The organism is Banduia mediterranea (assembly GCF_031846245.1).
Classification (GTDB): domain Bacteria; phylum Pseudomonadota; class Gammaproteobacteria; order Nevskiales; family Nevskiaceae; genus Banduia; species Banduia mediterranea.
In genome coordinates this window covers 1-230686 of the sequence record NZ_JAVRIC010000002.1, presented here as the reverse complement: position 1 = coordinate 230686, position 230686 = coordinate 1, and the positions used below count along the sequence as shown (strand labels likewise).

Annotated in this window: 214 protein-coding genes, 1 tRNA gene and 7 pseudogenes (1 of these 222 cut by a window edge); 108 read left to right on the top strand and 114 right to left on the bottom strand. The window is 63.9% G+C overall.

Annotated features, from left to right (window positions below):
- Positions 1–572: the end of an MBL fold metallo-hydrolase gene (locus RM530_RS02535; protein WP_311363633.1), read on the top strand. The gene continues 787 nt to the left of window position 1, outside the view; only the last 572 of its 1359 coding nucleotides appear in the window; its start codon lies off the left edge, out of view; it ends in the stop codon at positions 570–572.
- Between the two features lie 19 nt (positions 573–591).
- Here RM530_RS02535 and RM530_RS02530 read toward each other — a convergent pair whose 3' ends face one another.
- The 3 genes from RM530_RS02530 to RM530_RS02520 form a co-directional block, all read right to left on the bottom strand.
- Positions 592–912 carry a DUF3862 domain-containing protein gene (locus RM530_RS02530; RefSeq protein ID WP_311363632.1) on the bottom strand — a complete coding sequence of 107 codons (321 nt, stop codon included), beginning with the start codon at positions 910–912 and terminating at the stop codon, positions 592–594.
- Positions 913–1155: 243 nt separating this feature from the next.
- Positions 1156–1617 carry a flavodoxin family protein gene (locus RM530_RS02525; RefSeq protein WP_311363631.1) on the bottom strand — a complete coding sequence of 154 codons (462 nt, stop codon included), beginning with the start codon at positions 1615–1617 and terminating at the stop codon, positions 1156–1158.
- Between the two features lie 48 nt (positions 1618–1665).
- Complete coding sequence (locus RM530_RS02520; protein ID WP_311363630.1) at positions 1666–2559, bottom strand: recombination-associated protein RdgC; 894 nt, start codon at positions 2557–2559, stop codon at positions 1666–1668.
- A gap of 238 nt (positions 2560–2797) precedes the next feature.
- Between RM530_RS02520 and RM530_RS02515 the strand changes: the two genes are divergently transcribed.
- The gene (locus RM530_RS02515; RefSeq protein ID WP_311363629.1) at positions 2798–4579 is read left to right on the top strand and encodes a sulfatase family protein; all 1782 of its coding nucleotides are present in this window, start codon (positions 2798–2800) and stop codon (positions 4577–4579) included.
- A 211-nt stretch (positions 4580–4790) separates the two neighbouring features.
- Here the strand turns inward: RM530_RS02515 and RM530_RS02510 are convergent, their stop codons facing one another.
- On the bottom strand, positions 4791–5741 hold the full coding sequence (locus tag RM530_RS02510; RefSeq protein WP_311363628.1) for a GGDEF domain-containing protein: 951 nt from the start codon (positions 5739–5741) through the stop codon (positions 4791–4793).
- 376 nt (positions 5742–6117) lie between these two features.
- On the opposite strand from RM530_RS02510, the gene RM530_RS02505 reads away from it, so the two are divergent.
- From RM530_RS02505 to RM530_RS02495, 3 genes are all read left to right on the top strand, one after another.
- On the top strand, positions 6118–6477 hold the full coding sequence (locus RM530_RS02505; protein ID WP_311363627.1) for a helix-turn-helix transcriptional regulator: 360 nt from the start codon (positions 6118–6120) through the stop codon (positions 6475–6477).
- Between the two features lie 199 nt (positions 6478–6676).
- Positions 6677–8035: an MATE family efflux transporter gene (locus tag RM530_RS02500; protein ID WP_311363626.1), complete on the top strand. Its 1359-nt coding sequence runs from the start codon at positions 6677–6679 to the stop codon at positions 8033–8035.
- A gap of 172 nt (positions 8036–8207) precedes the next feature.
- Entirely contained in the window at positions 8208–8843 is a 636-nt protein-coding gene (locus RM530_RS02495; protein ID WP_311363625.1) for a peroxiredoxin, read from the top strand.
- A 282-nt stretch (positions 8844–9125) separates the two neighbouring features.
- Here RM530_RS02495 and RM530_RS02490 read toward each other — a convergent pair whose 3' ends face one another.
- Positions 9126–10265: a serine hydrolase domain-containing protein gene (locus RM530_RS02490; protein WP_311363624.1), complete on the bottom strand. Its 1140-nt coding sequence runs from the start codon at positions 10263–10265 to the stop codon at positions 9126–9128.
- A 493-nt stretch (positions 10266–10758) separates the two neighbouring features.
- Here RM530_RS02490 and RM530_RS02485 point away from each other — a divergent pair, with 493 nt between their 5' ends.
- From RM530_RS02485 to RM530_RS02470, 4 genes are all read left to right on the top strand, one after another.
- A complete protein-coding gene (locus tag RM530_RS02485; protein ID WP_311363623.1) occupies positions 10759–11694 on the top strand; it encodes a dihydroxy-acid dehydratase domain-containing protein in 936 nt (311 codons plus the stop codon).
- Positions 11695–11769: 75 nt separating this feature from the next.
- Complete coding sequence (locus tag RM530_RS02480; RefSeq protein WP_311363622.1) at positions 11770–13902, top strand: transglycosylase domain-containing protein; 2133 nt, start codon at positions 11770–11772, stop codon at positions 13900–13902.
- A 327-nt stretch (positions 13903–14229) separates the two neighbouring features.
- Entirely contained in the window at positions 14230–14535 is a 306-nt protein-coding gene (locus RM530_RS02475; protein ID WP_311363621.1) for an H-NS histone family protein, read from the top strand.
- A gap of 110 nt (positions 14536–14645) precedes the next feature.
- The gene (locus tag RM530_RS02470; RefSeq protein ID WP_311363620.1) at positions 14646–15311 is read left to right on the top strand and encodes a YjbF family lipoprotein; all 666 of its coding nucleotides are present in this window, start codon (positions 14646–14648) and stop codon (positions 15309–15311) included.
- A gap of 155 nt (positions 15312–15466) precedes the next feature.
- Here RM530_RS02470 and RM530_RS02465 read toward each other — a convergent pair whose 3' ends face one another.
- Both RM530_RS02465 and RM530_RS02460 read right to left on the bottom strand, forming a co-directional pair.
- On the bottom strand, positions 15467–15736 hold the full coding sequence (locus tag RM530_RS02465) for a hypothetical protein (RefSeq protein ID WP_311363619.1): 270 nt from the start codon (positions 15734–15736) through the stop codon (positions 15467–15469).
- 155 nt (positions 15737–15891) lie between these two features.
- Positions 15892–16188: a hypothetical protein gene (locus tag RM530_RS02460; RefSeq protein ID WP_311363618.1), complete on the bottom strand. Its 297-nt coding sequence runs from the start codon at positions 16186–16188 to the stop codon at positions 15892–15894.
- A 401-nt stretch (positions 16189–16589) separates the two neighbouring features.
- On the opposite strand from RM530_RS02460, the gene RM530_RS02455 reads away from it, so the two are divergent.
- The 7 genes from RM530_RS02455 (at position 16590) to murJ (ending at position 28010) form a co-directional block, all read left to right on the top strand.
- On the top strand, positions 16590–19547 hold the full coding sequence (locus RM530_RS02455) for an SLBB domain-containing protein (protein WP_311363617.1): 2958 nt from the start codon (positions 16590–16592) through the stop codon (positions 19545–19547).
- A 28-nt stretch (positions 19548–19575) separates the two neighbouring features.
- A complete protein-coding gene (locus RM530_RS02450; RefSeq protein WP_311363616.1) occupies positions 19576–21780 on the top strand; it encodes a YjbH domain-containing protein in 2205 nt (734 codons plus the stop codon).
- Positions 21781–21858: 78 nt separating this feature from the next.
- Positions 21859–22734 (top strand): GNVR domain-containing protein, encoded by an 876-nt coding sequence (locus RM530_RS02445; protein ID WP_311363615.1) that lies wholly within the window; start codon positions 21859–21861, stop codon positions 22732–22734.
- A 34-nt stretch (positions 22735–22768) separates the two neighbouring features.
- Entirely contained in the window at positions 22769–24088 is a 1320-nt protein-coding gene (locus tag RM530_RS02440; RefSeq protein ID WP_311363614.1) for an O-antigen ligase family protein, read from the top strand.
- Positions 24089–24150: 62 nt separating this feature from the next.
- Entirely contained in the window at positions 24151–25263 is a 1113-nt protein-coding gene (locus RM530_RS02435) for a glycosyltransferase (protein WP_311363613.1), read from the top strand.
- Between the two features lie 27 nt (positions 25264–25290).
- A complete protein-coding gene (locus tag RM530_RS02430; protein ID WP_311363612.1) occupies positions 25291–26502 on the top strand; it encodes a glycosyltransferase family 4 protein in 1212 nt (403 codons plus the stop codon).
- Positions 26499–28010: a murein biosynthesis integral membrane protein MurJ gene (gene murJ / locus RM530_RS02425; protein WP_311363611.1), complete on the top strand. Its 1512-nt coding sequence runs from the start codon at positions 26499–26501 to the stop codon at positions 28008–28010. Before RM530_RS02430 ends, murJ begins: the two co-directional genes overlap by 4 nt.
- Here the strand turns inward: murJ and RM530_RS02420 are convergent.
- The 3 genes and pseudogenes from RM530_RS02420 to RM530_RS02410 form a co-directional block, all read right to left on the bottom strand.
- Complete coding sequence (locus tag RM530_RS02420; protein WP_311363610.1) at positions 27981–29165, bottom strand: glycosyltransferase; 1185 nt, start codon at positions 29163–29165, stop codon at positions 27981–27983. The two genes, murJ and RM530_RS02420, sit on opposite strands and share 30 nt — an antisense overlap.
- A gap of 344 nt (positions 29166–29509) precedes the next feature.
- Positions 29510–30652 (bottom strand): glycosyltransferase, encoded by a 1143-nt coding sequence (locus tag RM530_RS02415; RefSeq protein WP_311363609.1) that lies wholly within the window; start codon positions 30650–30652, stop codon positions 29510–29512.
- 426 nt (positions 30653–31078) lie between these two features.
- Positions 31079–32211, bottom strand: a pseudogene (locus tag RM530_RS02410) (IS3 family transposase).
- A 421-nt stretch (positions 32212–32632) separates the two neighbouring features.
- On the opposite strand from RM530_RS02410, the gene RM530_RS02405 reads away from it, so the two are divergent.
- The 14 genes from RM530_RS02405 to RM530_RS02340 all read left to right on the top strand — a co-directional run bounded on the left by RM530_RS02405 (position 32633) and on the right by RM530_RS02340 (position 53378).
- Complete coding sequence (locus RM530_RS02405; RefSeq protein ID WP_311363608.1) at positions 32633–33499, top strand: metal-dependent hydrolase; 867 nt, start codon at positions 32633–32635, stop codon at positions 33497–33499.
- 9 nt (positions 33500–33508) lie between these two features.
- Complete coding sequence (locus RM530_RS02400) at positions 33509–34507, top strand: SDR family NAD(P)-dependent oxidoreductase (RefSeq protein WP_311363607.1); 999 nt, start codon at positions 33509–33511, stop codon at positions 34505–34507.
- Positions 34508–34564: 57 nt separating this feature from the next.
- Entirely contained in the window at positions 34565–36193 is a 1629-nt protein-coding gene (locus RM530_RS02395) for a flavin-containing monooxygenase (RefSeq protein ID WP_311363606.1), read from the top strand.
- A gap of 56 nt (positions 36194–36249) precedes the next feature.
- On the top strand, positions 36250–37140 hold the full coding sequence (locus RM530_RS02390; protein WP_311363605.1) for a metal-dependent hydrolase: 891 nt from the start codon (positions 36250–36252) through the stop codon (positions 37138–37140).
- Positions 37141–37362: 222 nt separating this feature from the next.
- Positions 37363–38196, top strand: coding sequence for an SDR family NAD(P)-dependent oxidoreductase (locus RM530_RS02385; protein WP_311363604.1), 834 nt, complete (start codon positions 37363–37365; stop codon positions 38194–38196).
- Between the two features lie 11 nt (positions 38197–38207).
- Positions 38208–39098, top strand: a complete 891-nt coding sequence (locus RM530_RS02380; RefSeq protein ID WP_311363603.1) for an alpha/beta hydrolase — start codon at positions 38208–38210, stop codon at positions 39096–39098.
- Positions 39099–39154: 56 nt separating this feature from the next.
- A complete protein-coding gene (locus RM530_RS02375) occupies positions 39155–40516 on the top strand; it encodes a DUF1329 domain-containing protein (RefSeq protein ID WP_311363602.1) in 1362 nt (453 codons plus the stop codon).
- A gap of 155 nt (positions 40517–40671) precedes the next feature.
- Positions 40672–43206, top strand: coding sequence for a DUF1302 domain-containing protein (locus tag RM530_RS02370; RefSeq protein ID WP_311363601.1), 2535 nt, complete (start codon positions 40672–40674; stop codon positions 43204–43206).
- Between the two features lie 3 nt (positions 43207–43209).
- The gene (locus RM530_RS02365) at positions 43210–43923 is read left to right on the top strand and encodes a hypothetical protein (RefSeq protein WP_311363600.1); all 714 of its coding nucleotides are present in this window, start codon (positions 43210–43212) and stop codon (positions 43921–43923) included.
- A gap of 292 nt (positions 43924–44215) precedes the next feature.
- Positions 44216–45577, top strand: a complete 1362-nt coding sequence (locus tag RM530_RS02360) for a DUF1329 domain-containing protein (protein WP_311363599.1) — start codon at positions 44216–44218, stop codon at positions 45575–45577.
- A gap of 434 nt (positions 45578–46011) precedes the next feature.
- A complete protein-coding gene (locus RM530_RS02355; protein WP_311363598.1) occupies positions 46012–48549 on the top strand; it encodes a DUF1302 domain-containing protein in 2538 nt (845 codons plus the stop codon).
- 15 nt (positions 48550–48564) lie between these two features.
- On the top strand, positions 48565–49257 hold the full coding sequence (locus RM530_RS02350) for a hypothetical protein (protein ID WP_311363597.1): 693 nt from the start codon (positions 48565–48567) through the stop codon (positions 49255–49257).
- 353 nt (positions 49258–49610) lie between these two features.
- A complete protein-coding gene (locus RM530_RS02345) occupies positions 49611–52223 on the top strand; it encodes an efflux RND transporter permease subunit (RefSeq protein ID WP_311363596.1) in 2613 nt (870 codons plus the stop codon).
- 90 nt (positions 52224–52313) lie between these two features.
- Positions 52314–53378: a WD40/YVTN/BNR-like repeat-containing protein gene (locus RM530_RS02340; protein ID WP_311363595.1), complete on the top strand. Its 1065-nt coding sequence runs from the start codon at positions 52314–52316 to the stop codon at positions 53376–53378.
- 73 nt (positions 53379–53451) lie between these two features.
- Here the strand turns inward: RM530_RS02340 and RM530_RS02335 are convergent, their stop codons facing one another.
- From RM530_RS02335 to RM530_RS02260, 16 genes are all read right to left on the bottom strand, one after another.
- Positions 53452–54261: a MerR family transcriptional regulator gene (locus RM530_RS02335; RefSeq protein WP_311363594.1), complete on the bottom strand. Its 810-nt coding sequence runs from the start codon at positions 54259–54261 to the stop codon at positions 53452–53454.
- Positions 54262–54302: 41 nt separating this feature from the next.
- Entirely contained in the window at positions 54303–54710 is a 408-nt protein-coding gene (locus RM530_RS02330; RefSeq protein ID WP_311363593.1) for an SRPBCC family protein, read from the bottom strand.
- A gap of 137 nt (positions 54711–54847) precedes the next feature.
- Positions 54848–55600, bottom strand: a complete 753-nt coding sequence (locus RM530_RS02325) for a glutathione S-transferase N-terminal domain-containing protein (RefSeq protein ID WP_311363592.1) — start codon at positions 55598–55600, stop codon at positions 54848–54850.
- A gap of 116 nt (positions 55601–55716) precedes the next feature.
- Entirely contained in the window at positions 55717–56631 is a 915-nt protein-coding gene (locus RM530_RS02320; protein WP_311363591.1) for a metal-dependent hydrolase, read from the bottom strand.
- A 141-nt stretch (positions 56632–56772) separates the two neighbouring features.
- On the bottom strand, positions 56773–58146 hold the full coding sequence (locus RM530_RS02315; protein ID WP_311363590.1) for a WS/DGAT/MGAT family O-acyltransferase: 1374 nt from the start codon (positions 58144–58146) through the stop codon (positions 56773–56775).
- A gap of 235 nt (positions 58147–58381) precedes the next feature.
- Positions 58382–59089, bottom strand: a complete 708-nt coding sequence (locus tag RM530_RS02310) for a transglutaminase-like domain-containing protein (RefSeq protein ID WP_311363589.1) — start codon at positions 59087–59089, stop codon at positions 58382–58384.
- Positions 59086–59946: an SDR family oxidoreductase gene (locus RM530_RS02305; RefSeq protein ID WP_311363588.1), complete on the bottom strand. Its 861-nt coding sequence runs from the start codon at positions 59944–59946 to the stop codon at positions 59086–59088. Before RM530_RS02305 ends, RM530_RS02310 begins: the two co-directional genes overlap by 4 nt.
- Positions 59947–59986: 40 nt before the next feature.
- Positions 59987–60418, bottom strand: coding sequence for a PaaI family thioesterase (locus RM530_RS02300; RefSeq protein WP_311363587.1), 432 nt, complete (start codon positions 60416–60418; stop codon positions 59987–59989).
- Positions 60415–60876, bottom strand: coding sequence for a PaaI family thioesterase (locus RM530_RS02295; protein ID WP_311363586.1), 462 nt, complete (start codon positions 60874–60876; stop codon positions 60415–60417). The genes RM530_RS02300 and RM530_RS02295 overlap by 4 nt, the downstream gene beginning before the upstream one ends.
- Positions 60877–60994: 118 nt before the next feature.
- The gene (locus RM530_RS02290; protein WP_311363585.1) at positions 60995–62140 is read right to left on the bottom strand and encodes an acyl-CoA dehydrogenase family protein; all 1146 of its coding nucleotides are present in this window, start codon (positions 62138–62140) and stop codon (positions 60995–60997) included.
- A gap of 23 nt (positions 62141–62163) precedes the next feature.
- Positions 62164–62916: a glucose 1-dehydrogenase gene (locus tag RM530_RS02285; RefSeq protein WP_311363584.1), complete on the bottom strand. Its 753-nt coding sequence runs from the start codon at positions 62914–62916 to the stop codon at positions 62164–62166.
- 59 nt (positions 62917–62975) lie between these two features.
- The gene (locus RM530_RS02280) at positions 62976–63965 is read right to left on the bottom strand and encodes a hydroxymethylglutaryl-CoA lyase (RefSeq protein WP_311363583.1); all 990 of its coding nucleotides are present in this window, start codon (positions 63963–63965) and stop codon (positions 62976–62978) included.
- Between the two features lie 61 nt (positions 63966–64026).
- Positions 64027–66030 carry an acetyl/propionyl/methylcrotonyl-CoA carboxylase subunit alpha gene (locus RM530_RS02275; protein ID WP_311363582.1) on the bottom strand — a complete coding sequence of 668 codons (2004 nt, stop codon included), beginning with the start codon at positions 66028–66030 and terminating at the stop codon, positions 64027–64029.
- An 11-nt stretch (positions 66031–66041) separates the two neighbouring features.
- On the bottom strand, positions 66042–67649 hold the full coding sequence (locus RM530_RS02270) for an acyl-CoA carboxylase subunit beta (RefSeq protein WP_311363581.1): 1608 nt from the start codon (positions 67647–67649) through the stop codon (positions 66042–66044).
- A gap of 28 nt (positions 67650–67677) precedes the next feature.
- Complete coding sequence (locus RM530_RS02265; RefSeq protein ID WP_311363580.1) at positions 67678–68463, bottom strand: enoyl-CoA hydratase/isomerase family protein; 786 nt, start codon at positions 68461–68463, stop codon at positions 67678–67680.
- Entirely contained in the window at positions 68460–69626 is a 1167-nt protein-coding gene (locus RM530_RS02260) for an acyl-CoA dehydrogenase family protein (RefSeq protein ID WP_311363579.1), read from the bottom strand. The genes RM530_RS02265 and RM530_RS02260 overlap by 4 nt, the downstream gene beginning before the upstream one ends.
- A 215-nt stretch (positions 69627–69841) precedes the next feature.
- Between RM530_RS02260 and RM530_RS02255 the strand changes: the two genes are divergently transcribed.
- The 8 genes from RM530_RS02255 (at position 69842) to RM530_RS02220 (ending at position 78283) form a co-directional block, all read left to right on the top strand.
- Positions 69842–70627: an alpha/beta fold hydrolase gene (locus tag RM530_RS02255; RefSeq protein WP_311363578.1), complete on the top strand. Its 786-nt coding sequence runs from the start codon at positions 69842–69844 to the stop codon at positions 70625–70627.
- A gap of 224 nt (positions 70628–70851) precedes the next feature.
- Positions 70852–71706, top strand: coding sequence for a class I SAM-dependent methyltransferase (locus tag RM530_RS02250; RefSeq protein ID WP_311363577.1), 855 nt, complete (start codon positions 70852–70854; stop codon positions 71704–71706).
- Positions 71707–71770: 64 nt separating this feature from the next.
- Positions 71771–72598: a glucose 1-dehydrogenase gene (locus tag RM530_RS02245; protein ID WP_311363576.1), complete on the top strand. Its 828-nt coding sequence runs from the start codon at positions 71771–71773 to the stop codon at positions 72596–72598.
- 193 nt (positions 72599–72791) lie between these two features.
- On the top strand, positions 72792–73559 hold the full coding sequence (locus RM530_RS02240; RefSeq protein ID WP_349256150.1) for a glucose 1-dehydrogenase: 768 nt from the start codon (positions 72792–72794) through the stop codon (positions 73557–73559).
- A gap of 48 nt (positions 73560–73607) precedes the next feature.
- Entirely contained in the window at positions 73608–74528 is a 921-nt protein-coding gene (locus RM530_RS02235) for an SDR family NAD(P)-dependent oxidoreductase (RefSeq protein ID WP_311363574.1), read from the top strand.
- Between the two features lie 365 nt (positions 74529–74893).
- Positions 74894–75793: an SDR family oxidoreductase gene (locus tag RM530_RS02230; RefSeq protein ID WP_311363573.1), complete on the top strand. Its 900-nt coding sequence runs from the start codon at positions 74894–74896 to the stop codon at positions 75791–75793.
- 40 nt (positions 75794–75833) lie between these two features.
- Entirely contained in the window at positions 75834–76766 is a 933-nt protein-coding gene (locus tag RM530_RS02225; protein ID WP_311363572.1) for an alpha/beta hydrolase, read from the top strand.
- Positions 76763–78283 carry a flavin-containing monooxygenase gene (locus tag RM530_RS02220; RefSeq protein ID WP_311363571.1) on the top strand — a complete coding sequence of 507 codons (1521 nt, stop codon included), beginning with the start codon at positions 76763–76765 and terminating at the stop codon, positions 78281–78283. The genes RM530_RS02225 and RM530_RS02220 overlap by 4 nt, the downstream gene beginning before the upstream one ends.
- Before the next feature lie 145 nt (positions 78284–78428).
- On the opposite strand, the gene RM530_RS02215 is transcribed toward RM530_RS02220, so the two are convergent.
- Together RM530_RS02215 and RM530_RS02210 are read right to left on the bottom strand one after the other, a co-directional pair.
- Positions 78429–79334, bottom strand: a complete 906-nt coding sequence (locus RM530_RS02215; protein WP_311363570.1) for a hypothetical protein — start codon at positions 79332–79334, stop codon at positions 78429–78431.
- 139 nt (positions 79335–79473) lie between these two features.
- Positions 79474–80418, bottom strand: a complete 945-nt coding sequence (locus tag RM530_RS02210) for a DMT family transporter (protein WP_311363569.1) — start codon at positions 80416–80418, stop codon at positions 79474–79476.
- A gap of 341 nt (positions 80419–80759) precedes the next feature.
- Between RM530_RS02210 and RM530_RS02205 the strand changes: the two genes are divergently transcribed.
- From RM530_RS02205 to RM530_RS02120, 18 genes are all read left to right on the top strand, one after another.
- Positions 80760–81719, top strand: coding sequence for an alpha/beta fold hydrolase (locus RM530_RS02205; RefSeq protein ID WP_311363568.1), 960 nt, complete (start codon positions 80760–80762; stop codon positions 81717–81719).
- Positions 81716–82480: an enoyl-CoA hydratase/isomerase family protein gene (locus tag RM530_RS02200; RefSeq protein WP_311363567.1), complete on the top strand. Its 765-nt coding sequence runs from the start codon at positions 81716–81718 to the stop codon at positions 82478–82480. Before RM530_RS02205 ends, RM530_RS02200 begins: the two co-directional genes overlap by 4 nt.
- Before the next feature lie 32 nt (positions 82481–82512).
- Positions 82513–83310: a citryl-CoA lyase gene (locus RM530_RS02195; protein ID WP_311363566.1), complete on the top strand. Its 798-nt coding sequence runs from the start codon at positions 82513–82515 to the stop codon at positions 83308–83310.
- Between the two features lie 145 nt (positions 83311–83455).
- Positions 83456–84277 carry a UDP-2,3-diacylglucosamine diphosphatase gene (locus RM530_RS02190; protein ID WP_311363653.1) on the top strand — a complete coding sequence of 274 codons (822 nt, stop codon included), beginning with the start codon at positions 83456–83458 and terminating at the stop codon, positions 84275–84277.
- Positions 84278–84449: 172 nt separating this feature from the next.
- Entirely contained in the window at positions 84450–85616 is a 1167-nt protein-coding gene (locus RM530_RS02185; protein ID WP_311363565.1) for an acyl-CoA dehydrogenase family protein, read from the top strand.
- Between the two features lie 16 nt (positions 85617–85632).
- On the top strand, positions 85633–86778 hold the full coding sequence (locus tag RM530_RS02180) for an acyl-CoA dehydrogenase family protein (RefSeq protein ID WP_311363564.1): 1146 nt from the start codon (positions 85633–85635) through the stop codon (positions 86776–86778).
- 14 nt (positions 86779–86792) lie between these two features.
- On the top strand, positions 86793–87950 hold the full coding sequence (locus RM530_RS02175) for an acyl-CoA dehydrogenase family protein (RefSeq protein WP_311363563.1): 1158 nt from the start codon (positions 86793–86795) through the stop codon (positions 87948–87950).
- Positions 87951–87963: 13 nt separating this feature from the next.
- A complete protein-coding gene (locus tag RM530_RS02170) occupies positions 87964–88374 on the top strand; it encodes a Zn-ribbon domain-containing OB-fold protein (RefSeq protein ID WP_311363562.1) in 411 nt (136 codons plus the stop codon).
- A complete protein-coding gene (locus RM530_RS02165) occupies positions 88364–89515 on the top strand; it encodes a thiolase family protein (RefSeq protein ID WP_311363561.1) in 1152 nt (383 codons plus the stop codon). The genes RM530_RS02170 and RM530_RS02165 overlap by 11 nt, the downstream gene beginning before the upstream one ends.
- Positions 89516–89551: 36 nt before the next feature.
- Entirely contained in the window at positions 89552–90457 is a 906-nt protein-coding gene (locus tag RM530_RS02160; protein ID WP_349256156.1) for an SDR family NAD(P)-dependent oxidoreductase, read from the top strand.
- A 10-nt stretch (positions 90458–90467) separates the two neighbouring features.
- Positions 90468–91331: a MaoC/PaaZ C-terminal domain-containing protein gene (locus RM530_RS02155; protein WP_311363559.1), complete on the top strand. Its 864-nt coding sequence runs from the start codon at positions 90468–90470 to the stop codon at positions 91329–91331.
- Between the two features lie 54 nt (positions 91332–91385).
- Positions 91386–91814, top strand: a complete 429-nt coding sequence (locus RM530_RS02150) for a PaaI family thioesterase (RefSeq protein WP_311363558.1) — start codon at positions 91386–91388, stop codon at positions 91812–91814.
- A 27-nt stretch (positions 91815–91841) separates the two neighbouring features.
- Positions 91842–92642 (top strand): enoyl-CoA hydratase/isomerase family protein, encoded by an 801-nt coding sequence (locus RM530_RS02145; RefSeq protein WP_311363557.1) that lies wholly within the window; start codon positions 91842–91844, stop codon positions 92640–92642.
- Between the two features lie 5 nt (positions 92643–92647).
- Positions 92648–93808: an acyl-CoA dehydrogenase family protein gene (locus RM530_RS02140; RefSeq protein WP_311363556.1), complete on the top strand. Its 1161-nt coding sequence runs from the start codon at positions 92648–92650 to the stop codon at positions 93806–93808.
- Between the two features lie 90 nt (positions 93809–93898).
- Positions 93899–95062 carry an acyl-CoA dehydrogenase family protein gene (locus RM530_RS02135; RefSeq protein ID WP_311363555.1) on the top strand — a complete coding sequence of 388 codons (1164 nt, stop codon included), beginning with the start codon at positions 93899–93901 and terminating at the stop codon, positions 95060–95062.
- Positions 95062–96276, top strand: coding sequence for a CaiB/BaiF CoA transferase family protein (locus RM530_RS02130; RefSeq protein ID WP_311363554.1), 1215 nt, complete (start codon positions 95062–95064; stop codon positions 96274–96276). Before RM530_RS02135 ends, RM530_RS02130 begins: the two co-directional genes overlap by 1 nt.
- 87 nt (positions 96277–96363) lie before the next feature.
- Positions 96364–97599: a DUF445 family protein gene (locus tag RM530_RS02125; RefSeq protein WP_311363553.1), complete on the top strand. Its 1236-nt coding sequence runs from the start codon at positions 96364–96366 to the stop codon at positions 97597–97599.
- 151 nt (positions 97600–97750) lie between these two features.
- Complete coding sequence (locus RM530_RS02120; RefSeq protein WP_311363552.1) at positions 97751–100369, top strand: winged helix-turn-helix domain-containing protein; 2619 nt, start codon at positions 97751–97753, stop codon at positions 100367–100369.
- Positions 100370–100538: 169 nt separating this feature from the next.
- Here RM530_RS02120 and RM530_RS02115 read toward each other — a convergent pair whose 3' ends face one another.
- The 8 genes from RM530_RS02115 to RM530_RS02080 form a co-directional block, all read right to left on the bottom strand.
- Positions 100539–100856 carry a 2Fe-2S iron-sulfur cluster-binding protein gene (locus RM530_RS02115; RefSeq protein WP_311363550.1) on the bottom strand — a complete coding sequence of 106 codons (318 nt, stop codon included), beginning with the start codon at positions 100854–100856 and terminating at the stop codon, positions 100539–100541.
- Between the two features lie 139 nt (positions 100857–100995).
- A complete protein-coding gene (locus RM530_RS02110) occupies positions 100996–102258 on the bottom strand; it encodes a cytochrome P450 (RefSeq protein ID WP_311363551.1) in 1263 nt (420 codons plus the stop codon).
- A gap of 317 nt (positions 102259–102575) precedes the next feature.
- Positions 102576–102893, bottom strand: coding sequence for a 2Fe-2S iron-sulfur cluster-binding protein (locus tag RM530_RS02105; RefSeq protein WP_311363550.1), 318 nt, complete (start codon positions 102891–102893; stop codon positions 102576–102578).
- A gap of 139 nt (positions 102894–103032) precedes the next feature.
- Positions 103033–104295, bottom strand: coding sequence for a cytochrome P450 (locus tag RM530_RS02100; protein ID WP_311363549.1), 1263 nt, complete (start codon positions 104293–104295; stop codon positions 103033–103035).
- A gap of 202 nt (positions 104296–104497) precedes the next feature.
- Positions 104498–105595, bottom strand: a complete 1098-nt coding sequence (locus RM530_RS02095; RefSeq protein ID WP_311363548.1) for a CaiB/BaiF CoA transferase family protein — start codon at positions 105593–105595, stop codon at positions 104498–104500.
- A complete protein-coding gene (locus tag RM530_RS02090; RefSeq protein WP_311363547.1) occupies positions 105592–106548 on the bottom strand; it encodes an acyl-CoA thioesterase in 957 nt (318 codons plus the stop codon). The genes RM530_RS02095 and RM530_RS02090 overlap by 4 nt, the downstream gene beginning before the upstream one ends.
- Before the next feature lie 22 nt (positions 106549–106570).
- Entirely contained in the window at positions 106571–107938 is a 1368-nt protein-coding gene (locus RM530_RS02085) for a VWA domain-containing protein (RefSeq protein WP_311363546.1), read from the bottom strand.
- Entirely contained in the window at positions 107922–108875 is a 954-nt protein-coding gene (locus RM530_RS02080) for an AAA family ATPase (protein ID WP_311363545.1), read from the bottom strand. Before RM530_RS02080 ends, RM530_RS02085 begins: the two co-directional genes overlap by 17 nt.
- Positions 108876–109064: 189 nt before the next feature.
- Between RM530_RS02080 and RM530_RS02075 the strand changes: the two genes are divergently transcribed.
- Entirely contained in the window at positions 109065–110615 is a 1551-nt protein-coding gene (locus tag RM530_RS02075) for a long-chain-fatty-acid--CoA ligase (protein ID WP_349256155.1), read from the top strand.
- A 55-nt stretch (positions 110616–110670) separates the two neighbouring features.
- Here the strand turns inward: RM530_RS02075 and RM530_RS02070 are convergent, their stop codons facing one another.
- Positions 110671–110844 carry a rubredoxin gene (locus tag RM530_RS02070; RefSeq protein WP_311363543.1) on the bottom strand — a complete coding sequence of 58 codons (174 nt, stop codon included), beginning with the start codon at positions 110842–110844 and terminating at the stop codon, positions 110671–110673.
- A 333-nt stretch (positions 110845–111177) separates the two neighbouring features.
- Between RM530_RS02070 and RM530_RS02065 the strand changes: the two genes are divergently transcribed.
- Both RM530_RS02065 and RM530_RS02060 read left to right on the top strand, forming a co-directional pair.
- Positions 111178–111963, top strand: coding sequence for an enoyl-CoA hydratase-related protein (locus tag RM530_RS02065; protein ID WP_311363542.1), 786 nt, complete (start codon positions 111178–111180; stop codon positions 111961–111963).
- Positions 111964–112125: 162 nt separating this feature from the next.
- Positions 112126–112935: an SDR family NAD(P)-dependent oxidoreductase gene (locus RM530_RS02060; protein ID WP_311363541.1), complete on the top strand. Its 810-nt coding sequence runs from the start codon at positions 112126–112128 to the stop codon at positions 112933–112935.
- A gap of 61 nt (positions 112936–112996) precedes the next feature.
- Here the strand turns inward: RM530_RS02060 and RM530_RS02055 are convergent, their stop codons facing one another.
- The 15 genes and pseudogenes from RM530_RS02055 to RM530_RS01985 all read right to left on the bottom strand — a co-directional run bounded on the left by RM530_RS02055 (position 112997) and on the right by RM530_RS01985 (position 126955).
- Positions 112997–114595, bottom strand: a complete 1599-nt coding sequence (locus tag RM530_RS02055; protein ID WP_311363540.1) for a class I adenylate-forming enzyme family protein — start codon at positions 114593–114595, stop codon at positions 112997–112999.
- Between the two features lie 75 nt (positions 114596–114670).
- On the bottom strand, positions 114671–115483 hold the full coding sequence (locus RM530_RS02050; protein ID WP_311363539.1) for an NUDIX hydrolase: 813 nt from the start codon (positions 115481–115483) through the stop codon (positions 114671–114673).
- Positions 115480–115938: pseudogene (locus tag RM530_RS02045) on the bottom strand (TonB-dependent receptor domain-containing protein); the annotation flags it as partial. The gene RM530_RS02050 and the pseudogene RM530_RS02045, both read right to left, overlap by 4 nt.
- A 10-nt stretch (positions 115939–115948) precedes the next feature.
- Entirely contained in the window at positions 115949–117151 is a 1203-nt protein-coding gene (locus RM530_RS02040) for a CaiB/BaiF CoA transferase family protein (protein WP_311363538.1), read from the bottom strand.
- A complete protein-coding gene (locus RM530_RS02035; protein ID WP_311363537.1) occupies positions 117148–118584 on the bottom strand; it encodes an OmpP1/FadL family transporter in 1437 nt (478 codons plus the stop codon). Before RM530_RS02035 ends, RM530_RS02040 begins: the two co-directional genes overlap by 4 nt.
- Before the next feature lie 116 nt (positions 118585–118700).
- Positions 118701–119126, bottom strand: coding sequence for a Zn-ribbon domain-containing OB-fold protein (locus RM530_RS02030; protein WP_311363536.1), 426 nt, complete (start codon positions 119124–119126; stop codon positions 118701–118703).
- 5 nt (positions 119127–119131) lie between these two features.
- The gene (locus RM530_RS02025; protein WP_311363535.1) at positions 119132–120307 is read right to left on the bottom strand and encodes an acetyl-CoA acetyltransferase; all 1176 of its coding nucleotides are present in this window, start codon (positions 120305–120307) and stop codon (positions 119132–119134) included.
- Entirely contained in the window at positions 120304–121539 is a 1236-nt protein-coding gene (locus RM530_RS02020; RefSeq protein ID WP_311363534.1) for a CaiB/BaiF CoA transferase family protein, read from the bottom strand. Before RM530_RS02020 ends, RM530_RS02025 begins: the two co-directional genes overlap by 4 nt.
- The gene (locus tag RM530_RS02015) at positions 121536–122021 is read right to left on the bottom strand and encodes a MaoC family dehydratase (RefSeq protein WP_311363533.1); all 486 of its coding nucleotides are present in this window, start codon (positions 122019–122021) and stop codon (positions 121536–121538) included. The genes RM530_RS02020 and RM530_RS02015 overlap by 4 nt, the downstream gene beginning before the upstream one ends.
- Positions 122018–122908 (bottom strand): SDR family oxidoreductase, encoded by an 891-nt coding sequence (locus tag RM530_RS02010; RefSeq protein ID WP_311363532.1) that lies wholly within the window; start codon positions 122906–122908, stop codon positions 122018–122020. The genes RM530_RS02015 and RM530_RS02010 overlap by 4 nt, the downstream gene beginning before the upstream one ends.
- A gap of 10 nt (positions 122909–122918) precedes the next feature.
- Positions 122919–123707: an enoyl-CoA hydratase/isomerase family protein gene (locus RM530_RS02005; RefSeq protein ID WP_311363531.1), complete on the bottom strand. Its 789-nt coding sequence runs from the start codon at positions 123705–123707 to the stop codon at positions 122919–122921.
- A 219-nt stretch (positions 123708–123926) separates the two neighbouring features.
- On the bottom strand, positions 123927–125105 hold the full coding sequence (locus tag RM530_RS02000; RefSeq protein ID WP_311363530.1) for an acyl-CoA dehydrogenase family protein: 1179 nt from the start codon (positions 125103–125105) through the stop codon (positions 123927–123929).
- Complete coding sequence (locus RM530_RS01995) at positions 125102–125575, bottom strand: hotdog family protein (protein ID WP_311363529.1); 474 nt, start codon at positions 125573–125575, stop codon at positions 125102–125104. Before RM530_RS01995 ends, RM530_RS02000 begins: the two co-directional genes overlap by 4 nt.
- The gene (locus RM530_RS01990; RefSeq protein ID WP_311363528.1) at positions 125572–126114 is read right to left on the bottom strand and encodes a MaoC family dehydratase; all 543 of its coding nucleotides are present in this window, start codon (positions 126112–126114) and stop codon (positions 125572–125574) included. Before RM530_RS01990 ends, RM530_RS01995 begins: the two co-directional genes overlap by 4 nt.
- Before the next feature lie 79 nt (positions 126115–126193).
- Complete coding sequence (locus tag RM530_RS01985; protein WP_311363527.1) at positions 126194–126955, bottom strand: SDR family NAD(P)-dependent oxidoreductase; 762 nt, start codon at positions 126953–126955, stop codon at positions 126194–126196.
- Between the two features lie 308 nt (positions 126956–127263).
- Between RM530_RS01985 and RM530_RS01980 the strand changes: the two genes are divergently transcribed.
- Both RM530_RS01980 and RM530_RS18610 read left to right on the top strand, forming a co-directional pair.
- A complete protein-coding gene (locus RM530_RS01980) occupies positions 127264–127881 on the top strand; it encodes a TetR/AcrR family transcriptional regulator (RefSeq protein WP_311363526.1) in 618 nt (205 codons plus the stop codon).
- A gap of 104 nt (positions 127882–127985) precedes the next feature.
- Positions 127986–128125, top strand: a pseudogene (locus tag RM530_RS18610) (EtfB protein); the annotation flags it as partial.
- A gap of 99 nt (positions 128126–128224) precedes the next feature.
- Here the strand turns inward: RM530_RS18610 and RM530_RS01975 are convergent.
- From RM530_RS01975 to RM530_RS01915, 13 genes are all read right to left on the bottom strand, one after another.
- Complete coding sequence (locus RM530_RS01975) at positions 128225–129382, bottom strand: acyl-CoA dehydrogenase family protein (RefSeq protein ID WP_311363525.1); 1158 nt, start codon at positions 129380–129382, stop codon at positions 128225–128227.
- 9 nt (positions 129383–129391) lie between these two features.
- Positions 129392–130525, bottom strand: coding sequence for an acyl-CoA dehydrogenase family protein (locus tag RM530_RS01970; protein WP_311363524.1), 1134 nt, complete (start codon positions 130523–130525; stop codon positions 129392–129394).
- A gap of 27 nt (positions 130526–130552) precedes the next feature.
- A complete protein-coding gene (locus tag RM530_RS01965) occupies positions 130553–131707 on the bottom strand; it encodes an acyl-CoA dehydrogenase family protein (protein ID WP_311363523.1) in 1155 nt (384 codons plus the stop codon).
- Positions 131708–131745: 38 nt separating this feature from the next.
- The gene (locus RM530_RS01960) at positions 131746–132639 is read right to left on the bottom strand and encodes an alpha/beta fold hydrolase (RefSeq protein WP_311363522.1); all 894 of its coding nucleotides are present in this window, start codon (positions 132637–132639) and stop codon (positions 131746–131748) included.
- Positions 132640–132647: 8 nt separating this feature from the next.
- A complete protein-coding gene (locus tag RM530_RS01955; RefSeq protein ID WP_311363521.1) occupies positions 132648–133259 on the bottom strand; it encodes a class I SAM-dependent methyltransferase in 612 nt (203 codons plus the stop codon).
- Between the two features lie 11 nt (positions 133260–133270).
- Positions 133271–134398 (bottom strand): acyl-CoA dehydrogenase family protein, encoded by a 1128-nt coding sequence (locus RM530_RS01950; RefSeq protein ID WP_349256154.1) that lies wholly within the window; start codon positions 134396–134398, stop codon positions 133271–133273.
- A 50-nt stretch (positions 134399–134448) separates the two neighbouring features.
- A complete protein-coding gene (locus tag RM530_RS01945) occupies positions 134449–135273 on the bottom strand; it encodes an SDR family NAD(P)-dependent oxidoreductase (protein WP_311363519.1) in 825 nt (274 codons plus the stop codon).
- A gap of 36 nt (positions 135274–135309) precedes the next feature.
- Positions 135310–135729, bottom strand: coding sequence for a MaoC family dehydratase (locus RM530_RS01940; RefSeq protein ID WP_311363518.1), 420 nt, complete (start codon positions 135727–135729; stop codon positions 135310–135312).
- Positions 135726–136184: a MaoC family dehydratase N-terminal domain-containing protein gene (locus RM530_RS01935; RefSeq protein ID WP_311363517.1), complete on the bottom strand. Its 459-nt coding sequence runs from the start codon at positions 136182–136184 to the stop codon at positions 135726–135728. The genes RM530_RS01940 and RM530_RS01935 overlap by 4 nt, the downstream gene beginning before the upstream one ends.
- A gap of 15 nt (positions 136185–136199) precedes the next feature.
- Positions 136200–137381, bottom strand: coding sequence for a lipid-transfer protein (locus RM530_RS01930; RefSeq protein WP_311363516.1), 1182 nt, complete (start codon positions 137379–137381; stop codon positions 136200–136202).
- A gap of 115 nt (positions 137382–137496) precedes the next feature.
- Positions 137497–138939, bottom strand: coding sequence for an aldehyde dehydrogenase family protein (locus tag RM530_RS01925; RefSeq protein WP_311363515.1), 1443 nt, complete (start codon positions 138937–138939; stop codon positions 137497–137499).
- A 187-nt stretch (positions 138940–139126) separates the two neighbouring features.
- The gene (locus tag RM530_RS01920) at positions 139127–139387 is read right to left on the bottom strand and encodes a DUF2505 family protein (RefSeq protein ID WP_311363514.1); all 261 of its coding nucleotides are present in this window, start codon (positions 139385–139387) and stop codon (positions 139127–139129) included.
- A 291-nt stretch (positions 139388–139678) separates the two neighbouring features.
- The gene (locus RM530_RS01915; protein WP_311363513.1) at positions 139679–141922 is read right to left on the bottom strand and encodes a PQQ-dependent dehydrogenase, methanol/ethanol family; all 2244 of its coding nucleotides are present in this window, start codon (positions 141920–141922) and stop codon (positions 139679–139681) included.
- A 411-nt stretch (positions 141923–142333) separates the two neighbouring features.
- On the opposite strand from RM530_RS01915, the pseudogene tnpA reads away from it, so the two are divergent.
- Positions 142334–142980 (top strand): annotated as a pseudogene (tnpA, locus tag RM530_RS18915) (IS66 family insertion sequence element accessory protein TnpA).
- Positions 142981–143103: 123 nt separating this feature from the next.
- On the opposite strand, the gene RM530_RS01905 reads toward tnpA, so the two are convergent.
- A tRNA-Asn gene (locus RM530_RS01905) sits at positions 143104–143179 on the bottom strand.
- 203 nt (positions 143180–143382) lie between these two features.
- Positions 143383–144564, bottom strand: coding sequence for a pyridoxal phosphate-dependent aminotransferase (locus RM530_RS01900; RefSeq protein ID WP_311363512.1), 1182 nt, complete (start codon positions 144562–144564; stop codon positions 143383–143385).
- A 258-nt stretch (positions 144565–144822) separates the two neighbouring features.
- Between RM530_RS01900 and RM530_RS18605 the strand changes: the two are divergent.
- The 5 genes and pseudogenes from RM530_RS18605 to RM530_RS01880 form a co-directional block, all read left to right on the top strand.
- Positions 144823–144906: pseudogene (locus tag RM530_RS18605) on the top strand (Arc family DNA-binding protein); the annotation flags it as partial.
- Positions 144907–144918: 12 nt separating this feature from the next.
- Positions 144919–145056 carry a hypothetical protein gene (locus tag RM530_RS01895; RefSeq protein ID WP_311363511.1) on the top strand — a complete coding sequence of 46 codons (138 nt, stop codon included), beginning with the start codon at positions 144919–144921 and terminating at the stop codon, positions 145054–145056.
- Between the two features lie 118 nt (positions 145057–145174).
- Complete coding sequence (locus RM530_RS01890) at positions 145175–145474, top strand: type II toxin-antitoxin system VapC family toxin (protein ID WP_311363510.1); 300 nt, start codon at positions 145175–145177, stop codon at positions 145472–145474.
- Between the two features lie 93 nt (positions 145475–145567).
- Positions 145568–146923, top strand: a complete 1356-nt coding sequence (locus RM530_RS01885; RefSeq protein WP_311363509.1) for a phosphohexomutase domain-containing protein — start codon at positions 145568–145570, stop codon at positions 146921–146923.
- Positions 146924–147081: 158 nt separating this feature from the next.
- Complete coding sequence (locus tag RM530_RS01880) at positions 147082–148503, top strand: mannose-1-phosphate guanylyltransferase/mannose-6-phosphate isomerase (protein ID WP_311363508.1); 1422 nt, start codon at positions 147082–147084, stop codon at positions 148501–148503.
- Between the two features lie 139 nt (positions 148504–148642).
- Here the strand turns inward: RM530_RS01880 and RM530_RS01875 are convergent, their stop codons facing one another.
- From RM530_RS01875 to RM530_RS01845, 7 genes are all read right to left on the bottom strand, one after another.
- The gene (locus RM530_RS01875) at positions 148643–148798 is read right to left on the bottom strand and encodes a hypothetical protein (protein WP_311363507.1); all 156 of its coding nucleotides are present in this window, start codon (positions 148796–148798) and stop codon (positions 148643–148645) included.
- Positions 148799–149023: 225 nt separating this feature from the next.
- Positions 149024–150181, bottom strand: a complete 1158-nt coding sequence (locus tag RM530_RS01870; protein ID WP_311363506.1) for a DUF1501 domain-containing protein — start codon at positions 150179–150181, stop codon at positions 149024–149026.
- 10 nt (positions 150182–150191) lie between these two features.
- Complete coding sequence (locus tag RM530_RS01865; protein ID WP_311363505.1) at positions 150192–151736, bottom strand: DUF1800 domain-containing protein; 1545 nt, start codon at positions 151734–151736, stop codon at positions 150192–150194.
- Positions 151737–152022: 286 nt separating this feature from the next.
- The gene (locus tag RM530_RS18910; protein ID WP_311363504.1) at positions 152023–152178 is read right to left on the bottom strand and encodes a hypothetical protein; all 156 of its coding nucleotides are present in this window, start codon (positions 152176–152178) and stop codon (positions 152023–152025) included.
- A 119-nt stretch (positions 152179–152297) separates the two neighbouring features.
- A complete protein-coding gene (locus tag RM530_RS01855; RefSeq protein WP_311363503.1) occupies positions 152298–153212 on the bottom strand; it encodes a toll/interleukin-1 receptor domain-containing protein in 915 nt (304 codons plus the stop codon).
- Complete coding sequence (locus RM530_RS01850; protein WP_311363502.1) at positions 153209–153433, bottom strand: hypothetical protein; 225 nt, start codon at positions 153431–153433, stop codon at positions 153209–153211. Before RM530_RS01850 ends, RM530_RS01855 begins: the two co-directional genes overlap by 4 nt.
- Positions 153415–155100 (bottom strand): AIPR family protein, encoded by a 1686-nt coding sequence (locus RM530_RS01845; protein ID WP_311363501.1) that lies wholly within the window; start codon positions 155098–155100, stop codon positions 153415–153417. The genes RM530_RS01850 and RM530_RS01845 overlap by 19 nt, the downstream gene beginning before the upstream one ends.
- Positions 155101–155326: 226 nt before the next feature.
- Between RM530_RS01845 and RM530_RS01840 the strand changes: the two genes are divergently transcribed.
- The 10 genes from RM530_RS01840 (at position 155327) to RM530_RS01795 (ending at position 161540) form a co-directional block, all read left to right on the top strand.
- Complete coding sequence (locus RM530_RS01840; RefSeq protein ID WP_311363652.1) at positions 155327–155617, top strand: phage integrase N-terminal SAM-like domain-containing protein; 291 nt, start codon at positions 155327–155329, stop codon at positions 155615–155617.
- Between the two features lie 66 nt (positions 155618–155683).
- Positions 155684–156244: a 16S rRNA (guanine(966)-N(2))-methyltransferase RsmD gene (gene rsmD / locus RM530_RS01835; protein WP_311363500.1), complete on the top strand. Its 561-nt coding sequence runs from the start codon at positions 155684–155686 to the stop codon at positions 156242–156244.
- A 4-nt stretch (positions 156245–156248) separates the two neighbouring features.
- Positions 156249–156743: a pantetheine-phosphate adenylyltransferase gene (gene coaD / locus RM530_RS01830; RefSeq protein ID WP_311363499.1), complete on the top strand. Its 495-nt coding sequence runs from the start codon at positions 156249–156251 to the stop codon at positions 156741–156743.
- Between the two features lie 265 nt (positions 156744–157008).
- Positions 157009–157272, top strand: coding sequence for a YfhL family 4Fe-4S dicluster ferredoxin (locus RM530_RS01825; RefSeq protein WP_311363498.1), 264 nt, complete (start codon positions 157009–157011; stop codon positions 157270–157272).
- Positions 157269–159035, top strand: a complete 1767-nt coding sequence (gene ggt / locus RM530_RS01820) for a gamma-glutamyltransferase (RefSeq protein ID WP_311363497.1) — start codon at positions 157269–157271, stop codon at positions 159033–159035. Before RM530_RS01825 ends, ggt begins: the two co-directional genes overlap by 4 nt.
- 23 nt (positions 159036–159058) lie before the next feature.
- Entirely contained in the window at positions 159059–159709 is a 651-nt protein-coding gene (locus RM530_RS01815; protein WP_311363496.1) for a MotA/TolQ/ExbB proton channel family protein, read from the top strand.
- A complete protein-coding gene (locus tag RM530_RS01810; RefSeq protein ID WP_311363495.1) occupies positions 159706–160104 on the top strand; it encodes an ExbD/TolR family protein in 399 nt (132 codons plus the stop codon). The genes RM530_RS01815 and RM530_RS01810 overlap by 4 nt, the downstream gene beginning before the upstream one ends.
- A complete protein-coding gene (locus tag RM530_RS01805; RefSeq protein WP_311363494.1) occupies positions 160101–160523 on the top strand; it encodes an ExbD/TolR family protein in 423 nt (140 codons plus the stop codon). The genes RM530_RS01810 and RM530_RS01805 overlap by 4 nt, the downstream gene beginning before the upstream one ends.
- The gene (locus tag RM530_RS01800) at positions 160520–161227 is read left to right on the top strand and encodes a TonB family protein (protein WP_311363493.1); all 708 of its coding nucleotides are present in this window, start codon (positions 160520–160522) and stop codon (positions 161225–161227) included. Before RM530_RS01805 ends, RM530_RS01800 begins: the two co-directional genes overlap by 4 nt.
- A gap of 85 nt (positions 161228–161312) precedes the next feature.
- Positions 161313–161540: a hypothetical protein gene (locus RM530_RS01795; RefSeq protein ID WP_311363492.1), complete on the top strand. Its 228-nt coding sequence runs from the start codon at positions 161313–161315 to the stop codon at positions 161538–161540.
- Here RM530_RS01795 and RM530_RS01790 read toward each other — a convergent pair.
- The 4 genes from RM530_RS01790 to RM530_RS01775 all read right to left on the bottom strand — a co-directional run bounded on the left by RM530_RS01790 (position 161518) and on the right by RM530_RS01775 (position 164708).
- The gene (locus RM530_RS01790; protein ID WP_349256153.1) at positions 161518–162354 is read right to left on the bottom strand and encodes an NAD-dependent protein deacetylase; all 837 of its coding nucleotides are present in this window, start codon (positions 162352–162354) and stop codon (positions 161518–161520) included. The genes RM530_RS01795 and RM530_RS01790 overlap by 23 nt on opposite strands.
- Positions 162355–162383: 29 nt before the next feature.
- Entirely contained in the window at positions 162384–163481 is a 1098-nt protein-coding gene (locus RM530_RS01785; RefSeq protein ID WP_311363490.1) for an ATP-dependent 6-phosphofructokinase, read from the bottom strand.
- 97 nt (positions 163482–163578) lie between these two features.
- Positions 163579–164106, bottom strand: coding sequence for a DUF3016 domain-containing protein (locus tag RM530_RS01780; RefSeq protein WP_311363489.1), 528 nt, complete (start codon positions 164104–164106; stop codon positions 163579–163581).
- 86 nt (positions 164107–164192) lie between these two features.
- A complete protein-coding gene (locus RM530_RS01775; protein WP_311363488.1) occupies positions 164193–164708 on the bottom strand; it encodes a hypothetical protein in 516 nt (171 codons plus the stop codon).
- 209 nt (positions 164709–164917) lie between these two features.
- On the opposite strand from RM530_RS01775, the gene RM530_RS01770 reads away from it, so the two are divergent.
- Positions 164918–165166 carry a hypothetical protein gene (locus RM530_RS01770; RefSeq protein WP_311363487.1) on the top strand — a complete coding sequence of 83 codons (249 nt, stop codon included), beginning with the start codon at positions 164918–164920 and terminating at the stop codon, positions 165164–165166.
- A gap of 60 nt (positions 165167–165226) precedes the next feature.
- Complete coding sequence (locus RM530_RS01765) at positions 165227–165430, top strand: SlyX family protein (RefSeq protein WP_311363486.1); 204 nt, start codon at positions 165227–165229, stop codon at positions 165428–165430.
- On the opposite strand, the gene RM530_RS01760 is transcribed toward RM530_RS01765, so the two are convergent.
- The 3 genes from RM530_RS01760 to RM530_RS01750 form a co-directional block, all read right to left on the bottom strand.
- On the bottom strand, positions 165424–165981 hold the full coding sequence (locus RM530_RS01760; protein ID WP_311363485.1) for a DUF3016 domain-containing protein: 558 nt from the start codon (positions 165979–165981) through the stop codon (positions 165424–165426). The genes RM530_RS01765 and RM530_RS01760 overlap by 7 nt on opposite strands.
- Before the next feature lie 76 nt (positions 165982–166057).
- On the bottom strand, positions 166058–167446 hold the full coding sequence (gene sthA / locus RM530_RS01755) for a Si-specific NAD(P)(+) transhydrogenase (RefSeq protein ID WP_311363484.1): 1389 nt from the start codon (positions 167444–167446) through the stop codon (positions 166058–166060).
- Positions 167447–167623: 177 nt separating this feature from the next.
- Complete coding sequence (locus tag RM530_RS01750; RefSeq protein WP_311363483.1) at positions 167624–168583, bottom strand: hypothetical protein; 960 nt, start codon at positions 168581–168583, stop codon at positions 167624–167626.
- Between the two features lie 351 nt (positions 168584–168934).
- Between RM530_RS01750 and RM530_RS01745 the strand changes: the two genes are divergently transcribed.
- Positions 168935–169114: a GMC oxidoreductase gene (locus tag RM530_RS01745; RefSeq protein ID WP_432276069.1), complete on the top strand. Its 180-nt coding sequence runs from the start codon at positions 168935–168937 to the stop codon at positions 169112–169114.
- A gap of 63 nt (positions 169115–169177) precedes the next feature.
- Complete coding sequence (gene msrA / locus RM530_RS01740; RefSeq protein WP_311363482.1) at positions 169178–169795, top strand: peptide-methionine (S)-S-oxide reductase MsrA; 618 nt, start codon at positions 169178–169180, stop codon at positions 169793–169795.
- Positions 169796–169818: 23 nt separating this feature from the next.
- On the opposite strand, the gene RM530_RS01735 is transcribed toward msrA, so the two are convergent.
- The gene (locus RM530_RS01735) at positions 169819–170136 is read right to left on the bottom strand and encodes a hypothetical protein (protein WP_311363481.1); all 318 of its coding nucleotides are present in this window, start codon (positions 170134–170136) and stop codon (positions 169819–169821) included.
- 25 nt (positions 170137–170161) lie between these two features.
- On the opposite strand from RM530_RS01735, the gene RM530_RS01730 reads away from it, so the two are divergent.
- The 4 genes from RM530_RS01730 (at position 170162) to RM530_RS01715 (ending at position 174067) form a co-directional block, all read left to right on the top strand.
- Complete coding sequence (locus RM530_RS01730) at positions 170162–170536, top strand: hypothetical protein (RefSeq protein ID WP_311363480.1); 375 nt, start codon at positions 170162–170164, stop codon at positions 170534–170536.
- The gene (locus tag RM530_RS01725) at positions 170533–171960 is read left to right on the top strand and encodes a dihydrolipoyl dehydrogenase (protein WP_311363479.1); all 1428 of its coding nucleotides are present in this window, start codon (positions 170533–170535) and stop codon (positions 171958–171960) included. The genes RM530_RS01730 and RM530_RS01725 overlap by 4 nt, the downstream gene beginning before the upstream one ends.
- A gap of 323 nt (positions 171961–172283) precedes the next feature.
- Positions 172284–172991 (top strand): phosphoglycolate phosphatase, encoded by a 708-nt coding sequence (gph, locus tag RM530_RS01720; protein ID WP_311363478.1) that lies wholly within the window; start codon positions 172284–172286, stop codon positions 172989–172991.
- Positions 172988–174067, top strand: a complete 1080-nt coding sequence (locus RM530_RS01715; RefSeq protein WP_311363477.1) for a zinc-binding metallopeptidase family protein — start codon at positions 172988–172990, stop codon at positions 174065–174067. The genes gph and RM530_RS01715 overlap by 4 nt, the downstream gene beginning before the upstream one ends.
- Before the next feature lie 157 nt (positions 174068–174224).
- On the opposite strand, the gene RM530_RS01710 is transcribed toward RM530_RS01715, so the two are convergent.
- Positions 174225–176399 (bottom strand): malate synthase G, encoded by a 2175-nt coding sequence (locus RM530_RS01710; RefSeq protein ID WP_311363476.1) that lies wholly within the window; start codon positions 176397–176399, stop codon positions 174225–174227.
- Positions 176400–176731: 332 nt separating this feature from the next.
- Between RM530_RS01710 and RM530_RS01705 the strand changes: the two genes are divergently transcribed.
- The 4 genes from RM530_RS01705 to RM530_RS01690 all read left to right on the top strand — a co-directional run bounded on the left by RM530_RS01705 (position 176732) and on the right by RM530_RS01690 (position 181399).
- A complete protein-coding gene (locus RM530_RS01705) occupies positions 176732–177577 on the top strand; it encodes a DUF3014 domain-containing protein (protein WP_311363475.1) in 846 nt (281 codons plus the stop codon).
- Between the two features lie 114 nt (positions 177578–177691).
- Positions 177692–178291: an OmpA family protein gene (locus RM530_RS01700; RefSeq protein ID WP_311363474.1), complete on the top strand. Its 600-nt coding sequence runs from the start codon at positions 177692–177694 to the stop codon at positions 178289–178291.
- Between the two features lie 116 nt (positions 178292–178407).
- Positions 178408–178950 (top strand): peroxiredoxin, encoded by a 543-nt coding sequence (locus RM530_RS01695; RefSeq protein WP_311363473.1) that lies wholly within the window; start codon positions 178408–178410, stop codon positions 178948–178950.
- A gap of 118 nt (positions 178951–179068) precedes the next feature.
- Positions 179069–181399, top strand: a complete 2331-nt coding sequence (locus tag RM530_RS01690) for a Tex family protein (protein ID WP_311363472.1) — start codon at positions 179069–179071, stop codon at positions 181397–181399.
- Between the two features lie 130 nt (positions 181400–181529).
- Here RM530_RS01690 and RM530_RS01685 read toward each other — a convergent pair whose 3' ends face one another.
- A complete protein-coding gene (locus tag RM530_RS01685) occupies positions 181530–182105 on the bottom strand; it encodes a DUF2946 family protein (RefSeq protein ID WP_311363471.1) in 576 nt (191 codons plus the stop codon).
- Between the two features lie 523 nt (positions 182106–182628).
- Between RM530_RS01685 and RM530_RS01680 the strand changes: the two genes are divergently transcribed.
- The 3 genes from RM530_RS01680 to RM530_RS01670 all read left to right on the top strand — a co-directional run bounded on the left by RM530_RS01680 (position 182629) and on the right by RM530_RS01670 (position 184726).
- Positions 182629–182769, top strand: coding sequence for a hypothetical protein (locus tag RM530_RS01680; protein WP_311363470.1), 141 nt, complete (start codon positions 182629–182631; stop codon positions 182767–182769).
- 239 nt (positions 182770–183008) lie between these two features.
- Positions 183009–183833, top strand: a complete 825-nt coding sequence (locus tag RM530_RS01675; protein ID WP_311363469.1) for a HEAT repeat domain-containing protein — start codon at positions 183009–183011, stop codon at positions 183831–183833.
- Between the two features lie 2 nt (positions 183834–183835).
- Entirely contained in the window at positions 183836–184726 is an 891-nt protein-coding gene (locus RM530_RS01670) for a hypothetical protein (protein ID WP_311363468.1), read from the top strand.
- Here RM530_RS01670 and RM530_RS01665 read toward each other — a convergent pair.
- The 16 genes from RM530_RS01665 to ndhC all read right to left on the bottom strand — a co-directional run bounded on the left by RM530_RS01665 (position 184702) and on the right by ndhC (position 203415).
- Positions 184702–186795 (bottom strand): putative bifunctional diguanylate cyclase/phosphodiesterase, encoded by a 2094-nt coding sequence (locus RM530_RS01665; protein ID WP_311363467.1) that lies wholly within the window; start codon positions 186793–186795, stop codon positions 184702–184704. The genes RM530_RS01670 and RM530_RS01665 overlap by 25 nt on opposite strands.
- A 379-nt stretch (positions 186796–187174) precedes the next feature.
- Entirely contained in the window at positions 187175–187348 is a 174-nt protein-coding gene (locus RM530_RS01660; protein WP_311363466.1) for a DNA gyrase inhibitor YacG, read from the bottom strand.
- Between the two features lie 8 nt (positions 187349–187356).
- Positions 187357–188136 (bottom strand): cell division protein ZapD, encoded by a 780-nt coding sequence (gene zapD / locus RM530_RS01655; protein WP_311363465.1) that lies wholly within the window; start codon positions 188134–188136, stop codon positions 187357–187359.
- Positions 188137–188264: 128 nt separating this feature from the next.
- Positions 188265–189713: an NADH-quinone oxidoreductase subunit NuoN gene (gene nuoN / locus RM530_RS01650; RefSeq protein ID WP_311363464.1), complete on the bottom strand. Its 1449-nt coding sequence runs from the start codon at positions 189711–189713 to the stop codon at positions 188265–188267.
- Entirely contained in the window at positions 189710–191239 is a 1530-nt protein-coding gene (gene nuoM / locus RM530_RS01645) for an NADH-quinone oxidoreductase subunit M (RefSeq protein WP_311363463.1), read from the bottom strand. Before nuoM ends, nuoN begins: the two co-directional genes overlap by 4 nt.
- Positions 191236–193053, bottom strand: a complete 1818-nt coding sequence (gene nuoL / locus RM530_RS01640; protein WP_311363462.1) for an NADH-quinone oxidoreductase subunit L — start codon at positions 193051–193053, stop codon at positions 191236–191238. The genes nuoM and nuoL overlap by 4 nt, the downstream gene beginning before the upstream one ends.
- Positions 193054–193225: 172 nt before the next feature.
- Positions 193226–193543 (bottom strand): NADH-quinone oxidoreductase subunit NuoK, encoded by a 318-nt coding sequence (gene nuoK, locus RM530_RS01635; RefSeq protein ID WP_311363651.1) that lies wholly within the window; start codon positions 193541–193543, stop codon positions 193226–193228.
- Positions 193543–194049, bottom strand: a complete 507-nt coding sequence (gene nuoJ, locus RM530_RS01630) for an NADH-quinone oxidoreductase subunit J (RefSeq protein WP_311363461.1) — start codon at positions 194047–194049, stop codon at positions 193543–193545. Before nuoJ ends, nuoK begins: the two co-directional genes overlap by 1 nt.
- 16 nt (positions 194050–194065) lie before the next feature.
- Positions 194066–194602: an NADH-quinone oxidoreductase subunit NuoI gene (gene nuoI / locus RM530_RS01625; RefSeq protein WP_311363460.1), complete on the bottom strand. Its 537-nt coding sequence runs from the start codon at positions 194600–194602 to the stop codon at positions 194066–194068.
- Positions 194599–195594 carry an NADH-quinone oxidoreductase subunit NuoH gene (nuoH, locus tag RM530_RS01620; RefSeq protein ID WP_311363459.1) on the bottom strand — a complete coding sequence of 332 codons (996 nt, stop codon included), beginning with the start codon at positions 195592–195594 and terminating at the stop codon, positions 194599–194601. Before nuoH ends, nuoI begins: the two co-directional genes overlap by 4 nt.
- An 85-nt stretch (positions 195595–195679) precedes the next feature.
- The gene (gene nuoG, locus RM530_RS01615) at positions 195680–198514 is read right to left on the bottom strand and encodes an NADH-quinone oxidoreductase subunit NuoG (RefSeq protein ID WP_311363458.1); all 2835 of its coding nucleotides are present in this window, start codon (positions 198512–198514) and stop codon (positions 195680–195682) included.
- A gap of 175 nt (positions 198515–198689) precedes the next feature.
- Positions 198690–200021, bottom strand: a complete 1332-nt coding sequence (nuoF, locus tag RM530_RS01610; protein ID WP_311363457.1) for an NADH-quinone oxidoreductase subunit NuoF — start codon at positions 200019–200021, stop codon at positions 198690–198692.
- Positions 200018–200542: an NADH-quinone oxidoreductase subunit NuoE gene (gene nuoE / locus RM530_RS01605; RefSeq protein ID WP_311363456.1), complete on the bottom strand. Its 525-nt coding sequence runs from the start codon at positions 200540–200542 to the stop codon at positions 200018–200020. The genes nuoF and nuoE overlap by 4 nt, the downstream gene beginning before the upstream one ends.
- The gene (nuoC, locus tag RM530_RS01600; RefSeq protein ID WP_311363455.1) at positions 200529–202310 is read right to left on the bottom strand and encodes an NADH-quinone oxidoreductase subunit C/D; all 1782 of its coding nucleotides are present in this window, start codon (positions 202308–202310) and stop codon (positions 200529–200531) included. Before nuoC ends, nuoE begins: the two co-directional genes overlap by 14 nt.
- Entirely contained in the window at positions 202310–202984 is a 675-nt protein-coding gene (locus tag RM530_RS01595; RefSeq protein WP_311363454.1) for an NADH-quinone oxidoreductase subunit B, read from the bottom strand. Before RM530_RS01595 ends, nuoC begins: the two co-directional genes overlap by 1 nt.
- Before the next feature lie 5 nt (positions 202985–202989).
- Positions 202990–203415, bottom strand: coding sequence for an NADH-quinone oxidoreductase subunit A (gene ndhC, locus RM530_RS01590; protein WP_349256148.1), 426 nt, complete (start codon positions 203413–203415; stop codon positions 202990–202992).
- A gap of 119 nt (positions 203416–203534) precedes the next feature.
- Between ndhC and RM530_RS01585 the strand changes: the two genes are divergently transcribed.
- Entirely contained in the window at positions 203535–204737 is a 1203-nt protein-coding gene (locus tag RM530_RS01585; protein ID WP_311363453.1) for a class I SAM-dependent rRNA methyltransferase, read from the top strand.
- Between the two features lie 3 nt (positions 204738–204740).
- Here the strand turns inward: RM530_RS01585 and RM530_RS01580 are convergent, their stop codons facing one another.
- Entirely contained in the window at positions 204741–205454 is a 714-nt protein-coding gene (locus RM530_RS01580) for a protein kinase family protein (protein WP_311363452.1), read from the bottom strand.
- A 78-nt stretch (positions 205455–205532) separates the two neighbouring features.
- Positions 205533–205982, bottom strand: a complete 450-nt coding sequence (locus RM530_RS01575; protein WP_311363451.1) for a MarR family winged helix-turn-helix transcriptional regulator — start codon at positions 205980–205982, stop codon at positions 205533–205535.
- A 137-nt stretch (positions 205983–206119) separates the two neighbouring features.
- Here RM530_RS01575 and lgt point away from each other — a divergent pair, with 137 nt between their 5' ends.
- From lgt to RM530_RS01555, 4 genes are all read left to right on the top strand, one after another.
- Complete coding sequence (gene lgt, locus RM530_RS01570) at positions 206120–206926, top strand: prolipoprotein diacylglyceryl transferase (RefSeq protein ID WP_311363450.1); 807 nt, start codon at positions 206120–206122, stop codon at positions 206924–206926.
- Between the two features lie 31 nt (positions 206927–206957).
- On the top strand, positions 206958–207848 hold the full coding sequence (gene thyA / locus RM530_RS01565) for a thymidylate synthase (protein WP_311363449.1): 891 nt from the start codon (positions 206958–206960) through the stop codon (positions 207846–207848).
- Positions 207849–208109: 261 nt separating this feature from the next.
- On the top strand, positions 208110–208616 hold the full coding sequence (locus RM530_RS01560) for a dihydrofolate reductase (protein WP_311363448.1): 507 nt from the start codon (positions 208110–208112) through the stop codon (positions 208614–208616).
- The gene (locus RM530_RS01555; protein ID WP_311363447.1) at positions 208613–209878 is read left to right on the top strand and encodes a POTRA domain-containing protein; all 1266 of its coding nucleotides are present in this window, start codon (positions 208613–208615) and stop codon (positions 209876–209878) included. Before RM530_RS01560 ends, RM530_RS01555 begins: the two co-directional genes overlap by 4 nt.
- A gap of 31 nt (positions 209879–209909) precedes the next feature.
- Here the strand turns inward: RM530_RS01555 and RM530_RS18595 are convergent.
- From RM530_RS18595 to RM530_RS01530, 6 genes and pseudogenes are all read right to left on the bottom strand, one after another.
- Positions 209910–210032: pseudogene (locus tag RM530_RS18595) on the bottom strand (hypothetical protein); the annotation flags it as partial.
- Between the two features lie 299 nt (positions 210033–210331).
- Positions 210332–210772 carry a nucleoside deaminase gene (locus tag RM530_RS01550; protein ID WP_311363446.1) on the bottom strand — a complete coding sequence of 147 codons (441 nt, stop codon included), beginning with the start codon at positions 210770–210772 and terminating at the stop codon, positions 210332–210334.
- Complete coding sequence (locus RM530_RS01545; RefSeq protein WP_311363445.1) at positions 210772–211947, bottom strand: ABC transporter permease; 1176 nt, start codon at positions 211945–211947, stop codon at positions 210772–210774. The genes RM530_RS01550 and RM530_RS01545 overlap by 1 nt, the downstream gene beginning before the upstream one ends.
- Positions 211948–211957: 10 nt before the next feature.
- Positions 211958–213106, bottom strand: coding sequence for an ABC transporter permease (locus RM530_RS01540; RefSeq protein WP_311363444.1), 1149 nt, complete (start codon positions 213104–213106; stop codon positions 211958–211960).
- Complete coding sequence (locus tag RM530_RS01535) at positions 213106–213792, bottom strand: ABC transporter ATP-binding protein (protein WP_311363443.1); 687 nt, start codon at positions 213790–213792, stop codon at positions 213106–213108. Before RM530_RS01535 ends, RM530_RS01540 begins: the two co-directional genes overlap by 1 nt.
- A gap of 73 nt (positions 213793–213865) precedes the next feature.
- Positions 213866–215092 (bottom strand): efflux RND transporter periplasmic adaptor subunit, encoded by a 1227-nt coding sequence (locus RM530_RS01530; RefSeq protein ID WP_311363442.1) that lies wholly within the window; start codon positions 215090–215092, stop codon positions 213866–213868.
- A gap of 271 nt (positions 215093–215363) precedes the next feature.
- On the opposite strand from RM530_RS01530, the gene RM530_RS01525 reads away from it, so the two are divergent.
- Positions 215364–216089 carry a cytochrome b/b6 domain-containing protein gene (locus RM530_RS01525; RefSeq protein WP_311363441.1) on the top strand — a complete coding sequence of 242 codons (726 nt, stop codon included), beginning with the start codon at positions 215364–215366 and terminating at the stop codon, positions 216087–216089.
- A gap of 114 nt (positions 216090–216203) precedes the next feature.
- Here RM530_RS01525 and RM530_RS01520 read toward each other — a convergent pair whose 3' ends face one another.
- From RM530_RS01520 to RM530_RS01510, 3 genes are all read right to left on the bottom strand, one after another.
- Entirely contained in the window at positions 216204–217058 is an 855-nt protein-coding gene (locus RM530_RS01520; RefSeq protein WP_311363440.1) for a transposase, read from the bottom strand.
- Positions 217059–217419: 361 nt separating this feature from the next.
- Positions 217420–218361: a peptidoglycan-binding domain-containing protein gene (locus RM530_RS01515; protein ID WP_311363439.1), complete on the bottom strand. Its 942-nt coding sequence runs from the start codon at positions 218359–218361 to the stop codon at positions 217420–217422.
- Between the two features lie 20 nt (positions 218362–218381).
- The gene (locus RM530_RS01510; RefSeq protein ID WP_311363438.1) at positions 218382–219542 is read right to left on the bottom strand and encodes a peptidoglycan-binding domain-containing protein; all 1161 of its coding nucleotides are present in this window, start codon (positions 219540–219542) and stop codon (positions 218382–218384) included.
- 160 nt (positions 219543–219702) lie between these two features.
- Here RM530_RS01510 and RM530_RS18905 point away from each other — a divergent pair.
- Positions 219703–219903, top strand: a pseudogene (locus tag RM530_RS18905) (MATE family efflux transporter); the annotation flags it as partial.
- A 94-nt stretch (positions 219904–219997) separates the two neighbouring features.
- On the opposite strand, the gene RM530_RS18900 reads toward RM530_RS18905, so the two are convergent.
- The gene (locus RM530_RS18900; protein ID WP_432276071.1) at positions 219998–220780 is read right to left on the bottom strand and encodes a transposase; all 783 of its coding nucleotides are present in this window, start codon (positions 220778–220780) and stop codon (positions 219998–220000) included.
- Here RM530_RS18900 and phoU point away from each other — a divergent pair.
- Positions 220667–221350: a phosphate signaling complex protein PhoU gene (gene phoU / locus RM530_RS01495; protein WP_432276070.1), complete on the top strand. Its 684-nt coding sequence runs from the start codon at positions 220667–220669 to the stop codon at positions 221348–221350. The two genes, RM530_RS18900 and phoU, sit on opposite strands and share 114 nt — an antisense overlap.
- 24 nt (positions 221351–221374) lie before the next feature.
- Here the strand turns inward: phoU and RM530_RS01490 are convergent, their stop codons facing one another.
- Entirely contained in the window at positions 221375–224110 is a 2736-nt protein-coding gene (locus RM530_RS01490; protein WP_311363435.1) for a protein kinase domain-containing protein, read from the bottom strand.
- Between the two features lie 212 nt (positions 224111–224322).
- Between RM530_RS01490 and RM530_RS01485 the strand changes: the two genes are divergently transcribed.
- The 8 genes from RM530_RS01485 (at position 224323) to RM530_RS01455 (ending at position 229946) form a co-directional block, all read left to right on the top strand.
- Positions 224323–224505: a hypothetical protein gene (locus RM530_RS01485; RefSeq protein ID WP_311363434.1), complete on the top strand. Its 183-nt coding sequence runs from the start codon at positions 224323–224325 to the stop codon at positions 224503–224505.
- A gap of 19 nt (positions 224506–224524) precedes the next feature.
- Positions 224525–224839 (top strand): hypothetical protein, encoded by a 315-nt coding sequence (locus RM530_RS01480; protein ID WP_311363433.1) that lies wholly within the window; start codon positions 224525–224527, stop codon positions 224837–224839.
- A gap of 60 nt (positions 224840–224899) precedes the next feature.
- Positions 224900–225160 (top strand): DUF4282 domain-containing protein, encoded by a 261-nt coding sequence (locus tag RM530_RS01475; RefSeq protein WP_311363432.1) that lies wholly within the window; start codon positions 224900–224902, stop codon positions 225158–225160.
- Positions 225157–226242 (top strand): hypothetical protein, encoded by a 1086-nt coding sequence (locus RM530_RS01470; protein WP_311363431.1) that lies wholly within the window; start codon positions 225157–225159, stop codon positions 226240–226242. Before RM530_RS01475 ends, RM530_RS01470 begins: the two co-directional genes overlap by 4 nt.
- 68 nt (positions 226243–226310) lie before the next feature.
- Positions 226311–227759, top strand: a complete 1449-nt coding sequence (locus RM530_RS01465) for a hypothetical protein (protein WP_311363430.1) — start codon at positions 226311–226313, stop codon at positions 227757–227759.
- Between the two features lie 51 nt (positions 227760–227810).
- Positions 227811–229301: a hypothetical protein gene (locus tag RM530_RS01460; protein WP_311363429.1), complete on the top strand. Its 1491-nt coding sequence runs from the start codon at positions 227811–227813 to the stop codon at positions 229299–229301.
- A 112-nt stretch (positions 229302–229413) separates the two neighbouring features.
- The gene (gene yidD, locus RM530_RS18580) at positions 229414–229758 is read left to right on the top strand and encodes a membrane protein insertion efficiency factor YidD (RefSeq protein ID WP_349256147.1); all 345 of its coding nucleotides are present in this window, start codon (positions 229414–229416) and stop codon (positions 229756–229758) included.
- Entirely contained in the window at positions 229758–229946 is a 189-nt protein-coding gene (locus RM530_RS01455) for a hypothetical protein (RefSeq protein WP_311363428.1), read from the top strand. Before yidD ends, RM530_RS01455 begins: the two co-directional genes overlap by 1 nt.
- Before the next feature lie 100 nt (positions 229947–230046).
- Here RM530_RS01455 and RM530_RS01450 read toward each other — a convergent pair.
- On the bottom strand, positions 230047–230686 hold a 640-nt coding region (locus RM530_RS01450), incomplete at its 5' end, for an AAA family ATPase (RefSeq protein ID WP_311363427.1).

The window sequence follows — 230686 nt, the reverse complement described above, 5'->3', positions numbered from 1 at the left end:
GCCTCGCCCACGAATGGAATGTGCCGCTGAGCATGAGCGCGCGCACCCGTGAGCTGATCGAAAAGCGCAGTGGCGCACAGTGGTTCGACGGTGTGCCGGAGGTACGCATCCGCGAAGACGGGGAGGTGCTGACGCATTCGCTGGGCGAGCCGGTACGCATGATCGCCGTGCCCGGACACGACGCCGGCCAGATGGCGTTGATGCCGGATTCGCGCGCGTGGTGCATCGTCGGCGATCTGATTCAGGGCGTCGGCACCGTGGTGGTCGGCGGCGAGGAAGGCGACATGCAGCTGTACTTCGAATCGCTGCAGCGCATCATCGACCTCGACCCGGCGGCCATCGTGCCGTCGCACGGCACCGTCATGGGCACCACGTTCCGTTTGCAGGAAACGCTAAATCATCGGCGCTTGCGTGAGGAGCAGGTTCTCGGGCTGCATCGTCAAGGCCTGGGGCTGGACGACATGCTCGAACGCATGTACCAGGGCACGCCAGCGGTCTTGCTGCCGCTGGCGCGGATCAACATCGAAAGCCATCTCAGCAAGCTGGATCGGGAAGGGCGCCTGTCGGTTTGAAGGCGGACGTGTGTGCGTCTCAGTGTGCGCTTGTATCCATGCCGTCGGAGTCGTCGTCTGCGCTGGCTTCCGGGTTCCCACGGTCCTTGATGGCCTTGGAGACCAGGGTGTCTCCCGCGAAGTGCGCGGTGATCTCGCGGTCGCCCGATGTCCAGGTTTCACTGCTGGTTCCCAGATTGCCGATGCTGGTTCCTTCCACGGACTCCGGTTTGCCGAGCACGGCATGGACTTCATCGCGGGTCATGCCGGCTTCGATCCGCTCGTAGTTGTCCGGTGTTGCCTTGCTGCAGGCGGCAACGAGACTGGCGGCGAACAGGCCTGCCAGAAGCGTTCTATTCATGGATGTCACTCCGGGTACTGGTGCGGGCGCCATGACGGCGATTTCCTTGTTGTTTCGACACAGCGCTTGCGCTGGCTTGAACGAATGCGCGTGCCTCGCCAATCTAGGCCGGGCCGATGAATTGCTACTGAACGTTCGGTGTGGTTTCACCGAGCCATCCCCGCCCCGGAGGCACTCTGCTCCCGTCATTCCGGACAAGCCGACGGCTTGATCCGGAATTTACGGCGCCACCATCGCGTGCGCTCAGAAGGCGCCGTAGGCGATACCGGCTGCGAGTGTCTGCCCCAGTTCACGGCAGCGCCCGAGCATGGCTTCATCGGGATCGCCCACGCAGATCAGGGCTTGCGCCACCGCCTTCCATTTGTAGCCGACGGCGATGCGTTCGATCGCGCTGACGGCGCCAAGGCCATCATTGCCGGCGCTCACGAAAATCGCGTAGGGCAGGGCATCCACCTTGTCCTGTGCCGGGTAGTAGGTGCGATCCATGAAGTCCTTGACTGAGCCGCTCATGTAGCCGAACTTCTCGGGCGTGCCGATCAGCAGGCCGTCGGCCCACAGCAGATCGTCGATATCCGCCAGCAGTGCCGGCTTTTCGCGTAGCTCGACCTCGTCGGCGAACTCGCTGATGCCGTCGCGCACGGCCTCGAGCATGCGGAAGTTGCGGCCGCCCGGCTGGCCTCCGTAAATCAATAACAAGTGCTTCATCGGGCCGATGATAACGCAGGCCCGATGATCCTCCGACTCCGTTGTTGCCTACTTGCTGCCGCCGAACGCCACAAACAGATCGTTGAGCAGTTGCGAAAGCTCGCCCGTCATGACGGCGAAGTCGGCTTCGAACTGCTGATCCGCGTCGAGTTCATTGTCGGCTTCCGCCGTTTCATCGACTTCCAGAAAGGCCACCCGCTTGAGCTGCAGCTTCTCGTCCACCACCAGGCTCAGCCGGTCCCGCCACTGCAGGCCGAGCCTGGAAACGCTCATGCCTTCCTTGAGGTGGCGCTGAATCTGTTCGCTGTCCAGCGAATGGCGCAGGTACCGCACCACAGACTTTTCGTTGTCGGTGGTCGTCAGTTCACATTCGTCACCGAGCGCGAACGGCTGCGGTGCGCGGCCTGCCTCCAGCCACTGTGTCAGCGTGGAGCGCGGGGAAGGATCGACGTAGGGCGGCACCACGGCCAGGTGGCCCAGCGCGTCGCGCAGCTGCTCGATCACGATCTCGGCGCGCGCCAGTGACGAGGCGTCGACCACGATGCGTTTGTTGCCTGTATCCACCCAGGCGTGCACCTTGCGTCGCCGGGCGAAGGCACGCGGCAGCAGTTCCACCGTGGCGCGTTCCTTGAAGTCGCGCATCTGTTTGCGGCCCGGCTTGAAGCCGCGCGCAGCCTCGAATTCCTCGGCCTTTTCCTTGGCAACGTCGTTGATCACCGAACTCGGCAGCAGCTTCTGTTCGTGACCGAGCGTGATCAGAAAATGCTTCTCCTGATGTTCCACCAATGCGCCGTTGTCGCGCGGGCTGAGCCAGCCCAGGCTTTCCAGCGCCATCGCCGCGCAGGGCTGCAGCGGGTGCTTGGCGAGCCGTTCCTCCAGCTGTGCGGGCGGCAGCGTCCATTCATCTTCAAGGTCGAACAGGGTGAGATTCTTGAACCACATCGGCAGGGCATCCAGGCGGGGGCGGCAAATCGCAAAGGGCCGCGATCTTAACGAAAGATCGCCGGGCCGGCATCCCGCGATCCCGATCATGGCTTGCGCACATGCGCTTACATCTTGATGCGGCCTGAACGGTGGCGATTCAGGTGCGATTTGGTGTGGTTGTTCCAGGATTCTTGCGATGTCGTGGCGGGATCGGGTGGCCCCAGCGATCGATTTGCAGCTTCCAGGAGAGATCGAGATGTTCAGCCATCGCCGTATTGCGCCCGCCGCGCTCGCGCTTGCCGGCCTGATCGCCCCGTGCGCCGTTGCGCCGGTCTCGGCCGCCACGGTCGCAAAGCCCAATGTGCTGACGATCATGGTCGACGACCTCGACGAGGACATGTTCGACCTCTTGCTCGAAAACGGCTGGCTGCCGAACATCGAGCACTACCTGCTTGAGCAGGGCACGCGCTTCGACAACAGTTTCGTCTCCGACCCGGTGTGCTGTCCTTCGCGCACGACTTACATCACTGGCCAGTACGTCAAGAATCACGGCGTACTCGGCGTCACCAAGGGCGTCGCCTATTGGTACTGGGACGAGGAAGCGGACAACCCCGAAAACCGGGCGATGGCCGTGCAGATGCAGCGCGCCGGTTATTTCACCGGCCATGTCGGAAAATATCTCAACGGCTACGGCATGTATTCGCCGGCCGAGTACACGCCCGAGGGTTACGACCAGTGGTACGGCCTGCTCGACCCGACGACCTACGACATGTACGACTACCGCATGAACGTCACACGAGACGGCAATACAGAGATTGTGCAGTACCAGGGTTATGACGCCGCCCATTACCAGACCGACGTGCTGCGCGACCGCGCACTCGATTTCCTGGCCGCGGCCGATCAACAGTTGCGGCCGTTCTTTCTCACGGTGACGCCGGTTGCGCCGCATATCGAGACGATCAGCTTTTCCTCGGACGAGGCGCTGGGCTACAAGGCGCTGTTTCGCGAATACATTCGCCCGGCGCCACGCCACGAATGCCTGGTCTCGGACTACGTCGATCATGAAGTCGATGCGTCAGACGAGGTCTGCTTGCGCGAGCTGCCTGATTCACTGGCATTTCTGGAAGCCAAGCCGGCGTTCAACGTGCTGGGTTACGACAAGCATCCACGTCTCACCGAACTGCCGCAGACGCTGACCGAGGCGGATGGCGACTTCGTCGCGCTGGAGCGTCAGCACCAGATGCGTATGGCTTCGATGCTGGCGGTCGATGATCTGGTCGGCGGTCTGCTGTCGCAGCTCGAAGCGGACGGTCGGCTCGACAACACCGTGGTGTTGTTCACCTCCGACAACGGCTACTTCCACGGTGAGCATGCGCTCGATTCCAAGCTGCTGGCCTACGAGGAATCGATCCGCGTGCCGCTGCTGCTGCGCGGACCCGGCATTGCCGGCGGCGCGCGGCTGCCGGACGTGGTCATCAACAACGATCTGGCGCCGACCATCGCCGACTACGGCGATGCGCATCCGATCCGCCGCGGCGACGCCTACGACGGCCGCTCGCTGCGCGCGCGGCTGGAAGGTGGGCGCCGTCTCGCACGGCGACAGTTCATGACCGAGCATTTCATCGAGGCCACGGCGCAGGAACTGGCGGCCGAGTATCCGCAGTTCGAGGAGCTGACCGACGAGGCGATCGACTACGTCGAGAACCTGGCCGGAATCGAACTCGGATCCTTGACCGATCTGGCCTATCCCGCGTTCAAGGCCCTGCGTCGCACCGATGTCAGCGGTAGCTGGCTGTACCTGCAGTGGTACGCCAACGAAACTAATGGCGGACCCTGGGTCGTGGACTTCGAGGAGTTGTATCAGCTGGACACGGACTCCGGCCAACTGGTCAATCTCGTGCCGAACGCGGAGAACGACGAACGCCTGCAGGCGCAGCTGGTGTCGATGCGCCAGGATCTCGACGCGATGAAGGAGTGTGCGGGGGAGGACTGCCAGCGCATCGAGGACAGGGTCTCGCCGGCAGCCCTGCGGCGCTAGGACCGCGACAAGGGAGTTTGTCAAAAAACTTCAGCCTCCCCCCAACCGTGTACCGGGAACGCCCCGACGTTGTGACGATTCGCTCCCGGATTCCACTTTAGTTTCATCCGGACTACGGCTGTTATCGATACTTCCGTGTCGGCGTATCGGGTTTCAGCCCGGCTCGCGCGCCGGGCTGGTCAAACGCCGCAGGCCGTGCCCACGCCGTGCCTCATATCCCGGCAGGCTGCGAACCATGGAGGACATCTCCCAGTCTCGGAGGCTGGCCAGCCTCCGCTTCACGCGCCACGGACCAGCCATTGCGCCCAGCGGATTTGACCCTGTACAGTGCGTTGTCGGCACAATGCACCCACTGCTCCCAGTCGTCGAAGCCAGCGCTCCAGCCAGCGATGCCGATACTGGCCGTGATTCGTTCGTTCGGCAGTAGCGGACGTTCTGCCAGAGCGTTCTTGAGCCGTTCAATGGCCGTAATCGCGTTGTTGACGGAGGCGCCCTCCAGCAGCACGCAGAACTCGTCGCCCCCGTACCGGCCGCCGATATCGTCCTGCCGCAGCGCCTGCCGCAACAGTGCGGCGAAGCCGCGAATGACCCAGTCGCCGCCGCCATGACCGTACCGGTCGTTGATACGTTTGAAATTGTCCAGGTCGATCAATACCAGCACCGCCTGGCCGCCCTGCTCGCGACATCGCAAAAAGGCGTGCTTCACGCATTCTTCCAGATGCCCACGGTTGTATAGGCCGGACAGCGAATCACGCCGGCTGCGATCTTCGAGCAAGCGGCTTTGGTCTCGCAATCCCCCCAGTGTCCGTCTTGTGCGCCAGGTGACGTTGAACGGATGCGCGATCAGTAAAGGAAGGCAGCCGAACACATCGGCCAGCGAAGGCTCGGGAAACCATTCAACGCCGTAAGCCAGAATGCCGACTGGAATGCCGGCGACCTGCCATCCAAGGCCGTAACACAGCGCCCGCGGCCCTCTTGCCAGCAACGCGTTGACGCCCAAGGCCACCGACAGCACAACGCAGACCAGCACATTGAAACGCACCAGCGGTATGGCTACGCCGAGGCAGAAGTGGGGTATGAGCCAAAGCCAGTTCGAGTGGTTCCGCGAGCGGCGGTTTGATCCATGTCGGACCAGCCAGAGACCGGACAGCAGACCGTACAAGACCGGCCCCGTCCATTCGAACCAGCCTGCACCTCGTGCGTACAACGGTGAGACCAGACAGCCCAGGCTCAGCGCCGTGAAGGCGAGGGCGGCAAGATTGCCGTTTGTCGCTAGCGCCAGTTCGTTGTGCAGCGAAGCGCTGCCTTTACCGGAAGGCGCCAGCTTGGAACCGTCGTGCATCCGCTGTCCTTGCTGTGAACGGTTCGGCGTTCGCGCAGCAGCCGGACCTCGACGTCATGATTGCACTGCGCGCTGTGCGACATACCCGACCCCATCTGATCGGACAGTATAGATAACAATTGGAACACAGTCACGGATACGAACAGCAGCATTCCTCGGATTCGGTTAAATCTTCGGGATTGACCGGATCCATGCATTGAGCAGCCTATATCAGCGCGTTCGCGAGGCCCGAAACAAGCTGGGCCTCTCCCAGGAATCCCTCGCAGCCGAGCTCAAAGTTTCGCGCAGCGCGGTCGCGCAGTGGGAAAACGAAGCGGGAACGCGTCCCAGCGTTGAGAATCTGGTTGCCTTGGCACGCCGTAGCGGCATGGCATTCGAATATCTTGCGACCGGCCGCGGCGCCCGAGTCTTCGGGGCACCGATCGTTGCGGAGGCAGCACCGCACTATCAAGTCCTGACGGTGCAGCAGCAGCAACTGCTGGCGTGCTTCGACGCGCTGTCGCCGCGCCAGCGCGGATCCTTGCTGGAGCTTCTGGCGCCCCTGGCTGCGCGCTGACCGCCCTGTTTCCGGCGTTGACGAAGGTTCCAGCGCGTTTCCGCGCAGGCGGCACGGCCACTGTGGATGTCTCCGCCGAGCCTGAGCGGCTGGTCAAACGCCCGGAGCGCCACCACAATACGCGCCCCGCACGCTTCGGCGGCGGTGCGTTGACCACTGTCCTGCCGTTGTGGCGGGAGATCACCTTCCGAAGACCGCCATGCATACCCGCGCATCCGTCCGCCGCGAAGCGGGCGCCTCCCTCAGTCTTGCAACACCGATCATCGCCGCGCAGCTCAGCATCATGGGCATGGGTGCGGTCGATACGATCATGGCCGGCCGCTACAGCGGCGCTGCGCTGGCGGCCGTGGCGGTGGGCGCCAATCTCTGGTTTCTGCCGTTCGTCTTTTTCATGGGCTTGTTCATGGCGGTGTCGCCGGTCGTGGCGCATCACGTAGGCGCGCGCAAGCCGGATAAGCAGATCGGTGACTTCTCGCGCGGCGCGATGCTGATGGCCCTGATCGTGGGCGTGTTGTGGATGATCGCGGCGAAATCGCTGTCTCCGCTGGTGGTGACGCGCCTGGGCCTGCACGAACAGACCGAAGCCTATGCGCTGGGTTATCTGGCCGCCGTGTCCTGGGCGGCACCGGTGTTCGCGGTGGGGTTCGTGCTGCGCTCGACCGCCGAAGGGCGCGGCGTGAGTCGTGCCGTGATGCTGGCCGGCGTCGTGGCGTTTCCGCTGAATGCATTGTTCGATTGGTTGCTGATGTACGGGCATTGGGGCTTTCCGCGCATGGGGCCGACCGGTTGCGGAGTTGCCACGGCTCTGTCCTCGGTGGTGATGCTGGCGGCCTATCTGTTCGCGTTTGCCCGGTGGCGCTCACTGCGCTCTCTGCAGGTTCTGCGGCTGGAGCCGGCGCGTTTCAATGGGGCGATTGTCCGGGAGATCCTTCGTCTGGGCCTGCCGATCGCATTCATCCTGTCCGCCGAGGCCAGTCTGTTCCAGGTTTCGGCGCTGCTGATGGCGCGCTTCGGCGAGATCGCGGTAGCGGCCCATCAGGTGGCGATCAATTTCGCAGCGGTATGTTTCATGGTGCCGATGAGTCTGGGTATGGCGACGACGGTTCGCGTCGGCCAGGCGGCCGGCGCCGGCGAGCCTCGCGAGGCTCGCATGCGCGGCTTCGTGGGGATCGGTCTGGGTCTGTCGTCGGCCCTGTTGTCGGCCGCGATCATGCTGTTCTTCCCGGCCGTGGTCGTGGCGATCTACACCGATGTGCCGGAAGTGGCCGACATGGCGATTCGCTTTCTCGGCATTGCCGCCGTATTCCAGGTGTTCGATTGCCTTCAGGCCACCGCCAATGGCGCCCTGCGCGGGCTCAAGGACACGCGGGTGCCGATGCTGCTGACGGTGGCCGCGTACTGGCTGATCGGCATGGGCGTCGCGATTGGCACCGCGTTCTGGGCCGGCATGGGTCCCATGGGTCTTTGGTGGGGCTTGGTTGCGGGCTTGGCGGCGGCCGCAGTGGGGCTGAACCTGCGTTTCGCACGGCGTTCGGGGCGGCTTGTTGCCACGACCTGAGCGCCATGTCGGGGTCCAGGGGTGGGGCGGTCGGACGCGTGGGCACAGGCCGTAGGCCGCGCCCAGGCGGCAGGCTGAACCGTATCGACGATAAAGGTTATTTGCATAGGTCTTGAAATGGCGGGACGGAGGCGCATGCTAGACGTCCCCGACCCAAACAAAGGAGTACGCCATGGCACTGCAACTCGGCGATACCGCCCCCGATTTCGAAACCCAGACCACGCAAGGCCCGATCCGCTTTCATGAATGGCTGGGCGATTCCTGGGGCGTGCTGTTCTCGCATCCCAAGAACTACACGCCGGTGTGCACCACGGAACTGGGCTACACCGCCAAGCTCAAGCCGGAGTTCGAAAAGCGCGGCGTCAAGGCGATCGGACTGTCCGTGGACAAGCTCGAGGACCATGAGGGCTGGAGTCGTGACATCGAGGAAACCCAGGGCAGCGTCCTGAACTTTCCGCTGATCGCGGACCCGGAACGCAAGGTCGCCGAGCTGTACGGCATGATCCACCCGAATGCCAGCGGCACGCTGACGGTGCGCAGCGTGTTCGTGATCGACCCGAGCAAGAAGGTGCGTCTGATGATCACCTATCCGGCATCCACCGGCCGCAATTTCGACGAGATCCTGAGGGTCATCGACTCGCTGCAACTCACGGACAAGCACAAGGTCGCCACGCCGGTGAACTGGAAGCAGGGCGAAGACGTGATCATTGTGCCTGCGGTATCGGACGAGGATGCAAAATCCCTGTTTCCGCAGGGTTGGAAAGCGCTCAAGCCGTATCTGCGCGTGACCGCGCAGCCCAAGGACTGACCGCCAGCACGAGCTTGCCAGAGCCGCCTACGCTCAGATCGTGACATTTGTCGTCGGCGATTCGTTCTCCCTTCTCCCGGAGGGAGAAGGGAGAACGGCGTTCCGAGATTGCCAGCATTCAAACGAGAAGCGCTTTAACGTGGATCACGCGCGGCGTGATGCCGACCTGGCCTCGCCCGCTTGCGGGAGAGGCGGGGGCGCTCGCAGCTGCGAGCGGTGGGTGAGAGGAAGGGCCATGCCGCAGGCGATTCATTGTGCGGGGTGTCGCTCGCGGCATGGCCGTTAGGGTTGCGCTGATTCTTCTGTACCGAGCAATTCGTCGAGGATCAGGCCGCGTGCCGTGCTGAAAATGTCCAGCCCGGTGTCGGTATCGCTGAGGATCAGCGATACCGCGCTGTAGTTCAGGTCCAGATCCAGCCAGGGCACGGCACCGAACAGACCGGGATCGCTGAGTTCCGGGCCGGTGCTGCCGGGATGCAGCTCCGGCGAGGAGATCCACCAGCCGAAGGCGTAGCCGGGGAAGTCGTTGCGATCCAGCGGCATTCCGAGCTTCAGGCGGCCGGCGATCTGGTCGGTGGACATCTCCGCGATGAGGTCGGCCGACAGCACCTGACGGTCCTCGTAGACGCCGCCGTTGAGAAACATCTGTTGGAAATGGCGGTAGTCATCGGCCGTGGTCGTCCCGCCGCCAGCGACCCTTGGATTTTCATCACCAAAGAATTGATAGCTCTGCATGTCCAGCGGCTCAGCCAGGGCCATGTCGAAGAAGTCGTTCCAGGTTTGCCCGCTCAAGACCGTGGCGATATAGCCGGCGACCTGATAGCTGCCGCCACCGTAGGAGAAGGCGGTGCCGGGCAGGAAACCTAGCGCCGCGTCGGCGATTTCCTGTACGCATTCCTGCATGGTGACGGTCACGGCTTCGGACAGACAGTCGGGGGCAGTCTGCAGCCCGGAGGTGTGATTGAGCAGCATCCGCATCGTGATCGAGCGTTTTGCAAACGGCCAGTCAATGCTGTCCTGCAGGTAGGTTTCGACCGGTTCGTCCAGGTCGAGCAGGCCGAGATCGACCAGGGTCAGGATCGCGGCGGCGGACGGTGCCTTGGTGGCCGAGGCGGTGAGTACCGAACTGTCGACGCTAATATCGCCACCGGCCTGCGTGAACTGGCTGACGTCGTCCACGTTGAGATTGAACGCATAGCCGGACACGGTGTCGGGGACATAACTGTCCAGCGTGGATCGCAGCGCGCTCCAGTCGTAGTCGGGGGCCGGGTCCTCGCCATCATCATCATCATTGCCGCCGCTATCACCGCCGCTGCATGCACTCAGACTCAGGCAGATTGCCAGCATTGCAATCTGCGCAGTGCCGCGCTTTTCGCGGAGGGGCGCGCCGAGTAGTCTTGAGCGTCCCAGATTCCATGTCATCAATCGATCTCCATTGAGCTGCCGGACAATACTGTTGTTCCAATGCCATGGGCCTGGGTTTGAAGGCGACCATTGCGACGCCGATGGCCGATCCACCATAACCAAAGTCGTCAGCCGCCGCGAATGAGCAAGAAAGCCAATCACCGCTCCAGCACGATTACGCAAGGCGTGGCCCGCTCCCCGAACCGGGCCATGCTGCGTGCTGTCGGCTTTACCGGGCTCTATGTCGTTTCGGGTGGAAGACAAGGCCCAGTTTCTCGAGCTGCTGTTGAGCGTCAAGGTCGGCCGCAGGCCGCCCGAAGGGCTTGACCTTGACGCTCGGCGGCAGCGTGAAATGCTCGGAAAAGGCTTGTCGGGCAAGCAGTTAGCCCGACAAGCCTTGACCACGGAGCATTCGTCCTCACCATGATCGACGCAACACACTGAGAAGGGTGTCCAGCACATCAACGGTAACTGCACGCGATGAGGGCACGATTGTTCCACCTGAAATGTCATGGACCCCTTTACCGACACTGACTTCGAGAAGCCGATTGTCGGCATCGCCAGCGGTCATTCCACGATGAACCCCTGCAACGCCGGCATCGGCGGTCTCGCCGCGCGCGCCGAGGCCGCGTTGCGCGAGGCCGGGGCGATGCCGCAGACTTTCGGCTTTGCGACGGTCACCGATGGCATCTCGATGGGCACGGACGGCATGAAGTTCTCGCTGGTGTCGCGCGAGGTGATCGCAGATTCGATCGAGACCGCGGTGCAGTCGCAATGCATGGACGGATTCCTGGCGATCAGCGGCCAGACCATCGCCGAAGTATTGGCGGGCGTTCCGGATACTCCACCCCAGGGACAGGACGTGATCCGGCCATTCGAACGGCCGATGTACCAGCAGGGACACTTGGCGATTCTCAAGGGCAATCTGTCGCCCGAGGGCTGTGTCGCCAAGATCACCGGCCTCAAGAATCCGGTGATCACCGGCCCGGCCCGCGTCTACGATTCCGAAGACGCGGTAATGGCCACGATACTCGCGGATCGGATCAGTCCCGGCGATGTCGTCGTGATCCGCTACGAAGGCCCCAAGGGCGGGCCCGGGATGCGTGAAATGCTGGCACCCACCTCCGCGCTGATCGGCAAGGGTCTGGGCGAGTCGGTGGGTCTCATCACCGACGGACGATTTTCGGGCGGAACCTGGGGCATGGTGGTCGGCCATGTGGCGCCCGAAGCCTGCGAAGGCGGCGTCATCGCACTGATCGAGGAAGGTGATTCGGTCACCATCGACGCCAGAAAGCTGCTGATTCAGTTGAATGTGGAAGACGCCGAGATCGAGCGGCGGCGTGTCGCCTGGACCCGTCCGGCGCCGAAGTACACGCGTGGCGTGCTGCACAAATTCGCGCGCCTGGTGTCCACGGCCTCCAAGGGCGCGGTGACGGACGGCGACTGAGCGTCTGATGCCCGATTCCAAAGTCAGTCGCCACGGCGTCAAGCCGGCTCGCGGCATTTCCGGATTCGGAGAACGATGAAAGCCGCTCGCAAAGCCGCGGCTTCGGGCCTTGCGGTTCGTTCGAGATGGCTCTGCTTCGTGGGTCTTGGCGGGCTGATCGGAGTCACCGCCCTGGTCGCAGCCACGCTGTTCGCGCAGCGCGCGCTTCCCGCCACGCTGAGCGCGCCCGGCTCCAGTGCCGAGGCCCGATTGCTGGACCGCCACGGTGTGCCGATCTATTCCGGCACGCTCGAATCCTGGAACGTCGATCAGCAATTGCGTCTGGAAGCGATGCCGGTGCTGCTGCGCGAATCCATGGTTCTGGCCGAGGACAAACGCTACTGGCGGCATCACGGGCCCGACTGGCTCGCCCGCCTGTCCGCGCTGGTCCAGAACCTGCGCGCGGGGCAGTCGGTGCGCGGCGCCAGCACCATCAGCGAACAGGTCGTGCGCCTGCTCAACCCCCGACCGCGAACGGTATGGTCGCGCTGGGTCGAGGGCTTCGAAGCGATGCGGCTGGAGCGGCGATTCTCCAAATCGCAGATTCTCGAGTTCTACCTGAATCAAGTTCCGTATGGCGCGAATCGCCGCGGCGCGGTTCAGGCCGCGCATTACTACTACGGCCGGGAACTCGAAACCCTGAACCCGCGTGAGATTCTGAGTCTGGCGGTACTGGTGCGTGCACCGTCGGCACTGGACCCTGCGCGCCACCCCGGCCGTATCGACGGCGCGATCGAGCGCCTCGCGGCGCGTTCGATCGAGTCCGGTCTATTGGATGCCGCCACGTTTCGGACCGCCACCTTGCAGCTGCGCCAGTCGCGCATGCCGATGCCCGGCATCTGGGCGCCGCATTTCCGGCGGGCGGTGCTCATGCGCGGGCGTGCCGGACTCGACGGCAAGCCGGTTCTCACCAGCCTCGACGCCGGCCTGCAGAAACGGATACAGGATCTGGCCTATGTGCGGCTCGATGATCTGGCCGATCGCGGCGTGACCGATATCGCGGCCGTGGTCGTCGATCTCGATGGAAATCACGTTCGTGCCTGGGTCAGTGCGCACCGAGGCGCCCGTTACGTCGACGGCGTGGACGCCGTCACTGCGCCCCGGCAACCGGGTTCCACACTCAAGCCGCTGCTTTACGCGATGGCCTTCGATCGTGGCTGGACGCCCGATACCGAGATCGTCGATCAGCGTCTCGCCGAGCGCGTAGGGCAGGGGCAGCACGTTTACAGCAACTACAGTGGCGGGCATTACGGGACCGTTACCGTGCGGGAGGCGCTTGGGAATTCGCTCAACATTCCCGCGGTGCTGGCGCTGCAGTTCGTCGGCGCCGACCGCTTCCTCAGCGGCCTGCGCGCGCTCGGAATGAAGTCCCTCAGCGCACACCCCAATCTCTACGGCGACGGTCTCGCTCTGGGTAATGGCGAAGTGACGCCGCTGGAGCTTGCCCAGGCCTATTCGGCGATCGCGACCAACGGCCCATATCGAGACCTGAGTCTGATCGAAGGCGAAACGGAGCCGGCGCAGGCATCCGTGATCTCCGCCCCCGCCGCCGGGGCGATCCGAACGATACTGAGGGATGAAACCTCGCGATACCTCGAATTTGGCGAAGGCAGCGTGCTGCGCTTTCAGCACAAGGTCGCCGTCAAGACCGGCACGTCCAGCGACTATCATGATGCGTGGACGGTCGCCTTCGACCGGGATTTTCTCGTCGTCGTCTGGGCCGGCAGCCTCGCGCGCCGCGAAACCGATGGTGTGACCGGCGCCATCGGCCCGGCGTTGCTGGTCCGGTCGATACTTGCGCAGCTACCGAGCCGGCCGCTGGCCGTGGCACGCGCTGTGGATATCGAGCCTTCGACGCCGCGGGGTTTTGATTCTGCCGCGCCCGGCGCCGAATCCGAAGTTCATATCCGCTGGGTTCAGCCGTTTGACGGTTTAAGCATCGTGATTGATCCGCGTATTCCGATTGAAAGGCAAACCCTGCAATTCGAAGTCCGCACGAACCACACCACGGCCGAATTCACCTGGTTCGTCGATGATCAGCAGCGCGCGCTCACCGCTCAGCCCGACTGGAAATGGTCGCTGAACCCGGGCAATCACACCGCGCAGGTCAAGGCGACGAGTGCCGAAAGCTCAATCAAATCAAATATCGTAAAGTTCAGCGTGAAATAAACTGTGAACGTGAATCACGCGCCGCGTGATGCCGAGCTGCCCTTGCCCGCATGCGGGCGAGGGGGGCGCCCGCGAATGCGAGCGGTGGGTGAGGGGAACGGCCATGCCGCAGCAGATTCATACTGCGGGGTGCCACTTGGCGGCATGGCCGTTAGCGGAGCGACGATTTATTCGTCACTCCCATGCACGCGGACATCCTGGCCGTACCTTAATCTCGCCAATCAATCTTTACCGGCTACTTGAATGCCACCCGTTTATCGAGGATGCTATAAGCGTCGGTCATGCGATTCGTCAAACATTCAATAAATAATCGAGAGGTATTAGCTGATGGCGACGTACAAGGAACTGGTACAACAAATCGAAAAGCTTCAGCAGCAGGCTGAAGACCTCCGAAAGAAGGAGCTTCAGGACGTGATTGCCGAGGTCAAGACAAAAATCCAGCAATATGGACTCAGCGCTTCCGATCTCGGACTTTCGGGCGGCAAGTCAAAATCGTCGTCTGCCAAGGGGACCGTCAAGCCGAAGTACAAGAATCCGGTGACGGGCGATACCTGGACTGGCCGCGGCCGCGCCCCGAAGTGGGTTGTCGAAGCTGAAGCGGCGGGCAAGAGGCGGGAAAGCTTCCTGATCTGATGATCGTCACGGGCGGGCTGGGCAAGCTAGCTCGCCTTCGTTTGGTTCGCGGTGAGGCTTTGGCAAGCATGCCAGGCCGTGGGTAGTTCTTCCGGGCCTATGTAAAATCTATGTCGCTGAATCGCCGGGATTTTCTTGGATTGGCGGGTGCTGGTCTCGTGGCGGGATGTTCCGCCAACTCCAGTGCGCGGCTGGCCTATGAAACCTTGAAAGCTGCCTATTGGACGCCTCGCACTTATTCGTTGAGTGCTGAAGAGATTCTTGCGATCCCTTATTCGGCAATGGGGTTTTGGGCCGGCAACAATCCCAAGGCGGTCTTGATCATGGAAACGCTGGAGCCGCCATATCGTGCAACCTGGCGTTCTGAAGACCGCGTGTTGATCGAAACCCGGAATGGATTGATTGCGTCCACAGCGGGACTGCCAAATGATCTGGGCCGCTTCGAGTATTCGGGTATTCCCGTGTTGGGCCTGGAAGCAATTTCGCAGCTTGAGGGGCGCCCGCTGAATGGGACCTTGGATATGCTGGAGCCGCGAGAATACGGCGTACCATTTCAAGCCCGCTTCGAGATGGGCGCGGAAACCGACCTGGCCATTCTCGGTCTGGAGCACCGGGTGGTTCCCGTGGTCGAGAATCTGAATTTCCCGACCCGCCGCTCGAAGCTCACGAATCATTATTGGTTTCGACGCTCCGACGGTGTCGCGATTGCCGGCAGGCGTTCTTTCCATGAGGATGCGCCGGCCCTGAATTGGGAACGTCTGCTAAAGACTGCTTGATTCCCAGATCTTTCGTCGCCTTACGGTGTCAGCGCAGAAAGCGGATTCCTGGCGTGCCGAGCTTCGGCCATTCAAGGCGTACCGGATTGTCCGCGAACCCATAAAAAAAGACCGCCCTCGCAAGGGCAGCCCTTTTACACGTAGTGCGAGCAGACTCAGTTGGTACTGGTTGCCGTCGATGTCCCGGTGGCCGACGTGCCGGTGGACGTACCGGACCCGGCATTGTCATCATCGGTGGCGGCCGCAATCGCGGCGCCGATGACCACGGCCGCGCCTGTCGTGACGCCGACCGACATCCATTTGGCATTGCCCGAGGCATTCTCGGTGGCACCAAAGCCTGCGGAATTGCCGGATTCCTGCGCGAATGCGGCGGGCGCTGCCGTCATTGCCAATGCGATCGCGAGAACCTTGATTGTGCTGCTCATGTGTGGAAACTCCGTTCGGAAGTGACCGTTCGAAAATGGCCGTTCGAAATATGGACATGGCAGCAGCGGATGTTGGAGCCGCCACTGCCTATAGTCGCCACTCTAGCGGCTCCTTGCGTGAAATCCAATCGCCCGGCGCGCCGACGAGACGCTGTCTAGAAAGTGCCGGTCGCGGTCGAAGTGCTGGTCGAGGTCGACGTGGAGGGCGAAGTGCCCGGAGGCGTTACGGTGTCGTTGGGGGCGTCGGGCTCGTTGTCGTCCGTGCCGGCGGCGACGATTCCGCCAATGATCGCTGCGGTTCCGGCACCCACACCGATCGAAACCGCGCCTGCCGCCTCGGTTGCCTCATTCGCTGCGGACGCGCCGGCGGGGGTGCCGGTCTCCTGCGCGAATGCGAGGGGGGCGGAAAACACCGCAGTTGCCAGTACAGCCAGGGGGATCAGCTTGCTCATGGTCCGCTCCACGGGAAAGGTTTGCGGTCAAGCCGCATTTCAACCAAAACTAGTGGATTTCACTTTAGCGGCTAATTGTCCAGATGCCAATCAGAAAATGCGATTCACCTCGATGTTCACGCGCACAGAACGGGATCGCTCATGTAGCATTCGACCAGTTTTGACCGTCCGGCTCCCGCGTAAGCCGTTGACGCTCAGGGCGCTTTGGTTCATGAGCTAAGGAGCCGCTGCATAACCGTAGCGCGCGAAGGCAGGTCGCGTTTCGCCAGCGCGCAGGAAGCGGGGGGGTATTGAAATAAATGAGCATTTCGAGCACTGCCGAAACGCGAGATGTCGAGCGCAGTCGGTCATGCAGAGGTTTCCTCAAGCCATGTCATTTTCAGACAGCAGGGTGATTCCGCGTGAGATTTGAGCTGCCTGCCAGCCGCCGGCTGATTGGTGAATGGGTTCGATGCGCCGCCACGGCCTTGGTACTTTTCGGCTGCGGAATTGCCGCTGCGCAGAGCGGTTCGCCAGACATTCTGGATACGCTCAGCCCCGAGCAGCGCCAGCAGTTGATCGACGCCTACGCGGAATCCCGGCCCATGGGCTCGAACGATGGCTCGTTCGAGCAATACGGTTCCGGCGAAGTCCCCCAGGCGCGCGGCAGCGACGGTGGCTCCGGGGTTCAGGATGATCCGGTGCTCGGTGCCGAACGGCAGCGGCAGGCCCGTCAGCGCGTTCTGCAACTCAGACGGCAGTACCTCCGGTTTACGGATACTCCCTTTTCGGCCAATCTCGAGCCCTTCGGATACAGCCTGTTCATCGGCGCGGCGCCCAGCACATTCGCGCCCGTTGACAACTTCCCGGTGCCGGCCGATTACGTCGTCGGCCCGGGTGATCTGATCCGGGTCCAGATCTACGAAAACAACAACGCCTCCTACGCTCTGGAGATCAGCCGGGACGGGGCAATCAACATTCCGGGTATCGGGCCCGTCGATGTCGCCGGACTTCGTTTCGCGGAAGTCCAGCAGACCGTTCGGGCTCAGATAGAGCAGCGCATCATCGGCGCCAAGGCGGATGTCACCTTGGGGCGGCTACGCTCGATGCAGATATTCCTGGTCGGCGATGTCAACCAGCCCGGGTCCTATACCGTCAGTTCGCTCAGCACCATGACCAATGCCCTCTTTCAGGGCGGCGGTGTCGGGCTCTCCGGTTCCTTGCGTAAGATTCAGCTGAAGCGTGGGGGGCGTGTGGTGTCCACCCTGGATTTCTACGACCTGTTGATCCGTGGTGATGCCCACGCCGATTTGCGACTGATGCCGGGCGATGTGATCTTCGTGCCACCGGTCGGCGCCCAGGTGGCTGTCGATGGCGAAGTCAAACGGCCGGCGATCTATGAACTCGACGGCGAACGGAGCGTCGGACAGATGCTGGAGCTGGCGGGTGGCTTGCGGGCCTCGTCTTCGGCCGCAGCAACCATCGAACGGGTTTCGCCCTCGCACGGACGCGTCATCGTCGATATCGGGCGTGACGGGGTGATCGAACGTTCCGCGCCGGTGCACGACGGCGATGCGATCAAGATCAAGCAGGTCTCTCCGAGGATCGAAGACAAGGTCCGGGTCGAAGGTTTCGTCAAATATCCCGGACGCTACCAGTGGAGCGCGGGCATGAGTCTCGCGGATGTGCTGCAGGTCGCCGCGCCGCTGTCGTCGGATAGCGGAGAGGAGGCCTACTTCCCCGCCATCCTGATCGAACGCACCACCGAGGCGGGCGGCGTGCGCCGCTGGTCCGCGTTGCAGCGCGGGCCGGGAGGGCTGGTGCCGGCAGAGTCGCTGCGCCCGAATGATCTGATCGTCGTCCTGAGCCGGTCTGATGTCGAGTATCTGAGCTCTTCGGACGTTCGCTCAGCCGTGGCCGGCGGTGGCCGCCAGGTTTCGTCCTGTCCCGGGCTCGATCAATTGACGAGGCTGCTGTCGTCGCAGCGGGCATCCCGCCTGGTCCATATTTTTGCGTCCGAGCGTGATTCCTTCGGCATGTCCGATCAATGGGGCGATATTCAGGAGGCGGCGAACGGGGACGCGCGAAATCGCGACGATAGCGCGCCGTCGTATGACGGTTATCTGCCGGCAACGCCGGGGCAGCAGGTACAGAACAGGGATCAGGCTCTGATTCTTGGTCAGGGCTCTGCGAACGGGCAGGGCGATGCGTTCATCACCGGAAATGGCCAGGCCGGGCGCAGCGCCAGGCTGGTATCGTCGGGCCCGCGTTCGCAGTTGCCATCGAGTGCGGCGCGGCAGCAACTCGCTCCGGCCAGTCAATGTCCCCGGATCTATCAGCGAGTACCGCAGATCCTGCCGTTTCTGCTGGAACGTTCGGTCGCGGTATTCGGGGAGGTCCGCCGTCCGGGGCTTTATCCGGTGGCCGATGGAACGGCCCTGCGCAGCGTGGTCGATGCTGCTGGCGGCCTGACGGCGGAAGGCAATCGCGAGAATGTCGAATATGTTTCCTATGCCCAGGCCCTGGACACTGGACAGTCGCGCTATCAGACCCTGGACGTCGGTCAGGATCAGACCTTGGCGATCGACATGCACCCGGGCGATATCCTCAACTTCAGGCCGGTGTATGTCGGCCAGGAAAACGGCGTGGTGCGGCTGTATGGCGAAGTCCGGTTTCCGGGCGCGTACAGCATCATTCGCGGCGAGCGTTTGTCCGACATCATTCGTCGCGCCGGCGGGCTGACCGACCAGGCTTATCCCTATGGCGCTGTGCTGACGCGCGAGTCCGCGCGTCGTGCCGAGCAGATCACCAACCAGCGCGCCGCCAAGGATCTGCGCGAGGCACTGGTGACCGCGGTGACCAGCGGCGCGCTGCCGGATTCCGATGCTTCGTCCGGCTTCCTGTCCGGTATCGTCCAAAGCTTGGAAAGCAGCCCGACCGTTGGCCGGGTCGTGACCGAAACCGACCCGCAGGTGCTCGCGGCGCGCCCCGAGCTCGACATCGTGGTCGAGCCCGGCGATAAGCTCTACATGCCCAAGCGCCCCGCCACTGTCACCGTGACAGGGCAGGTGCTCAACGCCGGAACGGTGGCATTCGTTTCGGGCCGTGATGCTTCGGAATACATCGACATGGCCGGCGGCTTCACCCAGGGGGCGGATGACGAACGTGCCTTTCTGATCCTGCCCAGTGGCCAGGCCCGAAAGCTTGAAACCTCGTTCTGGAATTTCCGCCGGGTCGACGTGCCGCCTGGCAGCTATATCGTCGTTCCGCGTGACGCCACGCCGCTCAACGGATGGGTCTTGAGCGAAAAGTTGCTGGGCATCTTCTCCAACCTTGCGGTTTCGGCAGCAGCGCTGGCCGTGATCGGCGACAACAACTGAGCCCCGGCACGATTTCCGGCGCCCGGCCATGGCGGTTTTTCGCCTGATGATCCGCCAATACTGGCGCTGGGCGCTGGCGTTCGGCTGCGCCGTGCTCAGCCCGGGCATTTCCGCCGGACAGGCGCCGCAGTTCGATATCCTCAACGACTACGGGGAAGTCGGCCTGTTGCAGACGCCCACTGCGCGCGTCTCGGAAGAAGGCGAATTCGCCGTAGGCGTCTCCACGGTACGCCCCTACAACCAGCTGCAATTCTCGCTGCAGGTCCTGGATCGCCTGGAGGCCGTATTCCGCTACACCGAAGTGAGCAACCGGCTCTATGGGCCGGAAAGCTTCAGCGGCGACCAGAGCTACAAGGATCGATCGGTCGATGCCAAATTCGTGCTGCTTCATGAGGGTCCGCACTGGCCCTCGCTGGCGGTCGGCGCGCGCGACATGGGCGGTACCGGGCTGTTCTCGGGCGAATACCTCGTTGCCAACCGGCGCTGGTACGACTGGGACTTCTCGCTTGGGATCGGCTGGGGGCGTCTGGGCGCGCGTGGCGGCCTGGATAATCCGCTCAGCGAGATATCCGACGAATTTTCAGATCGCTCGACCGACGGCACGCCGGGCAACAGTGGGTTCGATCGCCTGTTCCGTGGCGACGAGATCGGCCTGTTCGGCGGAGTGCGCTGGAGCAGCCCGTGGTCCGGTCTGTCATTCGTCGCCGAATGGGATGGCAATGACTACGAGTCCGAGGCCCTGGACAACGATCAGGACATAAGCTTCCCGATCAACCTGGGGCTGAACTGGCGTCCCAACCGTATCGTGGATACCAGCCTGGGCTGGGAGCGCGGCTCGATCCTCACGGCGCGCGTTTCGTTCCGGACCAACTTCAACGAAGCGCAGGGCGTCCCCAAGTTCCTCGATCCGCCGATGCCCCAGCTTCGGCGTCCCCAGGATCAACTCCCGGACTTTCCAGACAAGGCGCAGAGGTCCGCAGACACGGATACTACGCTGGGCAGCGCAGAGATCGAAACGCTCAGGCCCGGCACAACCATGCACTTGCACCAGGCGATGGCGGAGCAAGGTTTCGGCCTGCAGGCTTATTCGTATCAAGCCGACACCGGAACACTCACGGTTTGGTATGCGCAAAGCCGGTACCGCTCTCAGGCGGAAGCATTCGGCAGGTTGTCGCGCGTTCTGGCGCAGCGAGCGCCGCCCGAGGTCAGCAATTTCACCTTGATCGAGGTCTATCTCGGATTTGAAGCGTATCGAGTGAATCTGGTGCGCAGCGAAGTCGAGCGCCTGGCGCTGGGCCATGCCGCACCCGAGGAGGCCGAGCGCGCTATTCGCGTTTCCGGCCCGGACCTGTTCTCGCACTGGCAGCAACAGGGTGGAACCCAGGACTACCCCGGACTGTCGTTTTCCTCCGGCCCCGGTTGGAGGCAACACGTCGGTGGGCCGGATGGCTTCTACCTGTTCCAGCTCTGGTGGAAACTGGGCGCCTCCCTGTCGCTGGCCCCCAACTGGAGCATCTCGACCCAGGTGGGGGCCAACATCTACAACAATTTCGACAAGCTCGAACTTCAGTCCGACAGCGTGCTGCCGCATGTGCGCAGCGACATCGCCGAATATCTCAAGCAGGGCGAGAACAACCTGGTCAGGCTGGAGACCAACTACTTCTTTCCGGTGGGCGAATCCTGGTATGGCCGGGTATCCGCGGGCCTGTTCGAGGAAATGTACGGCGGCATCGCCGGCGAAGTGCTGTACCGCCCGTTCCAGAGCCCGCTCGCCCTGGGCCTGGACTTGGCACGCGTGCGCAAGCGGGATTACGACCAGCGCCTCGACTTCCTGGACTATCAGGTCACGACCGGTCATCTCACCGCGTACTACGACATGCGAGCCATCGACACGCTCGTCCAATTCAGTTACGGGCGTTATCTTGCCGGCGACTGGGGCGGCACGCTCAACATCGCCCACTTCTTCGACAGCGGCGTTTCGGTCGGGGCATTCGCCACCAAGACCAACGTTTCCGCCGATGACTTCGGCGAAGGCTCGTTCGACAAAGGGTTTTATGTGAATATCCCGATGGACCTGTTTTTTGCCCGGTCCACACGGCGGCGCGCACCCATCCTGTTCCGGCCGCTGACTCGCGATGGTGGCCAGATGGTCCGAGACGGAATTCGCTTGTACGGAGCAACCGAGACAGTACCGCCGCTCGGCGGCAAGGCTCGTAGCGGACTCATCCGGTAACGCCGCCTTCAGTGCGAAACCCGTCGCTCTGATTCAAGAGCTTTATCGATTCAATACGTAACGACCGGTGTATTCAAGATGATCACTCCTGGCAATACCTCGGGTTCGAGCGAGGTCACGCTCACCGAGATTGGCGGACTGTTGCTTGGTGGCAAATGGTGGATTCTCACCAGCACTTTGCTTGGCTTGGCGCTGGGCCTTGCCTGGGCGCTGAGCGCCACGCCGATTTACCGCGCTGAAGTCTTGCTGGCGCCCACGAGCGAGCGCGGGCAGTCGGGCGGGATCTCCGGCCTGGGTGGCCAACTCGGCGGACTCGCCTCACTGGCGGGCATGTCCATCGGCGGCGCTGGCGGGCGGGAAGTCGAAGCGGTGGCGACGCTGGAATCCCGCGCACTGACGGATCAGTTCGTCAGCGATGAAAAACTGCTTCCGGTCTTGTTCGGCGATCAATGGGATGCCAAGCAAAACCAATGGCTAGTGGATGACCCCGCGCAAGTGCCCACGCTATGGGACGCCAACAAGCTCTTCGCAAAGAAGATCCGCACCGTGGAGCAGGATGGCGCCACCGGTCTGGTGACACTGAGTATCGAATGGAAAGATCCGGAACAGGCGGCGCACTGGGCGTCTGAACTGGTCAGCAGAACCAATGAACGGATGCGCAACCGCGCCATTTCCAGCGCCGAAAAGAATCTTGCCTACCTCAAACGGCAGCTTGAGCAGAACAGCATCGCCGAGATACGCACCGCCATCTACAAGCTGATCGAAAGCGAACTCAAGACCAGCATGCTGGCCCAGGGCGACGAGGAATACGCCTTCAGGGTGCTGGACCCGGCCGTGGTTCCCCAGGAACCCGTGCGGCCCCAAAAGAAAGTCATCGTGCTGCTGGGGCTGGTGCTTGGATTCATGCTTTCAAGCTTTGCAGTAATGGTCGTCGGCTTTTCGCGCAGGCGCTGAGCCTCAACGCGCCGACTCGCCGTTCAGACCTCACATGCGGATCAACCCCCAAGCCGCCGTCTATGCCGGGTTTTGTCTGCTGGGTCCGATCGGGGCCCTGACCCCGGTGCCGGGATTACCGAGCTCCTTCCGGTTCTACTACGCCCTGTTGCCGATCGGCATCGTGGTTTTCGCGTGCCGGGGGATCAACCGGAAAGTCTTCACGGACTTTCTCATCATGATGCCGGTGGTGGTCTACATGGTGATCTCGGCCGGCATCCTGTACGCCTATCACGATGTTTCAGGCCTCTCCAATGACGACAATCCGATCGTGCGCGTCGGCCTGTTCACGTCGATGCTGCTGTTCGCGCTGGCACTTGGAAGCTATCTGTGGCGCAACGAGCCGCGAAGCGCCGAATCGGTAATCGCCGAGCGGGTACTCGGGCTGCGTCTGGTTCTGTTGGGCTATGTCATCACGCTGGCGGCGGGCTATGTCTTTTTTGTCGGTTACTACCTTGGCGTTCTCTCCGTGGAGTTCATCGACAAATTCCAGGTGCTGACCCAGTTCGGCTACGGGCTGCTGCGCTTCTCACCGGGCTCCTATCCCAACGAATACGGAATCGTTTCGAGTTTCATGCTGTCGATCTGGACCGTGCTGATCATGCAGCGCATACCCTTGAAGCAGGCCCGCTCGAAGCTGTCGCTGCCGATGGCGCTGCTGGGTCCGCTGTACATCCTCACGCTGGCGGCCCTGTTTCTGACAACCACTCGCGCCGCCTATGTCGCCTACGTGGCCGCGTTGGCGTATCTCGTCCTTCGTGGCGGCACGGCGGCCACCAAGCTCAAGCGCGTATCGATCGCCGCGGTTGCCGCGCTGGTGCTCGGCATCGGCGCTCAAAGCTACTACGACGTACTGGGCCTGATCGAACAAGGGATCAGGGCGTTTTCCGATCCCAATGCGAGCGCCGCTTCACGGTTTGTGGCCTGGCGCTACGCATGGCTTCAGTTCTGTGACAGCCCGCTTGTCGGCACCGGCTTCGGTTCCCAGCACGGCATCCACAACACCTATCTCCAGTTCTTCTTCGAGCTGGGGGTGCTGGGCAGCGTGCTCATCGGCATAGCGGGTCTGCTGCTGCTGGGGCGGTACGCTCAGCGGCCACGCATGTCCGGCGATCAAGACAGCCCGGATCTGTCCGTATTGAGGGTGGCCAAGAATCTCGCCCTGCTGCACGTGCTCTGGTTCGCCATGAGCAACCACAACCTCAATCATTTTCTTACATGGTTATGTGTGCTGCTGATGTACATGTCCGCGCCACCGGTTTCCAGCAGCGAAACGAGCCTTGTGCCGGCGCCCTTGTCGGGACCGCTCGCTTGAGTATCCAGAGACTTCATCCACAGCCCGCGGCCAGCCGAAAGGTCGGGATATTTCGTCTCCAGTTGTTCAAGCCGTCGGAGACCTTCATCTATGAGCAGGCCGGCCGTCTCGCGCGGTATTCGCCGGTCTACATTGGTTCGCGGTCGTTCGGAGACCCCGGAAATCGAACCGTTCGCGGCAGCGCCGCAAAGTCCGACGCTTCGTCGCTGCGGGCGCTCAGCACCGCGCTGCTGCCGCGCGCAAGACCGTTTTTGCCAGGGTTGGCGCAAGATCGCTTGAGTCTGATCCACTGCCACTTCGGTGTCGACGGTGTCTACGCCGTTCCGCTCGCGCAGCGCCTTGGTATTCCCTTGGTCACGACGTTGCATGGTTTTGACGTCACGCGCATGGACCTCGACTGCCTGCGATCCGGTCGCCCGGCCTTGGTCAATGGCGTGCTGTTCCGGAAAAGGCTGGCCGCCCGGGGTTCGATGTTCCTGTGCGTCTCGGAGTTCATCCGCCAGTCCGCGCTGGCCAGGGGCTATCCGCCAGACAAGCTCAGGGTTCATTACATCGGCATCGACTGCGAGCGCATCGCGCCCCGCCAAGGGCCGGGGCAGCCGGGGCTGATCGTTCATGTCGCGCGTCTGGTGGAGAAGAAGGGCACGACCTATCTGCTCCGCGCGGTGGCGAAGCTTGCGCCGGAATTCGAGGATTTGCGGCTTGTCGTCATTGGTGACGGTCCGCGGCGCGCCGATTTGGAGGCGCAAGCTGCAGCGTTTGGAATTGCCGGCCGCTGCCGTTTCGTCGGCACCCTGCCAAATCACGAAGTGATGGCCTGGATTCGGCAGGCTGCCGTCAAGGTCGTTCCCAGCATCACCGCCGCCGACGGCGACATGGAAGGCTTCGGGATCGTGAACCTGGAAGCAAGCGCCCAGGGCGTGCCAGTCGTCGCATCCGAATCCGGCGGAATCGGAGAGGCCATCGTCCATGAGCAGACCGGCTTGTTGTGTCCGGAACGCGATGTCGAGGCGCTATCCGCCAGCATCCGAAAGCTGCTCCTGAATCCGGATCTGAGAACGGCAATGGGGCTGCGCGGTCGGGCGCGCGTGGAGCAGAGCTTCAATATTGCGCGCCAGACCGAGAAGCTGGAGTCGATTTACGACGAAGCCATCGACGCCGCGCGGCTTTCATGAATCGCATGACGAATTGCACGCACTGAGATGACCGCACCACCCGACCATATCGCCGGCGCCGACAGTGTCGCGGCCCTGAAAATCGCGATTGCCGTACGAGACCCGATCGGCACCGGGGGCGGGAGCGTCGCGCTGCAGACCGCCCGTGCCTTGATTGAACTCGGCCATGAGGTTGTCGTGGTGTCCGATTATCCCGTCCCAGACCTGCCGAACGTGGATGTCATCGCGTTCGGTCAAGCGCTCAAGCGATGGCAGCCGGGCTTCAAAGTCACGTCGCGAATCCGGCACTTGGCGCAGCTTCTGGTGTTCTCCGCATTGGGAAGGATGAAGCTGCGAAAATATGAGAACGCAGGCTACATAACGGTCGATCACAACCTGGAGGCCTGGGGCGGTGACGTGGTTGTCATCCACAATGTATTCAGCCATCAATACCGGGCGGACCACAGGCCCTTGCTGAGGCGACTCCCACAGTTTTTCAATCCGGCCTTTCACTTCCGGATTCTCAGAGAGCGCATCATCCTGCGCCTGGGGCGCGTGCAAACCGCCGTCGCCGTTTCCGAGCAGACGCTCGAAGAAGCCCGTCCCTACCTCAGAGACGGCATGCGCACCGGCGTTGTCCACAATGGGGTCGATCTCGACCGTTTCGTGGCCTTGCCGCCCCAGGCCAGAACCGCCCGCCGAATCGAACAGGGGATCAACGGAAACTTCGTCGCCTTGTTTGTCGGGCACGAATTCGAGCGCAAGCGTCTCGACCTCGTCCTGGAAGCCATTGCGGCCTCTGCACCGGATGTGGTCCTCTGGGTCGTCGGCGGGCGGGTCAGCAATCAAAGCCACTATGAAGACATGGCGCGCAAGCTCGGCGTTCTCGACCGCGTGAGGTTTTGGGGGACGAGACCGGATGTCGAAGCCTTCTTTCAGGTCGCGGACGCATTCGTCTTGCCGAGCGAATACGAAACCTGGGCGCTGGTATGCCTGGAAGCCATGGCTGCCGGAGTTCCCGTGATCATGAGCGCCGTGGGCTGCGCGCCGCATGTGATCGAGCAAGGCAGGAACGGCTACGTGGTGAAGCCGACGGCGGCGGAAATCGCTGCGGCGCTGGCCCGGATGAACGCCGACCGGGTGCACCATGAAGCGATGCGGACCGCGGCGCGCACGGTCGCGCAGGCATATTCCTGGAACGGCGTGGCGCGTCAGTATCTGAGGCTCATACGGGATGCCGCACCAAGCAGGGCGCCATGAGCCGCAAGATCAGTTCAATCGTTTTCGGGAGCCTGGCCTCCAAACTGGTGGGGCTGCTGCGCGAGGTCCTGTTCGCGGCATGGTTTGGAACCGGGCAGACCGCCGCCGGCTTCCGCATCGCACAGACCGCCTATTTGATGCCGGCGCAAGCCTTGATTGGCGATAGCCTCAGCGCCGGCCTGCTGCCGCTGTATCGCAAGATCAAGGCAGAAGACGAATACCACGCCAAAGTGCTCGTGCTGGTCGCGGCGGTTTATGGATTGGTGTTCTCGGTCGTGGTGTCGAGTCTGCTGTACTCGTTTTCTCACGAGATCGTCGGATTCATGGCGCCCGGCGTCGCGCCAGGGGCACAGGCGCTTGCCGCCAAGCTTCTGAAGATCATGGGCCTGTCGACGCCGTTTTTCATTCTCGGCGGCATGCTCAGTTACATCGAGGCGGCCTTCGGTCGTTTCGGCGCGATCGCATGGCGCCCGATGTTGCTCAACATCGGTTCCATTTCCGGTGCGGCGGCCGCCGTGTATACGCATCAGGATCACTGGCTGGCCACGCTTGTCTTCGCCAGCCATTTCGTTTTCTTTCTATGGACGCTCGTGCAACTCAGGCGCCTGGGCGGCGTGTGGCCTCGCGGCCACATTCCGCTTTCGTTGATGGCCCATATGTCCGGCCGGTTTCTGGTGAGCATCGTCCCGCTGCTGGGGCTTCCTCTGGTGGCACAGATCAACACGCTGGTGGAACGCATGGTTTCGTCCCACCTGGGCACAGCCATCATTCCAAGCGTTGACTACGCGCGCTTCGTGTCCGATACCACCGTACAGCTGATCGCCATGCCGCTGGGCGTACTGACCATGTCCCTGCACGGCGGCTCCAAATCGGATGATGCCAAACGTCATGTCACCGACATGGCGTCAACGATCATGATCCTGGCGTTCCCGATCGCCGGCTTCATCGCGCTCAACGCAGAACCGATCGTACGGGTCGTATTCGCGCGTGGTGCGTTCGGCGAGGAATCGGTACAAACCACCCAGGCGGTTCTTCAATGGATGGGTGGAGCCTTGGGGATGACCGTCACCGGGTATTACCTGATCAAGGCGCTCAACGCGCAGATCAGAAACCTGGAATCGTTCGCGATCACGGCCATCGCCTGTGCCGCGAGTATTCTCGTCAACCTGACACTGTGGCGGAGCCTGGGGCCGCCAACCGTGGGGCTGGCTGTCGCAAGCTACAGCGCGGTCGTCTTCACCCTGTGCCTCATACGCCTCTCCCTCTGGAGAGACCTGATCCCGCTGGGTCTCTGGATTTGTGCGGGGCTTGCCGTGCAGGCGCTGGCCGGGCTCGCACTGCCGGGCATGGGAGGGATGGGCGCCTATGGGAGCCTTGCCGGAAATGCCTTGCTGAGCGGCGCCCTGTGGTGTGGCCTGGCCTATTGGGTAGGCCCCGTTCGGCGTGCCGCCAGCCCGGTACTGCTTCGCATACCGCTGCTACGCACGCTTTTTCGTGAGCGCGGCTGACACCAAGGCCATCATCTTGTCGGTGCGGATCTCGTAGGTCTGCTCCTTCGCCGCGGCGAGCCGGTCGCTCAAGGGCGCACAATCACCGCTCAAGACCCTTTCAATGGCCGCTGCAAAAGCCTCGGCGCCGTCCGCGAACGTGGCTACTCCGTGGTACGCCCGCAGCGCAGGCAGTGTCGTAGCCACCACTGGTCGCCCCGCAGCCAGATACTCGAAGAACTTCATGGGAAACATCGAGCGGGTGTAGTCGTTCAACACGTTCGGCAGCAATGCGACATCCATGGCCTTCAGGTAAGCGGGCAGCGAGGCATAAGGGCGCCCGCCCAGAAAATGAATGTTCTTTGCGTTTCGCAACAGCGAAGAGTCTGTCAGCGGATCGCCTTCGCCAATCTCCCCCACGAACACGAACGACCATTGCGGATGCGCATCGGCCAGTTCGCGCAACATCGGAAAATCGAGTTTGTAGCTTGAAATCGCACCGACGAAGCCGAGCCGCGGCGAGGGGATCGCGACGATGTCCTGTGGCACCTGGGTATCGTCGGAAAGCGCCTTGTTGAAATGCTCGAAGTCCGCCACATTCGAAAAGTAATGCGTCTCGGGATTCAGCTGCTTGTGCGTTTCGTACAGGTGCGGAGCCGTGGCGAAGATCAGATCGGCCTGGCGTGACAGCTCATCCTCCCCGCGCGCGACGGCTTCGGTAGGCACGCCAGGCTGGACCTTGACGTCATCCACTGCGTGGTAGACCAGCAGCGAGTACCGGTCAGCGTCATAAAGCTGTGTGGTCAGCGGCGAATAGGTCCACAGGATTTCCGGCGCAATCCGCTTGTTCCAGCACCAGAAGGCCACGCCCGCTTGCAACAGGTAGCGATTGATCCTTCTGATGCTTGGCCGGCCGTGCAGCGGGATGACCAGGGGAGACCACACCCACAAGTTGGGTCTGACCTGCCTGGGAGGCAGCAGCCCGCGCTTCAGCCGCGTGGCGATTCGTCTGAGATCCTTGCCCGTGGCGGTTGGCGCCCGCAGCCCCTGCGATTCGACATAAAGAATCCGATGTCCCCGTGCGGCAAGCTGCACCGCCACATGCTGCTTGTTGGTCCAATAGGGGTTGTCCCAATCCGCCGTGGAAACCAGGACGATGCCTTCGTTCTTGTTCATGCGATGCCGCCGCGCACTGCCGCGGGCAGCGCTTGCGCATTCGGGACTGCAATCATTGCTAGGCTGCTCCAGCGGCGCGTTTGCTCGGGCCGACGGCTCCGCGACAATGCGTTCGACGAGTACCTGTACCCGAGCGAGGCAGCGTGGGGTACACGGGCCGACGCGCGAACCGGCTCCAAGATGGCCCGGAATGCAATCGACCGGGGAATATGGTGGGCGGTACTGGGATTGAACAAGTGACCCCCCGTAAAGGCAGTGCTCTACCGCTGAGTTAACGGCCATGCCGCCAAGCGGCGCCCCGCAAAATGAATCTGCTGCGGCATGGCCGTCAGAACCAGAAACGGCTACCCCTCGACAGCCGAACCGCGCGATGCCAGCACCTCGTCCACATACTGGGTGATCTGCCTGATAAAGCGCGCTTCGCCGAATTGGGCAGCGTGCCCGGCAATGGCGCCCGCATTCCATTGCTGCGCTTCAAAATCCTGCAGGCGTCCGTTCAACGAATCCGCAGACTGCGCATCGAAGAACATCCCGCTCAAACCCGGCACCACGGTCTCCAGAACGCCTCCCCCGCCAAAAGCGAGCACCGGCTTTCCACAGGCCTGCGCCTCCACCGGCGTAATGCCGAAGTCCTCCAGCCCCGGAAACACGAACGCATAGCAGTTTCGCAAATAGGCCAGCATCTCCGCCCGAGGCAGCCATCCCTTGAACTCCACGGATGGGCCGGCCATGGCCTGCAGGCGCGCGCGGTCGGGGCCGTCGCCAACAACGATCAAGCGCCGCCCGTTCTGCGAAAAGGCCTTCATCGCAATGTCGATGCGCTTGTAACCCACCAAGCGCGAGGCGATCAGGTAATAACCACCATGGTCTTGCGTGGCCGAGAACTCCGTCAGGGTCACCGGCGGATGGATCACGGTTGAATCACGGCCATAGAACTGCTTGATCCGCGCCTGGATATACGCGGAATTCGCGATGAAATGGTCGATCTTCTGCGCAATCGCGTAGTCGCGTTGGCGCAAGGGCTTCAGCATCAGCTTGGCGGCCGCCTTGAGCATTGGGTGGATCGGCTCGTGCTCCATGTACTGGTCCGGCATCCAAAGGAAGCGCGCCGGCGTATGGCAATAACTGATCTTGATCGTCCGGGGAGAAAAACGCGCCCATTTCGAAAACCCGCTGCTACTGATCAGCGCCAGGTCGCAATCGATGGTGCCCAAGGAATGGAAAGCCGCCGGGTAGAGCGGAAAGTAGCTTTTGAACCGGCGCGAGATGCCTGGCAGCGAACGCATCCACGAATCGTGGATCGGCGCCTCGCGCAGCGCCGGAAGCAGCTGCTTCCGATCCACCACGCTGGTATAGATCGGCGCATGCGGAAATGCTTTGTGCAGCGACGCCACAACCTGTTCCGCGCCCCCCATCTGGATCAAGTAGTCGTGAACGATCGCAAGCTGTCCGGCCGTGGGGTCATCCGGTCCTGAATGAAGAGTCATTATCTGGCGAGCGCTATCCGAACTCTCGTTCGTGTTTCATTGGCGATGGATTCAGGTTGTCGAAGGGGCCACGCCCGAGTCGGACACACCTTTGCTGGGCCTATACGATACGATTATCCACTAGTGAAGCTTGCTGTGCCTAAAAATCAAGCCCGGCCAGGCAATAAACGTGCCCGCAACTGGATGGATGACGCCTGAACGGACCTCATCCGAAAAGCGCTGCGCATAAAGAAAACCGGCCGTCCCCGGTTCCTGAGGATAGTTGACTAGGCCGCATGTTGGCAAAATTGTAAGCGTATCTATCACCGATTTGACCCGTGGCAGGTCGGAGGCGGGAGGGGCCGGCAGAATTCCGGAACGAAATCCGTTCGTAGGTGCCAAGTCGCTTCTGACCTTGCCCTCGAATTCCGTACCCCATAACCGAGGTCATGAGCTGGCTTGTTTGGTCTGATCGGTCAGCCAGTGTTGCTCGAACTGCATCGGGGTGACGTAGTTCAAGGTGGAGTGTAATCGGGACTGGTTATACCAGAGCAGCCAGGCAATCGTTTCATCCCTGGCATGGCGGCGAGTAATGAAGCCTTGACCGTGCAGCCGTTCCACCTTCAGTGAGCCGAACAGCGTTTCGCTGCAGGCATTGTCCCAGCAGTTGCCATGCCGACTCATGGAAGCGGTGATGCCGTAGTCCTTGAGCACGTCTCGGAAATCCTCACTGGCATATTGGCTGCCGCGGTCACTGTGAAAAATCAATCCGGCGTCCTTGTCGGGATGGCGCTTGAACCATGCCATGCGCAGTGCATCGATCACGAGGTCGCGGGCCATGTCCGCACGCATCGACCAACCCACGACCTGACGGCTGAACAGGTCGATCACCACGGCCAAGTACAGCCAAGCTTCGTCGGTGGGAATGTAGGTAATGCCGCCCACCCAGACCGTGTCCGGCTCGGCCATGGTGAATTGGCGGTCGAGCAGATTCAGCGCAATCGGCAGGTCGTGGTTGCTGTCGGTGGTGACCTTGAACCGCTTCTTGCCCTTGGCGCGAATGCCGTGCTGGCGCATCAGCGCCTGCAGTCGCTGCTTGCCAACGCGCGCCGTTCTTGCGCAGCTCCCGCCAGATGCGTGGCCGGCCGTAAGCATGCTTCGTCTGAGCGTGAATTGCCCCTGATGTGCACCGGCAGCGCGTCGTCACTCAGGTGGCGACGCGGCGCCTCGCTGGCCTGGCGCGCCACATGCCCGTGGTAGCCGCTGAGGCTCACCTCAAGCACCCGGCATTGCACGGTAATCGGCCACCTCTGGCGGTGGCGCTGGATGAAGGCGTACTTCACTTCGCTGCCTTGGCGAAGTACGCCGTCGCTTTTCCCAGGATGTCGCGCTCCATCTTCACCTGGGCCAGTTCGGCACGCAGACGAGCTATCTCCATCTGCTCGGCGCTCACCGGCTTGCTGTCGGTGTCCTTGAGCTGCCCTTGCCGGTTCGCCTTGACCCAGTTGAACAGCGTCTGCTCAACGTGACCCAGCGTCTTGGCCACCGAGGCTTGGCTTTGACCACCCTCCACCACGCACCGCCTCTTGCTTGAATTCAAGCGTGTAGCGCGCCCGTGTCGTCTTCGTCTTGCGTGGATTGAATCACACGGCAAGGGATACGTTTTTCGCGGGCAAGGTCAAAAGCAGCACGATGCAGGTTCTGGTCACACCGGAGACCGATTTCATGGACCTGTTCAAGCGCGCGGCGCCGAGTGCCGCGGAGATATTCAACTGCTGATGCGACGCCTGCGCAGCTGAGTGAACACGGCCCGTGCGACCTCGCCAGCGGGCGGCGCCCACGTGTATTGACAAGCGCTGTCGCTCATAGTACGTTCTGTGCGTAGCGAAACACCGCACTACGGATGGATCGGCCCCGCAGAGGTTCCAAGAGTTGTCCAACTATCAAACTAACGTTCGGAGGTTCGACGTGTCTGCAGAATTGTCTTCATCTCGCCCCACAATGATTCCGCGGCTGCCGCGTGAGCTTCAGTTCGACGACAAGATTCCGGTCTACTGGGCAGGCGGGCATGTGTTCAAGTCGCGTTTCTTCGATGCCTTTTCCACCACGCTGCCCGAAGGCGAGAAGTTCTTCATCGTCTCGCTGCGTCAGTTCAAGGACGAACTAACTAGACCTGAGCTTCAGCAGGCGTTCAAGGACTTCGCGCGCCAAGAGGGCGCTCATGGAATGCTTCACAACGCCTATAACGCACGGCTGCAGCGCCAGGGCGTAGACATTCCGGCAATCGATGCCTTCCTGAAGAAATTTTTTGCTCTGCATACCCGACTGCTGTCGCCGCGCATGCAGATCACGTTGACGGCCTGCGCCGAGCACCTCACCGCCTCGATGGCGCATTCTATTCTCGATAACGACAGCCGCCTCATGGACGGTGCCGACAAGCGTGTGCGTGCGCTGTACTACTGGCATGCCGCTGAGGAAATCGAGCACAAGTCCGTGGCCTTCGATGTCATGCGAGACATCGCCAAGGTGGGGTATGTGCCGCGCGTCGTGATGATGGTTTATCTGAGCGTGCTGTTCAACGCCCTGGTGCTGCCGCTGGTCGAGCACGTTTTGCGGGTCGACGGATGCACGCGGCGCGAACGGGTCCAGTACTGGACCCAGGGCTTGTGGTGGCTGTTCAAGCCCACGCGCGGCGGATTCTTCCGCGATCTGGGTGCGCACTATCTTGCCTGGTTCAAGCCGGGTTTCGAGCCATGGGCGGCGGGCGAGCTGAAGGGCTACGACGCCTGGCTGAAGAGCTATGCCCAGCACGGCGATGCACTGGCTGCTGGCGAGGAGACGCATGCGCAGCTGGCCAAGGCGGCGTAGGGACGAGAGATGAAATCAAAGTCCTTCCAGAACAAGCTCGCCGTCGTCACCGGAGCGGGCAGCGGCATCGGTCGTGCGCTGGTGCTAGACCTCGTCCTGCGCGGGTGCGACGTTGCGGCCTGCGACGTCCAGCAACAGGCACTCGAGGAGACCGTCGCGCTCGCGGTGGGAAGCGGCAAGGCCCGTGCATACTGCTTTGATGTCGCCGACCGGGCAGCGTTCTATCAGCATGCCGACCGTATCAGGGGCGACTTCGGCCAGCCCGCCAACCTCATCATCAACAACGCGGGCGTCGGTCTGGGCGCGCGCGTGCGTGAGATGCGCTGGGAGGACTTCGAGTGGCTGATGGGCATCAATTTCTGGGGCGTCTGCTACGGCACCCAGGCGTTTTTGCCGCAGCTGATCGAGTCCGGGGACGGGCACGTGGTCAACGTGTCCAGCATCTACGGCATGATTTCCGGCCCGCTGACGAGCGCCTATAACGCCGCCAAGTTCGCGGTGCGGGGTTACACCGAATCGCTCCGAATCGAGATGTTGGCCGAAAAGCTGCCGGTGCAAGTGAGCTGTGTTCACCCTGGCGGCATCCGCACCAACATAGCCAAAAGCTCGCGCCTGGATGCGGGCGCGGGCATGGATCGCGCCGATTTCGACAAGTGGTTCTCGCGCATCACGCTGACCAGCCCGGAGAAGGCGGCGGCCATCATCATCAATGGCATACGGCACAACCGCCCGCGGATCCTGGTGGGCCCGGATGCACATCTCATCGACGCCATGCAGCGGACCCTGGGCATTCGTTATCAGTGGCTTGCCGGGGCGCTGCTCAATCCGCTCATGTTCGGCAAGTCCAGCGCGCCCCAGTCCAGGCCTGTTGCCGCCGCGCAACCGCCGGCAGCGGCAATGCCCGCACGGCCGGCGCCGGGCGCGGCAAAAAAAACATCCCGCGCGGGCGCAGGAAGGGCGAAGTCCGCGGGGCGTGCGCAGGCAGAAGCGGAAAACGACGCGGGTTGACCGGGAGGCATCAAGGCCCGCGCGCAGTTATTACATCACGGCAATGGAGTGAGACAGATGGCAGACGATGTGGCGACAACGCAGCGCAAGGCGGCGCTACTCAGCGCAGGGACGGATTTTCCGGTTCCGGACAGCGGGTGTGCGGCACGGCCCGTGCCGCACCGCCCGGACCACGAGGTCATCATCGTCGGTGCCGGCATCTCCGGGATCGGCTTGGCGATCGAGCTGAAGAAGGCCGGCATCGAGTCCTTCGTGATTCTTGAGCGCGCGGGCGATGTGGGGGGCACCTGGCGTGACAATCGCTATCCGGGCATCGCGGTGGACATCACTTCGTTCACCTATTCGTTCTCGTTCGAACAGAACCCGGACTGGTCCCGCGTGTTCGCTCCGGGCGCCGAACTGCAGCGTTATGCCCAGCGCGTTGCGGCCAAGTATGGCGTTTACCCCAAGGCCCGTTTCCGGACGGAAGTGGACAAGGCCGTGTTCCTGGAAGACCGGGATTTGTGGGAGGTCCGCCTCAAGAACGGCGAGTGTCTGTATTCGCGCTTCCTGGTTGGCGCCAGCGGCGGGCTGATCTCACCCAAGAAGCCGGAAATCAAAGGGCTCGACAGTTTCAAGGGCACGGTAATGCACACCGGGTACTGGGACGACAGCGTGGATCTGAACGGCAGGCGCGTGGCCGTCATCGGCACGGGTGCCACGGCCGTGCAGTTGGTGCCGTCGATAGCGTCGAAAGTGGCGCAACTGGACGTCTACCAGCGCACGCCCATCTGGGTGCTCAAGAAGCCGGACGCGGAGATCCCCGCCTGGCTCAAGTCCGCTTTCCGCATTCTGCCGCTGGTGCAGCGCGGCGTTCGCGCCTGCACCGACGCCCTGACGGAAACCGTCATGGTCGGCGCGGTGATCTATTTTCGCCAGATCCCCGGCTTGGTGCGCGGGGCAGAGCAGGCCTGCAAGAACAATCTGCTCGAGCAGATCCCCAATGACCCGGAGCTGCGCGAAAAGCTCACCCCGAAGTACGGCTTCGGCTGCAAGCGCCCGACCTTCTCCAACGACTACTTCAAGAGCTTCACGCGCCACAACGTCGAGCTGGTGACCGATCCCATCGACTGCATCACCGAGACCGGCATTCGCACCCGCGACGGCAGGGAGCGCCCGATCGACGTGCTCATCACCGCGACCGGCTATCGCGTATTCGAAAAGGGCAACATGCCCGCGTTCGAGGTCTGGGGGCGCGACGGCGTCGAACTGGGCCAGTTCTGGGACGAGCATCGCTATCAGGCCTATGAGGCCGTGAGTGTGCCGAAGTTTCCGAACTACTTCGGGATGCTGGGGCCTTACGGTCTGACGGGCACCTCGTACTTCAAGATGGTCGAGGCGCATGCCATACACGCCGTGCGCTGCATCAAGGAAGCCCGCAGGCGCGGCAAGACCCGTGTCGAGATCGGGCAGGGGCCGCACGAGCGCTATTTTCAGGACGTGATGCGCCGCCAGCAGAACACGGTCTTCGTCAGCAGCAGCTGCGCGTCGTCGAACAGCTACTACTTCGACAAGCACGGGGACGCACCGATGTTGCGTCCGACCACGACCGTGGAAATGCTGTGGCGGGCCAAGCACTTCCCCATGGAGCACTATCGTTTCAGCTGCGCCGAGGCGCGAGTCGCGGCAGCTCAGGAAGCGGCGTAGCGGCGCGGCGATCACCGACTCCGCGCATACACGTTGATCCAGACAGGAGAATTATCATGGCATTGGCAAACCGCAAGATTGGCTACGACGAGGTCCGTCCGCGTGACCTGCATTTCGACATGACGGACGTCCCCAAGTACTGGATGAGCAACGACCCGTGGACCACGCACTGGTGGAATGCCCTGCTCGCAGCGGTTCCGGACGGCGAGCGCTGGGTGATGCAATGCGTGCGCAGCCATCTGGTCAAGCTCAAGGACGAGAAGGTGCGCAAGGCCGGCATCGACTTCATCAAGCAGGAACACTACCACGCCCGCGAGCACGACATCATGAATCAGGCCGTGCAAAAGCATGGCATTCCGATGGACGAAGTCGAGCAGGCGTTCAAGAACATCCGGGCATTCCTGCAGAAGGTTCTGAGTGACGACATGCAGCTCTCGGTGATGGCCGCCGGCGAGCACTTCACGGGCACGATCTCGGCCGTATTCGTTGAGCACCCTGAGATATTCCGTGACTTTGACCCCAAGCTCGGGGCCATGATCGCCTGGCACATGATCGAGGAAACCGAGCACAAGTCGGTGTCTTTCGATGTTTATCAGGATGCGGTCGGCAGCTACCCGAAGCGCATCGCCGGCATGGTCCTGATGACCGCCATCTTCTTCACCATCTCGGAGTACCAGCGCCTGCGGCTGGTCGCCAAGGATGGTCAGCTGTTTAACTGGCGCTCCGCGATCAAGGCGCTGGACTTCCAGTTCTTCCGTCCGGGGTTCATGAGGTTGCTGGTCAAGCATTACGTGCCCTATTACCTCCCCAATTTCCATCCTTGGGATCACGATAATCGAGAGGCGATCCAGGTCTGGAAGAAGGTCTTCGATGCGACCGGCGATACCGCGAAAGCCTTCCGCGCCTTCATCGAGGGCGAGCCGGAGCTCAAGGCCGCCGCAGCCTGAACGTCTGCGCAAGCCCTTCATAAACAATACGGCGCCGTGCGGCAGAGTGGTTCGGCCGCACGCAGCGCCGGTGGGGAGCAAAACGCCGGGGAAGAGCGCTGGCTACCGGGCGGGGCGGGGCTGCTGTTTCTGAGCATCCCAAGCCCCGCACGCGCGGTAGGGCGTCGGCAAAGAAGACTAATGTTCCACATACGTTTTCTCAAGAGCTGGAGGAGATGGCAGATGACCGAAGTAGCGTCCCTGCGCAGTTACAGCCGAAACGCGGCCGCGGTGGTCACCGGGGCCGGCAGCGGCATCGGCAAGAGCTTCGCTTGCGAGCTGGCGCGGCGTGGCGGAACCGTATTGTGCGTCGATCTGGACGCCAGCCGCGCCGAGGAGATTGCGGAACTGGTGAACCAGCTGGGTGGCCGCGGGTTTGCCTACACCTGTGACGTCGGCGACGAAGCGCAGTTTGCGGAGCTTGCGGCCAGGGCGGACGAGTTGCTTGGGCGACCGACCACGCTCGTGATCAACAACGCCGGCGTCGGCGTTGGCGGTCGCATCGGCGACGTGAACCTTGACGACTGGCGCTGGTGCCTGAACGTCAATCTCTGGGGAGTGATCCACGGCTGCCATTTCTTTGCGCCCAGGTTCCGTGACCTCGGCTACGGTGGAATCATCAACACCGCCTCGGCTGCCGGCTTTGCGGCGGCGCCGGAAATGACTACGTACAACGTGACCAAGTCGGCCGTGCTGTCGCTGTCCGAGACCCTGTCGGCGGAACTCGCGGGCTCCGGTGTCCACGTCAGTGTGCTGTGCCCGACCATCGTGCCGACGAATATCATCAACGAAAGCCGCTTTCCGTCCGAGCGCAAGGCCTTCGCGGCCAAGGCCATGGAAAAGTGGGCGTTCACCGACAGCGGCAAAGTGGCGCGCATGACATTGGACGCGCTGGACCGCAACCGGCTGTACGTCCTGCCCCAGTGGGACGGCAGGCTCATGTGGCGATTCAAGCGCACCGCCCCCGGACTTTACGCGCGGGCGATGGGGCTGGGCTATCGGCTCGCGGCAGGCTGAGGAGAGGTGTCATGGCAAGTCTGAGTGCAGTTGCGGCCAAGACCGCGTTCCGGGCGATGCTCAAGCGTGATTTTCCGTCGGAACAGGCGGCGGTGAGCCACTTTCGTCGCATCCTCGACCTTCCGTTCCCTTCGCCGGTGCCGCGTGGTGTATCGGTCCAAAAGATCAGCATCGCCGGCGTTCCTTGTGAGCGCATGGCGGTGCGCCGCCCCGGAATGATGGTTCTGCACCTCCACGGTGGTGCCTTCATCGGCGGCAAGCTCGCCACCTACCATGCCTTCGCGGGCCGGCTGGCGAGGCTGCTCGATGCGGAGGTGATACTGCCGGACTATCGGCTCGCCCCGGAGCATCCGTTCCCCGCCGCTCCCGAGGATTGCATGGCCGTGTACCGCACGCTGCTCGAATGTGGTGTGGAGCCCGCGAAGCTCGCGGTGACCGGCGACTCGGCGGGCGGCAATCTGACCCTCGCGACCTTGCAGACCGCACGCGACGAAGGGCTTGCGCTGCCGCGCTGCGCGGTGGCGATCTCGCCGGGCGCAGATGTCAGTGGACGGCTGCCGAGCTGGCGCGAGAATGATCGCCGCGACGCCATGCTCTCGTACAAAACCATCCAGCTTGTGGCCAATGCCTACCTTGGGGACCACAGTCGGGACGATCCGCGTGCATCGCCTTTGTGCGGCGATTTTTCCGGCTTGCCGCCCCTGCTGCTGACGGTGAGCGACGAGGAATGCCTGCGCGACGATGCTTACGCGGTCGCGAGCAAGGCGCGGGCTCAAGGCGTGCGCGTCGAGATGCTGTCGAGGCCGGATCTTCCGCATGCCTGGCCGATTCTCAACGCGATCATTTCCGAATCGCGGACGGATCTGCGACGCATCGCCGACTTCATCCGTGGCACGGCGTGACGTGCCTGTGCGATCGATCAGAACCACAACTTCGGAGAAGAATCTTGAAGATGCATATGCGGAACCAACTGCACCGCTGGGCGGTGATGCTGATCCTATCAACGGTCGCGCTTCCGGCCATGGCCAAGGCGCCCCCTGAGGAGGTCGCCAAGCTTGGAAAGGAGCTGACGCCGGTCGGCGCGCAGCGGGCGGGCAACGACGATGGAACGATCCCGGAATGGACGCCTGCCGAACAGGCCGGACCGCTGAAGGGTTTCTGGCCCAGCAACCCGCAAGTGGAGGCGGAAAAACCCCTGTTCTCGATCACTGCCCAAAACATGGCGCAGTACGCCGGCAAACTGACCGAGGGCCACAAGGAGCTACTGAAGCGCTATCCCGACTCCTACCGGATGGACGTATACCCGTCTCACCGGTCCGCAACATTCCCGCAGGAGGTGTTGGACGCGAGCATTCGGAACGCCTCCACGGCCTCCTTGCCGGATGTCGACCGGCCGGAAGGCGCGACGTTGGGCCTGCCGTTTCCGATTCCGCAGTCGGGCGCCGAGCCGATCTGGAACCACAAGATGAAGTACCGCGGGGTCGCCGGGCGCCGCTACAACAACCAGATGATCGTGCAGCTCGACGGCAAGTTCACGCTGACGAAGATCATCGAAGACGTCAAGTTCTACTACGGTAATCCGAAGATCGATCCGCCGCTGGAGCTCAAGCCCGGCATTCCGCTGATCAAGTACGTCTCGGAGATCGTTTCGCCGCCGCGCATGGCCGGCACCTTCATCGTTGCCCACGAAAAGGCCGGCACGGGACCGGAGGGCCGCGCGGCCTGGCTTTACGCACCCGCGATCAAGCGTATCCGTCGAGCGCCGGCGGTGTGCTGCGACAACCCCTACGAGGGCACGGATGGCCACCAGTTCTATGACCAGGTGGACATGTTCAACGGCGTGCTCGAGCGCTACACGTGGAAGCTGCTCGGCAAGCGCGAGATGTACATACCCTATAACTCGTACAGGATATCCGGCAACAAGATCAAGTACGCCGACATCGCCCACCCCAAGCACGTCAACCCGGATCTGCCGCGCTACGAACTGCACCGCGTCTGGGTGGTCGAGGCCGAAAACCTGCCGAACCTGCGGCACACGTTCAAGAGGATTCACTTCTACCTGGACGAGGACAGCTGGAACATCGTGGCGCGTGACAACTATGACCACCAGGACCAGCTGATGCAGTTGCAGGAAGGGCATCTGATCTTCGCGACCAATGTGCTGACCACCGCCACGGTTCCCGAGGTGATTTATCACTTCAACAGCGGACGTTACTTCGTGACGGCCATGGCGAACGAGGACCAGCCCATCGACGCGTCGGTGGACTACGACGATATCTACTTTGAAGCCTCCAGCGTCCAGCAGCGGGTCGCAAAGTAGCGCGAGCGAGCGGGTGGTTGGCAGTTTGCCTGCGGCGGCTATCGGCCGGGTTCGAATCGAGCACTACTGAAAACTAAATTAACGACAGGATGGACGCCAGCGGAGCAATTTAGGACATGGTGGCAACGGCCGAGTGCCGCTGCGGGGAGAACAATATGAAAACGAGCCGTGAAATTGGGGCCGCCATCATCGCGCTTTCCTGCGCGGGGCTGGCGCAGGCGAGCGACTTCAGCTTCGGGCTGTTCGGCGAGGACATCGATGTCATCCTCAACAACAGCCTCACCGCGGGGGCGCAATGGCGCCTGCATGACCGTGCCGATTACCTGGTCGGCAAGGCCGACCTGAATCCAGACCTCTGTGCGGGTGCGTATCAGCTATGCCAGGGCGTAACACGCGATCAGGCCTACCCGGCTGCACGTCTGCGCGACGCGCCCGGTCAGGCGTCGATGAATTTCGACGACGGCAACCTCAACTACGACAAGGGCGACATCGTCCAGGCGCCGATTGTTCTCAGCACGGACGCCAAGTTCCGCTTCGGGGACATGGAGCTGTTCGTGCGCGGACGCGGCGTCTATGACCCGGTCAACTACAACTTCACCGAGACCCACCCGAACAAGGTGACGCCGGAGAACTTCGAGTCCGTGCTGATCCGCGGCGATCCGTTCGCGAACCGATATTTCCCGGCAACCCTCCTGAAGGGCGCCGTGGTCCACGAGCAGCGGCCGGACGAGATTCGTGACGAATTTCTGTTCTACGAACTGCTGGATCTGCACCTGACCGTGCCCTTCGAGGTTCTGGATCACAACGTGCTGCTCCGCCTGGGTCGCCAAGTGGTCAACTGGGGCGAAAGCACCGCGGCGATCGTCAACAGCCTGTCCCAGGCCAATCCCATCAACGCCAACAATATTTTCCGACTGGGCAACGCCCTGCTGGAGGATTTGTACACACCCATCAACATGGCCAATGTGTTCGTCCCCTTGACCAGCAAGCTGGTCGTTCAGGCTCACTACGCTTTCGAGTGGAAGCCCGTGGAGATTCCCGCGCCGGGCACATATTACTCGTTCATCGACGCCGGGACCAACGATCTCGGTACAGACCGGCTCAACGGTGGCTTCGGTCAGGCCCCGGACGACTTCGAGCAGCTGGGCACCGCCTTGGCCAATCCGCTGGGCCTGGTGTCCCGGACCACGCTCAGCGTTGGCCGCAAGCCGGACGACGAGGCGCGCGACGGCGGCGAATACGGCGTCAGCCTGAAGTACTACGCGGAAAATCTGAACTACGGTACCGAGCTGGGCTTTTACTTCATGAACTACCACTCGAAGCTGCCCTACGTCGACTTCTATGCCTCGAACGCGAGCTGCATGCGCGCCGCCGGGAACCCGCAAGGCCGCGACGCGCGCAACACTTTCGAGATTCTTACATTGTGCCCGAATCTGGCCTTGACCGAGCGAACCCCCGGCGTTGTGCAGGCCATTCTCGATTTTGTGCAGGTCGCCGAAGCCCGTCCGGAGTTGCTGACCGATATTGGCATCGACGGCACGCCGCTGGACGTGGTCACCGGGCTACAGAACATACTGCTGTTCCAGCCCGGCAAGCCGCTCAGCGAGATCATTCCGTTCGACACGGCGGCCGCGCAGCTGACCTACCCGGAAGACATCCAGATGTTCGGGCTGAGTTTCAACACGACCTATGGCGACTACTCGTTTCAGGGCGAAATTGCTTATCGGCCCAAGCTGCCACTGCAGGTTTCCCTGGTAGACCTGGGTTTCGCTGCGATGGCGCCCACCTTGGGGCACTGCAACGACCCGGGAGACGGCTGCTTCGGGACGGCCGCGGCAGTCTCGTTCAACGAGAACAGCACGGGGGTGCCCGGCGGCAACGGCCAGAACACCACCGGCCAGTTCTACATCTACGATCGCGGCGACGCCGTCGATGCCAACGGCAACGTGATCTTCGACGACACGAGCTTTCTGCTGCTCGCCGGCGTGCCGAGTTCTGCGCGCTCGTTTCCGAACTTCATCACTCCCTACCGCGGCGGCGTACTTGGAGACGACCCGGCGCCCAACAGCCGCATCCGCGGCTGGGAGGAGTTCCAGGTCAACCAGTACACGCTCGGGGCCACGCGCCTCTACAGCGTTTCCGACTGGCCGTCGAAGCTGATCGGCGCCGACCAGGTGCTCATGGTGTACGAGTTGGCTGCGACCCATGTACTCGATTTCCCCGCGTTCGATGAGTTGCAGATCGAAGGACCGCTGACCGCCTATACCCATGCCTCCGCCGGCGCCGAGGGCAGCGGTGCCGACGGTTCCCGGTTGGCCTGCTCCACCAACATCGCCTGCACGGTTGGCCCGGATGGCATCAGGTTCAATCCCTATCAAGCGCCAAGAGATGCCTTCGCCGATGCCTTCTCCTGGGGCTATCGCGTCGTCGCACGCATTCTTTACGAGTCGGTCTGGCCGTCAATCAGCATCGCGCCGCTCTTTCTGTGGCAGCACGACATCCACGGCAACTCGCCGGCGCCGCACTTCAACTTCGTGGAAGGTCGGTACTCGCTGACGTCGGTGATCGAAATGCGCTACGAGAAGGCACTGTCGTTCAACATCAGCTACAACCTCTATGGCGGCGCGGGCGCCAACAACCTGTTGGCGGACCGCGACAATCTCGGCTTCTACATCAAGTATCAATTCTGAGCGATGATGAACATGCATACTTGGCCAAGCGTACCGAGCGACAACAGCCGGCCACCGTCGGCGCACACGCCCACACACCGGTTGCTTCAGGCGGGGGCGCTCGCGTTGTCGGCAGCCTTGGCGGGCTGCGGCAACAACCCGGACGACCCCACACATGGCAGCACTTCGATCTCGGCGCCCGAGTCCTGCGCACCCGGACGGCAGTTTGCGCCATTGCTGGCGCCGCGCGCGGTTGTCGAGTCGGGAATCGCCGGCGGTTGCGTCGGCTGCCGGGTCGTCGATGCAAACGCAGTGGTCGACCAGGATCTGCAAAACCATGCGACGATGCAGGTCGGGCTGGGGCTGGCGGGCACGGCTTTCGTCTCGGTGTTTGACAGCGCGCGGGTCAATCCCGCGGGTGCACAGGTTGGCTTTCTGGTGGCCGCAGACGACGGCGCAGTGCCGCTGACGGTGGCCGTCGGGCAGCAGACCACGATCACGACCTTTCTGGGTGGCCAGGAACAGGAGTCAACGCGCGCTTCCGAAGGCAGCCCGCCCATCGCATTGCAAATCCTGAACGTGCCGGCGTTGCTGCCGCCTGCGCCCAACCTGGCCACGCGCTATGTCGGCCTGGTCGCCGGGCGCGAGTTCGACCAGGTGCGCCTCGATTTCGGCGGCGCCGTCAACCTGCTCAACAGCCTGCGGGTGTATGCCATCTGTCTGAGCGGCGGCTCGTAGAAGCCGTAGGCCACTCACCAGCGGGTCCCGGTGGAGGGTTGCGGGAACGCGCACAACGCACGGCAGAGGTGTGGATCTCCGCTTGACGCCGAGAGGCCGGCTGCCGGGCGGCCTATTGCGTTTCGCGCGTGGTTCGCGTAAAAAAGCGTCCCTATCAAACATTCGGTAGAAACCAAAGCTGTCAGGCTTGCCGCTTGCGTGAAGCGTGTTGCGTGAGGGGGCGGACAGTTGCAATCATTGCCATTACGCAATTACCTTAATGCGCAATTATCTCAAGAGAGGAGATTGTTTCGTGCGGAGAATACTCAAGAGTGTATGTTGGGCATCGCTGAGCTTGGCGGTCGCGTTGCCGGCCATGGCCAAGGCTCCCCCCGAGGAAGTAGCCAAGCTCGGAAAGGAACTGACGCCGGTGGGCGCAATCAGGGCGGGGAACGAAGATGGTTCCATCCCTGAATGGAAGCCAAGGCCGCAGAATGGTCCGCTCAAGGGTTTCTGGCCGAGCTATCCCGACATAGAATCGGAAAAACCGTTGTTCACCATCAGCGCGGCCAACCTGGAGAAGTACGCGGACAAGATGACCGAGGGGCACAAGGAGTTGCTGAAGCGCTATCCAGACTCCTACCGGATGAATGTCTATCCGACGCACCGCATCGCGAACTTCCCCAAGGAAATTCTCGATGGCTCGATTGTCAACGCTGCCAAAGCAACACTTGAGTCCGTAGACGAGCCGAAGGGCGCATTCTTGGGTATACCTTTCCCGATTCCGCAGTCGGGCGCCGAGCCGATCTGGAATCACAAGATGAAGTATCGCGGCAACGCGTTCGAGCGATACAACAACCAGATGATCGTGCAGCTAGACGGCACGTTCACGATGACGAAGATCATCGAAGAGGTCAAGTTTTACTACAACAATCCGCAAATTGATCCGCCGCTGGAGCTCAAGCCCGGTGTGCCGTCGATCAAGTACATTTCCGAGACGGTGGCGCCGCCGCGTCTGGCGGGCACCTTCATTCTCGCCCACGAAAAAGCCGGCACGGGGCCGCAGGGCCGCTCGGCCTGGCTTTACTCACCCGCGATCAAGCGTATCCGTCGAGCGCCGGCGGTGTGCTGCGACAACCCCTACGAGGGCACGGATGGCCACCAGTTCTACGACCAGGTGGACATGTTCAACGGCGTGCTCGAGCGCTACACGTGGAAGCTGCTTGGCAAGCGCGAGATGTACATTCCCTATAACTCCTACAAGATCGCCGGCAACAAGATCAAGTACGCCGACATTGCCCGCCCCAAGCACGTCAACCCGGACCTGCCGCGCTACGAACTGCACCGCGTCTGGGTGGTCGAGGCCGAAAACCTGCCGAACCTGCGCCACACCTTCGCGAAGATCCGCTTCTATATTGACGAGGACAGCTGGAATATCGTGGCGCGCGACAACTATGACCACGAAGGGCAGCTAATGCAGTTTCAAGAGGGGCATCTGATCTACGCCTCGAATGTCATGGCCAGCACGACGATTCCGGAAGTGATCTATCACTTCAACAGCGGACGTTATTTTGTGACTGCGATGGTCAATGAGGACCAGCCTAACGACGGGTCGGTTGACTACAGGGACAGCTATTTCGAACCCTCAAGCATTCAGCAAAGAACGGCCAAGTAGGACACCAAGGCTGCAAGTGCTGGTCACCAGCTAAGGGTCAGATCCCCCTTGGGTTGCTCATGCCGCAATCTATGTGAGGCGGGCAGTCCAAGGGGGCTACGGTCACGGTCGGCTGGGGTGGCTTTGCAAGACGCTGGTCAATACGGCGGTCGTCCGACAGGCAACCCCCGTTCGTCGCTTGACGGAAACCTTTCGTCGACGTAATTTTGTGGATGTGGTGGTGGCCCAGGCTCCGTTTGCAGCGGCTGGGAATGTTTGGGGCACGCCTCGCAGAAGGGCGAGTGACCTCCAGAAGTCAATAAACCATAAGAATTCAATAAAGTATAAATGGCGAGCAGCGCTCCTGGCGTTGCCTACTGACGGTCGAGGCTGTTCTTCTGAGGCTGTGCAAGGTTACTGGTGTGAGAGACGAGACACTCTGAGGGGAGATCGAGATGAGGAACAAGTGGATAATCGCGTGCGCCGCGAGCCTGGCACTGTGGTCAGCGAGCGGCAGCGCACGCGAGTTCAGCTTTGATTTGTTTGGCGAGGACATCAACGCCATTTTGAACAACACGTTGACCGCTGGGGCGCAATGGCGGTTGCACGACCGCGCCGATTATCTTGTCGGCAAGTCCAACCTGAACCCAGACGTTTGTGCTGGAACCTATCAGCTGTGTCAGGGCGTCATCCGCGACCAAAGCTATCCCGCGGCGCACCTGCGCGACGCGCCGGGGCAGGCGTCGATGAATTTCGACAACGGCAATCTCAACTACGACAAGGGCGACATCGTCCAGGCTCCGATTGTGCTGAACACCGACGTCAAGTTCGGGTTTGGGGATATGGAGCTTTTCGTGCGCGGGCGCGGCCTCTACGACCCGGTCAACTACGACTTTGTCGAGACCTACCCGAACAAGACGACGCCGGACAACTACGACCAGGTGGCCACCCGCGGAGACCCGTACGGAAACCGCTACTACGGCGATGTACTCACCAGTGGCACCCTGGTGCGGGAGAAGCGCCCGGACAACATTGCGGACGAGTATCTTTTTTACGAGCTGCTCGATCTGCATCTCACCGTTCCATTCACCCTGATGGATAGGGACGTGTTGCTACGCGTCGGCAAGCAGGTGGTCAACTGGGGTGAAAGTACGGCGGCGATCGTCAACAGTCTGTCGCAGGCCAATCCGGTCAATGCCAACAATATCTACCGGCTGGGCAACGCCCTGCTTGAGGACTTGTTCATTCCGGTCAACATGGCGAATGTCTTCGTCAACCTGACGAGCTCGCTGAGCCTGCAGGCGCACTACGCCTTCGAATGGAGGCCGGTGGAGATCCCTGCGCCGGGGACTTTTTATTCGTTTCTCGACGCGGGAACGAACAATCTGGGTCCGGATCGTCTGAACGCCAGCTTCGGCCAGGCGACCGACGACCTCGATCAGATGGGAACCAGGATCTCCAATCCGTTCGGCCTGGTTTCGATGACGACGCTGAGCGTGGGCCGGCTGCGCGATGACGAGGCGCGGGACGGCGGGGAGTATGGTATCAGCCTGAAGTACTTCTCGGACCTGAACTACGGCACCGAGTTCGGATTCTACTTCATGAACTACCATTCCAAGCTGCCGTATGTGGACGGCTATTCCACCAACGCAAGCTGCATGCGGGCGGCCGGCAACCCGGAGGGGCGCAATGCCAACAATACGTTTGATATCCTCACGCTCTGTCCCAACCTGAATCTCGTGGCCAACGGTTACCCGGGCGCCCCGTTACAGGCCGTGACGGACCTCGCGGGCATTCTGAGCGCGCGGCCGGAGGTTCTGAACACGCTAGGTATCGATGGCACGCCACTGGATGCCGTTACGGGTGTGCTGAACCTGCTGGTCCCGCAGCCGGGCAAGCCCGACAGCGAAATCATCCCGCTCGATACGGCCAATGTGCAGCTCACCTACCCCGAAGATCTCAAGATGTTCGGGCTCAGCTTCAACACCACCTATGGCGATTATTCCTTCCAGGGTGAAGTCGCCTATCGACCCAATCTGCCCTTGCAGGTCTCGCTGGTCGATGTGCTGTTCGCGGCAATGCAGCCGACGCTGGGTCATTGCAATGACCCCAGCGACGGCTGCGACGGCACGGTCGCGGCGGTGGGTTACGACGAGAACAGTCCGGGCGTTCCGGGGGGCAACGGGCAGAACACGACGGGGCAGTACTACGTCTACGACACCGGCGATGCGACGGATGCCAATGGCAACCCGTATTTCAACGATACCGCGTTCCTGCTGCTCGCCGGGGTGCCCAGTCCCGCGCGTGCGTTTCCCAGCTTTCTCGTGCCGTATCGCGGCGGAAGTCTGGGCGATGAACCAGGGCCGAATCAGCGGATCCGGGGCTGGGAAGAATTCGACGTGCTGCAGTACAATCTCGGCGCGACGCGACTGTACAGCCGCTCTGACTGGCCTTCGAAGTTGATCGGCGCCGACCAGGTGCTCTTCATCTACGAAGTCGCCGCCACACATGTGCTGAACATGCCGGACTTCGACGAGTTGCAGATCGAGGGTCCGCTCACCGCATACACGCACGCCTCGGCTGGCGCCGATGGCAGTGGCGCCGACGGCTCGCGCCAGGCCTGTTCCACCAACATCGCCTGCACCATCGGGCCGGACGGTATCCGCTTCAACCCCTGGCAGGCGCCGCGCGATGCCTTCGCGGACGCGTTTTCCTGGGGTTACAAGGTCGTTGGCCGCATTCTGTACGAGTCTGTCTTACCGTCAATCAGCATTTCCCCGCTGTTTCTCTGGCAGCACGACATCCACGGCAACTCGCCGGCGCCGCACTTCAACTTCGTGGAGGGACGCTACTCGCTGACCACGGTCGTGGAGGTCCGCTACGAAAAGGCGCTGTCCTTCAACGTCGCCTACAACCTTTACGGGGGGGCAGGCCACAATAACCTGATGGCTGATCGAGACAATCTCGGCTTCTACATCAAGTACCAGTTCTGATCGGGGGAACGACACATGACGAATATGAATTTGTGTTCACCGGCGCCGCAGCGGCGGTCCTGGAGCTCGGTAAGCCTTGTCGCCGCCGCTATCCTTGGCGCATCACTGGCGGGCTGCAGCGATCCGGACAGTCCCAACGGCGGCGCTGGCTCCGGGTTTGCGTCGGTGCCGGAGCAGTGCGCCCCAGGCAACGCGTATGAGCCCCTGCAGGCGCCGCGGGCTTTGCTGGAGAGCGGCATTGCCGGCGTCTGTGTGCTGTGCTCCGTCATGGATGCCGAGGCGGTTGTCGACGAGGATCCCGCGACGGGGGCAACGCTCAATGTGCCTGTGGCGGTGGCCGGGACGGCTTACGTGTCCGTGTTCGACACGGCGCGCGTGCATCCGATCGGCGCGATGGTCGCGTTCTCCGTCGCGGGCGAAGACGACGCGATTCCGCTGACGATTGCCCTCAACCAGAATGCCACTATCACCACGTTCCTCAACGGCGAGGAACAGGAATCGACGGCGCTCGAAGAAGCCAATGTTCCCATTGCCTTGAGTCTGCTGGACCTTCCGTCCCTCCTGCTCACGCCATCGGTAGCTTCGTCGCGATTTGTCGGGGTCAAGGTCGGCGCGCCTTTCGATGAGGTACGACTGGATTTCGGCGGAGGCCTGCAGGTGCTCAATGCGTTGCGCGTGCTTGAGGTCTGCGTCAATGATGGAGGGTGATCGCGCTGCATCGGCGTCGCATGAATATTGATGGCAGTAGGACAAAGCTCACGTAAAGCAGTGGCGCTAAGCGCAGGATCTGATCCCACGCTTGCGTCACCCTTGAACGTCATACTGGCTTCAGTGCTGTCGACCCTTGCGTAGATTTAACTTGCGCAGATTTAACGTGAATCACGCTGCGGCGTGATGCCGACCTCCCCTCGCCCGCTTGCGGGAGAGGGGACCGCTCGCGAATGCGAACGGTGGGTGAGGGGAACGGCCATGCCGCAGCGGATTCATTCTGCGGGGTGGTGCCCGCTTGGCGGCAGGGCCGTTAGTACTTCTATTGTTTTTCGGGTACCTGGAGAAATTTGATGCACGGTGAGGTCAAAGGCGGTTTTGCGAAATGGTATGTGGATGTCACCGTACCGATCATTTTCCACAAGCGGGCGCGACTGCTCATTGTGCTCACGCTGGCCACGCTGTTTCTCGGCTGGCAGGCGACCCAGCTGCGGTTGGACGCGGGCTTCGAGAAGCAGCTACCGCTCGGGCATCCGTACATCGAAGTGTTCAAAGAGTACCAGCGCGAATTCGGAGGGGCCAACCTCGTGCTGTTCGCCGTGATGCAGAAGGAGGGCAACGGCGATATCTATGAGCCTGCGTTCATGGATACGCTGCGCAAAGCGACGGATGCCATGTTCTTTCTGCCCGGCATGGATCGCTCCCGAGTGAGCTCGATCATGACGCCCGATGTGCGCTACCTGGAGGTCGTGGAGGAGGGCTTCCGGGGCGGCAACGTGGTGCCGGCGGACTTCACCCCCACCCCGGAAATGCTCGAAGGAGTCCGGCGCAACGTGGAAAAGGCGGGCGTGGTCGGCCGCCTGGTCGCCAACGACGAGCGCGGCGCGATGATTTTCGGCGAGCTGTTGGAGCGCGATCCAGTCACCGACGAGAAGCTCGATTATTTCGAAACGGCGGATAGACTCGAGCAGATCAGGCAGCGTTTCACCAGCCCCAAGATGTGGGAACTGCGGCTCAAGAGCGATCTTCCCCCGCTAGAGGCGGGGGAAGTCGTGAAAACCACGTACAGCGATCCGAGGGGGCTGCTGTTCGACTTCTCTGATGTCGATGTCCAGTACAAGGATGAAAGCGGCAATGTTGCGACTACCGAGTTGAGCGGACGCGACCTGGCAGTCTCTGAGATCGACAATCCGGATTACAACGAGTCGGTTGATATCCACATCATCGGCTTCGCGAAGATTGTTGGCGACATCGGCGACAAGGCAGCCGAAGTGGTGGGATTTTTCGGCCTGACTATTCTGCTGGTGTGGATCGTGCTCTGGATGTACACCGGCTCCTGGCTGGTGGCCTTTCTGCCATTGTCTTGTGGTCTTCTGGCCGTGGTCTGGGAGCTTGGCATGCTGCACCTGTTCGGATACGGACTTGATCCGTTCGCGATTTTGGTGCCGTTCCTCGTTATTGCGATCAGCGTCTCTCATGGAATTCAGATCACGAATTTCTGGCTTCTGGAGGCGGCGAACAAGAGGCTGAACAGTTACGACGCGGCAATGGGAACCTATAAGCGCCTGGTCATCCCCGGACTTACCGCGCTGGTGACAAATTTCATCGGCTTCGGCACCTTGCTGCTGATTCCAATCGGCATCGTGCAGGAAATGGCGATCAACGCCTGCTTTGGTCTGTTCGCGGTGGTGATCTGCAAGAAGGTGCTGCTGCCGTGCCTGCTGTCGTTCGTGCCGATACGTAACCCGGAGAAGTTCCAGCGGCACCAGCTGCGCAGGGATGCGGCGCTGCAGCCCCTCTGGCGCGTGGCATCCTATATGGTTCTCAAGCGGCAGGCCGCAGTCGTACTGGCGGCAACGGCTTTGGCCTGGGGTGTTTCAGAGTACATCAATCGAGACTTGGCGATTGGCGAGCTGCACCAGGGTACGCCAGAGCTTCGGCCGGACTCTCGCTACAACCTGGATACAGATGCGATCGTCAGCAATTTCACGATCGGTGTGGACGTGCTGAAGATCATTGCAGAAGGTTCGGCGGATGGCTGCATCGATTATTCCGTCGTGAGCATGATCGACCGTCTCGCATGGCGGATGGAGAATACGCCTGGTGTGCAGTCGACGCTGTCGCTGCCACATATGCAGAAGATGGTTTTCAATGCCTACAACGAAAACAACCCGGCCTGGAATGTCCTTCCCAGAGAGCCCGGTGCTCTGGTGGTGACGGTCCAGCCATTTCCGAGTTCGACGGGTCTGTTGAATACCGATTGCAGCGCAATGCCGCTGTTCGTCTTTACAGCAGATCACAAGGCAGAGACCATCGATTCCGTCATCGAGTCATTTGAGGCATTTGTGGCTGAAATGCCGGAGGACTCGCCAGTCACTTTCAAGTTGGCGACCGGCAACGTGGGAGTCATGGCCGCCGCGAACGATGTGGTCGAGGAAACCGAGTTTACCGTACTGTTGTGGCTGTTCGTCGCGATCGCGGTGAGCCTGTGGGTGTCGTTCAGAAGTCTTGTGAGCGTCATCTGCATCTTGGCGCCACTTGCAGCGGTGTCGGTCTTCACGTATTCCGTGATGGTGTTCCTGGAAATCGGGGTCAAGGTTTCAAACATTGCGACGGTTGCGTTTGCCGCGGGTATTGGCGTCGACTACGGCATTTATATCTATTCCGTGCTCGAAGAGAATGTCAAGGAGCACGGTATGGCCATGCGAGAGGCATACACCGACGCGCTCGGACAGACGGGCAAGGCGGTGGTCTTCACGGCCTTGGCCTTGTCGGCGAGTGTGGCCACGTGGATGCTGTCCGGCCTGCAGTTCCAGGTGGACATGGGAATCCTGATGACGGTGATGTTCATTGCAAACGCTGTAGCGGCGATTTTCATCATGCCGTCCTTTGCCGCATTTTTGCTGCGAGGGCCGCGCGAAGGTAAGAAGCAGGTTTCTGAACCGGCTACCTCGTCGCAGGCATAAATCAACATCCGTTTTACAGCCGGACCGTACCGGGTGTCGGTGCCAGGACCTGCCGCTGTCGAGCGGCACCCCACTGAAAGAGAGCAAGACATGATGTTCGTTAATAGGTTTGTGGGTACAGCAATCGGCCGAGTGGTTTTTGCGGCGCTACTCCTCGTCGGAGTGGGGCGCGCTTGGTCGAATACCGCTGAAGGCGGCGAGCCCAAACCGGCAGAGATGGCGCCGCTTGCAACGCAGGCGCAGATCAACGATCTGGCGGCCGCGGGGCAGGCAATGGTGGCTGTCGGAGAGCGGGGCATTATTCTGCGGTCGGACGACGGCGTCGAATGGACACAGGTCCAGTCGCCGGTAGATTCGATGCTCAATGCGGTGTACTTCGTAGACGATGATCGCGGCTGGGCTGTTGGGCATGATGCAAGTATTCTCGGCACGACGGACGGCGGTATAAGCTGGACCGTTCAGGCGTACGGGCCGAGAGGAAGCGATCCGTTCATGGATGTGTTCTTCGCCGACCAGCGGAAGGGATACGCAATCGGTGCCTACGGTTTGTTTCGCATCACAGCCGATGGCGGGAAGACCTGGGCGGATCTCGCTGATCCCGCGCTGAGCGAGCGTGCGGCGCATATGAATGCGATGCTCCGGCTGGGAGACGGTAGCTTTGCGCTGGTGGGCGAGGCAGGACTGGTCGCAACCTCGCCGGATGCACACGCCTGGACGGTGCTTGCCGAGCCCTATGAAGGATCCTTGTATGCGGCCGTTGCGGTTGGCGCGCATGGACTGCTGGCCGTAGGTATGCGTGGCAATGCTTTCGAGGTTGCCGATCTTCGCGACCCCCAGTGGCAGGTCGTGGAGACTGGCACGGACAAGTCACTGTTTGGTCTTGCGCAGCTAAATGAGACTCGTTTCGTGGCCGCCGCCGGCAGCGGTGCTGCGCTGGTGGTTCTGGAGTCGGTAAGGGATCCCGTGTCTCTGCCTGTGCCGGTGGAAGCGGGGGGGCAGGAGCCGCCGAAAAGGGATCCCGTGCCTCTGCCTGCACCGGTGGAACCGGGGCTGGAACAGTCCACCGTCTTTACGGCACTGCTCTTCTGGAAAGGCCAGCTTTATGCTGCGACAGATCGCGGCATACACCGCATCGCTGTTCCAGGGGGGCGATAGAGAAACAGCGAAACGGGCGCGGCGGGCGGCGGCGGGCGCCGCCGCTCAGCGTACCCCGCCCGGGCGCAGTGCCTCAGCTGGCAGAAGAGGCCGTGCGACGCTTTCGGCGAGGCGGCGGCTCCCGGCGATCTTCGTTTGTCGGTGTGCCCCACCGTTCCTCGGCAAACCGAGAGACGAAAGCGCGGAGTTTGCGTTCGTGGAGCAGGCCGAAGATGCGATTGATGGCGGGTACCGTGCGTTCCATCAGGCCCGGGATTTCGTCGTCGCGCAGGTTTTTCAGCAGCACTTGAAATATGCGCAGCTCTTGATCGAATAAGAGGTCCGCAGCCGCCTGCACAACCTCGATGTGATTCGGTGTGAAGCCGCGTGCCTTGGTCATGCCGCTTTGTCTGAGCGTCGCGAACTGGCGAAGCAGTTCCTCCTCGTCGCGGCTCAGCGGGGCATCGCCGCTGCGCACCAGCCCCATCGCCACGATGGCCTTGTAATCCTCGTCGCTCAGGCCGATCGTGGTCGCCAGCTTGCGGCCGGGCGGCCGCGGCATCTCACGCCGCGCCTGCGTTTCGATTTCGGCACGGACGCTGGCGAAGATCTCGCGCTGCCGCGGGGTGAACTCGAATTCGCGGTCGTCGTTGAGCAGTGACTTGATCGCCTTGAGCGGCAGAAACTGTTCTTCCTGCAGTACCCGGATCAGCTTGATCAACTCCAGGTGCCGGTCAGAGTACCAAGCCATGTTCCTGGCCGTGCGCCGCGGCGGCGGCAGCAAGCCCTCGCGAATGTAGTAGCGCACGGCTTCGCGGCTGGCGCCGCTGCGGTCGACCAGCTCAGCCATCCGGTAGGGAAATTTCTCGACCACGTCGATAACGCTGCGGACATTGAAAGCCATTGACCTACGGTATCACAGGTCCGCTGTGGATTTCAGGTCCGCTATGGATTTGCCGCCAGCTTGCGTATGCCGTGCGTGAGCGCAAGGCGCATCACCATCCTGAGCAGCCGGCCGGCCAGGGGAATCGCGGAGGCGAAACTGACGCTCCAGCTCACTTCTGTCCCGGCGCCGCGGGGAGACAGGAGAATCACCGCGCTATGCTGACGCAACGGTGAACCGCGGCTCACCGAATACTCGATCCGCCGGGGCGGATCGAAGGCAGTGATGGTCTCGTCGAAATCCAGCGGCCAGAAGGCCATCGTCCGGACCGATCCCACACCGTTGACGCTGCCTTCTCCGTCGCGGATCCGCTTGACGGGCACGCCCAGAGCCTTGCCGAGATTCTCGTGGTCCGCCAGCCTCGCGAACATCTCCTCGGGCGGGAGCTGCACGTTTTCGATGATCTGCAATCTCTGCATGATGTCGCTTCCCTGTCGATTCTGTGTGATTTCCGTGTCGCCGCGGGCAGCAGACGATCGCAGCGCCGCGTGCTTGCGCGCATATTCTGCCTCATCCTCGTCGTTTCCGGGCGTTCCACACCCGCGATTCAGCCGTAAGTCCGTTCGAGGTATGCCGTAATGGCAGCCGATTCGAACAATTCGACGCCGGTGTTCGGGTCCAGCAGGTACGGGACTGCGACCCGGCCGGCTTTTTCCACGAGCTGGCGCCGGTTGCGCTGTGTTGGCGCGTAATCGGCTGCCATACGGGCGCGCAGCGGCGGCGGGATCCAGTCCGAGCCTGTCGTTCGTCCGCAATTGCGCACGATGTAGGGTATCTCAAGCTCGCAGAGGCGCTCGCGAACGATACGCGCGAAGGGACTGGTCTCGAAACTGTAGAGTTCGAGCGGCTCGGGCGGGGCGTTGGCGGCCGCGCGCCGCCGCGATCCATGGCGCAGCCGTATCAGCGATGCGCCGAACGACCCGGCGCGGTCGAAGAACCTTCGCGTCGACGCCACCGCGCCGCCGTAATGCTGGTGGAGGTAGGCGACGATGTCCTCGGACTCGTACAGCGCGCTGCCCGTGTTGGGATCGACGAGGAAGGGAACCTGAAGCCTGCCGCCCAGCTTCAGCAGCTCGGTTCGGAATCGCTCGGCCCCCTGCGGGAAAGGCTTGATGAAAACGTCCAGGTCGAGCTCGGTCAGCGTCTGCCGGACGCGGCGGCAGTAAGGGCAGTTCTCCCGGTCATAGAGAACGAGCAGCTCTGCCGGGCGGGGACCCGTCGCGCCGATTCGGACACCACGCCCGGCCTCGGCCAGGGACGCAGTTAGCGAAGAGAGTACGTTGATCGAGTTTTTGAGCATTACGTTTGAAGGCCTCCTCGACGCAGTGCCCGGCCGGGATCATTTTTCCCGGCTACGGGCCTCCCAGGCTGGGATGGGGGGCGAGTCTCGGCGATCCGTGACCCGGCCCGACTGCCTTAAGCCGCCGCCATTGCGGCGGTGGTCTCGGCCCGTGCCGGCAGCCCTACCGACTGGCGGAACGCTTCGTAGGCCAACCGGGTGTCGCCGGTGGCGGCGAACGCCTTCTTCCAGACGTGAATCTTGGTGCGATTGTCGTCGTCCCACGGATGGAAGTTCTTGCTGTAGTAAGGGAAGTAGTGACCCAGCAGTCGGGTGAATACGCCATTGCGGCCGAACTGCGTGTTCAGGCAGCGCAGCGCCGATCGCCAGTTGCTTAGCTGCCGGTCCTTCCAGGCCAGGTAGATCATGTGGCTCTCCACCATCGGCAGAAAGATGGCGCTCGCGATCAGCATGCCGAGAACCCGCTGCGGGTAGCTGCCGACGGCGTCCTGGAACACGTCGAACGTGACCGACTTGTGCTCGGTTTCCTCGACGAAATGCCAGTACAGCATCGCCGCGACGCGCGGATCGGATTCGTCCAGCATGTCGGGGCGATCGATGAAGACCGAGGCCATTGTCGCCGTGAAGTGCTCGAACGAGGCCATCATGGACAGGTGCATGCTCGGCGGCGTGAGCCTCTCCAGCGCTGCGCGGATCAGCTTGAAGTTGCGTTCGACCACGTCCAGCGGCACGCCCTGTTCGATGAGGGCATGATTCATTTCGTCGTGCTCGCGCGCGTGGTAGTGCTCCTGCTTGATGAAGCCGATGCCGGCCTTGCGTACGGCCTCGTCCTTGAGCTGGGTGAGGCTGCGCCGCACGCACTGCATGACCCAGCGCTCCCCGTCGGGAACCGCTGCCATGATGGAGTTGAAGAAGTGCGTGGTCCAGGGATCGCCGTTGATCCAGTAGCGGGGTACATCCGTGTTGAGGTTGAAGCGCAGATCGCGCGGCTCGACTTCGTCGTAGCCGATATGCCGGTTTGCCAGTGCCATCTTGAATCTCCTGATGCAAGCCAAAGTCCGGGCGCGACCGCGTTCATGCAGTCCGCATGCGACCGAGAACAGGTGGTGCGGAGCGCCACTACGCATAAACTACCGCAACTGGCGAGAGCAATGCAAGCGACAGCCCGCCGGTCATGGCGTGGCCGTTTCCAGCTCGCTGATGCTGGCCTCCAGATCGTCGAGCAGCCGCTGCAGGTGGGGGAGGGTCTTGCGACAGCCGATCAGCCCGAAGTCGAGGGCATCGCCGCGCGCGGTCAGCGTGATGTTGAGGGCGACGCCGTCGATGATCAGGGACACCGGGTAAAGCCCGTGGAGTGCGCAGCCCTGCCAGTACAGAGGCCGGCGGGGAGCCCGGACATAGGAAATCACCAGATTGACGATCGCCCGCTGGCGATGCAGGCCGGTGAGCAGGTTGAGCGCCCCGGGCGCGAACATGAGGCCCTCATAGGCCAGAAGCTGGGCGGGCTTGAGGGTCCGAAGCACGGCCTTGTTGTAGTCCATGCAGGCCTTGACCGCGCGCAGGCGTGGTGCGGGCTCGGCGATGTGGGTGCCCAGATGACTGAGCGCGAACGCGATCTCGTTGCCGGAGTCGCGGTTGTCGCGGCGCGTGGAGACGGGTACGGCGGCGATCAGAGGGCGGTCCGGGAGTTCGCCGAGTGCCAGCAGGTAGCGACGCAGTGCACCGCCGCAGGCAGCGAGAACAACGTCGTTTGATGTGGCGTCGAAGCGGCGCGCCACGGCCTTGAACCGTGCCGCCGCGTAGGACTGTGCGGCGAAGCGCCGCGAGCCGCTGATGTTCCGGTTGAAGATGCTCGGCGGTGCCTGCAGGCTGCCCACGCAGTCCGGGTGGCCGCCGCGCTGATCGCGCAGGGTCTGCTTCATGCGCGCAAAGACGGGCCGGACGCCGGTGACACCCTCGCGCGTCAAGGCGCGCAGTGCCTCCATGCTGCGCAGGGCCGAGGTCGGTACAGGCAAGCTGCGCCGTCCGCCTTTCGGCGTGTGCAATTCCCAGGGCGCTGGCATGGCCAGCGAATCTTCCGCGCTCGCCGCCATTGCCTGGGTCAGCAGCCGGATGCCGGACACGCCGTCCGCCATCGCATGGTGAATCTTGGCGTAGAGCGCGATGCGGCCGTCCTCGAGCCCCTCGATGAGATAAGCCCGCCACAGCGGATAAGCGCGGTCGAGGTGGGCCGCGTGCATGCGGGAAATCATGGCCAGCAGCTCGCGGATGCGCCCCGGCTGGGGCAGGGCCAGGTGCACGAAGTGTTGCGCCAGGTCGAAGTCCGCCGATTCCTCCCAGAATCGGATGCCCAGATGCCGGACTACCCGACGGTTAAACGGGGGCGCGGTCGTGGTGGATTGCCGCAGCCGCTCGGCAAGCCGGGATACGAAGTCAGGCGGGGCGTCCGCGGGCGGTCTGAACAGGCACAGTGCGCCGACGTGCATCGGTTGGGCAGGCCGCTCCATGAACAGCATGATGTTGTCGATCAGGGAGAGGGGTTTCATGGGCGGTTAAGACTGTAACGGAAGCGTGGCTCGGCCTGAAGTCGGCAGGTTTACCGGCACGCCTTGACGGCGGCGACGCCGGTGAGCGGTTCGATGCGCCCGGCGTCCGTGATGTCCTTGAGGCTGACGCCGGGGCTCAGCGCGCCCGCCACGGGACAGGCGGGTGCCGGCTTGATGGTGCCCGAAACCGTGTGCGGGATGCAGACTGACCATGCTGGGCATGGTGAGGCGGCTCTTACGTTGCGGCCCGGCGCGTGTCGGCATCCGCCGGAGCCCGCGCCTCTTGCTCGAAGTCTCCGCTCGTGCCTGCGATGGTCCAGTCCGCCATGCCCGGATAGACCTGCTGCCAGGTCGCGAAGATGTCGTTCACTGGCACGTCGACATGGCTGCCGCGGTCGTGCAGGTACTCCATGTGCTGACGGCCGGAGAGGTCGATCGGGTGAAACACCGAGTCCTCGATGCCGTCAAAGTCGAGCACCCGGATGCCGGCTTTGTCGCACAGGCTCTTGTTGAAGGCCGGGGTGCACTTGCGCCAACGTCCGTCTATCCACACCTCGTTGTAACCGTGGTATACAAACTGGTCAGTGCCCATCATCTCGCGCAGGCGTGGGCTGGTCAGATGGTTTCGGACATCGGCAAACCGCTGGCGTGCAGGAATGCCCACGGCGCGGCAGGCGGCAGACAGCAAAGTGGCCTTGCCGATGCAAAAGCCGGCCCCTGATTCGAATACCCGGCTGGCCATCAGGCAGCGTCCGGACATTTCGATCGCGTAGGGATCGTAGCGGAAGCCGTCGCGCACGGCCTGGTACAGTGCCACGGCCCGCTCGCGCGGTCCGGCAAGGCCGTCGGTGACCCTCGCAGCGAACGCGCGGATACCCGGGTGATCGCTGTTCACATGCGGGCTGGGAACCAGAAAGCGCTTGAGGTCGTCGTCAGGACTCATTGCAGACACTCGGGCAAGGTGGCCAAGGGGAAGCCGTCGAATGGTTTGGAGCGGTCGGTGGGCACCGGTTTCCAGGTGTGCCGCGCGTTGGGCACGCCGCCGTCAACGCGCACGCAGGAGCCGGTGACGAAGGCCGCGCCCGGCGACAGCAGAAAGACGATCGCGGCGGAGACCTCGGCCTCGTTGCCGTAGCGGCCGAGTGGCACCTTCTCCTTGAGTCGCCGCAGTTCGGCCTGCATGGGCGCATCATAGGTATCGAAGCCGCTGGAGGCGATCCAGCCGGGCGCCACCGCGTTGACGCGAACGCCGGAATGGGCCCACTCGCAGGCGGCCGTTTCGGTGAAGTTGAGCATACCGGCGCGGGCCGCGCCGGTATGCGCCATCGTCGGCATGCCGCCCCAGATGTCGGCGATGATGTTGACGATGCTGCCGCCGTGTGTCGCCATCCACTGGTTGTAGGCCTCGCGCGCAACAATGAAGCCGCCGGTGAGATTGTTGCGGATCACCGCTTCCCAGCCCTTGGTGCTGAGATCCTTGAGCTGCGACGGGTATTGCCCACCGGCGTTGTTGACCAGGCCGTCGATGCCCCCATGGCGGGCGATGACATCGGCCATCATCTGCCGGACGAGCGACTCTTCGCGGATGTCGCAGGCATGGCAGCTCACGCGTCCGCCGACCGCCGTGATTTCTTCCTTCACCCTGTCCAGCTTTTCGACCTTGCGGCCGACGATGGCCACGGTGGCGCCCAGGCTGGCCAGCTCGTGCGCCGTGCAGCGGCCGATGCCGCTGCCACCGCCGGTGACGATGATGGTTTGGCCCTTGAACAGCTCGGGATGGTAGATGGATTGGTATTTCACAAAAAGCCTCCTCGAAGATTGCTGTGGCTTGGCGCGGATCTCAGCGCATCAGCACGTTCATTATCGCCACGGCGATCGGCTTGTCCGGAGTGGTCTGCCAGGCCTCGATCCGCAGATTGCTCACGCGCCGGCCCAGCTTGACCGTATAGACATGGGCATAGGTGTCCTGCGGACGGCCGGAGAGCAGATAGTCGATGCTGAAGTCGATGGTCTTTGGAACCGCCGTGGCCTGGGTGCTCCATAGCAGGTGCAGGATGCCAGTGCACTCCAGATAGCCGCCGATGGCGCCCCCGTGCAGAGCCGGCAACGCCGGATTACCGATGAGCTTTTGGTTGAACGGCATGACGCAGGTGAAGGACTCGCCGCGCACATCAACGCGCAGGCCCAGCGTGCGGGCAAAGGGCAGAGCCTGCGCCAAGGCGGCCCAGTCGGCGCGCGCGCGGATGTCGGCGAGGGTCTCGGTGAGGCTCATGCGGACACAACTTTCTGTTCGGTGAAGGCCGGCTTGCCGGAGGTAAGTATGAAGATGCCGACGCCGGTCGAGATCGGTTGCTCCGGATCCTCGTCGTAGGCATGACCACGGACGAAGGCCAGTTCCTGGGTCAGCTTGTAACAGCTCGCGGATGCGTACACCTTGGAGTGTGGCTGGGCCGGGCGCAGGTAGTCGATTCGCAAATCCAGTGTGGCCATGGGCACGAACTCCCTGATCCGGAAATAGACCGAGAAGCCGAAGCACACATCCATGAGAGCGGTGATGGCGCCGCCATGCAGCACGCCGCGGTCGGGATCGCCGATCAGATCCTCGCGGTAGGGCAGGGCGATGACACAGCCGGCATCGGCGGCGGAGACGGCCTCCATGTTCAGCAGCCCGGTGTAGGGCGCGATGGCCAGGAACTGGTTCCAGGCCTCGGGGCGGGTAGGGTTGGTCATGTCGTAGGAAGAGTTTTCGAGAGTTGCATGGGAAGGATTGGGAACAAATGTTTGGATGCCGCCACTCCGGTGGCCGAGGCGCAGTGCCAGTCGATCCCGGTAAGCGCTCGATTGGCGTTCACAGGCGCTTGGCGACCTCTTCGAGCATGACCTCGGTGGCGCCGCCGCCGATGGCTTGGATGCGCGCGTCGCGCGCCATGCGCTCGATGGCGGTCTCGCGCACGTAGCTCATGCCGCCGTGGAACTGCTGGCAGGTGTACATGACCTCGTTGACCAGCTCGCCACAGTAGGCCTTGACCATCGAGACTTCCTTGACGCATTCGTGGCCCTGCGCGTCCAGCCTGGCAGAGTGGTAGGCGAGCTGGCGCCCGGCCGCGACCTTGGCGGAGAGCATCGCCAGGCGCTGGCGGATGGCCTGCTTATCCCACAGCACACCGCCGAAGGCCTTGCGGTTGCGCACGTAGTCCACGGTGAGATCCAGCGCCTGCTGCGCCTCACCCATGGCCTGTGCGCCAAGCACGATGCGCTCGTTCTGGAAGTTGCGCATGATCGAGTAGAACCCCTTGTGCTCGCCGCCGATCAGGTTGGCGGCGGGCACGCGGCACTGGTCGAACACCAGTTCGGCGGTGTCCGAACACAGCCAGCCGGTCTTTTTCAGGCTGCGGCCCACGCTGAAGCCGGGCGTGCCCTTCTCCACGGCGAAGATCGAGATGCCGCGCGAGCCCTTGACGCTGGTATCGGTCTTGACGCCGACGAAGTACAGGTCGCCGTGCACGCCGTTGGTGATGAACATCTTGGTGCCGGTGAGCACGTAGTGATCGCCGTCGCGCACCGCGCGGGCCTTGATGCCAGCCACGTCGGAGCCGGCGTCGGGCTCGGTCACGGCCACCGCGCAGATGGTCTTGCCGGCGATGATGCCCGGCATCCAGCGCGCGAGCTGCTCGGCGTTGCCGAAATTGCCCAGGTGCGGCGAGGCCATGTCGGTGTGCACCAGCACGGTGACCGCGAAGCCGCCGAAGGTCGAGCGGCCGAGCTCCTCGGCCAGGATGGCGCTGTAGACCGTGTCCAGCTCGGCGCCGCCGTAGGTGGCGGGATAGCGGATGCCCAGATAGCCCAGCTCGCCGAGCTGGCGCAGCACCTCGCGCGGCACCTTGCCGGCGTCCTCCCAGCTCTCGGCGTGGGGTACGACCTCGGTCTGGATGAAACGGCGCAGCGTGTCGCGGAAGCGCTCGTGGTCTTCAGTGAGAAACGGCAGATCGTTCATTTCGTTTGGCGGGGGTTATGGGGTCACATCGTGGTGTAGCCGCCGTCGACGACGAGTTCCGCGCCGACGACATAGGACGATTCGTCCGAGGCCAGGAACAGCACGGCCTGTGAGACCTCGTCGGGCCGCGCCGGTCGGCGCATGAGCGTCAGCGCGAGCGCGGCTTCGCGGAATTGCGGCTGCGAGAGCAGATCCTTGGTCATCGGCGTGTCGATCACGCCGGGGTGCACGGAATTGACGCGGATGTTGAACGGCGAGAGGTCCACCGCGCAGCTCTTGGACATCAGCCGCACCGCGCCCTTGGACGCCTGGTAGGCCGTGGCCATGGGCGCGCCGATGATGCCGTAGATCGACGAGATGTTGATAATCGAGCCGCCGCCGGCCTTCTGCATGGCCGGCACCGCCGCACGCGTGCCGAAGAACATACCGCGCACGTTGACGTCGAACACGCGGTCCCACTCCGCCGTGCTGGTGTCCATCAGGCTCTTGGACAGCAGGATGCCGGCGTTGTTGACCAGCACGTTGATGTGGCCGTGGCGGGCCACGATGCCGTCCACCACCTGCTGCCACTGCGCCTCGCTGGTCACGTCGAGGCTGGCGAACTCGGCCTTGCCGCCGGCGGCGCAGATGGCCGCGGCGGTTTCTTCGCCGGCCTTGGCGTTGACGTCGGCGAGAATGACTTTGGCGCCTTCGCGGGCCAGCAGCTCGCCGTGCGCGCGGCCCATGCCCATGGCGCCGCCCGAAATCAGAACCACCTTGTCCTGTACGCGCCCCATGACCTTATGACGTTTTCCAGTGTGTTGCACTGTTACAGTGAATTCCGAACAATCGGTGCTCAGGGCACCGACACACAGGCGCTGTCGGCAGCCTTGCCCTCGCGAAAGGCCTTGAGCGAGCCGCTGTGCATCACGCGGCCCATCAGCGGTCGGCCGATGATGTCCTCGGCCATGCGCGAGGCCTCAATGAGTTTCTCCAGGTCGATGCCGGTCTCGATGCCCAGTTCGTGGCAGAGGAACACCATGTCCTCGGTGCAGATGTTGCCAGATGTCTGGCGTGCCTTGTGCCCGGCGAAGGGGCATCCGCCCAGGCCGGCGACCGAGGCGTCGAACAGGGTCACGCCCATCGACAGCGCGGCGTAGACGTTGGCGCCGCCCAGGCCGCGGGTGTCGTGCAGGTGCAGGCCGATTCTGGCTTCCGGGGCCAACTCGCGCACCGCGCCGACGCGGCGCTTGACTTCTTCCGGACTGGCCCAGCCCATGGTGTCCGCCAGGTACAGCGGCGGAATCGGCAGCTTGCGCGCGCGGAACAGGCCGATGGCATGCTTGAAGGCGTCGGTCACGGTTTCCAGCGACACCGGCCCGCCCAGATTGCAGCCCCAGGCCGTCATCACGTAGACCTTTTGCACCATCGCGCCGTCGGCCAGGTAGCGGTCCAGCCACACCTCCTGCTCGGCGCGCATGTCCGCTGCCGTGCGGTTGTTGTTGCGCATGGCGAAGGCGTCGGTGAGGTAGTACATCAGCGGCGCATGGTTGAACGCGCCTTGCACCGCGCGCGACTTCTGGTAGCCGGACTCGTTGAGCCACAGCAGGGTGTAGCGCACCTTGGGGTTCTTCTTGATTTCGGCGAACAGCTCCAGCGTGTCGGCCATCTGCGGCACCTTGCGCGGATTGACCAGCGAACCGACCTGAATCTGCGCCAGCCCGGTTTCCGACAGTGCGTCGAGCAGGGCTACGCGCTGCGCGCGCGGGTAGGTGACGGGCTCTATCTGGAAGCCCTCGCGCACGCCTTCCTCGTGGAATTCGACCTTCTTGGGGAAATCGCTCATCGGGATGCTCCTCTGTTCGTTCCGCGTATTCGCTCCGCGGACGCGGGGGTGTGGGGGGCGATCAGTCGCCGACTTCGCATAACACGTCCCCACGGCCGACCATGTCGCCCGGGGCACAGCGCAGCGCGCCGAGCCGGCCGCCGCGCTCGGCCAGCACCTGCAGCTCCATCTTCATCGATTCAAGCACGATCACCGTCTGGCCCGCGCTCACGGTGTCGCCCTCGGCGGCGAGCACGGCCACGACCTTGCCCATCATGGGCGCCTTGAGCGCGCTTTCCGCAACCGACGCGGCGGCAGCCGCCGCCAGGGGCGGAGTGGTGTCCACGCGCCAGCTGCCCTGCGCATCGTGCACCAGGGTGGCGCTTGCGTCCACGAACAGGCGCAGCTCGCGCGTCAACGTTTCCGTCTCCAGGCGCACAGCACTGTCGCCGGCCGGCGCAAGGCGTGCGCGCAGCGTCCGGTCGCGTTCCGGTTCCACGAGGCGCAGCGTGATGATGCCGCTGGCGTCGGGCGCAGAGAAGTGCACCGCGCAGCTGCGGCCGGATACGCCCAGGATCACCGCCGGCTGGGTGGATGGCGCGTGCGCGCCGGCGCGCGTGCGCCAGCCGCTGAACTCGGCTCGTGTCCACACGCCCCAGTCGCAGCGCGCGCGCTCGCGGCGCAGCCAGTCCAGCGCCACGGCGGCCAGCGCCTCGTCCGACACCACCGGCGCGGCAGCCGCGCCGGGCGCCCAGCGCTGGTCGATCAGCCGGGTGTGCATGCGGCCCTGCACCGTTTCCGGCCAGGCCAGCAGGGTGCGCAGGAAGCCGACGTTGGTGGTCAGGCCCACGACGTCGGTAGTGGCCAGACCTGCGCTCAGGCGCTCCAGCGCTTCGGCGCGGGTGTCGCCGCGGCTGATCAGCTTGGCGATCATGGGGTCGTAGAATGGCGTGATCTCGTCGCCGGAATCCACGCCGCTCTCCACGCGCAGCAGCGCCTCCGGAAAGTGCAGCCAGTGCAGCTGACCGGCGCCGGGCAGAAAGCCGGCGTCGGTGTCTTCGGCGTAGATGCGTACCTCGAAAGCATGGCCCTGCACCTGCACCTGCTCCTGCGTCAGGCCCAGCGAGCCGGTGGCGGCGATGCGCAGCTGCAGTTCCACCAGATCCAGCCCGGTGACTTCCTCCGTGACCGGGTGCTCGACCTGCAGGCGCGGGTTGACCTCCAGGAAGTAGTAGTCCGCGCCTGCGACGATGAACTCCACCGTACCCAGGCCGCGGTAGCGCAGGGCGGCGGCGAGGCGGCGCGCGTCCTCCAGGATGCGCGCGCGCAGGCCCGGTTCCAGGCCCGCGGACGGCGCTTCCTCGATCACCTTCTGGTGGCGGCGCTGCAGCGAGCATTCGCGCTCGAACAGGTGGATCGCCTGGCCCTGGCCATCGCCAGCGACCTGCACCTCGATGTGCCGCACCTCGGGCAGGTAGCGCTCCACGATCATCTCGCCGCTGCCGAAGGCCTGTGCGGCCTCGCGCATGGCGCTGTCGATGCGCGTGTCGAGACCGTCGAGCGTTTCGATCAGCGCCATGCCGCGGCCGCCGCCGCCGGCCACGGCCTTGAGCAACGCCGGCAGGCCGCAGTCGCGTACCGTCGCCGCGACGCGCGCGGGGTCGGACAGGCCGATGGTATCGCCCGGCACGGTGGGGATGCCGAGCTTCTGCGCCTCGCGCTTGGCCGAGGCCTTGCCGCCGAGGCGCTCCATGGTCTCGGCGGTGGGGCCGACGAACACCAGCCCGGCGGCCTCGACCGCGCGCACGAAGGCCGGGTTCTCCGAGACGAAGCCGTAGCCGGGGTGAATGGCGTCTGCCCCGGCACGCTGCGCGGCGGACACGATGGCCTCGACGTTCAGATAGCTTGCCGCGGGCGCGGCATCGCCGATGAGGTGGGATTCGCCGATCTCGCGCACGTGGCGTGCGCGCGCGTCGGCGCTGGAATGCACGCCGGCCACGGCCATACCCAGGCGGCGGCAGGTACGGGCGATGCGGCAGGCGATCTCGCCGCGGTTGGCGATCAGGACCTTGCGGATGGGTTTCATGGCGGCAGGCATCAGAAGCGGAACACGCCGAAGTGCGTCTCGCGCGCCGGCACGCGGGCGGCGAGTTCGAGCAGCAGCGCGAGCGTGGCGCGGGTTTCCAGGGGGTCGATCACGCCGTCGATCCAGCCGTGGCTGGCGAAGTTGTGCGCGCCCTGGAAGTCTTCGTAGATCTTGCGCGTCGGCGCCTTGAAGGCCTCCTGTTCCTCGGCGGTCCAGGTCTTGCCCGCAGCCTTGAGGTTGGCCTCGCGTACCATCGCCAGCACCATCGCCGCCTGGTCGGGACCCATGATCGCGGAGCGGCCGTTGGGCCAGGCGAACATCGCGGTGGGCTTGAACGGCCGGCCGCACATGGCCAGATAGCCGGCACCGTATGCGGCCCCGATGTTGAGTGTGTACTTGGGCACGCGCGCCGAGCTCATCGCGGTGATCATCTTGGCGCCGTGCTTGGCGATGCCCACCTGCTCCACGTCCTTGCCGACCATGAAGCCGGTGACGTCGCTGACGAACAGCAGCGGGATGTCGCGCTGGCAGCACAGGTTGATGAAGTGCGTGCCCTTCATCGCGCTTTCCGGGAACAGCACGCCGTTGCTGGCCAGGATGCCGATCTCGTAGCCGTGAATGCGCGCGAAGCCGGTCAGCAGGGTCTCGCCGTAGAGCGGCTTGAACTCCTGGAACTCGCTGTCGTCGACCAGGCGCGCGAGGATCTCGCGCGTGTCGGTAGGGAATTTCGGATCTCGCGAGACGATACCGTAGATCTCCGCCGGGTCGAAGCGCGGCGGCCGCGCAGGCTCCTGGCGGCGGCGCGAGGCCGGCGCCTGGCCCAGTTCGCGCACGATGTTGCGGGCGATCAGCAGCGCGTGGCGGTCGTCCTCGGCGATGTGGTCGGTCACACCGCTCTTGCCGCAGTGCATGGCCGCACCGCCGAGGGTCTCGTTGTCCACCACCTCGCTGGTGGCGGCGTAGGTGAGTTCCGGGCCGCCCAGGTACATGTAGCCCTGGCCGCGCACGATCACCACTTCGTCGCACAGCGCCGGGATGTAGGCGCCACCTGCAGTGCAGGGGCCCATCACCACCGCGATCTGCGGGATGCCGTCGCCGGACATGCCGATCTGGTTGTGGAAGATGGAGCCGAACTGGCCATCGTCAGGAAAGATGTTGGCCATGTCCGGCAGGAAGGCGCCGCCGCTGTCCACCAGCGTGATGCAGGGAAGCCGGTGCTGCCAGGCGAAGGTCTGTGCACGCACGTGCTTCTTGCAGGTGAGCCCGAAGTAGGTGCCGCCCTTCACCGTGGCGTCATTGGCGATGATCATGCACGGTCGGCCGCTGACGAGGCCCACGCCGGTGATGATGCCCGCACCCGGCGGCACGCCGTCATAGTGGCCGTCGCCGATCAGCTCGCCCAGTTCCAGGAACGGCGAGCCAGGGTCCACCAGCAGTTCGATGCGGTCGCGCGGCAGCACCTTGTTCCGCGCCAGGTGCTTGGAGCGCATCTTCTCGGAGCCGCCGGCACGCGCCGCGGCGCGCAGAGCGTGCAGGCGCGCGATGCGCTCGGCATAGGCCGCTTGGTTCAGGGTGAAGCTGTCACTGCGCGGCGAAACGCGCGAATTCAGGATGCTCATCGATTCTGAAAAAGAAGCAAAGTGGGTTTCAGCGCGCCTTGAACGCCGGCGTGCGGCGCGCCTGGAACGCGGCCAGGCCCTCGCTGACGTCGGTGTCCTGCAGCGCGTCGACGGCGAGCGCGATTTCCAGCGCCAGCCCCTGAGCCAGCGGCTGGTCCAAACCCTCGCGCGCCAAGCGCTTCATGGCTGCAAGCCCCGAGGCGCTGCGCGTGGCCGCGGTGCGGCACCAGGCCAGCGCGTGTTCGTGCAGGGCTTCGGTGTCCACCACCTCGTTGACCAGGCCCCAGGCCAGCGCGGTATCGGCCTCCAGCCAGCGCGCGCTGCAGAACAGGTCCATGGCGCGACGCAGGCCGACCAGGCGGGTGAGGCGCTGGCTGCCACCCCAGCCCGGTATCAGGCCGAACTGCGCGTGCTGGTCGCCGAAGCGCGCCCCGCGCGCTGCGAACACCGTATCGCAGCCGAGCATGAGTTCCAGCCCGCCGGCGAGGCACAGCCCCTGGCAGGCGGCGACGATCGGCAGCGGACTGGCCTCCATGGCGCGCAGCACGTCGTGGCCGCTGTGCAGGAAGCTGTCCAGTCCGGCGCGGTCGGCGCGCAGGCCCTGCACCTCGTCCAGGTCCGCACCAGTGCAGAAGTGCTTGCCCTGGGCGCGAATCAGCACCACGCGCACGCCCGAGCCCGGCTCCTCGAAGCTCGCCAGCGATTCGCCGATCAGGCGCCAGGTCGCCATCGACAGACAGTTGAACTTGTCCGGCCGCGCCAACTCCAGGATGCCGACGGCGCCGTCGGCGCTGACAAGGACCGGTGCGCTCATTTCTTGCCGTCCTTGGCGTACTGCACGACGACGCGGCCGACGCGCTCGCGCGCCACGATCAGCTTCATCACCTGCGCGGTGCCGTCGCCGATTTCCAGGCCCATCACGTCGCGCAGGCGCTGCTGGTGAGGCAGGTCCATGGACCAGCCGTAGTGGCCGAAGGTCAGCAAGCACTGGTGGATGGTGTCGACCGCAGTCTTGGGGGCGAGCCACTTCACCATCGCCGCCTCGGCGGTGTGCGCCTCGCCGTGGTCGCGCAACTCCAGCGCGTGGTAGCTGAGCTGGCGCGCGGCGTCGAGCAGCGTATCGTACTCGGCCAGCGGGAAGCTCACGCCCTGGTACTGCGCCAGCGGCGCGCCGAAGGCCATGCGTTCCTTGGTGTAGGCCCAGGCCTCGTCCAGCGATGCCTGGGCTGAGCCGATGCATTGCAGCGCGATCAGCACGCGGCTGTAGTCGAAACCCTGCATCACCTGGATGAAACCCTTTCCCTCGTCGCCAAGCAGATGGTTGGCGGGGATGCGCACATCATCGAAGAACACCGAGCCGCGGCCGATGATGCGGCTGCCGGAGTCGTTGAAATGCGTGCGTTGGATGCCCGGCAGGTCCAGCGGCACCAGGAAGGCACTGACGCCGCGGGCACCATCCTCCACCGTGCCGGTGCGGGCGAACAGCACGATGGCGTCGGCCTGATCGGCGAAGCTGATCGAAGTCTTCTCGCCGCTGAGCACGTACTGGTCACCATCGCGGCGCGCCTTGAGCACGAGGTTGGCGGCATCCGAGCCGCCGCGCGGCTCGGTGAGCCCCAGCGCAGTGATCTTCTCGCCGCGGATCATCGCCGGCAGCCAGCGCTCTGCGATCTCGGGGCGCGCGTGCGCGGCCAGCACCTTGCCGGTGAGCGAGGCCATCAGCGGCACGTAGCTCACGTTGATGTCGCCCCAGCCGATCTGCTCGATCACGATGCCGGTGCTCAGCCCGCTGGCGCCCAGGCCGCCGAACTGTTCGGGCATGTCGGGCGCGATCAGGCCCAGCTCGCCCATCTCTCGCACCAGATCGCGGTCCAGCCGCTCGGAGCGTTCGCGCTTCTGGTAATCCGGGAGCAGCTTCTTTTCAGCGAAGCGGCGGGCGGATTCGCGCAGGGCGCGTTGTTCGTCGGTGAGGATCATGCTGATACTCGTGGTGTGCTTCGTCGGAGTGGGGTGCCGGCCTGCAGTGCCGGATGATTCGCCGGGCCGGAGGCGAACCGAGCTTGAATATCATACCAAACAAACGTTAGACTGAGTCAAGCTCCACGCGGGAGGTCGTCCGCCGTGCGTGGACGATCCGCAAGCCGCACAGGCCGTCGCTTCTCCGGCGATCGCGAGTCAGGACCCTGTAGACCATGAAATCCTTCGATATCAATGCCCGCGGTCGCCGTCTGGCCGTCAGCCAGTGGGGCGATGTGCAGGCCGACGCGCCGGCCTGGGTGCTGATGCACGGTGGGCTGGATTGCACCAGCACCTGGAAAGACCTGCCGGAGCGCCTGCACGTGCTCACCGGCCTGCCGGTGGTGTCCTATGACCGATACGGTCACGGCCGGTCTGAGAAGCTGGCCGAAAGGCGGCGGCTGGTGTACCGCCACGAGGAGTCCGGTCCGGCGTTCGAGGAGGTGCTGGGCGCCTGCGGCGTCGGTCAGGCGCTGATTCTGGGCCACAGCGACGGTGGGGCCATGGGCATTCTGGCAGCGGCAGCCCACCCGGAAACGGTGGTGGGCGTGATGGCCTGCGCCCCGACGGTGGCGCTGGAGCCCGCCATGATCCAGGCCATGACCCAGGCCAAGACGGCCTTTGAATCGGGCGGGCTCAACGAGCGCCTGCGCCGCCATCACGGTGACAACACCGACGCCATGTTCTGGGGCTGGTACGACGCCTGGACGGCCCCCGAATCGTCCACCTGGGACATGAGCGCGCAGATCGCCGCGGTGCGGTGTCCGGTCCAAGCGCTGTTCGGGCAGGACGACGAATACGGCTGGCGACCGAGCGCGCAGGCGCTGATCGCCCATGCCCGCACGCGAATCGAGGTGGCTGCCCTGCCGGGGGTGGGCCATCATCCGCAGCATCAGGCCCGGCTGGCGGTGGAGGAGGGCGTGCAGCGACTGCTGCACGCGGTGGCGTCCGGCAGCCCGTAGCCGGCGCGCGTAAAGGGAGACGGTCCAGGCCGCCCTGGCAGCCGGGTGGCGCCCTGGCCATCGGGACCGGTTACTGACTGGCTGGCGTCGGGATCGAGACCCTGCGATGATCCGCTTCGCGAGAAGTGCGTAACCGCGCTACTCACGACAAAAGAAAAGGGTACACCGAGCGTTGCCGGTCGCGTGCCGGACCGTTCTGACCCGACAAACAGGAGGACGGTGCCATGTCGTCGAGCGATTCCCGTATCAGCCCCACCGCGCACTACACCGGTATGGTCTGGGCGCGCAACGGCCTTTCGCACCGTGCGCTGGAGAGTTTCCGCGGGCGCGCCATGTATACGCTGCTGCAACCCGTGGTGCGCGTGGCGCGGCGGGCCGGCGTCCCGGATGTCGACCAGTTTCTGCTGACCCGGCACCGGCTGATCGACGCCCGACTGGTCCAGGCCGTCGAGAGCGGCGCGATCACGCAGGTCGTGGAGATCGCGGCTGGGCTGTCGCCGCGAGGATGGCGTTTCAAGCAGCGTTTCGGTGATCGGATCGAGTACATCGAGGCCGACCTGCCCGGCATGGCGGCGCTCAAGCGCGCGGCCCTGAAAAAAATGGGGGCTTCGCCGGGGCATCGCGTGGTCGCGTTCGACGCCCTCGCGGACGAGGGGCCGCTGAGCCTGTCGGCCCTGTGCGCGGGCCTTGACCGCAGCCGCGGAATGGCCATCGTCACGGAAGGCTTGGTCAATTACTTTTCCGAGGCGGCCGTGCGCGGCATGTGGCGGCGCTTTGCGAAGGAGCTCGCCGGCTTCTCCTGCGGCGCCTACTGGTCCGACCTGTTCCTGTCCTCGGACGTTGGAGGCAAGGGGGCGACGCCGTTCATCCATTTCCTGTCGGCCTTCGTGCGTGGCAAGGTCCATCTGCATTTCGCGCAGACGTCCGCCGCAGAGCAGGCGCTGCGCGAATGCGGCTTTGCGGACGCGCGCTTGCTGGACCCCGGCGACCATGCCGAGGCCCTGGGCGACGCAACGGGCATTTCGCGCAGCGTGCGGGTCGTCGAGGCGCGCGTGGCGGCGCCGTCGTCCGCGATCTGACTGCGACCGTTCGCACCCAAAATTCGCACCCAAAACCAGACAACCCTCATTGAGGAGACGTTTTATGAGCAGTAATGCAGCGCCGGGTCACGGCGCATTTTCCCTGTCGGGCAAGGTGGCGCTGGTGACCGGCGCCGGGCGTGGCATTGGCGCGGAGGTGGCGCGCACGCTGTCCGCCGCGGGGGCGGCCGTGATGCTGACCGACATCGACTCCGCCGGTGTAGAACAGGTGGCGGCGCAGATCGGCTCGGCCGGCGGAAGTGCGGTATCGATGGTGCAGGACGTGACGCGCGAGGATCACTGGGAACAGGTCATCGCGCAGACCGTGGCGCGACTGGGCGGGCTGGATGTGCTGGTCAACAACGCCGGCGTGGAGTCGATGAGCTTCGTGACCGACACGACGCTGGAGGAATTCCGCCGGATTATGACGGTCAACGTGGACGGCGTGTTCCTCGGCATCAAGCACGCGGTGCGTGCCATGCGGCCGGGCGGCGCGGCGGGCCGCGGGGGCAGTATCGTCAACCTGTCGTCGGCGGCAGGCTTCATCGGCACGCCCGGCCTGTCCGCGTACTGCGCCTCGAAGGGCGCGGTGCGGCTGCTGACGAAGGCCACGGCGGTTGAGTGCGCCGCGCTCAAGACCGGCATCCGCATCAACTCCGTGCATCCGGGCATCGTCAAGACGCCGATGGGTGACAGCGTGATGGGCGGCATGGTGCGCCTGGGCATGGTGCCGGATGCCGCCACGGCGGATGCGGCCATGGCCATGGCGCACCCGGTCGGCATCGCCGAGCCGCGCGACGTGGCGAACGCGGTGCTGTTCCTGGCCAGCGACGCCTCGCGCAAGACCACCGGCTCAGAGCAGATGGTGGACTCAGGCATGACTGCGCAGTGAGTGCTGTGCGCACCACCGATCCAACGGCCATGCCGCACAAGCAGCACCTGGCAGAATGAATCGCCTGCGGCATGGCCGTTGCCCTCACCCACCGCTCGCATTCGCGAGCGGTCCCCTCTCCCGCAAGCAAGCGGGCGAGGGTAGGTCGGCAGCATCACGCCGCGCGTGATTCACATTAAGGAGCGAGAGCGACATGAACAGGATGGATAACAAGGTGTGCCTGGTCACCGGTGCGGCGCAGGGCATTGGCCTGGCCACGGCGGAGCGGCTGATCGAGACCGGCGCGCAGGTGATGCTCACCGACATCAACGCGCAGGCCGGTGAAGCCCAGGCCGCGCGCCTGGGCGGGCGTGCGGCCTTCCTGCAGCAGGACGTGACCGACGTGGCGCGCTGGGACGCGGTGCTCGACGCCATCCATGCGCGCTGGGGTGGGCTGGACGTGACGGTGAACAACGCCGGCATCGTGCAGATGGGCGACATCGAGACCTGCACGCCCAAGGACTGGGCGCGCACCATCGAGATCAACCTCACCGCGGTGATGACGGGCACGCAGAAGTCGGTCGAGCGCATGAAGGGGTGCGGCGGCGGCTCGATCATCAACCTGGCCTCCATCGAGGGCCTGATCGGCGAGTCCTTCGCGCTGGCCTACAACGCGGCCAAGGGCGGCGTGCGCATGTTCTCCAAATCGGCCGCCATCCACTGCGCCCGGGCCGGTTACGGCATCCGTATCAACTGCGTCTGCCCGGGCTTCATCGAAACGCCGATGGTGGGTAACGCCATCGGTGGGCTGGGCGCGGAGATGGCGCAGCAGTTCCATCAGGCGCTGATGGCGCGCGTGCCGATGGGCCGGCTGGGCCTGCCGCGCGAGATCGCCAACGCGATCCTGTTCCTGGCCTCCGACGAGTCCAGCTTCATGACGGGGTCGGACCTGGTGGTCGACGGCGGTCACACGGCGTGCTGAAGGCGCCGTCCGCCATCGCTTCAAAACGCTAAAAGGAGATCTAGAGACATGAAAACGATTGCAGATCGGATCGCTGTTGTGACCGGAGCAGGTAGCGGCATCGGGCGCGCAACCAGTGTTGCGCTGGCGGAAAGAGGCGCGGTGCTGGTGCTGGCGGACATCGACCAGTCCGGCATGGAGGAAACCGCACGAATGATCGCAGCGGCGGGCGGGATGGTCAGTTGCCACCAGGTAAACGTGGCCGATCAGGAAGCCATGAAAACCTTCGCGGCCGAGGTCGAGAGGCTGCACGGTCGAGCCCACATCGTGGTCAACAACGCCGGCATCGGCATCCTGGACGACTTTGTCGACAGCAATCTGGACGACTTCCGCAAGGTTGTCGACATCAACCTCTGGGGCGTGGTGTACGGCTCCAAGTTCTTCCTGCCGCTGATGCTCAAGGCCGGCGAGGGCCACATCGTCAACATCTCCAGCCTCGCCGGCATCATCTCCACGCCGGGCATGGTGTCCTACGGCACCACCAAGTTTGCCGTGCGCGGGTTCTCGGAGTCGCTGCGGGCAGAGCTTGCCGGGCGCAACATCGGCGTCACCTCCGTGCATCCGGGCATGATCCGCACCAACATCGCCAAGGCCAGCAAGGTGGTGGATACCGCGCTGCAGGGCCGCATGGTCGAGTGGTTCGAGCGCTACGGCCGTCCGCCCTCGCTGGTGGCCAACAAGATCGTCGCCGCTATCGAGTCGAACAGGATGCGCGTGCTGGTAACGCCGGAAACCTATCTCATGGACGCTTTCAAGCGCACCGCGCCGACGCTGGCAGAGGCGTTCAACGCGCAGTTCATGAATCGATTCCGCAAGGCGATTAATCCGCAATACGGCAATCGCCAAGCCGCAAAGTCCGACTCTGGCAGGCCGAAAAAGGCGGCCAGCGTGCCCGCTTCGAGCACCGAGAAATCGGATCTGGCTGCCTGAAGTCGGGATGGCAAGCACGTTGCCGGGGCGCTGCGCCGCTTGGCGGCGTCCCGGCACTCGGTTCGGTCAATGCGGCATGAGCCGGTCTGCGGCGCCGCGCTCGGCCCGCGGGCGCATTCCCACCTCTCGGGGCGTAGGGGATGTTAACGCTATGGCCGTCGCTGTGACGGAGGTTGTCTTGGCGCAGCGATGCGTCAAAACAACCCCGCCCCTTCGGGGTGCCGCCGGATTTGCGGCCCTGGGGTGGTACGACCGACTGGTTCGACTTGTGTCGAGCACTAGCTTAGTATTATAAGTATTCAAACTATCGTTAGATAGTCGAATAATCCGTTGAGCCGAACTAAGCGAGTGAGGAGAAGAAGAAGATGGGCGAGCTGCGTTATGAAGGGAAAGTGGCGGTAGTGACCGGGGCAGGGCAGGGGCTGGGACGCAGTCATGCTCTATTTCTGGCTTCCCGGGGCGCTAAGGTGGTGGTGAACGATCTTGGCGGTGCCACCGACGGCAGCGGTGCCTCTCAAACTCCGGCGCAAAAAGTCTGTGACGAAATCAAGGCGGCCGGTGGACAGGCCATACCCAACTATGACTCGGTGTCATCGGAGGCCGGCGCTCAGGCGATCATCGGCTCGGCCATCGAGTCCTTTGGACGCGTGGACATTCTGGTCAATAACGCCGGCATTCTCCGCGACAAGGCATTGAAGAACGCCTCAGAGGCCGAGATCCGGCCAGTCATCGACGTGCACCTCTACGGCACGATCTGGTGCACGCGCGCCGCCTGGAACCACATGCTCGGACAGGGCTACGGTCGCATCGTCAACACCACGTCGGCTGCGGGGTTGTTCGGCAACTTCGGTCAGACGAACTATGGGGCGGCGAAGATGGGAATCGTCGGGTTTTCGCACGCTGCCGCGATCGAGGGTGCCAAGGCCAACGTCAAGGTCAACGTCATTGCGCCTGCGGCCCGTACTCGGATGACCGAGGAGCTGTTGGGGCCGATGGCCGACAAGCTCAACCCGGAGCAAGTGACTCCGGTAGTGGCCTATCTGGCGCACGAATCGTGCGACGTCAGCGGTGAGATCTACAGTTGCGGCGGCGGCCGCGTCGGCCGGGTCTTCGTGGGGGCTGTCCCCGGGTACTACAATCCCGGGCTGTCGCCGGAGGACGTGCGGGATCATCTCGATACGATCCGCGACGTTTCGCAGTTCGTGCTGCCGAAAAACGCCATGGAGGAGATCGGCCTGCTGATGAAGGTCGCTTCCGCCCACTGAGCCCGCCCATGCCTGACACGATGATCGGATCGAGAACATCATGCTGATGCGCAGCGGATTGCGTTTGGTTACGCGCCTGGGCCTGCGGCCGGTGTTTTCGCCGCAGGTGCCGCTGCTGGTTCAGCGCAGCTACATTGGCCTGGCCGCCCGCGCGTTTCCACGCGCCGCGGGCGTGCGCGATGTCGAGCACTACTTGGGCGGCGTGCTGACGCGCCGCCTGATTCCGGAGTCGGCGCCGCCGGGCCGCGCCCTGATGTATCTGCACGGCGGCGGTTACGTGCTCGGCTCGCCGGCCACGCATGCGGGCTTGGTGTCGCATCTGGCGCGGGCCGCAGGCTGCGAATGCTTCGTCGTCGACTACCGCCTCGCCCCCGAGCACCCGGCGCCGGCGGCGCTGGACGATGTGCTGGAGGCCTGGGGAGCGCTGACGCGCTCGCACGAGGCGGTGGCGCTGGCCGGGGATTCCGCCGGCGGCGGTCTGGCCCTGGCCATGGCGGTGAGGGCTCGCGATCAGGGGCTCGCGGCGCCGCGCGCACTGGCCCTGATTTCGCCGTGGGTGGATCTGACGCTCTCGGGTTTGAGCATGGTGACCCATGCGGCGCGCGATCCTCTGCTCGGCCACGCCTGGCTGGCGTATGCCGCGCGGCACTATGCCGGCTCCAGTTTAGCCGATCCGCGCGTTTCGGCGCTGTTCGCCGAGCTTGGCGGCCTGTCGGAGACCTTGATTCATGTGGGTAGCGAGGAGGTTCTTTTCAGCGACGCCGCCCGTCTCGAATCCCGTCTTCGCGCAGCCGGCGTCCCGGTTCGCCGGCGGGTCTGGGAAGGCTTGTGGCATGATTTCCAGCTCCAGGCCGGTGTGCTCGCAGAGGCCGATCGATCGATTGCCGAACTGGGCGGGTTTCTGGCTGCGGCGTTGGCACGGCCCATACATGCTACGGTATCTGCGCCCACCCCATCAGGAGTTGCCATATGAACGCCCCTGTCCCAGCCCCTTCGTTCGCGCCAGGCGAGCACTGCGGCTCCGCACTTCGCACGCCGAGAATCATCATCCTGGGCGCCGGCATGTCCGGTCTGCTGACCGGTATCCGTCTGCGCCGGGCAGGCATCGAGAACTTCACCATCTACGAAAAGGCCACGGAAGTGGGTGGCACCTGGCGGGAGAATCGCTACCCGGGCCTTGCCTGCGATGTGCCGGCGCACTACTACACTTACAGCTTCGAACCCAATCCCGACTGGCAGCACCGCTTTGCGCGCGGCCCCGAAATCCAGAACTACCTGAGACGTGTCGCCGACAAGTACGACCTGCGTCGTCACATCATCTTCGGCGAAGAGGGCGTCGACGCCCACTTCGATGGCCGTCGCTGGCAGTTGCGCCTGCGCAGCGGACGCGAGGACAGCGCGGAGTTTTTGATCGCCGCCTGCGGCTTCCTGCATCACCCGCGCGAACCGGAGATCCCTGGGCTCGATAGCTTTGCCGGCGCCCGCTTCCATTCCGCGCGCTGGGACGACAGCGTCGATCTCCACGGCAAGCGCATCGGTATGATCGGCACTGGGTCCACCGGCGCGCAGATCACCTGCTCAGTCTCGCGGCTGCCTTGCCAGCTCAAGGTGTTCCAGCGCACCGCCCAGTGGGTGTTCCCGCTACCGGACCGCGAGTATCCGCTGGTCGAGCGCGAGCTGGTCACCGAGTTCCCCGGACTGGCACGCTTCGCCTACCGGGTGTACGACGAACTTTTCGACGCGCTGTTCTCGCGCGCGATGATCCGGCCCGGCATCCAGCGGCGCCTGGTCGAGGCCGCCTGCCACTGGAACCTGCGGCGCGTGCGCGACCCGGAGCTGCGACGGCGGCTGACGCCGGACTACCAGCCGATGTGCAAGCGCATCATCATGTCCTGGGAGTATTACGAGGCGATGCAGCGCTCCACCGTGGAACTGGTGACCGACGGAATCGAGCGCATCGTGCCGGAGGGAGTCGTGACCCAGGACGGCCGGACCCATCCGCTGGATGTGCTGATCCTGGCGACTGGCTTCAAGACGCACGAATACGTGCGCCCAATGGAGCTGACCAACGCGCAGGGGCAAACGCTCAGCGCGGCCTGGGAGGCGCGTGGGCCTCACGCGTACTGCAGTCTGGCGATTCCCGGATTTCCGAACTTCTTTCTGCTCGGCGGACCGCACAGTCCGCTGGCCAATGGCTCCGTGATCCTCTATACCGAAGCCTTGGTCGACTACGTCACGCAGTGCATCGCGCTGTACCGGCGCGGTGAATTCGACACCCTGGCTCCGACCCGGGCCGCCACCGACGCCTTCTGCGAGGGCCTGCGGCGCAACATGGCGGGCACGGTATGGGTTACCGGTTGCCAGAACTGGTACATCGGCAAGGACGGGCTTCCGGAGGTCTGGCCGCGCCGGCCGCGCGAGTTCAACGCCTTGCTGGCGCGGCCGCGTCTGGAAGACTTCGAGCTGTCGCGGACGCCCCAGGCGGCTTGAGCCGGCGCGCAAGGATGGCCCGGGAAGCATCCGGCCGCTGCCTTGCGCGTCCCCGCGCGGTGGACTTGTGCCGCGGCCGCTCCGGAAAGCGGCGCGCTGCGCCGCTTCCGAAGGGCCGGGCGAGCCCCGGAGCCAGATCGACAGATCAAAGCAAGATGCCCAGCAGCCCGCCGACCAATCCGGCGAGTGCGTCGAGTACTGGGCTCAGCAGTCCGATCACGCCGGTCAGGACGATGCCGATCGGACCCAGACTTTGCGCGAGGCCCTCGACGAGATGGGGGACGGAGTCGAGCAACAACTGCGCGAATGCCTGCGTGTCCCCATTGCCCAAGGCATTGAACGCCGCCGTGATATCGAGCAGCAGCACCGAGACCGGCATCAGCACGGCGCTCGCAGCGCCTCCCGGCAGTATGGAAGCCGAGGTCGCCAGTCCAGCCACGACGCCGGCCAGCGTCTGCGTGGCATAACCGAGGTCGGTGGCGAGCTGTTCAGGGTTGGCCACATTCGGCAGGTTGCGCACGCCCAGCAATAGGGAGTTCTGGACAGTGACCAGAGTGTCGAGCAGTTCGTGCAGGACGGGCAGCTCGGTGAGCGGCGTGGTCGCGGCGAGACTCGCTGACAGCACCAGCTCGCCGAGCCCGGCAGTGACGCACAAGAGCTGATGGTAGACGGGAGCCGCCAGGCTCGGGTCGCCGCCGTTGCGCACGGCGGCCAGCGAGCCGGCGCCCGCGGCCAGCGCGTCCACAAGGTCCAGGACATCAGTCACCAGCGCCGTTAGCGCTGCGGGATCCGCCGTGCCGCCCGGCACAGCGGCCAGCCCGGTGTACAGGCGGTCTGCGAGCGAGGCCTGCAGGCTGTCCAGTGGCCCACTGGCGCCGGTGCATCCGAGATCGGCGCGCGACATCGGCGTCTCGGAAGATGCCGGTTCGCTTTCGGCGGACGAGGAGTCCGAGCCGCAGGCCGCCAGGGCCGAGCAGCAACTCAGGACCAGGGCACCGAGGAAGCACTTCGGGGATATGGTGGTTCGGGGGCGGGAAGGGGAAGAATGCACTGCAGTAGTTCCTTGGGTTGAGGTTTGTGGGTGGAGAGGAAGGGGCGAAAGTCTTTGTGAGGGCTCCTGCGACAAGGCATGCGCCAGGCAGCAAGAAGTGCGCCGGGTCGGCTACCGCCCGGCCGAGTTCAGATGAGCGCTACGGGCGGGGTTCGATCGGCGGTAGCCTCCGGATGGAGCCCAGCGTCAGCACGCCGCCTGTCACCAGGGCTGTGCCGAGCACCTGGATCGGCGTGATCGCCTCGCCCAGCACGGCGGCCGCCAGCATGAGCGTGCTCGCCGGTCCGATCATGCCGGCCTGCGCCGCCGCGCCCGCACCGATCCGACGCACGGCGATCATCGTCAGGAAGACCGGCAGAGCCGTGCAGATCAGGCCGTTGGCCAGCGCCAGCCACCAGACCGCGGCGGGCAGCTCGGCGAGGAACGCGACGGGGCGGAGGATCGGGTACTGCAACAGACCCAGCAGGCTGGACACGCACATGGTCTGCGCGACAAACCGCATCGCGCCCAGCCGTAGCATCAGGTCCTCGCTCAGCACCAGATAGGTGGCATACAGCACGGCGCTCAGTGCGATCAGCGCCGAGCCCAGCGCAATGGTCCGGCTGCCGCCGAAGAGGTGCAGATCGTGGAGAACGACCAGCGCGATGCCGCCGTAGGCCATCGCAAGAGACAGCCATTGCCGGCCGCAGACACGCCGTCCCTGGAAAACGATACCGATTAGCAGCACGAAGCTCGGCGTCAGGAACAGGATCATCCGTTCGAGGCCGGCGCTGACGTATTGCAGGCCGATCAGATCCAGCATGCTGGCGACGTAGTAGCCCAGAAAGCCAAGACCCCCGATGCGCAGCAGATCAGCCCTGGTCGGACGCGGCGGCGTCCTCCAGGTCCACAGCACCACGGCGCCGAACAGAGGAAGCGCCGTGAGCATCCTCAGCGCGAGCACGTCGATCGCGTCGATGCCGTACTGATAGAGCAGCTTGACCAGCACGACCTTGCCCGACAGCAGTACCGCGCCGACGCCGGCCAGCACGACGCCGGCCCGGTAGTCGGACTCCAAGACGGTCCCTGTGGCGAAAGTATTCATGGTGTGGTAGCAGTCCGGCGCGCCGCGGCGAGCGGGCGCGAAGGGACGCCTAAGGCCGGGTGACTACGGCAGGCGGCAAACGCGAATCGCTGTGGAGCAGGCGAGTCGCGCAAGGATTGCGGCAGGCCGCCTGTTGGACAGCGAGGCACGGGACGAGGGTCGGCGCATCATGCAAGGGGGAAAAGATCCGGTTGATCCGAATGTCAGTTGCTATGATACTGTCTAACGGTAGTTAGGTACAGGAGCGCGACGATCGCGCGCAGACGGCGAACGGCAGCGCCGGTGCTTGCCGAGGTCGGCGCCGGAAGCCGGATCGCGCCTTCACCAGAGGAGACTCGGTCATGCTGACCGCCATCCCGTACAGCAGCACAGAGGTCGTCGAGGGCGTGCGCACACCGTATCTGCAGGCCGGCGACAGCCGCGCCGAGGAAGCCGTCGTGTTCGTCCACGGCAACCCCGGCTCCGGACAGGACTGGGCCGAGCTGCTCGGCCGCGCCGGAGCTTTCGCGCGCGCCGTGGCGCCGGACATGCCGGGCTTCGGGCAGGCCGAGAAGCCTGAGCATTTCGACTACACCGTGCGCGGCTACGCAGCCCATCTCGGGGCGTTTCTGGAGACGCTGGGTATTCGCCGCGCCCATCTGGTGCTGCACGATTTCGGCGGCCCCTGGGGGCTGGCCTGGGCGGCGGCACACCCGCAATCCGTCGGCAGCCTGAGCCTGATCAACACCGGCTATATTCCAGGCTATCGCTGGCACTTCGCCGCACGCATCTGGCGTTTGCCGGCAGTTGGGGAATTGTTCCAGAAGTTGACCACCCGCCGGGCTTTTCGCGCCCTGATGCGGCTGTCCAGTCCGCGCCGCCCCCTTCCTGATGCGTTTGTCGAACGTATGTATCGCGAATACGACAACGGCACGCGCAGCGCGGTGCTCAAGCTGTATCGGGCCACCGACATTTCCAGGCTCGCCAACGAGCTCGCGCCCGGGCTTCGTGCACTGTGCTGTCCCGTCATGGTGATCTGGGGCAAGCGGGATCTGTTCCTGCCCTTTCGCTACGCATTCACGCAGCGCGAACTGTTCCCCGATGCGGAGATTCAGCTGCTGCCGGACAGCGGGCATTTTCCCTATGCGGACGACCCGCAGGGCGTGGCCGGGCAGCTGATACCTTTTTTGCGCCGTGCCGTCGCACCTGCGGAGGCAGCCGCACCGCCGGAAGGCCCGCCAGCGCAGCAGGACGCCGCTGCGGCGCCGGGCGGCCCAGCGGCGCAGGGCGCACCAGCCCGCCCAGTGGAGAATGTCCCATGAGATTCGGAAGCGTCGAGTTTGAAAAGCGCGGTTCCGTCGCACTCGTCACCCTGGATGAACCCGGCAAGCTCAACGCGCTTTCCGGCGGCATCCGACAGGGTCTGAGCGAGTGCCTGGCTCGCATTGAGGCCGATGCGCAGATCCGCGCCGGCGTCATCACAGGCAGTGGCGACAAAGCCTTTTGCGCCGGTGCCGACATCTCGGCTCTGGAGTTTGAGCCGGCTGCTGCCAAGCAGTTCATCGACGGGATTATTGACTTTCTCGCCTTGCCGGAACGCTGCAGCAAGCCTTTGGTCGCAGCGGTCAATGGGCTTGCCCTGGGTGGAGGCTTCGAACTGGCGATTGCTTGTGATTTCATCCTGGCGTCCGAGCGGGCAAGGTTCGGTGTTCCGGAAATCCAGCTGGGTCTGCTGCCAGGGTTCGCGATCGTCCGCCTTGCAGAGATCGTGGGGCGGACCAAGGCCAAGGAAATGTCGATGCTCGGCGAGCCGCTCGGCGCCGAGGAAGCGGTGCGCCTGGGCATCGCCCTGCGCGCGGTGCCGCACGAGCGCCTGCTGGCCGAGGCGTTGGCGCTGGCCGAAAAGCTCGCAGCCAAGCCGGCGCTGGCGGTGCGCATGGCCAAGTCTTTCTTTAACCGGGGCCTGGGTGGAGACGATCTGCGCACCGCCCGGGATGCCTTCCCCTTCCTGTTCCTCACGCCCGATGCCCGGGAAGGCGTGAACGCGTTCCGCGAGAAACGCAAACCGCAGTTCGAGCGTTGAGTTCTACCACCCCGTCCCGGAGAAAAACCAGCATGAGTCGCAAGCGCAGGGCCATCGTTACCGAAATGGGTTATTCGACACCCGACCGCATCGTCGTGCGCGGTCACGATCTGCCTGGCGAGCTGCTGGGCCGGATCAACCTCGGCGACATGGCTTTTCTCGAGATGATGGGGCGGATGCCGACCTCCGGGGAATCAGTCCTGTTCAATGCCCTGGCGGTGACGCTCGTCGAGCACGGGCTCACGCCCAGCGCCCTGTCCGCACGCCTGACGTTCACCGGCGCGCCGGAATCGATTCAGGCCGCCGTGGCCGCAGGGCTGAGCGGTCTGGGTTCGGTGTTCGTCGGCACCACCGAGGATTCGGCGCGCCTGCTGCAGGAGGCGATTCCGGATCCGCATCGGCCGCCGGGCGATCTGCGGGCGCTGGCCGCGCGCATCGTCGCCGACTGGCATAGGCGAGGGGCTCTCATCCCCGGGATCGGGCACCCCCTGCACAAGCCGATCGACCCGCGGACGCCACGGCTGTTCGCTCTGGCAGCGGAGAATGGCTTCGATGGCCCGTACATTGCGCTGATGCAGTCTGTCGCCGCAGAGGCCGCAGAGGTCTATGGCAAGGTGCTGCCGATCAACGCCACCGGCGCGATCGGTGCTTGCTGCTCCGAACTGCGCATCCCCTGGCGCGCCTGCCGCGGCATCGGTGTGTTTGCCCGAGCGGTCGGACTGGTAGGGCATATCATGGAAGAAATGCATACGCCCATTGCCCGCGAGCTGTGGACGCGTGCAGAGGACGAGGCCCGTGAGCACGCATTGGCCGGTGGCGGTGGCGGATAACGGATAATGTGATCGCCATCGGTCTGGTCGGGGGGGGCGATCAGGTCTGACTACCCGTGGCGTTCCTCCACCTGCTTCCGTCAGTTGGTTTGCCTCTTGCTTCACTCTGATGCTGCGACAATGCCAAACAGAAGCAAAGGTGACCATGTACTACCGCAGCATCTGGATTTCGGACGTTCATCTGGGTCGCGCGGCCTGCCAGGCCGACCGGCTGAACGAGTTTCTCGTCCACCACGACTGCGAGCGGCTGTATCTGGTCGGCGACATCATCGATGGCTGGAGGCTGCGTTCCGATTGGTACTGGCCGCAGTCGCACGCCAATGTCGTGCGCCGGATTCTGTCGAAATCGGAACAGGGCACGGCGGTGTACTACATTGCTGGCAACCACGACGAGTTTCTCCGTCGATACCTTGATCACGCCATGCGGTTCGGCAACATCAGCATCGCGACCGAAGGGATTCATCACACTGCCGACGGGCGGCGCCTGCTGGTGCTCCACGGCGACGAGTTCGACATGATCACGCGCCACTACCGGCGGCTGGCCATTGCGGGCGATTCCGCCTACCAGTTCCTGATGCGGGCGAACAAATGGATCAACCTCGCCCGGGCGCGCTACGGCATGCCCTATTGGTCGCTTTCGGCCTATGCGAAGCACCAAGCCAAGCGCGCCGTGAACTTTGTTTCCGAGTTCGAGCATGCGGTTGCCCGCGCCTGCCGGCAGCGGGGTTTCGACGGCATCATCTGCGGGCATATCCATCATGCCGAGATCCGCGAGCTTCACGGGATTCAGTACCACAACTGCGGGGACTGGGTGGAGAGCTGCACGGCGCTGGCGGAGGACGACAACGGACACATTTCCCTGATCCGCTGGACGGAAGTGCCGGACGGGGCCGAGCGCTCCTCGTCCACCGGTGCCTCGCCGGCTCGGCGGCGCGCGGCCGGTCGGACCACAAGAACCGGCCGGTAGGCAAGCCCCGCGCACGCGGGCCAGTTCGCGCCTCCTTCATTTTCATCGCTGCGGGCCGTGGGTGCCCGCAAGCATTGCGGCGGTCACCGCCGGTCGGGTAGACTCTCGAACGTTTGTTAGACACGAATCGAAGATCGGCGGCCGGCAGGCACCCGACCCCCTGGAGCACCGCATGGACTTTCAGCCAGACGACCAGCATCGGAACATCCAGGACGCGGTGCGTGCGCTCTGTGCCCGTTTCGATGCCCGCTACTGGCTTGACAAGGATCGCCACGGTGGTTTCCCCCTGGATTTTCATCGGGCGATGGCCGATGCCGGCTGGCTGGGCGTGTGCATTCCTCAGGTTTACGGTGGTTCCGGCCTGGGGATCACCGAAGCCTCGATCCTGATGCAGACCATTGCCGAGTCCGGCGCCGGGCTGTCGGGCGCCTCGGCCATCCACATGAACATCTTCGGCCTGCAGCCGGTGGTGATGTTCGGCAGCGAGGAGCAGAAGGCGCGCTTCCTGCCGCCGCTGGTGCGCGGCGAGCAAAAGGCCTGCTTTGGCGTCACCGAGCCGGACGCGGGGCTCGACACCACGCACCTGAAGACCCGCGCTGAGCGGGTCAAGGGTGGTTATCGGCTGTACGGCCGCAAGATCTGGATATCCACCGCCCAGGTCGCCGACCGCATCCTGATCCTCACCCGCACCACGCCGATCGAGCAGTGCAGCAAGCCGACGCTCGGCATGACGCTTTTTTATGCACCGCTGGATCGCCGCCATGTCGATGTGCGTGAGATCGACAAGATGGGCCGCAAGTGCGTCGACTCCAACGAGCTGGCCATCGACGGGCTGCCGGTGGCCGAGGAAGACCGCATCGGCGAGGAGGGGCGCGGCTTCGAGTACATCCTGCACGGGCTCAATCCGGAGCGCATCCTGATTGCCTCGGAGGCGGTGGGCCTGGGACGGGCAGCCCTGCAGCGCGCCGCGGACTACGCCCGTGAGCGGGTCGTGTTCGACCGCCCCATCGGCCAGAACCAGGCGATCCAGCACCCGCTGGCGGAAAGCTGGGTCGAGCTGGAAGCCGCCGAGCTGCTGGCGCGCCGCGCGGCCTGGAAGTACGACCGCGGTCAACCCTGCGGGCCGGACGCCAACGCCGCCAAGTTCCATGCTGCGGAGGCCGGCTTTCGCGCCTGCACGCGCGCGGTCGCCACCCATGGCGGCATGGGCTATGCCCGCGAGTACCACGTCGAGCGCTACCTGCGAGAAATGATGATCCTCAAAATCGCACCGGTCAGCCCGCAGCTGATCCTGAGCCACATCGCCGAGAAGGTGCTGGGCTTGCCGAAAAGTTACTGACTGACGAGTGACGAGCATGATGGCGAATGTCGAGATCGATACAGACAGCGATGCCCAGTTGCGCCTACTGGCCGACAGTGTCCAGGCCTTCGCGACGAAGCGTCTGCCACTGGCGCGCGCGCGCCGGCTGCGGCGCGAGAATCCGGAGTTTGAAGCGGCGATGCTGGCGGAGATGGCCGGACAGGGCTGGACCGGACTGTTGATTCCCGAGTCGATGGGCGGTTTCGGTCTGGGTTTCGCCGAGGCGGCCGTGATTGTGGAGGGATTGTCGGCCCAGCTCGCGCCCGAGCCCTTTGTGCCCGTGGCCGTTCTGGGGGCGGGACTGCTGAACGCAGCCGCTCCTGGCGCGCAGCGTGATGCCCTGCTCAGCGGCATCGCCGATGGCAGCGTGATGCCGGCTTGCGCCTGGCAGGACACGCAGGGCGGTTTCGACCCGGCGTATCCGGCTTTCCGCGCACGGCGCGCGGCGGACGGCTGGATCGTCGAGGGCGAAGCGCGATTCGTGCGCCCGGGCAGCGGTGCGAGTACCTGGCTGCTGGTGGCGCGCACCGAGAACGGTCCGGTCCTGTTCGAAGCGCCGCTGTCGGCAGCGGGGCTGGACCTGTCGATGGAGCCGCAGGCCGACGGTACGGCGCTGGCGCGCGTGCGCGCCCATGGGCTTTGCGCGAACGAGGCCATGCCGCTCGGCGCCGACCGGCTGGCGGCCGTGCTCGACCAGACGCTGGTGATGAACGCAGTGGAGTTGCTCGCACTGATCCGCCGCATGCGGTCGATGACGCTGGAGTATCTGCGCACGCGGGTCCAGTTCGGCAAACCGATCGGCAGCTTCCAGGCGCTGCAGCACCGGCAGGTTGACCTGCTGCTTCAGGAGGAGCTGACCGAGGCCGCGGTCAGGGAGGCGGTCGCTGCGCTCGACGCGGGGGCGCCCGCCGCACGGCGCACCAGCCTGGCCAGCCGCGCCAAGGCGCGCGCGGCCGACGCCGCGATGCACACGGCGCGCGAGGCCATCCAGATGCACGGCGGCATCGGCGTGACCGACGAATACGATCTCGGCCTGTACGTGAATCGCAGCCTGGCACTGGCGCCGTGGCTGGGCGGCGCGCGCCTGCACCGTCAACGCTGGCTGGCGTTGAATCCTCTGCAATCCGTCACCGAATCATGAATGCCACGACAGACATGAATGCCACCACAGACTGGAACGCACTGAGCGACGAGGACTTTCGTCTGCTGGTGCGCCAATTCTTCCGCGAGCAGTACCCGGAACATCTGCGCTATCCGAAGACCCGTCTGCGCTGGGCGCAGATCAGAGACTGGTACCTGATGCTGTCGAAGAAGGGCTGGCTGGCACCGGCCTGGCCCGTGGAGTACGGCGGCATGGGGCTGTCGCCGGCCAAGCTGATGATCTTTACCGAGGAGGGCGAGCGCCGCGGCGTGGCGCGCGCGCCCGACATGGGTATCACCATGGTCGGTCCCTTGCTGATCCAGCACGGCAGCGAAGCTCAGAAGGCGTATTACCTGCCGAAAATCCTGTCCGGCGAGCACATCTGGTGTCAGGGCTATTCGGAGCCCAACGCCGGCTCCGACCTGGCGAGCCTGCGCACCGAGGCCGTGCTCGACGGCGAGCATTTCGTGGTCAACGGCCAGAAGACCTGGACCACGCTGGCGCAGGATGCCACCCACATCTTCCTGCTGGTGCGCACCGACAAGAGCGCCAAGAAGCAGGAGGGCATCAGCTTCCTGCTGGCGGACATGAGCACGCCGGGTATCGAGCGCCGGCCGATCCGCAATCTCGCAGGGCACGAGGAATTCTGCGAATGCTTCTTCCACGACGTGCGCGTGCCGCGCGAGAACATCGTCGGCGAGCTCAATCGCGGCTGGACCATCGCCAAGGCGCTGCTGGGTTTCGAGCGCATCTTCCTGGGCAGCCCCAAGCAGAGCCAGTACGCGATCGCGCGGCTGGAAGAGCTGATCGTGCACCGCGGTCTGACGGCGGACGCCGCGTTCATGGACGCCTACGCCCGCCTCAAGCTCGATCTACTCGATCACATGGCGCTCTATGAGCGCTTCGCCGACCAGGTGCGCCGCGGTGAAACCCTGGGACCGGACGTGTCGATGCTCAAGATCATCGGCACCGAGAACTATCAGCGCATCGCCCAGCTGATGCTGGAAGCCGCCGGCAGCGCCGCCGGACTGGTCGGCGACGTCGAACTCGACGGCGAGAGCTTCGACTGGCTGACCAGCTACTACAACTCGCGGCCGGCGACGATCTACGGCGGTGCCAATGAAATCCAGCGCAATATCCTGGCCACGCAGCTGCTCGGCCTGAAGTCCTGAACGAACCCGCCCCATGAACGACGTCCTTTTCACCGGACCCGGCCCTGATGCCCTGTTCGCCGAGCGCCTGGCGCAGGGCCGCTTCGAGATCCAGCGCTGCGACGCCTGCGGCCGGCACGTATTCATGCCGCGCGTGCTGTGCCCGCATTGCGGCGCCGCTGCGCTGTCCTGGGTCGCGCCCAGCGGCGGCGCCACGGTCTATTCGACTACCACGGTGCGGCGCCGGGCCAAGCAGGGCGGCGATTACAACGTCTCGATCATCGCGCTCGACGAAGGCCCGCAGCTGATGAGCCGCGTCGAGGGCATCGCGCCGGACGCGGTGCGCATCGGCATGCGCGTGTGCGCCGGGATTCTCCGAAGCGACGGCCACGCGGTGCTCGTTTTCCGCCCCGAGGCAGCAGCTGGAGGTAGCCATGACGCATAAGCTGCGCGGTTCGGCGGCCATCGTCGGCGTGGGGCTGGGCGGCGTGCCAATGACGCCGGGTCGCACTGCGCTCGAGATTCTGGGCGAGGCCGTGCACCGTGCGCTGGCCGACGCAGGACTGCGTCTGGGCGACGTGGACGGCGTGTTCACCGGTTCGTCCTACCACTTTCTCGCCGGGCTCTCGGTTCCGGAGTACCTGGGCCTGCGACCGAAGTTCGTCGACTCCACGATGGTCGGCGGCTCGTCCTTCGTCGGCCATCTGCTCAACGCGGCGCTGGCGCTGGACGCCGGGCTGTGCGACGTGGCGCTGATCTGCTACGGCAGCAACCAGGGCAGCGGCCTGGGCAAGCTCAAGTCGATGAGCGAGGAGCAGCCGTACGAGGCGCCGTACCAGCCGCGCTATCCGGTCTCCAGCTACGCGCTGGCCGCGGCGCGACACATGCACGAATACGGCACCCGGCGCGAGGACCTGGCGGAAGTCGCGGTCGCGGCGCGGCGCTGGGCGCAGCTCAACCCCGAGGCGCTGCGGCGCGAGGCGCTGACGATCGACGAAGTGCTGGCGGCGCGCATGGTGTCCGACCCGCTGTCGGTGCTCGACTGCTGTCTGGTCACCGACGGCGGCGGTGCCGTGATCCTGGTGCGGGCCGAGCGCGCACGCGACTTTCCGAAGGCGCCGGTCCACGTGCTGGGCTGCGCCGCAGCGACCTGGCACCGCCAGATCGCCTGCCTGCCCGATCTGAGCACCACCGCCGCCGCCGAGTCCGGCCCGCGCGCGTTCGCCATGGCCGGCGTCAAGCCGGCGGACGTCGACGTGGTCGAGCTCTACGACGCGTTCACCATCAATACCATTCTGTTTCTCGAAGACCTCGGCTTCTGCGCCAAGGGCGAGGGCGGAGCTTTCGTCCGCGGCGGCGCTATCGCGCCGGGCGGGCGCCTGCCGGTCAACACCAACGGCGGCGGCCTGTCCTGCTGCCACCCGGGCATGTACGGCATCTTCACCGTCGTCGAAGCGGTACGCCAGCTGCGCGGTGAGTGCGGCGAGCGCCAGATTCGTGGCGCCGAGCTGGCCGTGGCCCACGGCAACGGCGGCGTGCTGTCGAGCCAGATCACGGCGGTGCTGGGCACCGCCGCCACCCTGTGAGCCTCCAAGGAGAGCATTTTGATGAGCACTGAGAAAATGATGGAAGGCAAGGTGGCGATTGTCACCGGCGCCGGCCGCGGCATCGGCCGCGACATGGCCCTGCTGATGGCGGCCGAGGGCGCGGCCGTGGTCGTCAACGACCTCGGCGTGTCGGTGGACGGCGGCGAATCCGGTGAAACGCCCGCTGCAGAAGTGGTGCGCGAGATCGAGAGCCGCGGCGGCCGCGCGGTCGCCAGCTACGACAGCGTGTCGGACTGGGTGGCGGCGGGTCGCATCGTGCAGTGCGCGATGGACAGCTTCGGGCGCATCGATGCCGTGGTCAACAACGCCGGCATCCTGCGTGACCGCTTCTTCTTCAACATGAGCGTCGACGAGTGGCGCGCCGTGATTGACGTGCACCTCAACGGCAGCTTCTACGTATCGCGCGCCGCTGCGCCGCATTTCAAGACGCAGAGCTCGGGCGCCTACGTGCACATGACCTCGACCTCGGGTCTGATCGGCAACTACGGCCAGGCCAACTACGGTGCGGCCAAGCTCGGCATCGCCTCGCTGTCCAAACAGATCGCGATGGACATGAAGCGCTACAACGTGCGCTCCAACTGCATCTCGCCGTTCGCCTGGAGCCGCATGATCGGCTCGATTCCCACCGAGACCCCGCAGCAGCAGGCGCGCGTGGAGAAGCTCAAGAAAATGGAGGCCGGAAAGATCGCGCCGATGGCGGTGTTCCTGGCCAGCGACGCCGCGCACGAGGTCAGCGGGCAGATCTTCGCGGTGCGCGCCAACGAGATCTTCCTGATGAGCCAGCCACGGCCGCTGCGCGGCATCCACCGCGGCGAGGGCTGGACGCCGCAGACCATCGCCGAGCACGCGCTGCCGGCGCTCAAGTCCAATTTCTACCCGCTCGAAACCTCCGGCGAAGTGTTCTCCTGGGATCCGGTCTGAGCAGCCGGCCATGGAATTCGACTACCAGCGGCTGCTGAACTGGCCGATCCCGGAGGTCCGCCAGCGCTACACGGTGCGCGACACGATGCTCTACGCCCTGGGCGTGGGCCTGGGCGCGGATCCGCTGGACGCCGGTCAGCTCGGCTTCGTCTACGAGGACGGGCTGCAGGTGCTGCCGACCTACCCGGTGGTACTCGGTTATCCCGGCTTCTGGATGAAGGAGCCCGGCACCGGTATCGACTGGGTGCGTCTGGTCCACGGCGAGCAGGGCATCGTCATCCACAAGCTGCCGCCGCCCGAAGGCGAGGTGATCGGGCGCACACGCATCACCTCGATCATCGACAAGGGTGCCGGCAAGGGCATGCTGGTGTATACCGAGCGCAGGCTCACCGACGCCGCCACCGGCGAGCTGCTCGCCTCCCTGCCCAGCACCACGTTCTGCCGCGGCAACGGCGGTTTCGGCGGTCCGACGGGCCCGGTGCCGCCGGTGCATGCGCTGCCGGATCGCGCCCCCGACCGCTCGATCGAGCTGCCGACGCTGCCGCAGCAGGCGCTGCTGTATCGCCTGTCCGGCGACTACAACCCGCTGCACGCCGAGCCGAAGGTAGCGCAGGCGGCAAAGTTCGAGCGGCCGATACTTCACGGGCTGTGCACGCTGGGCGTGGCCGGGCACGCGCTGCTCAAGGCCGCCGGCTACGTGCCCGAGCGCCTGGCGGCGATCCACGCGCGCTTCACCGCGCCGGTATATCCCGGCGATGTGCTGACCACCGACATCTGGCAGGACGGTGCCGTTTGGTCGTTCCGCACGCGTGTGGCGGCACGCGACAACACCGTGGTGCTCGGCAACGGGCGTGCCGTGCTGCACGCGGCCTGAGCGCGCCCGAGCGCAATGGCCGTCATTCATTCGTCAAGAAGAGGAGTGCCTAGCATGTCCCAAACCGACCCCGGAGCACAGCTTGCTGCCCTGATCAAGATGTTTCCGCAGATCGGTTTCCAGAAGCTGCTCGGCATCGAGGTGCTCGAGGCTGCGGGAGACCGTGCCGTCGTGCGGCTGCCCCACCGCGCCGAGCTGTGCGGGGGCGGCAACGCGCTGCACGGCGGCGTCATTTCGAGTCTGATCGACCTTACCGGCGCGCTGTCGGCTTGGTGCGGGCATGATCCCGCGCGTGGTATGAAGGCCTCCACCGTGACCTTGACCGTCAACTACATCGGCGCTGCCCTGGGCGAGCCCATCCGAGCGATCGGCAACGTGCGGCGGCGAGGTAAGGAACTGATTTTTTGCGACGTGGAAGTCTTCGAAGACACCGCGGCGGCCCGTCTGGTAGCCACGGGTACGATGGTCTACCGCATCGTTTGACCCCCACAATTTCTCTGGAGGAACAGCGTGAACTACAGCGATTTCGAGTTCTTGAAGTTCGAGCACCGCGCCAACGGCGTGCTGGTCATTACCATCGCTCGGCCGGAGGTGATGAATGCCACCAATGCCCGACTGCACTGGGAGCTGACCAAGATCTGGCAGGTCGTCAACGACGATCCCAAGACCAGGGTTGCGGTCATCACCGGAGCCGGTGATCGCGCATTTTCTGCCGGCGGCGATCTGGAGTGGATCAGCAACATGGTGGGCAACCCCAAGGAAATCGCGGTGGTGATGCAGGAGGCCGCGGACGTGGTTTACAGCATCATGAATTGCGAAAAGGTCGTCATCTCCGCCATCAACGGCGTGGCGGTCGGTGCGGGTCTGGCGGTGGCGATGCTCGCCGACATCAGCATCATGGCCGAAGAAGCCAAGATCACCGACGGGCACGTCAAGCTCGGCGTCGGCGCGGGCGACCATGCCGCCATCGTCTGGCCGCTGCTCTGCGGCATGGCCAAGGCCAAGTACTACCTGCTCACTGCGGAGTTCATCGACGGCAAGGAAGCCGAGCGCATCGGGTTGGTCAGCCAGTGCGTGCCGCGGGCACAGTTGATGGAAAAGGCGCTGTCCGTCGCCGACAAGCTGGCCGCCGGCAGTCAGCCGGCCATCCGCCTGACCAAGCGCTCGCTCAACGGCTGGATGAACATGGCGCGGCCGATCTTCGAGAGCTCGCTGGCCATGGAGATGCTGTGCTTCCTCGGCGACGACGCACCTGAAGGCGTCAAGGCCGTGCGTGAAAAGCGTGTGCCGAAGTTTCCCTCGGCGCAGTAGGCTCCATGGACTTCCGACTGACCGACGAGCAGCGCGCGCTGCAGGACGCCGCGCGCAAGTTCGCGCGCGGCGAACTCAGGGAGCTGGCGCGCGAACTGGAGGCGGAGCACGAGCCGGTGCCCGACGCCTGGCTCAAGCGCTACGCGGAAATGGGCTTCCTGGGCATCAACGTCGCCACGCAGTACGGCGGGCTGGGGTTGGGCAATCTCGAAGCGCTGATCGTCATCGAGGAGTTCGCCAAGGTCTCGTCGGCAGTGGCGTTCCCGGTGTTCGAGAGCAGCGTCGGACCGGTGCGGGCGATCGAGCACTTCGCGCCGGAGAGCCTGCGCCAGCACGTGATTCCGCGCGTCTGCCGCGGCGAACTGGTAGTGGCGGTGGCGATGAGCGAGCCGGACGCGGGCTCGGCCCTCACCGACCTGCGGACCACGGCCCGCGCGGACGGCGAGGGCGTGGTGGTCAACGGCCTGAAGCGCTGGTCCTCCGGCGGCGGCCATTCCGGCGGCTACGTGGTCTACGCGCGCATGTCCGAGGCACCCGGAGCGGCCGGCATCGGCGCGGTCTATGTCGAGAAAACGCAGACCGGCGTGAGCTTCGGTGCGCGCGAGACCCTGATGGGTTTTCGCGGCATCCCCAGCGCCGACATCATTCTGGACGATGTGCGCGTGCCGACGGACCACATCATCGTGCCGGCCGGGGGCTTCAAGAAGCTGATGGAGGCCTTCGATCTTGAGCGCTGCGGTAACTCGACCATGTGCCTGGGTCTGGCCGCCGGCGCGCTCGAGGACGCACTGGCCTACGTGCAGGAGCGCCGGCAGTTCGGCAAGCCACTGGTGGATTTCCAGGCGGTGCAGCTCAAGCTCGCCGAGATGGCGATGAACGTCGAGGCGGCGCGCCTGCTGATCTACCGAGCGGCGCAGAATGCCGAGCATGGCCTGCCGTCGATGCTGGAGTCCAGCCTCGCCAAGTGCTTCGCCAACCAGATGGTGCGCGAGGTCTGCGGCCACGGCCTGCAGGTCATGGGCGCCTATGGCTATTCCCGGCAGTACCCGATGGAACAGCGCCTGCGCGACGGCTGGGGCTGGGGCATCGCCGGGGGCGCCATCGACATCCAGAAAACCAATATCACCTCTGCTTTGGTCGGGCGCCGCTTCAACCAGCGCGGGTGACCCGCCGGATCTCTCCCCCACTGCCCGGGCACCCAAGACAACGCCGCGGACCCCGGGCTTCCTTGAATCGAGAATCGAGGTAACAGCACCATGGATTTCGAGTTGAGCAGCGAGCAGCGCATGATTCTGGAATACGGCGACCGTGTGGCACAGGAATTCGACCGCCGCTACTGGATGAGCTATGCGGAAAAGCACGAATCGCCCAAGGAACTGTTCGAGCGGATCGCCGCAGACGGCTTTCTCGGTCTGATGGTGCCGGAGGCCTACGGCGGCGGCGGCCAGGGTATGCTGGAGATGGCCCTGTTCATGGAGGGGCTGTCCAACAACGGCATCCCGCTGCTGAGCCTGGTCGTCAGCTCGACGATGTCCCTGGCCCTGATCGCGATGCACGGCAGCGAGGAACAGAAGCAGAAGTACCTGCCGGCGGCCTGCCGCGGCGAGATCAAGTTCTGCTTCGCCATCACCGAGCCCAATGCCGGCTCCAACACCATGGAGATCACCACGTTGGCGCGGCGCGACGGCAAGGGTTTCCGGCTCAATGGGCAGAAGACCTTCATCACCGACGCCGACACCTCCGACTACGCGCTGGTGGTGGCCCGTACGCGGGCGCACGACGAGGTCGAGCGCAAGACCGACGGCTTTACGCTGTTCATCCTCGACATGAAGAAGCAGGGCGTCGGCAAGACCGTGATCCCGGTCAGCATCCCGATGCCGGAGTCGCAGTGGATGCTGTTCTTCGACGACGTCGAGTTCGACGAGGCCGACGTGCTGGGCACGGTAGACAAAGGTTTCACGATCCTGTTCGACACACTCAACCCCGAGCGGATTATCTTGAGCGCGCTGTGTGTCGGCATCGGGCGGTATGCGTTGCGCAAGGCGGTCGAATACGCCAATGAACGCAAGGTGTTCAACAAGGTGCCGATCGGCGCCTACCAGGGTTTGCAGCATCCGCTGGCGATTGCCCACGCCGAAGTCGAAATGGCGGGCCTGATGACACACAAGGCTGCCTGGAGCTTTGACCGACGCCTGCCGGCAGGCGAATACGCCAACATGGCCAAGTACGCTGCGGCCGAAGCGGGCATCCACGCCGTTGACGCGTCGATTCAGTGCTTCGGCGGCAACGGCTTCACCAAGGAATACGGCATGTTCGATCTCTACCCGATGGTGCGCCTGCTGCGCACCGCGCCACTCAATCGCGAGATGGTACTTAACTACATCGGAGAGAAGGTCTTGGGCCTTCCGCGCTCCTACTGATGGGCTGGCCCCCCTTCCCGGTCCGTGGAGGCTCCCTGAGCGGCCTGAAGGTACTTGACCTGTCGCGGGTGCTGGGCGGTCCGTATTGCACCCAGATCCTGTCTGATCACGGCGCCGACGTGATCAAGGTCGAGCCTCCCGGCGGCGACGAAACCCGGACCTGGGGGCCGCCGTTCGTCGACGGCACCGCCTCGTATTTCATCGGCGTCAACCGCAACAAGCGCGACATCGCGCTGGACCTGTCGAAGCCGCAAGGCCGCGAGGTGGTGCTGCGCCTGCTCGCCGAGGCCGACGTACTGGTGGAGAACTTCAAGACCGGTACGATGGAGAAATGGGGGCTGGGTTACGAGGCAATGCTGCGAGACCGCTTTCCCCGCCTGATCTACTGCCGCGTGTCAGGCTTTGGCGCGGATGGACCGCTGGGTGGTGCACCGGGATACGACGCCGTTGCCCAGGCGATCGGTGGCCTGATGAGCATCAACGGCGACCCGGCCAGCGGGCCGACTCGCATCGGCATCCCCATCGTCGATATGGCGACCGGGCTCAACGCCGTGATCGGTATCCTGCTGGCGCTGGCGGAACGGCAGCGTTCGGGTGTTGGCCAGTTCGTTGACACGACCCTGTTCGATACCGCCGTCGGCCTGCTGCATCCGCACGCGGCAAACTGGTTCGTCAACGGTCAGGTGCCGGCCTTGGTCGGCAGCGGACATCCCAATGTTGTTCCCTACGACAAATTCAGCACCCGGAGCGGCGATATTTTTCTGGGCATCGGCAACGACGGGCAGTTTCGCAAGTTCTGTGAATTCGTCGGCGTGCCGGAGCTTGCGACCGACCCACGCTACGTCGGCAACGCGCAACGCAACCGCAACCGGGAGACGCTGCGGGCCTCAATCGAAGGACTGCTGGCGCAGCATGATGCCGCGGCGCTTTGTGAATCGCTGCTCAAGGCCGGCGTACCCGCAGGGTCAGTGAATCAACTGCCGCAGGTGCTCGAACACCCGCATACGCGGCATCGCGAGATGGTCGTCGCGCTCGAAGGCGGGCAGCGCGGTCTGGGCGTTCCCGTCAAGCTCTCGCGCACGCCGGGCAAGGCACAGGCGGCCGCGCCCAGCCTCGGACAACACACGCGCGAGGTGCTGGCGGCACTGGAGTACTCCCCGACGCAAATTGACGGTCTGATCGATGCGCGGATCGCCCTTTGCGGTACACCATGACCTGACCAAGCTGGGTATGCTACTCGGTTCGATAGGTGCGGCATTTGCGCCCAAGCGCCTCGGAATCCGCATGATTTTGGAGAGTCAATGAACCTTTCGGGGCTGGTTGCCGAGTTGCAGGAGAACTTGTGGGTTTATCTCGCGATCCCTTTGGTCGCCGGGATGGTCGGCTATGTGACCAAGTCCCTGGCCGTGCAGATGATTTTTCGGCCGCTGGAGTTCGTCGGCATCCGGCCGTGGCTCGGCTGGCAGGGCATCCTGCCGCGCAAGGCGGAGAAGATCGCTGCGCTGTCGGCGGATCTCATGGCCTCCCGCCTGCTCGACTCCAACGAGCTGTTCGAGCGCCTGGATCCGGACCGGATGATGCTGGAGTTGCAGAAGCCGCTGATGCGGGCGTCCGAGTCGCTGATACGCGAGATCGGTGAGAGCTACTTCCCTGGGTTCTGGACGCGGATGCCGCTGTCCTGGCGACGCCGGCTGATCGAGCGCTACCAGAGCGAGATTCCGGGCATCGTGGTCGAGTCCTGGAATTCGGCGTCCGGCAACGTTACCGAGTACTTCGACATTCGCCGCGTGGTGACGGAGAACCTGATCCGCGACAAGGCCAAGCTCAACGAGATTTTCTGGCGTGTCGGCGGGCCGGAACTGCGCTTTTTCCGCAACATCGGCTTCTGGTTCGGCCTGGGCATCGGTCTGGTGCAACTGGGCTGCTGGATTACCTGGCACGAGCCGCTGCTGATGCCCCTGTTCGGTGGCCTGATCGGTTTCGTGAGCGACTGGGTGGCCCTGCAGTTGCTGTTCAGGCCGCTGTATCCCAAGAAGATCATGGGATTCACTGTCCAGGGCAAGTTCCTTGCGCGCCAGGACGAGGTGGCCCGTGAGTACGCAAGCCTGATGGCCAACGAACTGTTGACGCCGGCCCACATGATCGAAGAGCTGCTGCGCGGGCCGGCGCTGGATCGCATCGTCGAGCTCGTGCACCGGCGGGTGCGTGATGCGATCGACGAACGGCTCGGCTGGACCCAGCCCGTGGTGGTCATGGCGTTGGGCCATGAACGCTACGAAGAGTTGCGCAAACTGGTGGCCCAGCGTATCGTCGATCTGATCCCGGAGGCGTCGAAGACGGTCGAGCAGTATGCGCTGGATGCACTGGACATCAATTCGACGATCCTGTCGCGGATGAACAAATTGTCCCCAGAGGAATTCGAATCGGTATTGCGCCCCGCCTTCAAGGAGAACGAGATGTTGGTCGTGATCGCCGGCGCCATCCTGGGCGCAGCGGTCGGCGAGCTTCAGGTCTTCTTGATGCTCGGGGGGCATTAGCCGGCGAGCCGCCCGACCGGCACTTGCCCGCCCCTGAGCTCCAGGGCTGCTGATCCACGGCATGCTTTCCGCCAAGCTCCACCCGCCTCAGACCGCCGCCGCGGTCATCGTCCGGTCCCGGCTGGATCCGCCTCAGAACTGGTGTGCAGGGTTGTGGCGGCTCGCTCTGTTCGCGGGGCCGGCCGGCTATGGCAAGACCACCGCCATGATCCGCTGGTACCGCCTGCTCGAAGCAGCGGGCGAACGCCTGGCATGGTTGGATCTGGACGATGCCGACAACGATCCGGTAAGGCTTGGCGCGCATCTTCTGGCCGCCGTGGAGTCTGCGACGGGCCGGTCCCCGGCTTGGTCCCTGCAGCCGGCCGGCGCTTTTGGCGGCGCTACGTCCAGTCGGTCGCTCGTCGACATACTGGTCAGCGCGCTGGCGTCCACCGAAGAACACGTCACAGTGTTTCTCGACGACCTCCACTTGATCTCGGAACCGTCGGCGCAGGAGCTGATCCTGCGGCTGCTGGCACGTGCGACGGACAACGTGAGCTTCGTGGTCGGCAGTCGTGGCCTGCCTGCGCTGGCTCTGAGCGAGCTGCGACTGCGCGGACGCCTGCTGGAATTCACTACGGACGTGCTCCGCCTTTCCGCTTCGGAGGGGCGGACGCTGATTGAGCGACAGGCCGGTCTGTCGCTCTCGCCAGAGGCCATCGAAGCCCTTCTGGAGCGGCTCCAAGGCTGGCCTGCCGGACTGCAGCTTGTGGCGGTATCCCTTCGCGACTGTCCGGAGCCCGACGACGTGCTGCGCGATTTCACCGGCAGCCACCGGCATGTCCAGGATTATTTCGGCGAGGCCGTGCTGTCCGCGCTGGACGCGGACAGTCGGGCCTTTCTGCTGGAAACCTCCGTGCTGCCACGTCTGTGTGCTGAGCTGTGCGGGGCCGTGACCGGCAGCATGCACAGCCAGGCGATGCTGGAGGTCTGCGAAGCACGCAACCTGTTCATTGTTCCCTTGGATCAGGAGCGGCGCTGGTGGCGCTACCATCCACTGTTCGCCGATTTTCTGCTGCGGCGTCTGGCCCATGAGAGCCCCGCCGCACCGGCGGCCCTGCGGGCCCGGGCGGCACAGTGGTTCGCTGGACAGGGCGACACCGAAACGGCGATTCCGCTGGCCCTTGACGCGGGTGACTGGTCGTCGGCCGCGGCCTGGATCGCCAGCTGTGCAGAGGAACTGGTGCGCCTGAGCGGCAGGCACGCCACGCTGCTGCGCTGGCTGCGCCGCCTGCCGGAGGCGCATGCCGAACGCTGGCCTCAGATCGGTCTCCAAAAAGCGTGGTCACTGAGCTTCGTACACCGTTTCGACGATTCGAAGCGCGAACTCGCTAGGCTGGAGCAGTACTGTGATCGGCATCCAGAAGCTTTCACGCCACGGATTCGGCGCGAGCTCGAACTGCAGAATCTGGCAAACGCCGCACTGGCGGATCGCGTCGAGGACATTCTCGAACGCAGCGAGCGTTGGTTGCGGAGCTATCCGTGCGCCGATGCTTTCGAAAAGGGCGTCGCGCACACCGCGCTCGGGTTCGCGTGCAAGTCCGTCGCCGACTACGAGCGCGGCATCACCGAGCTGCAGGCCGCCTGGCGCGCGTTTCTGAAAGCCGACGGGCATTACAGCATCGCCTGGACCGTCATGGTGCTGGCCACGCTGTACGCCAAGCAGGGCCAGCTGGAACAGGCGATGGCGGTCTGCCGCAGGGGGATGGTCCACGTCGAGCGCCATTTGGGGGTACGCTCCCATGCATTGTTCATGCTGCGGGCACAGATGGCGGCGATGTGCTACCAGCGCAACCGCATCGACGAGGCGAAAGGCCTGTTGGACTCGGCGCTGGTCCATCTGCGGGAGCAGAGTTCGGTCGACCCCCTGATCGCGGGCTACCAGACGATGGCCCGCATCCTGTGGCTGGAGGACCGCGGGGCCGACGCCTACGCCCTGCTCGACGAAGGGATGGAGTTTGCCGACGCCTCAGGCTTTCCGCGACTGTCGACCGAGCTGCGGATCGAGCAGTTCCGGCTCGCGCTGCGCGAGGGAGATAGCGGGCGCGCGCAGCACCTCGCGCAGCAGCTTCGGTGTCTGGACGGCGCCGCTGACGGCGCCGAGGCCAGGACCATCGCACGCGTCGTGGCCTGGGCCAACCTCGAGGCACGACTAGCGCTCGTGGACAATCGGCCCGAAGAGACACTGAACGCCGCAAACCGGGCGATTCGGCGTGCGCGTAGCCGCCGGCTGGCCTTCCGTTTCCTGGACGCCCTGATACTCCGGGCGCTGGCCTTGTCTGCCCTGGGCGAGGAACGTGAGGCGCGCCGCGCGCTGCACGAGGCGCTGGGCCTTGCTGCCAAGGAGCGCTATTTGAGGGTGTTTCTCGACGAAGGGGCGCGGGTCAAACGCCTGGCCTGCTCGATGCTGGAGAACCTGGAAGTCGGCGCCGCCGCGGCGGCGCCGACCAACCCTGAGCATGCCTTCCTGACGGAACTTGTCGCCGGCTTCGGTGGGGGCACGACGGCACCGACGGCGGTCGATGGTGAACGCCGGTGCGGTGAACTGAGTGCACAGGAGTTGCGCATTCTCGGTCTGGTGGCTTCGGGCCAGACCAACAAGGCCATCTCTCGGGCGCTGCTGGTGTCGGTCGGCACCGTGAAATGGCATCTGCACAACATCTACGCCAAGCTCGGCGCGCGCAACCGCACGGAAGCTGTGGCATGCGCGCGCGTGTTGAAGCTGCTTTAGCAGGCTGCGGATGGCACACGGATGTGTCAACGGCGATCAAATGCCTTAAACGCTTGATCGCCAGGCGCATAGAAAAGTCAAGTCTTTTCTGAGCGACCTGGAACAGTCCAGGGATGGGCTTTTTTCAGCAGCCAGTTTCAAGCGCACAGAGCCCCGTCCCGGGCGCGCTTCAGTGCTGCCCCATTGGTGTATGGACGACCAGGCCATCGAGCTCCGGGCTCAGGTGGATCTGGCAACCCAGGCGGGACCGTTCGTCGCGGTCGTCCATCATCTCGAGCATCATTTTTTCCTGATCACCCATCGTCGGCAGTCTGGGCAGCCAGGCGGGGTCCACGCGAACGTGGCAGGTGGCACATGCGCATTCACCGCCGCAGTCGCCGTCGATGCCCGGTATCGCGTTGTTCAGTGCGGCGTCGCGCAGGTTGGTGCCCGCCTCGACTTCGACGTCCCGTTGCGTCCCGTTGTAGTCGATGTATGTGATTTTCATTGTGGCTCCGTGAAAGAAAACGGCAGTCGGCGCCCTTGGGGCGATCATGCCTTTGAGGCCCTGCAGGCTTCGCTGTGGTGCCGGAAAGGCGGTTGTTCGTGGCCGCGGCGCCGGCCGGCGGCGGCCGGCGCCGGTCAGGTCAGGCGTTGATGCGCACCGGCAGCGAGCTGTAGCCGCGAACGAACGGGTTGCACAGACGCTGCGGTTCGCCGATCACCTCGATCTGCCCCGGCTCGGGCCAGCGCTTGAGGATCTCTTCCCAGAGGATGCGCACCTGCAGTTCCGCCAGACGGTTTCCGACGCAGCGATGGATGCCGAAGCCGAAGGACTGATGCTGGCGTGCATTCTCGCGGTCGAGTTGCAGGCTGCCGGGATCGTTGAACTTGCCCGGTTCACGGTTGCTGGAGACATACCACATCACGACCTTCTCGCCGGCGCGGATGCGCTTGCCGTGCAGTTCGGTGTCCTGTGTCGCGGTGCGGCGCATATGGGCCAGAGGTGTCTGCCAGCGGACGAACTCGGGGACTGCTGTACTCTCCAGCAGCTGCGGGTTGGCGCACAGTTTGCGGTACTCGTCCGGAAAGCGGTTGAGCGCGAGCACGCTGCCGCTCATCGTGTTCCGGGTCGTGTCATTGCCACCTACGATCAGGAGCAGCACATTGCCCAGATACTCGTCTGGCGGCATGTTGCGCGTCTTCTCCGAATGCGCCAGCATCGAGATCAGATCGGGCTTGGGTTCGGCGTTGACGCGCTCGTTCCACAGACGCAGGAAGTATTCGCTGCACTTGCCCAGCTCGGCCATGCGATGTTCTTCGCTGTCGATGACGCCCGTGCCCGGCAGCGCGGTGGTCACGTCCGACCAGTACGTCAGCAGCTGCCGCTCCTCGAACGGAAAGTCGAACAGGGTCGCCAGCATCTTGGTGGTCAGGTTGATCGAAACCGACGGAACCCAGTCGAACGTCTGGTTGATCGGCAGACTGTCGAGCGTGTCGGCGGTGCGCTGGCGGATCAGGCCCGACATCCGTGCCAGGTTTTCCGGAGCCACGACCGGGCTGACCACCTTACGCTGCTCGTCGTGCTTGGGCGGGTCCATGGCGATGAACATCGGCAGCGATGCGGCCGCGTTGCTGTCCATGATGATGATGCCGCCGCGGCGGCTGTCCGAAGAGAACAGCTGCGGATTCATTTCGACGTGCATGATGTCGTCGTAGCGCGTCACCGACCAGAACGGTCCGAACAGGCTATCGGCCGTGTGGTGGATGGGGTCTTCTTCGCGCAGCCGCGCGAAGTAAGGCGCGTGCGTGTCGTCCTGCTGGAGTGTCGGGTCGCTGGGGTCGATCTGCTCCAAAGGCATCGAGTAGGCGCGATCTGCGGCAGCCCGCAGCTGGGTTTGTGTATCCATGATCTTCTCCTGCTTCTGTGACTGAAGGTCGGGGCCTCGGGGGCAGGTGCGTGTTCGACGCGGACCTGCGTTGCGACCGCGTCCCGACATATCGCCGCGGTGCCCAGCTCACATTATTGCCGCTGCGGGGCGTTTCGGAACCTATCCAAGGATAGGGTGTGCAGCAGCAGGAAGCGCTGCGCTGGTGCGCGGGCATGCTCAGCGAGCGGCCAGCGTTTCGTTATCCTGACCGAGTGTGGGGCTGGGGCCGAACAGTCCAGGGATGGGCTTTTTCAGCAGCCAGTTTCAAGCGCACAGAGCCCCGTCCCGGGCGCGCTTCAGTGCTGCCCCATTGGTGTATGGACGACCAGGCCATCGAGCTCCGGGCTCAGGTGGATCTGGCAACCCAGGCGGGACCGTTCGTCGCGGTCGTCCATCATCTCGAGCATCATTTTTTCCTGATCACCCATCGTCGGCAGTCTGGGCAGCCAGGCGGGGTCCACGCGAACGTGGCAGGTGGCACATGCGCATTCACCGCCGCAGTCGCCGTCGATGCCCGGTATCGCGTTGTTCAGTGCGGCGTCGCGCAGGTTGGTGCCCGCCTCGACTTCGACGTCCCGTTGCGTCCCGTTGTAGTCGATGTATGTGATTTTCATTGTGGCTCCGTGAAAGAAAACGGCAGTCGGCGCCCTTGGGGCGATCATGCCTTTGAGGCCCTGCAGGCTTCGCTGTGGTGCCGGAAAGGCGGTTGTTCGTGGCCGCGGCGCCGGCCGGCGGCGGCCGGCGCCGGTCAGGTCAGGCGTTGATGCGCACCGGCAGCGAGCTGTAGCCGCGAACGAACGGGTTGCACAGACGCTGCGGTTCGCCGATCACCTCGATCTGCCCCGGCTCGGGCCAGCGCTTGAGGATCTCTTCCCAGAGGATGCGCACCTGCAGTTCCGCCAGACGGTTTCCGACGCAGCGATGGATGCCGAAGCCGAAGGACTGATGCTGGCGTGCATTCTCGCGGTCGAGTTGCAGGCTGCCGGGATCGTTGAACTTGCCCGGTTCACGGTTGCTGGAGACATACCACATCACGACCTTCTCGCCGGCGCGGATGCGCTTGCCGTGCAGTTCGGTGTCCTGTGTCGCGGTGCGGCGCATATGGGCCAGAGGTGTCTGCCAGCGGACGAACTCGGGGACTGCTGTACTCTCCAGCAGCTGCGGGTTGGCGCACAGTTTGCGGTACTCGTCCGGAAAGCGGTTGAGCGCGAGCACGCTGCCGCTCATCGTGTTCCGGGTCGTGTCATTGCCACCTACGATCAGGAGCAGCACATTGCCCAGATACTCGTCTGGCGGCATGTTGCGCGTCTTCTCCGAATGCGCCAGCATCGAGATCAGATCGGGCTTGGGTTCGGCGTTGACGCGCTCGTTCCACAGACGCAGGAAGTATTCGCCGCACTTGCGCAGCTCGGCCATGCGATGTTCTTCGCTGTCGATGACGCCCGTGCCCGGCAGCGCGGTGGTCACGTCCGACCAGTACGTCAGCAGCTGCCGCTCCTCGAACGGAAAGTCGAACAGGGTCGCCAGCATCTTGGTGGTCAGGTTGATCGAAACCGACGGAACCCAGTCGAACGTCTGGTTGATCGGCAGACTGTCGAGCGTGTCGGCGGTGCGCTGGCGGATCAGGCCCGACATCCGCGCCAGGTTTTCCGGAGCCACGATCGGGCTGACCACCTTACGCTGCACGTCGTGCTTGGGCGGGTCCATGGCGATGAACATCGGCAGCGATACGGCCGCGTTGCCGTCCATGATGGCGATGCCGCCGCGGCGGCTGTCCGAAGAGAACAGCTGCGGATTCATTTCGACGTGCATGATGTCGTCGTAGCGCGTCACCGACCAGAACGGTCCGAACAGGCTATCGGCCGTGTGGTGGATGGGGTCTTCTTCGCGCAGCCGCGCGAAGTAAGGCGCGTGCGTGTCGTCCTGCTGGAGTGTCGGATCGCTGGGGTCGATCTGCTCCAAAGGCATCGAGTAGGCGCGATCTGCGGCAGCCCGCAGCTGGGTTTGTGCATCCATGATCTCTCCTCCTGCTTTTCTGTGACTGACGGTCGGGGCCTCGGGGGCAGGTGCGTGTTCGACGCGGACCTGCGTTGCGACCGCGTCCCGACATATCGCCGCGGTGTCCAGCTCACATTATTGCCGCTGCGGGGCGTTTCGGAACCTATCCAAGGATAGGGTGTGCTGTAGCAGAAAACGCTGCGCTGGTGCGCGGGCATGCTCAGCGAGCGGCCAGCGTTTCGTTATCCTGACCGAGTGTGGGGCTGGGGCCGAGTGTGGGGCGGGCTTGACCATCGAATCGGATCGGCATGCCGAAGGCGGGCTTGCCGTTGTCCCACTGCACAAGTTCGCGCGCGCACACCTGCGCGTTCTGGAGCACCTCATCCATGCTCAGGATTGCGGATGCGCAGGTGTCCTGGTCGGCCATCAGGGCCTCCCAGTCGTCACGTGTCCGCGTGGCAACGAGCGCCGCAACGGCCTCACGCAGCGGCTGACCCTGGGCGCCCGGCGCGTAAGGCAGTTCGAGCAGGTCGGCGCGGTCAGCGAGTCGACAGAAATTGGCGAAGAACTTGTGCTCGAAGGCGCCCAGGGCGAGGTGGCGACCGTCGGCGCACTGGTAGACGTTGTAGTTGGGCATCGCGCCGGAGAGCATCCCGCTGCCGGGGCGCGGCGCCTTGCCGCGGTCGCGCAGCTCGGCGAGGGTGGCGACTTGTAGCGCCAGCGTGCAGTCGAGCATCGCCACGTCGACGAAACAGCCCTGCCCGCTGGCCCGCACGCCGTTGAGCGCGGCGAGGATGCCGATCACACAGGAAAGCGCGCCACCGGCGAGGTCCGCGACCTGGAAGTCGCCGACCAGTGGTGTGCCGTCAGGCGGCGCGTTCTGCGCCAGTTCACCTGCGTAGCCGCGATAGTTCATGTCATGACCGGGCCGGTTGCGGTAAGGACCGCTGTGACCGTAGCCGGTGAGTGCGGCGTAGACCAACCTTGGGTTGAGTGCCTTGAGCGTGTCGTAGTCGCAGCCGAGCTTGCGCATGACATCCGGACGGAAGGTGTCGACAACGACATCGGCCTCAACCGACATTGCTTTGAACCGTTCGACGTCGTCCGGTTCGCGCAGGTCCAGCACGACGGACTTTTTGCCGCGGTTCACCTGTTCGAACAAGCCGGGCATCTGGCGGGCGTAATCGCCGATGCCGGGTTCTTCGATCTTGATGACTTCGGCGCCCAGCTGGGCGAGGTAGAGGGTGGCAAAGGGGCCGGGAAGTAGTCGCGAAAGGTCCAGTACGCGAATGCCGCTGAGCAGGGGGTTGGTGTTCAAAGCGAAGCTCCTGTAACCGGGGTGGGACGTGGCGTTGCGTTGCTGTGGCGCAAGCGGGTATCGCGTAGCAGGCCGTCCTGCGCGGTGGAGGCCACGAGCCGGCCGGCGCGGTCGTAGATGCTGCCGCGCACAAAGCCGCGCGCGCCTTGGGCTGTCGGCGAGTCCATCACATAGAGCAGCCAGTCGTCGACGCGCACGGAGCGGTGCAGCCATAGCGAATGATCGATCGTGGACGGCTGGATGTCGGGTGCGAACCAGGGCTTGCCGTGTGGGCGCAGTGCAGTACCCAGAAAGCCGAGGTCGCTGGCAAAGGCCAGCAGGCCGCGATGCAGGGCGGGATCGACCGGCACTTTCCGGCAGATGCGGAACCAGTGCGCGTTCTGCGGTGGACGCACCAGCGTGCCGAACACGCCTTCCGGGTCCAGCGGTCGCAGTTCCAGCCCCATGCGCAAGGTCATGCTGGTCTCCAGCATCGCATGCGGAATCTCCCCGGTGCGCGCGGTCCACTCGCGCAACAGCTCGCCACTGCTGCGCAGGCTTTCCGGCGCGGGCACATCGGGCATGGGGCATTGATGCTCGTATCCGGCTTCGGGGCGCTGGCAGGACACGAACATGGTCAGGATCTCTCGACCACCCTGCAGTGCCCGCACGTGCCGACAGGAAAACGCACCGCCATCGCGGACGCGTTCGACCTCGAAGTCCACTGGAATATCGGGCGTGCCGGGCAGCAGGAAGCAGGCGTGCACCGAATGCGGCGGGCGTTCGGGTGCGCTGTGCTGGGCCGCCATCAGGCTCTGTGCGAAGACCTGACCACCAAACAGCCGGCGGCGCCCGAATTCGCGCGGCCGCACGCGGTAGCGGTCCGGCCCGGTCGGTTCGAGCGTGAGCGCGTCGATCACCTCGCGGACCGCTGTTTCGGCAGGGTCATCGCTGGCGCGGGGTGGGGTCTTCATGTGGCTGAGCTCCAATGCCAGGCTATGCGGCGCTGTGTAGCAGCCGGTCGACGGCGCGCTCCAGCTGTGCCAGCGTGCCGCATTCATGGACAGCGTGGCAGCAAGGGGCGTAATGCTGCATTTCCGAGTCACCGAGCCCCCAGAAGCTGCGCGGCTCCGGATTGAGCCAGACGACCTGCCGCGCCCGCTGGTACAAAGTGCGCAGCACGGCGGTTTCGGGCGCGGCGCGGTTGTTCCGCGCGTCGCCGAGGAAGATCACCGCGCAGCGCCGGTCCACGCGGGGCAGCTCGCTGCGCGCGAAATCGCGCAGCATTAGGCCGTAGTTGGTGCCGGTGCCGCCCACCTGGTCGAGTACCCGCTCGATGGCGATGTGCGGCGGGTCGGCGTCGAAGCGCTCGGACACGTCCACCAGGTGATGGGTGAAGGCGAAGCTGCGGACATCCGGCAGCAGATCGCGCAGCCCATACAGCAGCAGCAGCAGGAAGCGTGCATGAGCCTGCACCGAGCGGGACACGTCGCAGACCACGACGAGCCGGGGCTTGTCGATCCTGCGCCGGCGCCAGCAGGTTTCGAAAGGGATGCCGTCGTAAGCGGCATTGCGCGCCAGCGTGCGGCGCAGGTCCAGCCGCCCCCGGCGCCGCCGGCGGCTGCGCAGGGCGTGGCGCGCGGCCAGCCGGCGCGCGAGCCGGTGCACCAAGCGGCGCATGCGGTCGAAATCACGCCGCTCGATGCGCGATAGCGGTTCGGCGGCGAGCGCCGAGTCGCGCAGCCGCTCGACGGCCGCCCCGCCATACATCGCGACGCGGCGTCCCACGTGATCGCGGACTTCCTCGAACAGGCATTCCTCGGCCCGGCGCAGGCGCTGGATGCGCTGGGCCGCGCCGGGCGGCGCACGACCGGTGTCGAGCGCGGCCTGCAGCTCGGAGCGTTCGGCGCTCAGCGCCGGGGTGCCCATGGCCTCGAGCATGCGCCGGGTGTAAAGGCCGCGCTGCGTGAACAGCCAAGCCCCGTCGAGCCTCACGGCCTGTTCGGCCTGGCGCAGCCGGCGCGCCAGACTGGCCTGGTCACGCGTCTCGATGACGCGCAGCAGCTCCGAGGCCGGCAGTTCCGCCTGTTGCGGATCAGCGGGCTCTGTCACCGTCGCGACATCGGGCGCTGCGCCGGCAGCCGCGAACAGACCGAAGGCGAAGAAGCGATCGAAGACCTCGTCGAAGTGCGCGCGGTCCGCCGCCTTCTTGGCCAGCGTCGAACCGAGGGCGTCGCGCAGGCGCTCCCGGTCCTCGATGCCGACGAGCCCGGCGGCGCGCGCGGCGTCCAGGCATTCGGAGAGCCCTGGTTCGAGGCCGCTGCCGCGCAGCGCGCGGAAGAACTCCTCAAGCGTGCGCAGCACGGCCCCCCGCCTCCCGGGTCGCCGCAAGAATGCGCGGCAGCGCAGCGCCTGCGCTGACCACGTCTTCCTCGTGCTTGAGCAGGGCGGCGAGCGTATCGCGGACCAGATCCTCCCCCAACTCATCGGCATTGAGCAAGACCAGCGTGCGCGCCCAGTCGAGCGTCTCGCTGACCGCAGGGAGTTTCTTCAGGTCCAGCTCGCGCAGGGCCTGGACGAAGGCCACCAGCCGGTGGCCGAGCCGTTCCGGAAGCTCGGGAACCCGGGAGCGCAGGATGCGGCGTTCCAGTGCCGGCTCGGGATAGCCGATGTACAGATGCAGGCAGCGGCGGCGCAGGGCGTCCGACAGCTCACGTGCGCCGTTGCTGGTGAGCAGCACGAGCGGACGCACCGTGGCCGCCAGTGTGCCCAGTTCGGGCACCGAAATCTGATAGTCCGACAGCACTTCCAGCAGAAAGGCTTCGAACTCCGGATCTGCCTTGTCGATCTCGTCCACCAGCAGCACACAGCCGCGCGGCTCGCGTAGCGCGCGCAGCAGCGGCCGCGGCTCCAGGAAGGCTTCCGAGTAGAACAGATCGTCGTGCGCGTGCAGCCTGTCCATGGCCTGTACCAGCGTCGCGGCGCCCTGCATCAGCTCGCCGAGCTTGTCGCGCAGGATCTGCGTGTACAGCAATTGTTTGCTGTACTTCCATTCATACAGTGCCTTGGCCTCGTCGAGGCCCTCGTAACATTGCAGGCGCACCAGAGGGACGTCCAGCAGCTGGGCCAGCGCCTTGGCCAGCTCGGTCTTGCCGACGCCCGCGGGCCCCTCGACCAGCAAGGGCTTCTCCAGATGCAGCCCAAGATAGGTGGCCGTAGCAATCCTGGAGCTGGCGACGTACTGGCATTCGGCGAGGCCGGAGGCCAGCGTCTCGGGAGCCGTGTAATGAGGGGCATGCATCGATTTCAAGCCGGGGTACCCTTGGTTGATGACGGATGATGGTCGATCTCGCGCGGATCATTTTCGGCGAAGCGCGGCGGCAGGCGGCTTGACTCGGGCCAGCGATAAGTCTTGCGTACCAACGCGAAGAAACCTAACATTCGTTAGAATGCCGTGCAAGTAATTCAGACAGAGAGGAGACCGGGGTCAATGTTCATCATACAAACGTTGCGTCGTGCCGTTCAGATCAGGGCACAGGGAACTGCCACGATCTATGGCGACCGACATCAGACTTGGGCTCAGTTCCAAGAGCGGGTCTCACGCTTGGCCGGCGCGTTTGCGCAGCTGGGTGTGGAGCGAGGGGACCGGGTTGCGATTCTGGCGCTCAATAGCGACCGCTACCTGGAATATTTCTACGGCATCGCCTGGGCCGGCGCTGCCTCCAATCCGGTAAACATTCGCCTGGCGCCGCCAGAGATTGCTTACACATTGGAGGACTCCCGGAGCCGCGTGCTGTTCGTGGACGACGCGTTCTCTCAGATGTTGCCGGCGCTCAAACCCTTGCTCAAGACCGTCGCCCACATCGTGTTCATCGGCGAAGGTGCATGTCCGGAGGGCTGCATCGAGTACGAAAAGCTTTTGGCGCAGGCCGCGCCGGTGCCGGACGTCAATGCCGGCGGCAGCGATCTCGCCGGCCTGTTCTATACCGGCGGTACGACCGGCAAGTCAAAGGGCGTCATGTTGTCGCATGACAACATCGTCTACAACGCGCTCAACGTCCTTCCCGCCTTGGGGTATGACGACACGGCGATCTATTTGCACGCGGCGCCGATGTTCCACCTGGCGGATATGGCGAATACTTTTGCGCTAACCATGGCCGGCGGGACTCACGTCATGGTGCCGCGTTTCGATGTTGATGCGGTACTTGACGCAATGGTCAAGCACCGTGTCACGCACTCGATTCTGGTGCCGACGATGGTTAACCTGCTGGTGAATTCCGAACGCATCAACGGCTGCGACCTGTCAAGCTTCAGAAGGCTTATGTACGGGGCCTCGCCGATGCCCGAAGCGGTGCTGAGAAAGGCGATGAATCTGCTGCCGGGTGTCCGGTTTGCGCAGGGCTACGGACAGACAGAGGCCTCCCCGGTGATCACCTTCCTGGAACCGCGTTTCCACGTCAAGGGCGGTTCCAAGCTCACCAGCGCTGGCCGCCCGGCTTACGGCGTCGAAGTGATGATCTTCGATTCGGAGGATCGCGAATTGCCCCGGGGTCAGGTCGGCGAGATCTGTGCGCGCGGAATGAACGTGATGATGGGGTACTGGGGGCTCGACGAGCAGACCGAGCAGACGCTGCGTGGCGGCTGGTTGCATACCGGCGATCTGGGCTACATGGATGACGAGGGCTTCGTGTTCATCGTCGACCGTGCCAAGGATATGATCATCAGCGGGGGTGAGAACGTTTTCAGTGTCGAAGTCGAGGGCGCAATCTACGAGCACCCCGGAGTACAGGAATGTGCCGTGATCGGGGTGCCGTCCGAACAATGGGGTGAGGCGGTGCATGCCGTGGTCGTTCCCAAGCCGGGCGTCACGCTGACTGAAGAGCTGATCCTCACGCATTGCCGCGAGCGTATTGCCGGCTACAAGTTGCCGCGCAGCGTCACGGTTCGCGGCGAGCCGCTGCCGGTGAGCGGCGCCGGAAAGATTCTCAAGACTGAGTTGCGGAAGCCTTTCTGGGGGGGGCGCAATAGGCAGGTAAATTGAGCAGGCGAACCGGGCGTCCGCGTGAGTACTTCGCTACGCGCCCACCGGAACGCCTTTAGCCCACCTCAAGCATCATGAAATCGCCCTTCGATGCGCCGCAGTCGGGACAGATCCAGCTGTCCGGGAAGGCATCCCAGGGTGTGCCGGGCGCAATGCCCTCGTCCGGCGATCCCAGCTGTTCGTCATAGACGAGATCGCAGAACATGCAGCACCACTTTCTGTACGTCATTCGAGGATCACAAGTTCGGGGTTTTTCGGCGCCGGGGGGCGAAACCGGGCTCCGGAGCCGGGTGGTCAAGCCGGCTGCGAAGCTGACTTGGTCGTGTCGGACTGTGTTGTGCGAACACGCACAGCGGGCCGACGGTATAAGCAGGATCCGGCGCGCTGCAAGAACCGCGAGCGCCGGCAGCCCGGGAATCATGGGGGCAGCCGGCCAGCGGTTCGCACACAAGCAGGCCAGAATGACGAAACGTTTGTTCCTGTACATGCCGTACGCTGCACCGGCCCCGCGTTGAGGGCGCTGCGCGCGTACGCCTTTTTCCTCCACGATGAGGTCCTCAAGATGTCCGACAAAGAAGTGCTGTACGGCGTCGACAACCATGTTGCGACGATCACGCTGAACCGCCCCAAGACGCTCAATGCGTTCACCGGCGACAACATCAAGGAAATGCAGGAACTGCTGGACAAGGCGGCCAACGACCGCAACGTCGGCGTGATTGTGCTGACCGGCACCGGCGAGCGGGCGTTCTGCGTCGGCGGCGACATCAACTGGGAGAAGGGTGACGCCGACGGCAAGAGCGGCCTGGAGGATCTCAATTTCACCTTCAATCGTCAGATCGCGGAGTGCCTCAAGCCGGTGATCGCGCGCGTCAACGGCTACGCCATCGGCGGCGGCCACCACATCGCCTATTTCTGCGACTTCACGATCGCCGCCGAGCACGCGATCTTCGGCCAGAACGGCCCGCGGGTCGGCTCGCCGGCCGGCGGCTACATCGTCAGCCATTCGGCCAACGTGCTCGGCCACAAGCGCGCACGCGAGCTGTGGATGTTGTGCCGCCGCTACACCGCGCGCCAGGCCCTCGACTGGGGGCTGGCCAACGCCGTGGTGCCGATGGCACAGCTCGACGAGGAGGTGCGCAAGTGGGCCGATGAACTGCTCGCGGTCAGCCCTACCTGCCTGAAGATTCTCAAGCGTTCGTTCTACTATCACATGGAACCGATCATGCAGCGCGACATGAACGAGATGATCCGCGAGATTGCGCCGGACTATTTCCGCACCGGCGAACAGGCCGAGGGCGCCAGCGCCTTCCTCGAAAAGCGCAAGCCCGATTTCAGCCCGTTCCGCTGAGAGCTTGTGAATTCTTCAAGCTCTCCGGCTGGCCAAGGATGGCCGGACGAGCATCAAGCCCGCAAGGAATTCGATGCGCGGGAGTAAGTTCGGGCGTGCGCCGGACTTGCGACCGAAGAAATGCATGGGACGGTATTTCTTCACAAACTTCTGAGGTGAAGCATGTCAATCCGGACGACGGAAGGCGGCCTACAAGACTCGGTCGCGCTGGTGACCGGTGCTACGGGGTACATCGGCCGCGCGGTCGCCGTGCGCCTGGCACGGGACGGTGCCCGAGTGATCGTCAGCGGCCGCAACGCGCAGGCCGGTGCAGCGGTCGTGAACGAGATCGAGGCCCAGGGCGGGAAGGCCTGCTTCGAGGCGGCGGACCTTTACGACCCGGCTCAGCTCCACGCGCTGGCCGGGCGAGTGGCGGCGCGTTTCGGTCGCATCGACATCCTCGTCGGCAGCGGTGCCGGCGCGAGCCAGGACTCTCTGGGGTTCCGCCTGTTCAAGGAGATGGACGAGCAGCACATCGAACGCTTCATCCGCGCCCACTGGCTCACGCGCCTGCACGCGATCCGTGCCGTCTACCCGCATATGTGCGCCGCCGGCGGCGGCAGCATGGTGATGATCGGCACCGACGCTGGACGGGTGGCGACCGTCGGCGAGGCGCTGATCGGCGGTGCGACCGCAGCGATGATGCAGATGTGCCGCGTGCTGGCGCGCGAGTTCGGCCGAGAGCGCATTCGCATGAATGCGGTCTCGATGAGCTACATCAGCGATGCCGAGCCGCGCTGGCAGGACGGCTCGGAGTCCCTGATGGGGGGCGATCGCCACGCCGGAATGCTGCAGAATCTGCGCCGGCGCATGCATTTCGACGTGCGCTGCCAGGACATCGCGGAGGCGGTCGCCTTCCTGGCCAGCCCAGCGGCGCAGGCCATCACCGGCCAGACGTTGAGCGTCAACGGTGGGCTGAGCACTCCCGGCTGATTGGCACCGAACCCGCGCTGAAGCGGCCGCACTCTGCCGCTTCAGCGCTCTTGCCCGCACGTCAGCCGCTTGCGCTCAGCAAGCCGCGGTAGCGTTCGCGCAGTTCGTTCTTGAGGATCTTGGCCATGGCGTTCTTGGGCAGCTCGTCGACAAACACGACATGCCGAGGGCACTTGTAGTCGGCCAGATGTTCGCGGCAGAAGGCATTGATCCGCTCGGGGGCCAGCTCGCCCGTGCCGGGCTCCATGCCCGGCCGCGGTACCAGCACGGCCAATATGTCTTCTCCCAGGTCGGGATGCGGAATGCCGACGACGGTGGCTTCGAGTACCGACGGGATTTCCACCAGGACGCGCTCGACCTCGACGGCGAAAATGTTATAGCCGCCACGCAGGACCATGTCCTTCTTGCGGTCCGTGATATAGACGAAACCTTCTGCATCGACGTAGCCGACGTCGCCGGTGTGCAGCATGCCGCCGCGCCAGAGCTGGGCCGTGAGTTCGTCGCCCTTGTAGTAGCGTCGGCGCGAGACGTCGGAACGGAAGCAAAGTTCCCCGATCTCGCCCTGCGGCAAGACCCGGTCGTCGTCGTCAACGATCACCGCCTCGCAGCCGGCCGGCCGGCCCACACATCCCGGACGCTTGAGAATATCCTCAGGATCGGGGCCCAGCATGCAGGCCGCCCCTAGACCGCCTTCGGTCAGGCCATAGCCGTTGAGCATGCGCACGCGGGGCCAGACTTGCAGCATCTTGCGTACCGTGTCCGGCTGGATCGGCGCCGCGCCGAAGAACACGAATTGCATGCTGCTGTAATCGTGCTGGCCCAGGCTGGGATGCTTCATGGCCAGGTTGAGCATGGTCGGCACACCCATGATCGAGCTTGCACGGTGCTTCTCAATGCTGGCAAGCAGGGATTCCGGATCGAATTTTGGCAGCGCGATCTGAGTGATGCCGGCGCGTGCGCACATCAGCATGAGTCCATGGCAGCCCGTGAACCCGAACAACGGCACGGCGTGCAGCAGGCGTTGCCCGAACAGCGCCGCAAGCGCCTGCGTGATGTTGGGCTGCCCTGGCGGAGTCGGCTGATCGGCGAGGTTGCCCTGGGGAACCAGAACGCCCTTGGGCATTCCAGTGGTGCCGGAGGTGTAGAGCAGGTCTGCCGCGTCGTCCATGGTCGGAGCCGGATCCAGCGGCGGCACCTCGATCGGACCCGTGTGAAGGACGTCTGCCAAGGCCTCGAAGCCGGCCACCGGCGTGCTTCCGGTAACCAGCCAGCTTTTGACCTTCAGGTTCTCAGGCGATTTTTGCTCGCTTAACGGCACAAAGTGCGCGGTGTGCGCCGCGCCGCAAATGAGTGCGACCGCGTCACTGTGCTCAAGGACGTAGCGCTTCTCCGGCGCGGCCCAGCGCACGTTCATCGGTACCGGCACGGCGCCGAGCTTGTGGATGCCGAAGTAGCTGGCCGTGAAGTGCACGGCCTCCGCATTGTCCAGGGCCATGGCGACTTTGTCGCCGCGGCGCACGCCGCGTTCGCGCAGGCGTGTGGCGATGCGGCCAGCGGCATCGTTGAGTTGACGAAAACTCAGCTCTCCATCGGCGGCGATTACAGCGGGCTTGTCGGGGGTCTGGGCAACATTGCGCAGCAACAGGTCGATGACGGCCATCGGGGTCTCCTCTCGTTGGTGTCGTTGGTGTCGTTGGTGTCGTTGGGGGCTGGCGGACATGCGTACTACGGCTTTCTACGGCTTTTCCGCCGGCGGCGTGCCGGGTTCGAACTCGGTGACGGGGTAGCCAGCCCCGTCGGGGATGCGCAGGCGCGGACCGCTGGGCGTCTTCACCAGCTCGGGCAACACCCGGACCACCGGCTGGGCACGCGCGGCGGCGAGCGCGGCCTCGACGGTGCCGCTGAGCCCAAGGCGCTGCAGGTTAAGCCGCGTCGGGGCGATGATCGTGCGCGCTCCGGCGTCGGCCTGCGCCAGCGCGTCGGCCGGGCGGATCCAGACTGAATCGACCAGCTCGCGGCCATCGTGGCGTGCCAACTGGCGGGCGGGCGGTGAGGCCAGGAAGAAATGCGTGTCGAAGCGCTTGGGCATCATCAGCGGCGTGACCCAGTGGGCGTAGTCCACGAGCGACTCGCAGGCCAGTTCCAGATTCTCCTCGTGCAGCATCTCGCCCACTGTCAGCTCGCCGTGATCAAGCGGGCCGCGGTAGCGATCCAGCGTCTGCAGCCGGTCCGGGCCGATCAGCGTGCCGCCGCCACGTTCGCGTGCGAACAGCAGGCCACATTCCTCGAATGCCTCCCGGATCACGGCGATGCGCAGGGCCGCCGCTTCTGCGCTCAGGCCGTCGAGTCCGGTCGCACGCGCGTGGGCGAGGGGCTCGCTGTCGCCGGGTGCGAGCTTGCCCCCGGGAAACACCAGCGCGCCAGCCGCGAAGTCGATTTCGTGGTGGCGTACCACCATGAACACCTCGAGCCCGGCGGAGCCGTCGCGCAGGAGCAGGATGGTCGCTGCCGGTTTCGCCGGCGCCGGTGTGGTCGTCTGAGAGTTCATGTCCCGTATGCTCCGCTTTGCCAGTTGACTTGTATCCCGGCGAGTTCCGCCAAGCCCAGCTCGGGCTCGTAGTAGCGGCCGTTGCCGTCGTTGACCGGGAGGACTGCGGACAGGTATTGCGCATCGAGCGATACCTGCCAATCGCGCTCGGCGCCCCAGCGCAGCGCGCCGTACAGATGGGACTCCAGCACGCCGGTGCAGGCGAGATAGCCCTGCCGCACCTCGGCCTCGACGCCCTGGCGCCGCTTGGCGCCGATCTCGGCGTGATCGGTGCGCGCCGCGTCCAACTCGCGGTTCAGGCCCGAAGCGCCGTCGGGCCGGTAGGCGAGTTCAACCAGGGGCGGCGTCTCGAAGCCGGTGCCGTAGGCCGCGTACCGGTGCAGCGCCGGGCTGTGCCGGTACATCAGGCCGCCGACCGGCGTGGTGCGGGCGTAATCGGTGCTGCCGCTGTGGTCGGGGTCATCGTCATTCTGGGGTCTTCTCTGTGCGGTTGTGCGGGTTGGTCGGGGGCAGTGTCACCGCGCCCGCGGCGTGCAGCGCGGCAATCTGTGCTGCGGACAGGCCCAGCGCGGTCAGTATTTCCGGGCCGTGGGCGCCGACGGCGGCGGCGGTGCATTCGAGATGGCCGCCGCGACGGCCGTTCGCCCACACCGGAAACGGCAGGTGCCGCTCGCCGTCGCGCTCCATGACCAGCGCCCGCGCCTGCGCCTGCGGGCTGCGCCCGGCCTCGGCAGGCGAGAGTACCGTCTGCGCCGGCACGTCGTGGCGCGCAAAGCGCGCCAGCCACTGCGCGGACGACAGCAGGCGCAGGACCTCGGTGAGGCGGCGGTGCAGGGCGTCGCCGTCGGCCAGTCGGCCGGCTTCGTCGGCCCAGGCCGGACGCGCGAAGTCGGGCGCGAGATCGGCGCTCGCGGCGACGAAGCCGGCCCAGAAGTGCGGCTCGATCAGCCCCAGCGCGAGGCTGCGGCCATCGGCGGTTTCGAAGATGTCGTTGGTGGGGTACAGGTGCGCGCGCGACGGGCCCTCGGCGTCCAGGCCGTGGCGGGCGGTGGCGAAGGCGAGAGCGGCATCGGCCAGCGCCAGGTCCAGATGGGCGCCGCGGCCGCTGCACTGGCGCTCGTGCAGCGCGGCCAGGATGGCGATGATGGCGAAGCTGGCGCCGGCGAGGTCCGCTACCGGGATGCCGGACCGCTGCGGGGCGCCGTGCCAGTGGCCGGGAAACATCAGCGCGCCCGAGGCGGCCAGATAGTTCAGATCGTGGCCGGGCGTGTCGCGCGCCGGGCCGTGCTGCCCGTAACCGGAAATCGAACAGTAGACCAGTCGCGGGTTGAGTGCCGAGAGCGTGGCGTGATCCACGCCCAGACGCTGCGCAACGCCGGGTCGGAAGCCTTCGACGGCCACGTCCGCCCAGCGCGCCAGGCGCTCGATCAGCGGGCGCACTGCGGGGTTCTTGAGATCCAGCGCCAGCGTGCGCTTGTTGCGGTTGGCCATGGCATGCATCGGCCCGGCCATGCGCCGCGCGAAATCGCCCGCCGGCGGTTCGATCTTGATCACCTCGGCGCCCAGGTCGGCCAGCGTCACCGTCGCGAATGGCCCCGGCAGCAGCAGCGAGAAATCCAGTACGCGCAGGCCGGACAGGGGCAGCCAGGCGTTACGACCTCCAGTCATAGGGCCGGCACCACGCCGAAGGTCCGGCTCAGGCTCAGGCCGAGCTGCCAGACCTCCAGCTCGACCAGCACCGGCTGGTCGTTGGCCTCTGTACCGGCCTCGACCGCTGGCGGCAACAGCTGCGGCTGAATCTGGCTCAACGGGTTGCGTCCTTCGACACGCTCGGGAAGCGCGTGCTGCAGCATAACGTCGACCCGCCATCGGGCAGAGCTTCTCCAGGACAGCCCCACGGCGAGATGACGCCGGCTGGTTGCCGGGGCCACCATGGCCGCCAGCGCCTGATCGGCAGCCATCGGCCGCCGGCTCTGCGCATAGCCCGTGCGCAGACTCAGTCGCCGATGGGTGTACTCGTAGCCGACCTTGTAGACAGTGAGATTGCGCCATCCCAGGCCGGGGCCGGTTGTGGCGCCGAAGCAAGCGGGCGACGCTGTGGGGGCCTGACCACCCGGCGTCACAATCCTGATCAGTCGCGGCAGCAGGCAATCATCGGTCAGGCGTTGAGCCTCCACGGGGTTCGATAGTGGGCGGCTGTCCTCGTAGCGGATGTGTTCGACATCAACGAACAGCTGATGTCCTGGATGCGGCATCAGGATGGTCCCGATATGCAGGCTCGACGGCATATCCAGAGATCCCCCCGGCAGTAGGCCCGCGTAGTCCTCGGACTCGCGAATCCGGATCCTGGTTTGCCAGGCGACGCCCACGCCGAAGTGGTCCGTGGGCTGCCAGAGCAGGCCCACTCGTCCGCCCGCACCCCAGGACAGTTCATCGCCGTTGTCACTGGTGGCCTGAGGGTTGTTGGAGAACTTTGCAAGCGCCTGAAACCCCCTCGCGTCAAGCGTCTGCACGGACAGTATTGGCGCAACGCCCAGGCTCAGCCCGCGGCCGAACAGGTGCGCATAGTGGGCTGCTAAGAACAACTGATACATCTGCAGTTGCAGGGTACCCACACTGTTGCCGCACAGTCCGTAGCGATCGCTTGTGCCGGGGAGTGGAGCGCCGCCGCCGAGCACGCCTTCGCACTGCGCCTGCAGCAATGGAATCGAGTCGGCAAACAGGGCGCTGCCGTGGGGGGCCTCCGCCGCCAGCCCGGCGGCACTCAGCGAGACGCCCCAGGCCGAGCCGTTCTCCAAGTGTCGGTTATACGCGAACTGCGGTACCGGCAGAGCACCGTCGACCGAGCGTTGCGTCTGCGGGACGAACGCGAAGACGCCGGGATCAGAGGCCGAGGCACCAGCCGTGATCCGACCGTTCGGAAGCGCGAGATCCAGGCTGACTGCGAGCTGCGTCGTCAGCGCTGCGCCGGCGGCCGGATTGCGCACCACGGAAAAGGCGTCGCCCGCACTTGCGGTGCCGGCACCGGCCAGACCGTTTTGTATGGCGCCAGTTCCTAGGGGCGAAATTCCGTTGGCGGCACTCAGGGGAGCGGCATACACCAAGGCTGTGGGTAGCGTGATCGCGAGCAGGGCAGGGCCGCACCGGCGCTTGCGGCGGATGCACCGGTGCGGATACGGCCTCCGGTGGCCAAGCGGTGTCGGTGTCGGTAACGCGTTCATGTCGCGTCGTGACGGCCTGCGCCCTGAATGCGGAACCGGGGCAGCGTGACCTCGGGTGTCACCGCGTCGGTGTAGAGGTCGACGCGCTGGCCGATGCGCACCGCTTCGACATCGCTGGTCACCAGATTGCTCATCAGACGTGCGCCTTCATCAAGTTCAATGATGGCGACGACGTAGGGAGTGTCGGGCTTGAATGCGGGACCCGCCGGCCGGCGAGCGATGGTGTAGCTGTAGATCGTGCCGGTTCCGCGCGCCGCCTCCCAGTCCAGCGAGTCAGAGCCGCAATGTGGGCAGAGTTCTCGTGGATAGTGGTGATGGCGACCACAGTCTCGGCAGTGCCTGAGCAGCAGGCGGCCGTCGCGCAGGGCCGTCCAGTAAGGGGCGCTTTCCGGGTCGATGACCGGCAGGGGCTTGTCGTACATGGCGTTCAGCTCCGCGAGAGAATGCAGGTGGCGCCGCTGGACAGTGTGCCGCCGGTGCCGTGGACCAGGGCCGTGCGGGCGTCCGTCACCTGGCGCTCGCCGCACTCACCCCGAAGCTGCCGTACGGCCTCAATCAGCAGGAAGATGCCGAACATGCCGGGATGAAGGCAGGACAGGCCGCCGCCGCTGGTGTTCATGGGAAACGCGCCATCCGGTGCGGTGCGCTGCTTGGCGACGAACGCGCCGCCTTGTCCGCGCTCACAGAACCCAAGTGCTTCGAGCGTCAGCAGCACAGTGACGGTGAAGCTGTCGTAGATCTGGACCACATCGATTGCGTCATGGCCGATTCCCGCCATCGCGAAAGCCTCGCGTCCGGCGATCTCTGCGGCAGTCAGGCGCGCGAGGTCCGGCATCGCGGCGATGGTCCAGTGCGTGGTGCATTCTCCGTAGCCGCGGACGTAGACCGCAGTACGACCGAGCGCACGAGCGTGCTTGGCGGTCGTCATCACGACGGCACCGCCTCCGTCGGTGACCAGGCAGGCGTCCAGCAGATGCAGGGGATCGCAGATCATCGGGCTCGACAGTACCTGTTCTATCGTCAGTGGGTCGCGCATTGTTGCGGCAGGGTTGCGCTGTGCCCACTTGCGCGTGGCGACCGCGATCTCTGCCAACTGCTCGGACGTCGTGCCGTATTCATGCATGTGTCGCATTGCCGCCATGGCATATCCGCCAATGGGGGTAGGCATACCGAAAGGCGTCTCGTATTGCATGGTCAGAACTGCGGGGCGTCCGCCCAGGTTGCGGCTTTTTTCGCTTCTTTGGGTGCTGCCGTAGGTGATCAGCGCAATCTCGCAGCGACCAGCCTCAATGGCCATGGCGGCGTGTGCGACGTGCGATTCGAAGGCCGATCCGCCAATGTTTGTGCCATCCATGAAACGCGGGGCAATACCGAAGTACTCGGCCATGGTGGGCGTGATCAGCTGTCCGGGGCCGGGCACGCCCCACATGCCGGCGCACAGCAGGCCGTCGACATCGCGCATCGACAGGCCTGCGTCGCGCAGGGCATCGCGCGCCGCGCGTGCCTGCACCTGGAGCACGGAGAGCGGCTCGACGACCTGCCCGTCGCGCAAGGGCACATCGGCGACGCCGACGATGACGGCTTCACGATCTTTCAGTTTCATTGATTTTCGGTCTCCGGGGATGAAGAAGGCAGGTCATGCAGACGCGGCGGGCCGCCCAGCCTGATGACGCCAGTTTCGGCCAGCGCCTGGATGCGCTCGGCTGAATAGCCGGCGAAGTCCAGAACCTCTGCGCTGTGCTCACCCAGGCCGGGCGCACGCTGCAGCTCCGCAGCGCGGTGCTGGCCACGGCTCAGGTAGACCGGCACTTCCGGCATCGGTAGGTTGTCAACCCCTGATTGGAAGGCCAGCCGTGCCTGCAGCGCTGGATCGGCCAGCATCTCGGGTACCGTGTTAACGGGTCCGGCCGGAATATCGGCACGCTCGAAGGCTTCGAGCCACTCCCGCGCCGGTCGGGTGCGGAAGATCGAGGCAAGTGCGGGCAGCAGCAGGGGGCGGTTGCGGATGCGGGCGGCATTGTCCCGGTACTGGGGGGCCGTCGCCCAGTCGGGCCGGTCGATTACCGCGCACAGTCGTTCGAAGGCCGCATCGTTGATCACGGACACGGTGAACCAGCGGTCGTCGGCGCCTGCGAAATGCCGGCTGGGCGCCACGATGGGCGGATTGATCTCCCGGGAGACCTTGCCTCCTAAAGCAGCTTCAGCGATCTTGCTGCCGAGAAAATTGAACATTGTGTCAATAAGTGCCAGCTCCACCTTCTGGCCTGTCCCGCTTTTGCTGCGCTCAAGCAGCGCGGCGAGCACACCCATGGCGCCGCACATGCCCGAGGCTACATCGACGACTGGAAGGCTGTTGCGGATGGGCGGGTCGTCCTCTTCGCCAGCCCCGTAGAACCCGCCAGCCATCCCCTGCACGACACTGTCAACCGCCGGCTTGAGTCGATAGGGGCTGTCGCTGCCGTAGGCGGTCACGGTGTAGTGGATCAGGCGCGGATTGAGTGGCGCCAGATCCTCGTAGCGCAGCTTCGCGCGCTCGGCAAAGTCGGGGCGGAAGCTGTGGATGAGCACGTCGGCCCTGGCCACCAGCCGTTCGAGTACCTCGCGGCCGGCCGGCTTGCGGAAGTCCAGCGCCAGCGATTGCTTGCCACGATTGGTCTGCATGAACAAGGCGGCGACTTCACCGCAGAACGGGGGGCCGAATCCGCGGCCTTCCTCTCCGGCAAGCGCCTCGATCTTGATCACACGCGCCCCGTATTGCGCCAAGGCCATGGCCGCATAGGGGCCGGCCATGAGGCGTGACAGATCCAGGACGACGATGCCCTCCAGTGTCCTCATGCGAGCGGTTGCCGAGGCAGGAAGCAGACAGTTTCGGTGAAGTCCGCCACTTGCTCGCCGCGCTGGTTGATCACGCGGTGACGGATGTCCAGCAAGGTATAGCCGCGGCGGGTCTTGGGCCGGCACTGCGCCTGAGCTTCGACGTGGATGGTGTCGTTGGGGAACAGTGCGGCGCCCAGGCGTGCGCTGACGCCGGTCATCCCGCCGAATGCGCCGGCATCCTGCCCTTCAAGCGCGCGGTCGATCACGTCCTTGATGAGGGTGGACACCAGGCCCATTCCCAGCGAAATGATCATCGGGCCAGGCGCGAAGCGGCTGCGGTGGCCTTCGGCAAGATTGTCGCGGATGTACTCCATGTCGATGAAGAACGGCTCATGCAGGGCGGCCACGTTGACGAAGTTGACGATGTCGGTTTCGGTAATCGTGCGGCGGTGGCTGGTGAAGCGGATGACGGGGATGTCGGTCGGACTGGAATCGTTCATTCGGGCACCTTGAAGTAGTCGGGCTTGCCGGCGGTCCAGGCTTCGCCCCAGAGCGTGCCGCCGCCGTCGATGCGCAGCACCTCGCCGGTGATGAACTTGCCCGACGGCGCGGAGAGGTAGACCACGCCCTCGGCGATGTCCTGCACGTCGCCGTTGCGCAGCATAGGGTTGGAATAGCGGAAGCGCGCGGCGTCTTCCGGCCGGTAGTTGTTGAAGCCATTGCTCTCGATGGTGCCCGGCGCGACGCAGTTGATGCGGATGCGGTGCGGCGCCCATTCCAGGGCCAGCGTGCGGCTGAGCGCGACCACGCCGCCGCGCGCCGCGGCGCTGTGCGCGATGCCGGGATTGCCGCGATCGAGCACGATGACGACGTTCACCACGCAGCCCGGCGTCCCGGATCCGACCCAGCGGTGGGCGGCCGCCTGCATCATGTTCCAGGTGCCGTTGAGATTGGTGTCGACCACCGCGTTGAAGCCGTTGCGGCTCAGCTCCAGGGCGGGCTTGGGGAACTGGCCGCCGGCATTGTTGACCAGCACGTCCAGGCCGCCGAAGCGCTGCCAGACCAGGTCCATCAGCGCGGACACGGCCTCCGGGTCGCGGATGCTGGCTGGCTGCACCAGCACCTCCGGGCTGCCGAGCCGGCGCAGCCAGGCTGCGGTCGCCTCCAGCGCCTCGGCTTTGCGGCCGCAGATGAGCAGCCGTGCGCCGAGCCGCGCGTACAGGAAGGCGATGGCCCTGCCGATGCCGCTGCCGGCACCGGAAACCAGCACGCGCTGCCCGGCGAACAGCCCGGGCGCGTACACGGTCGGCAGCATGGCCAGTTCATCGTCGGTGAATCCGAAGCGCGGCGGCTGCGCCACGTCGGCCGCGGAGGATGGCGTGCTCATGGACCCCTCCTCAGCGGCCTTTCCAGACCGGCTTGCGCTTCTCGGCGAAGGCCTTGGGGCCCTCGATCGCATCCTCACTCGCATAGACGTGCTCGTGGTAGTACGTCCAGGCCTGCTGCAGGCCCGGCTCGCAGCCCAGCGTGGTGGCATCCTTGAGCACTTTCTTGCCGGCCACCACCGACAGCGGTGCGGCGTCGGCGATCTTGCGCGCCAGCTCCAGCGCGCGCGCCTGCACCGCCTCGTCGGTTGGTTCGAGGTAGTTGAGGAAGCCGACCTCGTAGAGGCGCTCGGCGGGAATCATCTCACCGGTGAGCACGGTTTCCATCAGCAGGGCCTGCGGCATCATCCACAGCAGCGGCACAGCCCAGGGCGAGCCGCGCCCGACCTTCACCTCGGTGATGCCGCCGCGGGTGCCGGCCAGGCCGACGCGCAAGTCGCAGTTGAGCGCCAGCATCATGCCGCCGGCCGGAAAATGGCCGTTGATCGCCGCGATCAGCGGCTTGCGAACCTGGCGTAGGCCGTCGTTGCGCAGATCGGCAAAGAACTCGAGGACATCCTTGCCGGTTTCGGCCTTGAGCCGCGCGCCTTCGCGCAGGTCCATGCCCGCGCAGAAGGTGCCGCAGCTCGTGCCGGTGACGATGGCCACGCGCACCTCGGGGTCCGCGTCGATGCGTTTCCAGGCGTCTGCGAGTCGATGCGTCAGCGCCGGCGAAAGTGCGTTACGTCGCTCGGGGCGATTAAGGGTGAGGGTGGCGATGCCGCCCTCGACCTTGTAGAAAAGCTCCTCCTGCTCAGCCATGATTCTCTCCTCGCAATATCTCGTTCACTTCGATGAATGAAACCGCACGATCATCACCCGGTCTGCTGCGCGCGTACTGGATCGCAGCCGGTCTGATGCTGCTCGCGGGCTGGGCTGGCGATTGCGAGCCCGATGCACTGGGGTGAGGCGATCAAAGCGGCTGATGCGCCTTATGCCGAGCTGCCACGCGCCGGCCGCTGTACCCGCATCTGCGCCATCTCAGTAGCTCTTCGGCAGCCCAAGCACATGCTCGCCGATGTAGTTCATCAGCATCTCGTTGTTGATGGGCGCAATCTCCATCAGCCGCACCATGGGCCAGAGCGTGACCACGTCGTAGTCGCGGTCGAAGGCGTAGCCGCCGTGGGTCTGGATCGCCGCCTCGACCGCCGCGACGGCGGCGCGCGAGGCCAGCAGCTTGGCCATGTTGGCATGCGCGCCGGCGTCCTCGCCGGCGTCGAAACGCTCGGCAGCGGAATAGGTCATCAGCCGCGCCGCCTCCAGTTCGGCCTTGGCCAGCGCCATGCGGTGCTGCAGGGCCTGGTAGCTGCCGATGGGCTTGCCGAAGGGCTTGCGATCCTGCGCGTAGGCGACGGCTTTACCGAGGGCATAGTCGCCGATACCCAGTGCCGCCGCGGCGGCCAGCAGGCGTTCGGAGTTCAGTCCCTCGAACATGAGCTTGGCGCCCTTGCCGGCCTCGCCGATCAGTGCGTCGGCCGGCAGTCGCACGTTGTCGAAGAACACCATGTACTGGCGCTCGGCGGTCTCGACCTGAATGTTGAGCTGCTGAAGTGTGATGCCCGGGGTCTTCATGTCCACCACGAACAGCGACATGCCGTCTGTGCGGTGCTTGACTTCGCTCGGCTTCTGCGTGCGGGCGATCACCAGCATGATGTCCGCGTCGCGCGCGCCCGAGATGAAGACCTTCTGCCCGTTGAGCACCCAGTCGTCGCCGTCACGGGTGGCAAGCGAGTTCATGTTGAAGCTGTTGGTGCCGGCATTGGGTTCGGTGATCGCGAAACACAGCTTGACCGAGCCGTCGCAGGTGGGCGTGACGAACTTCTTGATCTGTTCCGGCGTCCCGTGGCGCACGATGGGCACGCGGCCGAGGCCGGTGACGACCAGGAACAGCGTCGGCACGCCGCCCAGGGCGAGTGCTTCGGCCAGCGCAACGATTTCCACGACGCCGCCCCCGGAGCCACCGAAGTGCTCAGGGACTGACAGGCCGAGCAGGCCGTACTCGCCCAAGGCCTTCCACATCTCCTCCGGAAAGCGGTCTTGGTCGATGCACTGGCGAATATAAGAGCGGGGGTACTGCTCGGAAATGCCGCGGGTGGCTTCCTGGACCTGCCGGATGCGGGTCTCGAGGCGTTCTTGAGTAGGTGCGGGTGAAGTGTTCATGGCGTTTTCGTGGTGGGTGTCGGGAAATCGTCTTGTCGCAGCGGCAGCCATGCACGGACGGCAGCGGGGACGCATAGCCCGCGCGAGGTGCTCAGCGCAATGTCGAGCTCGACCATGCCGTGATAGTCGGGATCGCGGTAGTGTCGCGTGACCCGGCCCTCGGCCGTGAGCGTGTCGCCCGGGTGCACGCTGGCGACCATCCGCATGCGCCGACGGCGCACCAGCGTCAGCGGTCCGCCCCAATCGGTCACGTAGCGGTCGATCAGTCCATGGAAAAAGATCGTGCTCGCGTAGATGTCGGGCTGGCCCTGGCCGCGGGCGTAGTCAGGATTGTGATGCCCTGGGAAAAAGTCCCAGGTCGATGCCGCGTTGAGGATGATGCGGGCGTAGTCGACCGCAAAGGACATCGGCGCGATCGGCTGATCCTCGTGCACGTCCGACCAGAGCTTCTGAACGTAGCGGTCGCTCATGGTTCCGCCCCGAAGGCATCGAAGCGGTACAGCACGTTGGTGATCGTGGCGACGCATTGCTGCCCGGCATCCAGCAGTTCCGCTCGCGTCGTAACGAAGTGGCCGCGCCCGAGGCGCGTACTTTTTTCGGGGGAGATCTCGACGACCGTCTCGCGGACACTCAGACGCTCGCCCTGGTGCACCGACCGCAGCAGCTCGCAGTCGGTCTCGACGTTGATGAAAGTCCGGCCCGGCAGCGGCACATCCAATGCCATCGAAGGTGGATCACCCCGGCCGCCCGGCTTCCACGGCAGCGGCATCAGCAGGCTCATCAGCATGCCGCTGGGTGCGAGGGCTGCGCCGAATGTGTGGCTGGCCCACTCGGTGTCCCAGTAGGCCGGATTGCCGTCCTCGCACAAGGCGGCGAAGTATTTGCAGCGCGATTCGTCCGGCGGAGCCTCCAGCGGGCGAGGCCCGGTGCTGCGCCCGACCCACGCGCGCGCCTCGTGGTAGCAGCCTTGCGCCGTGCCCACATCGGTTCGCGTCTGCCCGGCGCTCATCGCACGGGCCTCCCCGGCCGCGGGATCGCGACCCTCGGTGCGCCCGTGTCCTGCGCTCTGTGCCGGCGCACGGGGTCTTTCAGCCGATCATGCTGTAGCCGCCGGACACCGACAGGACCTGTCCGGTGATATGGCCGGCGGCCGCCGACGAGGACAGAAACAGCACCGCGTTGGCGATGTCTGCGGGACGTCCGACCTTCTTGAGCGGCAGCGCCGCCGCCACTTTCTCGAGCTGATCGGGTGTGAACAGGGGCTTGGACCACATGCTGGCGCTGCCGACCTCGTCGTCGGTTTCAGGAATCGTCACGCCTGGGCAGATGCAATTGCAGCGGACGCCATAGCGCCCGTTCTCCTTGGCAACCGTCTTCATGAGGCTGTTGACCGCCGCTTTCATGCCGCCATACACGGCCTCGCGTGGCTCGCCCTGGCGGCTGGCGTCGGAGCTGATCGAAACGATGCTCCCCTTCTGCGCGGGGATCATCCTTTTGAGTGCAGCACTGGTGCAGTTGAGTACGCTGACGAAGTTGATGCGGATGATCTTGTCCCAGAACTCCGGCGTGGTCTGCGTGAAGAACATCAGCTGATCCCAGCCGACGTTGTTGACGAGCACATCGATCCCGCCGTAGCGGGACGCGGCGGCTTCCATCATGGCATCGACCTGATCGATCTGCGTCGTGTCGGCCTTGATCGCCTGGACATCCGAGGCGCCGCGCGTGCGCGCGAGTTCCGCCACCTTGTTTGCCTGGCCTTCGTCGATGTCGCCGATGGTGATGTTTGCACCTTCCCGGGCAAAAGCCAGGACTATGGCCCGGCCTATGTTGGAGCCGCCGCCGGTGATCACGACGGACTTGTTGGCGAGTTCGAGATTCATGATGGTGGATTCCGCGCTGTTAAGACTGAGGTTTGTCTGATGGAGGACCGGACGCTTGCTGCCCGTGTATTTTAGCGTATGATTCTATCAAATGGTAGTTAGATACGCGAGTGCGGCATCGCTTTCATGCGACTCAATGCAGAGCGCACGCATTTTTTGTCGTGACGTACAAATGATCAAGGCTGATCAGCGATGAGATGCGACGAATGGTAATAGCAAGAAAAAAAAGGGCTTCGCGCAGGACGAACGATTCAGCCGCAGACATTACGCGGCATCAGGTGCTCAAGGCTGCTGCCGGCTTGTTCAAGCGGCAAGGGTATGCCGCGACTACATTGAGGCAGATTGCGGACGATGCGGGCATTCAGGCGGGAAGTGTCTACTATCACTTTGAGTCGAAGGATCGGATTCTGGCCGAGATCCTGGATGTCGGCATTGACCTCGTGCATATGGCCGTGCTCGAACGGCTCAACGCCTTACCCGCGGACGCCACGGGTCGGGAGAGGTTTGCCGCTGCTGTGGAAGGTCACCTCACCGGTCTATTGCAGCATGAGGAATACACGTCGGCGGCCATCCGGGTTTACGGTCAGTTGCCAGCGGGCTTGCGGCGCCCCAATCAGAACCGCCGTCGCAAGTACAGCGCGCTGTGGGACCAGTTGCTGATTGAGGCCGATGAACGGGGCGAGATTCGACCCAGGGCAGACCTCCACCTGACGCGTTTGATCGTGCTTGGGGCCATCAACTGGACGGTGGAGTGGTTCGACCCGGACCAGGGGGCGCTCAGCGCCACTGTCGATCAGATGGTCAGCATTCTATCGGACGGCGTGTTCAAGCCCGCTGAGCAGACAAAGGGGCGGACAACTCGCAAGCCCAAAGCGGCAAAGAGCGCAGCTGTGTAGAAACTTATCGGGTTCGCTTAAGCGGACGCTTCTGCTCAGCCCGCCGAGGCCGGCCCCAGGGCCGTGCAGCATCTTCACGCTGACATCAGACGAATCGACTGACAATGAAAGCACCCGTGAGCGTCAAGCGCGTCGTGGACTACAACGTCCGCATCCAGGTGAAGTCCGACGGCAGCGGTGTGGTCACCGAATCGCGATGGAAGAAGCAGTGCGTCTGAAGGAGAAGGGCAAGGTGACGGCGATCTGTTCCAGGTGGTGCCGGAGCTGACCGGCAAGGTCTGAGCATCTTGGCGAGTGCGACGATCCCGTGGCGGAGACGGGATCGTCGCTCCCGAATTCAGGCTCAATAACCAAGCTGACGCGCGGCTAGATCCTTCATGATTTCCGTGGCGCCGCCGCCGATCGACAGAACCTTGGTTTCGCGGAAAATGCGCTCGACCTTGGCTCCCCGGAGATAGCCGGCGCCGCCGAAGATCTGTACCGCTTCGCCGGCGACGCGTTCGAGCATGCCGGTGGCGAGATTCTTGAGCAGGCAGATTTCCGAAACCGGCGTGTACCCTTCTCGGACTTGCCAGCACAGCAAGTCCAGCTGGGCCTTGACCGCGTCCAGCTGCATCTTCATGTCCACCAGTTTGTGGCGGATCACCTGTCGAGCGATCAGCGGATCGCCGAAAGTATGCCGCTGGCGCGCATAGGCCAGTGCCTCTTCGTAACAGACCTGGCCGAAACCCCAGGCCTGAGCAGCCAGCATCAGTCGCTCGTTGTTGAAGTTGTGCATGATCGCCTTGAAGCCGCGATTCTCTTCGCCAAGGAGATTGGCCGCCGGCACCCGGCAATCATCGAAGTACAGCGTCGCCGTGTCCGAACACCACCAGCCCATCTTTTCGAGCGGGCTGCGTGTGAACCCAGGCGTGTTGGCCTCGACCACCAACAGTGACACGCCGCCGATGCCGGGGCCGCCGGTGCGCACCGCAACAGTGATGCAGTCTGCGCGCATGCCGGAGGTGATGAAGGTCTTGGCGCCGTTGACGATGTAGTGGTCCCCATCGCGCCGGGCAGTCGTTCTCAGGTTGGCCACGTCCGAACCGCCGCCGGGTTCGGTGATGGCCAGTGCGGCGATCTTGCGGCCTTCGAGGACCGGTCGCAGAAACCGCTCTTTTTGATCCGGTGTGCCCAAGGCGTCGACTGGCGGGCTGCCGATGCGGTGGCTGACCAGGCTGGCCAGCAGGCCACCGGCACCGGCCCGGGCCAGTTCCTCGGCCATGATCGACTGGTAGAACGGGTCGTTGTCGCCGCTGCCGCCGTATTCCTCGGAGAACCCGATGCCCAGTACGCCAGCCTCTGCGGCCTTGAGCTGAAGCGGTCGCGGCAACTCGCCGGCGCGCTCCCAGGCGTCGATGTGGGGTTCGCATTCCTTCTGTACGAAACGCCTGAGCTGACTGCGATAGGTTTCGTGTGTCTCGCTCAGGTATGGATGAGGTGCAACGCTGGCTTGATCCATAGGGGGCTCTCAGGCTGCTGGGGTCGCGGCGAAGCGGCGCAGGTGCCACGTGCGGTCGCCGTAGAGGTTGCCGAAGGCGCTGAGCTGACGGAAGTAGTGCCCGATGTCCAGCTCCTCCGTTACGCCGATGCCGCCGTGCAGCTGCACGGCCTGTTGCGCGACAAACTTGCTCGATTGCGCCAGATAGGCCTTGGCGGCCGATACTGCGCGACGCCGTACGGATGCCTCCGGGCTGCTGTCCACACGTACGCTCGACATCAGCACCATTGAGCGTGACTGCTCGACTTCGACGAACATGTCGACCAAACGATGCTGCAGCACCTGGAAGCTGCCGATCGGTGTGCCGAACTGCTTGCGCACCTTCAGGTAGTTGCCGGTACGCTCGAGCAGCGCGCTCATGGCGCCCAGCGCCTGCGCGCAGGCTGCCGCCGTGGCATGGTCGAGCGCGGCGTCGAGCGGCTCGAAACCGGCATCCAGGCTGCCCACCAGCGCACTGCCGTCGACCTTGACTGCGTCGAACTGCAGGTCTGCAGCGTAGCCGCCGCCCATGATCGGATAGGGCTTGAGCTCGACGCCGGGCGCGCTGGCCTCCACAGCGAACAGCGAGATTCCGTTCTCGTCGCCGTCCTCTCCAGAAGTGCGGGCGGCGACGATCAGCGTCTGGGCGTTGGATGCATTGAGCACACACTGCTTGCGGCCGGTCAGCATATAACCGTCGGACTGCGCTTTGGCGCGTGTGGTGCAGAACGCCGGGTCGTGACGGGTGCCAGACTCGGTCCAGGCCACGGCGAACTGGGTCGTACCCGACGCCACCGCCTCGAGCAGGGCCGGCTGTCCACCTGCCAGGCTCAGTAGCCGAGCGGGCAGAACCGCGCCAGCCACGAAGGGCTCCAGTACCATGCCGCTGCCCAGTGCTTCGCAAACCAGGGCCACGTCCAGCGCACTGCCACCCAGGCCGCCAGCGTCCTCGGGGACGGCCAGCCCAAGCCAGCCGAATTCCGCCATCTGTGACCAGACTGCCGGATCGCAGTGGCCGGGCTGATCGAGCGTCGACTGATAGCGCTCGAAACCGTAGCCCTTGAGTGCAAACTTGGCTGCGCTGTCGCGCAGCATCTCCTGTTCCTGAGAGTAGGAAAAATCCATGATCGATATCCCTTGTGTCAAGGCCGTTCAGAGCTGCAGCAGCAGCTTCGCCAGCACGTTCTTCTGAATTTCGTTGGTGCCGCCGTAGATGCTGCTGGCGCGCAGGAAGTTGTAGCGCTGGGTGGCGGCGGCGAAGACCGGATGGGCGTCATCGGCAGGCGACAGCCAGGGCAGGGCGCCCAGCCCGCCGAGTTCCATCTGTGCCTCGGAGATCGCCTGCTGCAGCTCGGTGCCCTTGATCTTCAGACCCGAGGATTCGCTGCCCGGCGGCTGCCCTTTGGCGACGCGGTCCAGCGTGCGCAGATTGGTGTACTCCAGCGCCAGGAGGTCGACTTCCAGCGCCGCCAAGCGGTGGCTCACGAGAGGATCTTCGGAGAGCGCGGCATCGGTGGCGACGGCTTCGCGCAGCCGCCCAAGTTGGTAGTAGCTGTCGGGTACCCCGGCGATGCTGGTGCGCTCGTGCGTCAGCAGGTACTTGGCGATGGTCCAGCCCTGTCCTTCGTCGCCGACCAGGTTCTCGGCCGGCACACGGACGTTGGTGAGGAATACCTCGTTGAGATGGTGATGGCCGTCGATCGTCGTGATCGGCCGGATCTCGATGCCCGGCGTGCGCATGTCGATCAGCAGAAAGGAGATGCCTTGCTGCTTGGGGACTTCCGTGTTGGTGCGCACTAGGCAGAACATGAAATTGGCCCAATGCGCCTGCGTGGTCCAGATTTTCTGCCCGTTGACGACGTAGTGCTCTCCTTCGCGCTTGGCCTGTGTCTTCAGGCCGGCCAGATCGGAGCCGGCACCGGGTTCGGAGTAGCCCTGGCACCAGAACTCCTCACCGCGTGCGATCGGCGGCAGGTAGCGTTGCTTCTGCGCGTCGTTTCCGTACTTCATCAGCACGGGGCCCAGCATCGCCAGTCCGAATGGACTGGACGGCGGCGCCCCGGCGAGGGCGCGCTCGGTATCGAAAATGTATCGCTGGGTCGCGCTCCAGCCGGGACCGCCGAATTCCTGGGGCCAGGTGTAGGCGAGCCAACCCTTCTGTCCGAGCTTGCGCTCCCAGGCGAACTGGGTCTCCTTGTGGCTGGGGATGCCGATCGCCGGGCCGGCTTGTTCGGGGACATTGTCCCGTATCCAAGCGCGGACCTCAGCTCGAAAGGCTTGGTCCTCGGGGGAGAAGTCGAGATTCATGTGAACTCCATCTGATGGATAATCTGGGGTGACGTTACTCAGGGCCGAACCGGCGGCACGGTGCGTGTTAGAAACTCGATCACGGCGTGACTGAAGACGTCGTTACGATCACCGGCAACCATATGCCCGGCGTCCTGGACGTCGAACAGCTCAGCCTGCGGAATCAGCTGCTGCAGTTCGCGGGCACCTTGTGCGCTAACCACATCGCTGGACCCGCCACGCACCAGTAAGCTTGGTGCGGTGATGTGCTGTGCTGCTTGTATGCGTCGCTCCTGTTGGACCAAGGCTTCACCGGCCTGAGAACGAGTGGCGTGATTCAGAAAGCGCGGGTCCCAATGCCAGTACCAACGCCCATCCTCGCGCTTGCGAAGATTCTTGCGTAGGCCTTCGGTGCCGCGCGGGCGTGGCCGGTGAGGATTGTAGGCGGCAACGGCGTCCACCGCCTCCTCGAGTGTCGCGAACCCTGATGTGTGCGCGCCCATGAAGTTCAGGACACGCTCGACACCGGCGGCCTCTAGGCGTGCTGCGATGTCCACAAGGACGAGTGCACGTGCGATCGGGGGGCTCGACTCGCCGAGTGCAACCATGGCGGTCAGTCCTCCCATTGAGGCACCGACCAGCACCGGTGGCGCGACGAGAGTCCCGCATACGGAGGCGAGATCGGCGACCAGCGCATCGGCGCTGTAGTCCCCGTCGGGCGCCCACTGACTGTCGCCATGCCCTCGGGCATCGTAGGCGATGGCGTAGTAGCCGGCATCCGCCAGCCGCTGCGCGGTACCGGACCAGGCATGGCGGGTTTGTCCGCCGCCGTGCAGCAGCAGGACAGGCTGGGCGACGGGGTCTCCGGCGGCCTCGGCCGAGAGGCGCAGGCCACCCGCGCCGTTCAGTTCGAGCGGGCGCAGGAGCGGACCGCTTGCTGTGTCATGGGGCATTGCGGAATTCAGTGGATGACGGCGCAGCCGGAATGGAGGTAGGTCAGGACTCTCGGGCCCGGCGCATAGCCGGAAGACAGCGATTCAAGCCTGAAGCCGGCCCTGCGGATCAGTTCGGGAATCTCTCGGTTCAGATGGCAACCGCCGCCGATGTGCTTCCAGTACGGTGTCACGCGGTCCTGCCAGCGCCGGACAGCCGCGTCGGGTGCCGCACCGTGCTCGGCGAACAGTAGCCGCCCGCCTGGCCGGAGGGTCCGCCGGATCTCGGACAGTGCCGCTAGCGGATCCGGAATCGTGCACAGGCTGAACGTGCAGACGGCGCAGTCAAAGCTGTGGTCGTCTGCGGGTATACGTTCCGCTGACAGGGGCAACTCGGCGACCTCGACTCCGAGTGCCTGCGCGCGACGTCTCGCCCTGGGGTGGAGCCCTGGATCGACGCCGCAGACACACTGTACGGCGTCACGCCGATAAAACGGCATATTGCGACCGGTGCCGATGCCGATTTCAAGGACACGACCCGTCGCCAAGGGAACGACTTTGCCGCGCTCGCGCTGAAATGTGGGTAAAGCGCAAACCAAGTCGATGAGTTGCGGCAACACATACCGTTCGTAGAAATTCATGGATGGGGAACTCACTCCAGCGTGCGGGCAATGAGCTCTTTCATGATCTCGTTGGTGCCGCCGTAAATCTTCTGCACGCGGGCGTCGGCATAGAAGCGCGCGATCGGATATTCCAGCATGTAGCCGTAGCCGCCGAAAAACTGCAGACACTCATCGACAATCTCGCATTGCTTCTGTGTGCCCCACCACTTCGCCATGGAGGCCGTTGCAGCATCAAGCTTGCCTTCGAGCAGGCGCTCGATGCAGTGGTCGATGAACACGCGACCGATTGTCAGCTCGGTCTTGCGCTCGGCCAGTTTGAAGCGGGTATTCTGGAATTCGAGCAGACGCTTGCCGAAGGCCTTGCGTTCGCGTGTGTAGGCCAGCGTGTGCTCCAGTGCGGCCTCGGCGGCCGCGATGGCCCCGACACCGATGATCAGGCGCTCGCGTGGCAGCTGGTTCATCAGCTGGTAGAAGCCCAGCCCCTCCCGACCGCCGAGTAGATTTTCGGCGGGAACCCGCAGATCTTCAAAGAAGAGTTCGGCGGTGTCCTGGCCCTTCTGGCCGATCTTGTGCAGTAGACGACCGCGCCGAAATCCGGGCTGTATGTGAGGCTGTTCGACAACGAGCAGCGAGATGCCCTTGGCGGCTTCGGCGGCATCGGTCTTGCAGACGATGATGAGCAGCCCGCAATGCTGGCCGTTGGAGATGAAGGTCTTGGCGCCGTTGACGACATAATCGTCGCCCTGACGTTCGGCTCGCGTGCGCACTGCCTGCAGGTCGGAACCGGTACCGGGTTCGGTCATGGCAATGGCGCCGACCATTTCACCGGCGACCAGCTTCGGTAGCCAGCGCTGCTTCTGCTCCAGCGTGCCGCAGCCGACGATGTAGTGGGTGACGATCTCGTGCACCCCCTTGGCCCAGCTGGTGTTCCCGGCACGGGCCTGCTCTTCGAGGATCACCGCCTCGTGCGCGAAGGTCCCGCCCGCCCCACCAAACGCTTCGGGCACGTCTGTGCAGAGCAGGCCCGCAGCGCCGGCCTTGGACCAGAGATCCCGGTTTACGGCTTGCTCTTCATTCCATTGTTCTTCGAATGGGGTGATTTCAGCGGCGATGAATTTGCGGACGTTGTCGCGGAACAGTTCCAGTTCCTCGTTCATCCAGGGGGAGGCGTAATTGGACAAGGCGTAGCTCCGGAATGCACGGGTAGTTACATCGAAAATCCGCCGCCGCAGAGCAGGACTTGACCGCTGATGTAGTCCGACTCCGGTGTGCAGAAAAGGTAGACCGCGCCTGCGGCCTCGGCCGGTGTGCCGCTGCGGCCCAGTGGCACCATGGCCTCCATGGTCTTGAGCAGGTCAGGGTTGACGCCGACCTTGATCTTGCGACCTTCAACGTCGATGTTCGCGTCGCTGCCGGCCGCCGCTTCGGTCAGCCGTGTCTTGATCAGACCGAAGGCCACGCAGTTGACGTTGACCTTGAGGCGACCCCACTCCTTGGACATGGCCTTGGTCAGGCCAATGATGCCGGCCTTGGCCGCCGAGTAGTTGGCCTGGCCGGCGTTACCGCCGGTGCCGGCGATCGACGAAATGTTGACGACCTTGCGGAAGACCTCCTGGCCTTCGGCAGCTTCCTTCTTGGCCTGGACCCGGATGAACTCCGAGGCGGCGCGCAGGATGCGAAACGGCGCCGTGCAGTGCACATCCATGATCGCCTGCCACTGCTCGTCGGTCATTTTTTGAATGACATTGTCCCAGGTGTAACCGGCGTTGTTGACGATGATGTCCAGGCCGCCAAACTGTTCGATCGCAGTGTTGACGAAGCGCTCGGCAAAGCCGTCCTCGGTGACGCTGCCTGCGCAGGCGACCGCTTGCCCACCTAGATCACGGATCGCAGCCACGGTGTCATCGGCTGGGGCCGCGTCCAGATCGTTGACGACGACATGGGCGCCTTCGCTGGCCAGCTTGAGTGCAATCTCACGGCCGATACCGCGGCCCGAGCCGCTAACAATGGCCACTTTGTCTTTGAGTTTCATGGGATGTGTTGCCCCGTTGAGTGAAGAACTTTCGATTCAGGCGAGCGCAACCAGCGCGTCGCCGGCGAGCTTGACCTCGCCCTTCTCGTCGACCACGCCGATCTCAAGCTTGGCCAGCGCGACTCCATCACGCTCAAGCAGCTCGGCCACCTTTCCGCTGCAGGTCAATTTGGCGTGCACCGGAGTGATCGCGGAAAAACGCACGGCGAAGTGCCGCAGCTGCGACTGTGGTACCCACTGGGTCAGGAAGCGACCGAGATAGGCCATCGACAACATGCCATGTGCGAACACATCCGGCATTCCGGCGGACTTGGCGAAATCAATATCGATATGGATCGGGTTATGGTCGCCGGAGGCGCCGGCAAACAATGCAAGGGTGGTGCGTGTGATCGGCGGCAGCTTCAGTGCCGGTAGCTCCTGCCCAACCTCGACTTGCTCTTTGCGCACTGCATTCATGCCGACTTCTCCTGAGGGTTGCGCACGACGATGATGCTGCGGACCTCAACGACAGTCTTGCCCTGCGTGTCCTTGATGACCGAATCCTTGACAATGAACTCCAGCGCGCCGCCCTTCTTGCTGTAGATGTCACTGATTCGCGATTCGACGCTGAGCACGTCGCCGGCGCATACCGGCGCATGGTAGGTGAAGCTCTGTTCACCGTGCAGGATGCGCCCGATCGGCACGCCCAGCTGGTCGAGCAGGGTGGTCATGGTGCCGGCGTCCAGGTCGGCGCCCATCAGAAAGGTGGGGGGCGCCGGCAGGCTGCGATAACCGGCGGCGCGCGCCGCGTCCTCGTCCAGATACTCGGGCCGCGTCTCGCCGGTGGCCTTGGCGAAGAAGCGCAAGCGCCCTCTTTCGACCTCGAAGCTGACGGTGGGAAGCTGCAGGCCGATATGCCGCACGTCGATCATGGCATGCGCTCCTGCTCAGACAGCCTGGTACAGGGTGACCACGCAGGCGCCGCCCAGACCCAAATTGTGCTGAAGGGCCACGCGCGCGCCTTCGACCTGACGGTCTTCGGCCTGTCCGCGCAGCTGCTGGACCAGCTCCGTGCACTGCGCCAAGCCGGTCGCACCCAGCGGATGGCCCTTCGACAGCAGCCCGCCCGAGGGGTTGGTCACGACGCGTCCGCCGTAGGTATTATCGCCGTCCTCGACCATTTTTTCGCCGCCCCCCTCGGGAGCCAGGCGCAGCGCCTCGTAGGTCAGCAGCTCATTGGTGGCGAAGCAGTCGTGGAGTTCCACGACGTCAACGTCCTCAGGACCGATGCCTGCGGCGGCGTATACCTGGTCGGCGGCCGCACGTGCCATGTCGCTGCCCACCAGTTGCATCATGTTGCGTGCTTCGAAGGTGCTGGGCGTATCGGTCGTCATGGCCTGCGCCGCGATGCGCACACGCATGTCCAAGCCGTTGGCCTTCGCAAAGGCCTCGGAGCAGACGATCGCCGCCGCCGCACCGCAGGTTGGCGGACAGGCCATCAAACGCGTCATGGGGCCGATCAGTGTTGGCGAATCCATGACCTCCTCCACGCTGATCTCCTTGCGGAACAGGGCAACCGGGTTCTTGGCCGCGTGACGGCTGGCCTTGGCGCGGATCTTGGCGAAGGTCTCGGCCTTGGTGCCGTACTTCTCCATATGCGCCATCCCTGCGCCACCGAAGTAGCGAATGGCCAGCGGCACTTCGGGCTGGCCGACGAGCTCATTGCAAACCTGATCGAAAGGTTCGAACGGGGTCGGGCGGTCGTCGAAGTAGCTGCCGAGCGCGCCCGGCTTCATCTGCTCGAAGCCCAGCGCGATCACGCAGTCGACGGCCCCGGATTCAACTGCCTGGCGTGCCAGGAACAGCGCGGTCGACCCGGTCGAGCAGTTGTTGTTGACGTTGACGACGGGGATGCCCGTCATGCCCACCGGATACAGCGCGCGCTGACCGCAGGTGGAGTCACCGTAGACGTAGCCGACGTAGGCCTGCTGGACCTTGTTGTAGTCCAGACCGGCATCGGCCAGCGCTCGGCGTGCGGCCTCGGTGCCCATGTCGTAGTAGGGTGCGGACGTGCCCGGCTTGGCGAACGGCACCATGCCGACGCCGGCGACGACAACGGAAGTTTTCATTGGTCTGTACTCCTGATGATATTCAAACGGATATGCGGAAAAACCGGTGACGCGGCAACACCGGCCCCAATGAAACGGGGCCGGTGCCGCGCGGTCGATGGCGCTGACGAGGGAATCAGGCGAACCAGCGCATCACCAGTCGGATCAGTGACTTCACCCGCGGGGTGTAGGGCGGATAGAACAGTTGCGTGAGCCCGATACGTGTGTCGGTGACCGCGCGGGCGTGCGAGAAGCTGCGGAAACCGAACTCGCCGTGCGTGCTGCCGATGCCGGAGTGATTGACGCCGCCGAACGGCAGTAGCGGATGCAGCGCGTGGACCACGGTGTTGTTGACGCAGGCACCGCCGGATGAAGTGCGATCAAGGATCTGTCGTGCGCGTGCCCGGTCCCGCGTCCAGAGATAGAGCGCCAAGGGCTTCTCGCCGGCATTGATTCGATCCACCACCTCGTCCAGCTCGCGAAAGCGGATGATGGGCAGCAGCGGGCCGAAGATTTCCTCCTGCATCACGGCTGCGGTGTCTGGCACTTGTTCGAGCAGGGTGGGTGCGATGTAGCGCTCACCTTCGCGCACATCGCCGCCCGCCACGATACGGGCGCCCTTGGCACAGGCATCGTCGAGCAGGCGCTTGACGCGCGCTGTATGGCGATCATTGACGATGCGAGCCAGATCGGGTGAGCGGAACCTCGCTTCGTCGTCGGCGCCGAAAACCTCGGCCAGGCGCGCCTTTGCCAGTTCTACAAAGGAGTCGGCCACCGATTCGTGTACGAAAAGGTGGTCAGGAGCGATGCAGGTCTGCCCGTTGTTCATGAACTTGGACCAGCAGATGTTCTGCACCGCGGTTTTCAGGTCGGCGCTGGCATCGATGATGGTGGGGCTCTTGCCGCCCAGCTCCAGTGTCACACTGGTGAGGTTCTTCGCTGCGGCCGTCATCACGACCTTGCCCAGCGCCGGTGCGCCGGTGAAGAAGATGTGGTCGAAGGGCAGGTCCAGCAGCGTCTTGGACGCTTCGGCATCGCCCTGGAACAGCGCCACTTCATCCGGTGCAAAGGTCTGGTCGATGATCTTCTGCATGACCGCCGACAGGTTCGGCGTCATTTCCGAGGGCTTGAGGATGGCGGTATTGCCGGCGGCCAGCGCCAGGACCAGCGGGCAGAACGTGAGGTTGACCGGGTAGTTCCACGGGGAAATGATCAGGCAGCGCCCGCGCGGCTGATACTCGATGCGCCCCTGGGTGCCAGCCATCAGCGGGGTGAAGCCAGCACGCGTCGGCTTCATCCAGCGCCGCAGCCTGCGCATGGCCATGTTCGCTTCCGAGATCACGGTGAACAGCTCGGTCAGGTTCACCTCGACTTCGGGTTTGCGGAAGTCGGCTGCCGCTGCGCGCCGGATATCGTCAGCCGCGGCCTGCACGGCGTCGCGCAGCTTGCGGATGCGAACGACGCGTTCTTCCGCGCTGGACTGTCGCCACCTCAGGGCGGTGTCGCGCTGGGATTCGAAGACGCGGAGCATCGGCTCGGATGCCCCGACGGGACTGTCAATGCGGAGGGCTAGGTTCATGATCGTTGCTCTCGAGAACTCCCGCTGGATACCGACCGCCCAAGGATGCGGTTACCCTAAGGATGCGGTCGCGTTAGGGGGAGTCTGGCTCCAGACTGGGCGGTTGTCAACCTAACGTTTGTTAGTCCGATTCGACGCATCGTACTCCGGTAACGTCTTGTGCTCCATCTCCAGCCGTGTGCGCAGTTCATAAGCAGCAGTTGTCGATCTTGTGCCCAACCAGCGGAATGCGGCATTCGATGCGCCAGTGACTGCTGACCCGACTTCTTTCCGGGTGGGGGGGCACCTGCAGGGTTCCTTCGAGCCTGATCGGCAGTATCGAGGGGGTGATGTGCAGGACACCGGTCTGACGCCGCGGATCCCAGGTGTAGTGCTGCGTCACGCGGAGCGCTTCGCCGATCAGGCGCTGTGCGAAGGCCGGCAGGGGAACCACTGCCTTCATGTTCATGGTTGTGAGACAGAACGACGCGCCCGTCCTCGTTGCGGGAATCGACCGGGCTCAGGTTCCAGGCGCCGACCCACCGGCTGCGGTGCTCGTAAATACGCCGGGTTGGCGTACAGCGCGGCCACCTCCGGTGCGGGCCGGTCCACGGGCATCTCATAAGTTGTATACGCGGCTCATGAGCCTGCTCCCGCTCGATCACTGTCGTCCTGAAGACAGAGTCTGTAAAGAAGTGTACGTTCCGCGCATTTCGTCGGCCATCCCTGGCCGGCCTGAGCGCTGGAATGTCACAAGTTCTCAGTCTGCCGCGTTCTTGAACCACCTGAGCAGGGCGACGCCCCATTCGGCCACCTGGGCGAGCGCGGTATAGGTTCCGGACTTGATCCGCGACCATAGCGAGCCGCGCGTCCGCTCGGTCTCCAGGGTGTTGTGTCCCAGTTCGATCAGATAGGCATGAATGAGCTGCGACTGCTCGGGACTGATGGTGCCGGCGAAGGACACCATGCCGCGGTCGCGCTGCGCGCCGCCCAGAACGATGGCGTCAAAGGTGCGATGGGTCTCGGCATCCATGTAGCGCAGGTCGGCCAGATTCGGATGGCTGATCGCGCCAGGGCCGTGGCAGTACACGCAGTAGTGATGATAGAGCTTGGCGCCTTGCTCGATTTCCTCATCGCTGGCGGTCTGCGGTGGCGGTTCGGGCAGGCGGCGGAGGCGTTCCACCGGCGGCAGCTGCGTCTGTCCGCCGAGCTTGAAAGTCAGCAGACGTCCCTCAACCGAGGGTGCCTGCCGTGTATTGCTGGCAAAGCCGAAGGACAGGCCGAAAGCGCCGCCCCAGCCCACAAGCACGGAAACATATTGCTCACCATCCACGGTGTAGGTGACCGGCGAGCCGATCACGCCCTGCTGAACATCATAGTGCCAGAGTCGTTTGCCGGTGGCAGCGTCGTAGGCGTCCAGGTAACCACGGCCAGTGCCTTCGAATACCAGGTTGCTGCCAGAGCACAGCGCGCCGCTGTTCCAGGGACTATCGCTGTTGTGCCGCCAGACCTCGCGCTGTCGCGCCGGATCCCACGCCAGCAGGAATCCCTGGGCCGTGGCCGCGCCGACTTTTTCGACCAGTTCCGCAGGCACCCACGCCGGCACGGTGATATCCTTCATCACCTCCATGCCGACGTTCCAGAAGTTCGGGTTGTACTGGAAGCCTTCGTCCTGCCGGTACATCATGGCCAGCTCGCGCGCCGGGATGTACACATAGCCGGTTTCGGGATGGAAGCACATCGGCTGCCAGTTGTGACCGCCCATCGGCGAGGGGAACTGGTAGACGCCGTGCTCCTTGTAGCTGTTATCAGTTTCGACCGGCCGGCCGGTCTTGAGATCGATTTCCTTGGCCCAGGAGACGTGCACATAGTTTTCGGCCGAGATCAGACGCCCGTCCCGGCGATCGAGGACATAGAAAAAACCGTTCTTCGGGGCCTGCATGATGACAGGGCGTTCCTCGCCCTCGATTTCAACGTCCGCAAGAATCAGATGCTGGGTAGCGGTGTAGTCCCAGCCTTCACCTGGCGTGGTCTGGTAGTGCCAGACGTATTCGCCGGTCTCGGGGCGCAGTGCGACGATCGAAGACAGGAACAGGTTGTCACCGCCGGCCGGATTGCGGATTTCCTTGTTCCAGGGAGTGCCGTTGCCAACGCCGATATAGAGCAGGTCAAGATCCGGGTCGTAGGCCATCGAGTCCCAGACCGTGCCGCCGCCGCCGATCTCCCAGTACTTGTCCGCGGCATCCCAGGTTGCCGCCGCCTTTTCCAGAACCGGGTTTTCAAACGGCTGCGACGGAGCGCCCGGCACGGTGTAGAAGCGCCAGGCCAGCTCGCCGGTTTCGGCGTCGTAGGCACTGACGTAGCCGCGTACGCCGTACTCGGCGCCGCCATTGCCGATGAGCACCTTGCCCTTGACCACGCGCGGTGCGCCGGTGATGGTGTACGGGCGTTCGAGGTCCACGGTGAGCTTGTCCCAGACGACCTCGCCGGTGGTCGCGTCGAGCGCGACGAGACGGCCGTCGATGGTGCCGACGTAGAGCTTGTTGTTCCACATCGCCATGCCGCGATTGACCACGTCGCAGCAGGCGAATTGGCCGCGGTCGCGATCGACGTTCAGGTCGTTTTTCCACAGCAGCTTGCCGCTGCGGGCATCGACCGCGTAGGCCGCGCTCCAGGTTCCGGTGAAGTAAAGAACGCCATCGACCACCAGCGGCGTGCCTTCCAGTCCGCGCTTGGTTCCCAGATCCAGATACCAGGCCAGACCCAGGTCGTCGACATTGCCAGCGTTGATCTGATCGAGCGGGCTGTAGCGTTGCTCGGACTGCGTGCGGCCATGCTGGATCCAGTTTCCAAGCTCCTGATCGGCTTCGGCTAGTCGTTGGGCGTCGACGGCGGTGCCAGCACGTGCGGTCTGTGCACCGGCCAGCGCCAGCAGCGAGACGAGAAGGGCAGCGTGCACGACCGGATGGCGGGGCCAGCCGGTGGCGGTTCTTTTTTTGAACATGGGACTTTTGACTCCGTATTAACTTGCACGGGCTCGCGGGATCGGCGGTGCGACGCCCCTTTACTTAGATTGGTTTCCGTCCAGAAACGCTAATATTTTGATAGTGCTGTCGTTTTCCGACAAATGGCGATAAAACCCTCGTTAAGCTGGTAAAACCATGGTCGTTAAATCATTGATTTACCAACAAAAAACTGGGTAACCGATGCGTATGGAACGCAACGTCCAGACTAGTATATTCGAACGCAACGCCGAGCACGAGATTGGCTTGGAGTTGCAGGCCATGTTGACCTGGCGGATGCCCATCCGGAGGTGCTGGCCTGGGGTAAGCGCCAAATCCTCCCACCTTCAGTGAGCTGACGCGCTGCGTCAGGATGCGTCCCTTCATTCAGGCAGCTGCGGAGGGACGCAGCGATGTCGAAGTCACGAGGGTCGGAGTACTGGCGGCAACTGGTGGACGCGCAGCGCGCGAGCAAGCTGAGCGTTGCCGGCTACTGCCGGATGCATGGATTGAGTGCGTGGAGTTTTTACGACTGGCGGCGGCGACTGGGGAAAGCCAAGGCACGCGATGTCGTGCAGCTGATTCCGATCACGATCGAGGATGAGGTTCCGGCGATCGAAGCGCTGGCGAGCGCCGGTATTGAAGAGCGGCTGACATCAGGTGTGGTGCTGGGCCTGGCGCAGCATTTCGACGGCGCCAGCCTGCGCCGTGCCCGTGGGAAAGCCCGCCGCTGCGACGAGCCCGCGCGCCAAGCCGGGCCTGCAGCGAGGGCATCAAGACCGCCCCGGCGCCTGCCGACCGCTAATCTGCTGGCACACGTGATTGCCGAGAAGTACCAGCGCGCGATGCCGCTGTACCGGCTGGAAGAGGGTTTTTACGAAGATGGCATCGAGCTGTCGCGCACGACGCTGGCAACTGGATGATCCAGGCCGCCGACCGGCTGACACCGCTGTATCTGGCTTTGCGGGACCAACTGCTCGGCCAGCCGGTGATACACGCGGACGAAACGCCGGTGCAGGTGCTCAAGGAGCCGGGGCGTGCCGCGCAGACTCCGTCGTAAATAAGAGGGCTACAGGCCCCGGTTCTTGAGCATCGGCAGAGCGCGGCTCAGTGACGAGTTTTGGAAAAGTTTTGGAAGTGAGGCATATGTTGCGATTCAACCACTTCCAAATCATTGATTGTATGGCTCCCGGAGTTGGACTCGAACCAACGACCCAGTGATTAACAGTCACTTGCTCTACCGACTGAGCTATCCGGGAATATCGTCGTGGGCGCGCATTGTAGTGAGCCGGGGTGAGGCGCGCAACGCCTGCCTGATTGTTCCTTCCCGGTGTCCGGCCGGCACGATGATTGTTGCCTGGTATTGGCCCGACCCTGATCGGTGTGAGCCGGCGAAAAGCGCCCTCATCCGACGGCTTCTCGCCACCTTCTCCCGGAGGGAGAAGGTCAAAGGCATTCTCTGTTAGGCGAGCGCTTCGCGGATGCGGTGCACGCTTTGTTCCAGCACCGTTTCACTGGTGGCGAAAGACAGCCGGGCGAATCCTTCCGAACCGAATGCGGAACCGGGTACCAGGGCGACCAGGGCCTTTTGCAGCAACAGGTCGCCCAGCGCCAGGTCGTTTTCCAGCCCCAGGCGCCGGATGGCGCCGGCGAAATCGGGGAAGGCGTAGAAGGTGCCGTCGCCCGGGGCGCATTCGATGCCGTCGATCGCGTTGAGGTCTGCCACCAGGCGGTCGTGCCGGGCCTTGAACGCTGCGGTCATTTCCGCGACGCAGGCCTGGTCGCCGTTGAGCGCGGTTTCGGCCGCAACCTGGGCGATGGAGGTGGGGTTGGAGGTGGACTGCGACTGGATCTTGCTCATCGCGGAGATGATCCACTTCGGCCCGCAGGCCCAGCCGAGGCGCCAGCCGGTCATCGAATAGGTCTTGGAGACGGCGTGGATGACGACGGTGCGCTCGTACAGCTCCGGGCAGGCGTTGACGATGTTGGCGAAGGGTTCCGGCGCCCACAGGATTTTTTCGTACATGTCATCGCTGGCGATGACGATGCGCGGATGCTTGAGCAGGACCTCGCCCAGCGCCGCAAGCTCCGCCTTGGTGTAGGCCATGCCGGAGGGGTTGGACGGGCTGTTGAGGAACAGCAGCCGGGTCCTGGGCGTGATCGCGGCTTCGAGCTGCGCCGGCGTCATCTTCAGCCGCGTTTCGGCGGCGGTTTCCACGACCATCGGAACGCCGCCGGCCAGCAGCGCCATGTCTGGGTAGGACACCCAGTACGGCGCCGGGATGATGACTTCGTCGCCGTCGTTGAGCAGTGCCTGGCACAGGTTGTAGCAGGCCTGCTTGCCGCCGACCGAAGCAACGACCTGGGCCGGCTCGTACTTCAGGCCGTTGTCCCGCTCGTGCTTGGCGATGATCGCCTTTTTCAGGCTCGGCGTGCCGCCGACCGCGGTGTACTTGGTGAAGCCGTCGCGAATAGCCTTGATTGCGGCTTGCTTGATGTGCTCGGGGGTGTCGAAGTCCGGCTCGCCGGCGCTCAGGGAGAGCACATCCTGCCCGGCGGCACGCAGTTCTGCGGCCTTGGCGGTGATGGCGAGGGTGGGGGACGGCTTGATGCGGCCGACGCGTTCGGCAAGCGAAGTATCCACGGCAGGGTTCCCGTTTTTCTGGGTGGGGCAAACGGGGCGCGATGATACTGCAGTCCACCCGGCTGCGCGATGGATGAATCGGGCGCCGCCGGGGAGCAGGCGTTTCGCCGCGCGGATCCCTGAACGGCGACCGGGTTTTCGGAAATAGCGGGCGCCAGCTCGGTTCGGATTGAAAGGGCTTTATATTGCAACCACAATGGAACCCTCTCGATCGAACCGTAGGCGTTGAGGTCATGCCCGCACTGACCATAAAAAAACATACCTGAGGAGCTGTACGGACACCTCAAGCGCTCGGCGCAAGTGCACCGTCGCAGTATCAACAGCGAGCTGATTCATTGCCTGGAATCTGCATTGATGCCCCAGAAGACGATGCCCCGGAAGACCAGTCCGCAAGAAATGGTGGCCACGGCCAGGCTGCTGCGCCAGCAAGTAAAAGTCCGACGCATCAACGTCAAGGACGTGGAAGCCGCCAGGAACGAAGGCCGAAAATGATTGTGGTAATGATTGTGGTTGATACCAATATGATCGCGTATTTGTATCTGCCGACGACGGAAACGCCGAATGTGGAACTCTTGCTGGAGTTCGATCGCGCCTGGCTGGCTCCTCGGCCTTGGAGAAGCGAGTTTCGCAACATATTGGCCTTGTACCAGCGAAAGACGTCGTCGATTTTGAAACCGCCTGTCAGATACAGCATCAGGCCGAAAACCTGATGGCGGGCGGTGAGTACGAGATTGATTCCCTCTCCGTTCTGTCCGTGGCGGCGAAGCACGGGTGCTCGGCCTACGATAGTGAGTTCGTTGCCTTGGCGCAGAGCCTGGGTAAACTGCTGGTCACGTCGGACAGGAAGCTGCTCAGGATCTTTCCCGGCCTGGCGGCGACCGCCAGGGACTGCTGCGCCGGGGCGACCTGAAAATCCAGCTTGGTCCGGCACGATAGGCGTTACCCTGGCAGGCCGGCATGGCCGTTGCGTCCAGCCAACACATCAAGCGTTCCAGAATAATTCATGGAAAAACTGAGCTGCTTCAAGGCCTATGACCTTCGGGGCAAGGTACCGGACGAATTGAATCCGACCCTGGCCTATCGCCTGGGGCGGGCCTATGCCGATCGTTATCAACCCGCCTGCGTGGCGCTGGGGCGCGATGTCCGGCACACGAGTCTGCCTTTGCAGCAGGCCTTGGCGGCCGGGCTGGCATCGCGCGGGGTGGATGTGATCGACCTGGGCCTGGGCGGAACGGAAGAAACCTATTTCGCCGCGCAGCAGCCGGGCGTGGACGGCGCAATCATGGTGACGGCCTCGCACAATCCCATGGAGTACAACGGCATGAAGCTGGTCGGCAGGGGGGCTCTGCCGATTTCCGGGGACAGCGGGCTCAACGATCTGGAGCGTGCCACGCGTGAGGACGACAGCGAGCTGCCGGCCGAGCTTGGCGCGATGCGCGAGGTTTCGTGTCGCGGGGCCTACGTCCAGCATCTGCTTGCCTACGTCAAGGACATGCCCTTGCGGCCGCTGAAGATCGTGGTCAACGCCGGCAACGGCGGCGCCGGTCTGCTGATCGATGCGCTGGCGCCGCACCTGCCTTTCGAGTTCGTGCGCATCCACCACGAGCCGGACGGCGATTTCCCCAATGGCATCCCCAACCCGCTGCTGCCGGAGAACCGCGCCAGCACCTCGAAGGCGGTGGTCGAATCCGGCGCGGATTTCGGCGTGGCCTGGGACGGGGACTTCGACCGCTGTTTTCTGTTCGACGAGCGTGGCGAGTTCATCGAGGGGTACTACATCGTCGGATTGCTGGCGGAGACGATGCTCAAGCGCGAGCCCGGTGCCAAGATCATCCACGACCCGCGATTGACCTGGAACACGGTGGACGTGGTCACGGCGGCCGGCGGTGTGCCGGTGCTGTCCAAGACCGGCCACGCCTTCATCAAGGAACGCATGCGGCTGGAAGATGCGATCTACGGCGGCGAAATGAGCGCGCATCACTACTTCCGCGAATTCGCCTATTGCGACAACGGCAATATCCCTTGGTTGCTGGTGGCGGCGCTGATGTCCGTTCGCGGTGAAACCTTGTCGTCGTTGGTGGAGCAGCGTATCGCCAAGTTTCCGTCCAGCGGCGAGATCAACCGCCGTGTCGACAGCATTACTGAAACCATTGCCCGCATCGAGGCGCGCTACGCACCCCAAGCCTTGGTGGATGACCGTACGGATGGATTGAGTCTGGAATTCGCGGACTGGCGATTCAACCTTCGGGGATCGAACACCGAGCCGGTATTGCGGCTCAACGTGGAATCGCGTGGAGATATTGACCTGATGAAGACGCGGACGGCCGAAATTCTGGCGCTGATCGGTGGCGTGGATTGAGGCTGTAGAACCCGCCGCTGGTCTCGTCATTCCGGGTTCCGCTGCGCGGCCCCGGAATGACGGGAGGCTCGCCGTCGAACATGTAGAGGCGCGAGCATTGGTTATGATTCATCACAAGTCGCCTGTAGCCGGCCCGAAACCCCGAAGAGGATAGTGAGATGCTGATTCCCGTTTTGATCGCTGGAGGCACTGGGTCCCGTCTGTGGCCCTTGTCGCGTGAGTCCTACCCCAAGCAGTTTCTCAAGCTGTTTGGTGATCACACGCTCCTGCAGCACACGGCCTTGCGCGCGCAGGCGATCGAAGGCGCGGCGGCCCCGATCGTGGTGTGCGGCGAGCAGCACCGTTTCATCGTGGCGGAGCAGCTGCGCGAGATCGGGATCGCCAATGCCACGATCATCCTGGAACCGGAAGGCCGCAACACCGCGCCGGCCGCCGCGATTGCCGCGCTGCACGCCCAAAAGCGCTATGGCGACGACGCACAGCTGTTCGTGATGGCGGCGGATCACTACGTGGCGGATGCCCCGGCCTTCGGTCTTTGTGCGGTGTCCGCCTGCGCCGCGGCTGCCCAGGACCATATCGTCACTTTCGGTATCAAGCCGACGCGTGCGGAAACCGGCTACGGCTACATCCAGCAGGGCGCAGCGCTGGACGCCTGCGCATTCACGGTCGCCGCGTTCGTGGAAAAGCCGGACGAAGCCCTTGCGCAGAGCTATCTGGACGCAGGCGACTATTACTGGAACGCCGGCCTGTTCCTGTTCAAGGCCAAGACCTTTCTGAGCGAACTGGCCCGGTTCAAGCCGGAAATGCTCGATGGCGTGCGCGTGGCTCTGGAAGGCGCGAGCAAGGATCTGGATTTCATTCGCTTGCCGCCATCCTTTCGCGTGATCGAGTCTGATTCGATCGATTACGCGGTGATGGAGCGGACTGCCCGCGCCGTGGTCGTGCCGATGGATTGTGGCTGGGACGACGTCGGAAGCTGGAACTTTCTGGAGTTGCTGGGAGCCGACGGTGACGGCAACGTCTCGTCGGGCGATGTGGTGTTCGACGATTGCAGCGGCACCCTGGTGCACGCCGAGAGCCGCCTGGTAGCCGCCTGCGGTATCAAGGACAGCGTGATCGTCGAAACCAAGGATGCGGTGCTGGTCATTGACAAGAGTCGCACGCAGGACGTGAAGAAAATCGTCTCGCGGCTGCGCGCCAGCAAGCGTAGCGAAGCACATCAGCACGCCACGGTTTTGCGGCCCTGGGGCAGCTATGAAACCCTGTCCCTGGGATCACGCTTCCAGGTGAAGTACATCACCGTGAAGCCGGGGCAGAAGCTGTCCCTGCAGATGCATCACCATCGTGCCGAGCATTGGGTGGTGGTCTCCGGCACGGCGATGGTCTCCGTCGGTGACAACGTACAGATGCTGACGGAAAACCAGTCCACCTATATCCCGCTGGGCGTGACACATCGCCTCGAAAACCCGGGCAAGGTTTTGCTTGAACTGATCGAGGTGCAGAGCGGTTCGTATCTCGGTGAGGACGATATCGTTCGCTTCGACGACGTCTACGGCCGGGTACCGGCGGTATCAAAGTAAGACGCGCCAGTAGATACCGTCTTTCGGAGTCAAGCATATTTGGACACGAGCAGAGGTCGGGGTCAGGTCTTGCGCCTTGACGCAGCCCGCCGATCCACACCTCGCGCGATCCGGCTTACCGTCGAGTAGTCGAGTAGTGCTACCCGAAGTGCGCACCGATCTGCGGAAGTTGCCGGTGTCCGCTCTCGTAGGCGTCGCGATCTTCGTCATTGAGGAAGATTGCTTGACGGGCATTGCCGCGCGCCATCACATGATGGATCGCGCCGGGGAATTCGATACGCAGAGGGCGGGTCATGCCGGGAACGTAGCGAAGCCAAAAAAAATTTGGCAAGGAACAAGACCTGACCCCGGCGTTCCCGGCGTCTTAGGAACAAGACCTGACCCCGGCGTCTGACCCCGGCGTCCTGACCCCGACGTCTTACATGGGCGGCACGGAATACCCGAGGCTGCACGAGACGATGGCCGGCGAGTGTCATTTTTGTGGGCCGGGGCGCTCGACGGTCCGCCCGATCCACCTGATTCAGACGAACAGCTCCGGCACCGTTGCCGGCGTGTAACTGGGAAACAGTCCCAGTGCGTCGGCGTTGCCTAGACGCCGCTCCAGGCACTGCGCGAGCAGGCCGCGCGTATCGGTCGTGATCGCCAGATCCTCGCCGCTGGCGAGCTGAGCGTCGGCGAGCCCTGGCCAAGGGCCGGCAATCTGGCCACCGGCAACGCCGCCGCCGAGCGCATAGAACAGCGAGCCGGTACCGTGGTCGGTGCCATTGGACGCATTGTCGCCAACGCGACGCCCGAACTCGGTCATCGCGATGACGGTGACGCGCTCCATCTGCGCACCCAGGTCGGTGTCGAAGGCCAGCAACGCATCGGCCAGACCGCCGAGCGAGGTCGGCAAATAGTTGTTCTCGTTTTCGTGATGGTCCCAGCCACCGAGGTCGAGACAGACCACCTCGACGCCGAGATCGGCTTTGATCAGTTGCGCCGTCTGCAGCAACTTCGAACCGGCCTCGCCGGGGGGATATTCGGCGCCGTTTGCCGGCATGAACTGTCCGGGGTCGGCGGCCGCCAGTTCGTCCATGGCCGCAAGCGCGGTCTGCGCGGTGCCGGCGTATGGCACCGATTCGCGAAACAGCGCCGCCAGCGTGTCCTGGTACGGCGTGCCGCCGAGATCACCGAGACCGAAGGCGTCGATTTCCGAGACCGCCAGCGGATCGGGCGCGCCGAGCAGCGAGGTCGGAACCGCACCGGACAGCGAGGTCGCCCGGAACGGCCGGTCGGCGGCCGAGGCCGTGGCGGCGAGGTGGCGGCCGATCCAGCCGGTGTCGAGCGCAAGCCCGGCGGCAATGCCTTCCTCGACGCGCGCCTGCGCATCGAAGTGCGAACGCGTGCCGTGCGGCACACCGGCGGCATGCACCAGCGCCAGACGGCCGGCATCGTAGAGCGTACGCATCGAGGCGGCGGCCGGATTGAGTCCGAAGAACCCATTCAGATCGAGCGCCCCGCCCGACTGTCCGGGCGGCGGAATCGCGATGCGCGTGCGTCTCGCGTAGTAACCGGGGTCGCCATACGGCACCAGACAGTTCAGACCATCCGCGGCACCACGCTGGAAAATGCAGACCAGCACGTTGCCGGTCGCGGCCTTGGCACCTTTGAGCAGATCACGGCGGCTTAGGGGCATGGCGCTCACCTCAGCGAAGCTGGAAATAGGCGGAGCTGACGAGCAGGGCTGCCGACACCGCGGTCAGCGCGCGCAGCGCCTCGGCGCCGAGCGAGATGTCGGCATCGACGCCGGCCTGCGCGCTCAGATAGTCGATCAGTCCTTGCCGGTCCTCATCGGCAAGCGGACGGAACAGCAGGTTCGCGGCCACGGCGTCGACCAGTTCGGCGATCGTGCCGGCCTCGGCGCTGAGCCGCGAAAGGTCGAACAGGTCCTGAAAATCCGGAATGCCCGGTACCAGCGCGATGCGCCAGCGGTTGAGCAGACCGCTGGTCGTCGCCCAATAGGCGGCGACGTCGGGATAGCCGTTCGGCAGCACCCAGTAGAACGGCACTTGGCCGAGCAACTGCAGCAGATAGAAATAGATGCTCCAGCGGTCGCCGGACGGAAAATCGTTGGGTGCATTCATCGCCCGCAGCATCTGACCGAGGAACTCGGTCGGGCGCAGGAACTTGGCGTCCCGCAGCTCGCTGAAGTCCGAGGCGGCGAACAGCGCACGCAGCATTGCGCTGATGTCGCCGTCCGTCGAAACATAAACGGCGGCGATGTCATCGACGAGGCCCGGTGGCGGCTGGTCGGCGACGAAACGCCGGCACAGCTTGCGGGCGATGAACTGCGCCGTCGACGGGTGCGCGGCCAGGATCTCGAGTACCTGCTCGCCATCGCTGATGCCGCCACCAGCGGCGATGGCATGGCCGAGTACGGTCTTGGGGCCGTCATCGTGCAGCGCCGCGACGAATTGAAAGCGCGCGGTGTTGCTGTTGATCGTCCAGCCGGTGAAGCAGCGTGCGACTTCCTTGACGTCCTGCTCGGTGTAGCCGCCGTCCACGCCGAGTGTATGCAGCTCCATCAACTCGCGCGCGTAGTTTTCCTGCGGGCTATCGACGAAGTTCAGGAAATTGTCGAGGTAGTAGACCATCGCCGGGCTTCTGGCGACCGCCAGCAGCAGTTCGCCGAAACGGCCCAGCGCGTTCGGGCGGATCACGTCGGCATCGTACGAAGGGTGAAAGATCGGCGCGACACCGTTGAGAATCTGGATGCTGAAATGCGTGTGCCAGAACTCGACCATGACCTCGTAGAGCTGGCGCGGCGAGAAATACGCGCGGAAGTAGGTCGCCGCCTCGATGTGCTGGACGATCGTGGTCTGATTGTCCGGATAGCCGGCGCGCAGCGCCGTCGGGCCGGCATTGGCCAAGGGAAAACGCAGCGCGACCTGGGTTTCGACCGCCAGATCGTCGAGCAGACCGGGATTGAGTTGCTGCTCGAAATAAGCCTCGATGCCGAGGCTTTGTATGTCGCTCAGCGATTCGGGCGTCACACCGAAGCTGGTGCGCTTGAGCCATTGCGACTCGGCGCTCGCGGCCGGCAAGGTGTCGGTGACCGGTGGCTCGTCGGGCGGCGAATCGCCGCCATTTCCGCCTCCACCGCCGCACCCCGCCAAGGCGCGAGCGAGCGCCGCGTAACCGAGGCCCCGTCCGCCGAAACGGAGAAAATCACGACGATCCATCGTCTCCATGCCGTCCCCCTCTGCCGATCCCGCCGTTCCACGCTAACCGATCTGTCCACGGAATAACGCCGATATTGCCCCCGGGCCGACGCCGGGCCGACGAACGGTAGATTCGCGGTCCTGCCCGGCGGCCACGAAACTGTCACCACCGGCGCACTACCAGAAAGGTCGGGGTCACCAAAGGTCGCACCAAGGTCGGGGTCACACCAAGGTCGGGGTCAGGTCTTGCGCCTTGACGCAGCCCGTCGATCCACACCTCGCGCGATCCGGCTTACCGTCGAGTAGTCGAATAGTGCTACTCGAAGTGCGCACCGATCTGCGGAAGTTGTCGGTGTCCGCTCTCGTAGGCGTCGCGATCTTCGTCATTGAGGAAGATAGCTTGACGGGCATTGCCGCGCGCCATCACATGATGGATCGCGCCGGGGAATTCGATACGCAGAGGGCGGGCCATGCCGGGAACGTAGCGAAGCCAAAGAAATTTGGCAAGGAACAAGACCTGACCCCGACGTCAACGTCTGACCCCGACGTCAACGTCGGAACAAGACCTGACCCCGACGTCCGCTTGGAACATTAGTGATTCACCAGAACTTCATAGGTGAAAGTCACATGCTCTGGGACATACTCTGCAGCGTTGACTTCACGCTGCACCTCATCAATGGCTATTACACATAGTGCTCCGTGTGGGTTTAGTAGGACTACTTTCTGCCCCACACTTGGCGTGACATCTCGTCCGGGCGTCAGAAAAGACTCCACATTGAGTGGATCAAAATTTTCACTGGTGATTAGCCCGACGGCCTTAAGGCCGCTGTCTATATAGACGTATACGCTATCGTCCGAACATCCACTGAAATCAATTTTGAATTCGTACTCCCCGTGACCGACCGTATAGTGAGCATGGTCGCCATGGCGAAAAGTTACACGTCCATCTAAAGCAGGACTCGCATAAAGAGCTGGATCGCGACGAGCGTCGACACGCTCAATTCGAGCGGCGCGTTTTCGAATCAAAGACAATGGGACTGCATGGGTTGTGTCTGCAGGCAACCCCTCAATCCACCGCCAGATTTGGTTGATCTGGACCGCCCCTGGAAATTCATTATTTTCAGGGCTGGCGTTAAAATCAAAACCCTTTGGATTGTGATCCTCAAGCCAAGTAGGCAACTTACGCTGAGAGTTCCTGACGAACACAACTGACAACCATGCGGCTGGCTTGCCCATAAATGCAGAGCTTATCCACTTATTTTCGATGCCAACTCCAGATTCAGGATTGTAATTCGCCCGCTCAACGTAATTCTCATCGACTATAAGCAGAACATGATTAGCGTCCGTAACCTCCTGCATGAAGCCACTCAAGCTTGATCCATAATCAACTGCTTCATCGATTTTTACATCATAGCCAATGAGATGAAGTTGGCTAGCAAGCAATCGGACCCACTCCCGATGAGCCACTGACGTCCAGGCGTACGAAATGAATAGATCGGCGCTCATGAATATTTTTCGAGCACTGGCATCCCCGGCACTTCGCTTTCAGGCGCGGTCGTATTTCGGCTTCGAATTACTAGCTGATCTTTCCTTGCCGCCCAACGCTTGAGCTCAGGGGCGTTTGATGCGGCGGCTGTTATTGCGGAAGCAAAAACAGGCGACGGGTCAAACGTCCACTGCAGCGATTTGTTGTGCACCAGACCACCGCCTATGGGTTTTTTGGCCAAGATTTCCACTCGCCGCTGAATGAGCTTGCGCGGTCGCGGGCAACTGCCTTCTGATACTGTGGAATTATTGACTTCGCCAAGTCCCGCACGGAGTTCGGGCTCTTCAGCTCGCGTTTGAAATCTAACGGATTGTCTTTTTCGTCTCGATCCTTCACTTCTGCGTTCAGGTCGATGATCAAGTCGCGGATAACTGTGCTTGCAGCCGCCTTCATACGGTCTAGGCTCCCAGGGGAGGTTAAATAGTCCCGGGGATCTTTGCATAACGCTTTGCCATCCGGATCTTCTTCAAGCGCGAGACGAAGCAAGTGCATCAAGAAGTATCGTGTTAGGCGGTAGCTGCTCAGCAATTTGTGGTCAATTTTTTCCAGATTGTCGAGCACCACATCGCCCAGCGCGCAAATAGCGTAAATTCGCTGCGCGTTTACCTCCGGCCGGGCGTAAATATCGCTATGTAATTCGTCGAGGATTTTGTAGCTCTGGTGGCACGTCCAAGGCTGCCCAAGATCAAACGCCAACATAAGCCTTCCAGCTTCATCGTTGTCTATGGTGATGACCGATCCGTCAGCCTCCCCACGCTTGATCCTGTAGGTGGCGGCCCCACCGAAAACGGCCTGAAATTCATTTTGAAGCCGACGCTGAATGGAACTGTTCGACTGCATATCACGGGCATTGATCGGATTCTGGTTGTTGCTATGATGGGTGATTTTTTCGCCCAAATCACTTCCAGCAGGAAGCTTGATCAACCTCGCCATGAGTCGAAGGTCATCCGTGATCTTGGCTTTATGCTCATATAGGCTCGTGAGGCTTTGGCAACCGTTAACTACGGAGTACCCGGACACTTCGATTTTGTCCCCGGTTCGCTTGAGTTCGTTGCAAAGGAGCGTTAGCCCGTTGTGGAACATGAGGAAATTCTTGTGTTCCCCTGCGTCGTCTACACTTCGGCCGATATCCTTATTTACTTTCGTGCGCCCAAGTGACCCTCTCACGTTCCAAGCGAATAGTTGGTTGTTTGCGATGCCATCCAGGCCGACCAATTCACTGGCCTTGAGCGGAGCAAACATTACTGTTGCGTCGCCAATAATGTGCTCAGATGATTCCTGCCCAAAGATGTCAAATTCGACCTTTGTGCCAACTGGCGTGGAAGGCCCAGCATGGATATACCCCGCGACCAGAGCGTCTTTGTCGAAGAGCTTGCAGTCATCACGGACCTTTAGGAACGTGGTCGCATTTCCGTCGGCGCTGATATTGGTTAGGAATACTCCTCGAACCGTGAACCCCTCAGCGACCTTTGTGGCAACGTTTTCAGCAGCAAGGACGTTTCGTAGCTCAACGTTGCTGGTTGACGCTGCAAGTGCATTTATTTGGTCTTCGGTTTGAAGCTGAGAAAGTGTGCCTATAAATTCTTTTAGCTGAGTATCCCCGAGAGTCTTGACCGGATTCTGCACGAGCTTGCACTGAAAAATATCTACGCATTCCAAATTTTCATCGACGTAAATGCCGTCGATGCCCTTGTCATCGAATCCGTCGCACACCGCGTCCGCAGCTTCGATTTCGTCCAAGCGATAGTAGTTCTTGAGAAACCACAGGAGAAACGCGTGAGATTCCGTTCGGCCGGGGATTAGCTCCGCCTTCAGTGCATCAAGAAGCTGGGGATAGTCGAAATCCATGGTTAATCCTCCCACCTATAATCTGGTGCACAACGCTTATTAGACATCAGGATGACGCCTAACCTGCCAATCAGACGTATAATCTGTACAGAATTTTTGTAAGTGACTGATGAGAAAGGGTATGTCATCAGAAAATACGTCTTTTCAAAGCATAGCCGCATTGGATTCAAGGCCTCCCAAGCTCTTGGAACAGGTCCGCTACCGTATACGCGCCAAGCACTAGAGCCTGCGAACGGAGGATACCTGTGTCCACTGGATTAAACGCTTCATCGTGTTTCACGGCAAGCGGCACCCGGCGAACATGGGTGCGGGGGAGGTGGAGGCGTTTTTGAGCCATCTGGCGGTGGATTTGAACGTGGCGGCAAATACCCAGAACCTGGCGCTTGCCTCGGTACTCTTTCTGTATCGCGATGTTCTCGACGTGGATTTGCCGTGGATGAGCGACGTCTCGCGCGCCAGGAAGCCGCAGCGTTTTCCGGTGGTCTTGAGCCGGTCAGAGGTGGAACGATCCGTTTGAAGAATTCCCCCACGCGGTTTCTAATGCCGGCTCTCGGCCGTTCCACCTTGCAAAAGCGCAGCCTCCATGAAACGACCCCAAGGCCAGCTCCGCATCATCGGCGGACAATGGCGTTCGCGCCGTGTCGAGTTTGATCCGGACGGCGGCGTGCGGCCTACGCCGGACCGCGTGCGGCAGACGCTGTTCGACTGGCTGGCGCCACTGATCAACGGTGCAAGCTGCCTTGACCTGTTCGCCGGTAGCGGTGCACTGGGCCTGGAGGCGCTCTCGCGCGGCGCGGATCGGGTGTGTTTCGTGGAGCGGGGCACAGCGCAATTGGCGACTCTGCGTGCGGCGACGCTGACGCTGGATGCCGGTGCACGGGCGCGGCTGATGGGCGGCGATGCGCTGGGCTTTCTGGCGCAGGACACCGAGCGCTACGACGTGGTGTTCGTCGATCCGCCCTATGAGGCGGCGCTGTTGCCGCAGGTGCTGGCGGCGCTGCCGGCGCATTTGAAGACCATGCATCGGGTCTATTGTGAATGGCGCGGCACGGCGTCGCCGGAATGGCCGCCGGGCTGGACAGTGCTCAAGGAAAAGCGGGCCGGTCAGGTAAGCTACGCACTGGTTTGCTACACGGGACAATAATCCGATGAGCGTCGTCGCTGCCTACAGTGGTACCTTCGATCCGGTGACCTACGGCCATACCGACATCATTCGTCGCGCGGCTGCAATGTTCCCGAATCTGATCGTCGCGGTGGGACTCAATCCGTCCAAGAATCCACGCTTCACGCTGGAGGAACGGATCGCGCTGGTGGAAGGCGTGATTCAGCACTTCGGTCTGACCAATGTCACGGTCCAGGGCTTTGATGGTCTGGTCGTGGACTTTGCGCGCACGCACGGCGTCACGGTGCTGGTGCGCGGCGTGCGCACGGTTGGGGACGTGGACTACGAAAAGCAGATGGCGGTGATGAATCGCGATCTCTACCCGGCCTTGGATACGGTGTTGCTGGCGCCTTCGCCGGAGTACGCGCACCTGTCGTCCTCGCTGGTGAGGGAACTGGCCGCGCTGGGCGCGCCGGTCGAAAAATTGGTGCCGGAGTCGGTGGTGCCCAAGTTGTTGGCTCGCATCGGCGTGGGCCACTGAGCGGTCGCGAGCCGCGCCGGTGGTCCTCCCATGAGAAGAATGCGGATATGACGTGTGAGCCGAACATGCGAGTGCTCCCTGCTCCCTCCGGGCGAGCGAAGCGAGGCCCCAAAGCGGCAGCGGTTGGGAATGAGGGCGCTCGGCGCTCATCAATGCGCCGAGTCTGCATGCGGCGGGCGCCCTTACCCCAACCGTCTCCCGGAGGGAGGGGGAGAAAGCCGTTCTTGGCGATAGCCGTAGCTATAAAGTGGGTGGGCTACTAGCCATGTCGCTGAAGATTACAGACGAATGCATCAACTGCGATGTCTGTGAGCCGGTGTGTCCGAATCAGGCGATCTACCAGGGCGAGGAGATCTACGAGATCGACCCCGGCCTTTGTACCGAATGCGTCGGACATTTCGACAAGCCGCAATGCCAGACAGTGTGCCCCGTCGCCTGCATTCCGCTGGACCCCGCTCACGCTGAAACCCAAGAACAACTGCTGGCCAAATACCGGCGCCTGACGGCGGCCGAGAAGGACACGGCTTGAACAATCCCTTTCGCGGCCTGCTGGTCGCGCTGCTGTTCCCGGTTCTGGCACTGGCGGCCGAGCCGCCTGCCGCCTCGTCCACTTCCGAAGCCAAACGGCCACCCGGCTACGCGGTGGCCAGCGCGCACCCGCTGGCGACCGACGCCGGGTTGGAGATACTGGCGCAGGGCGGCAATGCCTTCGACGCCGCGGTGGCCGTGAGCGCCGCGCTGGCGGTGGTCGAACCCACCGGTTCGGGGCTGGGCGGCGGCGGCTTCTGGATGATCCATCGCGAATTCGATGATCTGGATCTGGTCGTGGACGGGCGCGAAGTGGCGCCGATCTCCGCGACCGGCGACATGTACCTGGACCGCGACGGCGAGCCAGTGGCGGAGCTGTCGCGCAATGGTCCGCTGGCCTCCGGCATTCCCGGCGAGCCGGCAGCGCTGGTGCACATCGCGCGGGTGTTCGGGGAGCTGCCGCTGGCGCAATTGCTGGCGCCGGCGATCCGTCTGGCGCAGGACGGCTTTCCGGTCGACGAGAAGCTGGCCGGCGCGATCGTCGATCACCTGGCCCGATTCAGCCCGGCCGCGCTCGCGGTGTTCGTGCCGGACGGCAGCCCGCTGAAAGCCGGCGACCGGTTGGTGCAGTCCGATCTGGCGCAAACCCTGCGACGCTTCGCGCAGGGGGGGCGGGATGCCTTCTACGGCGGCGAAACCGGGGCGCGCATGCTCGCCGGCGTGCGGCGCGACGGCGGCATCTGGCAGCAGAAGGATCTGGAGGACTATCGCATCGTCGAGCGCAAGCCCATCGTGTTCCTGGCGGGGCCGTATCGCGTGACCGTGCCGCCGCTGCCTTCGGCGGGCGGTATCGCATTCCAGCAGGTATTCCAGATTCTCGGTCGCAAGCACTGGCCGCCGAACGATCCGGTGTTGGCGCGACACCAGATGATCGAGGCGATGCGTCGCGTTTACCGCGACCGTGCGGCCTGGTTGGGTGATCCGGCCTTTGTCGAGGTTCCGCTCGAAAAGCTGCTGTCGCGCGACTACACCGATGCGCTGGCGGACAGTATCGACCTTGCTCGGGCCACGCCCAGCATCGAACTGGAGTCGCCGAACGAAACCTTGCGCGAAGGCGACACCACCAGCCATCTGTCGATCATCGATGCCGAAGGCAACCGCGTGTCGGCCACGCTGTCGATCAACCTGGGGTTCGGTTCAGGCTACATGGCGCCGGGCACCGGGTATTTCCTGAACAACGAGATGGACGATTTTTCGGCCAAGCCGCTGGCGCCGAACGCTTACGGGCTGATCGGCACCAAGGCCAATGTGATCGCGCCGCACAAGCGCATGCTGTCGAGCATGACGCCGCTGATGATCGAGGGGCCGGACGGCGTGGCGGTGCTCGGCACACCGGGCGGCAGCCGCATCATCAGCATGACTCTGCTGGCCTCCCTGGCGTACATCTATGGTTATGCGCCGCAGGACATCGTCAAGCTGGGCCGCTATCACCATCAGTTCGTGCCGGACACGGTGGTCTACGAACCCGGCGCGTTCTCGCAGGCCGAGATCGACGGCCTGCGCAAGCTGGGTCATCAGCTCAGCGAGTCCGCGCGGTATTACGGCAATATGCAGATCGTGGTCTGGGACCGGAAAGCGCGCACGCTGAGCGCGGTCTCGGACCCGCGTGGCATCGGTGCCGGTCGCGTGGTGATGCAGGCGCCGCCCAACACGCAGGCTGGCGGTCAGGGGCGCATGATCGCAGCCGACCGCCAGGCAAACTAGGCAGATCAAGGGAGATTCACCGCATGCTGTCCCAAGCCCTGGAATGGCTCAAGCTCGGCGGCCCGGCGATGCTGGTGCTGGTGCTGATGTCGATCGCCGCGATGACCCTGACCATCGTCAAGGTCTGGGAGTTCTTCGAACACCGCTACGGCGACGAGCGTTTCGTCGAACCGCTGCTGTCCGCCTGGCGCAGCGGTGGCGCCGAGGCGCAGATTGCTGCGCTGCGCACGCATCCCTCGCCGCTGGCGCAGCTGATGATCGAAGCCATCGACGGCCTGCGCCGCTACGGACCGAGCGAGGCGCTGCGCGAGCAGATCGCGCAGCAGGCGGCCGACCGTCTGGCCTCGGCGCGGACCCTGCTGCGGCCGCTGGAAGTGATCGGCCAGCTGGCGCCGCTGGTGGGCCTGCTCGGCACCGTGCTCGGCATGATCGAGGCGTTCCAGCGACTCCAGGCCGCCGGTGACCGGGTCGACCCGGCGATCCTGTCCGGCGGCATCTGGGAAGCCCTGCTGACGACAGCCGCCGGGCTGATCGTGGCGATCCCGACCATCGCGGTGCTGAACTGGCTGGAGCGGCGTGTGGAGCGCCTGCATCAGGCCATGGAAAGCGCGCTGACGCGCCTGTTCGCGCGGCCTCAGGCGGACCTCGACGTGACGCGCAAGCCCGGCGCATGAACGGCTCGACCGTCCGAGCGCGCATCGTATTGCCGCCCCGGCGTCGGCACGCGATTCCGTTGACCTCGCTGGTCGACGTGGTCTTCATCCTGCTGTTCTTCTTCATGCTCGCCTCCAGCTATCTCGACTGGCGGGCATTTCCGATGAGTCTGGCCGGCGACAGCGGCGATGCCGCGGCGCCGGTCGGCCATACGCTGACGATTGCCCGTGACGGCGCCCTGCTCGATGGCGAGATCGTGAACGCCGAGCAGTTGCGCGAGCGCCTGCGCGGCCGCGCCGCGCCGGTGGTGGTCGTACCCGAAGGCGGCGTGCCCTTGCAGTCGCTGGTGGAATGGCTGGATCGGCTCAAGCTGTGGGGCGTGAACGCCTCGCTGGCGCGGCCCGCGGCCTCATGAAGATTGTGTTGCCGAGCACGCGGCGCGCCGGTTCCGGTCTGGATGACGAACGCCTGTTGCCGCTGATCAATGTGGTGTTCCTGCTGCTGGTGTTCTTCATGCTGGCGGGTGCGCTGTCCTCACCGGCGGCGTTTCGCGTCGACCCACCGAAATCCTCGGAGGCCGGCAGTGCCGATGCGGGCGCTTCGGCCTTGTTGTTCGGCCGAGACGGGAAACTCGCCTTCGGCGCCGAGGTGGTGGCGATCGAGCAGTTGCAGGAGTTCAGCCGGCGCTGGCGCGCCATGCATCCCGGCGAGGCGCTGGCGATCAAGGCCGACGCTGAGGCCGACGCCGCGCAGGTGCTGCGGCTGCTCGATGCGCTGCGCGCCACCGGAATCGATCGTGTGGTGCTGATGACCACGCGCGCTCCATCGAAATGAGCCCGCGGCTCAGCTTCGCGCTGCTGTGGGCGCTGATGCTGCACTTGTCGCTGGTGTTGTTCCTGGTCGCCGCGCCGGACCCGCGTCCGCAGGGCGCGGAAGGGCAAGGCGCCGGGGTCGAGCTGCAGTTGGGCGAGGTGGCGCCGGCGTCGGCCGAAGCGCCGCCAACGCCGGTGCCGGAGCCGCCCTCACGCGAGCCGGTACGGGATCCCGAAACACCGCAACCGGTCAAGTCCGAGCCCACGCCGGTTCCGGTCGCACCGCTGGCGGTTGAACAGTCAAAGCCGAAGACTGTAGTCGAGGCACCGTCGCGGCCGAAACCGAAACCCGAAGTGCCGCAACCGCAGCCCAGGGCCGAGCCGGTGCCGGCCACCGCGGCGATCAAACCGCCACCGCAGACGGTTGCGCCACCGACGCAGGCCCCGTCGCGCGCGCCCGGCGGCAATGGCGGCGACCGCTATCTGGCGCAGTTGCGCTCGCATCTCGCAGGTTATCGCCCGGCCTACACCGCGCACTACGGCGTCGCACAAGTCCGCTTCCGTATTGCCGCGAGCGGTGCCGTAAGCGGCGTGCGCGTGGTCGAAAGTGATGGCGGCGAAGCGCTCGCGGGCGAGGCCCTGGCTCTGATTCTGCGCGCCGCGCCCATGCCGGTACCGCCGAACGGGCGCCCGCTGGAGCTGGTCGTGCCGATTGAATTCCGGTGATTGCCTTGACCGTGAGCGAGACAGGCCGGCAGGGGCGCGGCCGTGCAGCCGCAGACTTGCCGTCTGTCTGTTCGATGAGCGGTTCATGTGTGCTAACGCTTTGCTGGCGCTGGGCCTCGCGGGGCGCGGTCTGGGCTGCGCCGCCGGTCTGCCGAATTCTTCCGTGGAGGCCGCCACGGCTGCGGGCATTCCGGCGCAGCTGGTGGCGGTGCCGCAGTCCGGGCACTTCGAACTGCTGGTGCCGGGCTCTGTGGCCTGGCCGGCGGTGCGTGAGGCGATTGCCGCGGCGTTCAGGAGCTCAGCAGCGCGCTGAGCATGGGCAGGACCAGATCGCAGGCCGCTACGGCTTTCAGGCTCAGCAGGGAATCGGCGCGCGTCACGCCGAGGTTGATCGCGGCGATCGGGAGGCCATGCCTGGCCGCCGCGACGGCGAAGCGATAGCCCGAATAGACCATCAGTGAGGAGCCCACGACGAGCAGCGCATCGGCCGCCACGAGCGCGGACATGGCCTCGTCGACGCGCGATTTCGGCACGTTCTCGCCGAAGAACACCACATCCGGTTTGATCAGCCCGCCGCAGCGTGGGCAGTCCGGCACCCCGAACGTCGAGAAGTCGAGTTCGTCGAGATCGGCATCGCCGTCCGGGGCGTAGTCGGCGCTCAGCCCGAGCCAGTCCGGATTGCGCTCGATCAGTGTTTGTTGATACGCCTCGCGCGCCTCGCGCAGCCCGCAGCTCAGGCAGATCACCTCGTCGAGCCGTCCGTGCAGGTCGATGACCTCGCGGCTGCCGGCCTTCTGGTGCAGCCGGTCCACGTTCTGGGTCAACAGGCGCGCGATCCGGCCCTGAGTCTGCAAGGCCGTCAAGGCGTGATGCGCGGTATTGGCCTGGACGTGACCGAAATACGGCCAGCCGACGAAGCTGCGCGCCCAGTAGCGCGCCCGTGTCAGCGCGCTGTCCCGAAAAGCCTGGATGGTGACCGGTGGTTTGCGCTTCCAGGCGCCGCCGGCATCGCGATAGTCGGGGATGCCGGAGGCGGTGCTGCAACCGGCGCCCGTGAGCACGAACAGCCGCGGGTGGTCGAGCACGAAGCTCTGCAAGGCCGCCAGTTCCCGAAGCGGCTTGTCCAGAGAAACGGTTGCGGCAGCGGTGACGGACATCAGCCTGCGGCCTCGGTATCGCCGATGTAGATGCCGAGGCCGTGCGCCGTGGTGGCCAGCGTGCCGTTCGGGTCCAGCGGCCGCGCGCCGATGGTGACTTCGGACAGGGGTACGTCGACCACGCTGAGATTGCGCCAGGCGACCATGCGGTCCAGCTGGCCGCGCATCACCAGGTCGACGGCATGCACGCCGAAGGCCGAGGCCAGCAGTCGGTCCTGCGGCGAGGGCGAACCGCCGCGCTGCACATGGCCGAGGATCGTGACCCGGGTTTCGGTGTGCGTGGTGTCGGCGATGCGTTCGCCCAACCAGTGCCCGATGCCGCCGTAGCGCGTACTTGCGGGCAAATGGACGACCGTACCGTCGTCACGCTTCACGCCTTCGGCGACGACCACCAGAGCGTGCGTGCGACCGCGGTCAAGGACCTTGCGGATCGCGGTGGCCACGCCGTCCATCGAGTACGGGATCTCGGGGACCAGCACCACGTCGGCGCCGCCGGCGATGCCGCCCTGCATCGCGATATAGCCGGCGTCGCGCCCCATGACTTCCACGATCATCACGCGATGATGGCTCGCGGCGGTCGGTTGCAGACGGTCCATGGCGTCGGTGACGACGCCGACCGCGGTGGCGTGGCCGATCGAGAAATCGGTGCCGTGGACGTCGTTGTCGATGGTCTTGGGCACGCCCACCATGCCCACGCCCACGGCGTGACACAGCCGCGACACGATGCTCATCGAGCCGTCGCCACCGATCACCACCAGCGCGTCCAGGCCCAGCTCGCGCACGCCGTCGCCGAAGTCCTGCGAACGGTCGCGCACGCTGCCGTCGGCCATCGGAAACCGGAAAGGATCGCCCTTGTTGGTGGTGCCGAGCACCGTGCCACCTTCACGGAAGATGCGGCCATCAAAGGTGCTGGGTGCGAGTTCGACGTAACGCAGCGGTCGCTCCATCAGGCCCAGAGTGCCGTCAAGAATGCCGTAGACCTGCAGGCCGTAATGATTGACCGCGCGAGCGGTCACGGCGCGGATCACGGCATTGAGACCGGCGCAGTCGCCGCCGGAGGTCAGTACACCGATTCTGCCAATTTGGGCTAGGGCCATTGCGCGATAGGCTGTGTTGCCGATGAGGGGCGACTACGTTACCAGCCCAGCCAAAGGATGGGGCCCCCAAAGGATGGCGCCCCCAAAGGATGGGGTCCTATAACGGCTGGCCGAGCAGACTCACCAGCCAGCGTTCGAACAGCCCCGTGACAGGGTCCAGAGATCCGGTTTCGGACAGGACCGCCGCCTGGGCTGCCCAGTCCGGGTCGCTCAGGTTCTCGTTGCCGTGCGCGATCACCGTGTCGTTCTCGATCAGGGCATATTGCACACTGATGCGCGGTGGCGTGTCGGGGCGGTAGATCCGCAGTTGCTGCGGCGTGGCCAGCCAGCGGCCGTCCTTCATGCCGAGCAGTTCCATGCGCCCGGCGAGATCGACGTTGGTGATCGCTACCGCCAGTTTCTGGCCATCGCGCAGCCTTGCCGACATCACCGCCATCAGCCGTTCGCGCAGCTCGGCCATCAGCGCCGGATCGGTTTCGCCGATGGTGCCGGTGGGGGCCACGAGGTCGGTGAAATGCTCGGGCTCCGAGAAACTCAGTTCAGCAACGCCCTGGGCCGCCGCCGGGGCGGACAGCGCTGCGCACAGCAGGCCTGCGAAAACGCGCACAAACCGCATCGCCCGCATCGGATGCTCCGCATGGTAGAGACGGGCCGCCGCAGTCTGCGTGAGCGCTGCTTCCGGGCGCCTGCATGTTCCGTCTTGCTGATCGGTCACGATTCGTCGTCCTGGGTTTCGCGTTCAACGCGGCGCGACGGAGCGTATCCCAGTCTCGTTGCCTGCGCGTAGCCGTGCAGGGCGCCGCGTACGCCGCGCAGTCCGTAGCCCATCAGCACGGCGATGCCGCTGAGTATGCACAGCGGCACGCCCGCGACGGCCATCCAGAACAGTCGCGCATGGCGGCTGCCGCGCCAGGCGGAGGCCGAGGGTTGGGCCGGGTACAGCTCGGCGATGCTGTCGCGGCCCGGCAGGCGGCGCAGCCAGGCGCGTTCGCCGACGGCCTCGTCGCGGCCGACGGCCTCGACCCAGCGCGGGCGGCCGTCGACTTCGACCCGATAGCGCTGGGTTTTGGTTCCCAGCGCGTCCTTGTCCACGCGGCGTTCCAGCACCTCCACGGATTCGACCACGCCGTTGCGATTCAGATCGCGCAGATCCTGATAGGCGCGCCACGCCACAAAGGCGCTGAGCAGCCCCAGCAGCAGCCCCATGATCGCGACGGCTCGTCTCATTCTTGTCCTGTTGGTGAACCTGTATTCCGCACCGGCGGATGCGAGTGTACGTGAGTGTACGGCGCTTGTGACCGGTCGTCCGCGGACGCTGCCCGCGAATTGGAGTGATAAGTTTTATATATAAAAATCAATTAGTTGAAATAAATTCTGGGCTGGCACGCTGCTCGCAGTCAAGGTCTTGCCCGGATCGAACACAAGGAGGGGCCGCAATGAAACAGACCATGATCAAATCGTTATTCCTGCTGGCGCTGTGTGGCGCGGCGATGTCGCCGGCACAGGCAGCGGAATCCACCGGTGTGCGCATGGCGACCGGCGTGGGTCAGTGGATCGCGGCGCAGGGCAATGCGGCGCTGCGCGAGATCGAGGACGAACTCAAGCGTGATCTCGCCGATCGCCTGCATCCGGCGTGGCTGCCGTCCCGGGACGATGAGCGTTCGGACGAACAGCCTGCGCGCTGAGGCGTGCGGTCTGGGACAATACAGCGCTGTTGTCTCACTCATTGGATGTGCCCACGCCGAATGAACGACGAACGACTGATCGAGCTTGAAACGCGACTGAGCTATCTCGACGACACCGTTCAGGTGCTCAACGAAGTGATCACGGCGCAGAATGCACGCATCGACAAGCTCGAAGCCTGGTGTCGGGCGCTGGCCGAACGGGCGCGGCGCCAGGATGACAGCGGCGGTGCGGCCACCGGCGACGAGCGCCCGCCGCACTATTGAGGCTCAGTTGCCGACGCGGTGGCCTCGGACCTGGCTTCGAAGTGTTTGCGGAACCAGCGGTCGATCATTTGCGTGTCGTGGTGCAGGGGGTCGCTCGAGCGCGACACGCTCGAATGCATCAGGTAGCTCATGTCCGAGAGCTTGGCTTCGCCGGAGTCGACGATCTCCTCACCTTGTTTGACGACGTAGTTGAATTCCATGCGCGGCCAGGTCGACTCGCGTAACAGCCGCACGTCTTCGTAACCCGGTGTGTGACCCGGCTCGAAGCGGCCGGCGAGATCGATGTCCGTCACCTCGATTTCCATCGTCTGACCCTCGGCCAGGTACTTGGCGCCCTGCTCCTGAAAATGCGCGGTCAGCCGGCGCATCACCGATTCGGTGGCGCGCGGTGAGTAAAGCCCGCGGTCGGAGGCGTCGGTGAATTTTTCCGGATTCTTGTAGCTGACGGCAACGATGGCGGTGGGGGCGGCGTCCTCGGCCCAGACGGGGCCGCCTGGCACCAGGGACCCGATCAGCGCCATGCCGATCCAGGCGGTGGAAAGTCTGAACATTGCGAGCCTCCTTAGCCAGCAGTGGGAGTGGGGCTCCCGGAATCCTACTGTAACCTTGTCGCAATGCCGCGGTTGACTATGCCAGTCGATTGAGTCCGTTGTGCGCGGCCACGCGGTAGGCCTCGGCCATCGTCGGGTAGTTGAAGGTGGTGTCGATGAAATATTCGAGGCTGTTCGACGGCTGCGCCATTACCGTCTGGCCGATATGCACGATCTCCGAGGCGCGGTCGCCGAAGCAATGCACGCCGAGCACTTCCAGGGTCTCGGCATGGAACAGGATCTTGAGCAGGCCGGCGGTTTCCTCGGTCATCTGTGCACGCGCGAGCTGGCGGAAGTTGGCTTGGCCGACCTCATAGGGAACCTGGTCACGCTGCAGTTCGGCCTCGGTGCGGCCCACCGAGCTGATCTCGGGAATCGTATAGATGCCGTTGGGCATCAGCTCGAAGCGGTGCGGCGGCAGCTGCGGGTCGAGAATGTGCGAGACGGCATAGCGGCCTTGCACATAGGCGGCGCTCGCCAGCGCCGGCGGCCCCGCGACATCGCCCACGGCATAGATGTGGGCCTGCCCGGTCTGGTAGTGGCCGTTGACCTTGAGTTGTCCGCGCGAATCCGGATTCAGACCCAGCGCCTCCAGTCCCATGTCCTGGGAATTGCCGGTGCGGCCGTTGGCCCACAGCAGCAGGTCGGATTTGATGCGCCGCCCGGAACTCAGATGCAGCACCACGTCGTTCTCGCGGGGCTCCACGCCTTGCATGGTTTCGTTGTGGCGGATGATGCAGCCCTGCTGGCGCAGGTGATAGGACAGCGCTTCGGTGATTTCGCCGTCGAGGAATGACATCAGCCGGTCCTGCGTATTCACCAAGGTGACTTTGGCGCCAAGATTGACGAAGATCGAGGCATATTCGCTGCCGATAACGCCAGCGCCATAGATCGTGACCGAGAATGGATTTTCGTCATAGCGCAGCACGGTGTCGCTGTCGACCACGCGCGGATGCGAGAAATCCAGCTCCGGCGGATGGTAGGGGCGCGAGCCGGTGGCGATGATGAAGTGGTCGGCGGTGATGCGCTGGCTGCTGGACTTGGCGCTCACCTCGACAGTATTCGCATCGAGGAAGCGCGCGCTGCCGCGCAGCAGCGGTACGTTGTTGCGCTGGTAGTAGCGCTGGCGGTGAGCCACCTGGGTGGCGACGACACGGCCGGCGCTGGACAGCAATTGCGGAAAGGTCAGGCGCAGATCCGCCATCGCTGGTCCCAGGAACGGGTTCAGGCGCGCATCGTGCAGGGTCTTGACGGCGTGACGCAGGGCCTTGCTGGGGATCGTGCCCCAGTGCGTGCAGCCGCCGCCGACGTCGTGATAGCGCTCCACCAGAGCGACGCGCTTGTGGTTCTTGGAGGCCATCATGGCGGCGCCTTCACCGGCCGGGCCGCTACCGATGACGAGGACTTCGTAGTGCTGTGTGGACATGATCTCCTGGGTGCCCACGCATCATCGGCAGGCTCGGCAACGGGAATGCCGCGAATGATACCGGGCGCATGCCTCGGCTGGGCCTGGCTGAGACCAAAGAATCCATCGGCGATGCCGACAGCGGCGCCGCGCAGACTGAATCGCCTGCGGCATCACGCTGCGCGTGATTCACGAGTATCAGTGCGATTCCATCCAGGCTGCACGAATCCTGCGGCCGCACTGCACGCTGTCCCAATAGGCGGATTTCGAGAATTTCTTGCGTGCCACCAGACCGTAGGTGCTCCTGTCCGCTGAAATCCACGGATAGAAGCCCATCAGACCGGGACTGCTGAAGGCGCCATCGCCGGTGTCGGGGTCATCCTCGACCCAGTGGTTGAGGCTGTAGTGCCAGCGTTCCTTGACCGGGCTGAACACGGCATTGCAGCTGGCGCCCTCGAACGCACAAACCGGCTGATAGCCCAGATAGTCGTGAATACGCAGATCGCCGGCCACGATCTTGCTCAAAAACTTGCCGTAGGCCGCAGGGCTGGCTTCCACGCCACCGGCAGGTTGCGGCCGCTTGTAGGCAATATCGAGTCCGCTCAGGCCCAGGGTCCCCATGACGGTGCTGGTGAGTTCAGCTGCGTTCTTGCGACCCAGGCCCATGCTTGCGGCCATGCGCTGATCGTGCCCGCCACCATACGAAAATCGGCCGATAGCGCTGCTGCTGCGCTTGCTGTTGGAGCGCGCATCCAGACAGGAATCCACGCTTTTCGACAACAGGCAGAACAATGGATTGAATTCCGAGTAGCCGGATTTCATCTCCAGATACGAGAGCTGTTCGTCGCTCGGTTTCTCGCCCGCCTTCAGGTTTTCGAGGACATAGGCACCCCAAATGAATTTCGAAGCGGAGGCGATATCGATGGTTTCGTCGGCCGCGTAGTCGTCACCGATGCGGCCGCTGGCCAGCACGCCCTCGCCATTCCCGATTTCCCAATAGAAATCGTCGATGGCCTGACATTGCGGATCGGTTTGCGCGACTCTTGCTGCGGCCGAATCCGATGAAGCGGTTTTCCCCGCTTCGGCGGCCGACAGCTTGCAGGCATTGAGCAATAGCAGGGTCGCGATCAGGGCGGACAGGCGGAGCGTCGGACGCATGGTAGAAAATCCTTTTCGAGAGCCGGGCAGGGCGCTTGAGCGTACCAGCCTGTTGGCGACGTGGTGAGTATCGGCTGAACATCGGCTCCGCGTGGTGCAATCGGTGCGGGTCGAGGCCAGTCTATAAAAAACGAACGTTCAATCGACGGCATGCCGCGACGAACGCGCACCGGGCGGTTCGATGGAGCTCGGGGAAGAATGTGAGGAGGTTCTGGACTATCCCATCACTGCCTACGTGCAAGAGGGTTTCCTGCGCGGCCCAGCCTTTGCACAGCCCCGCCGAGGCGCGGACCTGGCTGGCCGCGCGCGCGGCGTGCAGTACGGTTCCGCTCACGTCATGGGGGGGGCGCCTTGAGGGGTGCCGAAGCCGGAGGCTCCGTGGTCGATCCCTACGGCCGGCACCACAGCCTGGCTGGCCTCAGCGTGATCGACGGCTCGATCTTCCCGACGTCGATTGGCGCCAATCCGCAGGAAAGCACCTACGGCTTTTCGCTGCGCAACGCTCACAAGCTCGCCGAGGATCTGGCCTGATCGACTTGCCGTTTCCGCAACCGGCCCCAATAGTGTGGGTCTACGTTTCTGGAGCGCGTCGTCATGGCCCTGTTCGGCAGCAGTCTCAAGATCAAGCCCAGCGAATTCCCGGTGGCGGAGTTCGATCCCACGCCCGAAACCTCGGCGCCACAGCTCGCGATATTGGCCGGTGGCTGCTTCTGGTGCGTGGAAGCCGTCTATCAGGAACTGGACGGTGTGAACAAGGTCGTCAACGGCTATTCGGGCGGCAGCGCCGAGACCGCCGACTACACGGCGGTCTGTACCGGAACCACCGAGCATGCGGAAGTCGTGCAGATCGAATATGACCCCGCGAAAACCTCGTTCGGCGAGTTGCTGCGCATCTTCTTCTCGATCGCGCACGATCCCACGCAGCTCGATCGTCAGGGCAACGACCTTGGCACCCAGTACCGTTCTGCGATCTTCTACCAGAACGATCTTCAGAAGGCGGTGGCGGAACGCTACATTGCGCAGCTGGACGCCGCCGGTGTTTTCTCCTGCCCGATCGTGACGCGGCTGGAACCGCTGCAGGATTTCTTCGAGGCCGAGGCCTACCATCAGAACTACGCGTCGCAACATCCGCGGCAGCCGTATATCGCGGGCGTGGCATTGCCCAAGCTGGCCAAACTTCGGGAGTATTTCGGCGATCGCCTGAAACCCTGAGTGGACCGGGCGATGTCAATCGCTCAGCGCGTGAGGATGTCCACGATCTCCAGGGTCGAGGCCACGAGCCGCAAGGTTTCGTCTTCGATGCGCACCACCATGCGGCCGTGGCGGTCCATCGGGCTGATCACCTGCGCATAGGCATACAGGTCCCGGTCGAGATAGGCGCCGGGATATAGCTTCTTCTTCCAGCCCGGCGGCAGCGGCTCTCCGCGCTGCACCTTCTTCTGCAGGCCGGGAGGCAGTTCGTCGTGCCCCGGCTGTGCCATCGCGGTGATCGGCGGTGCCAGCAGCGCAGCCGCGATCAGGGCGGCCATCCACTTGTTTGGTGTCGATCTCATGTCAAGCTTTCCGAATTCATGAGCCGTGACCCTAGCCGGCGTTTATGAGCCGGGGCTGAACGGCGCGCGAATTCGATTGCCCGGAGACCCGAATGATTCAGCGTCTGACGGCCGCCGATCATACATCCGCACTCGGACACGCGCCGGTCGCGTCCTGGAAACGGCGCTGCTTGCCCTGGAGACCTACGAGGCAATCGGGGCTGGAGATCGGCGCGGCCGCGCAGAACACGCGGCGCTCGTTCAGGTCGCAGCGGACAGCTTGTGGCAGTTTCTGGTGCAAAGAGAAGCCTGCGGGCTGACCGATCACCGCTCGGTCGACGAGTACTTCAGCATTCCCTCGATCGTGTGGAAACGGATCGGCGTGCAGCCAAGCCCAACTGACGAGGTCCGAATGTCGTGAAGACCGAAATCGCCATCATCGGGGCCGGCACCGCCGGTCTGTCCGCCTATCGCCAGGCACGCAAACGTACGGACAGCGTACTGCTGATCGAGGCTGGTCCCGGCGGTACCACCTGCGCGCGCGCGGGCTGCATGCCATCGAAATTGCTGATCGCCGCAGCCGATGCCGCGCATGCGGTGCGCGTAGCGGACGTATTCGGCGTACGCACCGAGCCACCGCGAATCGATGGGGTGGCCGTGATGCGCCGTGTGCGCGAGGAACGGGATCGCTTTGTGCGCCTGACGCTGGAAGATATCGAGGCGTTTCCGGCGCGACATCGAATCAGTGCGCACGCCCGTTTCGTTGACGACCATCGACTGCGCCTCGACGACGGGCGTGAGCTCGAAGCCGAGCGCATCATCATCGCCACCGGATCATCACCATCCATTCCCGAGCCCTGGCGTGCGCTGGGCGATCGCCTGGTCGCCAACGAGCAGGTCTTCGAATGGCGGAGTCTGCCCGAGTCCGTGGCGGTGGTTGGTACCGGCGTCATCGGACTGGAGCTCGGTCAGGCGCTGCATCGTCTCGGCGTGCGGGTGCGCCTGTTCGACAAGGGTCGCTCGGTCGGTCTGCTCAAGGATCAGGCGGTGATCGACTACGCACTCAGGCTGTTCGAGGACGAAATGCTCTGGAGCGCGGAATCGGAGCTGGAAACGCCCCAACGCGACGGCGACCAGGTACTGCTGCGCTGGACCCAGGGCGGGCAGAGCCATCAGGAGCGTTTCGATTATCTGCTGGCGGCCACAGGGCGCCGGCCGAATGTGTCGCGGCTCGGCTTGGAAAACACCGGGCTGAAACTCGACAAGCACGGCGTGCCCGAATTCGACCGTCAAACCTTGCGCTGCTCGCTCGATCACATCTTCATCGCCGGTGACGCCGACGGCGAACTGCCGCTGCTGCACGAGGCCGCCGACGATGGACGCTTCGCGGGGCTCAATGCGGGGCGATACCCCGAGGTTCGACGTTATCCGCGACGCGCCGGTCTGCAGATCCTGTTCAGCGACCCGCAGATTGCGGTCGTCGGCGCTGGCAGCGCCGTACTCGAGGCGGCCGGCCGGCCGTATCGTGAAGCCGGCCTGTCGTTCGAAAACCAGGGACGCAGCCGCGTGATCAATCGTAATCGCGGTTTCGCCAAGCTCTACGGCTGTCCGCACAGCGGCCGGTTTCTGGGCGCCGAGCTGATCGCCCCCCATGCCGAGCACCTGGCCCATCTGCTGGCCTGGAGCGTGCAGCAGAAGCTGAAGGTGTCGACGATGCTCGACATGCCGTTCTACCACCCGGTGATTGAAGAAGGCTTGCGCAGTGGGCTGCGCAGTCTGTTGCGCAACATGCAGATGGGCGAGGAGCCGGTGCCGGGCTGCATGGACTGCGGTCCTGGTGGCTGAGGCCCTGGTGTGGTGTCCCGGAGGTCAGTGCAATCAATCGAGAAGGGATGGTGCTGCGAGACAAGGCGCGAGGAGGAGGAGGCATAGCCATCGCTATGATGACGACGAGCAACGCCGTATCGCAGCGCCAAGACCAAGCGAAAATTGATACCGATCTCAGGGTCCCCCTTCTCCCTCCGGGAGTAGGGCTGGGGATGAGGGCGCTTTTCGCCCTGGGGCCTGGCGCGGAGCCTTGAAAAGCGCCCTCACCCGGCCCCCTCGCAGAGGGAGAAAATCGTTTTTGGCGATACCGGGAATTATCGAGTGCGTAGACTACTGGCCGCATGAAAGAACCTGCACTGGTCATATTCGATCTGGACGGCACCCTGGTCGATTCCGCGCCGGATTTGGCCGAAGCCGTGGGCCGCACGCTGGAAGAACTCGGCCTGCCGCCGCCCGGCGAGGCGCGCATCCGTGCCTGGGTCGGTCACGGCGCACGGCAGCTGCTCAGCTCGGCGCTGGCCTGGGCCGGACGGCCCGACGCCTCCGCGCTGGCGGAGCGCGAGTTCGAGCGTTTCATGCGGCACTATGGCGACTGCCTGTGCTTGCAAACGCGCGTCTATCCGGGGGCCTTCGAAGCCCTCGATGCGCTGGCGCAGCAGGGCGCCGAACTGGCGGTGTGCACCAACAAGCCGCATCGCTACGTCGAGCCGTTGCTGGTGGCCCTGGGGCTGGCCCCGCGTTTTCGTGCCTGGCTCGGTGGCGACGCGCTGCCCACGCGCAAACCCGACGCCGCGCCCTTGTTGTGGCTGGCGCGAGATGCCGGTTGTGAAGCCCGCGATGGCCTGATGGTCGGCGACTCGCGCACCGATATTCTCGCGGCGCGTGCGGCGGGCATGCCGGTGGTCGTACTCGAACACGGGTATCCTGCGCAGGAGCCGATCGACGATGCCGACGGGCGCCTGCCCGGATTTGCGGCCCTGCCAGACTGGATTCATCGGTGCCGGAGCACACTGTGGCCGGACCCACTGGAATCAGGTAGAGCGGATTGAATCTCTTTCATTGCGGACATTGCAAAGCGGTCGTTTTCTTCCAGAACGATCAATGCCTGAGCTGTGGCGCCAAGCTCGCGTTTCTGCCGGACGTTGGGGTGATCACTTCGATCCGACCGCTCGACGGCGGCTTGTGGGCGCCCGAGAAGGCTACGCTGGCCAAGCGGCGATATCGCTTGTGCGAACACGACGCGGTCCAGGGATTCTGCAACTGGGCCGTGCCGGTCGACGACCCGAACCCGCAGTGCGTGTCCTGCCGTCTCACGCGCACGATTCCGGACCTCGATCTGGAAGGCCACCATGACGCCTGGGTTGCTCTCGAATCCGCCAAGCGCCGGCTGATCTACAGCCTGTTGGAACTGAGGCTGCCGGTGGCCGATACCGGCGAGGATCCCGAGCACGGCCTTGTGTTCGAGTTTCTTGCGGATCCTCCGCCGCAGGCGGAAGACAGCGCGCCGGTCATGACCGGCCATGCCGGTGGCGTGATCACGATCAACATCGCCGAGGCCGACGATGCGGAACGCGAGCGTCGCCGCCTGCAGCTGCACGAGCCGTATCGCACGCTGCTGGGCCACTTTCGTCACGAGATCGGTCACTACTACTGGGACCGTTTGATCGACGACAGTGAGCGGATCGAGCCGTTTCGTGCGCTGTTCGGCGACGAGCGCGAAGACTATGCGGAGGCCGCACAGCGGCACTACGAGCAGGGCGCGCCGGCGGACTGGTCGGCACGATTCATCAGTGCCTACGCAACCATGCATCCCTGGGAGGACTGGGCCGAGACCTGGGCACACTATCTGCACATGCTCGACACCATCGATACTGCCGCCAATTGCGGCCTGCGGATGACGCCCGCAGCGTCCGATTTGCCGGCCTTGGATCTGGTGCTGGGGGACACGCGGGCGTCACAGCTCGATTTCGACGCTCTGTACGAGAAGTGGACGCCTTTGACCTTTCTGCTCAATAACCTCAGCCGTAGCCTGGGGCAGGGCGATGTCTACCCGTTCGTGCTGCCGGCGCCGGCCGTCGACAAGCTCCGATTCGTGCACGACACCATTTGCGCGCAGCGGCCCTGAATTCGAGCGGCCGGGCCGTTTCGGTCCGACCACCGTCATTCCGGACGAGCCGCCGGCGCGACCTGGAATGACGAGGCTAGTCTGAGCGAGGGTCGAACCGCCATCCACAAAAAACGCCCCACACCAGGGTGAGGGGCGTTCGAACAACAGGCTGCGCTTAGCGCAATTTGGCCTTGGCTTCACGTCGCCGCGCATGCAGCAGCGGTTCGGTATAGCCGTTGGGCTGCTCCACGCCCTTGAACACCAGATCGCAAGCGGCGGCGAAGGCGACGCTGTCTTCGAAGTTCGCGGCCATGGCCTGGTAGCCCGGATCGGCCGCATTCTGGCGGTCGACGATGGCGGCCATGCGCTTCATGGTTTCCATCACCTGTTCCTGGCTGCAGATGCCGTGACGCAGCCAGTTGGCGATGTGCTGGCTGGAGATGCGCAGCGTGGCGCGGTCTTCCATCAGGCCCACATCGTGGATGTCCGGCACCTTGGAACAGCCGACGCCGGCGTCGATCCAGCGCACGACGTAACCGAGGATGCCCTGTGCGTTGTTGTCGAGTTCCTGCTGAATCTGTTCGGCGGTCGGCATGTTCTTCAGCGCCGGGATCGTCAGCAGTTTGCCCAGGTCGGCGCGTGGTCGCGCGAGCAGTTCCTGCTGGCGCTCGGCGACGTTGACCTTGTGGTAGTGGATCGCATGCAGCGTGGCGGCCGTCGGCGACGGCACCCAGGCGGTGGTGGCGCCGGACTTCGGATGACCGATCTTGGCGTCCATCATCGCTGCCATCAGGTCCGGCATCGCCCACATGCCCTTGCCGATCTGCGCCTTGCCCTGCAGGCCGGTTTCGAGACCGATATCGACGTTGTTGTCCTCATAGGCTGCGATCCAGGGTTCCTGTTTCATGTCCGCCTTGCGCACCACCGGGCCGGCTTCCATGCTGGTGTGAATCTCGTCGCCGGTACGGTCGAGGAAGCCGGTGTTGATGAACACCGTGCGTTCGCGCGCCACCTGAATGCAGGCCTTGAGGTTGAGCGTGGTGCGACGCTCCTCGTCCATGATGCCGACCTTGAGGGTGTTGCGGTCCAGGCCGTAGAGGTCTTCGATGGCGGCAAACAGGTCGCAGGTGAACTGCACTTCCTCGGGGCCGTGCATCTTCGGTTTGACGATGTAGACGCTGCCTCGGCGGCTGTTGCTGTACTTGCCGTTGCCCTTGAGGTCGTGCACCGAGATCAGGCTGGTGACGATGCCGTCTAGGATGCCTTCCGGGATTTCCCGTCCGTCGGCGTCGAGGATCGCATCGGTGCTCATGAGGTGGCCGACATTGCGCACGAACAGCAGGCTGCGGCCCGGCAGGGTCAATGTGCCGCCATCCGGCGTGGTGTATTCGCGGTCGGGGTTGAGCGTGCGCGTCAACGTCTTGCCGCCTTTCCGGACCTCTTCGGCCAGGTCGCCCTTGATCAGGCCGAGCCAGTTGCCGTAGACCACGGCCTTGTCTTCGGCGTCCACGGCGGCCACCGAATCCTCGCAGTCCTGAATCGTGGTGATCGCCGATTCCATCAGCACGTCCTTGACGCCGGCCGCGTCGGTCTGGCCGATCGGGCTGGAACGGTCGATCTGGATCTCGACATGCAGGCCATTGTTGCGAATCAGCACCGCGTCCGGCGCGGACGCCTCACCGGTATAGCCGACGAAGGCTTCGGGCGCCGCCAGACCGCTGGTCTTGCCGCCGGCCAGCATGACCTGCAGTTTGCCGTCGACCACGGCGTAGGACTCGGCGTCCGCGTGGCTGCCATCAGCGAGGCGCGCGGCCTCGTCCAGGAAGGCTTTGGCATAGGCGATGACCTTGGCGCCGCGCACCGGGTTGTAGCCGCCGGCACGTGTGGCGCCGTCGTCCTCGGAAATCACGTCGGTGCCGTAAAGAGCGTCATACAGGCTGCCCCAGCGCGCGTTGGCGGCGTTGAGCGCATAGCGCGCGTTCATCACCGGCACCACCAACTGCGGCCCGGCCTGCACGGCGATCTCGTCGTCGACGTTCTGACTGCTGACCTTGAAGTCCGCCGGTTCCGGCAGCAGGTAGCCGATGTCTTCAAGGAAGGCCTTGTAGGCGACGCCGTCCAGCGGCTGGCCGGCGCGTTCGCGGTGCCAGGCGTCGATGCTGGCCTGCAGTTCGTCACGCTTTTTCAGCAGGGCGCGGTTACGCGGCGTGAATTCGCCGAGAATCGCCTCGACGCCGTTCCAGAACGCATCGGACTCGACACCGGTGCCGGGGAGCACGCGCTGCTCGATCAGCTCGTGTAGCACTCGGGCCACTTGCAGGCCGCCTTTCTTGATTCTGTCGTCGCTCATCGTCGCCTTCTTGCTGTTAAGTCGAATGGGTGGACATCGTCGGTCCGCTTCGCCCTGCGGCGCTGCCGGATCGCGGCCTGTGCCGGTTCTGCCCTGTGTTGCTGGCTGCTTCGGCCAGCCGGCTATTTTCACGCATACGCCCACGTATGTCGCGGCCGGGCCGAGATGGTGCGCAATCCGCGACCCCAGAGCAACCACCAGGCCGGCTCGCCACGGCATTTGCGCAAGCCGGGCGGCCATTGGAGCGCACGGTGTATGAACGGAGCTTGACACGCGCCCGGATTGGCCGGAGGGTCTTTGTCGCATCCTGATCGCAGGCGAAGGCTGGAACGATGAACAACAAAGGCGCATTCGGAACATTGGCGGCCCTGGCGGCCATCATTCTCGCCGGCGCGTTCGGCTATCACTGGTACAAGGGCCGGGAAGGCGCGGCGATGGCGCCGCAGCCGGTCGATACCCGGCCTTTACCCGAGGCGCCGCAGCCACTCCAGTACCCGGTGCCGCAGAGCCCGCCGCAAGCGCCCGCTGAAAGCGAATCCAAGCCGGTGTCCAGGCCCCTGCCGGATCTCGGTACCAGCGATGCACCGTTCCGCAGCTCGGTGGAAGCGCTGACGGGTTCGGCGCCGCTGGAAGCCTTTCTGGTCCCCGATGGCGTCATTCGCAAGCTGGTGGTCAGCATCGACAATCTGAGCGATTCCACGCTCGGCCTGCGTTTTCGCGCAATCAAGAAGATCGACGGAGATTTCACGGTGGAGACGCGCGGCGATGCGATCTATCTGAGCGCCGAAAACTACGCGCGTTACGATCGTGCCGTGAACACGCTGGAGGCTGTGGACACCGGCTCGCTGGTGGCCCTGTACTTCCGCTACTACCCATTGTTTCAGGAGGCCTACAAGGATCTCGGCTATCCGTCGCGCTACTTCAACGATCGGGTGATCGCCATCATCGATCATTTGCTGGCGACGCCGGATGTGTCGGCTTCGGTCGAGTTGGTCCGGCCGAAAGTGTTGTATCAATACAAGGATCCCGACCTTGAATCACTTTCGGTCGGGCAGAAGACACTGATACGGATGGGTCCCGAGCACGCGGCCAGCGTGAAGGCGAAGTTGCGCGAGATCCGCAAGGCGATCATTGCCGGAACGCGTGAGCGCGGCGAGGCAGCGTCCTCGGCTGGTTGAGGCTCGTCGCGGTGCAAGAGCACAATTCAGGCGTGCTTCAGTCCTGCCGGCCAGCGTCGGCACGATGCCTGTTTTACACAAAGAGAGATCAATGAGATCAAGGAGGTTGACCGGATGATGTACAAGCGAATCGTCATGGGCCTGTCGATGGGCCTGGCTGCCGCCACCCTTTCGGGGTGCCACTACGTGAAGCAGGATGCCTTCGAGGCACAGCTCGCCGAGTTGCGCGGCAACGACGCCAGCATGCGCAGCGACATCGATGCGCTGCAGTCGCGCGTCGACAGCATGGAGTCGGAGCTGCAGCAGAAGCTGGCGCAGTACGATGCGAAGATCGAAAAGCTGCAGGGACGGGTAAGCGTCGACATGAGCGCCCATTTCGATTTTGACGATGCAAGCTTGCGAGCCGAAGACAAGCCGGTGCTGGACGATTTCGCCGCCGTGATCCGTGAGCACGCTCCGGACGCGATCATTACCGTCGAGGGCTTCACCGATCCGGCCGGATCGGCCGCCTACAACAAGCGGCTGGGCCAGAAGCGCGCCGACGCCGTGCGCAGCTATCTGGTGGGCAGCGCCGGATTGAACGATGCCAATGTTCGGGCCGTGAGCTACGGAGAAAACAGCAATCGTCAGGTCGAGAAGGGCGCCTGGGGCGACGACGGCATGGCCAACCGCCGTGTCGCGCTGGTGATCGACTACAGCACGCCGTCGAGTTGAACAGCCGATTGGCGGCAGCCAACAAAAACCCCGGGAGCAACCCGGCGTTTTTGTTGGCAAGGCATTATTGATCGCGCCGCCAGTAAGGCGCGCCACCGCATACCGACGAGGCTGTCATGAAGATCATTCGCAGGCTGCTCACAATCATGCTGGTCGGCGGCTGTGGCATCGCCTGGGCCGCACTGCAAGCGGATGCGCTTGCGCCGGATTTCACCGCGGATGCCGCGCTCGACGGCAAACCCTACCAATTCTCCCTGGCCGACGCGCTCGGCGAGGGGCCGGTGGTGTTGTATTTCTATCCCAAGGCGTTCACTGCCGGCTGCACGGTCGAAGCGCACCTGTTCGCCGAAGCGATGCCGCAGTTCAGCGAACTGGGTGCGCAGGTCGTGGGCCTTTCGGGCGACGATCTGGAAACCCTGCAACGATTCTCCGTGGAGGCCTGCCGCAGCGCGTTTCCGGTGGCGGCGGACCCTGGGCTCAAGATCGCCGGGACTTTTGAGGCGCGCATGTCCGAGCGGCCTGAATATGCCAGCCGCACGTCTTTCGTGATCGCGCCCGATGGTCGCATTCTGTCGACGTTGACGGAGTCGAAACCGCAGCCGCACATCAGCAATGCGCTTGAAGTGTTGCGCGAGTGGAACGCCGCGCATGTCGACTGAGGCGTCTCGGTCAGAGGCCGTTTCGGCATCGCAAGCAGATTTCATGAGACTGCGCCAGATTGGCAGGCGTCGCGCAGCTGGCTAAGGTCGCGCTTCCCCAAGCCCGAAGCCTTCACCCATGACCGACACCGCCAGCCGAATCGTCCGTTTGATCGCCGAGGAGATCGGCGCCCGTCCGCAGCAAGTGGGCGCAGCGGTGGCGCTGCTCGACGAAGGCGCGACCGTGCCGTTCATCGCCCGTTACCGCAAGGAAGTCACCGGCGGTCTGGACGACACCCAACTGCGCAATCTGGAAGACCGTTTGGGCTATCTGCGCGAACTCGAAGCGCGTCGCACCAGTGTGCTCGAATCGATCCGTGGCCAGGACAAGCTCACGGACGATCTGGAAGCGCGAATCGCGGCGGTGACGACCAAGGCCGAACTCGAAGATCTGTACCTTCCGTACAAGCCCAAGCGGCGCACCCGCGCGCAGATCGCGCGCGAGAAAGGGCTGGGGCCCCTGGCCGAGGCTTTGTTTCAGGATCGGTCGCTGGACCCGCAGGACGCCGCCTCCGCCTACCTCGGCGACGAGGTGCCGGATGCCAAGGCCGCGCTCGACGGTGCGCGCGACATTCTGGTCGAACAGTTCTCCGAAAACGCCGAACTCCTGGGTGCGCTGCGGACCTATCTGCAAAAGCACGCGTTTCTGCGAGCACGCGTGGTCGACGGCAAGCAGGAGGCCGGGCAGAAGTTTTCGGATTATTTCGACCACGTGGAGCGCTGGTCGGGCGTGCCCAGCCATCGAGCCTTGGCGATGATGCGCGGACGCAACGAGGAGATTCTGAGCCTGACGATCGAGGTCGACGCGGACGATCCCGCGCCGCTCAAGCCGGTGGAACGGATGATCGCCGATGCCTATTCGATCGGCCAGGGCAGCGCGCCGGCCGAGATCTGGCTGATGGAGGTGGTGCGCTGGACCTGGCGCGTCAAGCTGTCGATGAGCCTGTCGATCGACCTGATGATGCAGTTGCGCGAACGCGCCGACCTGGAGGCGATTCAGGTGTTCGCGCGCAACCTCAAGGATCTGCTGCTGGCGGCGCCGGCCGGTTCGCGGGCCACGATGGGGCTGGACCCCGGCATTCGCACTGGCGTCAAGCTGGCGGTGGTGGATGGTACCGGCAAGCTGCTCGACACCGCGACGATCTATCCGTTCGCACCCAAGAATGACGTTCGGGGCTCTCAATCCGAACTGGCGCGCCTGATTCACAAACACAAGGTCGAGCTGATCGCAATCGGCAACGGCACCGGCAGTCGCGAAACCGACAAGCTGGTGGCCGAGGTGCTGATCAATGCGCCGGACCCCAAGCCGATCAAGGTCACGGTCAGCGAGGCGGGTGCCTCGGTCTATTCGGCCTCAGCCCTGGCGGCTGCGGAATTCCCGGACCTGGACGTGTCCTTGCGCGGAGCCGTGTCGATTGCGCGGCGGCTGCAGGACCCGCTGGCGGAGCTGGTCAAGATCGAGCCCAAGGCGATCGGTGTCGGCCAATACCAGCACGACGTCGATCAGTTCCGGCTGGCGCGTGCCCTGGATGCGATCGTCGAGGACGCCGTCAATGCCGTCGGCGTCGATCTGAACATGGCGAGCGCGCCCTTGCTCGCGCGCGTGTCAGGCCTGGGTGAATCCCTGGCCGAGGCCATCGTCGCGCATCGCAACACGCAGGGGCCGTTCCGCTCCCGCCAGCAACTGCTCGGCGTGGCGCGGCTTGGCCCCAAGACCTATGTCCAGTGCGCCGGCTTTCTGCGGATCCCGAACGGCGATGAGCCGCTGGACGCCTCCGCAGTTCATCCCGAAGCCTATGGGCTCGCGCAGAACATCATCGCCGCCTGCGGGCGGGATCTGCGCAGCCTGATGGGCGATGCCGAAGCCCTGCGTGCCCTGGACCCGAATGCCTTTGTCGGCGACAGCTTCGGTTTGCCGACGGTGCGCGACATCATCGCCGAACTCGAGAAGCCGGGCCGCGATCCGCGCCCTGGTTTCAAGACGGCCGAGTTCAAGGAGGGAGTGAACGAACTCAAGGACCTGCAGCCGGGAATGGTACTTGAAGGCACGGTGACCAATGTCGCCGCCTTCGGCGCCTTCGTGGATGTCGGCGTGCATCAGGACGGCCTGGTGCACGTCTCCCAGCTGTCGGACCGCTTCGTCAAGGACCCGTACCAGGTCGTCAAGGCCGGAGACGTGGTCAAGGTCCGAGTGGTCGAGGTGGACGTGAAGCGCAAGCGCATCGCGTTGACGATGAAGTCCCGGGATGACGCGGTTCGACCGATGGCCAAGTCTGCCGGCTCCGGATCACGGCCGCGCCCCAAGGCCGCAACACACAACAATAATAAGCGTGGCCGCAAGGCCGAGGCGCAGCCAACGGGCTCGCTGGGCGCAGCGCTGTTCGAGGCCTTGCGCAACAAGTCGGACTGAGCGGCTAACGGCCATGCCGCCAAGCGGCACCCTGCAGAATGAATCTGCTGCGGCATGGCCCTTGCCCTCGCCCACCGCTCTCCCGCAAGCGGGCGAGGGCAGGTCGGCATCACGCGGCGCATGATTCACGCTAAGTCTGCTCCGGCTGTGGTTCACGAACAAAGCCGAGCCGTGCCGGAATGTGCGCAAAATCGCAGCGTCGTACCGGTGCCTCGCGGCCCATGAAGTTGAACTTCAGCGACGTATCCGAGCCCGACGAACGATCCAGGGCGTTCGCGAGCTGGGCTTCGTCAACTTCGTGCCCGTCCACCAGCAAGTGGCTCAACGCCCAGACCAGATCCTGATCGTCAAGCAGTCCTGGCCCCAGGTTCGATTCCAAAAGCAGCGCTCCGTTCTCGTCCAGATAAACCGCGTCGACGCTGTCGACCGGCACGCCGGTGTGCGCCATCAGTTGTCCAGCGCCGTTGATGCGCAGGTGCAGGGGCGCGTATTCCAGACTGACGTAGCCCCGTTGCGGGCCGTTCTGGAAGTACCAGCAGCCGCGCGCATCGGCGGCGTAATTGGGGTTGATCGTGTCGATGATCTGGGGGCGTGTGATGTGTTCCCCCTTGATGAGCCAGCGTCCACGGCGATCCAGTGACAGCCACCCGTAAAGGGCGGGCACATTCGGCCAGCGCCTCAGCGCACGGGCCACCCATTCCTCCATTCTGGTTCTCCTCTGGTCTGTCCAGTCGGGACGTTAAACCGTCGCGCCATATTTTCACAGCGACCAACAGAGCCAGCCACGCGAGTGTGGTCAGGCCAAGTCGGGGCTCAGGTGCTGCTGCTTGGGTTGCCTGCAGGACAGTCGTGCTCGATAGGGCGCGTGGGGAGGCTCGAGTCGAGAGTAAATCGGTGAGCTCAGCACAGTCTTGGCGCCATCCGTGTCGGAAATGCCACCGCCGTGTCCCGTATTGGGGCATCCTGCCTAAATTTTCGTAAAGTTTCTTTATTTCGTGCACCAAAATCGACATTTTTGATGAATTTGATGAAAGGTTTGGATAAGCAATACTGTATTTTTGCATAAATTCCTTTAAAAACAAATTTATACAAACAACTTCATGATTTTACATTACGTTTGTCGTCAAATTTGCAGCGTTTGTCGGCGACAATTGGCAATTTGAGATCGCATAGTGTTATATTTTTTGGGCGCCTTGGGGCGATCACTCAACATCAGGAGCAAAACAGCCATGAACTTTGACATCAACAACGAAATCGAACTCGAAATCCCGGATCTGGAATATGACGTTGCAGGCGCCGGGGCGGCCGAAGCGGGTGACACGCAGGCCAGCAATGCGGCGTTCCTGATCGTGATGTTCGATCACACCTGACTGGCATCGTCGGTCATCTGACTGCACCGCAGTCGCTGATCGTGTTCGGCAGGCCGCGACCCTCTGACGAGGGGAGCGGCCTAAGCCGTATCGCCGTCCGGAGGCCGACAATTTCAAGTGCCGGAAAGGTTTCTGATCGCGAGGCGCAGCGTCACCTCCATTGGCGGTAGTGGTCAGGCGGCAGCTCTCGCACGACGGGCAGGCTAGACCTCCTAAAGGTTTTTCCCTCTAATAGAGGGATGACCAAAGGGGAACATGCGCTTGCTGCACTGGTGGAATCGGCCGAGTCGGTGTTTCGACCCGAGGCACCGGAAAGCTTTTGGGACTGCCGAGCGGCGTTTCAGGCCTTCGTCGATTCGTCATTTCTTCGCGATGAAATCAATCGCCAACTGATCCAGCAACGCGCCCGGCCCGATTTCGTCGGGTCCTGGTTTTCGCGGGAGTGGGTACTACACCGCGAGCGGTTTCTCCTCTCGGTGTCCTTGCACGAAGAGCCCCAGCGTTACATCCACGCCTTGCCGACACTGGCGTTCTACGCCCTGCTTTCGGGTGAGTCCGTTGATTACGATGTCTATCGCTTGCCGGACTCGTATCGGAACGATGTGTTCGATCCATCGCTGCATCTGGAGCCGGTCGAATCCCGGCGGTTGCGGTGCGGCGAGGTCTTGTCCATAGAATCGGACCGGTTCGTCTATGATTTCCGGTTCCGTCAACCCACGCTGTTGCTCAAGCTGGTCACGCCGCCGATACGAACCCTGGAATGGCTGTTCAGCAGGGACCGGCTACAGGCCTGGCAGGCCAATGATGCGGACCTGAGCTTCACACAGCTGCGGGTCGCAGCGACGGTGCTTGGTCGCTTTGCACATCATTCGTCGATCGATCCGGTCGAGAAACTGACCAAGCATCCCCATCATGCTGTTCGCTGGGCGGCGATCCAGAACCTGGCGCGCTTGTACCGTCTGGCGGCGATTCAGGCGCTGGAAGCAGCGACACACGATCGCCACCCCCACGTGCAAAGCGCCGCGCGCAAGGCATTGCAGGCGATCACGGACAAGAAGATTTAGGCATGGCTTTGATCATCCCTTGCGAGGGCCACGACACGATAGACACCGAGGATTATCTGGACTATGTGCAGGCCAAGGTCGATCTCAATGACGAGGATTCGATCGCGGAATCAGCGCCGATGCTGCGTGCGCTGGCCAATGACCGGGAGCTGATTGTCCGCCGTCTCAATGAGCTTATCGCCCGACAGTTTTCGGATGAGACCACTCCGTCCAGTCAGGCCATACTGCTGGGGCAGCGCAAGAACTTCTATGTGCGCGCGAATGTCTGGCCGTCCACGGCTGACATCGTGGCCGGTCGTGTGTTCCAGGGACAGTTCTCCTACGATCTGGCGCATGACCACAATTTCAGCTTTCTGACCGTCAACTATTCCGGTTCCGGTTATGAAACGGATCTGTTCGAATATGATTTCGAATCGGTCGTCGGCTATGTCGGGGAGTCCGTCAGTATCCGGCCCTTGCAGCGCATGCGTTTCGGCCGTGACATGGCGATGCTGTACCGCGCCAGCCGCGACCTTCATGTGCAGCACCCCCCCAAGGAGATGAGCATCACCTTGAATTTGATGGTGTCCGTCCCAGAGGTGCGTGCTCGCGAGCAGTATTTTTTCGATCTGGAGCGCGGCGTCATCGCAGGCTATCCGGCTGAGAGCGAAAACTCCAAGCGCTCATCGTTCTTCAGGATCGCCAGCATGCTGGGCGATGGCAACACACGCGATCTGCTGGCGGATCTGATGGTCAGGCATCCTTCGCCGCGCGCCCGCATCGGCGCCGTCAGCGCACTGGATCGCCTGGCGCCCGATCTGCATGTCTGGGCTCTGGCCGTGGATGATCCGCACCCGCTGGTGACACGAGAGGCTCGTGCGCAGCTGGCTCAGTATTCCGACCGCGACTCGTAGCTGAGCACCCAGGGCAGGAAATTTTCCGGCGCCAGCGCCGGCGAAAAATAGAAGCCCTGCTGCAGCGTGCAGGAGATGTCCCTGAGCAGGCGCATCTGCTGGGAAGTTTCCACGCCCTCGGCCACACACTCCAGATCCAGGCGCTGTGCCAGCGCCATGGTCGCGGAAACAATCGCGCGGGCCTCACGGGCGTACTCCAGCTTGGCGACGAAAGAGCGGTCGATCTTGATCTTGTCGATCGGATAGCGCTGCACGTAGGCCAGCGAGGAGTAACCCGTGCCGAAGTCGTCCACGCTGATCCGGTAGCCCAGAGAGCGAATCTCGGTCAGCGTGGCGTGAGCATGGTCGATGTGCTCGAGCATCGCGGTTTCGGTGATCTCGAAATCCACTGATTCGGGCGGCACCAGCGCAGCGGCGGAAATCCTTTGCAGAGCGGGCAGGATGGTTCGATCCTCGATCTGGCGCGCCGACAGATTGATCGACAGCCGGATGGGGTGGCCGGCCTTTCGCCACAGCGCAGCCTGCTCGCAGGCCTGTAGCAGGCAGTGTTCACCCAGCGATCGGATCAGGCCCGATTCCTCCGCGATCTGGATGAACTCACCGGGCAGCAGCAGCCCTCGCGCCGGATGCTGCCAGCGCAGCAGCGCCTCGGCGGCGATCACGCGATTGGTGTCGGTGTCCACGATCGGCTGGAAATGCGCCTGAAACTCGCCGACTTCGATCGCTCGACGGATATCCGAGATCAGTTGCAGACGGTCGCGGGCCGTGGTCCTGAAATCGGCCTTGGCGAACTGAACGCTGTTGCCCCCGGTACGCCGGGCCGTGTACATCGCGGTCTCGGCTGCGGTGATCAAGCCTTCGAAGGATTCACCGTCGGCGGGATACATGCCCACGCCGATCGAGGCCGTCATTGGCAGCAGATGGTCGCGGAACGGGAAGGGTTCGGAGAGACCGATGAGGATGTTGCGCGCCACGTTGCAGATCGCCGCGATCTGAGCCGAAAGGTCATGGCCCGGAATCTCGTCTAGTACGATGACGAACTTGTCCCCGCCGAAGCGGCACAGCGTACTGCCGAATGGGGCAAACCGTTGAAGCCGAACCGCCGCTTCGCACAGATAGTGGTCGCCGATGCGATGTCCGAGGCTGTCGTTGACGTTGCGCAGATTATCGAGGCTGATGAACATCAGTGCGATGGGCGATGAATCGGACGTCGCTTGCCCGGTGGCGCGCTCCACCACTTCTTCGAGTCGCGCCCGGGTGCCGAGCCCGGTCAGTGCGTCGTTGTAAGCCAGCTGCCGCAGCCTTTCGGTCTGGTCGCGAAACTGGCGCAGTGCCTGCGCCATCTCGCCGAACTCGTCGTGAGTGATGGGCGGCAGGTCGACCGAAGTCTCGCCGTCGTTGACCTGCCGCATCGCACGCACGGTGGCCTGCAATGGTCGCATGATCGACTGCAGCAGCCAGAACCCGAGAATGGCGCCAAGCATGATGCTGATGGCGACGATCAGTAGAGACAGCCGCATCACATTCGTGGCGTGTTCCGTCTCATGTTGGCGCACGGCCTCCGCCTCGGCCTGTTCACGAGAGGTTGCCCGATGCAGGGTCTTCTCGACCATATCGAGACTGCTGCGGACTTTTCCGATGTGGAAATTGGCTTCTTCTTGGCGGCCAGCCTTGAATGCCTCCATTCCGTCGCCGATGTGCACAGGCAGCGCGCCCAGCTGCTCGCGGACCTGCTCGGTACTGGCCGCGTCGAACGCTGCCATTTTCGAGAGCTGTGCTTGTAGCTTGTTGAGCGATTGATCCACCGCCGCTTGTGCTGCCGCGATCTGCGCTTGATCGTTGATCAGCGAGGCGCTGTTGTACTGACCGAGGTTGAAGCGGTGCGTGCTCATCATCGCGACGACGGCATGAATCGTTTCCAGTCGTTGATGCTGTTCCCACATCTGCGCCTTGACCCTCTCCTCATTGCTGATCAGATGGCCCAGCAGAAGATTGGCTCCACCCAGACAGATGACCAGGCTGGCGACGAGCGCAATCAGGCGACCACGAACACTCAATAGGGCAGGCATACGGTTACGTCAGCGGGGCGCGCCCCGCAGTGAGCGCGCACTGCGGGAACTTGGTAGATGTGCGGGGCGGCGTGCAAGCGATAAGAACGTGAAGTATACGGCTGCTCGCCTTGAGGAGAAGCCGCCGTTCACCGGCGCCCGATGAGATAAGCAGCCACGCATGCTTTCCCCCGAGGGTGCCAAACGATGTCGGACCATGCCATACACAGGCGTCATTGCAGTCTTCCGCGGCGAACCGGTCCAGAGGCTCAGCTTAGCGACGTACGGTCCGATTGTCGCTGCCGTGTGGCCGGCGTCGCATGCCTTTTGGCGCCCGTATGCGAGGACCATGATCGATGTGGTGCCGGCGGTGGCCGGCGTGAGTCGCGACGATACGGACTCAGTGCTCGTCTTCGTCCGGGGGCATCTGTTCCGGCCCCGGAATGGTGTAGCGCCCGGTGAACCAACCGTCCAGGTCCACGAACTTGCAGCGCTCGCTACAGAATGGACGCCATGGATTGCTGGGTTCGAGCACCGAAGGCTGGCCGCATTGCGGACAGGAGGCAGTCCTCATGGGTTCGCTCACAGTACGCAGCAATGCAGCTTGAAAGTGATATCCGTCGCGGCCTGGGAGGGCCGCATGTTGACGTCGCGGCCGGACATGAAGCGAATGCTGAAGCGGTGACGGCCGGCGCTGATCTCCGGGTAGACGTGCAACTGCGCCGGTACCAGCACACGCAATAGCGTGAACGTGCCCTGCGGCGAATACACGAACATGCCCGCCGGTGCGCGTTCCTCGGTCGGCTCTGTGCCGGCACGCAGCAATTTGAGATAGAGGTTGATCGAGCGCTCGAAAGCTCGCAGATCGGCGAACCAGGCGTCCAGATCGCGCTTGATCACCTCGTACGGCTGACTCAACCAGTGATGCAGGATGGGCACATCGAAACTGCAGGTGCCGCCCGGAATGGTCGTGCGATTGAGCACCGCGATCAGGAATTCGTTGTCGCGCAGGGCACCGCTGACAAAGTGCGAGCCGATCGTCTGCAGGCCATTGACTGCTTCGTCGATCTCTTTGAGCGTCTTCGACAGTCGCTCGGGATCCACGTCGCTGCGTGATGCGAGTCTGGACAGCAGATTGTGCTGTTCCAACAGTTCCTTGAGCAGCTCGCTCTTGAAATCGCTGCGGCCTAGCAAGGTGAGGATATCGAGCAGCGACTGCAGCGTCGCACGAACGCCCCAGACCGATTCGTCTGCGCGATGGTGGCGGTGGCGGCTGAACAGAAATTCCAGCCGCAGGAAACTGCGCAATCGCTCGTTGAGCGGCTGTTCGTATGCAATCCAATTGGTCGAGATTTCCGACACCTCGCGGTGAGCTCCCTGCCTTGACGACTGCCTGAAAACAATGGCCGGGCCGCATCGCCGCTAGCCGGCCCGAAGAATCTGAACGATTGTGAACCAGTGCACCAGCAAGGGGCAAATACCGAAGCCGACTAATGGAGTCCAGCGGCGCGGATCAATTCGATCAAGGGCTGCGGATACACGCCCAGCCAGAACATCAGCACCGTGATCAACAGGATGACGATGCCGCCGGCGCGCTGCGCCCAGTCCAGCGGTGCCGTGGTGCGATGGATGCCGCGCTCGGTCAGGAACATCGCGATGATCACGCGCAGGTAGTAGTACAGGCCGATGGCGGAGCCCAACACGACCGTGCTGACCAGCCACCACAGGCGCGCGTCGATGCCCGCCGCGAGCACGTAGAACTTGCCGATGAAGCCGGCCGTCAGCGGTACGCCGGCCAGCGAGAACATCGCCACGATCATCGTCGAGGTGAGGTAGGGACGGTCCCAGAACAGGCCCCGATAGTCGTGGATCGAATCCGCGTCGCGTTCGTGGTGCGGGCTGGACATCAGGCTGATCACGCCGAAGGCACCGAGCGCCGTGACCACATAGGTCAGCAGGTAGACGCCCACCGCCTCGACCGCCAATTCGCCGCCCGCGATCAGCGCCACCAGGCAGTAGCCGAAGTGCGTGATCGAGCTGTAGGCCATCAGCCGCTTGAGGTTTTTCTGCATCAGCGCGAGCAGGCTGCCGATCAGGATCGACAGGATCGCGATACCCGAGAGCGCGTCCAGCAGCCGGTCGAAATGGTAGTCGCCGGCTTCGGCGAAGTAGCGCGTCAGCGCGGCGAACACGGCAACCTTGCTGGCGGTGGCCAGGAACAGCATGGTCGGCGCCGGCGCGCCTTCGAAGACATCGGGTGTCCACAGGTGGAACGGTACCAGCGACAGCTTGAAGCCCAGGCCGACCAGCAGCATGCCGCCGCCGATCAGCAGGTACGGGGATTGCGCGGACAGTTTGGCGGAGGCCCCCGCCAGTTCGGCATAGCCGAGCGCGCCGGTCTGCGCATAGATCAGCGCCAGCCCGAACAGCAGGAAGGCGGAGGCGGAGGCCGACAGCACCAGGTATTTGAGGCTGGCTTCCAGCGAGCGACGTTCGCCGATCGGGTAGCCGATCATGCCGTACAGCGGAATCGACAGCAGTTCCACGCCGATGAACAGCGTTGCGAGGTGTTCGGCGCAGACCATCACCAGGCCGCCCATCGCCGCGATCACCAGCAGCAGGTAGTACTCCTCGGGGTTGCGCCGGTCGTTTTCGAGATAGGCGTGCGACAGCGTCGCCGTGGCCAGCGTGGTGATCAGGATCAAGGCCATGTAGAAACAGGCGTAGCCGTCCACGCGCAGCAAGGGGGTGACCTGCTGCGGGCCGAGTTGTGGTACGAGCAGGCAGGCGATCAGCGCGAGATTGAGTCCGGCCACGGCGATGGTGGCGGCCGCGCGGTGGTGGCGGCGTACGGCGATGGCCGTCATCACCGCCAGCGCGGTGGCGCCGACGATGAGGATCGGCAGCAGCGCGAGCAATTGTGCCTGCGTGAAGCTCATGGCGCGGCCACCGCAACCGCGGTGCCTCTGTATATCTCGTGGATCGCCTGCATCGTGGTCGTGGAGGTATCGAGGAAAGGCTGTGGATACAGCCCCAGCCACAGCAGCACCGCCATCAGGATCAGCAGCATGTAGCGCTCGCGGGTGCTCAGATCGCGCAGGCTGGCGGCGTCGCCCCGCACCGGGCCGTGGAAGCTGCGCTGAATCAGGATCAGGCAGTACACCGCGGCCAGCACCAGGCCGGACGAAGCGACGATGGTGACGGCCGGCGCCAATTCCCAGGTGCCGGCCAGGATCAGGAATTCGCCGACGAAATTGCCGAAGCCGGGCAGGCCCAGCGAGGCCACGGCAAACACCAGCGCAATCGGCGGCAGGGTCTTGAAGCGCGCCCACAGGCCGCCCATCTGTCGCATGTCACGGGTGTGCATGCGCTCGTAGATTTCACCGCAGAGAATGAACAGACCGCCGGCGGAGATGCCGTGCGCCAGCAGCTGGATGGTCACGCCCTGCAAGGCCATTTCTGTGCCGGCGTAGATGCCGATCATGACGAAGCCCATGTGCGCGACCGAGGAATAGGCCACCAGCCGCTTGATGTCGTTCTGGGCGAAGGTCAGTACGCCGCCGTAGATCACGCCGATCACGCCCAGCCACATCGCCACCGGCGCGAAGTCCAGCGAGGCGTTCGGAAACAGCGGGATCGCGAAGCGCAGCAGGCCGTAGGCCGCGGTCTTGAGCAGGATGCCGGCGAGGTCCACGGAGCCTGCGGTGGGCGCCTGCGAGTGCGCCTCCGGCAGCCAGGAATGCAAGGGCACGGTCGGCATCTTCACGGCGAAGGCGACGAAGAAGCCCAGCATCAACCAGAACTCGGTGAGCGGACTCATCGAGGTGCCGAGCAGGTCCATGTAGTTGAACGTGAGCACGCCGGTCTGCTGCTGGTGCACGTAGACCAGGCCGAGGATCGCCACCAGCATGATCAGGCCGGAGGCCTGCGTGAACAGGAAGAACTTGGTGGCCGCATAGATCCTGCCGCGACCGCCGGGCGCGTTATGGCCCCACAAGGCGATCAGGAAGTACATCGGCACCAGCATCGCTTCCCACAGGAAGAAGAACAGGAACAGGTCCAGCGTCAGGAACACGCCGATGACCGCGCCGAGGTTCCACAGCAGGTTGAGATGGAAGAAGCCGACGCGCTGGTCGATCTCGCGCCAGGAGCAGATCACCGCCATCAGGCCGAGCAGTGCCGTCAGTACCACCAGCATCAGCGACAGGCCGTCCAGCGCCAGGTGGAAACTGATGCCGAAGCGCGGAATCCAGTCGCGCTTGAACTCCAGCGCCCACTGCGGTGTGCCGCCGGGTACAGCGAGGCTGTAGTCGCCGCTGACCCACAGCCACAGGCTGAGAATCAGCACCAGCAGCATCGAGCCGGCCGCGAACCAGCGCGGCAGCCAGGGGCCGGCGTGACGTTCGCCCTGCCAGCACAGCAGCCCGCCGATGATCGGGATCAGAATCAGCCAGAGCAGGATCATAGGAAGACCGCTCCGGTGACCAGCACCGCACCGAGCGCGACGGACGCCGCATACCAGCGCAACTGCCCGGTCTGGGTCTTGGCCAGGCCGTGGTGGGCGCGCGTCAGCGTGGCCGGGATGGCGCCGATCGCCCGGTCGAACAGATCATCGCGATTGACGTGCACCAGCCACAGGTAAGGCTTCACGAACAGACGGTCGTAGAGCCAGTCGAAGCCCATGGCGTTCAGCGCCAGGCGGCGCAGCGGGTCGATGGCGTTCGCCATACGAGTGACCGCCGAGCGCTTACCGAGCCACAGCGCCGCCGCCAGAGCGATGCCGATCAGCGACACCAGCAGCGGCAGGTATTCGATCAACGGACCGGTTTCGCCGGCATGGCTCGCCGGCAGCACGGAATCCAGCGGCAGGTGGATGAAACCGCCGACGAGCGCCAGCAGCGCCAGTACCGCCAGCGGCAGGTGATGGGCGATGCCGTGGCCGGCATGGGCCGCGCCCCGGGGCTGGCCGAAGAAGGTGATGAACAACATGCGGAAGGTATAGACCGCGGTGAGAAAGGCGCCGAACAGCCCGCAGGCCCACAGCGTGACATGCCCGCTGGCGTAGGCTTCGTGCAGGATCTCGTCCTTGCTGAAGAAGCCGGCCGTGGGCGGAATCGCCACCAGCGCCAGCGAGCCGATCAGGAACACCGCAAACGTGAACGGCAGCGACTTGCGCAGCCCGCCCATCTTGAACATGTCCTGTTCGTGGTGCATCGCCAGGATCACGCTGCCGGAGCCGAGGAACAGCAGCGCCTTGAAGAAGGCGTGCGTCATCAGGTGGAACACCGCCGCCTGCCAGGCGCCGACGCCCAGCGCCAGGAACATGTAGCCGATCTGGCTCATCGTCGAATAGGCGAGTACGCGCTTGATGTCGGTCTGCGCCAGCGCGCAGAAGCCGGCCAGCAGCAGCGTTGCCGCACCGACCACGCCGACCGCCTGCATCGCGATCGGCGACAGCTCGAACAGCAGGTGCGTGCGTGCGATCAGGTAGACGCCGGCGGTGACCATGGTGGCGGCGTGGATCAGCGCCGACACCGGCGTCGGGCCGGCCATCGCGTCCGGCAGCCAGGTTTGCAGCGGTAGCTGCGCGGATTTTCCGACGGCGCCGCCGAGCAGCAGCAGCGCGGTGAGGGTGGCGATCGGCGCGCCGACCTCCCAGTGTGTCGTCACCGCGCTCATCAGCGTGTCGATGTCCAGCGTGCCGAACTGCAGGATCAGGATGAACAAGGCGATCGACATCGCCACGTCGCCGGCGCGGGTGATGACGAAGGCCTTGCGCGCCGCCGCGCCGTTGGCCGAATCCTGATACCAGAAGCCGATCAGCAGGTAGCTGGACACGCCTACGCCTTCCCAGCCCAGATACAGCACCAGCAGATTGTCGCCGAGTACCAGGAACAGCATGCTCGCTACGAACAGGTTCATGTACGAGAAGAATCGCGCGTAGGACGCATCGCCGCGCATGTACCAGGCGGCGAACAGGTGGATGAAGAACCCCACGCCGGTGACGATGCCCAGCATCACCAGCGACAGTTCGTCCAGGCGCAGGGCAAAGTCCACCCTCAGGCCGCGGACGTCGATCCAGTGCCACAGCAACTGGGTCTGGGCGGCACCGTCGGTGCCGAGAAAGCCGATCGTGATCCAGGCGGCGATCAGGGCCGAGACGCCCACCGTGCCGACGCCCACGATCGCCGCCATGTTTTCGGACAGGCGGCCGCGTGAGAACGACAGGAACAGATAGCCGGCCAGTGGGATGAAGGCGGTCAGGAACAGCGGGTTCATGCGGCGCTCCCGGAGGGACAGGGGAGCTTTGGCTTTTCGCGGTTCGGGCCCATTCGGAAGCGCCGAGCGGCGGAACCCGTCGGAAACCTGCCATTGGGCCAGTAGACCCTCGGCGCCTCACGATCAATCGCCAGGGACACGAGCAAGCAGGACAAGTCCAAGGTCGACATGCTCACCCCCGCAGCTCGCTGGCCCGATCCACATCCAGCGTTCGGAACTGGCGATACAGTTGCAGCAGCAGTGCCAGGCCGACGCTGGCCTCGCAGGCCGCCAGCGTCAGTATCAGGATGAACATGATCTGTCCGTCCGGCTGCGCCCAGCGCGCGCCGGCGACGACGAAGGCCAGAGCCGCGGCATTGAGCATCAGCTCCAGGCTCATCAGCATGAACAGCACATTGCGCCGCACCATCACGCCAGCCAGGCCGATCACGAACAGCATGCCGGCCACGGCGAGGCCATGATCCATCGGAATGCCCACGACGCTTTCCATCATCGGACGCTTCCTTGGTCGTCATGCTTGCCCAGATGCCAGGCCACCACCAAGCCGGCGAGCAGCATCATCGAAGCGAGTTCCACGGCCAGCAGGTAGGGGCCGTACAGGGCGATGCCCACGGCCTTGGCGCTGACGGTCTCGGCGCCGGCCAGCTCACCGGGGCGGCTCGCCAGCGCGATCACGATTTCCACCAGCAGCGCCAAGGACAGCAAGCCCGGGCCGATCCACATGCGCGGTCGCAGCCACTGGCGCTCCTGCGCCACCGTCTCCGGCCCGAGGTTGAGCATCATCACCACGAACACGAACAGCACGACGATGGCGCCGGCGTAGACGATGACTTCCAGCACACCGGCGAATGGCGCGCCCAGGGCGAAGAACATCGCGGCGATCGCGAGCAGCGTCAGCACCATGTACAGCAGCGCGTGCACCGGGTTGGTATTGGTGACCACACGCAGGGCCGCGAACAGGGCGATGATCGAGGCACTGTAGAAGACGAATTCCATGTTCAGTCCGATCCGTTCATGGCAGCAGGGACTTCACATCCACCGGCTGCGCCTCGTTGCGCGCGCCGCCCTTGGGCTTGCCTGCGATCTCCAGACCGGCAATGCGGTAGAAGTTGTAGTTGGGATCCTTGCCGGGGCCGGCGATCAGCAGGTCCTCCTTTTCGTAGACCAGGTCCTGGCGCTTGTAGTCCGCCATCTCGTAGTCCGGCGTGAGCTGGATCGAGGACGTCGGGCAGGCCTCCTCGCAGAAACCGCAGTAGATGCAGCGCGAGAAGTTGATGCGGAAGAACTCCGGATACCAGCGCCCGTCCTCGCGCTCGGCCTTCTGCAGCGAGATGCAGGCCACCGGGCAGGCCACCGCGCACAGATTGCAGGCGACGCAGCGTTCCTCGCCGTCCGGGTCGCGCGTGAGCACGATACGGCCGCGGTAGCGCGGCGGCATGTAGGGCTTGACCTCGGGATACTCGATCACGTCGTGCTTGCGGAACAGATGCGTGAACACGACCCAGATGGTGCGCAGATTGGTGAAGATGCCGATGAGGATTGCTTTCACGAAAGCCCTCCGTCCTTGAGCAGCACGATCGCGCCGGTCGCCAGCAGATTGATCAGCGCCAGCGGCAGGCAGAATTTCCAGCCCGCCGCCATCATCTGGTCGTAGCGCGGGCGCGGCAGCGAGGCGCGCAGCAGGATGAACACACACATGAAGAAGAAGGTCTTGAGGCAGAACCAGGCCAGCGGCGGCAGAAAGCCGGGGCCCAGCCAGCCGCCGAAGTAGAACGTGGTCAGCAGCGCCGAGATCACGACCACGCCGACGTATTCGCTGACCATGAACATGCCGAACTTCATGCTCGAATATTCGATGTGGTAGCCATCCGCCAGTTCGGATTCGGCTTCCGGCAGGTCGAAGGGCGCGCGGTGGACCACGGCGATACCGGCCAGTGCGAACAGGATGAAGCCGGGAAACTGCGACACCACGAACCACAGCCCGCGTTGCGCCTCGACGATATCGCCGAGCCTGAACGAGCCGGCGAGCATCACCGTGCCCATCAGCGCCAGGCCCAGGAACACCTCGTAGGTGATGGTCTGCGCGGTGGAGCGCAGGCCGCCGAGCAGCGCGTACTTGTTGTTGGACGACCAGCCGGCCAGCATCACCGCGTAGACCGCGAGTCCGGCCAGCGCCAGGAATACCAGCACGCCCATGTCCAGGTCGGCCACGCGGATGTCCGGCGTCAGCGGCACTACCAGGAACATCAGCAGCATCATCGCCAGCGAGATGAACGGCGCCAGCAGGAAGGTCGGCTTGTCGACGAACGGCGGCGTCCAGTCCTCCTTGAAGAACATCTTGAGCATGTCGGCGATGACCTGACCCAGGCCCAGTGGGCCGACCCGGTTCGGGCCGAGCCGGTCCTGGAAGAAGCCGAGCAGGCGGCGTTCCCACCAGATCGTCCAGGCGGAGACGATGGTGACGCCCAGCAGCAGCACGCCGGCCTGCAGGGTGGCGAAGAACACCGCCTGGAATTCGGGTGTCCAGAGGCGTTCGATCATGTCGGTACGCCCATTGTCGTTCGTGGGTGTAGCCCTCTCCCGGAGGGAGAAGGGAGCATGCCTGTGGGTCGGTGAGTGAAGGAGGTCATCCATTCACTCCCAGTTGAATCGCCGCGCCGCCGTCGAAATACGGCACGCCGGGCAGTCCGCGCGGCAGGCCCACCTGTCCCGGCATCAGGCTGTCGTCGAGGCGTAACGGCAGGGTGGTGGCGGTGCCATCCAGCGATATTTTCACGGACGCGCCTTCGGCAAGACCGAGTTGGGAGGCATCGTCCGGATGCAGCGCCACATAGGCAGCCGGCATGCGCGAGGCGATCGGCGCGGCGCGGGCCGACAGCGCGTCGCTGCCGAAGATGTGATGCAGCGGCAGGGCGACCGGGCCTTCGGCTGGCGCCGGGCTGCTCCAGGCGCGGTAGTCGCCGGAGCCGCTGCTTTTGATCAGGTGCTCGCTGGGCGGATTGATGCGCAGCGCGCCGCCGACTTCGTCCTGAAACTTGTTCCAGGCCTGCGGCGAGTTCCAGTTCGGTGCCCAGGCGAAGGCGATCAGTGAGGCCGGTTTGGCCGTGCCCTGATAACCCTCCATCGAGAACGCCAGCGCCGAATCCGGGTCCTGCGGCGCCCGCGGTTCGTGCACCGACAGATTGGCGCGCATCGCCGTGCGCCCGCTGTAGCGGTGCGGCTCACGCGCCATCTTCATGCCCTCGTAGCGGAAGGCCGCGCCCGGAGCGGCGCCGACGATGCCGGCCAGCGCCGGAACCGCCAGCGCGCAGGCGGCCGTCACTTCGTCCAGCGAGTTCCATACCGAATGCTCCCTTCTCCCTCCGGGAGAAGGGCTGGGGATGAGGGCGCTCGGCGCTCGTTCTGGCGAATCCGCTGATTTCGGACGCTCGCCCTCACCCCGGCCCTCTCCCAGAGGGAGAGGGGGAGGGCGTGTGGAGTTGCCGGCGTCACCGGCGCCAAGGTCCTGCATCCACCGCCAGGACTCGCGCACCTCGTTGCCGGCGTCGTAATAGCTTGGATCGAACACCTGAAAGAAGCGCTGCGCGCGGGTTTCGTAATTCACCAGCGTGCCGTCGCTTTCGAACAGCGTGGCCGCCGGCAGCAGCAGCTTGGCGCGCTGCGCGGTTTCGTGCATCTGATGGTCGATTACCAGCAGGGTCTTGTTGCTCAGCGCCGTGTCCACCGTCGCGCGTGGCGCGCGCCGATACAGGTCGTTCTCCAGCACCAGCACGGTGTCGGCCTCGCCGGCCGCGAGCCAGCCCAGCGCGGTGTCCACGTCCACGCCGTCCATCAGACGCACGCCCAGGCTGTTGGCTTCGGGGGCGATCAGCACCCATTCGACCGGCTTGCCGCGCCGGTACAGGGCCAGCGCGACATTGGCGGCGGCCTCGATCACGGCGCCGCTGTCGCAGCCGGTGCCGGAGACGATCAGCGGTTGTTCGCTGGCCAGCAGGGCCTCGGCGATGGTCTGGGCGCGGCCCTGCGCTTCCTCGTCCAGCCCGCCGATGGCCGGCGCGGAATTGTCGATGATGCGCGCCACCGCATAGCCCAGCGCTGCCAGGTCGGCTGGTGCGGCGCGCACGGTGTCGGCGGCGATGTCGTCGAGGCGGGTGTCGGTGGGTGTGGCGATGAACAGCGGATGCATCGCGCCGTCGCGCACGTCCTCCACGCCATCGGCCTGCCACGGCGGCACCTTCTTCTCGATCGCCTTGGCGAGACCCGCGCTGCGCACCGTTTGGCGCAGCGCCAGCGCCAGACGCGGCGCGGTCTGCATTACGTCCTCGCCGAGTACCAGCGCCGCGTCCCGGGTTTCCACGCCGCGCAGCGTGGCGTTGGCGATGGGCAGCTCGCGCTGCAATTGCAGGATCAGTCCCGTGAGCTGGTGTTCGCGCGCGGACAGCCCGGTCGAGAAGTTGTCGGCGCCCACCCGTTGGCGCAAGGCGAAGTTGGCTTCGAGGCTGGCGCGCGGCGAACCGATGCCGATGACGCGGCGGGCGCCGCCGAGCAGGCGGGTGGCGGCGTCCAGGCCTTCGTCGGTGTCGAGTTCGCGGGTGGCGCCGTCGACCGTGATGCGAATGCGCCGCGGCCGGTCCTTGCGGTTGGTGTAGCCATAGCCGAAGCGGCCGCGGTCGCACAGGAAGTAATGATTCAGATCACTGTTGTAGCGGTTCTCCACGCGGCGGATTTCGCCGTAGCGCTCGCCCGGCGAGGTGTTGCAGCCCATCGAGCAGCCGCCGCAGATGCTGGGCGCGAACTGCATGTCCCACTTGCGCACGTAGCGCTCGGAGTGGGTCTTGTCAGTGAACACGCCGGTGGGGCAGACCTCGGTGAGGTTGCCGGAGAATTCGTTTTCCAGCGTGCCGTCGGTGGCACGGCCGAAGTAGACGTTGCTGGCGGTGCCGAACACGCCGAGGTCGGTGCCGCCGGCGTAGTCGTTGTAATAGCGCACGCAGCGGTAGCAGGCGATGCAGCGGTTCATCTCGTGGGCGATGAACGGCCCCAGGTCCTGGTTCCTGTGCGTGCGCTTGGCGAAGCGGTAGCGCCGCCGCGCATGGCCGGTCATCACCGTGACATCCTGCAGGTGGCAGTGACCGCCTTCCTCACACACCGGGCAGTCGTGCGGGTGGTTGGACATCAGGTATTCGACGATGGTCTTGCGGAAGGCCTTGGCTTCGGCATCGTCGATGGAGATGTAGCTGCCGTCCGAGGACGGCGTCATGCACGACATGACGATGCGGCCGCGCGTGTCGTCGGCGTCCTTGTACTGCTTGACCGCGCACTGGCGGCAGGCGCCGACGCTGCCGAGCGCCGGGTGCCAGCAGAAGTAGGGGATGTCCAGGCCCAGCGACAGGCAGGCGTGCAGCAGGTTGTCAGTGCCGTCGACGTCGTATTGTTTTTTGTCGATGTGGATGGTGGCCATCAGCTCGCCCTCCGGGCGTGCGGGACCAGGGTCCCCGGTCCTGCGTAGGGTGGGCAAAGCGAAGCGTGCCCACGCGGAAACGTGCGCGGCGCTACGCGTGGGCACGGCCTTTGGCCTTTGCCTACCCTACGGCTTTTTCCGGGTCCGACCAGCCGAACATTGCCGCGCTTACCCATCACGCGGCCCTCACATCGGAATCACCACGTCCGTGATCAGAGCGACCAGCGGCCCGTATCCCGGCCTCGAACTCCGGTCGAAAGAACTTGATCGCCGATTGCAGCGGTTCCATCGCCCCGGGCGCATGCGCGCAAAAGGTCTTGCCCATCCACAGGTCGGAGGTCATCGATTCGAGCATCTCGATGTCGCCCGGTTCGCCTTCGCCGCTTTCCAGCGCTTGCAGGATCTTCACGGTCCAGGGCAGGCCGTCTCGGCAGGGTGTGCACCAGCCGCAGGATTCGCGCGCGAAGAAGATTTCCAGGTTCACCAGCGTACCGAGCAGGCTGGCCTGGTCGTCGAGCACGGTCATCAGGCCGGTGCCGAGGCGGCTGCCGGCCTTGCCGATGGAGCCGTAGTCCATTGGCACGTCCAGGTGTTCGGGCAACAGGAAGTCGGTGGAGGCGCCGCCCGGCAGCCAGGCCTTGAGCTGGTAGCCGTCCTTCATGCCGCCGGCCAGTTCGAGAATCTCGCGGCCGCTGCTGCCGATCGGCAGTTCCCACACGCCGGGATGTTTGACCTTGCCGGAGACGCCGTAGAGCTTGGTGCCGCCGTCCTCGCTCTTGCCCTGCGACAGGCCGCGAAACCAGTCCGCGCCGTGGGCGATGATGTGCGGCACGTTGCAAATGGTTTCCACGTTGTTGACCACGGTGGGCCGGCCCCACAGACCGGCGACCTGCGGAAACGGTGGCTTGGCGCGCGGGTTGGCGCGGCGGCCTTCCAGGGAGTTGAGCAGCGCGGTTTCCTCGCCGCAGATGTAGCGGCCGGCGCCGGTGTGCACGTGCAGATCAAAATCCCAGCCGCTGCCGCCGATGTTGTTGCCGATGTAGCCGGCCTCACGCGCTTCGGCGATGGCCGCGCGCAGGTGTCTGGCGGCGAGCACGTATTCGCCGCGCAAAAAGATGTAGCCGGTGCTGGCGCCGATGGCGTAGCCGGAGACGATCATGCCTTCGACCAGCTGATGCGGCGCGGCCTCCATCAGCAGCCGGTCCTTGAAGGTGCCGGGCTCCATTTCGTCGGCGTTGCAGACGATGTACTTGAGTGGCGGCGCGTCCTCGCCCATGGGCACGAAGCTCCACTTCACGCCGGTGGGAAAGCCGGCGCCGCCGCGGCCGCGCAGGTTCGCTTCCTTGACCTGGGCCTGCACCTCCGTCGGCGCGATGCCGGCGAGGACTTTCTTCAGGCCGGTGTAGCCGCCGACGGACTGGTAGCCCGCGAAGTCCAGCGGGGCGCGATCCGGCGCGATGCTGTGGGTCAGCGGGTGCGTCAGCGCGGTCTTGTCGGTGGCGCTCATTCGTAGGCCTCCAGCATCGCCGGCACGGTGTCCGGCGTCACGTCCAGATGGGTGTCCTCACCGATCATCAGCACCGGGCCGTGGTCGCAGGCGCCGAGACAGCAGATCGGCAGCAGGGTGAAGCGCCCGTCCGCCGTGGTCTGGCCGGGTTGAATGCCGAGGGTCTCGATCAGCGCGTCGCGGGTGGCCTCGTAGCCGGTCAGATAACAGGCCACCGAATCGCAGATCGTGATCACGTGGCGGCCCACCGGCTGGCGGTAGATCAGATTGTAGAAGGTGGCGACGCCGTCGAGTTCGGCCGTGGAGACGCCCAGCAGCGTCGCGACTTCGGCGATCGCCGCGTCCGGCACCCAGCCGAGCCGGCGCTGCGCGATCTTGAGTGCCTCGATCGAGGCGGCGCGAGCTTCGGGGTACTGCGAAATCTCGTGCAGGATATCCTCGCGCTCGGTCTCGCTCAGGCGGAAGTCCTGCGGTTTCGGCAGGTCCGCGAGTTTCACGACGTTGGTGTCAGCGGTCGACATCGGCCATCACGAAGTCGATGCTCGCGATATACGCGATCAGGTCCGGCACCATCTGCCCGCGAATCACGTGCGGGATCTGTTGCAGGTGGGCGAAGCTCGGCGTGCGGATGCGCGTGCGATAGCTCATGGTGCTGCCATCCGATGTGAGGTAATAGCTGTTGAGTCCCTTGGTGGCTTCGATCATGACGCTGGCTTCGCCGGGCGGAATCACCGGCCCCCAGGACACGCCGAGGAAGTGGGTGATCAGGGTTTCGATGTCCGCCAGCATGCGCTCGCGCGGCGGCGGAGTGGTCAGCGCATGGTCGGCCTTGAACGGGCCTTGCGGCATGTTTTCGAGACACTGCTGGATGATGCGTGTGGACTGGCGCATTTCCTCGACGCGCAGGCACAGGCGGTCGTAGCAGTCGCCATTGCTGCCCAGCGGGACCTCGAAGTCGAAGTTCTCGTAGCCGGAGTAGGGGCGCGCCTTGCGCAGGTCGTAGTTGACGCCGGTGGCGCGCAGGCCGCCGCCGGTGATGCCCCAATCCATCGCCGACTCGCTGTCGTAGGCGGCCACGCCGATGGTGCGCGCCCTGACCAGCCCGTTCTTCACCAGCGCCTTTTCGTATTCGGCGAGACGCGGCGGGAAGTACTCGACGAACTCGCGCACCAGCCGGTCCCAGCCGTTCGGCAGGTCCATGGCGACGCCGCCGATGCGGAAGAATGCCGGGTGCATGCGGAAACCGGTCAGAGCTTCGATCACGTCGTAGGCTTTCTGCCGATCGACGAAGGCGTAGAACACCGGGCTCATCGCGCCGAGGTCCTGCAGATAGGTGCCGAAGAACAGCAGGTGCGAGGTGATGCGGAAGAACTCCGAGAGCATCACGCGCATCGTCTTGACGCGCTCCGGCACCTCGATGCCGGCGAGCTTTTCCACTGCCAGCACGTAGGGCAGGTTGTTCATCACCCCGCCGAGATAATCGATGCGGTCGGTGTACGGAATGAAGGTGTGCCAGGACTGGCGCTCGCCCATTTTCTCGGCGCCGCGGTGGTGGTAGCCGATGTCCGGCACGCAGTCCACGATCTCCTCGCCGTCGAGTTGCAGCACGATGCGGAAGGCGCCGTGGGCCGACGGATGATTCGGGCCCAGGTTGAGGAACATGAAGTCCTCATCCGCGGTGCCGCGCTTCATGCCCCAGTCCTCGGGCCTGAAGCGCAGGGCTTCCTGCTCAAGGTCCTGCCTGGCTGCGTCCAGCGCGTAGGGGTCGAACTCGGTGGCACGAGCGGGATAGTCCTTGCGCAGCGGATGGCCTTCCCAGGTCGGCGGCAGCAGGATGCGGCTCAGGTGCGGATGGCCGTCGAAAACGATGCCGAACAGATCCCAGACCTCGCGTTCGTACCAGTTGGCGTTGGGATAGACCGACACTACGCTGGGCAGCGACAGCGCGTTCTCGTCCAGTGCCACCTTGAGCCGCAGGTCCGCGTCGCGGCCGATCGACAGCAGTTGATAGACGACGGTGAACGCGGAGGCCGGCAGCCCGTCACGATGCGTGCGCAGGCGCTCGTCCACGGCCGTGAGGTCGTAGAGCATCGAATACGGCGAAGGCGCCTCGCGCCTGAGATAACGCAGCACTTCTGGAATCCGCGCGCGGTCCAGCCACAGCGTCGGCATGCCGTCGCGCGTGGCCTGGAATTGAAACGCATCGGCGCCGAAGCGCGCATGCAGTTCGCGCACGATTTCGTGCCGGGTTCCCGGAGTCGCTGGGGCCTGTGGCAGATCGTCCGCCATCAGACCTGATCGGGCGTCCGCAGCGTCGTCTGCGCCTGATGCTCGGCGCGCATGCGGTCCTTGCGCGAGGGTTCGATCGGCCGGTACACGCCCTGTTCGCCGACCACCCAGGACAGCGGCCGGCGCTCCTTGCCGATGGAGTCCTGCAGCATGTTGAGCCCGGCCAGAAACGCCTCCGGGCGCGGCGGGCAGCCCGGCACGTAGACGTCCACCGGCAGGAACTTGTCCACGCCCTGAACCACGGAGTAGATGTCGTACATGCCGCCGGAGTTGGCGCAGGAGCCCATCGAAATCACCCACTTGGGTTCCAGCATCTGTTCGTAGAGCTGCTGTACCACCGGCGCCATTTTCTGGAACACCGTGCCGGCGATGACGATCACGTCGGCCTGCCGCGGTGAGGCGCGGATCACCTCGGCGCCGAAGCGAGCCATGTCATGCGTGGGCGTGAAGGCCGTGGCCATTTCCACATAGCAGCAGGACAGCCCGAAGTTGTAGGGGAACAGCGAATTCTTGCGCCCCCAGCCGACGGCGCCGTGGAGGATGTCCTCCAGCTTGCCGAGGAAGATGTTGCGATGGACCATCGATTCCACCGGGTCGCCGACGCGTTCGCGCGTGCCGGCCGGATACTTCTGCGCCGGGGCGTTCGGGTCGATGCGGGTCAGCGTGTATTCCATGGGGTTCAGGGATTCTCGGGAGGAACGGCGGTGGCTTTGGTGCTGTAGGCCCTGCGATTCGCCCATTCGAGCGCGCCGATGCGCCACAGGTAGGCGAGGCTGCCACCGAGTATCACGATGAAGATCGTCGCCTCGATGAATCCGGCCCAGCCGGCTTCGCGCACCGAGATCGCCCAGGCGTAGAGGAACAGGGCTTCGACATCGAAGATCACGAAGAACATCGCGACCAGATAGAACTTGGCGGACAGGCGCAGGCGTGCGGAGCCGGCGCCGACGATTCCGGATTCGAACGGAATCTCCTTGGCGCGACCGCGACTGCGCCCCCCAAGCAAGGCCGACAGCGCCAACATCAAGGCGCACATCGTGACCACCCCAATCACGTAAGTCAGCAAGGACCACGTTTCTGGCGACAGCGAGTTCAGAAGCTTCACGGCGTGAATCTCCATCTCGCGGGGCTCCGTGCCGGCGGCGTCGCGGGTTGCGGCGGTCGGGCGGAACCATGGCTTGATGCGTCTATCATAAGGCAAGCCCTACCCTGATCAACACCACCATGGTCGACCACCGCGTCTCGCCGCCGACCACGCTGCGTCTCAAGCCGCGTGAAGACCGTCGCCTTCGGGCCGGCCATCTGTGGGTGTACTCCAATGAGATCGACACCACGGCCACGCCGCTGTCGGCGTTTGCGCCGGGCGATCTGTGCCGACTCGAGGACGCACGCGGCAAGTCCCTGGGCCTGGCCTACGTGCATCCCAAGAATCTGCTGTGCGCACGTCTGCTGAGCAGTCGCAGCGACCGGCCGGTCGATACCGACTGGTTCATTCGGCGATTGCGCAGCGCACTGGCCCTGCGCGACCGCCTGTATCCCGAGCCCTACTACCGGCTCGTGCATGGCGAGGGTGATGGCCTGCCGGGCGTGGTCGTGGATCGCTACGGTGATGTTCTGGTCGTGCAGGTCGGGACGGTCGGCATGGAGCGGCTCAAGTCCGAAATCGTCGACGCACTGACGGTGGTACTGCAACCGCGTGGCATCTGGCTGCGCAATGACGGTGTTGCGCGCGAGGCCGAAGGCCTGCCGCTGTATGTGGAGGCGGCCGGTGATCCGCCGCCCGAGGTCGAATTGCTGGAATCCGGCGTGCGCTTCGGTACGGCACTGGACAGTGGCCAGAAGACCGGCTGGTTCTACGACCAGCGCGACAACCGTGATCGCTTCATGCGTTACGTTCCCGGCCAGCGTGTGCTCGACGTGTTCTGCTATGCCGGTGGCTGGGGTGTGCGCGCTGCGGTTGGCGGAGCGAGCCAGGTGGCAGCCATCGACAGCTCGGAGCCGGCGCTGGCGGCCGTGCGGGCCAATGCCCAAACCAATGGTGTGGTCGTTGAGACGATGCAGGGCGATGCTCTGGAGCGGCTCAAGCGGCTGCACGCCGAAGGCCTCGAATTCGATGTTGTGGTTGTCGACCCTCCGGCGCTGGTCAAGCGCCGCAAGGATTTCGACGCGGGCTTCGGCCACTACGCGGCACTCAATCGCGCGGCGATGCAACTGCTTCCGGCCGATGGCATTCTGGTGTCCTGCTCCTGCTCGTTTCATCTCGACGAGGCGCAATTGCAGCGTGTGCTGTTGCGCGAGTCGCGCGGACTCGGGCGTCGTCTGCAATTGCTGGAGACGCTGGCGCAGGGAGCCGATCATCCGGTGCATCCGGCGATGCCGGAAACGCGCTACCTCAAGGGTTTCATTGCGCATGTGAGTGATGGATAGGGCTTACAGGCCCAGGGCATCGCGAATGCGCTCGAACAGCCGCGTCAGGGGATAGCCCCTGAAGACCCACAGGCGACGCAGTTCGTTGAACCGATCCAGAAATTCCAGACGGGCCTGATCCAGCGGCTCGGCGCCTACCCGCAGCCAGCTCTTGTACACGCCTGAAAGATCCACCGATTCGAGCACCGTGCTGAGCAGGTTCGGCAGGCCGTGCAGGTCGATGGCGGACTGAAAGTCGATCAGGTAGGGCTGTCCGTCGGTGCCGACCAGCACATTCGACAGATTGCGCATGTCCAGATGGACGATGCCCCGTTCGTGCATTTTCAGCACCAGAGTCTCCAGATTGCGGAAGAAACTCGCCGGCAAGGTGCCAGCGGCGCGCCGCACCGCGCTCAACGGCTGGCCGGGCATGAACGGATAGGCCAGGGCGATCGCGCTGAGCCGAAAACGACGGCTGGCGACGCCGGGCAGTCCTCGCAGGCGATCGAGCGTGCGCAGCTCGCGATGCACGAAGTAGGGCCCAGCGCTGAGGCGTATCCACCACGGACAGTGCGAGAAGTCCTTCACGATCAGGTCCAGCGCGCCCTTGCGATAGCGGTAGACATGCGCGTTGGCGAAGCGGCCCCGATGAATCAGCTTGAGACCGTCCGCGCTGATGTGCTGGCCCGGGAAGCGCAAGTGCAACTGCGCCAGCGTCCGTTGTTCGCGGTCGTTCATCGGAATTCGTCGCCGACCTCGTGCCAAAAATATTTCGAAGGCTGTAATAGCCTAGGCAGCAAATATAGCAAGAAAACCTCAGAGGGCGTCAAGCAACCTGCGCAAATCCTCAAGAAGCCGGTCGCGTTCGCTGCTCGAAAAGTCCTTGAGTCCATTGCGATAGACCTCGTAGACCAGCGGCATCACCAGCGGAACCAGGCCGGCGCCTTTCTCGGTCAGGCGCAGTTTGACCGAGCGGCGATCATCGCGGCAGCGGATGCGTTGGATGATGTCCTTGCCTTCGATACGATCGAGCAGGCGGGTCATGGCGCCACGGTCGTAATCCATCAGGCGGCACAGCTCACTGGGTGTTTCCGCCCGGCCTCGGGCCAGGTTGACCACCACGCCGAACTGGGCCGCGGTCAGCTCAAGCGGTGCGAGCTTCTTTTCGAGCGCATTGAAAACCGCGCCTCGCAGCTGGACGAGGAGGGGACCGAGTACTGCTTCGGGCGGTTCGTCGCCTAGTCCTTTGGGCTGTTCGCAGTCCAATGGCTGGAGTCTCTGAGCTTATGTGGATTCCCCATTATGCCGATTAATGCACGGCGCCGGCCAATCGTTCAATCATTTGTCGCGGCGCGGCAATCGGAGTGCCGCCTGTCATCTGCGATCGCGTAGAATTCGCACCCATGATTCAGCACCCTGGCTGGGACCCTGTCGCCCTCTCCATCGGACCGATCCAGATTCACTGGTACGGTATTTCCTATCTTGTGGGTTTCTGGGGCTGCTGGTGGCTGGGAACGATCCGCGCCCGCCAGCCGCAATGGAACTGGCCACGCGAGCGCGTCGGTGATCTGCTGTTCTATCTGGTGCTCGGGGTGATCCTCGGCGGCCGGGTCGGTTACACCTTCTTCTACAACCTCGAAACATTCATTCATCACCCGCTGGTGATCTTCCGCATCTGGGAAGGCGGCATGTCGTTTCATGGCGGCCTGATCGGGGTGATGGTGGCGGCCGCGATCTATGCGCGCCATATCCGGATGACGTTCTTCGACATCACCGATTTCATTGCGCCGCTGGTGCCGTTCGGCCTGTTCTGCGGCCGCATCGGCAACTTCATCAATCAGGAACTGTGGGGCGCGCCGAGCACGCTGCCGTGGGCCATGGTCTTCCCCAAGGACCCGGAGCAGCTGCCGCGGCATCCCTCGATGCTCTATGAAGCCTTGCTCGAAGGCCTGGTGATGCTTGCGCTGCTGTGGTTTTTTTCGCGCAAGCCGAAACCCCGCATGGCCGTATCCGGCGCCTTTCTTGTGCTCTATGGCCTGTTCCGAACCCTGGTGGAAACGGTGCGCCTGCCGGACCAGCAGATCGACTACCTGCTCGGCACCGGCTGGATCACGATGGGCATGGTGCTGTCGGCGCCGATGTGGATTGGCGGTCTGATCCTGATGGCGATGGCCTACCGGCGTGGCGTGCGGACACAAGCGATAAGCTGAGCGTTCAGTTTCCCGCCTATCGGTCACGGCCATGCATCCCGAACAGCAATATCTTGAACTTTTGAGGCGATTGATCGCGGGTGGCGATCTTCGCCTGGACCGTACCGGCGTCGGCACCCGAGCCCTGTTCGGTTATGAAATGCGCTTCGATCTGGCGCGGGGCTTTCCGGTATTCACGACCAAGCGCGTGTACTGGAAAACTGCCTTCAAGGAAATGCTGTGGATGCTTTCGGGCGGCCGCAACATCCGTGAACTGCTGCAGCAGAACGTGCGTATCTGGACCGACTGGCCCTTGCGTCGTTATCGCGAGGAGACCAGTGACAATCTCACGCAGACCGAGTTCGAGCAGCGCATCGTCGCGGACGCGGACTTTGCCGCGCGCTGGGGCGATCTCGGACCCGTCTACGGCGCGCAATGGCGCCACTGGAAGACCAGCGACGGAGGCGAGATCGATCAGGTGGCCGAGGTTCTGCGTCTGCTCAAGGAGAATCCGTCCTCACGGCGCATCATCTGGGATGCCTGGAACGTCGCGGAACTCGATCAGATGGCGCTGCCGCCCTGCCACAAGCAATATCAGTTCTTCGTGAGTTCCGATGGCCGCCTGTCTGGCGCCTGCATCCAGCGTTCGGTGGACAGTCTGCTGGGCCTGCCGTTCAACATTGCCAATCTGGCGCTGGTGACGCATCTGCTGGCGGAACAATCGGGCTATCGGGTGGGCGAGATCGTCTGGTATGGGCTGGACGTGCACCTGTACAGCAATCATCTGGAGCAGGCGCGCACCCAGCTCGAACGTCAGCCGAGGATCTTCCCCTCACTCAAAATCCGGCCGGGCGTGACCAGCCTGTTCGACTATCGCATCGAGGATATCGACCTGGTCGACTACGACCCGCATCCCCCAATTTCAGCTGAGGTCGCAGTTTAGGGGCGGGGGGCAGCGCAGTGGCGCCACGTTCAGCCTGAGTCCGCAAGCGCAAAAGCACAATCCCGGACGCTCCAGTCGCATTAGAGGGTGGGTTAGGGCACGAGCGCCACACGGTTATTGAGCGCGAGGCGGTGCGCGTTCAGCCAGTCAGCGCTGTTTGACTCGAGGCGGGTCCGAACGGCTGGGATTGGAGGCAGGCTCTCCGTTGTTTTGACTACAGGCTGAATCTTGCGGGTGATTCCAGAAGGGGATGATGCGGCGATGACCAATGAGCGCAGAGAAGCGGCCAGCCTGAACCTGATCGCGGCGATGGATCGTCATCGCGTGATCGGCCGTGACGGCGATCTGCCGTGGCGGCTGCCCAACGATCTCAAGCATTTCAAGCGACTGACCGAAGGCCGCATCGTGCTGATGGGACGCAAGACCTGGGTGTCGCTGGGACGTCCGCTGCCCAACCGCGACAACTGGGTGCTGACACGTGATCCCGCTTACGTCGCCGAAGGCGCCCGCGTGTTCAATCGGCTGGACGATACGCTAGCCGCACTCGATGGGCGCGAGGCGATGGTGATCGGCGGCGCGCAAATCTATCGCCAGACCCTGCCGTTTGCGCGGCGCCTGTATCTCACCGAAGTGGACGCCGAGGTCGAAGGTGACACCCGCTTCCCTGAATTCGACAGCGGACAGTGGCGCGAGCTGGATCGCCAGACGCACCCGGCCGACGCGCATCACGATCACGGCTACAGCTTTGTGGAGCTGGCGCGCGTATGAGATTCTGGCTGGGCGTGATGCCACTGTTCGCCATGGCCCAGCTGGCATCTGCGCAGACCGCGACCGAGTACCCGCCGATCAAGGCCATCGTCTACGCAGGCAATTCGGTGACGCGCGAGATCACGATGCAGCGCGAACTGTTGATCGCGGTCGGAGAGCCGGCCGATCCCGAGCGCATCGACCGCAGCCGTCAGGCGATCCAGGACCTCGGTTTGTTTCGTGAAGTCTCCGTGCGGCAGGAAGCGCAGGACGATGGTGTGCGCGTGATCTTCACCGTGCGTGAAAAATGGTACGTGCTGCCGATCCCGAGGATCGAGGCCAACTCGGACGGCGACACCGGACTGGGCATGCAGATCCGCTGGGACAACGTCTGGGGGCTCAACCACAGCCTCAGTGCCCTGGCCGTGCGCCGGGACTATCAGCGCGAAGACAAGGACAGCTCCTACAACTACCACTTTGACTACAACATTCCGTTCCTGCGCGGCACACGGAATTCGCTGGCGTTCTCGGCCAACCACAGCAGGCAGACCTCGACCACCCTCGAAGGGGACGAATACCAGGAAAACAAGGAGGGCTTCAGCGTGGTGATGACGCATTCGCTCAACAAAAACGGCCCGCCGTCGCAGGGCTGGAAAGTGGGCGGTGGCCTGCTCTGGAAGAGTCAGACCTCCAGCGGTGAATTCGCACCGGAGCCGGAGGGCTCGGCGAGCGGCCTGATCGGAAAGGTTTCGTACAATGACGTCCACGACCATATCTACAGCCTGACCGGCGAACGTTTTCTCGCCAACATCTCCGGTTCCTGGGATCAGTTGCTGTCCGACTACAGCTACCTCGATTACTACGCACAGTATCGGCGCTACATGCAGGTTGGGCAGGTCGAGCATCAATCGCTGCATCTTCTCGCTGACCTGGGCGGGTATCACGCCGGGCCGTTGTCGCGCGAACCCAAGGCCTTCGAACTCGGCGGGTCGGGCATGTTGCGGGGCTACGATCGCGAAGTGATCGAAGGGGACTTCATGTATTACGGTTCGGTCGAGTATCTGCGGCCGATCCACTGGGACTGGCTGCGCCTGCTGACCTTGTTCGAAGCCGGCAGCGCGCTGCGCGATGTCGACTATCCGAGCAACAAGATCGTCTACGCCTCCCTTGGCGTCGGCCTGCGCATGCAGATCACCTGGTTCGTCAATCTGCAGTTCGAAGTCGGCATGGCCTATCCGCTGGTCAGCGGAGACCAAGTGCGGTTCTTCGCCGGAGCGTTCTAGGGCCGGACATCGGATGTCGCTGAATGCCGGCTCAGAACGCGTTGCGCAGGATCACGAAGGCCACGGCGCTGAGGATGCCGGCCGTCGGCAGCGTGATCGGCTTCATCAGGCCCCAGTTGGTCTGGCGGTTGACCAGACCGATGCCGAGCACCGCGCAGCAGCATCAAGGAAATGATCGTCGCGTCCAGCGCGGCGATCATTGGCACCCAGTTCTCCAGTGCCTTGTGCGCATGGATATCGCTGCGCCGCGGTGATGTTCCGTATATCCCAGCGCCCAGAACAGGAAGTAGGCGGTGCTGGCGAACAGCAGGACGCCAAAACAGTCCCAGTTTCGAGACGCCGGAAAAGCCGCCGGGCGTGTCCGATGAGGCAACGTGATCGGACATGAGACCTTATCCGCGTGGTGATCGCTGCGGCTCGCGCCCGCAGGCCGGCAGGCACGGATCAGGCCGATCAGACGCCGATATCCTCGTTCCAGAGTTCCGGCGAGGCGTGCATGAAACGATCCATCAATGCGATGCACTGTGCGTCCTGCAGCACATCCACCTGTACGCCGCGGCTGCGCAGCAGATCCTCTTCGCCCATGAATGATTGATTCTCGCCGACGATGACATGCCTGATTCCATACAGCAGGATCGCCCCCGAGCACATCGCGCAGGGTGACAGCGTGGTGTAGAGCGTGCATTCACGGTACACCGCGCCAGGGCGACGTCCGGCATTCTCGAATGCATCCATTTCCCCGTGCAGCACCACACTGCCCTGTTGCACTCGGCGGTTGTGGCCACGGCCGATGATCTCGCCCCGATGGACGATGATCGAGCCGATCGGGATGCCGCCCTCGGCAAGACCGTGCTGCGCCTCGGCGATGGCCGCAGCCATGAAGGCGTCGGCCATCAGTTGGCCCGCAGCGCGTCGACGATCGGCAGGCGCGCCGCGCGGATCGACGGAAACAGTCCGCCAATCAAGCCGATGACGCAGGCCCAGATGATGCCGGTCGCGATCAGGCCGGGACTGACAGTCAGTTCGAACACCACTTGGCTGAAGCCGCCGCCCAGGGTTGAAACGGCGTTGCCGTTGAAGAACAACCAGGCGAGCGCGGAGCCGATCAGCCCGCCGATCAGCGACAGCATGATCGCCTCCACGATCACGGATACGACCACCGGCATGGCCGAAAAGCCGATCGAACGCAGCGTGGCGATTTCCACGGAACGCGACGACACCGCCGAGTACATGGTGTTGAGCGCACCGAACATCGCGCCGACCGCCATGATGCCGCCGACGAAATAGGCGAGAAAATTCAGGAGCTGGGTCAGCTGTTCGGACTGCTCGGCGTAGTATTCCGGCTCGGTGCGCACGTCGACCTTGAGCGTGGGGTTGGTCGTCAAAGAATCCTTGAAGCCGGCGAAGCTGTCCGGCGATTCGAGCAGCGCCGTGAGCGATTGATAGCCGTTGCGCCGATAGGCTGAAAGCACCGTTTCGATGTCGCCGAGCAATTCCGATTCGTGACTGTCACCGCCGGTGGTGAAGTGGCCGACCACGGTCCACGAGGAATCCCGAAATGCGATTTCATCGCCGATCTGCAAATTCTTGAACTGCTTGGCGGCGGAGGCGCCGGCGATCAGTTCGCGCACCGCCGGTTCGAACATGCGGCCCGCCACGATCTCCAGTTCCGGCCGCAGCGCCTGCAGCTTGTCGCAAGTGCCGCGCAGCGTGACATTGGCGTCGGAATCGTCGGCAATGGTCTTCATGCTGATGATGGTGACGGCCTCGCCGCAGCCGATCGGCTTGCCGTCGGCGTTGCGGCGGATGCCGGGCGCGTCGAGCACGGTCTGTACGTCTTCGCGTGCGAGGCTGCTGTTGATTTCGGCCTGCGATCCGCCGCGCAGGACCAGAGCACGGTCCGCGCGGCCGGTGTTGCTCACCGTCTTGTGAAAGCCCACGGCCATCGCCAGCACCGACACCAGTACGGCGACCACGCCGGCGATACCAATGACGATGACCAGCGAGGTGCCGAGGCGCTGCGGAATCGCGCGCAGGTTCATCAGGGTTACGGCTAGCGTCTGTTTCATGCGGTATTCCTCAACGACCGGCCAGTGCGTCGACGATGGAAAGACGCAGTGCCCGCGATGCCGGCATCAGCGCGATAACCAGCGCCAGCATGATCGCGGCACTGATGCCGGTGACGATCACCTCACGTTGCAGGCTGGCCTCGCCGATGAAACCCTTGAGCGCCGGAAAGGCCAGCGCCGACAGTCCCAGACCGATCAAGGCGGCCAACAGGCACAGCATCAGCGCCTCGATGACGACGAAGCTCACGACCTTACCGTCCGAGAAGCCCAGGGTCTTGAGCACCGCCAGCTCCGGAATGCGCTCGCGCACGGATTGCATCATGGTGTTGCCGGTGAGGAACAGCAGCGTGAAGAACACCGCACCGAGAATCGCGTTGACAATGAAATTGATGTCGCCGAACTGCTTGATGAACGACTGCTGGAATTCCTTCTCGCTCTGGGTCTTGGTCTCCGCCGAGGAGTTGGCGAAGCGCGCATCGATGGCCTTGGCCACTTCGGCGGCGCGGGACGGATCGCTGAGCTTGAGGAAATACCAGCCGACCGTGCCCTTGGTGAAGGCGCGGGCTTCCTCGAAGTATTCGTAGTTGAAGTAGAAGCCGTTGGCCTGGTTGGGGTTCTCGGGCACGTCGTAGGTGCCGACGATGTCGAACTCCCAGTTGGAGGTCCCGTCTTCGGCCTTGGTCCAGATCGTGGACTGGATCGGGATGCGATCGCCCACGCCCCAGCCGTACTTCTCCATCAGTGGAATGCCGACCACGGCGCCGGTGCGCGTCCGCTGGAGTTTTTCGATCGCCTCCTCGGAAATCTTCACCTCGGGGACGATCGGAAAGTACAGCTCTGCGTCGACGGGTGAGCCGAACACGAACTGCTTGGGTTCCTGGTAATACGAGCCGAACCACGATGAGTACGCCACCGCCTCCACCCCCGGCACCGACTTGATCTGCGAGAGGTAGGACATCGGCAGCGGTTCGGTCAGCGACACCCGGTTGATCGAGATCAAGCGGTCGACATTGGCCAGTTCCACGCTGTGATTGATGGCACTGTTGACGCCCTGGAGCATGCCGAACAGGAAGAACGCGATGATGATCGACAACAGGGTCAGCAGGGTGCGCGCCTTCTTGCGCCACAGCGTTGCCCAGATCAGCGGAAAGTACTTCATCACGCCGCTTCCGTGACCAGCCGGCCCTTGTCCAGATGCAGCGTGTGCGTCGCGTACTCGGCTGCCTTGGGGTCATGCGTGACCATGATGATGGTCTTGCCGTGCGTGCGATTGAGTTCCTGCAACAGCGTCAGGATCTCGTCGGCGGTCTTGCGGTCGAGATCACCGGTGGGTTCGTCGCAGACCAGCAGGGTGGGGTCGGCCACCAAGGCGCGGGCAATCGCCACCCGCTGCGCCTGACCACCCGAAAGCTCGTTCGGCTTGTGTTTTGCGCGATCCTTGAGGCCGACGATGTCCAGCGCGACTTCGGCGTTCTTCTTGCGCTGGCTCGCGGAAAGCTTGGTCAGCAGCAGTGGCAGCTCCACGTTGCGCTGCGCGTTGAGCACCGGTAGCAGATTGTAGAACTGGAACACGAAGCCGACGTGATGTGCGCGCCAGGCGGCCAGTTTCGAGGACGACAGCTGATCGATGCGTTGCCCGTCCACGGCGATCGAGCCGGCGCTCGGCTGGTCGAGCCCTCCGATCAGGTTCAGCAGGGTGGTTTTTCCGGAGCCGCTGGGCCCCATCAGCGCCAGAAAGTCGCCGCGCGCGATCTCCAGATCCAGGGCTTCGAGCACCTGTACCGTTTCCTTGCCACGCGTATAGGACTTGGTAACGCCGCTCAGGCTGACCAGAGTGCTGTTCATCGATGTGCCCCTTCCAAGGGTGCCGCTGTTCAAAAACGCTGCCGAATCGCGAAACGATAGCCTCGATTGATGACTATTCGCCAATCCGGATCGTGCTGCCATCGCTGAGTTGATCGAGCGGCCCCAGGGCCACGCGATTGCCCGGGCTCAGGCCGGCGGTGACCTGCACCCGTTCGCCGCGCTTGATGCCGGTGGTGACGGCGCGTCGTTCCACGCTGTCGCCGCGAATCAAATAGACCACCTTGGCGCCGCCGTCGTTCTTGATGGCCGCCGCGTCGACCAAAACGCCTTCGAGCTTTTCACCCTGGGGCTGCTCCTCGCCGAGAAATGCCACCCGCACGCCCATTTCCGGAAGGATCCGCGCGTCCTTTTCGAGAATCTCGACGCGGACCTTGATGGTTGCCTTGCTGCGGTCTGCCGTCGGAATCACCGCGATCACGCGGGCCGGAATCTTCCATTCCGGATAGGCGTTGAGGGTGGCGGTGGTTTTCTGACCGGACTGCACGCGGTTGATGAAGTTCTCGTTGACATCGACCTCGATCTCCAGCGAGTCCATGTCCACGATCGTGCCGATGCCGGTGCGAGTGTAGCCGCCGCCGGCCGACAGCGGCGATACGATTTCGCCCACCTGCGCCGCCTTGACCGTGACCACGCCAGCAAACGGTGCGCGCACCGTGGTTTCGTCGAGATTGCGCTGACTCACGTCGACCTGACGCTGTGCGACACGCACGTTCTCGCGGGCGGTGGCGAGCTGCGCCTCCAGCGCCTCCGCTTCGGCCTGCGAGGTATCGAGCAGCGACTGGCTGACCAGCTTGCGTTCGGCCAGCTCACGATTGCGCCGCAACGTGCGCTGCGCATCGTCGAGCTGCACCTGCAACTGGCGCAGCTCGCTGCGGGAAGCCTCCAGGCGGGCGCGCGACAGATTGAGCTGGGCGCTCTCGGTCGCGTCCTCCAGCTCCGCCATGATTTCGCCGGCCTGCACGTGCTGGCCTTCCTCGATCAGCACCTTGGTGACCTTGCCGGTGATCTTGGCCGAGACCGTGGCTTGACGGCGCGCCACGACATAGCCCGAGGCGTCGAGCACCGATCCGGCTGCGGCGCCGGACGAGGCCGCCAGCGCCACCGCGCTGCGGACCTCGATCGCCTTGTCGCGCCCGAACACCAGCGTCCCGCCGATGATCAGCGCGATCAGGAGCAAGGCCAGCACGCCCCACATCCACACCCGCGAGTGGCCGTCATTGGACGGCGGATCGCCACGGTCGATCTTGAGTGAAGCCAATAACTCGGATTTGTCGCTCATGACGACAGTGGCGCCCCATCCCTGAATATGCCGACGATTATGCCGGGCTGGCGCTTGGGCACACAGGGACGGCGTGCTCGAAAGGGGATTTTTCGCGCAAAGGCGCCAAGATGCAGTGCAAAAAGGGAGACAGATTTATTGAACGGAAGATAAATCTGTCCATGAGGTTTCCAGGTTTCCCGTCCTTGGTACGCCGTGCATTGACTCGCATCAAGGCGCTGCCCGTCAGATCCTTCAGTATGTGCGCGGCATCCTTTCAGGGACGGACGCAATGAGCGAACTGCGAAGCTATCGGGTATGGGACGCGCCGACCCGGTGGTTCCACTGGATCAATGCCCTGTGCGTGATTGGGCTGGCCGCCATCGGTCTGGTGATCCTTAATGGCGGCACACTGGGCGTCAGCAACGCCGGCAAGATTGCGCTCAAGACCGCGCACGTCTGGATCGGCTACGCGCTGGTGATGAACCTGTGCGGGCGGATCGCGTGGGCATTTGTCGGCAACCGCTACGCCCGCTGGCAACAGGTGCTTCCGGTAGGGCGTCAATACGTCGCCAGCCTGCGCGGCTATCTCGCCTCGCTGGCCGCGGGCCGGCCGCAGCACTACCTCGGACACAATCCGCTCGGGCGGATCAGCGTGGCCGTGCTGCTCGCGCTGCTCTTGCTGCAGGCGTTGACCGGGCTGCTGCTCGCCGGCACGGACATTTACTATCCGCCGCTCGGACACTGGTTCGCGCAGTGGATCGCTGCGCCCGGCGTGGAGCCTTCGGGTCTGGTGCCCTACTCGCCCGAGATGTATGACAAGAAAGCCTACGCGAGCATGCGCGCCTTGCGCAGTCCATTCGCGACGGCCCACGTCTACGGGTTCTACGCCCTGCTGGTGATGGCAGCGCTGCACATCGCAGCCGTAGTCATCACCGAGCTGCGCGAAGGTGGCGGCATCGTTTCCGCGATGTTCACCGGCCGCAAATTCCATGCAGGCAAGCCGACGGACGAATAATGAATAACGCAAGAGCCTCTTGCGAAATTCCCGAACGAGGCTGATTTTCTCACCGGCGATTTCTAGCGGAACTTGGGGTCAGGAACTTGGGGTCAAGCATAGCGGAACTTGGGGTCAAGTCTTGCTCCTTGACGAAATCCGCCGATCGACACCTCGCGCGATCCGGCTTACGGTCGAATAGTGCAGACCGAAGTGCGTGCCGATCTGTGGCAGTGTGTAGGTGCCGCTGTCGTAGGCGGCACGGATCGCGGCATCGCGGTGCTTGTGCTCGCGCTCGTATGCTTTCAGCGATTTCACTCGGCGCTGCGCCTTGGGGACTTCACGGGTATTGGACCCGGCTTGCGCCGCCATGCGTTCGACGAACAACTCGTCGCCCAGAAAGATCTGATTGCGGACCGTGGCATCCAGATCGAAGCCATCGTTGACGCCGTCTTTTACAAATCGAGCATAAGCATTGCGTGTCCGCCCCGGGGTCTTGCCGAAGGATTCGAGCGTAGCCTCGACCGCCAGCCAGTCGGGAGGCGACTCCTTGCCGATCATCGCCCGGTAGCTGCTCCAGAGATAGCCTTCGACATCGGCGACGAGACCTGCCCGTACGGGATTCAGAACAACATAGCGGGACACTTCCAGCAGGTAAGCGTCGCGATCGACGAGCACCGCTTTGTAGCGCCCCTGCAGCACATGCCCCACACGACCGTGCCGGCGATTGAAGGCTTGCGTGTAAACCCCGTTCACTTCGCGCATGCCGCGCGACAGGGAGGGACTCAGCGTTTCGATCAGCAGGTGATAGTGGTTGTCCATCAGGCACCAAGCCCACACACGCCACTGCTGTCGCCCGCAGACCCGGCCGAGCCCGTCGAGAAAGGCGGCGCGATCCTCGTCACTGAGGAAGATTGCTTGACGGGCATTGCCGCGCGCCATCACGTGATGGATCGCGCCGGGGAATTCGATGCGTAGAGGACGGGCCATGCGGAGGAACGTAGCGAAGCCAAAGAAGTTTGGCAAGGAACAAGACCTGACCCCGACGTTTGTGAGGCAATCTGGCAAGGAACAAGACCTGACCCCGATGTTATCTGGCAAGGAACAAGACCTGACCCCGATGTTGACCCCGATGTTGCTGGGAAATCGCGCTGTACGGTCGCAATCTCGCTGACGAGACCTATGACCTCGGCAACGCCCTGGATGCCCTGACCACGGTCTACGGTGGTTACGGTCCGCAGCGCAGTTATACGGCATGGAATTGCAGTGGCGCTGGTTCTGACGCGCGTCCGATCGCGGCCAGGCCGCTGCGGCATAGGCGATTGCGCTCGCGACGCTGATGCAGTGCTGCTTAACGAGAGGCGACCCTGTCCAGCTTCACGCCGAGCGCTTCGGCGGTTTCCTGGGTGACGCCGCCGACGGCATAACCGCGCCGCAACTGGAACGCCTGCAGAGCTTCGGCTGTACCCGGTCCGAACACACCGTCCACCGCGCCCGGATCGAAGCCGGCACGCTTGAGATTGCGCTGCAGTTCCACCACCAGGGCGGGTGTGGCATTGGTCTCGCACAACACCGCGCGCACTTCCACGCGCCCTGGCTGAGCCAGAACCTCGTGGCGCTCGATGCGGTACTCCGCCGGAACCTCCACGCGAATCCTGCGCGCCGGCTCGACCATTTCCTTGATTCGGCGCGTACGCCAACCGGCCGGCACCTCCACCGTCTTGGTCACGGCCTCACTGACGACGAGCTTTTCGCGCACGGATTTGTACTGGGCCGGCATCTCGCGTATCTCGGTGCGCGCCGGCTCCACCAGCTTGCGGCGGCGCTGCACGAGGAATTCGGCCGGCGCCTCGACCAGACACATGGCATCGGTACTGCCGGCGTTCGGTTGCACCACGGTTCCGCCGCCGACCGGAACGCGCTCGTCGACCCAGCGATAGCGAGCCGCGATCTTGACTTCCTGAGGTCCGGCTTCGCGCACCAGCGTCTGCACTTCGCGGGTTTCGGTCACGGCTGGCGTCACCGTCACGGTGCGGGTATAGGCCTTGCCCCAGACCTTCTCGGTCCGCGTCTCGTAGACCGGCGGAATGGATTCGGTGCGCGTACTCGCGGCGGTTTTCAGAACCTGGCGTTCCACCGGGCGATAGCTCGGCGGCACATGTACCAGCGCCCAGCATTCGCCGGCCTGCGCATCGGCTGGCGCGGCCGGCGGCAGCGGCACGCCATCCTCGAACGCAGCCCAGACCGGCCCCACGGCTGCGAACAGGCCGAGGGCCAGCAGTCGCGGTCCCAACAGGCTAGAGCCTGACCCGTTCATCGCATCTGGCGGGAAACGCCGAGACGATCGAGGGTCTCGCTGGTCACACCGCCCAGAGCCAGACCGACACTGTTCTGATAGGCGCGCACTGCCGACATCGTGGCCGGACCGAGCTTGCCGTCGATCTTGCCGGGCGAGTAGCCGGTATTGGCCAGTGCGCGCTGCAGATCGCGGATCGTATCCGCCGCGGCATTGGTTTCGCACAGCACCGAACGCCATTCCAGGCGGCTGGACGCCACCTCGACCTGACGCTCCACCGTTTCATATTCGGCGGGGATGACGATGCGTCGTTCCTGTGCCGCGGACACCAGTTTGCGCACGCGTACGGTCTCGTACTGTGCGGGGATCGTCTCGCGGCGGATTTCCGCCGGCTTCACCAGTTCCTGGCGGCGCACGGTCTTGTATTCGGCCGCCGTGGCGGTGCGACGCGTAGTGGCCGGCGCGTCGATGACCTTCTTGCGGATCGTGCGATATTCGGCCGGCACCTCCACCAGGCACATGATCTCGCCGGTGGCATCGTTGACCTTCTCGATCAGGCCGCGGCCGGGCTTCCATACCTGGGTGGCCGGCTTGACCATTTCGCGTTCTTCGACCCAATGAAACCGAGCCGGCACTTCCTCGACCGTTTCACCGGCCGGTGTGACCAGCACGCGATCTTCGGTCCAGCGGTACTGCGCCGGCGCCACTTCGATGATGCGCTCGCTTTCCGGCTTGACCATCACGCGCTGTTCCACCCACTCATAGCGCGCCGGTTCGATTTCGATGCGCTCGCTTTGCGGAGACTTGAGCACGCGCTCGCTGGTGGTATCGAAGCGCGCAGGGATCACCACGCGGGCATAGCATTCGCCCGGCTTGGCGAGTACCGGCAACTCCAGACCGCTGGTCGGGCTCGCCGAAGCCACTGGCGCCGGCGGACGCGCCGGTGCGGGCGGCAGTGGCCGCTGTGGCACGGCATCGGGGGGCGGGGAATAGATTTCGCGATAGTCGCTGGAGCGATCCTTGCTCGCCATCGGGTCACGATCGACATCGGCGCGGCGATAGACCGGCACGGTCCCCGATTCGGCCTCCACCGGAGCGGTCAAGGCTTCATTGGTGGCGCAGGCCGACAGTGTCAGCAGTGCCAGGCCCGTGGCCGTCAACCTTCCCCGAATACCCATTTGAGATACGACTCTCTGATCGAAGTCCCAAGACTAGCCCTTGGGGCATGCGGCAACAATGGTCAAAAACGCCTGATCGCCGCAGTCGACGTTCAATACCAACACCGTTGGCGTCTGCTGGCTTCACGGTCCGCGCGTCCGTTTCGCGATAGGCTGAGACATGCTCCTGTTTCCGACACGCGACCGCACGGCTTCGGTTCTGGGGATCGCCTTGCCGATCATCGGCGGGCTGATGTCGCAGAACCTGCTCAATCTCGTCGATACCTGGATGGTTGGCGCGCTCGGCGCGCCGGCGCTGGCGGGTGTCGGCATCGCCGGTTTCGTCAATTTCATGGCCTTCGCCACGATCATGGGCTTGTCCGTTGCGGTACAGGCCACGGCCGCACGCCGTTATGGCGAAGGTCGCCGCAGCGACACGGCACGGCCACTCAACGGCGGCCTGCTGGAACTTGGGGTCAAGTCTTGCTCCTTGACGAAACCCGCCGATCGACACCTCGCGCGATCCGGCTTACGGTCGAGTAGTGCAGACCGAAGTGCGTGCCGATCTGTGGCAGTGTGTAGGTGCCGCTGTCGTAGGCGGCACGGATCGCGGCATCGCGGTGCTTGTGCTCGCGCTCGTATGCTTTCAGCGATTTCACTCGGCGCTGCGCCTTGGGGACTTCACGGGTATTGGACCCGGCTTGCGCCACCATGCGTTCGACGAACAACTCGTCGCCCAGAAAGATCTGATTGCGGACCGTGGCATCCAGATCGAAGCCATCGTTGACGCCGTCTTTTACAAATCGAGCATAAGCATTGCGTGTCCGCCCCGGGGTCTTGCCGAAGGATTCGAGCGTAGCCTCGACCGCCAGCCAGTCGGGAGGCGACTCCTTGCCGATCATCGCCCGGTAGCTGCTCCAGAGATAGCCTTCGACATCGGCGACGAGACCTGCCCGTACGGGATTCAGAACAACATAGCGGGACACTTCCAGCAGGTAAGCGTCGCGATCGACGAGCACCGCTTTGTAGCGCCCCTGCAGCACATGCCCCACACGACCGTGCCGGCGATTGAAGGCTTGCGTGTAAACCCCGTTCACTTCGCGCATGCCGCGCGACAGGGAGGGACTCAGCGTTTCGATCAGCAGGTGATAGTGGTTGTCCATCAGGCACCAAGCCCACACACGCCACTGCTGTCGCTCGCAGACCCGGCCGAGCCCGTCGAGAAAGGCGTTGCGATCTTCGTCACTGTTGACCCCGATGTTCTGACCCCGACGTTCCTGGAAGTCCAGATCGACGCGGCATGCACCCAGCTCCTGGTGCGGCGACAGCCGACGGCCGGAGACCTGCGCTTCGTCTACGCGGTCATCAAAACGAGCACCCAGCTGGAACGGGTCGGCGACGAGGCCGCGAAGATCGCCCGCATGACGGTCCGCCTATGGCGCAAGCGGCGGACCCGCGAGCACATGTTCCTGGTCATGCACCTGTCGCGGCAGGTCCAGGAAATGGTGTGCGACGCGGTCCGCGCCTTTGCCGATATGGATGTCGAAAAGGCCGTGGCGGTGGCAAGGCAGGATCAGGTGGTGGATCGTGAATACGAGGCCCTCATGCGCCAGCTGATCACCTACATGATGGAAGACGTGCACAAGGTCGGCCCGGTGATCGACATCATCTTCTGCGTGCGCGCGCTGGAGCGCATCGGCGACCATGCCAAGAGTATTGCCGACGATGTGATCTACTTCGTGCGCGGCGTGGACGTACGGCACGTGCCGCTGGAGGTCCTGGAGCAGCGCTTGCAGCTGCCGGAAGGAAGCAGCCAGGATTCCAGTTGAGCCGCGCGGGCTGATGACACAAATCTATTGTGCGCGTGCTTCGCGCGCAGTGGCCCAGGCGTTGCGATACACCGCGATCGCCTCGGGATCGCCGTTGAGCTGAACCAACTGGGGAATCGCCGTCTCGAAGAGTGCGTTGGCTTCATCGTATTGTCCCTTGCCGACTAGGGCGATCCCGCGGATCGCATCCAATCGCGCCACCCATTCCGGCTCCGACATGGCGGTGGTCAGTCGATCGGGCTGCAGGCTGACCAAAGTGCTCAGTGCCCTGTCATACCGCCCCTCGCGCGCGTCGACTTCCGCATGAAAGACGCGGAATGCCTGTGAGGCCGCGTCCTCGTTGCCGAAGGCTACGCGCAGCCGTTCGCCGACCTCGGCGACGATCGCCAGACCGCGCTCCTCGTTTCCGCATTCGTACTCCTTGAGACCCAGGTTCCCCCGCTCGATCAGCGCGAAGCGGCTGTTCGCACCCATTCTTTGTGCAGACCCGGCGCTGACCTCGTGCATCAGCGCGAGCGCGCGCTCGCAATCGCCCAACTCGTCGTAAATCGCCGCCAGTTGGGAGCGGATATTCAAGCTGGTGCGCGAATGGGCGCCGGTCGCCGCAAGCGAGTCACTGAGAGCCGTTTGCGCGGCTTCCAGTGCCGCTGCGAAGCGGCGTTGCGCTTTCAGGCTTCTCGCCAGTATCAGCCCGACCGTTGCGCGAAGTTCTTGGCCGCCGCGGATTGGCGTCCGGCGCATTTCGTCGAGCAGAGATTCGGCTTTTCGCATCGCGATCTCCGCTTTCCCCTGACGCAGCAAGACCTCGGTAATCTTCGACTCGGTAGCGAAGCGCGCCACATGCGCTTCCGGCTGGAGCTTCCGCTGCAACTCGGCGGTTCTTTCCAGGTACTGCAGGGCCGCGCCACGTTGATGGTTGTTGAAATGGAAGCGGGCTCGCGCCAAGTTCGCACGCAATGCGAGTTGGGAGTCCTCAAGCAGGCGTTGTCCGGCGATCCGGTCGGCCCGGTCCAGAATTTGGTTTGCGTTGTGAACCGACTCGGATGTGCCGATCGCCGACTGCGCTTCGGCCAGGGCGTAGCGCGCGATGAGCGTACGCGCATCTCCCGCCCCGAACACCGATTCGGCCTTTACAGCCGCCATGCCGAAGTATTGCGCGGCATTGCGGAACTGGCTGACCGCGTAGGCGGCGGTACCCATCGCACGCCACACGGCGGCCTGTACGGCCACTTCGCCCGAAAAGCGGTCCTCGACGTTTTCGGCGGCGATTGCCACAAGTTCTTCGATTGTGGGATTTCTCTCGTGTCCTGCCCGGTCGGGGTTGGCGCCGCCGATGATGTCTTCGGTGAGGAAGGAGACCACAGCCTCCGCACGCTTGCGCTCAAGCTCCGCCTGAATTCGCGCCTCCCGGCTCTGGCTCAGCAGCACCAGGGCGATCGCAAGGCCTGCGACCAGCGCAATAGCCGTTGCGCCGACCCACGGCTGTTTGGCGCGCGCGCGCTCCAAGGCTTGCTCCGCCAGCCGCGCGCGCTGCTCCGATTGGGCGATGTGTTGAAGTTCTCCCTTTCGTTGATCCAGCGTGCGTATACGCTCGATCAACTCGGAGACGCTTGCCAGGCGTCGCGCCGGGTTGCCGTCTGTGGTCTGAGCGATGTCTTCCTTCAGCAGATCATGGTCGAGGTCGCGCTCCCAACCGGGCGCCATCGGCCGAGAAAAGTCACCGATCAGCAATTGATAGAGCATCACCCCCAGGGCATAGACGTCGCTTTGCACCGTCGGCGCCTTGCCCGCGATGAGTTCCGGCGCGAGATACAAGGGCGTGCCGCTGCTGCTGGAATCGCTGCCGATCCCCTGTGTCAGGGTGAGGCCAAGATTGGTGATGCCGAGTTCGTCGAGGCGGCCTGGCTCCAGCAGTCGGCTGCTGCCGAAATCGGTCAAGCAGGTATGCCAGTGGCCGCCGTGATCGGTGACGAGAATGTTGCCCGGTTTGAGATCCTTGTGGAGCACGCCCACGCTGTGGGCCGCCGCGACCGTGTCGCAGATACCCAGAAAAAAGGTCAATCGCTCATCGAGGGCCATTCCCTGCAATGCCTGGGTCGATTGCCATTCGGCGAGGCTGATACCGCCGAACGCGCATTCCAGAAAGAAGGGCGCGTTCTCGAAGTTCCAGTCGATGATGCGGACGAAGTCGTCGCGTTCGCCCAGGCTCTCGTGCAGGACGCGGAAGAGCGTCGCTTCGCGTTTCAGAGACGACAGGCGACTGCCATCGGGGCTGAACTTGTAAACCCGTGTCTCGCCCGTTTTGGCGTGTCGTGCCAGCCAGACTTCGCTGCTACCGGAGGGACTGAGCTGTCGCTCCAGCCGGAAATGCTCCCGGCCGGGGACCGCGGCGCCCGGGTTCAAGTCCATCTGGCTGGCGTGACCCCGGCCCACCGCGACGCGCTCCACCGATGCAAGCAGTCGATAACCGACGCGCGGAACCGTAATGATCGCCTTTGCGCCGTCTTCGCCCAGCGCTTTGCGCACTTTTCCCACGGCCGTCGCCAAGACGTGGTCGACCGTCACCCGTCCCTGCCAAACCGTATCGAACAACTCGTCCTTGGTGACGACTTCGCCGGCGTGCCGCAGCAACAGCGAAAGCACCTGGAGCGGCTTCTGCTCCAGGTCTACCGGCAGGCCGGAAACCCGCAATTCCAGCTGTGCCTCGTCGAATTGAACTTCGCCGAATCGCCAACGGTAGTAGGCACCGTTATCGGTCATCGGATGCCCCCCAACTTATCCGGTTCCGATTTGCCAGGGCGCGAGCGTCTTAATTCAGCCGCGTCCGGGCGCATTCGTCACAACCATACCGCGCTTGCCATCGGAGCGGTAGCACGCCGCTTGAAACTTTCTTGAAGGTTTCTTGAGGACGCCTCTGTAGGGCTTGCCGGAGCATTGCCCAATCTCAGGATCGAGGCGAACAGGGGCGGCGCATGAACGTTCGAGTCAACGGAAAAAACTACGAGATTCGCCATTTCACCGGTGAAGTCACGGGAACGAGCAAGGTCAAGGAGACCCGGGTCAGCGGCTCCTTCAGTGGCGGCGCACACCGGAATGCGCCCGTCAGCGGCAGCGTGTCGCCTACAACGGTGAAGCACCACAAAACAAATTCGTAGCTGAAAGGGAGCAGACGTAATGACTTTATTCAATTTTCGCAATTACATAATCATAGCTGCGCTGCCAGCTTTCTTGGCCGCTGCTTTGGTCGCCTGCGGTTCCGGGTTCGAAGGAACCTATACCGACGAAATGGGAATCTCCCAATACGAGTTCAAGAAGGACGGAACCGCTCGTATTGGCGCAATGGGCACGGTGGTGGAGATCGAGTATGAAATTGACGGTGACGAGCTCCGTCTGTTGATGCCTCAGGGCATGACCCAGATTCTCACCCTAGCGGACGACGGGGCGCTGGAGGGGCCGATGGGAATGCGATACAGAAAGGTAAAAGATTAAACATTTAATATGGTGGAATTTCCCGCAGGCCGTTGGGGCCGGAAAACATCGGGGGCAAACATGAAACAGTTATTTTTTTTCCAGTCGATGTTGACTCCGAAGATCATCGTATTCGTCTATTGGCTGCAAGTTTTGGGTTCAATTGTATATGGCTTCGATCATATATTCGGAGGATTCGGCGGCTTCTCATTTTCTCGTCTTTTTTCGGGGTTGATGATCACGACCGGTGCGGTGGTCGCTTCCCGAATTATCAATGAGATCCTGATCGTGATGTTCAAGATCAATGAGGCGCTGCAGGATATCAGGAGCAAACAATCATGAAAATGAAACTATGTAGGCCTTATCGGGCGAAAATTGCAGCGATCATCCTCGCCAGCTCGATGGTTGCCGCGTGCTCGAGCAAGATCGATGCGACCAATGCGGAAACCATGTACGAAAGTCTTTCGGAAATGATGAAAGGTATGACCGAGAAAGAAAAGCGTAGCGTCGGGCAGGATCTGGCGTTGCTGTACGAACATCGGGAATCGGGAATGTCCGAACTTTATCTCGATGATCTTTATGTACAGGAATACTACCAACTGTTTGTTCCCGGCCAAATGGGCAGATCGAGCCAGCTGGAAGTCTACCGGGAGCTGTTGCTTGGCGACAGCGATATCGTGAATGGTAAAAGCGCCAAAGTCTTACGCCAGGAGGCTGACGAAATCAGGCGTCAGTGGTTCAAGGCGCGGCTTGCTAGCGCGCGCGAGCGTAAAACGACCGTTCTGGCAGCCTTGCCCGAGCTGCAGGGTCAACTGGCCGAATACAGGCGGAAACTGGCGGGCATAGAGGCCGAAGAGGCCGCGCTCGCCGAAAAAAAGGAGCAGTTGAATCCCAAGTTGAATTTGATCCAGGTCGGTGCGGATAGGTCCGGGTATTTTGGCAGCAAAATTGCCACGGCAGCCGTGGAGCTGAGCAACTCACTGGACATGCCCATCGATGCGGTCCGAGCAGAGATATCCTTGCTGGAGAAGGGTCGGGACAAGCCAAAGATTTTCGGGGCCGAACTGAAGATGGACAACGGTTCGCTTCCAAGTGGTGAGACGGGCAGAACAAAACAGATATCGATGCGATTGCCGCGAAATGCGAGTCAGGAGATGGGCGACTATTCCGGCAGCGTAACGGTGAAGTGGCTGAGGTTTTCGGGCGAAAGTGAACGATTCGAGTTCAATCCGGCCGGGATGGCCGCGACTGACCTGTGGCGCCTAAAGCAAGGCGCGAAGCAATGTGAAGCACTGGTCGCGGACATCCAAGAATATGAGCAAGAGGTTGGCGCGTACCTGGGTCGAATCGAGGCGCTTTCCGAACGCCCTGAGGAGATCGAACGCATGCCCACGATTACCTCGGTGCGTAAGCTTGAGTGTTGAAAGCGCTAAACGGCCATCGATCTTGGCGGTGCTCGCGCGGCGCCACGTCCCGGCAAAGTGGAATAAACATGGCGTTAACTTCATTTCTTGGCGCGCGATACCGCCGCGCTCTGCTTTTAATACCGACATTGTCCATTCTGGGTTTGGCAGGCTGTGCGTCGCAACCGGCGCCTAATAAGCCCCGGCCCTCAATCACGCAGAGCCTTGATCTTTCTATCGAATCTCTGGATGAAATCGGTCTCGGGATATTAGAGCCCGCAAACATTATGGTGCTCAAAAACCCTGGTGCCGAGTGCCTGAACTGGACGCTAAGTTGGGATCTCAGCTACACCCCCCGTTATTCGACACTGGACGAGGAGGCGACACTGGGCGTCAAGCAGGGCTTTCAATCGCTGGCGGTCGACGTGTATTTCCACAAGATCTTCCATTGGATTGTTGTCAAGCAAGGAGATTCGTGGAACTCGAAGGCTGAGCTCAACAACATGATGGATCAGGCAGTGCAGGGAGCTGCAGTGCGGGTTATCGATGAACTGATTAAGGCAGCGGCGGCAGCGGCCAAGCAGTCGCCTCCGGAGTCCGTCGCGTCCGCCAAAACGCTGGCTGTGGACCCGGACCTCTTGCGGCTCGCTCGACGAACCCGTTCTAACGGGAACGACAGGATTGATAAGCTTGTGATTCGGATTGATGATTTTCGCGTGGATGGCGATGGCCTTGAGTTGGGCGCGATCACAGATCTGGTCGCTCGAGTGGAGGGCAAGGCCCGCCCGGGCGCCATCTCCTATGCATCCCGTTACCTAGACGTCGTTCAATACTTGGCGACATTGAACCCGCCCGGCGAGATTCGTTGGACGCATCCCGATGCGGGTCAAGTCCGCTTTAGAGCGCGGAATTCAATCGATCCGCGGCGCAGCAACCTTCCGGACGCACAGAAATTCAGCACCGTGATCAGGTTTCTGCGCTCCAAGACCACTGCACCAATCTCCGCCGAAATATCAATACAGCAGTTGCTCGGAAACAAGAATTCGGTTCGTCAGTTTCGAAGCTACGGATTCGATAGAGTGATCTTGAATCCAGAGACCAACAGCTGGCCGGAACTTCGTGGCGCGGTCTTCAAGCACAAGGCACGTTGGTATGGCGACAAGCCTGCAACATCGCCCGGACGTGACTTTCCCGATGAAATTGTGGCTACCGAAAGTCTATACAGAACCTGCCGGAGTCTATACGCGTACTACACGGCGCCGTCATCCACGGGATCAACCCAGATTCCCTGGGCGATGGATTTAGATAACGGCATGATCGGTCGCCAGTTGGATGCCCTGAAAAATTTCAGCTTCTACTCACTACAGGGCGGAATCGAGACCTTGCCTCAGGCTATTGCACAAGCCGAAGAAGTGCGAGAGAAACTGCTGGCTGCCTTCGCCGTGAATGCGGATTCGGTGAGCGTCAATTCCGCGCAGTTCTCAGGGCCGCCACCCATGCGCAAAGTAGTTATCCGCACGATCAAGGATGTTCGATAGGCCATGCGTCGAGCCGCGCCTCCCCGGAGAATCATAGTTCTGACCGTCGCGATGATGATCGTCGCGGCGTTGCTCGTCGTCTTCGATCTGGCTGTGCACGCCATGGTTGTTCGGACCTCTCACAGCCCAGATCTCATTGTCGAGGAGGCGCGGATATCACTGTTCTCTAAGGTCCTCAATGTCTTGCCGCTAATCCTCTGGCTTCTGACGGTTGCACTAACAATTTACGAATTGAAACGTGCCGCGTCCGAGCAAACAGCCTGGAACCTGTGGACCGCGATAATCACGGCCATGTTCGGGCTGACCTTAACTCTTATACTCGCGGCGGCGCCCCTGGCGTTCTCAAGTGCACCGGATTTCATGGTCAAGAAGTTTACGAGCGAGAAATCCAGGCTATCCATGACGCGCTCGAAAGCGACCTTGGACGGGATTCGAAGCTATGACTCAGTAGAAGTCAATACGATCTCCAGCCGTGTACTCTCAGACGATTCCCCCGCATCCCGCGTGTTTTCCATTATTTTCCCTGTGACGTTATTCGGTGCGTCGGAGGTGGAACAAGAAATAGCCTTAAGAATCACCGACATTATCTCCACGCCCGCCATAAATAATGTAGGAATTGGTCTTGGTGACGCTCAAGAAAAATATAGGGATGGACGTTCAAGGATTGCCGCCGCGTTCAAGAAATACAAGTCACGTAGCGAGTCATACGAGCGGTCCATTTTGGTGGAACAGCTGCGTGCCGATTCGCGTCTGCACTGGAGCACGGCATATGCCGCGATCCGGTCAGATCGCTCCGCATCGACGCTCTCTAATCCTGCGGAGGTCGCCAGCTATCAGGCCATTGCAAAGGGAATCAGCTATGACGCTGCATTTTCGAGTCTCAGGCCAATACTCGAGCGCGAAGCAATGAACCGTTGGCGGCGGTCGGCATTCGGGAGCCTGGCCCCATCACTGTCATCAAGTCAGTTCTTCGCAACATCGACGGCAAAAAAAATGATGCAAGCTGCAGTTGGGGATGATTTCCAAGACGAATTCATGCGATACCGCCAACTGACAACAGACGAAATCTATGCTCTGCTTACAGCTCGGGCAGTGGAAGACGCATTGGTCGATGTGAAATGTTATTCAGAGGAAAATCTTCATGTTCCGGGTGGGCAATGTTACGCGATGGGACTGCAGTCGTCCGTTGAGGTGATTTCTCCTCTCATACTGATGACATTTTCCTTGATATGGATTTTCGTTGCCGCATCTGAACTTATCGGAGAACTGTTAGGTAAGGGGCTGGGTGTGCCCACGGGCTTGACGGCTATCCTGACGTTCGTGGCACTGGTTGTTTTGGCGCCCCTTGTCGTTGGCCAATTTTCAAACTACAGCGAAATCCAGATCGCCGTACTTGAGCAACTTGCGGACGATGTGCCCGCTTTGATGCTCGTAGGTGTTGATTGGGTCATGAGCGTTGAGCCGGCCCTTGAGTATGGCGGCTTGTGGCTTTACGATCATGCTGGAATTGGGCGGTTTATCGAAATAACCACTTCACAGTAAGACCTGAGAGGAAGGTGCCAAGTCTAAAAGGCAGACGCGGTGCACTCAATCCAAAGGCTATACCCGCCCCCCGATCTGTGCGCGGAACTTGACGGTTAGGCACTACAACCACATGGACACGTTCAAGTTTGATATTGACGAAAAGCTTCGCCCGTCGGTTGAGCGAAATCTTACTGGCACCACGGCGATTGACGCACGGATCGGTGCGCTTCCCGTACCAGAAAAAATCTCACTCGTGAAATTGTTCGTACTTCTACTTCGGGCGTATCGTCGCATAGCACCAAAGGCCCTTCGACGCAGGTGTGTTTTTGATCCCAGCTGCTCTCATTACAGTGAATTGGCTGTGCGGCAACGAGGCTTTGTGCGAGGCTTGGCGCTGACTATAGCGCGATTGCGACGGTGCAAGAGTGGCGTCGGTGGAATCGATTTTATGTATCTTGATCGGGAGGTTGAATAATGGAGTACAAGGTTGAAAGTATCGGCGCAGCCTTTTCTGATAAGGCGATTGCGGCGCTGGGAAAGCGTTTCGAGTCACGCGCCGTGGAAGGCTATAAATTCCATTCTGTGTTTCAGGTCACGCAGCCCGGTTGTTTGGGGCTTGGGCAAGGTACAACCACGTACTTGGCGGTCTACGTTAAGGAGTGACTTCGGCGCAAGTTCCAGGCGCAACGCCTCGCCGAAGGTAGAGCGTTGGGTCGGTTACGACATACAAGCATTTGAGCTGGTGCGCATGGCGGCCAGAGCGTCAGGCGCGGTCGAAAGCGACCGCGCCGTCTTTCAGGCTTACCCGAACCGTGTCGCCGCTGACGAACTGGCCGTCCAGGATCGCCCGCGTCAGCGGGTTTTCGACCAGGGTCTGCACCGCGCGCTTCAGGGGCCGGGCGCCGTAGACCGGGTCGAAGCCGGCCTCGGCGATTCGGTCCAGGGCCCCGTCGTTGAACACCAGGCCGATGCCGCGCTCGGACAGTCGCTTCTTGAGCCCCTCGGTCTGGATCGCGGCGATCGAACGGATCTGCGCGCTGCCCAGCGAGTGGAAGACCACGGCCTCGTCGATGCGGTTGATGAATTCCGGCCGGAAGTGACCGCGCACGACTTCCATGACAGCGGACTTCATGTCTTCGTATCCGAAGCTGCCCATTTCCTGGATGAGGTTGGAGCCCAGGTTTGACGTCATCACGATCACGGCGTTGCGGAAATCCACAGTGCGGCCCTGGCCGTCGGTCAGGCGACCGTCGTCCAGCACTTGCAGCAGGATGTTGAAGACCTCGTCGAGCAGGATCACGGCGTAGGGCCGGCGGCGCACGGCTTCGGTCAGATAGCCGCCTTCCTCGAGGAAGGCCGGGGTCAGGTCGAAGGCCGGGGTCAAGGCCGGGGTCAGGTCTTGC

Coding starts and splice junctions, on each gene's coding strand:
- RM530_RS02530 (WP_311363632.1), bottom strand. CDS start 912: ATGAATAGAACGCTTCTGGCAGGCCTGTTCGCCGCCAGTCTCGTTGCC.
- RM530_RS02525 (WP_311363631.1), bottom strand. CDS start 1,617: ATGAAGCACTTGTTATTGATTTACGGAGGCCAGCCGGGCGGCCGCAAC.
- RM530_RS02520 (WP_311363630.1), bottom strand. CDS start 2,559: ATGTGGTTCAAGAATCTCACCCTGTTCGACCTTGAAGATGAATGGACG.
- RM530_RS02515 (WP_311363629.1), top strand. CDS start 2,798: ATGTTCAGCCATCGCCGTATTGCGCCCGCCGCGCTCGCGCTTGCCGGC.
- RM530_RS02500 (WP_311363626.1), top strand. CDS start 6,677: ATGCATACCCGCGCATCCGTCCGCCGCGAAGCGGGCGCCTCCCTCAGT.
- RM530_RS02495 (WP_311363625.1), top strand. CDS start 8,208: ATGGCACTGCAACTCGGCGATACCGCCCCCGATTTCGAAACCCAGACC.
- RM530_RS02490 (WP_311363624.1), bottom strand. CDS start 10,265: ATGACATGGAATCTGGGACGCTCAAGACTACTCGGCGCGCCCCTCCGC.
- RM530_RS02485 (WP_311363623.1), top strand. CDS start 10,759: ATGGACCCCTTTACCGACACTGACTTCGAGAAGCCGATTGTCGGCATC.
- RM530_RS02480 (WP_311363622.1), top strand. CDS start 11,770: ATGAAAGCCGCTCGCAAAGCCGCGGCTTCGGGCCTTGCGGTTCGTTCG.
- RM530_RS02475 (WP_311363621.1), top strand. CDS start 14,230: ATGGCGACGTACAAGGAACTGGTACAACAAATCGAAAAGCTTCAGCAG.
- RM530_RS02470 (WP_311363620.1), top strand. CDS start 14,646: ATGTCGCTGAATCGCCGGGATTTTCTTGGATTGGCGGGTGCTGGTCTC.
- RM530_RS02465 (WP_311363619.1), bottom strand. CDS start 15,736: ATGAGCAGCACAATCAAGGTTCTCGCGATCGCATTGGCAATGACGGCA.
- RM530_RS02460 (WP_311363618.1), bottom strand. CDS start 16,188: ATGAGCAAGCTGATCCCCCTGGCTGTACTGGCAACTGCGGTGTTTTCC.
- RM530_RS02450 (WP_311363616.1), top strand. CDS start 19,576: ATGGCGGTTTTTCGCCTGATGATCCGCCAATACTGGCGCTGGGCGCTG.
- RM530_RS02445 (WP_311363615.1), top strand. CDS start 21,859: ATGATCACTCCTGGCAATACCTCGGGTTCGAGCGAGGTCACGCTCACC.
- RM530_RS02440 (WP_311363614.1), top strand. CDS start 22,769: ATGCGGATCAACCCCCAAGCCGCCGTCTATGCCGGGTTTTGTCTGCTG.
- RM530_RS02430 (WP_311363612.1), top strand. CDS start 25,291: ATGACCGCACCACCCGACCATATCGCCGGCGCCGACAGTGTCGCGGCC.
- murJ (WP_311363611.1), top strand. CDS start 26,499: ATGAGCCGCAAGATCAGTTCAATCGTTTTCGGGAGCCTGGCCTCCAAA.
- RM530_RS02420 (WP_311363610.1), bottom strand. CDS start 29,165: ATGAACAAGAACGAAGGCATCGTCCTGGTTTCCACGGCGGATTGGGAC.
- RM530_RS02415 (WP_311363609.1), bottom strand. CDS start 30,652: ATGACTCTTCATTCAGGACCGGATGACCCCACGGCCGGACAGCTTGCG.
- RM530_RS02405 (WP_311363608.1), top strand. CDS start 32,633: ATGATTCCGCGGCTGCCGCGTGAGCTTCAGTTCGACGACAAGATTCCG.
- RM530_RS02400 (WP_311363607.1), top strand. CDS start 33,509: ATGAAATCAAAGTCCTTCCAGAACAAGCTCGCCGTCGTCACCGGAGCG.
- RM530_RS02395 (WP_311363606.1), top strand. CDS start 34,565: ATGGCAGACGATGTGGCGACAACGCAGCGCAAGGCGGCGCTACTCAGC.
- RM530_RS02390 (WP_311363605.1), top strand. CDS start 36,250: ATGGCATTGGCAAACCGCAAGATTGGCTACGACGAGGTCCGTCCGCGT.
- RM530_RS02385 (WP_311363604.1), top strand. CDS start 37,363: ATGACCGAAGTAGCGTCCCTGCGCAGTTACAGCCGAAACGCGGCCGCG.
- RM530_RS02380 (WP_311363603.1), top strand. CDS start 38,208: ATGGCAAGTCTGAGTGCAGTTGCGGCCAAGACCGCGTTCCGGGCGATG.
- RM530_RS02375 (WP_311363602.1), top strand. CDS start 39,155: ATGCGGAACCAACTGCACCGCTGGGCGGTGATGCTGATCCTATCAACG.
- RM530_RS02370 (WP_311363601.1), top strand. CDS start 40,672: ATGAAAACGAGCCGTGAAATTGGGGCCGCCATCATCGCGCTTTCCTGC.
- RM530_RS02365 (WP_311363600.1), top strand. CDS start 43,210: ATGATGAACATGCATACTTGGCCAAGCGTACCGAGCGACAACAGCCGG.
- RM530_RS02355 (WP_311363598.1), top strand. CDS start 46,012: ATGAGGAACAAGTGGATAATCGCGTGCGCCGCGAGCCTGGCACTGTGG.
- RM530_RS02350 (WP_311363597.1), top strand. CDS start 48,565: ATGACGAATATGAATTTGTGTTCACCGGCGCCGCAGCGGCGGTCCTGG.
- RM530_RS02345 (WP_311363596.1), top strand. CDS start 49,611: ATGCACGGTGAGGTCAAAGGCGGTTTTGCGAAATGGTATGTGGATGTC.
- RM530_RS02340 (WP_311363595.1), top strand. CDS start 52,314: ATGATGTTCGTTAATAGGTTTGTGGGTACAGCAATCGGCCGAGTGGTT.
- RM530_RS02335 (WP_311363594.1), bottom strand. CDS start 54,261: ATGGCTTTCAATGTCCGCAGCGTTATCGACGTGGTCGAGAAATTTCCC.
- RM530_RS02325 (WP_311363592.1), bottom strand. CDS start 55,600: ATGCTCAAAAACTCGATCAACGTACTCTCTTCGCTAACTGCGTCCCTG.
- RM530_RS02320 (WP_311363591.1), bottom strand. CDS start 56,631: ATGGCACTGGCAAACCGGCATATCGGCTACGACGAAGTCGAGCCGCGC.
- RM530_RS02315 (WP_311363590.1), bottom strand. CDS start 58,146: ATGAAACCCCTCTCCCTGATCGACAACATCATGCTGTTCATGGAGCGG.
- RM530_RS02310 (WP_311363589.1), bottom strand. CDS start 59,089: ATGAGTCCTGACGACGACCTCAAGCGCTTTCTGGTTCCCAGCCCGCAT.
- RM530_RS02300 (WP_311363587.1), bottom strand. CDS start 60,418: ATGAGCCTCACCGAGACCCTCGCCGACATCCGCGCGCGCGCCGACTGG.
- RM530_RS02295 (WP_311363586.1), bottom strand. CDS start 60,876: ATGACCAACCCTACCCGCCCCGAGGCCTGGAACCAGTTCCTGGCCATC.
- RM530_RS02290 (WP_311363585.1), bottom strand. CDS start 62,140: ATGAACGATCTGCCGTTTCTCACTGAAGACCACGAGCGCTTCCGCGAC.
- RM530_RS02285 (WP_311363584.1), bottom strand. CDS start 62,916: ATGGGGCGCGTACAGGACAAGGTGGTTCTGATTTCGGGCGGCGCCATG.
- RM530_RS02280 (WP_311363583.1), bottom strand. CDS start 63,965: ATGAGCGATTTCCCCAAGAAGGTCGAATTCCACGAGGAAGGCGTGCGC.
- RM530_RS02275 (WP_311363582.1), bottom strand. CDS start 66,030: ATGAAACCCATCCGCAAGGTCCTGATCGCCAACCGCGGCGAGATCGCC.
- RM530_RS02270 (WP_311363581.1), bottom strand. CDS start 67,649: ATGAGCATCCTGAATTCGCGCGTTTCGCCGCGCAGTGACAGCTTCACC.
- RM530_RS02265 (WP_311363580.1), bottom strand. CDS start 68,463: ATGAGCGCACCGGTCCTTGTCAGCGCCGACGGCGCCGTCGGCATCCTG.
- RM530_RS02260 (WP_311363579.1), bottom strand. CDS start 69,626: ATGATCCTCACCGACGAACAACGCGCCCTGCGCGAATCCGCCCGCCGC.
- RM530_RS02255 (WP_311363578.1), top strand. CDS start 69,842: ATGAAATCCTTCGATATCAATGCCCGCGGTCGCCGTCTGGCCGTCAGC.
- RM530_RS02250 (WP_311363577.1), top strand. CDS start 70,852: ATGTCGTCGAGCGATTCCCGTATCAGCCCCACCGCGCACTACACCGGT.
- RM530_RS02245 (WP_311363576.1), top strand. CDS start 71,771: ATGAGCAGTAATGCAGCGCCGGGTCACGGCGCATTTTCCCTGTCGGGC.
- RM530_RS02240 (WP_349256150.1), top strand. CDS start 72,792: ATGAACAGGATGGATAACAAGGTGTGCCTGGTCACCGGTGCGGCGCAG.
- RM530_RS02235 (WP_311363574.1), top strand. CDS start 73,608: ATGAAAACGATTGCAGATCGGATCGCTGTTGTGACCGGAGCAGGTAGC.
- RM530_RS02230 (WP_311363573.1), top strand. CDS start 74,894: ATGGGCGAGCTGCGTTATGAAGGGAAAGTGGCGGTAGTGACCGGGGCA.
- RM530_RS02225 (WP_311363572.1), top strand. CDS start 75,834: ATGCTGATGCGCAGCGGATTGCGTTTGGTTACGCGCCTGGGCCTGCGG.
- RM530_RS02220 (WP_311363571.1), top strand. CDS start 76,763: ATGAACGCCCCTGTCCCAGCCCCTTCGTTCGCGCCAGGCGAGCACTGC.
- RM530_RS02210 (WP_311363569.1), bottom strand. CDS start 80,418: ATGAATACTTTCGCCACAGGGACCGTCTTGGAGTCCGACTACCGGGCC.
- RM530_RS02205 (WP_311363568.1), top strand. CDS start 80,760: ATGCTGACCGCCATCCCGTACAGCAGCACAGAGGTCGTCGAGGGCGTG.
- RM530_RS02200 (WP_311363567.1), top strand. CDS start 81,716: ATGAGATTCGGAAGCGTCGAGTTTGAAAAGCGCGGTTCCGTCGCACTC.
- RM530_RS02195 (WP_311363566.1), top strand. CDS start 82,513: ATGAGTCGCAAGCGCAGGGCCATCGTTACCGAAATGGGTTATTCGACA.
- RM530_RS02190 (WP_311363653.1), top strand. CDS start 83,456: ATGTACTACCGCAGCATCTGGATTTCGGACGTTCATCTGGGTCGCGCG.
- RM530_RS02185 (WP_311363565.1), top strand. CDS start 84,450: ATGGACTTTCAGCCAGACGACCAGCATCGGAACATCCAGGACGCGGTG.
- RM530_RS02180 (WP_311363564.1), top strand. CDS start 85,633: ATGATGGCGAATGTCGAGATCGATACAGACAGCGATGCCCAGTTGCGC.
- RM530_RS02175 (WP_311363563.1), top strand. CDS start 86,793: ATGAATGCCACCACAGACTGGAACGCACTGAGCGACGAGGACTTTCGT.
- RM530_RS02170 (WP_311363562.1), top strand. CDS start 87,964: ATGAACGACGTCCTTTTCACCGGACCCGGCCCTGATGCCCTGTTCGCC.
- RM530_RS02165 (WP_311363561.1), top strand. CDS start 88,364: ATGACGCATAAGCTGCGCGGTTCGGCGGCCATCGTCGGCGTGGGGCTG.
- RM530_RS02160 (WP_349256156.1), top strand. CDS start 89,552: ATGATGGAAGGCAAGGTGGCGATTGTCACCGGCGCCGGCCGCGGCATC.
- RM530_RS02155 (WP_311363559.1), top strand. CDS start 90,468: ATGGAATTCGACTACCAGCGGCTGCTGAACTGGCCGATCCCGGAGGTC.
- RM530_RS02150 (WP_311363558.1), top strand. CDS start 91,386: ATGTCCCAAACCGACCCCGGAGCACAGCTTGCTGCCCTGATCAAGATG.
- RM530_RS02140 (WP_311363556.1), top strand. CDS start 92,648: ATGGACTTCCGACTGACCGACGAGCAGCGCGCGCTGCAGGACGCCGCG.
- RM530_RS02135 (WP_311363555.1), top strand. CDS start 93,899: ATGGATTTCGAGTTGAGCAGCGAGCAGCGCATGATTCTGGAATACGGC.
- RM530_RS02130 (WP_311363554.1), top strand. CDS start 95,062: ATGGGCTGGCCCCCCTTCCCGGTCCGTGGAGGCTCCCTGAGCGGCCTG.
- RM530_RS02125 (WP_311363553.1), top strand. CDS start 96,364: ATGAACCTTTCGGGGCTGGTTGCCGAGTTGCAGGAGAACTTGTGGGTT.
- RM530_RS02115 (WP_311363550.1), bottom strand. CDS start 100,856: ATGAAAATCACATACATCGACTACAACGGGACGCAACGGGACGTCGAA.
- RM530_RS02110 (WP_311363551.1), bottom strand. CDS start 102,258: ATGGATACACAAACCCAGCTGCGGGCTGCCGCAGATCGCGCCTACTCG.
- RM530_RS02105 (WP_311363550.1), bottom strand. CDS start 102,893: ATGAAAATCACATACATCGACTACAACGGGACGCAACGGGACGTCGAA.
- RM530_RS02100 (WP_311363549.1), bottom strand. CDS start 104,295: ATGGATGCACAAACCCAGCTGCGGGCTGCCGCAGATCGCGCCTACTCG.
- RM530_RS02090 (WP_311363547.1), bottom strand. CDS start 106,548: ATGAAGACCCCACCCCGCGCCAGCGATGACCCTGCCGAAACAGCGGTC.
- RM530_RS02080 (WP_311363545.1), bottom strand. CDS start 108,875: ATGCATGCCCCTCATTACACGGCTCCCGAGACGCTGGCCTCCGGCCTC.
- RM530_RS02075 (WP_349256155.1), top strand. CDS start 109,065: ATGTTCATCATACAAACGTTGCGTCGTGCCGTTCAGATCAGGGCACAG.
- RM530_RS02070 (WP_311363543.1), bottom strand. CDS start 110,844: ATGACGTACAGAAAGTGGTGCTGCATGTTCTGCGATCTCGTCTATGAC.
- RM530_RS02065 (WP_311363542.1), top strand. CDS start 111,178: ATGTCCGACAAAGAAGTGCTGTACGGCGTCGACAACCATGTTGCGACG.
- RM530_RS02060 (WP_311363541.1), top strand. CDS start 112,126: ATGTCAATCCGGACGACGGAAGGCGGCCTACAAGACTCGGTCGCGCTG.
- RM530_RS02055 (WP_311363540.1), bottom strand. CDS start 114,595: ATGGCCGTCATCGACCTGTTGCTGCGCAATGTTGCCCAGACCCCCGAC.
- RM530_RS02050 (WP_311363539.1), bottom strand. CDS start 115,483: ATGAACTCTCAGACGACCACACCGGCGCCGGCGAAACCGGCAGCGACC.
- RM530_RS02040 (WP_311363538.1), bottom strand. CDS start 117,151: ATGACTGGAGGTCGTAACGCCTGGCTGCCCCTGTCCGGCCTGCGCGTA.
- RM530_RS02030 (WP_311363536.1), bottom strand. CDS start 119,126: ATGTACGACAAGCCCCTGCCGGTCATCGACCCGGAAAGCGCCCCTTAC.
- RM530_RS02025 (WP_311363535.1), bottom strand. CDS start 120,307: ATGAAACTGAAAGATCGTGAAGCCGTCATCGTCGGCGTCGCCGATGTG.
- RM530_RS02020 (WP_311363534.1), bottom strand. CDS start 121,539: ATGAGGACACTGGAGGGCATCGTCGTCCTGGATCTGTCACGCCTCATG.
- RM530_RS02015 (WP_311363533.1), bottom strand. CDS start 122,021: ATGAACGATTCCAGTCCGACCGACATCCCCGTCATCCGCTTCACCAGC.
- RM530_RS02010 (WP_311363532.1), bottom strand. CDS start 122,908: ATGAGCACGCCATCCTCCGCGGCCGACGTGGCGCAGCCGCCGCGCTTC.
- RM530_RS02005 (WP_311363531.1), bottom strand. CDS start 123,707: ATGGCTGAGCAGGAGGAGCTTTTCTACAAGGTCGAGGGCGGCATCGCC.
- RM530_RS02000 (WP_311363530.1), bottom strand. CDS start 125,105: ATGAACACTTCACCCGCACCTACTCAAGAACGCCTCGAGACCCGCATC.
- RM530_RS01995 (WP_311363529.1), bottom strand. CDS start 125,575: ATGAGCGACCGCTACGTTCAGAAGCTCTGGTCGGACGTGCACGAGGAT.
- RM530_RS01990 (WP_311363528.1), bottom strand. CDS start 126,114: ATGAGCGCCGGGCAGACGCGAACCGATGTGGGCACGGCGCAAGGCTGC.
- RM530_RS01975 (WP_311363525.1), bottom strand. CDS start 129,382: ATGGATCAAGCCAGCGTTGCACCTCATCCATACCTGAGCGAGACACAC.
- RM530_RS01970 (WP_311363524.1), bottom strand. CDS start 130,525: ATGGATTTTTCCTACTCTCAGGAACAGGAGATGCTGCGCGACAGCGCA.
- RM530_RS01965 (WP_311363523.1), bottom strand. CDS start 131,707: ATGAATCTCGACTTCTCCCCCGAGGACCAAGCCTTTCGAGCTGAGGTC.
- RM530_RS01960 (WP_311363522.1), bottom strand. CDS start 132,639: ATGCCCCATGACACAGCAAGCGGTCCGCTCCTGCGCCCGCTCGAACTG.
- RM530_RS01955 (WP_311363521.1), bottom strand. CDS start 133,259: ATGAATTTCTACGAACGGTATGTGTTGCCGCAACTCATCGACTTGGTT.
- RM530_RS01950 (WP_349256154.1), bottom strand. CDS start 134,398: ATGAACGAGGAACTGGAACTGTTCCGCGACAACGTCCGCAAATTCATC.
- RM530_RS01945 (WP_311363519.1), bottom strand. CDS start 135,273: ATGAAACTCAAAGACAAAGTGGCCATTGTTAGCGGCTCGGGCCGCGGT.
- RM530_RS01940 (WP_311363518.1), bottom strand. CDS start 135,729: ATGAATGCAGTGCGCAAAGAGCAAGTCGAGGTTGGGCAGGAGCTACCG.
- RM530_RS01935 (WP_311363517.1), bottom strand. CDS start 136,184: ATGATCGACGTGCGGCATATCGGCCTGCAGCTTCCCACCGTCAGCTTC.
- RM530_RS01930 (WP_311363516.1), bottom strand. CDS start 137,381: ATGAAAACTTCCGTTGTCGTCGCCGGCGTCGGCATGGTGCCGTTCGCC.
- RM530_RS01925 (WP_311363515.1), bottom strand. CDS start 138,939: ATGAACCTAGCCCTCCGCATTGACAGTCCCGTCGGGGCATCCGAGCCG.
- RM530_RS01920 (WP_311363514.1), bottom strand. CDS start 139,387: ATGAACATGAAGGCAGTGGTTCCCCTGCCGGCCTTCGCACAGCGCCTG.
- RM530_RS01915 (WP_311363513.1), bottom strand. CDS start 141,922: ATGTTCAAAAAAAGAACCGCCACCGGCTGGCCCCGCCATCCGGTCGTG.
- RM530_RS01895 (WP_311363511.1), top strand. CDS start 144,919: ATGCCCCAGAAGACGATGCCCCGGAAGACCAGTCCGCAAGAAATGGTG.
- RM530_RS01885 (WP_311363509.1), top strand. CDS start 145,568: ATGGAAAAACTGAGCTGCTTCAAGGCCTATGACCTTCGGGGCAAGGTA.
- RM530_RS01880 (WP_311363508.1), top strand. CDS start 147,082: ATGCTGATTCCCGTTTTGATCGCTGGAGGCACTGGGTCCCGTCTGTGG.
- RM530_RS01875 (WP_311363507.1), bottom strand. CDS start 148,798: ATGACCCGCCCTCTGCGTATCGAATTCCCCGGCGCGATCCATCATGTG.
- RM530_RS01870 (WP_311363506.1), bottom strand. CDS start 150,181: ATGCCCCTAAGCCGCCGTGATCTGCTCAAAGGTGCCAAGGCCGCGACC.
- RM530_RS01865 (WP_311363505.1), bottom strand. CDS start 151,736: ATGGAGACGATGGATCGTCGTGATTTTCTCCGTTTCGGCGGACGGGGC.
- RM530_RS18910 (WP_311363504.1), bottom strand. CDS start 152,178: ATGGCCCGCCCTCTGCGTATCGAATTCCCCGGCGCGATCCATCATGTG.
- RM530_RS01855 (WP_311363503.1), bottom strand. CDS start 153,212: ATGAGCGCCGATCTATTCATTTCGTACGCCTGGACGTCAGTGGCTCAT.
- RM530_RS01845 (WP_311363501.1), bottom strand. CDS start 155,100: ATGGATTTCGACTATCCCCAGCTTCTTGATGCACTGAAGGCGGAGCTA.
- rsmD (WP_311363500.1), top strand. CDS start 155,684: ATGAAACGACCCCAAGGCCAGCTCCGCATCATCGGCGGACAATGGCGT.
- coaD (WP_311363499.1), top strand. CDS start 156,249: ATGAGCGTCGTCGCTGCCTACAGTGGTACCTTCGATCCGGTGACCTAC.
- RM530_RS01825 (WP_311363498.1), top strand. CDS start 157,009: ATGTCGCTGAAGATTACAGACGAATGCATCAACTGCGATGTCTGTGAG.
- RM530_RS01815 (WP_311363496.1), top strand. CDS start 159,059: ATGCTGTCCCAAGCCCTGGAATGGCTCAAGCTCGGCGGCCCGGCGATG.
- RM530_RS01810 (WP_311363495.1), top strand. CDS start 159,706: ATGAACGGCTCGACCGTCCGAGCGCGCATCGTATTGCCGCCCCGGCGT.
- RM530_RS01805 (WP_311363494.1), top strand. CDS start 160,101: ATGAAGATTGTGTTGCCGAGCACGCGGCGCGCCGGTTCCGGTCTGGAT.
- RM530_RS01800 (WP_311363493.1), top strand. CDS start 160,520: ATGAGCCCGCGGCTCAGCTTCGCGCTGCTGTGGGCGCTGATGCTGCAC.
- RM530_RS01795 (WP_311363492.1), top strand. CDS start 161,313: ATGTGTGCTAACGCTTTGCTGGCGCTGGGCCTCGCGGGGCGCGGTCTG.
- RM530_RS01785 (WP_311363490.1), bottom strand. CDS start 163,481: ATGGCCCTAGCCCAAATTGGCAGAATCGGTGTACTGACCTCCGGCGGC.
- RM530_RS01780 (WP_311363489.1), bottom strand. CDS start 164,106: ATGCGGGCGATGCGGTTTGTGCGCGTTTTCGCAGGCCTGCTGTGCGCA.
- RM530_RS01775 (WP_311363488.1), bottom strand. CDS start 164,708: ATGAGACGAGCCGTCGCGATCATGGGGCTGCTGCTGGGGCTGCTCAGC.
- RM530_RS01770 (WP_311363487.1), top strand. CDS start 164,918: ATGAAACAGACCATGATCAAATCGTTATTCCTGCTGGCGCTGTGTGGC.
- RM530_RS01765 (WP_311363486.1), top strand. CDS start 165,227: ATGAACGACGAACGACTGATCGAGCTTGAAACGCGACTGAGCTATCTC.
- RM530_RS01760 (WP_311363485.1), bottom strand. CDS start 165,981: ATGTTCAGACTTTCCACCGCCTGGATCGGCATGGCGCTGATCGGGTCC.
- sthA (WP_311363484.1), bottom strand. CDS start 167,446: ATGTCCACACAGCACTACGAAGTCCTCGTCATCGGTAGCGGCCCGGCC.
- RM530_RS01750 (WP_311363483.1), bottom strand. CDS start 168,583: ATGCGTCCGACGCTCCGCCTGTCCGCCCTGATCGCGACCCTGCTATTG.
- msrA (WP_311363482.1), top strand. CDS start 169,178: ATGGCCCTGTTCGGCAGCAGTCTCAAGATCAAGCCCAGCGAATTCCCG.
- RM530_RS01735 (WP_311363481.1), bottom strand. CDS start 170,136: ATGAGATCGACACCAAACAAGTGGATGGCCGCCCTGATCGCGGCTGCG.
- gph (WP_311363478.1), top strand. CDS start 172,284: ATGAAAGAACCTGCACTGGTCATATTCGATCTGGACGGCACCCTGGTC.
- RM530_RS01710 (WP_311363476.1), bottom strand. CDS start 176,399: ATGAGCGACGACAGAATCAAGAAAGGCGGCCTGCAAGTGGCCCGAGTG.
- RM530_RS01705 (WP_311363475.1), top strand. CDS start 176,732: ATGAACAACAAAGGCGCATTCGGAACATTGGCGGCCCTGGCGGCCATC.
- RM530_RS01700 (WP_311363474.1), top strand. CDS start 177,692: ATGATGTACAAGCGAATCGTCATGGGCCTGTCGATGGGCCTGGCTGCC.
- RM530_RS01695 (WP_311363473.1), top strand. CDS start 178,408: ATGAAGATCATTCGCAGGCTGCTCACAATCATGCTGGTCGGCGGCTGT.
- RM530_RS01690 (WP_311363472.1), top strand. CDS start 179,069: ATGACCGACACCGCCAGCCGAATCGTCCGTTTGATCGCCGAGGAGATC.
- RM530_RS01685 (WP_311363471.1), bottom strand. CDS start 182,105: ATGGAGGAATGGGTGGCCCGTGCGCTGAGGCGCTGGCCGAATGTGCCC.
- RM530_RS01680 (WP_311363470.1), top strand. CDS start 182,629: ATGAACTTTGACATCAACAACGAAATCGAACTCGAAATCCCGGATCTG.
- RM530_RS01675 (WP_311363469.1), top strand. CDS start 183,009: ATGACCAAAGGGGAACATGCGCTTGCTGCACTGGTGGAATCGGCCGAG.
- RM530_RS01670 (WP_311363468.1), top strand. CDS start 183,836: ATGGCTTTGATCATCCCTTGCGAGGGCCACGACACGATAGACACCGAG.
- RM530_RS01665 (WP_311363467.1), bottom strand. CDS start 186,795: ATGCCTGCCCTATTGAGTGTTCGTGGTCGCCTGATTGCGCTCGTCGCC.
- RM530_RS01660 (WP_311363466.1), bottom strand. CDS start 187,348: ATGAGGACTGCCTCCTGTCCGCAATGCGGCCAGCCTTCGGTGCTCGAA.
- nuoN (WP_311363464.1), bottom strand. CDS start 189,713: ATGAGCTTCACGCAGGCACAATTGCTCGCGCTGCTGCCGATCCTCATC.
- nuoM (WP_311363463.1), bottom strand. CDS start 191,239: ATGATCCTGCTCTGGCTGATTCTGATCCCGATCATCGGCGGGCTGCTG.
- nuoL (WP_311363462.1), bottom strand. CDS start 193,053: ATGAACCCGCTGTTCCTGACCGCCTTCATCCCACTGGCCGGCTATCTG.
- nuoK (WP_311363651.1), bottom strand. CDS start 193,543: ATGGAAAGCGTCGTGGGCATTCCGATGGATCATGGCCTCGCCGTGGCC.
- nuoJ (WP_311363461.1), bottom strand. CDS start 194,049: ATGGAATTCGTCTTCTACAGTGCCTCGATCATCGCCCTGTTCGCGGCC.
- nuoH (WP_311363459.1), bottom strand. CDS start 195,594: ATGATCGAACGCCTCTGGACACCCGAATTCCAGGCGGTGTTCTTCGCC.
- nuoG (WP_311363458.1), bottom strand. CDS start 198,514: ATGGCCACCATCCACATCGACAAAAAACAATACGACGTCGACGGCACT.
- nuoF (WP_311363457.1), bottom strand. CDS start 200,021: ATGAGCGCCACCGACAAGACCGCGCTGACGCACCCGCTGACCCACAGC.
- nuoE (WP_311363456.1), bottom strand. CDS start 200,542: ATGTCGACCGCTGACACCAACGTCGTGAAACTCGCGGACCTGCCGAAA.
- nuoC (WP_311363455.1), bottom strand. CDS start 202,310: ATGGCGGACGATCTGCCACAGGCCCCAGCGACTCCGGGAACCCGGCAC.
- RM530_RS01595 (WP_311363454.1), bottom strand. CDS start 202,984: ATGGAATACACGCTGACCCGCATCGACCCGAACGCCCCGGCGCAGAAG.
- RM530_RS01585 (WP_311363453.1), top strand. CDS start 203,535: ATGGTCGACCACCGCGTCTCGCCGCCGACCACGCTGCGTCTCAAGCCG.
- RM530_RS01580 (WP_311363452.1), bottom strand. CDS start 205,454: ATGAACGACCGCGAACAACGGACGCTGGCGCAGTTGCACTTGCGCTTC.
- lgt (WP_311363450.1), top strand. CDS start 206,120: ATGATTCAGCACCCTGGCTGGGACCCTGTCGCCCTCTCCATCGGACCG.
- thyA (WP_311363449.1), top strand. CDS start 206,958: ATGCATCCCGAACAGCAATATCTTGAACTTTTGAGGCGATTGATCGCG.
- RM530_RS01560 (WP_311363448.1), top strand. CDS start 208,110: ATGACCAATGAGCGCAGAGAAGCGGCCAGCCTGAACCTGATCGCGGCG.
- RM530_RS01555 (WP_311363447.1), top strand. CDS start 208,613: ATGAGATTCTGGCTGGGCGTGATGCCACTGTTCGCCATGGCCCAGCTG.
- RM530_RS01550 (WP_311363446.1), bottom strand. CDS start 210,772: ATGGCCGACGCCTTCATGGCTGCGGCCATCGCCGAGGCGCAGCACGGT.
- RM530_RS01545 (WP_311363445.1), bottom strand. CDS start 211,947: ATGAAACAGACGCTAGCCGTAACCCTGATGAACCTGCGCGCGATTCCG.
- RM530_RS01540 (WP_311363444.1), bottom strand. CDS start 213,106: ATGAAGTACTTTCCGCTGATCTGGGCAACGCTGTGGCGCAAGAAGGCG.
- RM530_RS01535 (WP_311363443.1), bottom strand. CDS start 213,792: ATGAACAGCACTCTGGTCAGCCTGAGCGGCGTTACCAAGTCCTATACG.
- RM530_RS01530 (WP_311363442.1), bottom strand. CDS start 215,092: ATGAGCGACAAATCCGAGTTATTGGCTTCACTCAAGATCGACCGTGGC.
- RM530_RS01525 (WP_311363441.1), top strand. CDS start 215,364: ATGAGCGAACTGCGAAGCTATCGGGTATGGGACGCGCCGACCCGGTGG.
- RM530_RS01520 (WP_311363440.1), bottom strand. CDS start 217,058: ATGGCCCGTCCTCTACGCATCGAATTCCCCGGCGCGATCCATCACGTG.
- RM530_RS01510 (WP_311363438.1), bottom strand. CDS start 219,542: ATGGGTATTCGGGGAAGGTTGACGGCCACGGGCCTGGCACTGCTGACA.
- RM530_RS01490 (WP_311363435.1), bottom strand. CDS start 224,110: ATGACCGATAACGGTGCCTACTACCGTTGGCGATTCGGCGAAGTTCAA.
- RM530_RS01485 (WP_311363434.1), top strand. CDS start 224,323: ATGAACGTTCGAGTCAACGGAAAAAACTACGAGATTCGCCATTTCACC.
- RM530_RS01480 (WP_311363433.1), top strand. CDS start 224,525: ATGACTTTATTCAATTTTCGCAATTACATAATCATAGCTGCGCTGCCA.
- RM530_RS01475 (WP_311363432.1), top strand. CDS start 224,900: ATGAAACAGTTATTTTTTTTCCAGTCGATGTTGACTCCGAAGATCATC.
- RM530_RS01470 (WP_311363431.1), top strand. CDS start 225,157: ATGAAAATGAAACTATGTAGGCCTTATCGGGCGAAAATTGCAGCGATC.
- RM530_RS01465 (WP_311363430.1), top strand. CDS start 226,311: ATGGCGTTAACTTCATTTCTTGGCGCGCGATACCGCCGCGCTCTGCTT.
- RM530_RS01460 (WP_311363429.1), top strand. CDS start 227,811: ATGATGATCGTCGCGGCGTTGCTCGTCGTCTTCGATCTGGCTGTGCAC.
- yidD (WP_349256147.1), top strand. CDS start 229,414: ATGGACACGTTCAAGTTTGATATTGACGAAAAGCTTCGCCCGTCGGTT.
- RM530_RS01455 (WP_311363428.1), top strand. CDS start 229,758: ATGGAGTACAAGGTTGAAAGTATCGGCGCAGCCTTTTCTGATAAGGCG.